The following is a 230,686-nucleotide window of genomic DNA, read 5'->3' as shown; positions in this document are numbered from 1 at the left end:
AATCTGTTTGGCACAGTCCAAGCAGATATCAACCAACAACGCTTGTTAAATGGGTTGATTACCTTCATTCTCTTTTTCACCCTCGTTTTTGCCAACTTTGCCGAAGCCGTAGCTGAAGGACGCGGTAAAGCACAGGCTGATTCACTGCGATCGACGCGATCGGATACGATCGCTAATAAAATCCTCCCTGATGGTTCCATCCAACAAGTCAATTCTACGGAACTGCGACGGGGCGATTTAGTTAAGGTGAGCGCCAATAATATGATTCCCTCCGATGGGGATGTGATTAAAGGCATCGGCTCAGTGGATGAATCTGCGATTACTGGGGAATCTGCCCCGGTACTGAAGCAACCAGGTACAGATATTGCCAGTTCGGTGACAGGAGGTACACGCCTCCTCTCAGATGAGTTGACAATTCGCATTAGTGCCGATCCTGGTCAAGGCTTTATCGATCGCATGATTTCTCTGGTAGAAGGCGCACAACGCAGCAAGACTCCCAACGAAATTGCTTTGACGGTGTTGTTGGCAGTGCTAACGCAGGTATTCTTGATTGTAGTGTCAACCATTCCTCCTTATGTGAGCTACATCGCCAACTTTATCAGTACAGCTTTTGGCCCGGAAGCGGGAAACAATTTACGGACTGGTGGTAGCATTGCGATTCTCATCTCGCTATTAGTAGCTTTGATTCCCACAACTATCGGTGGTTTGCTCAGTGCGATCGGGATTGCAGGGATGGATAGAGTTGCTCAATTCAACGTCATTGCTACCTCTGGTAGAGCAGTAGAAGCTTGCGGTGACATCAACACCTTGGTGCTAGATAAGACAGGCACGATTACCTTGGGGAACCGGATGGCTGATGAGTTTATTCCTTTGGATAATCACTCATTAGAAGAAGTGGCGCGAGTCTCCCTAGCTGCTAGCTTGTTTGACGAAACACCAGAAGGCAAGTCAATTGTAATATTGGCAGAAAAGTCTCAGGTTGCGGTAGATTTCAATATCGATAAAGCCGAAGGTGTGGAATTTTCGGCGAAAACCCGGATGAGTGGCACAAATCTACCAGATGGCAAACAAATTCGCAAAGGAGCAGTGGATGCTATTAAAGGATTTGTCCGTTCTCGTGGTGGTAACGTTAGTGATGATGTAGACGTAGCTTATGAGCGAGTTTCCCGGTTAGGCGGTACACCTTTAGCTGTTTGCCAAGATGACAAAATTTATGGTGTTATCTACCTTAAAGATATTGTCAAACCTGGACTGCGGGAACGATTCGATCAACTTCGCCGCATGGGTGTTCGTACCGTTATGCTCACAGGTGACAACCGCATTACCGCTTCGGTAATTGCTGAAGAAGCTGGGGTGGATGATTTCATTGCTGAAGCGACTCCAGAAGACAAAATTGAGGTGATTCGCTCCGAACAATCTCAAGGTAAATTGGTGGCAATGACCGGGGATGGTACTAACGATGCACCAGCTTTGGCTCAAGCAAATGTGGGTGTGGCAATGAACTCTGGGACACAAGCTGCCAAAGAAGCTGCTAACATGGTGGATTTGGACTCTGACCCCACGAAGCTAATTGACCTAGTAACTATAGGTAAACAGTTGCTAATTACTCGTGGAGCCTTGACAACATTCTCCATCGCTAACGATATTGCCAAGTATTTTGCCATCATTCCGACTATCTTTGCGGCTGCTGGCATCGGCGCACTGAATATTATGGGATTAAAGAGCGCCCAATCTGCGATCGTCTCGGCGCTGATTTACAATGCTTTAATTATTCCAGCACTAATTCCGTTAGCACTTAAAGGGGTAAAGTTTTTACCTTTAACAGCAGATCAACTGCTACGTCGCAACATCTTAATCTTTGGTCTTGGTGGCATCGTTGCTCCCTTTATTGCTATCAAACTGATAGATATTATCTTACCTTTGTCTTAATTTACTATGAAACCCGTTCATACCCGCCGCACTATCCTTGCATCCCAAGTATTAGAAGAAATAACTGATATCTGGTGTCAATGGCGTAGACAAAAGCTGCCACTGTATTTGTTCTTGGCAATGTGTTTCAACTTAGTGGTTGCACCTCTAGTCTATGCAGCTACTGGTGAAGAACTTTCCCGCAGCCAATCTTGGGGATTGGGACTGTTAGGAATGGTGACGTTAGGGCTTTCCATCTATTTATTTTTTGTAATGTTTGTACCGGAGAAATTCTAATGAGTTTTGCACGTGAAGCCGGTAGAGCTGTTCGTTCTACCCTGGTACTCTGGGTTATTGGTGCGATTATTTATCCTTTTGCGATGATTGCTATCGGGCAGATTGCATTTCCGTTTCAAGCAAACGGCAGTCTACTGAAAAATAGCGCAGGTCAAGTTGTGGGTTCTGCTTTGATTGGTCAACCTTTTACTAGCGATCGCTATTTTAACAGTCGTCCCAGCAGCACCAGCTACAGTACAGCCGACCCCAAAAAGGACGATGCCGGAGTTTTGAAAACTGGGATTTCTGGCGCTAGTAACTTGGCTCCCAGTAATCCCGCATTGCTAGAACGCATCAAAGGTAAAGATGATCCAGACCCCAGCAAAAAAATTGAAGGCGATTTGCCTCGTCTGAAAAAAGCAGGTGTACAGTCAACTGGCGATTTAGTCTACACCTCTGGTTCCAGCCTTGACCCTCACATTACCCCAGAAGCTGCGATCGCGCAAATTGCACGAGTAGCGAAAGCCCGAGGATTTCAGCCGAACCAACTAGAAACTTTAATTGCCCAAAACACTGATGGCCGCTTTCTCGGCATATTTGGCGAACCTGGAGTTAATGTGTTGAAGCTGAATTTAGCTCTGGATGGGGTTAAAAAATAAGTCTCTACTGTTCAAAATTATTATCCAAGGCTCAGATCCCCGACTTCTTAAAGAAGTCGGGGATCTTGTTTTTTAAATAAGCCTATATCTCTAAATATATGCTTATTTAATAATATCTAATCCATTTTATATATCTGTAAAATATATCTAAGAAAAAATATTTTATGTGTAAAATGTTGCACAATAATATTAGAGTTAAAAAATATTTCGTGTTGACAAACAAAAAATCTTTAGAACCAAGCTTATTTGGTGTTTTAATCCAAGCTAATAGCATTTACTGCGGCATTGATTTAACTGAGATTCAGTTACCCGATAAATGCGCTTTTTTAGGAATTTTAAGACAGAATCAAGTCCTTTCACTAACAGATAATCCTACTATTTTTGTAGGAGACTACATTTTAGCTATAGCAACCCATCCGATGATGATTCCTGCCCTAAAAGTTACTCTTAAGAAAATTCATTCTGTGTACTATTCCCTCAACAGTTGCTTGCTAGAAGCTCGACTAACAGCCAGTCAATCTGTTAATCCAGATGATTCAGATATCCCAAATACTTTTAATTCCACATATTATTAGATAAATGAACATTTACTTCTTTTCTTATCATGCACCTGACCCAAATATGATTAAAGATTTAGGTGCTACGATTACAACCCAATTTAAGGGCGAAATTAGCGATATTCAGTCTAAAGGCAATCAGATATTTTTTATCGAAACTCTGTTTATGGGTGGGCAAAGAATTAGAGCCAGTCATACTATTCCGACTGAATCGATTGTGATTGTTGAAGCTCCACCCATATTACAAGGAGATTGGTTAGCAGCAGGAGTTTCTACACTTTTGGTTACTCGGATGAAGCCAGAAACTACCGCTTGGGGTGCTGTTGTCCTCAACTATTGGAGATTAATCCAGATTCATAAGATTGAAATTATTACTTCTCCTTGGAGCAGTAATACCAATACAGACACAGTTAGCGATCGGGCAGCAAGTGAAGCAAAGTTACAAACAGTGAATACTTCTGATTCATTTTCAATGGCAAATTTCTTCCGAAAACTGAGATGGAAAACAAGCAAAACAGTAGTTTCTCACTAGTTTCTGAAGATGTTTAATTAACATGACCTTTACTGAATCTAAGTCTGACTAACTAAAGGTTTCAATATGCATACTTCGGGGCTTTTCCAACTTTATATATCTGCCCAAAAAACTGTTCATCAGTCTACCCTGATTGAAGCCAACCTGGGAAATACAACACAAAATAACTCCAAACCACAGGGCGGTGATATTCCTTTTGTAGCAGTACTTTTGGCTCATATTTCCTTCATGATTGTTTGGGGAATTGTCGTTTATCTCGTTTCATCTGTCTCCAAAGCACTAGAAGATCCCCCAGAAAATGCGGTACAAGATAAAGATAAAATAGTCAGCATCAAACATGTACAGCAACATCCCTGTAAAAACTGCCAATTTTTTCATAAAAACTCTTATCTAAAGTGTGCAGTAAACCCTGCCACTGCTCTAACGAAAGAAGCGCTCAATTGCTCTGACTACAGTCCTAAATAGGTGAGTCCATCGCTGGCGAAGCTTCCAGATTATGCTCCAAGGTTTTGTGCAAATCTTTCTTACCCTGTTCTTAGTTGTGATGTCAGTACCGATCGCAGGACACTACCTAGCTAAAGTCTTCTATATGGAAAGAACCTGCCTCGATGCTGTAATGAACCCACTGGAGCGCTTAATTTATCTCTTTATAGGTATTGAACCGCAAAAGAGCATGACTGGAAGAGAATATGCGATCGCTCTTTTACTCAGCAATACAGCAATGGCAGTTTTAGCATTACTACTGCTGCTCTTTCAGAGTTTACTACCGTTAAACCCCACCAATTTAGGGATGCCCACTTGGGATACAGCACTGCATACCACCATTTCTTTCTTAGTTGCTGCCGATTTGCAACACTATGTCCCAGAAACCACAATGTCTTACCTGAGCCAGATAACAGCCTTGGGTTTCTTGATGTTTGTTGCACCTGCTACCGGATTAGCGGTGGGAATTGCCTTCATTCGCGGCTTAACAGGTAGACCTTTGGGTAACTTTTATGTGGATTTGACTCGCTCGATTACGCGAGTACTGCTACCCTTGGCGATCGCTATTACGGTGTTGTTGATGTTGGGTGGTGTGCCTCAAACCCTTGCCGTCCCGGTAAATTTTACCACCTTAGAGGGAGCAACTCAAGCGATCGCTCGTGGCCCCATTGCCCACTTTGAAAGCATCAAAATGCTGGGTGAAAACGGTGGAGCCTTCTTTGCTGGTAACTCTGCTCATCCCTTTGAAAATCCCAATGGCGGTACAAATTTGCTGCAAGTAGTAGCAATGTTGCTGATTCCCACGGCATTACTTCATACCTACGGGATCTTCATGGGTAACTTAAAACAGACTCGCCTACTGTTTTGGATGGTGTTCGCCATTTTTGTAGTCTTAATTAGCGTAACTGCGATCGGGGAATATCAAGGCAATCCCGCCGTGAATGCCCTGTTGGGTAGTCAGCAACCCAATTTGGAGGGTAAAGAAGTCCGGTTAGGTTGGGCGGAAACTGCCTTATTTGCGATCACCACAACAGCAACCATGACTGGTTCTGCTAATGGGATGTTCGACTCGCTGATGCCATCCGGTGGATTTTGTGCTTTGCTCAACCTATTTTTGCAAGTGATTTGGGGAGCTATGGGCACTGGAGCCGCTTCTTTGGTGGTGTATATGTTTTTGGCAGTATTCCTGACTGGCTTAATCGTAGGACGAACGCCAGAGTTTTTGGGACGGAAAATCGAAAAACGGGAAATTACCTTAGCAAGCGTCATTATTCTGATCCACCCACTATTGATTTTGCTGCCTAGTGCTATCACCCTAGCTTTTCCTGATCAACTTGCAGGCATGAGTAATCCTGGTTTTCATGGTTTTACCCAGGTGATTTATGAATATGCATCGGCGGCGGCGGGTAACGGTTCCAGTTTTGAAGGCTTGGCAGATACCCAACCCGCCTCAACTGCTTTGTGGTGGAACCTGACAACAGCATTTACCCTCTGCATGGGGCGGTTTATTCCGATCATTGCGTTACTACTGCTAGCAGATAGTCTGTCGTGCAAGCAACCCGTACCGATCTCAATCGCAACTTTAAATACAGATACCCAACTATTTACTAGCGTGACTGCTGCCACCATTTTGATTCTGGGAGCATTGACATTTTTTCCTGTTCTGGTTCTAGGCCCTGTTGCTGAAGCCTTCCAAATCGCCATAAAAAGATAAGTTTTAATTCCTCACTTTTCGATTGGAGTTGGCATTTATGAATCTCTTGTTACGACCTTTGATTCCGATGGCATTTTTCCTTACTCCCTCCTTAGTTAACCAAGGTAATGATTTGCTTCGACACCATGTAATTCAACAGCTTCAAGAAACTAGAAAATGTTTTGGCTGTAATTTATCGGGAGTTAACTTTTCCGGGGCAAACTTACAAAAAGTTGACTTGCGATCGGCAAATCTTCAGGGAGCTAACCTCAAAAATGCTAATCTCCGATATGCAAATTTAGAGTGGGCAGATATTCGGAATGGAAATCTGCAAGGAGCCGATCTAACTGGAGCTATCCTCAAGAATACATTGCTAGCTGATGCTGATTTACAAAAGGCTAACTTGGAAGCATCTAACCTAGAAGGAACCGATTTTAGAAATGCCAATCTTAGCCACGCTAATTTAATCAAAGCTTCCAAAAATAACGACATCCAGGGTCGTAATTCTACAAATCTTTGTGAAACAGTATTACCAAATGGGACGATTTCAAATCGCTGTAATTAGTAACCAGATATCTAAAACAAACACAGGTTTTATATGAATGAGACTTTCACAAACATAATAAGATTAAAACCATGTTAATCACTATTGGTCGGAAGTAAATTAATGGTACAAGCAAATTATCAAGATAAAAATAGCTTTCTCTGCCCTCGGAGTAGCTATCACGGTCAAATTAAGCCGGAGAATCTAGTATTTAATGCTAACCTCCAAGAATTTTCTCAAAAAATTAGCTATATCACTAGTTTAGAAACAAGTGGGAGACTATCTCCAGAAATAGCTTTTTGTCAAATAGCGGCACTCTGGAAACAGTTAGAAGATAGTAAAAATAAGCTGAAAATTGGTAGCGATTGATCAGTTTAATTTAGTTGACTAATCATGATATTTAACAACAACAATGCATTGATTAGTTGCATGAAAATGTTTAAACACCTAAACAGAGTTTGAACTTGTAAAACTTCATTTGAAAACCTTAAACACATTTTATGAAATCAAAAGAGACAATATTTGTTATTCCGACTCATCGACTCCGAGATGTAGCAGAGACCATCGAAAAGTATGATGAGAATTTCCGGGCAAATGGTCATGCGGTAAAAATTATCGTTTTTGATGATTCCAGCATTGCCAACCATGAGAAATATTACCCACTTTTAGAGCAGACTAAGACAGTCAATGATGTGTATTATGTCGGCCCTCAGCAGAAAGAAGAATTTATTACATTTTTAAATGAAAGACTGCGCGATCGCAAGCTAGAATCACTCGTCAAAAACTTATTCCGACCTAGTTACGGAGGGAATCGTAACTTCACCTTAATGTATACCCTTGGTCATTTAATGGTCAGCGCAGATGACGATATGCGACCAGATGCCTTAATTGAAACTAGCCCAGAATCTTTAACAGGCGATGAAATATGTCGAGGAAAATTAATCAAGTCTACCCAACAAGGCGGCTATGTCCATAAATCTTTTGACTTACTCACGGCTTTTAGTGATGTTCTAGGTAAAAGAGCTAGCCAAGTACCAGAAAACTTTGAGGCTGGAGAATTGGTTGTTGATACAGCAATGGATTTAGAAACCAACACAACCAAAGGTTACTTTCGAGAAAATAGCCTCGTCTTACAACAGGGAAGAGTCTTGAATAATGCGATCGTCAAGATTGCCCAAACTTTTCGCACAGGAACGAATGATATTGATACACTTGATTTTATTCACATGTATCTCAATGATGAAAATCAAATCAGTCCTAATGACCTGAATGATTACTATATTCTGACTAATTTTCGACCTGTCATTACCAACAAAAACTGGAGAATGGATTGTGGAGTTGCTGGATATGATAATCAGCTAGGTTTACCACCCTTTTTTCCAACTAGGCTCAGATTTGAAGATTATATCTATAGGATTTGGATACAACAAGAGGGTATTGCAGCTGCACACGTTGATGCTGTTCAGAACCATATTAGAAATAACTATATGCGTAATCCTCTCGCTAGCGAACTCTTTAATGAGGAAATATGCAGCCTGCTGAAAAAGAAGATTAAGAGCAGTGTTTATCATCTTGATGACTTGGGAATCAAGTTTGACTACTCTGGCGAGGTTACATTGCAAGACTCTGAAGAAATATTAGAAAAAATTTCTGCTATCCACCGTCAGGTAGTTAAAGCCTCAATATCTGCCGAAAATGAAGAACGTAAGCAATCACTTCAACTATTTGCTGAGAATTTATCGAGAGTATTTTATGGATTTGAACCAGACTTTTTTCAGCAAAACGTTTCCAGAATCATTGATGATGTCATTAGCCAATTTCACGGTTCTCTAGAAATATGGCCAACTCTAGTAGAAATCTGTTACTTTTATAAAGACAAAAAGGATTTACCACAAATTAGGGTTAAAAACAAGAAGGTAAAGTCTAGAAATGGTACCAAATCTAGCGAAATTATCGTATAGCTGCAATCTTTGTTAGGTTGCAATATATTGCGGCGATCGCCATTAAGTAGATTGTGTTTCTGTGAAGAGTAACAGAGTTCAATTTGTAGGTAAAGATTTACGACTTATATACCTATATATTAAGTCACTGCAATCTGATAAACTTTTTAACAAGTACAGTAACTGCCTGTTCTCTTTTTCTTGAACCCACTGATATCGGTTCTTTTTTAGGAAAGGAAAATAAAAAAATGTCTCATTTATTGTGGAAAACTCTGGCACTAAGTCCAGTAGTTTTGGGAGTGACGGTGTTGGTTTCCGCTAGAGTTATGGCTGCTGAAGTAGCAGACTCTTCTGAAGATATAAAGGCAAAAGCTGCTCAGACAGAAGCACCAATAGCTTCTAATGCTTCAATATTTATTCAAACAGAGCAACCAAAAGTTAATCAGCAATTGGTTGCCCAAAAGACTGATGACAATCAGGTTTTAGAAGAGATTAACCGCTACAGCAGTGAAAGCAAGAATCAGAATTCGCTGTCTCAAGTCACATCAGTTTCTCAGTTTTCTGATGTACAGCCGACTGATTGGGCGTTCCAAGCTTTGCAATCGCTGGTTGAACGCTACGGTTGTATTGCCGGATATCCGAATTCCACTTATCGTGGCAATCGGGCACTGACTCGTTATGAGTTTGCCGCAGGTTTGAATGCTTGTTTAGATCGGGTTAATGAACTGATTGCCACTGCAACTGCTGACTTGGTGAAAAAAGAGGATTTGGCGACTCTCCAGCGTCTGCAAGAGGAATTCTCGGCAGAACTAGCAACTCTGCGTGGCCGAGTAGATGCCGTAGAAGCACGGACTGCTGAACTAGAAGCAAATCAGTTTTCTACTACCACAAAATTGGTGGGTGAAGCTATTTTTGCCGTCACAGATAACTTTGGCAGCAACGACAACAACAACACTGTTTTCCAAGACAGGGTGCGCTTAGATTTGCAAACCAGCTTTACAGGTAAAGATATCTTGCATACTAGGCTGGCAACTGGTAATGCAATTGGATTGGTTTTACCAGGTGGCACATTTGAAGGGACTCAAACCTTTAACATATCCCCTTCTACCAACAACAGTGTTTTTATAGACTGGTTGTCCTATTACTTCCCCGTTGGCAACTCCCAAGTTTACGTAGCTGCTACTGGAGGTATTCACAGCGATTACGTTCCTACCGTCAACCCATACTTTGAGGATTATGATGGCGGTAACGGTGCTTTGTCTACCTTTGCCTCCGAAAGCCCAATCTATAGGATTGGCGGGGGTGCTGGTGGCGGTGTTAACTTAGCCTTTGGTAAAGGTGGCGGTGGCTTTCAACCTTCATTAACGCTTGGCTACTTGGCATCTCAAGCGAATAACCCTGGTGTAAATACGGGTTTAGTTGAGGGTAACTATGCTGCTTTAGGACAATTGAACTTAAAAGTAGGCGATCGCTTCACCTTAGCTGCTACCTATGTCCACGGTTATCATAATGGTGGTACTGTTTTATTCGATGCAGGTTCTGCGAGTACAACAACTGGTGTAGTCGGTACTGCACAAGCTAACTTTGTCGGTGCTGGCAATCCATATATCAGTAATTCCTACGGCTTTGAGGCTGCTTTCAAACCAAGTGACAAACTGTCGATTAGTGGCTTTGCACTTTACAGCGACATCACAGGACTTGGTGCTAATGATAATGGTCAAGTTTGGAGTTATGGAGCCGGGTTAGCTCTACCAGACTTCGGTAAGAAGGGCAACGTTTTAGGACTTTTCGCAGGTGTTGAACCTTATGTTGGAGGTAATCCTGGTGATAAGCCTTACCACTTTGAAGGTTTCTATAAGTATCGCGTAAACGACAACATCTCCATCACACCTGGGGTAATTTGGTTAACAAATCCTGGTCAAATTGCTGGCAACAATGATGATGCAATCATTGGTACGCTGAGAACTACTTTCACCTTCTAAAGGTTAACAGCAGCAGTAGGGGACATAGATGTCAGTGGTGTCATATTGAAACTAAAACCACTTTAAAACTTGGTTTCCAGCCCGTGGCTGGAAACCAAGTTTTAGACTACTGGCACGAGTAAAGGAAGTGGAGCCTACAATTAGAATATTGAGTTAAAGGTTGGAACTATGATATTCCTAATAACTGTTGACGTTGCTCTTGTAACCGTTACTAACCATACCTAATGCATTCATCTGGGAAAATCTTAGATGATCTAAAGTTTCCTGCATCATTGAAGAGTCTGTTTTGTCGAGCTTTACCACTAGCAATATGCCATCAGTATAGGGTGCTAGCAGACTAGTATCAGCTAGTCCCAAAATAGGGGGAGAGTCATAAATCACCAAATCAAAAGCGTTATGGAAATCTATCATTAGTTGCTTCATTTTTTCAGACGAGAGCAGCTTTGTAGGATCGGATGGTATGGGCCCAGAAGTTATTACAGATAATTGATTCATTGAGGGTAATTGTCGGATTACCTCACTCGTTGGCAGGTTTGTCGAGATTAAATTGCTTAATCCCGATAAGTTATTTAAACCTGATAAGGTGTGAATCTTGGGTTGGCGTAAATCAGCATCTACAAGTAGTACTCTTTGTCCCATACCTGTAGCTACTTGAGCTAAATGGAAGGCAATAGTAGATTTACCATCACCAGGCATCGCTGAACTAATAATGATGGAAGCAATAGGGCGCTCGGAACTCAGGAATTGGACATTTGTATAAAGTACCCGCAAAGCTTCTAGAAATTTTGCTGAATAATTGCTATGGACTTGATGTGCAAACCCAGGAACGCCTTTAAGAATGGGATTTAGGATTCTGGCTATGGAGAATCTTCGCCTGGAGATCCTATCTTGAATGCTTTCGACTTGCTTTTCAAATGGAATATTTCCTAACAAAGGTAGATTAACCTTCCCTTTGAGTATCTCAACGCTATGGTAGGTATTATCAAGCTTTTCTTGGAGTAGAGCAACACCGATTCCTAAAGCTATACTTGCAATCAATCCTGGTATTAAATAACGTTTGATACTCGAATCAGAGATAGGGACTTTCGGCTTACTTGGTGCCTCAAGTAACTGCCAACCAAGTTCTGTCTGAGATTTCTGAATTTGGAGATTTTCACGAGTAGAGAGAAAGCGATTCAGGCTCTCGGTCGCCACCTGTAATTTTCGCTGCAATTCAGTATATTGTCGTGCCAATATTGGCCATTGTTTGCGCTGGAGTTCAATTTTCCGTTCTACTTTAGCAAGCTCTTGGCTTTGCACTTCTAGAGTTTGAAGTTGAGTCGTTACTTCTGCAATTTTTGTACCCAGAAAGCGTTGCTCTTCGTTCTTTAGCAAAGGCAAGAGGCTTTTCCGTTTCTGTTTCAATGTTTGAATGGCTGGGTTATTATCTTGCAAACGAGTTGACTCTGTAGCAATTTGAACGTCTAGTTGCCGTACTTGGCCTAGTAGCTGCTGATACAAAATAGCATTATTTAGCACAGCCAGTTTGCCATTTTGTTCTTGTAGAAAAGAGAGATTGGCGCGAACTTCTGCAATTTTTCCGTCAACTATTTGTCGTTGCTCAGACAAATTGGTGATTTGATTAACAACTTGTTCAGACTGGGTCGCTGGGTCAACAAAGTCGTACTTTTGCCGGAACGTTTGCAGTTCTTTCTGAATCTGATCAACTCGATTTTGGATAAATGGCAGTTGTCTTTCAACGAACTGAATACCTTGTTGCAAGAGTGTTTGCCGCTTTTCACGACTGTAATCTAGATAATTATTTGCAATTTGGTCGAGTACAACTTGAATTTGATTTGGATCTTGGCTTTGATAACGAACTTCTATAATCTTGGTTTCAGCAAACCGAGAAATTGTTATGTTTTTGATCAGCGTATTATAGCTAATATCTGGATACTTAGCTTGTAACTGCTTTACAATCTTTCCCATCAATTCAGGACTCTTAAGAACCTGAATTTGACTTTCGTAATCTAGACCAGACTTGCTTATGTTAGTCTCTTTGACAATATCCACTACTTTGGTATCATCATTTACAGGTTCCACTAATAGGCGAAAATTGCCCTCATATACTGGTAGCTGCCGATTTAGTATCAAGCTAACAAAAACAACTGTCGTTAGAGTAATAGTTACCCCTGCAATCACTAGCGCTCGTCGCTGCAAAACACTCAGAAGTTGTAGAAAACTCCAATCACTCTCTTCGCCTTCAGATATGGGGAAAGGCTGAGGCTGAAGAAATGGAGTTACAGAGTTACTATTCTGGTGATAACTTGGGGATTGAGAAGAATGATTCTCCATCTATTTAATAATATAATACGTATTAATTTAGCTACAATAAATGTGGCTATAGGCTTTAGTAATACTACGTAAGTCAGCAATTACACAGGTGTTTATTATTAACCATGAGAGTGGAAAGCTTGCTTTGCTGCACAACATGTCATTAATGGGAGGTGGTAATCAAAATTTTGATTATCTGTGGATCTTGATTCATCTCTCAGGTTAATTTTAACTCTTATGCTTAAGTGTACTTAGTTGTAATCTTTTAAAGTTATAGACTTTTCAGATTCTAACTGATTAACTGGTGATAATAACGTCTTTGTTTTAAAGTATACATTTTTTTAGTCTTTTCTCATGGCTTAAGCCAAAATTAATTTCCAAATGATGTCAAAGTATGACTTTGATACCGACGATCAATCTATTAATATCAATCTGGTAACACTGCAAAAGAGACTAACTATACTTAATAAATTTACAAATTTTCCGAGATAAAAATTTATATCTAAGTAGAGTAGTAGCGTCAAAATATTGACAAAATAGACACTAAGTGCGGCACAGAAAGCTATAAAAAAATAGGTCTGGGGGACGCGTTGCTAATGACGGGTACTAATCACTAAGGCTAGAAAGACTGATAATTTAGGTCATCTCAGATTTAGCATTCGGATAATTTAATTTAATGCATAAGTCCTAAGCGACTACTTTTATGAAGTTTCTGTCTATGATCTTATCAAAAGATAAATTTTTGATGAAATGTATGGGTAAATTTTAAACATCCTTTTGTCATGGTATTGTTATAAGTAATTGGATGTCAGAACCAATATTGAATATAGTACTATATTTAATATTGCTATTATGTAACAAATATTGCTTAAAAAAATGTAAAATTAAGTAAGTGACAAAATCCAAAATTCAGTTGGCATAATTCGCCAATTCCTTAGCCGACATAAAGCTCATAGTAGCCGTTTAGACTGATTGTTATTTGTTGTGTTACCATCTCCTAAAATTTCGTGTATACAAAGTTAAATGAGTATAAATCCTTGTTAAGCAACTCAGTTTCCAGATATATCTGTGAATATAAGTAGGCTTGATGTATACCGATAAATTAATCTTATTAATAATTTTGCCTGGAGCAAATTGAAAATATTTGTTAATTCAGGGAAGTAAGTGTGTGTAATTATTAATGGCTTGACCAATTCAGTTGTGTCTTTATGTGTGTTTAAAAGGATTTTTACAGTAGGGTATAACTGATGAGACTTAATGAATGGATTAATCAAAAACTTTTACAATCCATTTCTACCCGATTAGATGTTAAAAATGACTATTCTCTAAAAACTCAGCAATCCATCAAGTTGTCTGTAATCACCCAGTTTTTCCCGCCAGACTATGCTCCTACGGGACAGTTGATTGATGAACTGGTGAAGCAGTTAGGGCAGCAAGGAGTGGATATTGAGGTTTTTACAAGTCAGCCAGGATATGCGTTTGACTCTCAAGCTGCGGCTTTAGCAGTTGAACGTATTGGTAGAATTCGAATTCAGCGATCGCGCACAGCCCAACTTTGGCCGGGGCGAATTCGTGGTAAAGCTGTTAACGGTGTCTTATACACCTTACGGGCTTTACTATATATGCTCCGGGCTTGGCGACGCAGCAATGTGTTATTAGTAACTACAGCTCCTCCATTTTTGCCAATCATCGGATATCTGGCTTACCTATTGTTCCGACTTCCCTATGTTTGCATCCTTTATGATCTTTATCCCGATATTGCGATCGCACTGGGAGTAGTATCTAAGGATAACTGGCTGGCACGGTTATGGCGGGCTATTAACAAACAGATTTGGCTAAATGCTAAGGGAATTGTAGTTCTTAGTCCAGCTATGAAACAACAAGTGCTAGCAAATTGCCCGCAAGTAGCCGATAAAATTTCGGTAATTCACAGTTGGGCAAACCCAGAATTGATTGTGCCAATTGCCAAGCAAGAAAACTGGTTTGCTTTAAAGCATAACTTAGTCAACAAATTTACCGTCCTCTACTCCGGGAATATGGGGCGTTGCCATGATATGGGAACTATCCTGCAAGCTGCTCAACAACTGCAAGAGGAACCAGTTCATTTTGTCTGTATTGGTGGTGGAGCGAAACGGGATGAATTGATTCAAGAAGTGAATCAATTAGGACTGAAAAACTTTACATTTCTGCCCTATCAAGACAGGCAGGTGTTGCCATATTCTTTAACAGCCTGCGATCTGTCACTAGTGAGTGTAGATGCATCAACCGAGAGTTTAGTCGTTCCTAGTAAGCTTTACTCAGCTTTAGCATCTGGAAGACCGATAGCGGTGATTTGTTCGCAGTATTCATACCTGAGACAACTGGTTGCCGAAGCCAAGTGTGGTAGCACCTTTGAGAATGGAGACAGTAATTCTCTAGCTCAATTTATTCGCTTACTCAGCCGCGATCGGCAGTTGGGAGAAGGTATGGGCAAAGCGGGTCGTCAGTATTTGCGATCGCATTTCACACCTAAGATTATCTCTCAGCAATACCTTGATGTTTTGCAGCAAGCAATACTACCTGATGCTGCGATCGCCATGTCTCAAAGCCATACAAAATAGTTCTTTGAGAAATTTAAGTACGATTGGTGCAGGTTCTAAAGACTTTCACCCTCATCCCAATTCTCGAAGATACATTCATTCTCCCTTGCCCTACCAGTAAAAAGGTATTAGCGGGGTCAGTTATGCAAAATCCAGGTATTTATCGGAAGTATTTGCCATTATCTTTTGAGTCTGGCAGTACTTTCTCAATATTTGGAATATAAGGGCAATAAGCAAAATAGAAAGTACTCTTTTACGAGAGAATTTACCTTTTCTTTTAGCTAGATTCATGCTTTGCTTAAATAAAAAATATTGGATATTAAATAATATTTAACTCATTGGAGGATTATATTATTGAACTAGAAAAATTCTCGAAAGCGATCCCTAAGAACAGCTAGTAGTAAGACTTATAACTTTTTATAAGCCGGACTATTCTCATAGTTAAACTATTAGCAAAACATATCAAAACTAGTTTTAGTTTATGATTTTAATAAGTTGGATTAAGATAATATAAAGTAGTCAAAGCTATGTTATGCTTTAAGACAGATTGATAGTGGTAAATAACACTTTCAATAAAATTTTAGGTAATCTTATTGCCTAACAACAAGGTTAAACTTGTTACCAATTTTCAAAGAATAAATTTCTGATTTTAGAATATTTTTCAATCAGCTTAGTTTAATTAAATAAAACTTAGTTTTTAACTTTAGGAGATGAGCTTTGATGGTCTTTTTGATCTCAGTTCCTCCAACGTAACCTTCCGAATTTCACTGTTTATTTACTGAAGTGGGAGGTCGAATTGCAGAGAAGGTGTGACCGAAATCGGAAACGTTCAAAACGGCGTGATATCTACTGTCCCAATCATGGCTGTTACCTTGAAAGTAGGAGTCAAAAATATCAATTGTTTGCCGACCAACCAGGACAGTTGCAGCAACGAGGCATGAGTCGCCGAAGTGCATTGATGCTGGTAGCAAGCCAAACCACAGTTAGTATAGGGGGAGAATGGTTGGAAGCCTTTTGGTGTGAGCACTGCCAGCAAACAAAGTGGTATCACGTATGCAAGTCAAAGGAACGCACCTATAAAGTTTCTCTAGCGCCACAAGAGCTTTGGCAGCAAGTAACAGGAGTAATCAATCCTGAAGGAAACCCTTCTGTTGGAGAATTTACTCGCAAGCAGGCAAAGATGCTTAACTATCACAACATCAAAGATTTTCAATTTTCAATTAATGCTTAAAAGCAGTGGTCTTTAATCAATATTATGACTAGTAAAGGAATTAGCTCAAAACCAGAATTGGTAATTGAAGCTGGACGTAGTGAAGAGCAGTATTGGAAAGACTTGTGGCGCTATCGAGAGCTATTTTATTTTTTGGCTTGGCGGGACATTCTAGTGCGCTACAAACAAACAGTGATTGGTATGCTTTGGGCACTAATTCGACCATTTTTGACAATGATCGTGTTTAGTGTCATCTTCGGAAGTTTGGCAAAATTACCTTCAGAAGGAACAGCACCCTATCCAATACTGGTATTTGCTGCCTTGTTACCCTGGCAATTTTTTTCTAGCTCTTTAAGCGAGTGTAGCAATAGTCTAATTAGTAATGCCAACTTGATTTCTAAAGTATACTTTCCGCGCCTAATTGTGCCTGCGAGTTCAGTGATTGTTAGCTTCGTAGACTTTCTAGTTTCTGCGATAATTCTCTTAGGACTTATGGCTTGGTATAATTTTGTTCCTACTTGGCGGATATTATTATTACCCTTATTTATCAGCATTGCCTTTGCTGCTTCATTAGGAGTAGGGCTGTGGTTAGCAGCTTTGAATGTAGAATATCGAGATTTCCGCTATATTGTGCCATTTATTGTGCAGTTTGGTCTATATATATCACCCGTTGGTTTTAGTAGCAGCGTTGTGCCAGAACAATGGCGTTTGCTCTATTATTTGAACCCAATGGTGGGGGTTATTGATGGCTTTCGCTGGGCAATCTTAGGAGGAGAGTCCAAACTTTACTGGGCTGGATTCGCACTATCTCTAGGACTAGTTGCTCTATTACTAGTAAGTGGCATTTGGTACTTCCGCAAAATGGAACGGACATTTGCTGACGTAATTTAGTAAGGAACTTTGCAGATGTCTGAGAATATGATTAGTGTTGAGAATTTAAGTAAAAAATATATTATCGCTCACCAGCAAGAGCAAGGAAGTCACTACAAAGCTTTACGGGATGTAATTGCCGATGGTGCTAAATCTTTTACCAAGTCATTTATCAAACCTGGGGGCAAAAAAATGCCCAACCCAACACGGGAAGAATTTTGGGCATTGAAAAATGTTTCCTTTGAGATTCAACAAGGTGAAGCTATTGGTGTTATTGGACGCAATGGTGCTGGTAAATCCACCCTCCTAAAAGTTCTGAGCCGGATAACCGAACCGACAACGGGACGTATCGGTATTAAAGGGCGGGTAGCAAGCTTATTAGAAGTGGGAACGGGATTTCACCCAGAACTTACGGGACGAGAGAACATTTATCTCAACGGTTCTGTTCTGGGAATGAGTAGAGCCGAAATTAAAAAGAAATTTGATGAGATAGTAGCATTTGCTGAAGTTGAGAAGTTTTTAGATACGCCAGTCAAGCGCTACTCATCAGGAATGTATGTCCGCCTTGCTTTTTCCGTTGCAGCCCATTTAGAGCCAGAAATTTTAATTGTTGATGAAGTTTTAGCTGTAGGCGATTCGGCATTTCAGAAGAAGTGCTTAGGGAAAATGGGTGATGTAGCCACCAAAGAAGGACGAACAGTTTTATTCGTCAGTCATAGTATGCAAGCGATCGCCCAACTTACCAAACGTTGCATACTGCTTTCTAAGGGTAGTATTCAATATGATGGTCACACTGGCAAAGCAGTACAGTTATATTTGACTGGGCAGAAAGATGAGTCTGCATCACCAGCATATTACCAAGCCCCAGTTAATAAAACTGGCAATCATGTAGCTTGGGCAAGGGCACACACCTCTGAGGGAGAAGGAATTCACTGTTGGGGAAAACCGATTACCTTTGAATTTGCTTTACACGTAGAGAAACCCCATGAAAGTCTATGGTTTTCGTTTCAAATAGTAAATGCCCTGGAACAGCCTATTAATATTTTTTGGTTTTTCTCTGATGCGCCTTTTCGCCATAAGCAAGGAACTCATATTTTCCGATGTGAAATACCTAAATTGCGACTTTATATGGGTTCATATACCTTAACAACATGGTTTTCTGAGCGGCGCAGCGAAACTCTACTAGAAAATCTCAGGGAGATTTGTGAGTTTGAAGTCAGTATGCACAATTTCGAGCGTGTAGATTACCCCTGGCAAGCTAATGAGTGTACTTATTTAGAAGATGCTATTTGGCAAACCGTAGAAAAGCATTAATTTTAAGGCAGATTAAATAATGGCTGTAAATGATGATGTCAAGCTAGGCAAAAACGTGAAGATTTTTCATCCTCATCTTGTAAACCTATACGGTTGCATTATCGGTGATGATACAAAAATTGGTACATTTGTGGAGATTCAGAAAGATGTCACGATAGGAAGTCGCTGTAAAATTTCATCCCACAGTTTTCTATGTGAAGGCGTTGTCTTAGAAGATGAAGTCTTTGTTGGTCATGGAGTCATGTTCACTAATGACCTTTATCCTCGTGCAACCAATGAAGATGGCAGTTTAAAAACTGACGATGATTGGTATACAGTCAAGACTTTAGTGAAGCACTGTGCATCCATTGGTAGTAATGCCACAATCCTACCAGGTGTAACTATTGGTGAAAAAGCGATCGTCGGTTCTGGTGCAGTAGTAACTCACGATGTTCCTGACAATGCAATTGTAGTTGGAGTCCCGGCTCGTGTGATCGGAGATGTGCGCGATGGGCTACGTCCCGCAGTAGGCGATCGCCAAAATTTAGAAATATCAGCTAGTAGTTTGTGAGAGCCTTAAGTTTTGTATGCAATCTATTCATAGATATTGAGTAACTTATTGATGGACTTTAAAGCCTTATAAAGATAAAAGTAATTTGCAATTCACCTAGAAACTAGGATCATCTTTTAGTGGCATTACTTAATAATCCATAAAAAATAAATTTTGATTAGTTAAAAATAATGGCAAATATCATTAATATCGGTGTCATCGGCTATGGCTATTGGGGACCAAATCTGGTAAGGAATTTTGTAGAGATGCCAGGAGTTCAGGTTAGAACAGTCAGTGATTTTAACCCACAACTATTGGCAAAGGTGCAAGCTCGGTATCCGACAATTCAAGTTACTAAAGATTGTCGAGATATATTTACAGATCCGAAAATCGACGCTGTAGCGATCGCCACACCAGTTTCAACTCACTTTGAATTAGCTTTAGCAGCATTGCAGGCTGGTAAACATGTCCTGGTAGAAAAGCCAATGACAACTACCTCCGACCAAGCAATGCGGCTGATTGAAGAAGCAGAAAAACGCAATCTAGTCTTAATGGTCGATCACACCTTTGTGTATACGGGTGCTGTACGCAAAATGCACGACTTGCTCGCCACTAATTCATTGGGTGATATTTACTACTATGATTCTGTACGCGTCAACCTGGGACTTTTTCAGCATGATGTTAATGTGATCTGGGATTTGGCAGTCCACGATCTCTCAATCATGAGCTACCTATTGCCATCCCAGCCTTATGCTGTCTCAGCTACAGGCATCAGCCACGTTCCTGGAGAACCAGAAAATATCGCCTACTTGACTTTATTCTTTGAAAAGAATCTCATTGCTCACATCAATGTCAATTGGTTAGCACCAGTAAAAATCCGTCGCACATTGATTGGTGGTAGTCAACGGATGATTGTTTACGATGACTTAGAACCAAGTGAGAAAGTCAAAATTTACGACAAGGGAATTACAGTCAATGGCAACTCCGAAAGCGTGTACCAAATGATGATTGGTTATCGCACAGGGGATATGTACTCACCCAAGTTAGATATGACAGAGGCATTGAAAACAGAGGGATTGCACTTCATTGATTGTATTGCGAAAGGCGATCGCCCAATTACCGATGGAGAAGCAGGACTGCGAGTAGTCAGAATTCTCGAAGCTGCATGCCAGTCTCTCAAGCAGCAAGGCCGATTAATTGAACTGAATGTGGCAGAGGTAGCAGCATGATTCCATTTGTAGACCTAAAAACTCAATACCTGAGTATTAAAGACGAAATTGATACTGCTGTTTTAAAAGTACTTGCAAGTACGCAATTCGTTTTGGGCAATGAAGTCAAAGCTTTTGAAGAAGAGTTTGCTAGTTACTGCAATGCAGATTATGGCATTGCTGTCAATACAGGTACTAGCGCCCTCCATTTAGCATTACTAGCAGCTGGCATCGGTGCTGGTGACGAGGTGATTACCGTACCTTTCACCTTCGTTGCGACCACGGCAGCAATTTGTTATACCGGAGCCACACCCGTTTTCGTAGATATTGACCCTGTTTCCTACACAATAGATGTTACCCAAATTGAAAAAGCGATAACAGAACGCACCAAAGCAATTCTACCTGTGCATTTATACGGACAACCAGCAGACATGGAGCCAATTTTGGACATTGCCCGTCGTCATGGTTTAGCCGTTATCGAAGATGCCGCCCAAGCTCACGGGGCTGAGTACAAAGGGCAGCGTGTAGGTAGTATCGGTGACATCGGTTGTTTTAGCTTTTACCCAGGTAAGAATTTAGGGGCTTACGGTGAGGGAGGTATGGCAGTAACCAATAATCCTGAATATGCCCATACTATGGGAATGCTGCGTGACTGGGGTCAAGAACGCAGGTATCACCATGTCCTGAAAGGTTACAACTATCGCATGGATGGTATTCAGGGAGCGATTTTACGGGTGAAGTTACGCTACATCGAAGAGTGGACAGAAGCGAGAAGAAGACACGCAGCCCAGTATGACCAACTTTTGGCAAAATCTGGTGTAGGCATCCCTGCTGTCATGCCTTACAGCCGTCACGTTTACCATGTCTACGCCGTGCGAGTGCCCGTAGGTCACGCTACGCGATCGCCTCAGCGAGATGCCCTACAACAAAGTCTGCAAGAGCAAGAAATTCAGACAGGTATTCATTACCCAATTCCCGTACATCTGCAAGCAGCTTATTCAGACTTGGACTACAAGCAAGGTGACTTTCCTCACTCCGAATTAGCCGCTAATACAGTACTTTCGCTGCCTATGTATGCAGAAATTACACCAACACAAATTAATACTGTTGGAGAAAGTTTTCAGAGCATTCTTCAGGGAGTAACTGTATAATGTCAGATTCTCGCCCTGGTTTAAACCCTCAACGCCTCATCCGGCTGATTCAGCAGGCGGTTGAGCGTTGCGATCTGCAACTTGATAATTTAACTGTACTTACAGAAGCTGCGACAGGAGCTTATGCAGTGACACCCATAGTAGCAGCGATCGCCGGGGCAAAAAAGGTGTTTGCACTGACTCGCACTACTCGTTATGGGACTATAGAAGCAGTCAAAGCTCAGATACTGGAACTAGCTGAACTAGCAGGAGTCAGTGAGCGGCTGGAATTCATCACAGAAAAAACAGAAGATATTGTCGCCCAGGCTGACATTATCACTAATAGCGGACACATTCGCCCCATTGATCCAAAAATGATTGGCTGGATGAAGCCTACAGCAGTCATTGGTCTAATGTACGAAGTGTGGGAGTTTAGACCAGAGGATGTAGATATCATAGCCTGTCAACATCGAGGCATCAAAGTAGTAGGTGTAAATGAACGCCACCCCTCAGTAGATGTATTTTCATTCTTGGGAATCATGGCAGTCAAGCTCTTGCTAGATGAAGGAATTGCTGTTTATACAAGTAATATTTTATTGTTATGTGATAACCCATTTAGTTCATTTATTGAACGTGGTTTAGTAAATGCTGGAGCTAATGTAGACACCATTGATAATATCGCCGCAGCACCTACAGACAAAACGTATGATGCGATTTTAGTAGCTATGCAACCACGCCCAGATCCAGTTTTAACTGGTAGAGATGCCAGTATCATTGCCAAATATTGGCCAGGAACACTTGTAGCTCAGTACTGGGGAGACATTGATCGAGCAACCTTTGCATCTTATCAAATACTAGTATGCCCAGAAGTTGAGCCAAAACCAGGACACATGGCTATTCTGCCCTCAGCAGTAGGGCCAGAACCGATTATCCGTCTGCAAACAGGTGGGCTAAAAGCAGCAGAAGTTATTTATCGACAATCCTTACAGGATAGCAACTCAGCGATGGCATTTGTACAACTGCTATGAGTACTAGGTGTTAAATGTTTAATGTATTGTTAATTGGGATAGGTACAACTACCTTAAGTGCCCTAGAATCCCTAATGTCTAAGTGCCATGTTCAAGGAGTGGTACGAAATATCTCTGAAGATGATTCTGTGATTCGTTTGGCTCAACAAGCTAACATACCCATATTTTCAAATACATTACAAAGAGAGATTAAATCGCTTATTTCAAAATTTCAGCCAGATTGCGTGGTAGTTTCTTCCTATAATCAAATTTTGCCAGCATCATTAATTGGAATGTCTACATTTATTAATGTCCATTATTCTCCTTTGCCCCAATATCGGGGTCGTGCAAATGTGAACTGGGCAATTATTAATAATGAACCTTCTGCCGCAATAACTATCCATAAACTAGAACCAGAATTGGATGCAGGAAATATTTTATTCCAACAACTAATTCCGATAAAATTTGATGATACAGTCGCTGAATTATACGAAAACCTCAATCAAATCCAGCAGCAAAATTTAGGAGAAATAGTTGTTAAGGCGTTAGAGGGTTATGCAGGTGTAGCACAAAATAGTAATGAGGCAACTTATGGTTGTACTCGTCTTCCTGAAGATGGTGAAATTAATTGGTCAGATTCAACTAGAAAAATTAGTAGTTTGATTCGAGCATTAGTTTCTCCATTTCCAGGCGCTTACACATACTTTCAGGGAAAAAAATTATTAATTTGGAAAGCAAAGCCTGTAGACAAACCCCTTACTTATGTAGGACGTATACCTGGTAGAGTTATTAGTATATCTAAAACAGAAGGTTTTATCGATATCCTCACAGGTGACAGTATACTCAGAATTTTTGAAGTGCAATTTATCGGTGAGGAAAGGACAGCCCCGGCAAATATAATCAAGTCTGTAAAAAGTACATTTGGACTACGTGGATCTGATTTACTTAATTGTATTCAAACTTTAGAAGAAGAAATTATCAAACTAAAAAAAAATGCAAAATAAACGAATTTTAATTACAGGTGGTGCCGGTTTAGTCGGTTCCCATATTGCCGATTTATTGGTAAATGAAGGAGTCTCAGAGATTATTGTTCTAGATAACTTCACCCGTGGACAATTGAAAAACCTTGCTTGGGCAAAAGAACATGGCCCTTTGGTAATTGTAGAAGGCGATATCCGGGATCAAAAACTTCTTGGTGAAGTTATGCAAGGCGTGGATATAGTCTTTCATCAAGCAGCAATCCGCATTACGCAATGTGCTGAAGAACCACGTCTAGCTTTGGAAGTTTTGGCAGATGGTACTTTCAACGTTTTGGAAGCAGCAATGAAAGCCGGGGTAAAAAAGGTAGTCGCCGCCTCCTCAGCCTCAATCTACGGCATGGCAGAGGAGTTCCCAACAACTGAATCCCATCACCCTTACAACAACCGTACTATTTACGGTGCAGCGAAGGTCTTTAACGAGGGCTTATTACGCAGCTTCTACGATATGTATGGGCTGGACTATGTAGCATTACGCTACTTTAACGTCTACGGACCACGCATGGATATCTACGGTGTATATACTGAAGTATTAATTCGCTGGATGGAACGCATTATTACAGGTCAGCCACCACTGATTTTTGGTGATGGCAAACAGACAATGGACTTTGTATATATTGAAGACATTGCCAGAGCGAATATTTTAGCTGCCCAAGCCGATGTTACTGATGACGTGTTTAATATTGCCAGTAATGTGGAAAGCAGCCTGAATGACCTAGCCTATAGTTTGGCTAAAGTGATGGGGTCAGATTTACAACCAGAATATGGGCCAGAACGCAAAGTCAACCCTGTAGCACGGCGACTGGCAGATGTAACCAAAGCCAAACAATTGCTGGGTTTTGAGGCGCAGGTATCTCTAGAAGAGGGATTGCGTCGGTTAGTGAGTTGGTGGCGTGAACAGAAATTGGCAAAGGAAGCAAGCAATGTCTGAGAAAATGCAGTCTATCCCGATCGCTAAACCTTGGATAGGTGAAGCTGAGGCTGAAGCAGCTAGCCGTGCGATTATGTCTGGCTGGGTAACACAAGGGCCAGAAGTCGCCGCCTTTGAGCAAGAGTTTGCAACTTACGTAGGAGGAGAATATGCTTGTGCTGTCTCCAACTGCACCACAGCATTGCATCTAGCACTATTAGCTGTAGGTGTGCAACCTGGGGATGAAGTGATTACGGTCAGCCACTCTTATATTGCCACTGCCAACAGTATCCGCTACTGCGGCGCAATACCAGTGTTTGTGGATATTGAACCACAGACATACAACATAAATCCGATGTTAATTGAGGATGTGATTAGCAAGCAGACTCGCGCTATCCTGATTGTCCACCAGATCGGGATGCCTTGCGACCTCAAAGCCATCCTGGATATTGCCCACCGCTACGATTTGCCAGTTATTGAAGATGCAGCTTGTGCGATCGGTAGTGAAATTCTCTGGGATGGACAGTGGGAGAAAATTGGCAAGCCGCATGGGGATATCGCCTGTTTTTCCTTCCATCCCCGCAAAGTCATCACCACAGGTGACGGTGGGATGCTCACCACAAATAATCCCGAATGGGACAAACAGTTCCGCCTCTGGCGGCAACATGGAATGAGCATCCCCGATACTGTCCGCCACGGTGCGAAACAGGTAATATTTGAGTCATATCCCATGCTGGGTTACAACTATCGCATGACTGATATGCAAGCAGCAGTCGGGCGAGAACAACTCAAACGTCTACCAGAGATTTTGGAACGACGGCGTTATTTGGCAGAGCAATATCAGGAAAAGCTAGCAGACGTGTCGGGATTAAAGTTCCCAACCCAGCCAAATTGGGCAAAGAGTAACTGGCAGAGTTTTTGTGTCCGGTTAACAGACAAATATGACCAAGTAAAAGTAATGCAGGAAATGTTAGATGCTGGCATTTCCACGCGACGCGGGATTATGTGCGCTCACCGTGAAACTGCTTATCAAAGTGAAGCTTGGTCATGTGGAGTTGAGCCAAAAACTTGTGAGTGTGAAATTGGAAAGTGCGATCGCCTTTCTGAGAGTGAGCAAGCACAAGATCATACTGTCTTACTACCCCTGTTTCATCAGATGACTCAACAGGAACAGGATTATGTGGTGAAAGTTTTGAAAATGGCTTGTCAGATTTAAGGAAAAAATTCCTTTGGTAGAAATTGCTTCCAGAGGTGTCTCTACTTTAGACGACAAACTTATACCAATTTGAATAATTTTTGCGACACATTAATTCTTCCTAGAGAACATTACTGTGCCCCTATCCATATATGACATTCTTTTTTCAAATTGGTATGAGAACCTCTCGTGGCAACGTTTTAATCATCGTTAGTAATTAAACTTCATAGGAAATAGGTATGACTCTCCTTTTTACCAATCAAGTGCCAAGTGTTCCAAATAAGACTGATAATGTTCCCTACGAATTAGGGATGAAATTCCGCAGTGCCAAAGGAGGACAGATTACCGCCATTCGCTTTTGGAAAGCCGCTAGTGAAACAGGAACTCATATTGGCAAAATATGGAATGCAACGGGAACACTCTTGGGAAGCGTCACTTTTACTAGCGAGACGGCTTCTGGCTGGCAGAATCAGGCTCTGTCCACACCAATTAACATTCAAGCTAATACGACTTATGTCGTTTCTGTCAACGTCAAAAAGTATTATGTCTTCACTAATGATGCTCTGGCCAGTTCCATAGTCAATGGCGATCTTAGCTCGATAGCAGACGGCAGCAACGGGGTGTTTAATAGCACTGTGGGCGCCTTTCCAACTAATTCCTACCGCAATAGTAATTATTTTCGTGACATCAACTTTGTGGTTGTTGTCCTGCCAACAATTACCAAAATTAGCGGCGATAATCAGACTGGTGCAGTGGGAACTACCTTACCCAACCCCTTTGTTGTTCAGATCAAAGACAATGCTGGTAATCCCCAATCTGGGGTGACAGTGAACTTTGCTGTTACCAGTGGCGGGGGGTCAGTCTCGGCCGCTAGTGCAGTAACTAATGCAAGCGGTCAGGCTAGTACCACCTTAACCCTGGGAGCTAGTGCTGGGGCGACAAGTCCTGTAACTAATACCGTAAGTGCGACAGCCACCAACATAGGTAGCGTTACCTTCTCTGCTACTGCCAACCCCCCAGTGAGCATCCAAAATGTCTTGACAACTCAAGTACCGGATCTTCCAAATTTCACTGATGACGTTCCCTACGAATTAGGGATGAAATTCCGCAGTGCCAAAGGAGGACAGATTACCGCCATTCGCTTCTGGAAAGCCGCTAGCGAGACAGGAACTCATATTGGGAAAATTTGGACAGCAACAGGAACGCGCTTGGCAATGGTCACTTTTACTAGCGAGACAGCTTCTGGCTGGCAGAATCAAGCTTTGGGGACACCACTTAGTATTCAAGCTAATACAACTTATGTGGTCTCTGTCAACGCAAATGCCTATTACGTCCTTACTTCTGATCAACTTGCTAGTTCCATAGTCAGTGGTGATCTTAGCTCAGTAGCAGACGGCAACAATGGGGTGTATAATACGAGTCCGAATTCTTTCCCAAGCAGTTCTTATCGTAATAGTAACTACTATCGTGACATTGCCTTTGTTGTCGGCAGCATCTTAATTAAAGTCAGTGGCGACGGTCAGTCTGGTGCAACTGGAGCGACTCTGCCCAATCCCCTAGTCGTGCAAGTCGTAAATGCTCAAAACAGTCCTCAGTCAGGGGTGACGGTGAACTTTGCCGTTACTAGTGGCGGAGGATCAGTCTCTCCCGCCAGTGCAGTAACTAATGCTAGCGGTCAAGCAAGTACAACTTTGACGCTGGGATCGGTTCCTACCGCACCTGGAGGGGTCGTAGTCACAGCGACGGCAGCAGGCATCGGCAGTATAACCTTCTCAGCTTCAGCGACTCCAGTAGGAGGCGGTAATCCCATCTATTTGGAAAACCTAAATGCTGGCACAACTAACTGGAAGCTTGACAACCGGAGTAGCAGTAAGACTGAGATGGCTGGCTATGCCTCGGCGACTAGTGTCAATAAAGGGGAATCTCTAGATATTAAGGTTTCTCTTGGACAAGCGGGACAGTATACTATCGATGTGTATCGCTTGGGCTACTATGGTGGTACAGGAGGAAGGTTGATGGCCAGCAGTGGCCTGCTCAATGGTACGACTCAAGCCCCTTGTACCCAAGACTCCACCACCGGACTGACCGAGTGTAACTGGACAACTTCCTACGTCTTGCAGGTAAGCAGTAACTGGACTAGCGGTATTTATATCGCCAAGCTGACTGACCAAGCGAGTACCACAGCGCACGTGTGGTTTGTCGTCCGCGATGATAGCAGTACTGCTGAAATTTTATTCCAAAGCGCTGTTTCTTGCGTCCAAGCATATAACACAATGGGCGGTAAAAGTTTATACGACTTTACCAGTCCGTCAGGGAGAGCTTACAAGGTTTCCTTTGACCGGCCATTTTCACAGGCAACCTATCCAGAGTCCACCGAAAGTGACTCGCCCCTACGATGGGAATACAATATGGTGCGCTGGCTGGAATCTCAAAGTTACAACATTACCTACACAGAGAGCATACAGGTTCACACCAATGGGCAAAAATTGCTCAATCATAAAGTATTTCTGTCTGTGGGTCACGATGAGTACTGGTCTAAAGAAATGCGCGATGCTGTTGAAACTGCTCGTAATAACGGAATTAATTTGGGATTTTTCTCTGCCAATACTTGTTATTGGCGAGTGAGGTTTGAAAATTCTACCCTCGCTGCTGGGCAAATAAAGCCCAACCGAGTGATGGCGTGCTACAAACATGAGTGGTCATCAGATCCAGTCGCCCAGCAGCAGGGTTCATCAGTAGCCACTAATAAATTCCGCAGCGTCCAGAACCAGCGACCAGAAAACGCCTTGTTAGGAGTCATGTACGGTAGCGACTATAGTAATATCTACGGCGGTGCTAATTTTGTTGTCAGCAACAGCAGCGATTCTTACTATGCAAATACAGGACTTAAGAATGGGGATCAGCTGACTTTATTAGTGGGCTACGAATGGGATTTTATCGTTAGTAATGGGTCTTCTCCTGCCGGACTAGTCACCTTGTCTCAGTCACCAGTCGTACCTTCTGATACATTGCCAACCTACGACGAACCACCTAATGAACCAGGTCTCCCCGCCAACCAAGATTTTACCAAAGCATACTCAGCCCGCTACACGGCTAGTAGTGGAGCTAAAGTCTTTGCCTCCGGCACCATTCAGTGGGCCTGGGGGTTAGATAGTGATGGTGTCAGCCCAGCTAGGGAAGATACTCGCGTCAAGCAAATAACTGTCAACATTTTAGCAGATATGGCAGCTAAACCCCAAACACCAAATGCAAACCTCATTGTTCCTTAAACCATCACACACATAGGAGTACAAAAATGACACCACTGCAACGTCGACAATTTGGTAAATTAGTAGCTGCCAGTTTGACTTCCACTGTTGTTGCCGACATCTCTAGTAAGGCGTTTGCTCAACAAAGCGACTCAAGTAATGAGTCTCTTTTTGGAGTAAACATCTCTAGTGTATCCGATAGTACATCCGATACTCGAAACCGAGAAAATCAAACTCCATCGATGGAAGTGAATACTGCCACCCTGCCGACAGGAAAAGTTATCTCTGCTAATACTACTAATCAGCTAGCTCAAAAAGTTGTTTCTGCTGTATCTGTTGTTTCTAAAGTTAATCTGCAATCTCTGTCTGTTGAGAATCTATCGCCTGTAAAACAAACACCTCGAGCTTTCTTTTTAGCTGACTCTGACCGGATTACGAAAGCGATAGTACTTGGAGATAAGACTCTTGTAATTTCTACAGTCTCGAACACGAGAAATGGTGAGTTCAACCATCTTATTTATTCCGTTGGAAGTGCTAGTAAGGGTCAATTCAAAGCGAAAAAAGTGCTAGATTTCGAGGATTCTAATCAAACTATTGAAAGTTTGTTAAGTCTTCCCAATAATAAACTTCTGTGCATAGTAGGAACTAGGGGCATTCCGCCTTTTTCTCTGAGAACGATCGATTTCAGTACTGGTAAAATTCTTTCTAGTGATGATCTAGCCCTACCCACACTACCGCCCAACCATAGATTCGCTAACCTATGTCAAGATGCCAAGGGAAATATTTTCGCAACCGAGATCAGTTCAGAAGGTATCCCTATTTTAATCTCGATGAACTTGCAGGAGAAGGCCACAGTTACCGGCAAGGTCAAAATTAAGAGACTGACCACACTGTCCATTGATGGACAGCCTCTTATCAACGATGTTAAAGATTTGGGCTTCTCTGCTTCTGGCCAACTGTATGCGCTGGCTACTGACAGTAGTAGAAAAAACAACGTTATGTATACAGTAGACGTGAAAACTGGCAAGATGGAATCAGTAAAGAACTTTGCAGTCGAAAAGTTTGTGTTCTCTCTCTAGTACTAGAACAACACAAGAAGCGATCGCATAAATCAAAACCGTTGTGCGATCGCCTTGGAATATGCTAGCTGTTAATATTGATGGTATATGCGTTCGTCTTTGTAAAAGTGTACAGACGCAGGATAATGTCATTGTTTTGACCCTATTATCTCCCATAACTCAACAGTAACAAGCTATATATATAGATATTAAAAGCTAGTTGTTAAGTTTGATTGTATTAAGTAGTGAAACATAAGTTAGCAAAGGAATTTTATGGAGAGGACTACTAAGCCAAAGCTTGTATTCTTTCAATGGGAAAATAAAGGTTTATCTAATTTAATAGTTTTGCACAGACAACAGCATGTAAAGTGCCTATCAGAATTCTTTGAAGTAACTGTAATTAATGAAAATTGCGACTACCAACAAATTTGTGATAAGTATCAACCAGAATTAACACTTTTTGAAAGTGGTGTAAACTATCAACATTGTAAAAAGCTGGAACTCAAGAATACCCATACTTATCCAGAAATACCTAAATTAGGCTTTCATAATGGAGACTCTTGGTGTGAAGCACGGGCAGGTTTTATTTCCGATATGGAAAATTGGGGAATAAAAACTTTCTTTACTATTTGTACTACTACGGCTGAACATACACCAGAGATTGCTGAAAACTTATTTGTGTGGCCAAATTTTATAGATGCTGAGACATATCGAGACTATGGAGAATCAAAAATTATTCCTGTATTATTTAATGGTTACATACATACTCTATACCCTTGGCGGCAAAAAATTTATAAAACTGTTTCTCAATTTTATCCCTCATTAACTTGTCCTCATGCTGGATATTCTGATAAGCATTCTAAGCGAATGATATATGGTGAACAATACGCCCGGACGATAAATGCTTCTTGGTTTGTACCAACATGTGGAACAGTAGAGAAAGAGATTGTTCGCAAGCATTTTGAAATACCAGCTTGTAAATCTTGTCTAATTACAGAAAAAACAGCTTCTGTTGAAGCTAGTGGATTTGTTGATATGCAAAATTGTGTATTTGCCGATCAAAGTGATATCTTATATAAGATTGACTACCTATTTCAAAACCCAGAAAAACTAGAGTTGATTATTAATGCAGGATATGATCTTGTTCATTCTAGGCACACTTTAAAACAACGAGATCAAATTTTTCAATGGTTTAACCTTTATAAAGATATTAAACCAAATCAAAAAATTGTTCAGACAAGCCCTTTTGAGCCACTTATTATTGTAGAACAATCATCTGGAATTAAAAATTCACATATTATTGGTAATGGATTAATTCTACAGCTTATACGCCAAGGAGATGCAAAACTCCAGGCTTGTAAATATAAAGAAGCAGAGGCTTTATATCTAAAATGCGCAAACCATATATCTTGGATGCCTGAGCCTAAACTGCGGTTGACAATATGTAATCTCTACAAAGGAGACTCAGAAACAGCCCTATATTGGATTACTCAACCACTCAAATATACTCTTGAAGAATACCAAGCCTCAGACCCTGACCCAGTAGAATGGGCTTATTTTATAATTTCTCTACTTTGTCATGGAAAATTAGATGATGCTATTAAGAGTGCTTACCAATTTCCATGCCTTTCTCATCCGATTCTAGATCGTACTCGTTGGGTAATTAATTTACTTAACAATAGAGAATATAATACTATACCGGACTTAAAACAATCTAAGCATCGGTATAGTATTCATCAATTACCTAATCAAATATTTGATGACTGGATTAATCATTTATGCATTATACTTCACTCATGTGAACAGCTTGAATTAGAAAAAAAAATAATTAATTTGACTTCCTCGGATAAGGAATTCCAAGTAAAAATAAAACAAACTAACAATTACACTAACGAATATCATACCAGTGACAAAAGTTTCTTTAGAAAATATTTTCCTAAAGAACCTAAATATGATAAAAGACTATGGACACAATCAAAAATTAAATCAATATTTTTTAGAGGGCTGCGTTATTTAGAAAATAAATTTGGCTACTTTCTTCCTTATGAATTATCAGAAATAAAAAATGATGAGTTTTTCTCAGCTATTCGAGAAATGGTAGCGAGTGATAAAGTTAATTCAGCTTTATTGATTGGGGCATCTAAGGGAAAACCAGCAACTGAAGCTTTTTTAGCAGGTATCCGAGAAAATAAGAATAGACCAACAGGATTCTGTATGAACGTTCTGACATCTCGATTTGTGCAACTGCAAAAATGCTATAATAACGATGATTTAATTAAGTGTTATCAAATCTCATCTATTTCAAATGAAATAAATAGTGATCTCAAAAAAGCCAAGCTAGAAAATGCAATTGATTATTTTGATTTAGTAATGATTAATCCTTTGGAACTTAGTGTTTTCATTAATTTAGATCAGATATTAGGAGCGAAGTTTATTCTTATTGACAATATAAGTGATTTCGATAAGTATAAAATTTACCAAGAATTAGTAGAAGAAAAAAATTATCAAATAGTAGCTTTTAATCCATCTCTCCGAAATGGATATGCCGTTTTTAGAAAAGGTAATAATAACAAGCAGTTATTATTAGAGAAAATTACCCTGAATATGTGAAAAAAATAGTTTAACTAAGCCTATGAGTCAATAGTATGAAGGTCTTACATATTAATCAATCAGATATTGGTGGAGGAGCCGCGATCGCAGGCTACCGACTTCATCAAGGTTTATTAGCTCAAGGCATTAATTCGCGCTTGCTGGTAGGAGAAGTCAAAACAAGTAGCGATCGCGTGGCGGTTGTCCCTTCGAAGCGCCGGATCGAAAATCAACTTTATCGCATTACTGGACGTTCTGGGCTGAACTATATTAACGTGCTCGGTAGCTTTGATATTGCCAAACATAGCTTTTATCAAGAAGCAGATATCATTAATTTTCATAACCTGCATACTGGTTATTTTAATTATTTGTCAATTCCCTCACTAACTAAAAACAAACCTGCTGTTTTTACACTCCACGATATGTGGAGCTTTACCGGACATTGCGCCTATAGCTATGATTGTGATCGCTGGAAAACTGGCTGCGGTCAATGTCCTTATCCAGAAACATATCCAGCTATTTCCAGAGATAATACTCCCCTAGAGTGCAAACTAAAAAACTGGGTTTATAGCCGCTCCAATCTAACTGTCGTGGCTCCCAGCAAATGGCTAGTTGAGCAAGTAAAGCAAAGTATGCTCAACCGCTTCCCAATTCATCACATTCCTAACGGAATTGATACAGAAGCTTATCAACCTCTAGATCCCGAACAATGCCGTTCAATCCTTAGTATTCCCTTATGTAAAAAAGTTTTGATGTTTGGATCTGAGGATATTAAGGATCGTCGTAAGGGTGGTGACTTACTGTTAAAGGCTCTCCAGAGCTTACCAGATTCACTAAAAGCTGAAATTTCACTACTAATTATGGGCAATGGTGGTGAAGCAATCTCGGAAACTGTCGGTATGCCAAATCTAAATCTTGGTTACATCAACAGCGATCGCCTTAAATCCATTGCCTATTCTGCTGCTGACCTGTTTATTTTTCCCACCCGTGCTGATAATCTACCTTTGGTGCTTCAAGAGAGTATGGCTTGTGCTACTCCAATGGTATCGTTCAAAATTGGTGGTGTTCCAGATTTAGTGCGTCATGGAGTTACTGGCTATTTAGCTCAACCAGAAGATACCCAAGATTTCTGTAATGGCATTATACAGCTACTAGAAGACGAGAATCTACGGCAAAGCATGGCTGATAATTGTAGGGCGATCGCTCTAGAGGAATACTCTCTAGAAGTGCAGGCGCAGCGATACATTGAACTATATCGTCAGGTCTTGCATAATTAAGAGTGCGATCGCATGAGTCAAAATTGTCGAGCGATCGCCCTACAGGAGTACCCGCTAGAGCTACAGGCTCAACGATATATTGAGCTATAGTCAGCTGTTGGAAAATTAGAAGGCGATAACCTCCGTCAGGCTACGCAAACGCATGGAGCAAAACTGTTACTAGTGGGAGGACTCAACCCTAACAGCAATAGACCAAAATTACCGATTATGAGACTTAGCTAAAACTTATGATGCTTAAAGAAGCGCCAAAAATTTCTATCGTAACTCCTTCTTTCAATCAAGCTGAATTTATTGAAGCAACCATCCAAAGTGTGTTGTCCCAAAATTATCCTAATCTTGAATATATCATTATTGATGGTGGATCAACAGATGGCAGTTTAGAAATTATTAAAAAATACGAAAGCTATCTTCACTTCTGGTGCAGTGAACCTGACAAGGGTCAATATGATGCTATCAACAAGGGATTTGCCTATGCCAATGGTGAGATTATGGCATGGCTGAATAGTGATGATATGTATTGTACATGGGCATTAAAAACAGTAGCTAATATTATGTCTAAACTTCCGCAAGTGGAGTGGTTAACAACGTTAAACCCTGGCGGCTGGGATTGGCATGGTTTCTGTACAGGATTTGGCTCAATTCCTGGTTATTCCAGGCAAGCATTTTTGGATGGTTATTTCGTTCCTTGGGGTAGAAAGAGTAAGAATAAATGCTGGATAATACAGCAGGAGTCTACTTTTTGGCATCGCAGTCTATGGGAAAAAGCGGGAAGTTATCTACGTACAGATTTAAAATTAGCAAGTGACTTTGAACTATGGTCACGCTTTTTTTCTCATGCAGAACTATATGGAACCTACTCACCATTGGGCGGTTTCCGCAGCCAATCAAAACAGAAGACTACAGATAAATTAGCGTATGCCAGTGAGTCGGAAAAATTGCTATCTCCTATGCGAGATAAACTGGGTTATTCTCCAAATATTTACACAAATCTATCAATAAAATTGAAGCTTGATAAAATACCTAAAGTCAGTAACATAGTTGCTTCAAAGTTTGGTTACATAGGCAAAAAGGTAGTTAAACATAATCTATCTTTCCCAGATTCTTATTGGGAAATAGAAGAATATAAGTTTATTTAAAAAACATCTTATTATCAATTTATGAACTTTTGGTAACAAACATCACTTCAGGTGATAATTAGTAATTGAAGTCAGAATAAACTAGATTGAAAATTGCTTTGAATAAGAATGAAAAAATTACTTGTTACAGGTTCTTCTGGCCTCATTGGTTCAGAAGTTGTTAACTACTTCTGCAAAGAAGAGTGGGAAGTCTATGGTATTGATAACAATCAACGATCTGACTTCTTTGGTGCTGCTGGTGATACCCGCTGGAACCAAAAACGTCTGTTAGAAAACCATGAAAACTTTCAGCATGTTGAACTGGATATTCGCGATCGCTTAGGAATTCTCAATTGTCTAGAGTCCTTAAAACCTGATATGGTGGTTCACACTGCTGCTCAACCCAGCCACGACTTAGCAGCATCTCGACCATTCGATGATTTTGATGTTAACGCTGTTGGTACTCTCAATCTTTTAGAAGCAGTTCGCCAACACGTTCCTGAAACAGTGTTCATTCACATGAGTACCAACAAAGTTTATGGCGATCGCCCCAACACTATCCCTTTAAAGGAGTTAGATACTCGCTGGGACTATAGCGATCCACACTACTACAATGGTATTACTGAAGACTTTTCCATCGATCAAAGTAAACATAGCCTCTTTGGAGCTTCTAAAGTAGCATCTGATGTTTTAGTACAGGAGTATGGACGCTACTTTGGGATAAAGACCTGTTGTTTGCGTGGTGGCTGTTTAACAGGGCCAAATCATAGCGGTGTTGAATTACATGGATTTTTGAGTTATTTAATTAAGTGCAATTTGGAAGGTAAAGTTTATCGCATTTACGGATACAAGGGTAAGCAGGTCAGAGATAATATCCATTCTCTGGATGTAGCTAGGTTCATTCACGCCTTTTGGGGAAATCCCCGTTGTGCTGAGGTGTATAATTTGGGTGGCGGTAGGCAGAATAGTTGCTCAATTTTAGAGGCTTTTGAGCGAATTGCTACCCTTAGCGGCAAGAAGATGCAGTACGAATATGTTGATAAAAACCGCGAGGGAGATCACATTTGCTACATCAGCGACTTGAGCAAAATGCAGTCTCAATATCCAGAGTGGAGTCTCACCAAATCATTAGATAATATTTTTGAGGAAATCTACCAAAGTTGGCAACACAGATTGTAGTGAAATATGGTTGATCTACTTTCTATTTTCGCTCTAATTTTATGCCTGACTAATAAGGATGATGAACTTAAAGCATATTGTACTTACTGACCCGGATATCAATGGTTTTGAATATGGAATGCTTCGAGATTTTGAGGAAGAAATAATTCGCGTTACGAGTGGACATCCTGTAGTAATGCCAAAGCGAAAATTACCAACCTTTATTGAGGATCGGATAGGACATGGAACTCGATATGGTAACTTGCGAAAATTGATTCCAAAAGTTGAGTATGACCTGAAAGCAGATGTTCTTTGGGTCATATTAATGGGCCCCGAAAATTTTCCTCTCGATTTATTCAAAAATTGGGATCGACATGTTGGAGTTAAAATCCTTTACATATTTGATACTTTTGAGGGACAACTACCCTCAATCCGTCGGGTTTTAGACTCAACAAAATGGGATCTTGCCATCACTTCCTTTCATGGAGCGCTTCCCTTTTTGGAGGAACAAACACAACACAAATGGTATGCTGTCCCTCAAGGCGTGAAGCTTGATAGATTTAAACTAGTTGCCAAAGAAGAAAAATTAATTAGTTTTTCTGCTTATGGTCGCCGACTACAAAATGTTCATAACAGTATCAAAGAATACTGTTTGCAAACTCATAATTATTATGAATACACCACTACAACTGGTCTACAACCGCAACTAGACCCCTGCGAAAATTATAGACAATATGCATGGCATCTTGCCCACAGTTTTTTTACCTTCTCCTGGCCTGTAGAGTTAACTAATCCAAAAAGGGTTCTGACATTTAGTCCAATAACTTGTAGATGGTTTGAAGCAGCTGCTAGCGGCACAGTGATTCTTGGACAAGCTCCTAAAGAGCCTGAATTTGAAAAGATATTTGGTTCTGATTTAGTAATTCCAATAGATTATATAAATACTCCAGAGAATTTGCAGTTGATTTGGGAAGAACTCTGGGAAAATCGATCCTCTTATCTTCAAGCTGCTTTAACGAGGAGAGAAAAATTAGCATATAAATGGAGTTGGGAAAATAGAGTCAAGGAGATTTTGCAGCTACTAAACTTAAGTTAATATTCATTCAAAATTAATAATCTTGTTGGCAAAATCTTTAATAATCATGAGACATAAGAAGTACATAATAAAATTATTTTGATTATCTTGACTTATCACGGATATGAAAAATACTGCAATTATTTTGTTGAATATCTCAAGTATTCCTGGCCTAATCATCCAGAAATTTTGTTTTTAACAGATGGGAAAACTATCAATTATCCTAACGTTATTTCGATTGATTCAGACCAATGGTTGATTGTTTTGCATGAAGGGTTAAAATAAATAAAATATATATATCCTCATCTTGATTATACATACCTAGTTTTAGAAGATTTAATTCCTCTGGTTAAAGTATCTAATTCCCATCTTGCCAAGGTTGAAAACATCGTCATCCAACATCAACTTGATTGTATGAGTTTTGTTGTGTACGACCACAAACATTTAGGCAACGCTCTGGTAGAAATTGATGGGATTAATTTTTATCAACTACCCACTAATTTCCCATTTTATAGTCAATTACAACCAGCTATTTGGAATGTTGAATATTTAATAAATATTCGTCAACATGCCTATGAACAGAATACTTTAGAACCTTGGTCTTTTGAAAAAATAACCCTTCGTAAACAACATTATGTTTCTGAATATTCATGGCCTAGTGTCATGCATGGATTCTTACATGATAAGCATCCGGTGTGGGAATCTATTTGGAAAATTAAAACCCCAGAGGGTGCAAAGTTTAGAAATAGTTTAATTAGAGAGTATATGTCTTGGGGATTTAATCGCACATTAGAAAAAATTACTGAACATAAGCTCTTAAAATTCTTACCAAGATAAATTGTTTATAATTTAATTTTAATATTTAATTAGATGAAAACCTCTTAATATTTTATTTAAAAAATGCTACGTATAGCTTACTTTGTCTCTCATCCCATTCAGTATCAAGCTCCTTTGTTGCGGCTCATAGCCGCAGATCCGGAAATTGACCTAAAAGTGTTTTTCTATAGCGATTTCTCCTTGAAGGCTTATCAAGATGCGGGATTCGGGCGATTAATCGAATGGGATGTGCCATTAACACAAGGTTACGATTATCATTTTTTAGACTGCTGGGGTAGTAAAAAACAACAAAGTGTCTTACAACAATCTTTTGCTAAAGATATTTCTAAACAGTTAAAACAAGGAGAATTCGATGCAGTTTGGGTACATGGCTGGTCTTGGCTTTGTGGCATCCAAGCAGTTCTGGCAGCTAACCAGTTGGGCATTCCAGTATTGATTCGGGGAGAGTCTAATAGTATAAGTGAACCAACTAATCCACTGAAAAAAATTGCAAAAAAAGCTTTTTTAAGCTGGCTTTTTAAGAAGATAGCTGGTTTTCTATACATTGGGACTTTTAATCGTCAGTTTTACAAGAGTTATGGAGTTGAGGATAAACAGCTATTTTGCCTACCCTATGCCGTAGATAATGACTATTTCCAGAAGCAAGCAATGCTAGCTAGTAGCAAACGTGAGGAACTGCGGCGATCGCTTAATTTAGATCCTGGTAGACCGATTATTCTTTACGCTGCCAAGCTGATTGATGTCAAGCGTCCTCTGGATTTACTCGCGGCTTATCGATTGCTCTCATCTGATGGTGTCCAAGAGCCAGATCCCTACCTGTTGTTTGTCGGAGATGGAGTTTTGCGCCCAACTCTAGAAGCCCTTGCTAAAGAAACAAACTGGCAGTCAATTCACTTTTTAGGTTTTCGCAATCAGTCGCAAATGCCTGCTGTTTATGATTTATGCGACGTATTTGTCTTACCATCTGATTTTGAGCCTTGGGGATTGGCAATCAATGAGGTGATGAATGCAGGAAAAGCAGTAGTTGTGAGCGATCGCGTGGGCTGTGTGCCTGACTTGGTGAAAGATGGACAAAATGGACGAACTTTTCCTGTAGGAGATGTTGCGGCTTTGGCAGAGTCAATTCGCTGGGCGATCGCAAACCGTACTTCTTTGGGAGATTGCAGTTTGAAAATTATTCAGGAGTGGAGCTATCAGGAAGACGTACAAGGACTCAAACAAGCCTTAAATTACTTGCAGGTGAGAGTAGCTTAAATGAAAAAAGTATTGATTGTAGGAGAAAACCTGGAAATAGGGCGTACTGAGGAAGTTTACAGTCGAGGATTTTCGTCATTGGGCTGTGAGGTACAACTTTTCACCTGGAAAGAAGCGACATCCAGTTTATCTCCTGGTTCATTGTGGGGTAGAGTTGCCTGGCGATTGGCATGGCAATTATTAGGAAACTTAGCAAATAATAAATTACTAGAGAAAGCAAATCAATTTCAACCTGATTTGACTTTAGTTATTTCACCTCGTTTAGTTCATCCTGATAGCATTTTAGCTTTGCAGCAATATGGTTTAGTCTTTGTCTTTTATACAGATAATCCGATAGATGCTCATCATACTCACACTAATTCTTGGGTACAAGGAGGATTTCCCTTATGGGACGCAGCTTTCATTTGGAGCCAAGAACTTGTTAAGCGTCTCAAGGACAATGGTGTTAAAAAAGCTATCTTTCACCCCTTTTGTAGCGATGTAGAATATCATTTACCTCAACGCCAGATTAACCCAGTATATGATGTGGCGTTTATCGGTAACTGGGATGCTAGCCGGAAACGAGAGCAGTATTTGAAGGCGATCGCTAATTATCGGTTAGGACTTTGGGGGTCAAATTACTGGAATACTCATTGTCAAGAATCATCCTTAAAAGGTTTGTGTCAAGGAATGTGCAGTTATCTAGAAATTCCTCAATTTTTAGGCTCTGCTAAAATGGGCCTCAATATTCTGCGCCCGCAGAATGAAGAAGGACATAATATTAGAACATTTGAGATTCCTATTACAAAAACACTGATGCTGAGTGAGCGGAGTCAAGTGTTACTAAATTTATTTGCAGAAGATAAAGAAGCTGTATATTTTTCTAGTCCTGATGAGTTAAGACAGAAAGTTGAGTATTTAACACAGAATCTCACTTTAATTGAGTCTATTGCTGAAGCAGGGTATAAAAAAGCATTAGCAAACACTATTGCTGATAGAGTAACAGAAATTGCTCATCTTTATCAAGAACTCAAACTTTCCCAATGTAGCGATTCTCAGATTTTACAAAATTATAAGGTATAGTACACCTATGAAAGTCACTGTCTCAGTTTTTGGACGATTTTGGGCTTTTTATTTAACACAGCAATTACAAAAAAGAGGTTATTTACACGAATTAATATCTACCTATCCAACTTTTGAAATCACTAAGTATGCTATAGATAAGAATTTGATTCATTCTATATGGCATCTGGAAGTTTTATCCCGTAGTTGGTATAAATTACCAAGTTGGCTAAGAGGCGATCGCAACTTACAACTCTGGTTTCTAGAGGAATTTGATCGCTCGGTGACAAATAGTTTATCACCAGGGTTTGACTTGTTTGTCGGTTGGTCAGGATGTAATTTTTGGTCTCTGCATAGGGCTAAAGAACTGGGTGCTAAAACAGTAATTGAGCGTGGTAGTAGCCATATGCATTATCAAACAGAAATTATTAAAGAAGAATATGAAAGATGGGGATTAAAATTTAATGAAACACATCCCGGAGTATACGAAAGAGAAATACAATCTTATGCTGATGCTGACAGAATTACTATTCCTAGCCTATTTGCCAAGCGTACTTTTTTAGAACAGGGAATACCAGAAAGTAAACTAATTCATGTTACTTATGGAACTTCTCTTGCAGAGTTTTATCCAGTTCCAAAAGAAGATGATATCTTTCGAGTTATCCACTGTGGTGGTATCACAATCCGCAAAGGTATACAGTATTTATTACAAGCTTTTTATGAATTAAACTTACCCAAAGCTGAGTTGTGGCTTGTGGGTTCAATTGCTCCCGAAATCCAGCCTTTTTTAGCAAAATATCAAAGCGATCGCATTATTATTAAAGGCACATACCCTCAAAAAGAACTACGTTTACTATATTCTCAGTGTTCAGTATTTTGTTTAGCTTCGATTGAAGATGGTTTTGGCATGGTGATTCCTCAAGCAATGGCATGTGGTCTACCTGTGATTCATACAACAAATACAGGTGGTGAGGATATTGTGCGAGAAGGTGTTGATGGATTTTGTGTACCAATTCGGGATATAGAAGCTCTCAAAGAGAAAATTTTATTTTTCTATGAAAATCCAGAGCGACGAGATGAGATGGGTAGAAATGCTCTAGAACAAGCACGTAAATCCCTCTCTTGGGATGACTACGGACACAAGATAGTTAATGCTTACTTGAATATACTTTGAAAAGGATTAGTAGCAGAAAATGCTGAGAAATAATATTAGAAGGTTTGCTGTAATAAATTATTACGTTAGATTTTTTTTGTTTTCAATGAATGAGAATAAAAGGAACAATTCTTTTATAACTTGTGCCGGAAAAGATGATGGGGTTGGGGCACAACTAATAGCAATTCTGTCAACTATATTATTTGCTCATGAATTAGGCATACAATACGTTCATACGCCTTTTAGAAATATAGCCCATAACGATAATAATGATTTGAACTTTGAGCATAAATGGGAGATATCTATCAATATAGGATTTAATGAGCTTAGTATTAACCAGATAGATTTAAATGAAATAACCGTTATTTGTGTAAACAACATAACCCAAGTAGAAATAAAAGATAATACTTTGTACGTCATCCCACATTGTCATGAATTTACGAAGATCAATCCGAATAAATATTCAAAATTATTAGAAAGATTTTTTTACAAGTATGAAAAAGCACCAACAAAGAGCAGTTTATACTTTGATAGCGCGAAAATAAACATAGCAATTCATATAAGAAGGGGAGATGTAATAAAAGATGACAAAGATAGATATACAGCTAATTGTTTTTATACAAAAATAATAACTCAACTATCTGATTTACTAAATGAATTAGAGTTAGAACATACTTTTCACCTTTATTCCGAAGGTATAATTGAAGAGTTTTCAGAGTTTAATGATGACAACATCATTCTTCATTTAAATGAATGTCCTTTTACTACATTTCATCATCTGGTATCTGCTGATGTATTGGTTATGGCTAAGAGTGCTTTTAGTTATAGTGCAGCCTTATTTTCCAAAGGCATAAAAATCTACCTACCATTTCAACACAGAGCATTAAAAGATTGGCTAGTGGTGAGAAAGAATGCTTGTTTCAATAAAGACAAACTAAAAAAGATGGTTTTACAAAATAAATCACTATGATTTCTGATATATAAATTGACATCTAGAGGTTTCCTTTCAGAAATGATTGTTTTCGGATCGCAGAAATTCGTCGACTTATTATTGAAATTTAAAGTAGTCTCAAAAACAAATTATTTTATAGGTATTCATGCTTTCAATATCTCGAAATTTATTTCATTGATTCACCATTCTCCTTCTGAATGTTTTAACTTGGTATAACAGCATATGAGCCAAAAATCTAACCATAACCAAAAAACTAAATTTTTAGTTTATGCTCGATTACCTAAAGCTGGCTTAGGTAACATGCTGCTAGTTTGGTCAAGGGCAGTTCTGTTTGCACATATTAATCGCTTTCCTGTTGTTTCACCAGATTGGGGTAAGTTTGTAATTGGACCTTATTTAAGAGGTGAAAGAGATAAAAGATACTATGGTCATCTATTTTCCAAAAAAATTTATGTATCCAAGTTTAATTATTATCTTGCAATTTTAAAAAAGGATACATATATTCACAACAATCCTGTCATATCTCCAATAGAACTATCTAATTTAGAATCACAACAATCAGACTTTTATCTATTTATTTTTAATCAATTGCCACATTGGAGTGACTTCTTTGTAGATTTAAAAACACATCAACCAATTATTAAAGAGAGACTACTTGCAAGTATTCGTCCATCTGTACTTGAAGCTATTTCTAACCGTTCAGCACCCCAAATCGGTATTCATATTAGAATGGGCGACTTTAGAGTACTTAAATCGGAGGATGATTTCAGTAAATTAGGTGGTGTTCGCACTCCTTTTAGCTGGTTCATTAAGGTGATTGATGCCATTCGTGAAATTGCTGGCTATGATGTGCCAGTAACCATATTTTCAGATGGTCACGATCATGAGCTAAGTCAGTTACTAACCCTTTCCCAAGTTTCTCGTTCATCTACTGCCTCTGCTCTATCTGATATGCTTACTTTATCTAAAAGCAAGCTTTTAATTACTTCTAGTGGTAGTACATTTAGCTACTGGGCTTCATATTTGGGAAAGTGTCCTACTATATCGCATCCAGCACATTTCCATGCCAGTGTTTTCTCTCCTGATATTACCCAAAGTGTATTTGAAGGTGGCTTTGATCCTGATTGTATGCAAGCACCAGACTTACTTGTCCGTAATATTAAATCAGTCTTCGAGCATTAGTAGTAAATCTTGCTTGCTGACAAAGTTAGACAAAATTATACACTTTATCAAGAATTTCAACTAACTCTGTCTTAGATATAGCAATGGGTAAAAAAAGCATTGGAATACTTATATACGCCAATCCAGACCACTATCCTCCTACAATTAACGCTATTCACTTGTTAGCAGAATATTTTGATGTAGTGTTGATTAGTCGTAATCAAAATCTTCCTTTTTGGGAATATCCAGCTAATGTCATAGTACATCGTTTAGGCAAATATACATCAGTGAGAGAAAGAGAACAACAATCTGCTGGAAATAAGATTTGGGAATATATTAATTTTGTGGAACAAGCCAGACTTCTTCTCAAAGATGTATCTCTTATATATGCCTATGATGCTTTTGGGTATGTAGCTGCTTATCTTTCCCATCTGATGCAAACTCGGTCAATTATACTGATTTACCATAACCATGACCTTAATGAACAGTTATTTCCTCTGTCTTCCCTATCAGGATGGGTTCAGAGAGTAGAAAGAAAGTGCGTACATAAAGCTAATCTTGTTGTCTTTCCCTCTGACGAACGAGCTTTTTTATTCAAAAAACTCACAAATTTCAATGGGAAACTATTAATAGTACCCAATTTTCCCAGAAAAACATATTTCAAAGAAAATCCTAATTTCAAAAATATCATATCAGAACGGTTAAAAAAACTTACAATATTACTACAAGGGGCTATTTCTATAAAAAATTCTTTGCTGGAATTAATTGATTCACTCACTTATTTAGATAACTCCATAGAACTTAAACTTATTGGGCCTCTTCAGGAAGAAGAAAAACATTTAATGAAAGATTTAGCTATCCGCAATAAGGTAGCAGATCGTGTTAAGTATTTTCTACCAGTTCCCTACAATGAACTTCCTTTGCATACTTGGGCGGCTTCCATTGGTGTATGTTTATACAAAAAAACAGATATCAACCATCAAACAATGGGAACAGCATCAAATAAAATTTATGAGTATGCTGCTTGCGGATTACCTGTGATTGTCAGCGACCAGCCTGATTATCGAGAAAATCTTGGGGGCGAAATTTGGGTTCGTTTTGCCGATCCTGATAATCCTGAATCTATTGCGTCTGCCGTTAAAGATATATTAAATAACTTAGAGAAATACGAAGAAATGTGTTTAGCGGCTCGGCAAGCTTTTGAAGAGAAGTACAATTATGAGTCGGCTTTTTCCTCTTTGCTTACTCAAATTAAAGATTTAGTTAATTGTAGCTTGCTAGCAAAGGATTAGTTAAATAAACTAATGCATAATTATTATACTGAACAGGCAGAAAAGCATTATACAATCGCTATTATTCGAGCAAGAAAAAAGCAGGAGACTTATTTAAAAAGAATCTGCTTATTGCTTATATTTGGTCTAGTTGTAGGTAGTTTTTATCTATGGGAACACCGTCCAGAATCACTCTCAACTGATAAAGCAATTCTGGTAATGAATATACTCTGGCTAGGTTTTCTGCCAAGTATACAATATCTATTAGATCGGAACCGACCCCCGATGCCATTTCTCCCACTAATGGGGATTTTTTACGTCAATAGCTTCGCTTTACCTATGTTTTCTAGTGAGAAGTTAGGTACAGGTAGTTGGTCTCAAACCCATGTTAGTGTTCAGTCTTTGCAACTCACAGTTATAGGGTTGCTTGGGATGATTATTGCTTTTTATATATCTAAATTTTCGTTTTTGAAAAAAGTTTCTCATCTTAAATTACCTGCCTACTCACTAAGTAAACTTATTAGTCCACTCAGGCTAATAGTAGTATTTCATATTATTTTTTCTTACTTGATCAAAGTTCCATCTATAGATCAGTTATCAGATACTATTGGGAATATAGGTTATGGAATGTTTTATATTATCTGGTCACGTGGTCATAAAATATCACCACAAACTAAACTAATTATAGGTTCATGTTTTATATTTGACTTGCTCCAACGTTTTATTGGAGGTTCATTAGCTAATATTGGATTCCTAGGTACGTTCATGGGTATAGTTATTTTTTATGAACACAAACGAATACCAATTTTTTTGATTAGTACTTTATTGTTATTTTTTCTAACTTTCAATGTAGTAAAAGGTGAGTATCGTCAGTTAACTTGGTTCGGCGGACCATACTCTAATGCAAGTCCTATAGAAAAGGCTCAATTGTTTATAGATATTGCTGTAAAAAATTACTCTAATCCTGAAAGTAAATCAGGAAAACAAGAGTCTTCGACTGCTTCGGCTATCGCTAGAACTGCACATATTATACTGTTTTCAAAAGTAATTGCAGATACTCCTAAATTAATTCCTTATTGGAATGGCGAAAGCTACTTTGGCTTCGTTACAAAGTTTATTCCTCGTATTTTATGGCCCAATAAACCTTCAGAAGCTATCGGGAATGTATTTGGTAGACGTTATAGATATATAGGAATTAAAGATTATGGGACTACGGTTAATCTTCCCTTGATGGTAGAAATGTATGCTAATTTTGGGGCTTCAGGTGTGCAGATAGGGATGGCACTTTTAGGATTATTATTTGCTTTTTTGGAGCAAAAACTTAATTCTCCCAAAATGGGCAGCCTAGAAATTGTCATAGGAATTGCGATGTTGTATCCTTTTACTTCTCATGAGTGGAATTTTTCCCTCGTGTTTGGAAATGTACTTACAGTAACATTATGTATCTACCTAATGTTTAGATTTATATTGCGTCAGCAACAGGCTAAACAATAGTGAGCATACCAGTTAGGCAGATGTAAGTCGTTGGAAATAAACCAAATTATGTTAACAAAAGTAAATAGAGTTAAAACCCTTACCGATGAGGAATGACAGCCCCAGCCAATTAACTTTAATTGTCCCTACTTACTTAAATAGAATACAGACTAGAGTCTGAGGCTTTTTTATGGAAAAACACAAATGTCAGAAATATAAAAAAATCTCTTTATGGTTTCCAGGGATTTTTGAATTTAAGGGTGGAATTCAAGTTTATTCAGCATTTCTTCTTGAGGCATTACAAAACTTGTATCCCCAGGTTGATTATAATATTTTTCTCAAACAAGATACTCGCTGTCCACCAAAATCTTTTTTTAAAGCTAACACCCAATTTTACTTTGCAGGAACTTGGTCATTACCTTTACGGACAATTGTTTTTGCTGCTCAAATTTTAGGATATGGAATCCAGCAAAATCCTAACTTAATTATAAGCTCTCATCTCAACTTTAGCGTTGCTGCGTACCTGTTGAAACGGCTATTTGGCATCCCTTACTGGGTTGTAGTACACGGGATTGAAGTCTGGAACCTTGAGAATTCAAATCTACAGAGTGCTTTACACCATGCCGATCGCATTTTAGCTGTTAGTCAGCATACACGCGATCGCCTCCTGCAAGAACAAAACCTTGATCCAGACAAAGTTGTAGTTCTACCTAATACCTTCAATGCTGATGATTTTCAGATTGCACCCAAGCCTGATAACCTCCTCAAAAGATATGGTTTGAAACCTGAACAACCGATTATCCTTACCGTTGCTCGGCTTTCCCAATTAGAGCAATACAAAGGTTATGACAAAATTCTGGCTGCTTTACCCCAAATTCGTCAGGCTATTCCTAATATTCATTACGTTTTAGTAGGTAAGGGAGACGATCAACCCCGAATTGAACAGCTAATTTCTAAATATAAACTCCAAGATTGCGTAACCTTAACTGGCTTTGTTTCGGATGAAGAACTTAGTTCTCACTACCATCTGTGCGATATATTTGCAATGCCAAGTAAAGCCGAAGGATTTGGCATTGTTTACCTAGAGGCTCTCGCCTGCGGTAAACCCACCCTTGGAGGTAATCAAGATGGGGCAAAGGATGCTCTCTGTCAAGGAGAATTAGGCGCACTTGTCGATCCTGACGATATAGAAGCGATCGCTCAAACTATAATTCAAATCCTACAAAGTACTTATTCTAATCCTTTAATCTATCAACCAGAGGCATTAAGAGAAAACGTAATTAAACAATTTGGTTTTGAACAGTTTCAAAAAACTCTTGGTAATTACTTAGAGCAAGATTTTATATCTACATCATCACAAAGGAAATTAATCAACCATGTTTAATCCAGACTTTGCTAATTTTAGTACTAGCAAAATAGTTAATGACCTCAAAACCAAGGGATACTTTGCTTTTGAACAGGCGATAACCAGTCAGTATGTTGAAGAACTACTTCAAGAAATTAATTTCAGTCAACTGTTGCTGAATAATAATGATGTTGGTGTAGTCACTGCTCAAGATATCAAATTTTTTACCCATTGTCTAGCTGGGTCTAAAAAAACATACGATGTCATTACCTCTAGACAAGTTTTGGATGTATGCAAAAAATATTTTACTGATGATTATAAGTTAACTAATCATCGGGTTTATCAAACATCTCAAAATTCCCACATGCCTTGGCATACAGATAATAATCGCCAAGTTGGTAGACAATTATCTGAAAAACACAATATGCCAGGTCTGTTATTTTTGTTTTATTTGTCTGATGTTGAAAAGAATGCCTTTCAATACATAAAAGACTCTCATCATTGGTCTCGCAAATACAGTCACGAAATCTACCTTAGCGATACCTACATCGACAATACATATAGCAAAGATATACTAACATTTCCCATGTTAAAGGGAAGTCTTATCTTATGTGATATCCACGGAATACATAGAGCCGAACCTTTTCATGATAAAACCTATAACAGAACCACGTTGCTTTTTCAAGTAGACCAGGTTGGTAGTGAAAATGTCGGGCATGGTGAAAAAAATATAGTTAATACTGAATACCTAGAAAATCTCACACCAGAGGTAATGAGTTATCTCGGATTTGGTTTTAAGAGAGATTACCCAGCTTTTCCTAACACATCAATTGCTACTATGAAGCTTCAAGATATTTTGGATCTACAGAAGCAGTTGTTGCCCAAGACATTAGAGGCTCTTAACAAAAATATAATAAAATCTCTCTTGTCTGCTGAAGCACTAATTAATGCCAAGCGACTCCTCTGGCATTTTAAATCAAAATACTCTAACCAAAAAACAAAAGTATAGCAATTAATGAAAATTTTGTTGATAGGTAATTATCAACTAGATGCAATCCAAAGTATGGATATCTTCGCTTCTATGTTAGAAAATTATTTAACCCAGCTTGGGCATCAAGTCCGAATCATTCGCCCAAATCCTTGGTTTGGGAAGCTGCTTTCATCATCAAATTCACTCAGGAAATGGTTAGGTTATATTGATAAATTTGTGTTTTTTCCAGCACAATTGCGTCAAGCATTATCTTGGGCAGATATAGTTCACATCTGCGATCAAGGTAATGCAGTTTACGTAAAATATTTGGGAAATACACCCCATGTGATCACTTGTCATGATTTATTTCCGATTCGTTCTGGTTTGGGAGAATTTCCTGAATATCGCACTGGATGGACTGGTAAGCAATTCCAGCAAATGGTAATGAGAGGACTCAACCAAGCGCATAAAGTTGCTTGTGTTTCAGAACAGACTAGAAGTGATGTTTTACGACTTTCTTCTCTGTCTAAGAGTGCTGTATCTGTTATTCCTATGGGTTTAAACTATCCCTATACTCAGATGACAGCTACAGAAGCTCAACCGCGTTTAAAAGCTTTGGGAATTCCTCAAAACTGTGAATTTATTCTACATGTAGGGGCGAATCACTGGTACAAAAACCGATTGGGAGTTTTATCAATCTTTTATCAGCTAATTATACAACTCCAACAACCAGAATTTTACCTAGTTATGGTAGGTAAACCTATGAATGATGAAATGCGTCAGTTTATCAAAATACATAATATGACACAAAAGGTAATAGAGTTAGTAGAAATTGATAACGAAAACCTTAGGGCTATCTATTCTTCTGCTACAGCTTTACTTTTCCCTTCTCTCTATGAAGGCTTTGGTTGGCCAATTATAGAAGCTCAATCTTGTGGTTGTCCTGTTTTTACATCCAACCGTTCCCCAATGAATGAGGTAGGGGGAGAAGCAGCTATATATATAGAACCCGATCAGCCAAAAGAAACCGCAGAAGAGATAATTCTTAATCTACACACCTTAAAACAGATGAAGTCAAAAGGATTTTTAAATTCTCAAAGATTTTCAGCAGAGGAAATGATTTCCGAGTATATTCAACTTTATCATCAAGCTATTAATGAAAAATCTGGCAAGAAAGTAAAAACAATTTAATTTTATAGTTCTTGATTTTTTTTCACTTAAATGGTGCATCTTAGTAAACTGTGCTGCGGATATCCGCTATGAAAGTTCTCCATGTGATTCCATCTGTTCCTCCGGTACGGGGTGGGCCAAGTCTTGTTGTTCTGGATATGGTTAAGGCATTACGAGCTAACAATGTTGATGTTGAGATTGCCACGACTAACGATAACGGTGATTACTTACTTGATGTTCCTTTAAAAAAACTAATTGAATACAAGCAAGTTCCAATCTGGTTTTTCTCTCGCTTTTCACCCACTGTAAAAGTTGTCAGAGAATACGCCTTTTCTTGGCAGTTAACAGCATGGCTCTGGGATAATATCTCCCAGTATGACATTCTACATATTCATGCCATTTTCTCTTATACATCAACGATCGCAATGGCGATCGCTCGTATCCAAAACATCCCCTATATTGTTATCCCACATGGTTTATTATCCAAATGGTCTTTGCAGCAAAGCACCTGGAAAAAGCAAATTTACATGAGGCTAATCGAGCAAGCTAACCTCAACCACTCTCAAGCTATCCACCTTACCTCCCAATTAGAAAAGCAAGAAGTTGCTCAATTGGGACTTAGCACCCCCAGTTTTGTATTACCACACGGACTTTCTCACCCGCCCCAGATTCTTGATGCCCATTCTCTACTTCGGCAACATCTCAACCTGCCACCAGATGAACCTCTAATTTTATTTTTATCCCGTTTGCATCCTAAAAAAGGGCTAGACTATCTTATCCCCGCATTAGGCAAACTCACTCATCACCGTTTCACTTTTGCGATCGCAGGCAGTGGTTCGCAAGAGTATGAAGCGGAAATTGAGTCAGCGCTGGTTTCAAATGGCATTCGCGATCGCACCCATTTTGCGGGATTTGTTGCTGGAGAAACAAAAAACCTCTTTATCCAAGGTTCGGATCTATTTGCCCTGACATCCCACGCCGAAAACTTCGGTTTAGCAGTTCTAGAGGCTTTAGCCGTAGGTGTTCCCGTCCTTGTTACCCCTGGTGTCGCTTTGGCTTCTATAGTTCAAGAACACCAACTGGGTTATGTTCCAGAATTGGATGTGCTGGCGATCGCCAAAGCTATAGAAGAACATCTCACTCATCCCCAGGAAGCTAAAGATATGGGCGATCGCGCTCGTCAAATGATTAGAGAACAATATACTTGGGACAAAGTAGCAGCCAAAATGGTTGAGATTTATCAACATATTATTTTCAATCATAATTGTTGAAAATAGGAAAACAAAATAATTAAATTATCTTTTATGTGTGGTATTGCCGGAATTTTAACTAAAACTGAAATAAAAAATAGCCTAGAAACTTTGATACTGAGAATGCAAACTGCTCTACAGCATCGTGGACCTGACGATCAAGGAATTTATATTTCCTCAGATAGAGAAGTTGCTTTTGCTCATACTCGCCTTTCTATTCTTGACCTCAGTGCCGCAGGACATCAACCGATGTCTACACCTGATGGACGCTATTGGATTACCTTTAATGGGGAAATTTACAATTTTTTGGAATTACGAGAGACTCTAGAAGCAAAAGGCGAGAAGTTTTATTCACAAACAGATACTGAAGTTATTCTTAAACTTTATCAGCAGCAAGGAGCAGAATGTGTTAACAATTTGCGGGGAATGTTTGCCTTTGCTATTTGGGATAATCAAGAACAAACCTGCTTTATTGCCCGCGATGCTTTAGGAATTAAACCTTTATACTATTGGCAATCTGGCTCAACTTTAATATTCGCCTCAGAACTTAGGGCAGTTCTGGCATCAAAATTACCTAGCATTGCCTTAAGTCCAGAGGGTTTATATGGCTATCTTGTAAGTGGATCAGTACCAGAACCTCACACCCTAATTGCAGGGATTCACTGTTTAGAAGCTGGTCATTGGTTACGTTGGCAAGCAGGTAATCTGAGAAAACAACAATATTGGCAAATTAACTTTACTTCTGAAGCAATTTCTCTCACAGAAGCTAAAGAAAAAGTTCGCAATGCTCTGATTGATTCTACCGAACATCACTTTATCAGCGACGTACCAGTAGGAATTTTTCTTAGTGGTGGGATTGACTCAACATCAATTGTTGCCTTAGCGCGTCAAACTCAGAAAGGTAGTTTACGCACCTACTCAATTGCTTTTGAAGAAGATGAGTGGAATGAAGGAGAACTTGCCAAAAAAATTGCTAAGGAATTTGACACAGACCATACGGAATATAAAGTTACGGCATTATTAGGAAGAGAACTATTGCCGAAGTTTTTAGCAAGTATCGATCAACCCAGTATTGACGGCTTCAATACTTTTTGTGTGTCCCAAATGGCTCACAAAGATGGGACTAAAGTAGTTTTATCTGGATTGGGTGGGGATGAGTTATTCGGTGGTTATAAAACATTTCAACAAGTACCAAAGATGGTGCAATTGGGTCAGCAACTCCAGAAAATTCAACCCATCAGCACTAGCATCGGTAAGGGATTAGCATCTTGGGGTAAATCACCACGAATCAAACGCTTAGGAGATTTTTTACAGCAAAAGCCAACAACCACAGCAGCTTACCGTAGTTTTAGGGGAATTTTTTCTCAAAGAGAAGCCTGGAAAATTACTCAGCACTACTTCAAAGATTCATGCGATCAGCTGCCATCACCCTTTCCTATATGGGAGAAAGAAGTTTTTCAAAATACTAGCATATCAACAAGTCTTCCTTCTTTAGAAGACGAAGTGAGCGGGCTAGAAATAAGTTGTTATATGCGTAATCAGTTATTACGAGATAGCGATGTTATGAGTATGTCCTGGGGGTTAGAATTACGAGTTCCCTTAGTGGATCGCGCTTTACTAGAAGCGATCGCATCTATTCCCAGCAAAATGCGTCTTGCACCCGGTAAACAGTTATTAATTCAGGCAGTTCCTGAGTTACCAAGTTGCGTACTTAATCGTCCCAAGCGAGGATTCTTTTTTCCCTTTCAAGAATGGATAGATAAAGATTGGAGCGATTATTTTCCTAACCATGAACTAGGCGCAGATATTAGCCTACTATTATGGTATCGTAATTGGAGTTTAGCGATTTTCCACCATTGGTGGAATGAAATTTCTAGATAAATATAATCATAATCCTCTCCACAATGTTCTAGTAATGGAAAAGAAGATTTATCTTTATTTACCATTTACTTTAAATCTTTAGGTACTGAAAGTTAAATTTTTTGTTAGCTTAGAACTGTCTGGTTATTTTTGCCCTACTGTACTAGTTCAAAACGTTAAAGTTTTGGATAAACATGACATGAGAATCCTGCATATTATTCCTTCAGTAGCATCAGTGCGAGGTGGGCCTAGTCAAGCAGTGGTGGAGACAGTTAAAGCACTACGAAATTTAGGTATTGATACTGAAATCGTCACTACTAATGATAATGGCAATGATTTATTCGACCTACCTCTTGGTAAGCTTATAGAGTATAAGCAAGTACCAGTTCGGTTTTTTTCACGCTTTTCTCCTAAAGTTAACTTTATAAGAGAATTTGCTTTTTCTGGTCAGTTAACAACATGGTTGTGGCAAAATGCTGCCAAGTATGACTTGTTACACGTCCATGCTATATTTTCCTATGCTTCTACTGTGGCAATGGCGATCGCTCATCTTCAAGGCATTCCTTACATTATTCGCCCACTAGGACAACTGTGCGAATGGTCGCTTCAGCAAAGTGCCCGCAAAAAACAGATTTATCTCAACTTGATCGAACGGGCTAACCTCAACCACTCTCAGGCACTTCACCTTACCTCTGAACAAGAACAACAAGAAGTTTCTCGTTTAGCTCTTAGCTCTCCTAGCTTTGTTCTACCCCACGGACTTTCTATTCCTTCCGCTATCCCTAATGCTCGTTCTCTACTTCGAGAACATTTAAAAGTCCCAACAGATGAACCAATAATTTTATTCTTGTCACGCTTACACCCTAAAAAAGGACTAGACTATCTCATCCCTGCTTTGGGCAAACTCACTAATTACCGTTTCACCTTTGTTGTTGCAGGCAGTGGTTCCAAAGAATACGAAGCGGAAATTGAGTCTCTTTTAATCTCAAATGGCATTCGCGATCGCACCTACTTAACTGGATTTGTAACTGGAGAGACAAAAAACTTATTTATACAAGGGTCAAATTTATTTGCCCTCACATCCTACTCAGAAAACTTCGGAGTAGCAGTCTTAGAAGCTTTAGCTGTCGGTATTCCTGTTATTGTTACCCCTGGAGTTGCTTTAGCTGCTGTTGTTCAACAACACCAACTTGGTTACGTTCCCGAACTCGATGTGGAGGCGATCGCTAAAGCTATTGAACAATATCTCACTCATACCCCAGAAACTGAAGATATGGGCGATCGCGCTCGTAAAATTATTTCGGAAAATTACACCTGGGATCAAATAGCTGTAAAAATGCAACACATTTACGAATCCATACTACAATTTTCTCCTGTTGACAGCTAGGTTATACCAATTCTGTATGAAGATGCACATAATAAGTCCCCCCTTCACAAGGGGGGACGGCGTAGCCGGGGGGTAAATATATGCAGCTTCACAAAGAAATGGTATTAGATAATCTTCATAAATTATATGGAAAGATATTAAGTCATAGAAAATTCAAAATAATAGTTAAATATTCTTAAATGATTAAAATTAATTGGAGAATTATTAGCTCACCTTACACAGCTTTAGGTTTGTGCTTAATCTTGTCTTCTCCCTTATTCTTTTTCAGAGGGATTGGTATATTTGATGATTCTGTATTTCTGAAAATTGGAGAATTAATTCTTGATGGATTAGTTCCATATAGAGATGTATTTGACAACAAACCACCAGGAATTTATTATTTGGGTGCTGCGATCGCTGCTGTCAGCAACAGTCATTGGCTAGCACCACGGATTTTCTTGTTTATATTTGCGACTGTTTTTGGTGCTTGGGTAATTCAATATACTAATAAGTACTGGGGCCGTTTAGCAGCGTATTTCGTGGCTTGGATATTTGGTATATCTTATACCATTGCCCAAGGCTATAGCTTTCATACAGATCAATTCTGTGCTTTTTTTGGGTTTGCTGCGATCGTAGCAATCTCTGGAGAGCGCCGTTATATTAAAAAATCATGGTTAATCTGTGGAATTTTCATCAGTCTGGCTTTTCTTTTCAAACAAGTAGCTGTAATTTATTTGGCAGCAATTATCCTTGCTCAACTCACTGCAACTATTGGAAAAAAATTATCTTGGCAATCTTTCTTGAATCGTAGCATAATACTTGTATCTGGATTTATTATTTTACCTGTAATAGTAGTTGCTTTAGTCATTGGGAGTGGAATATGGCATGATTTTTATGATGCCGTTTTCAACAGCACTATAAACTTTACAAAAAAACCTATTAATTTATTTGATACATTGAATCTTTGGATAAAAATTCCATCTGTCTGGTTAATATTTCCCTGCATTCTAATTTCATTTTTAGATAAAAACCTACGTAAATTATTAAAAAATGATGCTTATTTAGATGAATTATTTTTACTCCTTATAGTTGGAATTTTATCTTTAATACCCACTTTACACCAAGTCAGCAATACACACTATACCGAGGCATCTATAGTTTTTCTAGCAATCAGTAGCTCTATAATTTTGAGTTATTTTTGGAGGAATTTAAAAAATAAGTTTTATTCAAAAAGTATTCAATTATTTTTTATTACAATTCTTATATCTATTCTCCTCACATATACCGCAGGTTTACTTTGGGGAGGTGCAGTGATGATTAAACAGAATCGATTGGCAATTGATTTAACACAAATGAATGAAATTAGAAATGCCTTAAATCTTTATCTGCCCTTTGAAGAAAAAATATTAACTTTATCGGAAAATCCAGCTAGAATATATTACATGAGTGGGCGTATACCGTTGATCAAATATATTTACTATTATGGTTCTGGCTGGCTAAATAGTAATATCCCCAGCCTCGAAGATTCGGCAAAGCTAGTGGTATCGGGTGTAGCACCGGGAGCAATTATAGAAATTCCATTAGCTCAGGGAATTTATTTAAATAAATATAAAGACTATCAATTAGTTGAATTACCCAACAGTATTAATTTTATTCAAAAAACCCGTATTTTTATCTTGATTCGACAAGACTTTTATGAACATAAAAATAACTCCTAATTATTTTTGACTTCATCTAATTTTTTAATAAAACCTTTAAAAAATATTTATGCTATCGTCAGAAATCACTCCGATGATTCTCACTTATAATGAATCTCCAAATATTCGTCGCAACCTCCAAACTGTCACCTGGGCAAAATCAATTGTTGTAATTGACAGTTTCAGTACAGATGAAACTTTAGAGATTTTACATTCCTATCCGCAAGTGCAAGTTTTTCAAAGACAATTTGATTCCTTTGCTGCTCAATGTAACTACGGCTTAGAAAAAATTACATCTGAATGGGTGCTTTCTTTGGATGCTGATTATGTCTTAACAGATGAGCTAATTAATGAAATTATTGCATTACCAGCAGAGTCTGATGTAAATAGCTACAGCTTCAGATTCAAGTATTGCATTTTTGGTAAGCCCCTACGTGGAACTCTCCTTCCGCCCCGAAATGTACTATATAAAAGAGAAAAAGCGATTTATAAAGATGATGGACATGCCCATCGGGTTTGGGTAGACGGCAATTCGAGAATGCTTTCTGCCTATATTCATCACGACGATCGCAAACCCCTAAGCCGTTGGTTGTGGGCACAGGATCGCTATATGGTGATTGAAGCTAAAAAACTACTAGAGACTCCAGAAAGTGAACTTAGTTTTAGCGATCGCATCCGTAAACAAAAAATCCTCGCTCCCTTTATCATCTTAATTTACTGCCTAATTCTGAAAGGTGGTATTCTAGATGGTTGGCATGGTTGGTACTATGCATTTCAGCGAATGCTAGCAGAAACTCTTTTGGCAATTCGTATATTTGAGTATGGAAAATTGTAGAGATGCGATTAATCGCATCTCTACTGCTTATAAAAATGCGGTTGCTCCACAAAGCTGCTTAACTTTTTTATGTAAAAAGAATGTTCAAAATCCGTCTTATTGGCGCACCCAAACCCACAAAAATGACTCAGAAAAGTTTTAGACGTATTTTTTATTATCCGCATATAGTTTGGTTATAATGACTCTTGTAGGAATTAGAACTAACGTCATTAGTAGCCATGGTGATTTAATTTTAGGGATTGTTATTTCTCTTCTCATCCTGGTAATATCTTTCCAGCAAGAAAAAGAAAATAAAAATATGATTACCAGAATTTCACTTTGGGTTTCTGAGTTTTCATATACAATTTATTTGACGCATCTACCATTTTTAATATTCATTCTATCTTTGGTAATTAAGAATGAAAGATGGCAACCTGACACTCAGCACCTTTTATATATGTTGATATTATTAATAATAACTCTCCTATATGCAAGAATCGTATATTTGCTAACTGAAAAAAATACACCTCAGTTCAGAGACTACTTAAAAACCGCCCTTTCAAGAACAAGCTAATTCTAACAACTATACACTTACGTTGTATTTCTTGAAAAGATTATCCTATTTTTTTTAAAAACCTATGTAATGAATTTTCACTAACTAAAATATTTCAAGCGCTGCTTACCTATAACAATATTCCACACGCTTGACAGAATCCGATAAATTTAAATATTTCAGCCGATCAAACTTTATTTAACTTAATCATAATGAATATTCTCGGAATTAACGCTTACCACGGTGATGCTTCAGCTTCTCTTGTTCAAGATGGCCAACTGATTGCCGCAGTTGAAGAAGAACGGTTTAATCGAGTTAAACATTGGGCAGGATTTCCCGCAGAATCTATTCGCTATTGTCTGAAAATTGGTGGTATTAGTGCAGCAGACTTGGATCATGTGGCGGTATCTTTTAATCCTAAAGCTAATCTAAATCGTAAACTCCTTTTTACTCTCCAACAACGCCCTTCCTTATCATCACTTTTAGATCGGTTTAACAAACAAAGTAAATCTACAAGTCTTAAGCAACAGTTAGCAGAAGCTTGTTATTCTACACCTGAAGATATTCGGGCTACAATCCATAATCTGGAACACCATACAACTCACCTAGCCAGTGCTTTTTTCATTTCACCCTTTGAAAAAGCAGCCATCTTATCTATTGATGGTATGGGAGACTTTGTAAGTACCTTAGCTGCTGCTGGTGAAGGGAATCGTTTAGAGTACTTCGATCGCACTCACTATCCTCACTCCATTGGTTATCTTTACAACGCCATCACCCTTTATTTAGGCTTTCCCGCTTATGGAGATGAATATAAGGTGATGGGATTAGCACCTTACGGAGAACCAGAATATTTGGAAGCGTTTCGGCGAATAATTTATCCCAAAGGTGATAGTTTTGAGTTGAATTTAGATTACTTCACTCACCATGAGCAAGGTATTGCCATGAAGTGGGAAGATGGAGCGCCCATTGTTGAACCTTTCCACAGCCCAGAACTAGAAAAATTATTGGGGGCGGCGCGAAATTCTAAATCAGAAGTTACCCAAAAGCATCAGAATATTGCAGCTTCTGTGCAAGCGGTGACGGAAGAAATTATTTTTCATTTAATTAATCGATTGAGCGATCGCTACAAGAGTGAGAATCTCTGTTTAGCTGGTGGCGTGGCAATGAATTCTGTCGCCAATGGCAAGATTACTCAAAATACTCCCTTTAAGAATATCTATATTCCAGTGGGTGCTGCTGACAATGGTACATCAATTGGGGCAGCCTTCTTTATCTGGAATCATCTACTCAAACAACCACGTAACTTTGTTTTAGATCATGCTTATTGGGGTTCGGAGTTTACTGATGAAGAATGCTTACTAGCCTTGCAAGCGCACGATTTACAACCTCAAGTCCGAGAGCGAGAAGCACTGCTACATCATGTTGTTGACGCACTTTGTGAAGGTAAAGTAGTCGGTTGGTTCCAAGGAAGAATGGAGTTTGCTGCTAGGGCTTTGGGTAATAGATCCCTCCTCGCCGATCCGCGCCGTGCTGATATGCGGGATATTATTAACCTGAAAATCAAATTCCGGGAAAAGTTTCGTCCCTTTGCTCCCAGTATTTTGGAAGAACGGGTAGGCGAATTCTTTGAAGTTGATGAACCAGCGCCATTTATGGAAAAAGTCTTCAAAATTCGCCCTGAAAAAAGAGAGCAAATTCCGGCTGTCACCCATGTTGATGGTACTGGGCGCTTACAAAGTGTGAGTCGTCAAACCAATCCCCTTTATTGGGATTTGATTAATACCTTTGCTCAACGGACTGGTATTCCCATCGTCTTAAATACGTCTCTCAACGAAAATGAACCGATTGTTCGCACACCTACAGAAGCCATTCAGTGCTTCTTGAGAACTCACATGGATGCATTGGTTTTGGGTTCCTATTATGTAGAACGCAAAGATATTAAATCAGAATCCAGGGTGTAGGTGAAGCGATCGCGCATTCGTGAACAATAAGATTCCCGACTTCTCAAAGAAGTCGGGAATCTGCGGGTTGCAAAGTACACAATCACGTCGTTACGGAATATTTAAAAAAATGTATAATTTATAGCCAATTATCATATTAAGTTTTCAGTAAAATAAATTACAAATATCTTAAAGATATAAAGAATCCTAAGTAAGATAGGAATTACACTTGATCTAGAGTGTAAAAACCTTAAAGAAAGAAATTTTCTTTTTATAATGCTTATGGATTTAATAGTTGAAAATTTAGCCGCAATTGATGATAAACTTTCCAAGCGTCATATTGACCTCGATCCCGGTGGATATTTCATTATTTACTTGGATAAAGATGCACGGTTAATTTATGCCAAGCATTTTACAAATGTGATTGACGATCGCGGTTTAGCTGTCGATCCCGAAACAGGAAAGGTAATTCCGGCGCGAGAAAAGGTAGAACGAACTTACACAACGGTTTTTAGCGCAAGAACGGCGAAAGAACTTTGCGTGAAGATTTTTGAAGAAACTCAGCCCTCTCCTGTTACCCAGTTAGATCATGCAGCTTATTTAGGTAGAGAATTTGTCCGGGCTGAGGTGGCTTTAATAACAGGACAAGAGTATGTTCAAGATTAAAAGTTAGAAACTCCTAACTCTTAACTTTCCCATTACCCATCAGATGATGGTTGATTTATCTGATAGATGTAGTAAGTCGCCATTGGGATAACGGTGGCGGCAATTAACAATCCTACAACCCAAGCAGTAGCGTTACCTTGGTTAGTTTCTTCTGCTTTCTTGTAGGTTCCTTCTACCTGCACATTGTCAGTGATTTGGGGTGGCCCCGGATCGGCTTTTCCAGAAAGGACAGCAACAAGGCGATCGCTCGCATCAAGGAATGCCTGGTTGTATTTGTTACCATTCCGTAACGGCACACTTACTGTTTCTGTAGCTACACTCTGGGCAATAGAGTCAGTAAGTAAAGGTTTGACTTTATCTCCAGTAATAATGGCAGTACCATTGGTAACTGTATCAATAACTAATAAGGTTTGATTAGCTTGGGTTTCTTTTGTGGGAAACCATTTTTCAAACAACTCTTTAGTGAAGCTTTCTGGTGTTTCACCGTAATCGAGACGGCGAACAGTCACAATTCTAACTTCCTTATCTGTTTGCTTGGCCAGATCGTCGAAAGCGCGACTAATCTTACCTTCATTCAGACGGCTGATGACTTCACCTTGATCCAAAACCCAGGTGTTATTTCCTGCTGTGAGGTTTGGTATTTGATACACACCTGTGGCTAAAGCAGGTGCGGCAAACAGCGAAGCTGCTAATATAACCGTCACCAATGGTAGAATCAGCCGGATGAGGTGTTTTTGACTGCTAAATACTTGTTTGAGGAGTTGTTTCATCGTGTGATCCTTAAGACAGACTTGCACCAAACAATACTACTCCAGTATAAAATTTATGCTCCTGTCAGCAGGTATACATTTTACGGGATTTTTTGATTGCACAAACTTGTTCTGAGAGCGGTTGCAAGCATTAAATTGACAAGAAATACCGACCATTTTAGGAATTAACCCAAATACTTAGGGCGGAATTTGCAAACCATCTAGAAATAATATCGTATAATCAATGTTTTTTGCATGCAGAATTTAGCATAAGTTTTCATCTCTGCAAGCGCTTCTCATACTGTACCCATGAAAAAATCCACGCCACTTGCGGGATGAAGTTTTTGGGCATGGGGAAGAAGTTACCAATGCCCAATGCCCTGTTTGTCCCAAGCGACGGGGCGACTATCCCTCTCCACGCAATTTGCGGGATTGAGTTTCCCGTCGCTTTCAATGAATGGGTGATATCTGCATTTTCTGATATTTTAGCTAAATAGCTAAAGATATATCAATATATATACATGACTATAATTCTAACTAACGACGATGGCATTGATGCCCCTGGTATAAAAGCTCTCATCAAAGCTGTAAACGGCAAAAATTTTATTATCGCTGCTCCTGCCGATCATCAGTCTGGCTGTGGACATCAAGTTACTACCACTCGCGCCATCAACCTCCAGCGACGTTCTGAGACTGAATATGCGATCGCAGGCACTCCCGCCGATTGTATAAGAATTGCTATATCACAAATTACCGCAGATGTCAAATTTGTGCTTTCAGGTATTAATGCCGGGGGAAATTTGGGAGTCGATAGCTACATTTCTGGCACAGTTGCTGCTGTGCGGGAAGCTGCAATGCACGGTATTCCCGGAATTGCCATTTCTCACTATCGCAAAGCCAAGCAAAATTTTGATTGGGATCTAGCCGCTAAATTAACAGTTGAAGTTTTAGCCGACTTACTCAAGCGTCCCCTAGAACCGGGAAGCTTTTGGAATGTTAACCTACCGCATCTCCAACCAGGAGAACCAGAACCGGAAATGGTGTTTTGCCAAGCCTGTACCAAACCTTTACCCGTGAACTATCGAGTTGAAGGCGATAATTTTTATTATGTAGGCGAATATGGCAAACGCGATCGCACTCCTGGTAGCGATGTAGATGTATGTTTTTCTGGCAATATCGCGGTAACTCAATTAAGGGTTTGACGATATTTAGACATTAGGGAGAGCTTGTAGGACTATTAATTTTACAGCTATTAGTTTGTGCGATGGCGATCGCTGATCCAGTTACAATTTTTAAGGTTTTGAAATCTGGTAAAGTTTCAGTGGCGCTGAACACTGATTTAAAAAAAAGGAGAAAAATATGCAGTTTCTCAAAATTGTTCTTGTAACCCTCGTGCTGATGGTGAACTTGGTAATTGCTCAACCCTCTTGGGCTGGCAAAGATTTTACCAAGGGGGCTGACTATGTTGAGGTAACTCAGGCGCTCAATCAGCTTCTAACTGTAAAGGATACACCTGAGCAATTTCAGCAGCGACTAGCACAATTGCAGTCTCAGAAAAATATCATAGAAACAGCTAGAAAGCGGGCGCAGTGTCGCAATGAAACTGGAAAGACTTTAGCTGTCTATGCCAATAAACCAAAAAAATCTCCAACTCAACTCTACTTCTTGGGTGCAGGAACAATTACTGATGATGATTGGGATTGCGATGGCATTTACTTACCCGCAGGTTCTCAAGTGGTTCTAAGCCCGAATGCTGAACCACAAGAACTGACTGAACCAATCGCCGTAAAGTTTGTTGATGGTACACAGTCTATTGCTAGAAGTAATCCAGTTACTGGTGCAATTGAATTGAATATTGAACCTGCCAAAGTATTCAAGGCGGGTGAGAGTAGCTGGTTGCTCCCCACTTTCTCCCAAGCGGATATCGATACGCAAATTCCTACTCCACAACTAATTGACTAATTTCATTTAGATAATTTAAAGTCCCTCTTAAAAGGGGACTTAGGAAGTATACAAGTGTTTGATACATTACTAGCAGCTTTTAAAACATCTTCTAAAAGAGAATTTTCAAACATTGAATAATCAACTTTTAATTAAGGAAAAATTACAAGCCAAACTTGAGAAGATTCAAGCTAATAGCAATGGCTCTCCCGTTACCGATTTGCAGCTAGATAAAACCTTAGTCGAAGAAATTGAACAATTGACGACGGAACTAGAGAGTGTCAATCCTAACCTATATCCTCTTGTTAACGCTACTTTTTTGCTAGAGGGAGCTTGGCAACTGCAATATTCCACTGCCAGAGAAATCCGTTCTTTAGTTTCTCTCCCGTTGGGATTAAAGCTGGGTAAAGTTTATCAAGTGATTGATGTTGCAAATAAATTGTTCTTCAATCTAGCTAAAGTTAAACATCCTCTGGGGTTAGTATTGGGATATGTCAAAGTGACAGCTAGCTTTGAGCCAGCCAAAGAAGATTTAGAACCTCTACCGAACAAACGCATCAACGTTTATTTTGACAAACGCTACTTATCGATTGAGAAACTTTTTGGGATTAATACTCCCAAACTCAACCCATTTAAGATTGTTCCAGCTAATAATCCTAATGGCAGAATTGCCACACTAGACATTACTTACTTAGATGAAACCTTAAGAATTGGACGTGGAGGAGATGGTAGTTTATTCATTCTTAGTAAATCCAATGATTTAACTAACTTAATCTCCTAAATTTGAAATTTTTCGTGCCGATGAATAAATATGGTTCTCTCAGTAACGCATCTTTTCACTAAAGTAAAACCACGCTCGGCGATGGTAGAGCTTAAAACATTAAATTTAAAGGTAGGTTATGGTGTTGAAGAAGATATTAATGCCGATGTGATAAGTCCCAGACAAGTTTTAATTGTTAGACATGAAGATATTTTAGACTTATCAATTCAACCTGGAGAATTGCGAGAAAATATTGTGGTTGCAGGTATAGAATTTGATAATTTTATTCCTGGATCTCTGCTAACTTTTGAAAGTGGTGCAGCAATTCGTCTAACCTTTCACTGCGAACCTTGTAAACGAATAGCCCACTTAGTAGAATCATTAAAAAGCATCCAAGGTAAAAGAGGAATCTTAGGTGTAGTTATTAAATCAGGTAAAATCCAAGTTGGTAGTAATTTTCAAGTTCAAGCTAATAAATTTCCAATATTATCTGAGAATCCTTATGAGCGATTCCTAAATTTTATCATCAAAATTCCCACTGGTAAAGTAGTTACATATAAACAGATAATCAAAGGAATCGGAGTTGATAATAGTTATCTAAGAGCTATTCCTACATACTTGAAAAAAACCTCCTCTGCTGAGTATCCGGTACATAGAATATTAGACTCTAAAGGTTATTTGATAGCTTATGTAAACCAACAACAAAATAAATTGGAAGCTGAAGGAATTAAGGTTTTCTCTGAGTCAAATTTATTAGGTAACTTGAGTCAAAGTTTTGTAGATATTCAAAATTATTTATGGGAAGATAAAAATATATATTTAGAATAGATGTCTAACTTATATTTTTTTAAAGAAATCATTATACTTCAACGAGCCTTATATTCTGTAGACTATCTACGCAAATAAATTTATAAATAAAAATAAGTTACCATAATCTTTAACTTTTAATTTGTCTAGATGTAGCTTCCATAAAGTCGATAAAAACTTTGATAAGCTTATGAATTCCTTCACTACCTCCTGCAATTAAACCTCCTGTTAGCAATGCATCTAAACAACGAAAAATAATTACTTGAATTGGATTATCTAAATCAACAATTACAAGTGGTTCAATTGAGCGAATACCGATTGCGCTCATTAAAAGACCAAATAAAAGGGATGTCCATAGAGCAATTATTCGTGTATCAGATTTATAAGCTACCTTTTGGCGCTCTTTTTGATTTAAATCATCCATTTGTGGCTGAAATATTTTTAATGATTCTTGTTGGTTTTGGGTAAAATTTTGGATGATTTGCTGTTCTAAACTCATTCCTTCGGGCGGTAGTCCACTGATTTGAGTTGATTCTAAAGAAGAGGATTGTTGCTGTTGAACTTCCATAAGTCTTATTTTTTCAGAGAGCAGAGCCTTTTCTTGCTGAATACTAATATCTAATTGTTCGACAAACGGGCCTCGCCAAGTAGTTATAAAAACTTCTAAAGAGCGCTCTAGTAATAAAGAAATAAATAATAGTAATGTGAGTAATTGGATAATATCATTAACCCCAAATGGTTTTAAAACAAATGGCTTAGATGATAACCAAGTTGAGAAAGTTACTACTAAAAAACTAATAATGATTAACAAAATAAAGAGAGGAGATTCTAAAGAAAGCTTTTGCAACGTATCTATGCTCCTGTTTCGCGTCACAATATCTAACACAGCCTAGAGGTGAAAACTACACCTGCTGAGTAACTTAACAACGTTAATTTGACCGAACAGTAAATAATTTCTTACCCGACCATTTTTTCTAGTAGTATGATGGGTGATACCACAGTAGACGCGATCGCACTTTCCTCTCAGTGCAATCAATTACTTAGAACTTTTATCAAATATTGTGTCAATGTAAACGCATCTACACCCAATTCAGTCCGCTCTTGGGCGGCTATTATACCCGCTTGTGAATGCCACCAAGCGGCAGTTGTCACAATATCTTCGACAGGAATCTGTTTAGTTTCTGCTTGCGCCAACAATCCACCCAGTAGCCCAGTTAGCACGTCACCACTACCGCCGCGTGCCAAGGCGGGTGTACTTTCAGGAATGCTCCAAACATCACCTTGAGGGTTTGCGATCGCAGTTCTCGCCCCTTTCAACAAGACTACAGTCCCACTTTGTACGGCTGCTTGCTGTACTGCTTTGATCCTGTCATCTTTGGCATCAGCGAGATCAGGAAACAATCGCTGGAATTCGCCAGCATGGGGTGTGAGTATAGTTACGGCAAGACGTTTTTTTAACGTGGCGATCGCTCCCATAAGTGCCAAAATATTTAAACCATCGGCATCGAGAATCAAAGGGCGATCGCTTTCTATGACTTCTTGGACAATGGGAGTCGCATCTCGTGTCAAACCGGGGCCACAAGCGATCGCATTAAAAGAACTCAAATCTGTGCTTTCCGGTAATTGTAACTGAGCGATCGCTCCAGTTTCCGTCTCTGGACAACCGACAATTAGCGCTTCTGGCAAGTGTGATACCAAAAGAGATTTCAGCGATTCTGGTACGGCAATGGAAAGCATCCCGACACCACTAGCCCTAGCACCCAAACCAGTTAAAATTGCTCCACCTGCATAGCGCCGCGAACCGCAAATCAGCAGTAAATGCCCTTCCTTATATTTGTGGGTAACTGGTGGGCGAGGTAAGGGTAAAGTAGCGAGTGCCATTGCTGGTGTAATACGCTTAATTCTGGGTGCATCTTTGAGAACACCTTCTACATCAGCTAAAGGAATATCAAAATCGATTAACTCAGCTTTGCCAATAAATTCCAGCGCCCGATCTTGGAAAAAAGCTAGTTTCCATAAACCCAAGCAAAAAGTATGAGTAGCGCGAATAGCAGTTCCTAATACAACCCCAGTGTCGGTGTGTAAACCTGAAGGTAAATCGATACTATAAATCGGCACAGACAATTCGTTTAGCTGATTAATTGCAGAAGCAATAGAATCAGTAAGATTTCTTTCTAAACCAAACCCAAACAACCCATCAATCAACAAATCTGAATCTGGCAGTTGCTCAATTGTTTGATAAATTGGAATGCCCAAACTTTGAGCATACTGCAAGTGCTGCGAAGTTAATTCTTTCAACTTAGAGAAAGGAGAATAAATCCAAACTTCATATCCGCGAAAGTGTAATTCACGGGCTACTACTAAAGCATCTCCACCATTATGACCAGGGCCAACAAGAATTCCGACACTAGCTCCCCCCCTTTTTAAGAGAGTATTTGAAGCAACATCGCCCTTTTTAAGCGGAGCCAGCGTGGTTTTAGGGTTTCCCCAAGTGGAGCGACTGGCGTGGATTGGGAGGATCTCTTGAATGCGACGAGCAATTAATCCCGCCACCTTTTCCATCAAAGCTACTACAGGCATTCCTGCTGCAAAGATCCGATCTTCAATATCGCGCATCTGCCCAGCAGTCACTATTACTTGCGAAATTTTTTCTTGCCTGTTCTCCATCAGCCCTAAGTCCTGTTAGCGGTAGCGGGGTGTTTAGCCTGTGCTGAGTTAACTGAAACTTTAGCAGATTTCACACAATTTTCTTTAAGGTAATTCCAAATAAAAAAATATCCCCAAACTGAGGCAAAAATCTTCTCTATTTCTCCTGACTCTGTGTTCTCCGCGCCTCTGTGGTTCGTTTCTAATCCCTAACCGTGACTAACCCATGTATGCCTAGCGCTGCTATTACTCCTCCCACTAATCCCCAAGTCCCATCAGCAAATACATTGATCCGATGAATGTAGGTGCGATGATAGGCATACTCTAACTGCCTATCATTAACTTTTCCTACCTCTACCAGGTTTGTCACATAGTTTTCAGCTTTGATCAGTGCTGCATAATCCAGGTTAAACCAATAAAGCGATACTCCTACCACAGCCAAACCTGGAAAAACTAAAGTAATTAAGAGAATTGCCTTGCGTATGTTCATATAATTTACCTCCTGATATTAGCCGCCCAGCATGAAAAACGACTGTAGGCTATCGGGAGAAAGTTCCTTAGTGCCTGTGTAGATAGGCAAGAGGCAAGGGATAAGAAGGCTTTTTGGATTGTAAGTAGGTAGGCGTAATTAAATATAAGATCAAATCTCACCCTCAATCCCCTCCAAAGTATCGGAGAGGGAAGCCGGAGGCAGGGTGAGGTTTTATATTTAATTTGACCCACTTACTGAGTTTTTTTTAAATCAAATATGAATTTTATATCTTTGAAAACAACTTGGTTTTACCACTTTATAAAAAACCTCTAAAACCAAAATAATAACTATAACTTATTTACAGACTTTTTGGAGCAGAGATACTGAAATAACTTTTTTATAGCGTTGGCTAATTACTAAACTTGCTCCCATTAAACCCATAACAATTAAACTTTTATTCGTCGTTGGTTCGGGAACCTCTTGAGGAGTTTGGACGTTGAAGCTCAGTTTAGCTAAACCTTGAGAAGGGCTTCCAGGAGGATTAAGTTGGTCTTGTTCAGTAAAAGTGATTGTCCCTGTAGCATTTTGGAATAAACCTGTTCCTCCAAAGATGGTAATAGTACCACCACCTTTGATTATGCCTTCGGCAAAATTAATTTCAGCGCTGTCACTTGCTTTGCCAAATAATTCATTAGCACCGCCATAATACTTATCAGACAATGTGGGTTCTCCTTCTAAACCAAACACACTTGGGTTTGAGTTAAAAGTATATTTATTAATCGATGGATCTTCAATAGGTTCAAGTTTACCATAGGTTTCACTAATAAATGAATCCAACCCATAAGGAGCCGATTGGGTACTTTCACCTTTGATAGTTGCTCTAACAATTCCTAAGTCTGGTCTGAAGGTTGTGTCAATAGTGACAAGTGTATTGTAGTCACCACTAAACGTATAATTATTATAATTAACTTGAGCTTTCACACTTTGGATATTTGAGCCTAAACTGACTAGAGTTAAGGTAGCAGTCATGAGCCAGCCTATACGTGAACTAAACATAGTTGTCCTTTTTAGATTAAAATAGCAAAGTTATCTAATGTAGAAAGTCGGTTTAACTTTAACAAAATATAAGTTTTTGTCTGGTGGGTAATGCTATCAATAAATTTGATATGTGTGTATTGCTACCCAAAGATAAAATCACAAAGTATATATTTACTTAATAAATAGTCTTTGTTATTGATAAAAACAAGCTTCTCTAATACAATTTTTCAATAATTGTTACAAATGTATATTAAATATATTTCTTTACAATTTCAATGATTTTTTTATTGATATTAAATGAACTATTTTTAGATCCAGTTGCATACAAGATTTGATAAATGGCGATCGCAGTCTGGTTGAAATGCTTTTCCATCGGCTTTCTGATGAATGATGAATTAATAACAATTTTTTGATAGAGTGATGCTTTGCCGAACGCTGTTATCTCCATGTCGTCCCAGGTACCGCTTCCCCAATCGCTCGATCCATACCTACCCCTGACTGCTCTTGCGCCCATGCAGGATGTGACAAACCTTTGGTTTATGAAGATCATTGCCCATTACGGCAGCCCTGACTACTTCTTCACCGAGTATTTCCGCGTCAATGATACCTCACGGCTCAATCGTAGCATCCTAGCAGCAATCACCGAAAACGACACAGGTCGCCCCGTTTTTGCTCAAATGATTGGCGAAAGTATTCCAGACTTAGTAAGAACAGCGATTGATCTCTGCCGCTATAATATCGCTGGAGTTGACTTGAATATGGGTTGTCCAGCACCTAGAATCTATCGCAAAAATGTTGGTGGTGGATTGCTGCTGTTACCAAAAAAAGTGGATCGAATTTTGGCAGAATTGCGGCAAGCAGTGAACGATCGCCCTTTGACTGTCAAGATGCGTGTAGGCTTTGAGAATACGGATAATTTTTACGAAATTTTAGATTCGATCAATCGCCACAACATTGATTTGCTGAGTTTGCATGGTCGCACAGTGAAAGATATGTACCACGGCGCAGTGAAATATGATTTGATCGCTGAAGCCGTCAAACGAGTCCATTGTCCAGTGCTTGCCAACGGCAATATCAACTCTGCTACTACTGCTATTGAAGTACTTTCTCAAACGGGTGCGGCTGGTGTGATGCTGGGACGCTGGGCGATCGGGAATCCTTGGATTTTTAGTCAAATTCGGCAGGCTTTGCGAGGAGAGCCGATCGCACCCGTTCCTTTGGTAGAGGTACGCAACTATATCGATCGTTTATGGCAAACTCCCACAGCCGCAAGTATGCCAGAGCGATCGCGCGTCGGCTACCTGAAAATGTTCCTCAACTACATTGCTCTGAGTGTTGACACTGAAGGTCATTTTTTGCGGCTGATGCGACACACGCAGACCGAATTAGAATTGTTTAACCTCTGCGATCGCACTCTCCTTGCTGAGAGTACGAAAACTTTAGCCCTAGTACCCTCCTTGAGTGCGTAACTATAGCGCTTCTCGAATGGAAGCAATACACTTACTTTGACCTCTCTCCAAACCTCTCCCCTACAAGGGGAGAGGCTTTGAATCTTACTCCCCTTCCCTTGTAGGGAAGGGGCTGGGGTTAGGTCTGTATTTCGTGCAATTGAGAACTGCTATATGTTTGGCAGTCGGTTGATTAATGCTGACATAACGATAATCTTTATGTTACAACTTGGCAGATCAATTTGATACATGGAGTGAGTGAATCAGATTTTGGGAATAATCCTCATAGTGTTTGAAAGGATCGTTTTGGTTGGACTTCACGCTATGAGAGCGCGATTTATCGGGAAAAATCTGATTTTTGGCTGTTTATCTCTTGCATTTTGCTGCATTTTATCGATTTATTTGTCATTAATTCCAGTACATGCAACCTCCGCAGGGTCGATTGATAATTTGCGACAACAGCAGCAACAAATGAACCAGCAGCGTCAGGGTGTGGTTAACGATCGCAATCGCTTAACAAATCTCCAAAAAGAGGCGCAAAAACACCTCACTGGTTTAAAGCAAAATGTGCAAACTACAGATAGCTATATTCAAGAGAGCGAATCACGATTACAACTTGCTACTCAACGTCTCCAGCAATTGGAAACGGATTTAGCGGTAGCGGAACGTTCATACCAGGAGCGGCAAATAGCAACAGTAGCACGATTGCGTTATCTCCAGCGATCGCCTGCATCTGTTGGATGGGCTGTTTTGCTCCAAAGTCAAAACATTAGCGACTTTATCAGCCGTCGTCATCAATTAAAGTTAGTGTATCAGGCAGACGAACAAATTTTGGGAAAACTCAACGCCCAAGCAAACTCGATAAATCAACAAAAAACGGGCGTAGAACAGCAAAAAAACGAAATTGCCTTGATTCGTGAGCAACTGTTAGCACAAAAAGCCGATTATCAAACTCAGGCGCAGTCCCAATCAGAATTGATTCAACGCCTCAATAGCGATCGCCTCGCCTTGGAAGCCGCACAAAACCAGCTAGAGAGGGAATCCAAAAATTTGGAAGTCTTGATTCAACAAAAGGTAGCAGAGGCCAGAGCAACAGAAGAAGCGCAAACAAAAACCAATAGCCGGACAAGTGTCATCATTCGGGGAACTGGTGTCATGGCATATCCTAGCGATGCTTCTACTAGTAGTCCCTTCGGCTGGCGGATACACCCAATCCTTGGCTATCGGCGCTTTCACGCCGGCTTAGATTTTGCCGCTAGCTATGGTAGTAAAATTCGGGCAGCCGATTCGGGAAGAGTAATTTTTGCTGGGTGGTATGGTGGTTATGGCAGAGCGGTAATTATCGACCACGGCAATGGTCTTACAACACTGTATGGACATACCAGTGAGTTGTATGTTTCTGAGGGACAAGCAGTTGAACGCGGACAAGCGATCGCTGCTGTGGGTTCCACAGGTTTCTCAACTGGGCCCCATCTCCACTTTGAAGTCCGCCGGAATGGTACACCCGTAGACCCAGCTAATTATCTTTAACTCAATACAGTTCAGTTAAGCATCTCTTTCTTCTCTCTGCGTTCTCTGCGCCTTGGCGGTAATGCCTCTGGCACGCTCCGCGAACGTTAAAAAATTGACTTTGGAACCAGAATTTTAGCCCTAACTAAACCGTATTGATCTTTAACTGATAAACCAAGTTTCTCTAAGCTGCAAATTTTATCACAGACATGCTATAATGTGTAAGACTAAGGGCGCGTAGCTCAGTGGATAGAGCAACAGATTCCGGTTCTGTGGGTCGGGGGTTCAAATCCCTCCGCGCTCGTTACCTGTACATTAATTATTTATCACTGTTAATAGATTAATGTCATGTTTAAAAAAAGGTTCAAATTTTTGTCAATCTGCCATCTGGCGTGATTTATAGGCTGCGATCGCTAACTCGTTTGCTTTTTGCTATACGCTTCCTCCGATAGGCTGTTTCCCTTCTTCAACAATTCCAGCTTTAGCCGCTTGAGTTTGAACACACTCGATCAATCTGCCATAACTCGATTGATGGACACTATGCCGATACTGTTTGGCATAATTCTTTTTTGCTTCCAAGCAATCTAGAAATTTTTGTTCAGCTATTGCTTGAATTTCACTATTTACCTGCTCTCGGATATCGCCTAGTTTGGGAAGGACTATGCTACCAGCAGAGAGCCTGGCTGGAAACTCGCTCTGGGTCAAATTTGTGTGTACACCGTAGCCTAAGAGGAGAGGGGCTGGGGTAAGAGGTCAATGCGATCGCTTATTCTCTCACTAATAAGTATTTATGGACTTCTACACAACAATTTTGCGAAAGAGTGTGGATTACTGGGTTGCTTTATGCATAGACAATGGAATAGTAGGACAAGGGATAACTCAAGAAATAGCAATTAAACAACTTAATGAAGCGATCGCATCTTTTTTGGAAATCTCTAAAATAGAACCTGATATTTACTTTACTTTACTTGAGTAAGTATAGAAGAATTACATGACTTTTTGGCAGTGGAAGACACTGAATCCATCTGATAAATCCATGCTTGGAGTATATCAAGGTACTGCCTTTGGAAAAATAATAGATACTGAGCAAAAATTGTATCTTATAAAACAGGATAATTACTCGTAATCAAAGATAAAGACTTATTTTCTTCACAAGTTTCTCAAATTGTTTTGCTATATATATAGATATAGGGTAAAAACCTTTAAGAAATTTAAAATTCAAAAGTCCCTAAATATAGTTGAGGGATTAGTCTTTTTTGACAATCCAGCATTTGGAAATCTGAAACCGTAAAGACCAATTACCAATAAAATCGGAGGTCTATTATGATGTTTAAAAAGATTTTAGTTGCATTAGATCGATCGGAAATAGGACAACAGGTTTTTGAAGAAGCATTGAGTTTAGCAAAGCTAACACAAGCTAGCTTAATGCTAGTGCATGTCCTAACTCCCGAACAAGAGGGTAGCCCTTACGTACCTATAGTGTCTAATTTTGACTACTATCCAGGATTGACCCATCAAAGCTTTGAGTTATATCAAAAGCAATGGGATACCTTTAAAAATTTAGGAATCCAGATGTTGCAATCTTTTTGTGTCAAAGCGAATACAGTAGGCGTAAGTACAGAATTTACGCAAAGTGTTGGTAATCCTGGTCGGATTATTTGCGATTTCGCCCATAGTCATGGCGCTGACCTAATTGTTATGGGGCGGCGGGGTAATTCTGGGCTAATGGAACTATTTCTCGGTAGCGTGAGTAACTATGTTCTTCACCATGCTCCTTGTTCAGTTCATGTTGTGCATCTTTCAGTTGCTTCTAAAAAAGATGAAACTGTCAAACAAACTACAAGTACTTTAAGCATTAACTAACTACTAACTTGCTTACCCATCAATTTAAACTTGACAGGCTACTAAGATTACATAAATCATATAGGGACGCACAACTAGCTGTGCGCCCCTATTCCAGGTAATTACAAACGGCAGCTAGCCAAATTTTAAATACGATATTGAGCTAAAATTGAGCGTAGACGTACCCCGTCGTAGACATCGCTTTTTCAGTGAAAAAGAAAAAGTCCGCTACCCAGAATTTAGAGTTGAGAGCGCAAAGTGGATCTATGAAAGAAGATAGTATCAAGATCGCTGGTTTTCATGCTCATGTTTACTTCGATACTGCAAGTCGGAATGTAGCTGCGCGTGTACGTGAAGGATTAGGCGCTAGGTTTGACGTGCAACTCGGACGCTGGTTTGACAAGCCCATCGGGCCACACCCAAAAGGGATGTATCAAGTTGCTTTCCTACCGAATCAGTTTGATAAAGTCGTTCCTTGGCTAATGCTCAATCGTGAGGGATTGGATATTCTCGTCCATCCTGAGACAGGCGATGCTGTCACAGACCACGCAGTTTATTCTCTATGGTTAGGAGAAAAGCTAGATTTGAATATTGAGTTTCTTCGACAGCTTAGTTCTACTTCATCCAATTAAGGAAACTAGCCCACTGTATTGGGTAAAAGTTCTAGTTTGAGGCACAAAACTTTTTTATTGTGACTAATTCTGAAGAAATTGAAAAAGTCTAATATCTTGATAAACAAAGGTTTAAGCCTATGCAAAGATGCTTTTATTCGCTTTCTGTAAGCATCGTAAATAAAGTAAACATGGATAAAGTCGAGCTTAGACTCTGACCAAACAGTTGATGGTTCAGTAATGCATCTTGATAAAGATAACCCAAATCTTTTGCATCTTTACTTGTTATCTTATGAAAGGAATACTTTAATAGCTCATTTTTTGCTCGATTTAAAATAGATACCCACCTTCTCTTATTCTTCAGTAAGATAAGGAAAATATTTACAGATGGAATTGAAATCACTGAGTAATTTTAGTATCTATTTATATCAATTCTTTGTGAAGCTGCACCTTATTTATGTAGGGGCAATATCCTGCGCTAAACCGCTTCTCTACGAGATGCTCCGCGAATACGTCTACATGAATTGCCACTACAGTCTGTAGTTTTGCATCACGATTATAAGCACATCTTCAAGCAGAAATGGTATCAATAGGTACTTGCTTAAGCAAAGCTATCCACATATCAGACGGATCTGAATAATAATCAACTTCTTCAACTTGATATTGATAAGATTCACAACCTTCTCGTAAAATAATGCGATCGCAGGGTTTAATGCCTTTCCCTACTCCAGTCATATACCCTATCATCCCTTCATTGATGCGCTCAAATACATAGTCGCTTCCATAAACTAGTTGGCTATAATCGTGTATTTTATTCTTCTGCTTTAATCCGCTTGTTGGAAAGCCAACTAGAGCGAACTTGCTTAAAAAACTAAAACTTAAGTTCATACCTGTCCCGATCAAAGACATAAGTGAGTTCTCTCAAAGAAGAAATCTATAACGAAGAGTTCTGAACTCTAGGTGAATCTGAATCCCTTTTAGTCACCAATCCAGAATCGAACAGGTGGACAATCTAGTTAGGAATCAACCACATTGACAGCTAGTAAAGGCAATTTATCACCCAATATCTAATTAAATTCCTGCACGCAAAAGTAGCAAAAAACAAATTATAAGTAGTTCTTTTTTAAACTACTTAATAAAATAATTTTAAAAGAAGCTCAATAATTTATAATCAATTTTTCTTAATTCTTAATTTTTAGTTATTAATGTTTAATTTTACTCCATAATATCTTTTGCACAATAACCACTCAAATTTACAGTACCATCAACCGCAGATTCAACTGTAAAATCACCGAATTATTGGATACGATTGAGTCAGATATGAGATTTTTTACTTAACTAGATAATCTTAAATTGATAAAGATATTATGTATTGAGAATGTCATAAATGTATATTTTTTAAGATAAATCGTATCTAGTCATTACTTATGCTTTTTAAAGCTACATCTACCTGCTTAAGTAGTACTTCTAGGGTGGAAGAGTTATCTAAAACTACATCTGCATGAGCCACTTTTTCTTCGATAGGTAATTGACTGTTGATCCTGGCTTGTGCCTGTTCTCTAGTTAAATGGTTTCGTTGTATCAATCTTTGTATTTGTTGCTCTTGGGAACAACGCATTACCCAGATTTCTGTAACCAAATCAGTCATTCCCGCTTCAAATAATAGAGGCACTACTAACACCAGTGTTTGTAAGGAAGATTGGGTAATTGCTCTGAGAAAGCGATCGCGCACATCAGGATGAATCAAATTATCTATCCAGTTGCGTTCATCTTGACGATTAAAGATAATTTCCCCTAGCCTTTGGCGGTTGAGACTGCCATCTGGTAATAAAATTTGTTCGCCGTAACGCCCGGCGATCGCACCAAGAATAGGCGAACCTAAAGATACTGCCTCTCTAGCATAAATATCTGCATCCAAAATCGGTACTTTATAAGCGCCAGCTAAATAATTTGTAACAGTGGTTTTGCCTGTGGCAATACCTCCGGTTAAGCCGATTATACGTTTTGTCATTTGTCATTGGGCATTGGGCATTGGGCATTGGGCATTGGGCATTGGGCATTGGTTCTCTCCCTCATCTCCCTCATCTCCCTCATCTCCTTCATCTAAGAATTGGTTGCCCATGTTATTAGTGCTTGGGTTAAACCATCTAAAGTATATTCTTGGGCTTCTACATCTACACGTCCGAATAAAGCCTGACAGGTTTTAGAGGTTTGAGGGCCGATAGAGGCAATACAAATACCCTCTAAGAATTGATTGGTATCAGAGTTGTGGGAAAATATTTTGTCAGTGAGTTGATAGAAAAATTGTCCAGTTTTAGAACTGGCAAAGGTAATTACATCTATCTTGCGGTTTTGGAGAGCTAATTCAGCCGCAGGTGGAATACCACTAGGGCAACAAGATTGATATGCGGCAACTTCGATTACTTTTGCTCCTTTGAGGGTTAATTCATTAACTAAAACTTCTCTGCCGCCGCTTTCAACTCTGGGGAATAAAATCTTTTTTCCATCGAGTTTCTCTGGAAAATGTTCTATTAAAGAATCGGCAATAAAGTTAGGGGGAATAAAATCTGGTTGGAGAGAATATTGTTTGAGACTATTGGCTGTTTTCTCGCCAACAACGGCAATTTTGACACCTGCTAAAGCGCGGCTATCTTTACCTTGGGCGATTAATCTTTCAAAAAAGTAATCTATGCCATTAGTAGAAGTGAGAATTAACCAGTCAAAATCAGATAAATTAGCGATCGCATTATCCAAAGCTTCCCAACTGGAGGGCGGGCCGATTTCTAAGGTGGGCATTTCGATGACTGTAGCACCTAATGTAATGAGGCGATCGCTAAATATACTCGACTGCCCAACTGAACGTGTCACTAAGATTGTATTGCCAGTGAGGGGTTGGTAAGAGGTGGAGAAGTTGTTTAACATTGGAGTTTGGGCTAGAGTCGAATCCTGATAATCTATTTTCTCAGGTTGTAAGTACTTATTTAACCCAACAACTTCGCCAACAACAATTACCGCCGGGGAAAGAGATAATCCGGTGGTTTGTTCCAAAATATTGCCTAGTTGCGCTATCCAAATTTGTTGACGAGGAGTTCCCGCCCAACGGATGATTGCAATGGGTGTTAAGTGCGATCGCCCGTGTCGCACCAGTTGATGTACAATCTCTGGGAGATTTTGCCCTCCCATCAAAATTACCAGTGTCTCTAATTTTGAGAGTGCCTCCCAGTCTAAAACCTCTGGTTCATGAGCAGTAAGCACTGCAAAACAACGGCTCAACACCGGATCTGTGAGGGGAATTCCTGCTAACAACGGTGCTGCCAGGGCTGAAGAAATTCCTGGTACTAGTTCAAAATCACAACCGGATGCTTTCAACGCTTCGATTTCAGAAGTACAACGCCCAAAAATCAACGGATCGCCTGATTTAAGTCGTACAACTTGTTTCCTTTGCTGGCAATGCTTTACCAATAACTTATTAATTTCAGCTTGAGTTGTACTAGGTTTACCACCGCGTTTCCCAACATCCAACTTCAAGCAATCAGGTGGTACACACTGCAATAATTGAGCATCTACCAGAGCATCGTAGACTAAAACCTGAGCAGCAGCCAAGAGATTATAAGCTTTTACCGTCAGATATGCCACATCTCCAGTCCCAGCACCCACAAGGTAGACTTTGCCCCTTTCTTCAATATTAGTCATTTGTCATTTGTTATTTCTTCCCAATTCCCCATGCCCAATGCCCAATGCCCAATGCCCAATGCCCAATTCCCAATGCCCAGAATTCAATTCGTTCGGATATTAATTTTTTGGATTAGCTGATCGACTTGCTCAACCATTTCCTTGTTTTCTTCAGATTGGAATAACTCTCTGGCTTTTTTGAGATTAACGATCGCTTCTTCTAGCTGTTGTTCTCTTCCTAAAGTTATTCCCAAATTATAGTAAGTGAAGGCATCGTTAGGTACAAGACTAATGGCTTTTTTGTAATGTGCGATCGCTTCTTGGGGTTTACCTTGATCGTCCATCGCATTTGCTAAACCCGTGTAAGCTTGTGCGTGTTTTGGATCGAGGCGAATCGCTTCGGTATAGTCGGCGATCGCTTCTGCTAGCTTGCCTTGAGCGTAAAAAGCACTTGCTAAATTATAGTGAGCGTCTGCATAGTTGGGTTCAAGGCTGATGGCTCTTTTATATTGAGCGATCGCTTCTTCTAGTTTGCCTTGCGCGTAGAGGGTATTTCCCAAGGCATTATAACCTGCTGAATTTTTTGGATCGAGGCGAATCGCTTCGGTATAGTTGGCGATCGCTTCTACTGGCTTACCTTGAGCGTACAAAGCATTTCCTAAGTAATAGTGAGCGTCTGCATACTTGGGATCAAAGCTAATGGATTTTTTGTACTGAGTAACTGCTTGTTGTAGCTCACCTTGAGCGTACAGAGCATTTCCTAAACGTGTGTAAGTTGGGGCATAACTGGGTTTGAGGCGAATAGCTGCTGTGTATTCAGCGATCGCTTCGGTTAACTTACCTTGAGTGTAGAGAGCATTTCCTAAGTTATAGTGAGCGTCTGCATAGTTGGGTTCTAGGCTGAGGGCTTTTTTATATTGGGCGATCGCAGATTCTAACTGATTCTGTCTTGCTAAAGTCAAACCCAAATTAAAGTAGGCTCCAGAGTCTTGAGGATCGAGACTGATGGCTTTATTGTATTGTGCGATCGCTTCTTGGGGTTTGCCTTGATCGTCGAGAGTATTTGCCAAAGCAATATAAGCTTGCACAAATTTGGGTTCTAGTTCAATCGCTTTCCGAAAAGCCGTCTCTGCTCCTTTGAAATCTCCTTGTTTGTAGAGATTGCTTCCTTGCTCAAAGTAAGTAACTGCATTTTTGTTGCTAGGAAGTACTGCTCGATTTGAGTCTGGAATTTTTGATAAAACAACACCAATATCTTTACCAAAGGCAGCATCCCCATTACTCAAACACAAGCAGATAATAGCTGCTACCAGTACATTTTTGTTTTTTAGCATTTTTATTACCTTACGTTGCGTAGCTTTGGCGGGGTTCTAGCACAAATTATAAGTGATTAACCTAAGAGGATGTTTAAAAAGTATTATTGCTAACATCTAAGTCTCAGAAACCTAACCCCCCTTCCCTACAAGCAGCAAGGTGGTTTCATACAACCAGAGAAAAATGGATAATTAACAAGTTTGGATAAGAAGTACTTAGTATAATTTACTGCTTATCGAAAATCTTCTTAAGTACTTGGCTAAAAAGATTCAATTTGATATTGTTGATTAACATATCAAACTGATATATTAAAATGCTAAAGCTAGCAGTATTAGGTCTATTACAACGAGAGCCATTAAATGGTTATCGGCTCAAACAGCAATTAGAGATGTTTATGAGTTGCAGTATTTGTGTTAACTATGGCGCAATTTATCCTCTTCTGAAGCGCATGGAAGAACAAGGTGAAGTGATGCTATGTGCAGAACAGGTACAAGAAACTGGACTGTGTAGAAAGATATATGAGATTACATCCCTCGGTAAAACCATTTGGTATCAAGAGATGCTGGCATATCCTCACGAAAGTTGGGTGAATGCGCGATCGCGATTCTTAATCAAATTTTTTTTCTTTGGTCATTTATTACCCGAAGAACGAGTGCAGTTAATTGAACATCGATTGATCTCATGTCAGTTACGTCTTACAGAGAAAAAATCACTTGAAGTTACTGATAATTTATACCAAGTAAAATTACAAAAGCGTGTACTTGAAGTTATCCAATCGGAGATTGAGTGGCTAATTCAGCAACTCCAAATAGAACAACTTCAATTAGTTCAAACGCCAACTTCGGTAAAACAGCTTTAACACAAAAACCTTTTGAAACAAGCGTAATTATCTATGTGGATCGTCAAAATTGCTCTACGTCTTCCGTATACATTCGCGATCGCAGCTTTGATGATTGTGATCCTGGGTATAGTGACTATACTTAGTACACCAGTTGACATTTTTCCAACAATTAACATTCCGGTTGTCAGCATAGTTTGGACTTACACTGGTACGACATCCGAGGAAATGGCACAGCGAATTGTGACAATTAGCGAACGTGCCATGACAACAACCGTTGGTGACATCGAACACATTGAGTCTCAATCTTTGAGTGGTGTTAGTGTCGTCAAGGTTTTCTTTCAACCCAACGCTAATATAGCCTCAGCAGTCGCTCAAATTACCTCTGTCAGCCAAACCATTCTCCGCCCTTTGCCACCTGGGATCACACCGCCATTCATCATTCAATACAACGCTTCTTCAGTGCCGATTATCCAGATGAGTGTCAGTAGCAAAACCTTGCCGGAAGAAGCCCTCTTCGATTATGCTACCAACTTCGTCCGCACCCAATTAGCAACAGTGCAAGGGGCGAGTGTACCTCTGCCCTATGGTGGAAAACCTCGGCAAATTATGGTTGATATCGATCCCCAAGCGATGTTGGCTAATGGCATTTCTGCCCAAGACGTGACTAATGCTGTCAGCGCCCAAAATCTAGTCTTACCCGCAGGCGATATGAAGATAGGCGCTCGCGACTTCGCCGTACAAATCAACAATAGTCCAGATGTGGTAACAGCCCTCAATGACTTACCAATTAAACAAGTTAATGGTACTGTTATCTACATTCGTAATGTCGCCCAGGTAAGAGATGGCTTTGGTGTGCAATCAAACATTGTACGTCAGAATGGGAGACGATCGAGCTTACTTAGTATCCTGAAGAGTGGTAATGCCTCGACTATTGATGTGATTGAGCGGGTAAAAAAAGCTTTACCTCGCATCCAAGCCACCTTGCCCCCAGAACTGAACTTAGCGTTTTTGTTCGATCAATCTGTATTTGTGAAAGCTTCGGTTCAAGGCGTTCTCAAAGAAGGATTGATTGCTGGGTGTCTGACTGCGCTGATGATTTTAATTTTCCTGGGAAGTTGGCGCAGCACTTTAATTGTAGCCCTATCGATTCCGCTTTCGATGCTAGTTTCGATTATTGTGATGAGTCGTTTGGGACAAACTTTCAACATCATGACTTTGGGTGGTTTGTCCTTAGCTGTTGGTATTCTTGTAGATGATGCCACCGTAGAAATTGAAAATATCCACCGAAATCTCGGACAAGGGAAACCAATTAAGCGAGCAATCTTGGATGGAGCGCAGCAAATCGCAACTCCAGCACTTGTAGCAACATTATGTATTTGTATTGTCTTTGTGCCGGTCGTGTTTCTCAGTGGAGTGGCAAAGTACCTATTTGTTCCGCTAGCGATGGCGGTAGTATTTGGTATGCTTGCTTCTTATGTGCTATCTCGGACTGTAGTGCCGACAATGGCAAGCTATCTCTTACCATCCGAAGCAGACTGGCATAGAGAAAGCGAGGATCATAATAGTAACAACAACCATCATTTAGATTCGCCAGTCCAAAACAATAATGGTAACAATAACCATCATCTAGATTCGCCAGCCCAAAACAATAATGGTAGCGACAACCATCACCAAACAGAAGAGGCAAAAACGAAAACTGCCAAATCTGTTAAAAAAGATTGGATATGGCGGCTACACGAAAAATTTAACCGACAATTTGAAAAATTTCGCAGTTGGTACTATAATGTCCTAACCTCAGCATTGAATCACCGCCGCATAGTCTTTGTACTGTTTGGTGCTTTTATCGTCAGTGCAGGAGTTTTGTTGCCATTCGTCGGTCAAGACTTTTTCCCTGAAGTCGATGGTGGTCAGTTTAGCCTCCATGTTCGAGCTTTACCTGGGACTCGTTTGGAAGAGACAGAAAAAATTGTCAGCCAAGTCGAAGGCGTTATTCGCCAGACTGTACCGAAGGAAAATCTCTCTCTGATTTTAGATAACATCGGCTTACCCAGCAGTGGCATTAACCTTACTTATGGCTACAACGGTGCCACAATTGGGCAGGCTGATGCTGATATTCTTGTGTCTCTAAAAGAATCTGGTTCAACTTTTTCTTACATCAAGGAACTCCGCCAGAAATTAAAAGCGACATTTCCCAACTACACTTTCTTTTTTGAACCGGCTGATATTGTTACTCAAATTCTCAATTTCGGTTTGCCTGCTGCTGTTGACGTGCAAATATCTGGGCCTCTGAAAAACTCAAAGGGCAACTTTGAAATTGCCCAACAAATCGCAGCACGGATGAAGCGCATTCCTGGCGCTGTAGACGTACATCTCCAGCAAGTTGTCGATGCTCCAAAGTTACGTCTTGATGTCGATCGCACCGAGGCTCAACAACTGGGTATGACCCAGCGTGATGTTGCCAATAGCGTCCTCACTTCCTTAAGTTCAAGCGGTCAAGCCGCAATCAACCAATGGCTCGATCCCAAAAAAGGTGTAAGTTATACCCTTGCTGTACAAATTCCACAGTATAAAATTGACTCTATTGATAGCCTGAAAAATACGCCAGTTGGCAATGGTCAAACTGCACCTCAACTTTTAGGTAATTTGGCTAGTGTCAAACGCGGCACAGTGATGCAAGTTGTCAATCACTATAACATTCAGCCAGTTTTCGATATCTACGCTAACTCTTCTGGTCGTGACCTTGGGGGAGTTGCCAGTGATGTGAATCGCATCATCGCTGATTATCAGAAAAAATTGCCTCCCGGTAGCCAGATTAACGTTCGCGGGCAAGTGCAAACGATGAACTCTTCGTTTCTGGGACTTGGTTTAGGACTTGTGTTTGCAATTGTGCTGGTTTACTGCTTAATGGTGGTGAACTTCCAATCTTGGCTCGATCCCTTGATTATTATGATGGCCCTGCCAAGTGCCTTAGCAGGTATTGTTTGGATGCTATTTGTCACCCGCACCACACTTAGCGTCCCTTCGTTAATGGGTGCAATTATGAGTATAGGTGTAGCGACATCAAACAGTATTCTAATGATTACCTTTGCTAATGAGCAACGTTTTGAAGGGCAAAATGCTTATGGTGCATCCCTAGCGGCCGGCTATACAAGGTTGCGTCCTGTGTTGATGACTGCGTTAGCCATGCTCATCGGGATGGTGCCAATGTCTCTCGGTCTTGGTGAAGGTGGCGAACAGAATGCACCCTTGGGTCGCGCTGTAATTGGTGGCTTGTCAGCTGCAACAGTCGCTACTCTAATATTTGTACCTGTTGTATACAGCATTATGCGGCGGCAACCACCTCGTCCGATTGATGAGGATGATGACGATTTAAATTTCTCAGATCCACACACTGCATACTCCTTATCATCATCTCCAGGCAAGTCATAAGCAATTAAAGGTTCAAAATTGTCAAAGCCAATGATCGTAACGACTCTGCTAAATTTCTGCAAACTAGATAATATAGGACAGCTTACCTATGGATTTTCAGCATCCTCCATCTCCTGATTCTCAACAAGAAACTACTTCCAAAAAACAAAGACGTGGCATCAGTGGAATTGGTTGGGCTGCACTTGGAATTGTGTTTTTTGGTAGCCTACTGCTTATAGGTATTCTGCCTCGGTTAAGCCAAAGATCGGAATTACAAGCAGCAGTTAAGGAAGCAAGCACCATTCCCTCAGTTAAGGTAATTGCTCCCCATCGCGGTGCTGCTACTACCAATTTGGAACTACCTGGTAGCGTTGTAGCCCTTAACCAAACTACCATTTACGCTCGCAGTACAGGCTATTTGCGGCGGTGGTACGCAGACATTGGCGATCGCGTCCGAGCTGGTCAGTTGTTAGCAGAGATTGATTCCCCAGACACCGATCAGCAAGTTTTGCAAGCGAAGGCCGAGTTAGTGCAAGCACAAGCCAATGTGCTTCAAAGTCGTGCTAGTCTAGCCAAAGGTGTTTCTGATTTGAAGCAAGCCCGCGCTAATCTCTTGATAGCGCGTCAGAGTTGGGAGCGTTGGAGCGTTCTTGTTAAGCAAGGTGCAGTAGCTCAACAAGATGCAGATACAAAATATGCCACATATCAAGCTAATCTTGCCAACGTTGAGGCAGCACAAAACACTATTAATTCTAACTCTGCCAACGTCAAAGCAGCGCAAGCAAGCGCCTACGCAAGTCAAGCAAACTTCCAGCGTAATACCGTATTGCAGTCTTATAAGAAAGTCACTGCTCCTTTTGCGGGAGTGATTACTGCACGTAACGTCAATACAGGTGTTTTAATTTCAGCAGGTAATGGCAACACCAGTACCAGCAACACTAACACTAGCAATAGCAGCCTTTATACTATTGCTGCTTATGACAAGCTAAACGTGAATGTGAATATTCCACAGAGTTTATCACAGTCACTTAAGACTGCTCAAACAGCACAAATTAAAGTCACAGAGTTACCACAACGAGTGTTTAAGGGTAAAGTAGTGCGTACTAGCAATGCAATAGATCCAAATACTCGCACTTTGCTGACACAATTAGAAGTACAAAACTTTGACGCTATGCTGCGACCTGGGATGTATGCCACTGTCAAATTTGCCATTGACCGCATTAATACTCCCTTTGTTGTGCCAGATAGTGCCTTAGTTGTGAACGCCGGAGGTACTCAGGTAGCAACTGTAACTAAAGACCAAACAGTACATTATCAAAAAGTTGCAGTTGGGCGAGATTATGGTACTGAAGTAGAAATTACATCAGGTCTAACAGGAGACGAATCGCTTATTGCCACTCCTACGGTTGATGAGACAGAGGGTTTACACGTGCAGCCAGTTCTACAAATCAAGTAGACTGTCTAGATTTGGTAGAACAAACGAGCGAGTTTGTGTGCAGTAGCAGTGATGGCTTTGGGTGCGTTCAAGCGAGAACGTAAGCGACGATAAAATGCACCCAGAGTAGAACCCTGGTGTAGTTTTGCGTAAGTCCTATTACTGATTTTAGCGATTTTTAAAGGATGATTTAAGGCTTTTATGTCAAAAGTAATATATATCTAGTTAATGCAAGCTTAACCAGGTTACGAGTAGTGAAAATGCTATGTTAAAGGCAAGGTCATTTGCTCAATTTTTGAGGAAAACGCTATGACTACAACGCTCAAAGAGCCTAATTCTATTGAGTCATTGCTAGGTAAAGAGGCTGAAGACCTGCTTACCTACAAAGCAAAGGTTTCTCAGGATTTACTACATTTGCCTGGGCCAGACTTTGTAGATCGAATCTGGATCAACAGCGATCGCAATCCTCAAGTATTGCGTAATCTCCAGTTACTTTATTCTACTGGTCGTCTGGCAAACACAGGTTATCTATCGATTTTACCAGTAGACCAAGGGATTGAACACTCTGCGGGTGCGTCTTTTGCGCCCAATCCGATTTACTTCGATCCAGAAAATATTGTCAAGCTAGCGATCGCCGCAGGTTGCAATGCTGTTGCTACCACTTTGGGGACATTAGGTATAGTTTCGCGCAAATATGCCCACAAAATTCCCTTTATTACCAAAATCAATCACAATGAATTGCTGACTTTTCCCAATCAATTTGACCAGATATTGTTTGCTGATGTGGAACAAGCTTGGAATTTGGGGGCGGCGGCGGTAGGTGCGACAATTTACTTTGGTTCGGAGCAGTCTACCAGACAAATCCAAGAAATTAGCAAAGCTTTTAAACGCGCCCATGAATTGGGTTTGGTAACAATTCTCTGGTGCTATCTGCGGAACAACGCTTTTAAACAAGATAAAGATTACCACCTGGCGGCTGACCTCACCGGACAGGCGAATCATTTGGGTGTAACCATTGAAGCCGACATCATTAAACAAAAGTTACCTGAAAATAACAATGGTTACGGTGCAGTTGCCAAAGCTACTGGTAAGAGTTACGGCAAAACCGATGAGCGTGTTTACACAGAACTGACAACCGATCACCCAATTGATTTAACTCGTTATCAAGTACTAAATTGTTACTCTGGGCGTGTGGGGTTGATTAATTCTGGTGGCGCAACTGGTAAAAATGACTTCGCCGAAGCAGTTCGCACCGCCGTGATCAACAAACGTGCTGGTGGTTCAGGATTAATTTCTGGGCGCAAGACTTTCCAACGTCCCTTTGACGAAGGCGTGAAGCTATTTCATACCATTCAGGACGTTTATCTATCGCCAGATGTGACGATAGCTTAGAGGATGTCTGAGAAGTATCAAATATTGGTTGATCCCCCCTAACCCCCCTTAAAAAGGGGGGAATAAGAGTCTTAAAGTCCCCCTTAAAAAGGGGGATTTAGGGGGATCTCTAAGGGTTAGGTGTATACAAAAAACTTTTCAGACATCCTCTTAAGGATTAGGGAGTGAAGAAGGGAATAGGGTACAGGTTACAGGGTACAGATTATTCCCTATCACCTGTCACCTAATCCCCCATTTTTATCTAACGTTTCTCACTAAAAAATCTGGTTGACCACAACTTTTTTGCGATCGCTTCAAAATCTCGGCGCTACAAATACCAGGTTCACCATTTTTAGAATAACAAAAGAAGACTTCTTGCAAAAATCTTCCTGAACCAGAACAAAAAGGTGCTATGCCATCAGCAGTAATTTGATTATTCGCACTCACAAATGAATTTTTAAAATTTGTAATTGTGGTACGCACGGGTTTATTAGGACGATTATAAGCTGCGGGAATAGCGATCGCATCTTTTAATTTTTTACTGAATGCAAAGTATTCCGCAGGAGTTTTCCCCGAACAAGTCCCATGTTTTTCCCATTCATGATCGCGAAGCTTATCACTGGGAAACAAGTTCGGAAACTGTTGCTTCACTTCCGATGGTAATTTTTGCGTGGAACAATTAGCAGGATAACCAGTTTGGTATTGTGGCCACAAACCATGTAGTACAAAACCAAGTTTCTTTCCAGAACCGCACTGCTGTTGATCGCGGCTAGCGTTTGCTGCACAAAAATCCGGCGACCAAGAAAGTGTCAATACATAAAAATCAAATTTACCTGGAGTACCGCGATTTTGAGCAATAGCAGCATTAGGTATAAAAAGACTAGTAAATAACAGAGAAGATGCGATGAAAAGTTTTTTTAATTGCATAGAATTAGCTTTCTCTAAAATCAAAACACTACGTAAAGTATATTGTTAAGAGTCAAGGGTCAAGAATCAGTAATTATTCGTAATTCCCAGTTTCCAACCTCCAACGAATTTAGAAAAAGCAAATCTTGGTAAGGATTCTGGGATATCCTTAGATCAGTGAAAGATTTGCCAAAAAATAGTAAGAATGAAGCTGGCAGCAAGAGTAAGTCAGGTAACACCTTCATTAACCTTAGCGATCGCAGCCAAGGCTAAGGCACTGAAGGCGGAAGGAATAGATGTTTGTAGTTTTAGCGCTGGAGAACCAGATTTTGATACCCCGGCGCATATTAAAGCCGCAGCAGTCAAAGCTTTGGAAGAAGGCAAAACCAAGTATGGTGCAGCAGCCGGAGAACCAAAGTTAAGGGAAGCGATCGCCCATAAGCTTAAAATTGATAATGGTCTTGATTACAAGTCAGAGAATGTCATCGTCACCAATGGCGGTAAGCATTCTCTCTATAACTTAATAGTGGCGCTAATCGATCCAGGTGATGAGGTCATTATCCCTGCACCCTACTGGCTAAGTTATCCCGAAATGGTGACTTTAGTCGGTGGAGTATCAATAATTGTGGCCACAGATGCCACAACGGGTTATAAAATTACTCCCGAACAACTCCGTAAAGCAATCACGCCGAAAACGAAGTTATTTATCCTCAACTCCCCATCTAACCCCACAGGGATGGTTTACACGCCAGCCGAAATCAAAGCACTGGCCCAGGTAATAGTTGATGCAGATATCTTTGTCGTCTCTGATGAGATTTACGAAAAGATTCTCTACGACGGTGCAGAACATATCAGCATGGGTTCGCTAGGGAAGGAAATTTTTGACCGGACTTTGATTAGTAATGGATTTGCGAAGGCTTATTCCATGACTGGGTGGAGACTTGGTTATTTAGCCGGGCCAGTGGAAATTATTAAAGCCGCGAGTACCATCCAAGGGCATAGTACATCTAACGTGTGTACCTTTGCTCAATATGGTGCGATCGCAGCGCTACAAAGTTCCCAAGATTGTGTCGAAGAAATGCGCCAAGCCTTCGCCAAACGCCGACAGGTAATGTTAGACAGACTCAACGCCATTCCCGGATTGAGTACCGTAAAACCAGATGGCGCGTTTTATCTGTTTCCTGATATCAGCAAAACTGGTCTAAAATCCCTAGAATTTTGTGACGCTTTGCTAGAAAAACATCAAGTTGCAGTCATTCCCGGAATTGCTTTTGGCGCTGATGACAATATTCGCCTTTCCTACGCCACAGATATGGCGACTATTGAAAAGGGAATGGATAGATTAGAGAAATTTGTCAAGTCGCGTATTTAGTTAGTTGTCATTTGTGAGGAGAATTTATCAACTCTTCAACTTTTTAACTCCACCTTTTCGACTCAGAAAGGGTGGAGTTAATGTTAAAATCTGAAGTTTTATGTTAGAAATTTGACGTTATCGAATTATTGTTGATCTGGGGTAAGAAAGTTCGTAGTCAATACTTCTTGGATAAGGGTTGAGTCGTCCTAGATTCAGATCCCCTCGCCTACGGCGACCCCCTTAAAAAGGGGGTAAAAGAGGGTTAAAAGCCCCCCTTTTAAAGGGGGGTTGGGGGGATCTCCAACGACTAATTGCGCTAACCGAGAAGTATTGAGTTCGTAGTCAGGACTTCGACTCCTTGATTTACTAAGCACTTTAGTGCTTAGTAAAAACTTTTCATTACTAGCTTGACAGACTACTAATAGCATCCCAGTATCTGTACCTCATAGCAGCAGTAAATGCTGTATTGCACTGTTGAAAGCACAACTAACGTATCCGTTCATCAATGCTTTGACTCATCCGAACCCCTTAAATATTGATAATAATGTCAATTCCCAATTCCCAATTCCCAATTCCCTTACATTAACTCCATCTCCTGCAACCCCTGGCGTAATCTCTTCGCCTCTCCGGGATTATATCTTTCATGAAGGGCGATCGCTTTTTTAAAAGCTGTTAAACTATCTTGATGATTGCCAGCTTTCAGCAACACTACTCCTAAATTTTGATACGCTTCGGCATAGTTAGGGTTTAATGCGATCGCATTTTGATAATATGCGATCGCATCTGTCAATAAACCCAAAGCTTTAAATGTCATCGCCAAATTATAATGACCAAAAACAAAATTCGGGTCAATTTTCAAAGTTGTGGCGTAAGCAGTTTTCGCACCGTTGAAATCTCCGGCTGCTTTGAGTAAGTTACCCAAGTTGTTGTATGCTCCTAATTTGAGCATGGGGTAAATAGGCAATTTGATAGCAGTTTTATAGTGAGAAATCGCCTGTGGGAATTTTTGCAAGCGACTGTAGGCGATACCTAAATGATAGTGAAGTTCATATAAAATATCATAGTTGTCTTCAGCCGCGCCGATTCCATGTCTGAGCAACTCCATACCTTGGGTAATTTTCTCAGTTTCTACATACAATGCCCCTAATTTACTGCAAACATAGGGATCATCGGGATGGGTAGCGAGAAATCCTTCCATTGCTGTAGCTGCTTTGGCATATTTGTTATTTTGAGCGATCGCACTTTTTTGATATCCTGTATGTACAAGTGCCACTCCTGGTAAATAACCTATTTGCCAATGAGGTTCTTTGGTCAAAATTGCTGACACGCTATCATCTACTAAAGCATGGTAAGGACGGTCAAAACGAATATCTGGATGATTGCGGAATAGCCTCGAAACTAGAGAATAGGGAGATTGTTCAGCACCAACTTCCTGGCGGACGAGGTTGATGAGTAGATATTCCTCTCTGGCGATCGCCTCTCGCAACTGCGGTACAATTGCTGGAGTCAGAGTTTCATCAGCATCTAATACCAAAATCCAGTCACCAGTGACATATTTGAGAGCCTCATTACGGGCAGCACTGAAGTCATTACACCATTTAAAATGATGAACTTTTGCACCAAGTTGTTGGGCAATATTGGGAGTGCGATCGATTGAGCCTGTATCTAAGACTACCATTTCATCCACCACAATTCTTACACTGTTCAGACATTTAGGCAGTGTTGTGGCTTCGTTTTTTACAATCATGCACAGGCTCAAAGTCATAATTTTGGGAACTGGAAATTTTATATTTTGTGCAAAAATCAAGATTAACAAAATCAGTGAGTGAGTCAATCCGGGAGAAGGGGTGAATTTAATACAGGGTCAAACTACAAGTCAGGGCTATTTCATTCTAAAAAGCTGCTTGAATGTCTCTAGTCCAAAAGAACATAAACGAACTAGAACAACTTTTTACTCAAATTAACTAGTAACGAACTAGAACAACTTTTTGTTCAAATTAACTACTTTGGCAAACGGGGCTGTTTCTTTCAATACCTACCTCAATATAAACCAATACAGTTCAGTTAAGGCTAAAACTCTGGTTCCAAAGTCAATTTTTGAACGTAGACGCAAAGCGGCTTCCCGCAGGATACCGCCAACTCTTGGAGAGGCTTCCGCCAACGCGTAGCGTCTCCAAGAGTTGGCGCAGAGAAGCCAGTGCGCCCTTGCGGTTCCCCAACTTGTAGCAACTGGCGCGACGCAGAGAGAAGAAAGAGATGCTTAACTGAACTGTACTGTGTATTTCCACTGAATGCTTAATTACAGAAAAACTTTTAGCTTATGTTCTATTCATAATAGTTGCTTCTAAATTACTTAAACTTCATAATTTAAACCGTATTTAAACTCTTCACCACGGCTTCAAACTTAGTGTTGTTTCCTTTACAGCTTCTTAAGGATAATATCATTATTTTTATCATTGTGATAACAGTTTGAATGATTGATATTAGAGAAGTAGTTTCAAGTAGAGTTAATTAAATCAGTGAATAAAAAATGGGCTACTAAACGACTTACAATTAATCTGGCATCAGGGGAAGCAGAAAGATTAGAAAAATACTGTTCAATGACAGGACGACCGGCAACGGATGTTATTCGAGAGTTGATTCGCTCTTTGCCAACCGAACAAACACCAAATGCAAATTGAACCGCTTGATGAGCAACGCTCGCTTTCTTTATTCAATTCAAGCACAAAATACCAAAGCTAAAAACTGTTTCAGATAATGCTGATTGCTATATTAATAAAAAATTTAGCAGATATTAGTCTTGCTCTTGCTTGACAGTAAGCACTTGTATCACTTGTTCGCGGAGCGTCTTGTACAGAAGAGAAGGAACTTCTACTTCTGATTTTTATGGTAAATAAAAGGGTTTAAGACTAGGCTGTTAACTTTGCACCTTTTCAGGGGTTAAAAATTCATGCACAATACTTTCCAATCCAAGAGGAGTAAAATTTCCAGTGGAAAAAGTTATTTTTCGCGTTCTTTAAGTAATGAGTAATGAGTAAATACCCATTACTTATTACTCATTACTCATTTAATTTGTTCACCGATGATGACACCAAAATTGTATGAATAAAAAATGGGTAAATCTCATCAAAGTTAACAGCCTAGTTTAAGATCCCTACCTCTACAGGTAGCCCCAGTTTCATTCGGGGTTTAAATCCCCGTCTGAAATTGTCTTTAATTTTGTTAGCGCAGCGTAAAGCGTACGGCAGCGTTCGCTTTTAGCGTCTCGTAGAGAGCGTCATTTTGAATTTTGAATTGTTAACAGTTATTCTCGTTTTCAAGTATTTTGAGAATTTTGAGATATAAATTTTCTACTCTCTTAGCCTGAACTTCACCAAATGATGCATAATGACTTAAGCTAGGAGCGCCATTTACTTCAAGGATTGTATAATCTATGATTGATGATGTTATATCACTAGTAAGAATGTCCACACCTGCTAATCTCAGTTCCATATTTTTTGTAATACTTACTGCTAATTTTTTAAAATCAGGATGGATAGTTTCTGTAAAGTCTACCGCCTCGCCCCCAGTCGATAAATTTGCATTATCTAAAAGATAGACAATATTATTCTTAGGTATAACACTACTAAAATTTAGCTTTCGTCTCCTCAAGTTCTTTTTAATTCTATAATCTTCAAAATCTATAATTTCTTTTCTACCATTTTTGACAAAACTTTCTTGCTTCTGTTGCATAAGTTCTAAAACATTAGATTTACCATTTCCCGTTATCAATAGGGGAATTCTTTGATATGCCGAAACAACTTCATCATCAAGTACTACAATTCTATAGTCATTGCCACTATAAAATCTCTCGACAATAAAACCTGAGACTTTTTGGAATATTTTCTTAGCTACTTGATAGTATTCTTGTTTATTATAGATTTTTGTAACAAATATGCCCTGACTGAGATTAATCGGCTTGATAATTACGGGAAATCCTAACTCTTTAGCATAAGAGAATCCTGCATCTATATTCCTGATATTAGATATTTCTTCGCATAATTCTTCACTAAAAAATGTTTTTCCTTCAGTAACTTTGTAGCCAAAATGATTCAAAAAAAAGCTACAAACACTCTTGTCTTTAGCTATTGCTGTCGAACCAAAAGAGTTAATACTAAATCTGGTAGTCCGAAAAAAAGTTTTATTGCCATTTTTAAAGGTAATTAGTCCCATAAAGGGGCATTCTGGGTCTACTAAAAGTACTGCTCCTATTTCTTCTGCTACTTTTTGAATTACTGATGTTAAAAATGGTGTTTCCATTATCATAACTATAATTTTATCGGGGAATTCTAACTTTTTTATAATAATTAGTCAAGATATTTTAAATTAAATAATTGCACTATGTATTGCCCCTATAGCTATAGCAAAAAGCTTAATCATAATTCATTTTTTACTATAGCAGTCTGCTTTGATTTTTGAATTTATTTGCGTAGGCAGACAAGAGGTAATAGGAAAAGACTCTTGAAGTTATCCTGAGTTTTTTCAAAAATCAAATAAAAGTCCGATTTCTAATAAAAATAATTAAATTTTAAATATTTTCAAGTAATTATAAAAAACATAAATGCCCATAATAAATATAGCTTTATCGTATGGGTGTAGCTCGCCGTAGATATCGCACCGCTCGAAAATCAAGAGTGTGCGATCGCCGATTAATCTTATAAATGTTAATGTTTTTCACAACTTACCTATCGATAGTCTTTTTTAAGACACTTAAATTATTTTTACCACTGATACTGATTTGACTCATGCGTATGCATAAAAATCATGCAAACTCAATATTTGCCAAACTTTATGCTTGAGGATTGTTGTGTGCTGAAAACAATTGCAAATTAAGGCTTTGAGATTCATAGCTATCTGAAAAATACAACTTAGTTGGTCTAAAATATAGCGCTAAGTGTTGACAACTTATTAATAATCGAATAACAAGGTGGCAGCAGCATAAAAAAAAGCGTTAGTGCATTCCTACCTAGAAACTAATTAACGCCCTTCATTAAACTTCATACGGTTAACATCATTATGCCAGAAAATACGGATAACCAAGCTTCTAAATCAGACAATCAAGGTATTGCTTATAAAGAACGCCTCAATTCTTGGGCGATCGCTCGTTTGCTTCCTAATACACAACGGGAAATTGTGGCTCGCTTCCGCAGCCGTTCTGATGCTGATGGTTATATGCGACACCTCCCTCAAGAAATACCAAATGCTTCCTACATGGTTGTTTTTGATTGTCAACGCGAAGCATCTGTAATTTAAAGCACAAATTTAGGCAATAGACCTATCGGGAAAATAGGGAACAGAGAAAAAGTTTTTGTACTAGGTTGTGTTTGCGTAGGGGGTGCTTTGTCCTTACTCTGTTCATCAGCTTCTTTTTGCACTATTGTGCTGAAAACATAAGGGTTAAAGGGAAAATTCAAGCCCTTTAACCCTTGCTTTTAATTTGTTTTTTTATGTGGATTGACATAGCTAGTTTAAAAGTAGGGGGTACAAGAAGTCTGCCTTTGGGTGTCTAAACACTTGTTTAAGTAATTAAAAATACAACGCCGATAGCGTACCCTACGAGGAAACAACCTACGCGCAGCGTCTCTTAGATAGCGTCATAACCCGTTAAAAATATCGCTTACAACTCCAGATTGCAATTCACGCTTCACTTAAAAATTCTGGATGTTGCCAACAAGCATAGTAAGTAGGTAGGTAGGTAGGCATAATTAAACCGAACTGTATAAAGTTATGTAACGCGCTAGAAACGCTTTGAATACAAGCTTTTAAGCGATTTACATTTTTTAATCTAGTTGTATTTTGTATTTTTCAGCGCCCACCTACTTATACAAATATTTTAAATTAAAAAAATTTCCGTAATTGCTCCCTTGCCATTGATATTTTAGATTACTTAAAAGTAAAAGTCAGTGCAATAAGCCCTGAAAGTACTTGAGGGTTAATAAGTGATTAAACAGCAGCAATATAACTGGTTAAAAACTGTTATATTTTTCCGCAAACGAAAATTACTAGCTTTGTTGCTAGGGATTTTCCTCTCAATCTCTGTAGTCCTACTCTGCCAGAGACTTTTAATCCCAACTACCGGGTTGTTATTAACAGAAGTAGTATTCATAGCAGGGTTCTTCGTTGTCTTAGTGACATTATCAATCTGTTTTGCCCTGGTGATGAAAGCAAATAACAAGCATATAACAGCAATAAATCAAGAGTTAACTCACAAGATTTTTGAACAGAAACAGGTAGAAATTGCCTTGCGCGACAGCGAAAATCGTCTGCACCAGTTACTGGAGACTTTGAAAGTCATCCCTTGGGAATTAGACTTGAAAACCGGGCGATTTATTTATGTTGGGACACAAGCGGTAAACTTGCTAAATTATGCGCTCGCAGAATGGTATCAAGAAAACTTTTGGATCGATCATTTGCATCCAGACGATTGGGAAAAGTCCGTTCGTTTTCACCAAGAAGCAACTACTAAGTATGAGAATCACCAATTGGAATACCGGATGTTAGCAGCCGATGGGCGAGTTGTTTGGCTGCGAGAAGTTGTTAGCGTAGTTGAAGAAGCAGAAACTCCTATGAGGCTGAAGGGGTTTATGTTTGACATTACTGATTTAAAGCAGGTTGAAGAAACCTTAAGACTTAGCGATCAGGCACTTGATCATACCAGTAATGGAATTATTATTCCAGATGCCAGACTTGCTTATAATCCGGTTATTTACGTCAACTGCGCCTTTGAGCAAATAACAGGCTACAGTGCTACTGATGTGATTGGGCAAAACTGCCGATTTTTGCAATGCGCAGATATACAGCAATCAGCACTCAATGATCTGCGCTCATTTATTCAAGATGGAACAAGTTGTAAAGTTATTTTCCGCAACTATAGCAAAGATGGTATCTTGTTTTGGAATGAACTGAGTGTTTCTCCTATACATGACGAAAATGGCAAGTTAAGCCACTTTATTGGAATTCAAACAGATATTAGCCAATGCAAGCAAGCTGAAGCTAGCCTGCGTTGGCAAGCCCTCACCTTTGAAAATATGCATGATGGCGTAATTATCACAGATTTAACGGGAAATATTGTTGATTGGAATCCTGTTGCCGAAAGCATATTTGGCTATACCAAAGCCGAAATTTTGGCTAAAAATATCAGTATTTTGCATCAGCCGGAAGTAGCCACAACATTAAAGTCCAAAATTCTCGAACAAATCAACCAGCAAGCACGCTGGTCAGGGGAAATACACTTTCTTCGTAAAGATGGCACTAAGGGAATTTGTAAAACAACCATAGTCTCTTTACAGGATGAACAAGGAGAAACTATTGCCACTGTTGGCATCAATCACGACATTACCGAAAATAAACGAGCTAAAGAAGCATTGCGACGGCAATTGCATCGCACTCTACTACTTGAACAAATTACTCAAGAAATTCGTCAAAGTCTTGATACCAGCAAAATTTTTGAAACAGCTGCTACCCAAATTGGACAAGCGTTTAAAGTCGATCGCTGTTTGATCCATTCTTACATTAGCGACCCGATTCGCCAAATTCCCTTAGTAGCAGAGTATAATGCACTACCAAATTTTAGCACTGTGCAGAAATTGGAAGTTTCCATAACTAACAATCCCCATGCAGAGCAGATGATGGCACAAGAAAGTGCGATCGCTTCCCCGGATGTGTATGCCGATCCTTTACTCCAGGAAAGTGAAGCTATCTGCCGAGAAATTGGGCTAAAGTCTATGCTGTCAATTCGCACTTCCTATCAAGGAGAACCCAATGGTGCGATCGGGTTACATCAGTGCAGCTATTTTCGTCAGTGGACATCAGACGAAATCGAATTACTAGAAGCAGTGGCGGCTCAACTGGGTATTGCTCTAGCACACGCTCACTTACTAGAACAAGAAACGCGCCAACGAGAAGAACTTACTTTAAAAAACTTTGCCTTGGAGCGGGCAAAACGTCAGGCTGAAGCCGCAAATCGCGCCAAAAGTGAGTTTTTGGCAATGATGAGCCACGAAATTCGGACTCCAATGAATGCTGTTATTGGCATGACCGATCTACTGCTGGATACTAACCTCACTCCCCAACAGCAAGACTTAGTGGAAACAGTTCGCAGTAGCGGAGATGCTTTGCTCACCATCATCAACGACATTTTAGATTTCTCTAAAATTGAGTCAGGAAAGCTGGAATTAGAAGAACAGCCTTTTAATTTGAGAGCTTGTGTGGAACAGGCTATTTCTCTATTAGCCCCTAAAGCTGCTGAAAAAGATATCGAACTAGCTTACCTAATCCAGCCCCAAATTCCTACTAAGATTATTGGCGATATGACACGTCTGCGCCAAGTCTTGATGAATCTCCTCAACAACGCGATTAAGTTTACCGAACATGGAGAAGTCGTACTTTATGTTGAACTGGGGGCTGGGGATTCGGGTGAGCAGGGGGAAAATTCCTCTCCTCTGCACCCTTCTGACACCCCCTCTGCCTCTTGCAAGTCCCCAATCCAAATTCAATTTGCCATCAAAGATACAGGTATTGGTATCACACCAGAAAAGATAGAGCGGTTATTTCACCCCTTTGCTCAGGCTGATGTCTCCATGACTCGACGATATGGCGGCACAGGGCTAGGACTAGTGATCAGTAAGCGGCTTAGTAAGATGATGGGCGGCACTCTTTGGGTGGAAAGCCAAGGGTTTGTCGGTGGTAATCCTAGCCCTAGATGGAAAAGTGGAAAATTATTATCAGCTTCTTACTCTTGTCAAGGTTCAACATTTTACTTCACCATTACCGCTCAAGTGCCTGGTCTACCAGAAGCTGAATTTAGTAATTTACCGATGCAGCTTGAGGGAAAGCGCCTGTTGATTGTAGACGACAATCTAACCAACTGCCAAATTATCAGCTTGCAAGCAGAGTCTTGGAAAATGGAAACTTCTGCTGCCAAATCTGGAAAAGAAGCTTTAGCTCAACTTGCTCAGGGAAGACAATTTGATATTGCCATCTTAGATATGCAAATGCCAGAAATGGATGGTATTACCCTAGCTCGTCAAATTCGCAAGCAATCTGGTTGTCAAAATCTCCCTTTAGTGATTCTGACATCTTTGGGTAGAGGGGAAACTTCTTTTGACTTTAATGATGTGGAATTTGCTGCCTCTTTGAGCAAACCGATCAAACAGTCTCAACTCTGCGATATTATTACCCGTATTTTAGGAAATCAGCCAAGCCCAGCTAGTATTTCTGATTTTGCCTTGGTTGATCGGCATTTGGATCATCGACTGCCACTACGGATTCTTCTGGCAGAGGATACGGTTGTTAATCAGAAAGTTGCTTTACTGATGCTACAGAAAATGGGTTATTCAGCTGATGTCGTCACCAATGGGGTAGAAGTACTCAAGGCTTTGCAAAAACAGCCTTATGACGTGGTGTTGATGGATGTTCAGATGCCTGAGATGGATGGGTTAGAAACATCTCGGAGAATCTGTCAAGAATGGTCAGGTTTTCGCCCCCATATCATTGGGATAACTGCCAATGCGATGCGAGGCGATCGCGAAGTCTGTCTTGCTGCTGGTATGGATGACTACATCAGCAAACCTGTTCAGTTCCAAGAATTAGCTCAGGCACTCAGCAAATGCCCACGCCAAAGAAGTCTGGAAGTTACTTTCACAGTCAAACAAGATAAAGTGATGTGCTTAGAATTGGAACCTTCGCAAAATATCCTCCAAGAAGGGCAAAACCAGACATCAAAAAGTGCCAAAATTGATGCCAAAATTCTCCAATCCTTGCGGGATATGCTCGGAGGAGATCGTGTTGTCTTTGCTGAACTAATTGGGTGTTATCTTACAGAGACACCGAAATTAGTACAAGATATTTGCACAGCGATCGCAACTCACGATGCCGAAACTTTATGGAAGGCTGCCCATCAACTTAAGTCTAGTAGTGCCTCTATTGGAGCGAGCGCCTTAGCGCAGCTTTGCAAGGTGTTAGAAGCACAGGGACGCAGCAGTGAATTAGAAAACAGCGTAGAATTACTCACGCAATTATACGAGGAATATGGACAAGTTAAAACTGCCTTAGAAAAAGAACTTGTGGAGGAAACGCCATGATAGCCATTGCTCAAGAAAGCCAATTTTTAGTTCTAATTGTTGATGATGAGCCTTTTATGCGCATGATACTTCGGCATTTTTTAGAGCGAGAAGGTTATAAAATAGCGGAAGCTCAAAATGGCAGAGAGGCTTTAACTGCTTTTAAGCAGCTCCACCCTGACATCATACTTCTTGATGCCATAATGCCGGATATGGATGGGTTCGAGTGTTGCACTCACTTGGAACTTCTGGATTGTAGTAAGCACACTCCAGTTTTAATGATTACAGGGCTTGAAGATCAAGAATCAGTCGATCGGGCATTTGCAGTGGGGGCAATAGACTATGTTACCAAACCGATTCACTGGCCAGTTTTGCGACAAAGGGTAAAACGTTTGATTCAGCAATCTCAGTTACAGCAAAAACTGGAAGCCGTGAATGTAGAATTGCAGCGATTAGTTACTATTGATGGATTAACTCAAGTAGCTAACCGCCGACTCTTTGAAGAGTATTTGAACCAAGAGTGGCAACGCCTAAAACGAGAGCAGAGTCCACTTTCGCTGATTCTTTGCGATGTTGATTTCTTCAAATTATATAATGATACTTATGGGCATCGAGTCGGCGATCGCTGTCTTCAAGAAATAGCCAAAGCCATCAAAGATATTATTAACCGTCCCGCAGATTTGGTTGCCCGTTATGGTGGGGAAGAATTTGCTGTGATTTTACCTGACACAGACATCGAAGGGGCAATTCATGTTGCCGAGAAAATTTGCCATGCTGTCCGAATATTAGCTATACCTCATCAAAGTTCCCAAGTTAGTGCTTATGTAACTATTAGTGCCGGGTTTACAACAGAAATTCCTCAGCCAGATTCTGACTTGGAAGAAATGATTGCCGCAGCAGATCGGGCATTGTATGAAGCAAAGGCAGCAGGACGCGATGGCTTTGTGCAAAATATTCTAACTACCCAAAAATAAAAATTCCTGCTAGTGTGCCAGACTTCACCCACTTTCTATGCCTTGAAAATGTAAACTCACCTTTAAATCATTCATCCAAGACGGATCAATTAGGCGATCGTGTTGCAGCCGACTGACAACAATACCAGGATGAATACCGATATGTTCTGCAAAATCAATCATATCAGTTTTAGATTTAAGCTTCGCTAATTCCCCCTCATACTCAGGTGGGATCAAAAATTCCCGCGACCATTTATCTGCTTCACACTCCTGCTCCGATTTCAAACTTTCCCCACTATTCCATTCATCAAGAAAAATATTTTCTTGATGAATGGAGCAAAATATGTGCTGCTTCATGGAAAAAATTAAACCAGAATCGGTCATTGGTTTTACCATAAAGTGAAAGTTGAATTATTGCATTATGCAGGTTTAACCACCGTGCAACACCACTGACGTTCTTTGACCAATCAACATAATTACTAATTCGTAATTAAAAGGGTTTGAGTAAAGAGCTAAATTTTTTTAAAATTAGCGGTCTACAATTAGTTGGGGTCTAAATTCCTAACTAATTCAATTACGTTAGCGTAGCGTAAAGCCTCCGGCACAGCGTCTCGTAGAGAGCGTCATTACAAATTATTTTAATGCTTCCATCCTCGCTAAGAAGGCTAGGGTCGTTGTCTGGCATCTACCCCTCATTTGAGTCCAATTACGAATTACGAATTAGAAATTACGAATTAAGATGCAACGCTTAAAAATCTACCCCTCGTTTAAGTTCTACACCTTGATTTGCATAGTGTTTGTGGCAATAAACCTCTGAATGAACGCTAGCTAAGTCAAAGTACGCTGGTTGATTTTGACAGCGCCCAGTGATGATGATTTCGGTGTCGCGGGGTTTGCGGAGTAAAGCTTGAACAATGGGTTCAACAGGAAGTAGTTCTAAGTCAACGGTGGGGTTGAGTTCATCGAGAATAATAGTTTTATACATTCCAGAGGCGATCGCAACTTTTGCAATTTCCCAACCCCGCTCGGCTTCTACATAGTCTAATTCTTGCCGGGAATTGCGCCAGACAATAGAATCTCCACCGCAGCGCTGATGATCCACCACTTCTGGATATGATTGCTGCAAGGCGGCGATCGCTGCGTCTTCTGTGTAGCCAGTACCACCTTTGAGCCACTGCATAATTAACACACGGGTAGAGCCTGGATGATTGATTCCCCTACCAATGGCTTGTAAAGCTTTACCTAATGCACTAGTAGACTTACCTTTACCAGCACCAGTATAAATTTCAATTCCTTCTAAAAAGAGGGCTTTGGCTGTTGGATGGTGATGAGGTTTCATTTCTGAATGCAAATCTGCAATATCGAGCAATTTCTGCGGTGCGGCGCGTCCGGTAGCAATGACTTCTAACTCTTGGGGTTTGGATTTTAATGTCTTTACCACTTCATCCACTGGTAGCAAACCCAAATCTAGAACTGGGTTAATTTCATCCAAGACGACAACTGAATATAAACCGCTAGCGATCGCACCTTTAGCCACATCCCAACCCCGCATCGCCTCATCTCGGTCAAAGGTGGTAATTTCTTCTGGGCCAAAAAATTCGGCTCTCCCAGTGCGAACCTGGTCTATTAAATGGGGAAACCCACGCTGTAAAGCTGCGATCGCGCCATCTTCGTCATAATCACGTTCTGGCCCTTTTAAAAAGCGCAGTAGTAAAACACGGTTAGAATCGCTAGGTGTATTTATCCCCAACCCAATAGAGCGCAAAACCACCCCCAAGGCCGCTTGGGATTTGCCTTTACCAATGCCATCGTAGATGTGAATTTGACCAATGAGCCGTTCATGACGCACTTGCGCCGTGCGAATACCGATACCGTTCCTTGTCATCTCTCGAAAAGCTATAAGTGGCAGTCTTTAATCTTACCTAACCTCTTGTACTCTTATCTAAGAAACTACCCCTCTGGTACGTCCGTATAAAGATCAGCTTGATGTATTAAGAATATTAATCAGGGAATTCTGCCACACCAGCATAGTAAAGGACAAGAACAATTTGACACTCTCAGCCCTAAAGGGACTGAGCTTTACGCTTACCGGGTATTCCTGTAATAATTTTCCCCATCACCCTCAATATCCCAGTTATACTCTCTACAGTTAAACTTACCCTTGACGATTTATGCCTGAAAATTGGATGCTTCCGAGGATTTTTCCCTTTGGTGGAATTCTGTTTGACTTTTTATTTGTACTGATTGCCATCCCCATCGAAGCTTATATTTTGAACAATCGACTAAAGTTTGACAAAAAAACCAGTATTTTCTATGCTATTTCTATCAATTTGTTTTCTAGTGTAATTGGTTGGTTCATATTTTTTGTAGCTGAACCAATGTTGCCAATCCAGGTGAGAGCAGAATTAATTAACTATATGTTTTTTCATAATTTTAAATCGCCCAATACGCAAGGTTTGCTAATATTAACTGCTTTTATAATTTTCTTTGCTACCTTTTTGATGAAGTTTTTCATTTTAAGGATATTACTATTCTCATTAAATGAAACATTTCTAAAAAAAGAAGAGGAACTTCCAACCTCTAAACGGCGGCGATGGAAGAGTTTTAGCAATTTGAAATTACAAAGTAACAATTTGATCATTACTATACTAATGGCAAATTCTCTGAGTTATACTGCTATAACTATTATTCTATTATTTGGTGCAAAATAGCAAGACTTTACTTTATTAAAAGGAAGATGATTGATTAATTAATCAGGTGTAAGGAGGAAGATGAATACGCTATTTAAAGATGTATTTGGAGTTTTTAAATTTGCTGAAGGGCTTTATGCAGGAATTAGAAAAGTATTAGTTCCACCCAAAGCTTATTCTTGGCAGACATTTATTTATCTGAGTGTTTTTTCTTGGGTACTTTCATTTTTTGCGATCGGGTATATTAAAGATATTATTGCCTTTTTTGGTTGGTTATTTTTAATTGCTGGCACAGCTTGGTATACAACTCAAGATCCTTTAAGAGTTCCTGGTACTTTTATGCCAGTCGGGGCAGTAATCACCGGATTTTTAGTGAGTGTTTTTGCCTTTGGAAATCAACAAGATGTAATTACACCAAGAACAATCGTTTTTTGGCCGACAATTTCAGCACTAATTACGGCAATACCTGAATTTATTGAAGGAACTGACACCGATGCCAAAGCTAAAATTCCTAAGCCAGAAGATCGGCAAAGAATCATAATTTTAGTTGCTAGTAGTATGCTGCTAAGTTGCTGGATTCAGTTTTATTTTGTAATGGATCATTGGTTTCAACAATATCCCAGTTTGCAGGCAGATACTTTTAAACGTAGTACCTTTGTTGTCAGAACAGAAGAACGAACAAAAATCCCACAAAATGGTGCTGTAATTCTAGAGAAACTTCAACCAATAGTAGAAGAACAAATAAACCAAACATCTTGGTCAGAAGTAGAGAAATGGTTGCTACCTGAAAATCATCGGGTAGAAACTCTGGGTAGGCAAGTAATTCAAAAAAACCTGGGGAAATATGAAGAGAAGGATCTATGGCGTGTTGAAGCGCGTGTAGATAATACTCAGTCTGGATATAAGTCTGGATATATATTAGATTTATTAAGTATTTGGATAGGCCCAAGTTCTAACCCACGGGGCTATTACTTGAAAAAATCTTGTCGTATTGAACAAATTCCAGCAACCAGCAATTCAGGGAATAAAATTACAGTTGCAGAAATTAAATGCGATCGCGCCAGTAAATTAATCGCAGGATCGCCACCTCCTCGACGTTAAAGAGGGATTGAAAAATGACCAGTGACAAACGACAAATGACTATTAACAGAATTTTTGTACTAGCAAAGAACGTGTTTCAGGAAGTGATCCGCGATCGCATCCTATATATTATTGGTTTTTACACGCTAATCCTCGCCACTGCCTTCCGCGTCCTTCCTGAATTTGCAGCTACGACTGAAAACAAGATGTTTTTAGACTTCGGGATGGCGGCGATGAATGCCATCGGCTTAATTGTGACGATATTTATTGGTACGGGATTGGTTAATAAAGAAATTGAAAAACGCACTATTTTGGTGTTAATTGCTAAACCTGTCAGTCGCGGCGAAATTATTGTTGGCAAATACTTAGGTTTATCCGCAGTATTAGCTGTACTTATCGCCACAATGACAGTAATTTATCTGATCTTTCTGCAATTTGGTAACATTCCTCATCCAACGGTGAGTATTTTAATTGCTGCAATTTTCTTATTATTGCAGTTGTCATTAATCACCGCTATGGCGATTACATTCGGTGTTTTTACTGCTTCTCTTTTAGCAACTATTTTAACCTTCGCGGTATATTTAATCGGAAATGTTACTCAAGATTTAGTACAACTAGGTCGTCTGAGCCGCAACCCTGGTATGGAACTTCTAACTCAAGGTTTGTTTCTTATTTTGCCAGATTTATCTCGATTAGATTTGAAAAATGATGCCGTTTATGGTTTGCAAGCCCTCCCTGACACAACTGCACTGATTACAAATGCTGGTTATGGCTTACTTTATAGTGCCATGTTATTAGCGATCGCTATTTTTATCTTCTCGCAACGCGAATTTTAGTCATTGCTCATTGGGCATTGGGCATTGGAGCAAACAGCAAGTTCTTCTCTTCTGACGAATGACAAATGACAAATGACTAATAAATTACTATCTGAGGTTGCTTAATTGTGCCATCAGGCATGATAGTATCTCGGAACCTTGCATAAATTAGGTTTGTCTCCCAAAGGTTTGCTTTACTCAAGTTTGCCTTGGTTAAATTTGCCCATGTCAAATCTGCACCAGTTAAATTAGCCTCAGCTAAATTAGCTTCTAGTAATTTTGCTCCAGATAACTTTGCTCTTGTGAGATTTGCTCTAATTAAGTTAGCTTCAATTAGTGATGCTTCAATTAGTGATGCTTCACTTAGGTCTGCTTCTCTCAAATCCACATCACATAAAGAAGCACCCCAAAGATTACTACCTGTGAATTTCGCCCGCCATAAGAACGTTCCACACAAATTTGCTCGTGTTAAATCAGCATTGGTCAAATTAGCTTCACACAAAGATGCTTCATACAAATTAGCTTCACGTAAACTAGCTTGCATCAAATTTGCCCCGCTTAAATTAGCACGAGTGAGGACACAGCCAGACAAATTTGCACCACTTAAATCTGCTCCTATGAAGTTAACACCATTTAAATCAATTCCTTTTAGGTCAATTCCACTCAAGTCATATCCACTGAAATCTCGGCGTTGAAAATACTTGTTTGTGATTTGACTTAAAATAAATTCCTGTGTATCAGCATAATTTTTCATGGTATTCACCTCTGGGTGTAATTTATCTCAAAGGTCAAGTGTGGTAGTTACCGTATATTGAGAGTACACCCCAAATGCAGATTAGCTCAGTAAATAATCAAAAAAAAATTGACCAAAAATCGCCAATCACCTGAAAATAGGCTTTTTTAGTGGTTTTTAAAACAAAAAATGCTGACATAAGTCAAGAAACATTGATAACTTATACCATTTTGGATTTTAGAGATATATACAGATTTCCCATAGGTTAGCACATCTGTACTAACTTACTAAGGTTGATAGCGAAGGCTAAAGTAAAAGCCCTCATCTTGAGCATTATTACCGCGATCGCTCAGATCGATAAATGGAAATCCATAATCGAGCCGCAAAAACAGATTATCAATTCCCATTGCCTGATTCCATATTAATCCTAAGCCTGCACCCAGCAAAAAAGTTTGATCGGCTAGCGGATTAGGATTATTAGATTGATTCCAAACTGCTCCCATGTCTAGAAATGGCGCAAGTTGAATTATGGATAATCCAGATTCATCGCGTTGCACTGTGAAGCGATCTTCGATCGCTACACGAAATCCATTATCCCCTGAGCGGATATTTTGCCGATATCCCCTTACAGATTGTCCACCGCCAATGACGAATTGCTGGGAAGGTAAGAGGCTATCTGGTGTTAGCTGCAAGTCTGCTTGGATCAGCAACAGATGATCGGCACTGAGTTGCTGGACGCGCTGTATTTGACCCAACCAACTGAAAAAGCGACCATCGGGTGTGGGGTCATTGTTGATAGTTGCGTCTAATACGTCAATGCCAAAATTAAATTGCGATCGCAAAAACCAAGCTCCTTGAGGTTCGCGTCTGATATAATCTTGACCAAATTTAATTACACTGGTACGGCTAACGCCATTGGCATCAGGGCCAATACCAAAGGGGGTTGCCAGGTTATCGAAGAGGAAGGTTTGACCATCTTGATAGGTAAATCCTAAAGATAGGGCAAATTCTTCTTTGGGCGATCGCACCAATGGTTGACGATAATTTATTTCATAAAGATCCTGGTTTGCCCGCACACCAAGCGCATCAAAGGGTGACTCGGTAATTTCGTTGCGATTAAATGCGGCTCTAATCTGCACTGTGCCATTCATGGCGTTAACGGGAACTTGATAGCTAAAATCAAAGGCATCAGCACCACCAGAAAGGGTGTGGTAGTATGAGCCTGCTAACTCATCTCCCATGCCGGTTAAATTGCGATCGCGTAGTTCAATACCCAATCTTTCCCCACCAATAGCGGGAGGCGAATAATTATCTACACCCAAGCTACCAATTAAAGTTCTTGCTTCTTCAACTCTGACAATGAGAATACTTTGACCAACCTTACCGGTTGGGCGCAGACGCGCTTCTACATTTTTAAATAGCGGATCGAGTCGCAACAGTTTCAATTGTTCTTCGAGCTTACCACTATTCAGAGGAATACCAGCACCTAATTGAATGCGACTACGAATATAAGATGGATTTAATCGCCGCGTTCCTTCGATGTCAATCTCTGTCAAACGCCCTTCAATCACCCGAATTACGACCACACCATTGGCGGTACTAGGTTGCTTAGTGTCTGGAATTGCTCTGGAATTGATATAACCTTTGTTTAAGTAAAGCTGGGTGATAGCATCTGCGGCTTGTCTGATTTCTTCTAAAGTCAAGTCCCGTTCTTCAAAAGGTTTGACTACTGGATTAAAATCATTTTCATTAAAGACCGTGCTATCTACAACTTGGATTTTACGAACCCGAATCCGTTGTGGTGTTTCTGGTTGTGGGTTTGATTCGGGTTGATTTGGGGCATTTACGGGTGAAGGTTCTGCTACCTGTACTATTTGTAACTCTGGCTGACTACTATTTTGAGTAGAGTCCGGTGTAAAGTGATTCGCCGTAGCTCTCAGTTCATTTGCAGTTATAATCCAGACCGCAGGTAAAATTAGCAAGCCGCACTGAAGACTGTGCTTACTCCATTTAGTCGTTGCTAGATGCCAAGTGTCTAACTGATGAGAGAAATAGACAATTCTTTGCTGAGTCGTTGCTTTCGGCTGAACACCAGTTTCTGTTTCTTTTCTCATTTCTCCTCAGTGGATGCCTTATTTAACGACTGGGCTGATTTTGGTTTTTGAGTATGCTATGGGTGCATGAATATTTGAATATCATATTTTTGACATCTAGATTTCAGAAGATTTGTAACTAAAACTATAGTTAGCAGCGATTTCTTCTAAGTGATAGCCCTTAGCATTATATTGTGGTGACAGGTAGAAAACTTGGGAATACTCCGATGCCACCACTGATCTCTATAGTCATCGTCAATTACAATCGGGAGTCTTACCTTGGTGTAGCGATCGCCAGTGTCTTAGCGCAAACATGGCAAGATTTGGAGCTACTAATTTGGGATGATGGCTCGACAGATGGCTCAGTGGCGATCGCTCACGCTTATGCTCAACAAGATCGGCGAGTGCGGGTAATAGAAGCACAGCATCAGGGATATACGGCAGCACTGAAAGCAGCAATCAACTTAACTAACGGTACTTACTTCGGTTTAGTAGACAGTGATGATATCTTAGCCCCCACTGCCCTCGCCCAAACCGCTAAAGTCCTCAACAGTCATCCAGAAACAGGATTTGTTTACACCGATTACTTAAATATCGATCGACACAGCAAAGTAATCGGCTACGGTCATCGTTGTAGCATTCCCTACTCCTCAGAAGGAATTTTAGTAAACTTCATGACCTTTCACTTCCGCCTGATTCGGCGATCGGTTTACGATCGCGTGGGAGGTATTAGCAAGTCGTTCCTCTGCGCCCAAGATTATGACCTATGTCTGCGGCTTTCAGAAGTAGCTCCAGTGCGCCGCCTTCCAGAGCCACTCTACCTCTACCGGATTCATTCTCAAAGTATCTCTGTGACTAGAAGAAAAGAACAAATTCTCTGGTCTAAGCGAGCGATCGCTCAAGCACTTTGGCGACGTGGATTAGCACACAAGTTACAAATCGATGTAGAATTGCCCGAAGGTCGCTTCATATTGCGGCATAAAAAACCTCTCCTGCACAACATTGCCGCTTCAGTGCTAGCTGTTGTACCTCTGGTGAGTGCCATGAATGCAGAATTATCCCAAGCACAACAAATTGTCCCTGCTGCCGATGGGACAAACACAATTGTTACACCCAACGGTAATCGACTCGATATCACCGGGGGTACAACTTCTAAGGATGGTCAAAATCTCTTCCACAGCTTTCAACAATTTGGGATTTCACCAGAACAAATCGCCAACTTTCAAGCTAGTCCGGCGCTGCAAAATATTCTTGGTCGAATTACAGGCGGCAATGCCTCAGTCATCAATGGTTTAATTCAAGTAACAGGTGGCAATGCTAACCTCTTCTTGATGAATCCCGCCGGATTTATTTTTGGATCGAACGCCAGCTTAAATGTACCTGGTGCTTTCACGGTGACAACAGCTAACGGCATTGGTTTTGGCAGCAGTTGGTTCAACGCCATTGGTGTTAATGACTACGCTGCTTTGGTTGGAAACCCCAACGGATTTGCCTTTAGTACGAACCAGCCGGGAGCGATCGTAAATGCTGGAAATTTGGCAGTAAGTACTGGGCAGAATTTGACCTTATTGGGCGGTATAGTGGTAAACACTGGGCAACTCACAGCACCGGGAGGACAAATTTCTGTCACATCCGTACCTGGTCAAAATTGGGTGCGTCTCAGTCAGGCAGGAAATCTACTGAGTTTGGAAATTCAACCCCTCGCCTCTAGTAGCACTCAACCCAATAACTGGACAATTCCCATCGCCTCAATACCGGAATTGCTTACAGTTGGTAATACGGGGTTAACTGCCAATTCTGACGGGACTGTAAAATTAACAGGCTCTAATGTGACAATTCCCACAACGCCAGGGACAACCATTGTTTCAGGCAAAGTTGATGTATCGAGTAAAACAAGTGGTACTGTAACTGCTTTGGGTAAACGAGTCGGAGTGATTGATGCCAATATTAACGCTTCTGGAACCAATGGCGGCGGTACTGTGTTAATTGGCGGCGATTACCAAGGAAAGGGGACTTTACCCAATGCAGAGCAGACTTATGTTAACTCCAACTCCGTGATTAATGCCGATAGCAAATTGAATGGAAACGGCGGACGGGTAATTGTTTGGGGTAACGATACAACTCAGTTTTTTGGTAACATTTCGGCACGTGGAGGAGTAAATGTCGGCAATGGTGGAAATGTCGAAGTATCAGGCAAAAATTTCTTGACCTTCAACGGTGTAGTCGATACTTCAGCCGCCAATGGTAGCTTTGGTACATTATTGCTAGACCCCAGCACATTGACTATTATCGATGGTGGAACAGGTAGTTTTGATGCCACAGCTGGCAGCATTGCCTTTGGGGATGCAGATATTGGGGCGAATACAGTTTCATGGGGTGCGATCGCAGCCTCCGGTGCAAATATCATCAACTTACAAGCCACAGGAAACATTACCATCAATGACATCACCGGACAGACACCCGGAGTAACTACCGCCGATGGTGTTGCTAATTTAAACTTGGGTAGTGGCGGTAGTTTCAACCTCTCCTCACAAATCGGTTCTGTAATCTTTGTTGACCCCACGAACACAATCCAGACAAACGGTGGAGCCATTAACATTTCAGGAGCTAGTTTATCGCTGGGAAATCTAAATACAAGTAATACTAATGGGAATAGTGGCAATGTAGACTTGTCTGCAACTGGTAATATCACTGCGGGTAATATTACTACCAACATTGTTACCAGTGGTAAGGGTTACGGTCAGAGCTACTCGGCAGGTAATATTACAGTCCAAAGCACAAATGGGGAAATTACCCTAAATAATCTCGACGCTAGCAATGATGAAGGATCAGTTGGATTTGGTTATGGTGGTAATATTACGGATGCTGGAACAGTAAATTTGACTGCCGCAGGTGATATCCTCACAGGTACTATTAATTCCTCTTCAAATGATGCGAATGGCTCAGGTAAAGGTGGTGATATAGTCGCAACAAGCACAGCCAGTAGTATCACTACAGGAGCAATTGACTCCTCTTTAGTCAAGACTGGAGGTGGCAATTTTATCGGCACGGCTGGCGCAGTCACTTTAACCGCCAGAAATAATATCACCGTTAATGGTGCTATTAATGCCTCGGCATCTGCCACCGGGGTCGATGGGACTGCAAGTGCTACAGGCGGCAACGTTACTTTACAGACTACCAATCCCTTTGGTAGCACAATTCTCTTTAGCAGCATCAACACACAGGCCACAACGGATTTTGCTAGTGATAATACTGTTCAAGGTGGCAATGTGCAAGTACTGTCAAACGGACTAGTTCAAGGAATAGACACAATTATTAATAATGATCAAACCGATACGGGTGTCACGATCGCTACTGGTGGAATTTTCGATTTTGGAGGAGAAGGAAGTTCTAGCATTGTTGGAGGCAATGGCGGTACTGTCACAATTCAACATGATGGTGGCCCAGCGAATGTAGATTTTATCGTAGGTGATGCGACGAATATTATTAATGGCACAGCCGGAACAATTGATGTAGGGAAAGGTACAATCCTCACTTCGGGTAACTTTCCAGTTTTGCCCACTAATGGAAATGCTACTGGCACTCCAGGCGGTATTACTATTACTTCCGTCAACACCCCACCGACATTAACAGCAAACTCATCGCTACCCAATACCCAGACCAATCAAGCTGTAACCTTGACGTTTTCTAGTTTGGCTGCACTAGTCAGCGATGCTAATAATGACATCACTTCCATCCAGGTTGATGTGGTGAATACAGGAAATCTGACTGTCAATGGTCTTCCCGTTGTCCCTGGTGTTACTACCTTATCTAGCAGCGATACTTTAGTGTACACACCTCCGGCAAATACTAATGGGTCACTAAATGCCTTTGTAATTAGTGCAAATGACGGTGTTTCCTCTTCTACACCTGTACAGGTAGCAATCAACGTCAGTCAGATTCCTCCTACCCCAACTCCTACCCCGACTCCTACCCCGACTCCTACCCCAACTCCTACCCCCTGCACATTCGAGTGCAACCCAGTTACACCGCCTAACCCTAACCTCCCTAGCTTTAGACCCGATCCCCCTGTTATTAATACCGATTCCACACCTGAAAGCGATTTTACAAATGATTTTACCGACCATTTAGGTATCTCTAGTCCTAGAATAAAAACACTAGATGATGCTAAAGAAATTGCTCGCAAAATTGAACAAGCTACTGGCGTGAAACCTGCATTTATCTACACCAGCTTTGTCCCTGTGGAGATAATACCAGAGAGAAATTTAGGCAAAGGTAAAAAATCGACTAAACAGTTAAACACCATAGCAGAGCAGGGTAGCGACCAACTAGAAATAGTCGTAGTCACTGGAAAAGGCGACCCCATCCGCAAGCGCATCCCAGAAACAACTAGAGCCAAAGTTCTCCAAGTAGCTCAGGAATTTCGTGACCAAATAGTTAGTCCACAAAACCGTCGCCGCACCGGTTATTTGCGTCCATCTCAACAACTTTATCGCTGGATTATTGCACCACTAGAGGCAGATTTGCAGGCAAGAGAAATCAATAATCTGGTTTTTTTACCAGATATTGGGTTACGTTCAACCCCAATGGCAGCACTTCATGATGGCAAGGCGTTTCTAGTAGAAAAATATAGCATTGGCTTGATGCCCAGTCTCAGCTTGACAAACACCCTTTATAAAGACATTAGAAAATCTCAAATTTTAGCATTGGGGGTTTCTCAGAGTACTCAGGGACAAGAGCCTTTACCAGCAGTTCCCCTAGAGTTATCAACACTGGTGTCTAAACTTTGGCAGGGCAAATTATTGTTAGACAAGCAAGCCACCTTAGAAAATCTCAAAACTATCCGCCGCCAACAACCTTTTGGGATTATTCACATGGCAACCCATGCCGATTTTGCTACCGGCGCTTTGAGTAATTCCTATATTCAACTCTGGGAAGACAAGTTACGCTTGAACCAATTACGACAGTTGCGTTTGAATGAACCTGAAGTTGAAATGCTGGTGCTGAGTGCTTGTAGAACAGCATTAGGGGATGAAGAGTCGGAGCTTGGATTTGCAGGTTTAGCTGTGCTAGCAGGTGTGAAAACTACTGTTGCCAGTCTTTGGTCAGTTAATGATGCTGGTACAGCAGCCTTGATGACGAAATTTTATCAAAACTTGAGGACGGCTCCAATTAAGGCAGAAGCCCTCAGAGAGGCTCAGGTAGCTATGGTCAAAGGGCAGATTTATGTTAAAAATGGTCAATTGGAAGGTTTGGGAGTAGTAGGGAACTTATCTTTACCTACTGACGGTGCTGATGAAGGGGAGCAATTACTTAACCATCCTTATTATTGGTCTGGATTCACAATGGTTGGCAATCCTTGGTAAAGTGGCAAGAGTACTTTAGTGTTACCCTTTTACCCTTTCCATTTGCCGATTTTGGTTTAGGGTTGGCTATTGCTCAACAAATAGTTCAATCTCATGGCAGCGAGATTAGTTTCAAACGTGTAGTCCAAGAAGGAACAATCTTACAAAATTATCTGCCTTGAAAGTGAAAAATTATATCGCAGAACTCTTTAATAAATCTGGGATATAGATACCGCAAATTTTCACTAATCATGCAAACAGTGTGTTATTGACAACATTTGCAAAAACTAATTCCTAATCATCACAATACCTTTTATATATGTCTTTAGGCTGCCAAATCTAAGTAAAAGTATTTCGGAGGATTTCTGGAATAAGCATCATACCTTGTGTAGTCACATTCACATTTAAACATCACTTGATGCTTTCATCAGCTCAAGGGGGACTCATGATTAATCGGGCTATAGACATAATCTTCGTAGATTCATTTGCCTTTGTAATTAATGCAATATTTGGCACACTCCTTCATACCAAAATATGTAATTATTCGTGGGAAGGAAAAACAGCTTTGAATTCACAACCAGAAGAGATTAGCTCTAATTCTTCAATTTCAACACCTTCTTCAGAAGACATAGATTTAAGCACTACTTCCCTAAGTAAATATCCCAAAGATAATGCCAAGATAAAAGCAGAAGCTTTGGATAAAAATACTTCGACTAGTGCTTAGATAGCAATTATTAGCCATGAAATAGGAACGTGGATAATACGGTTCGGTTAAGGAGTAAAGGAAGAGATTTTTTTCCTTTACTCATAAGATATAGGATTGCTATTTGATTTTTGAAAAACTCATACCATTTGGTATTTTAGATTTTGGATTGAAAATTCTTTATCTTACTCCGTGGGTTCAAAGCCTTAATTTGACCTTAATCCACGTAGGCGAATCTTTGCCTGTGTAGCCAAGCCAATCTGTACGCCCCTACTCATATATGAATATGCTTTACCGCTCTCATCTATGCAATTAGATGGTTGAAAATAGAATTGCCTGAATGTTTTAATACTATTAACCAGCATCTTTTCAATAGGTCAATCGGTAGTTTTGTAAGTTTATAGTTTTCAGCCAACTGGCAATTAAAAGTTATGGAAAATACATTAGTCGATAAAATATTCCGTGACAGTGATGGCAAGATTGTTATAGCTCAAGCGCCAAATCTACCTCTTATTATTTGGATAGTAACCAGTATACTTGCTCTAGTTTTTACGACTGGCAAAATCAATACACTGTTAGACATACTGGCAAATGGCTCCTTATTTACTTGGGCATGGCTAGAATTATTTCAAGGCGTTAACTATTTTCGCAGAGCTTTAGGTCTATTAGTATTAACTGGTCTGATTGCATTCAAAGTTATTAATGATAGCGGATTCAGTCGTTAATCAAAATTATATATAGGAATCATATTTGATTTTTGAACAAAATTAGGTATTGTAGGGTGTGTTAGACGCAGTTCGTAACGCACCATCATCAAGGGTTTGGTGCCGTATTCTCCTTGCTAACGCACCCTACCTGGATTTCAGAAATCAAATACTAGTCCTATATAACTCCTGTGTGATTTTTGAAGAAGAAGTCAGAATTTAGTAATCACAATCAAGATGCGTGTCTTGAGGAGATCGTATTGAACTAACAGTTTCCCTAGCAGCTTCTCGTAGCCGCTCTACATCGCGCATCGGTGGTGCACCAAAGAACCGCTTGTACTCCCGGTTGAAGTGCGAGGCATCATCATAACCCACACGGTAGGCAGCACTGCTAGCGTCAAGGTTTTCCCCCAGCATCAGACGGCGAGCCTCCTGGAGCCGTAGTTGCTTCTGGAACTGCAAGGGACTCATTGCAGTGACAGACTTGAAATGATGGTGGAAGCCTGAGACACTCATTCCAAAATCTCGTGCGATGCTTTCAATCCGAAGCGGCTCCTTAAAGTCTTTGTGAAGTCGCGCGACGGCAAGAGCAATGTGGTGGGTGTAGCCACTCAGAACTGCAATATGACGGAGCCGACTACCTTGCGCTCCCATCAGCAGTCGGTAAATGATTTCCCGTGTCACTAGTGGCATCAGAACCCGAGCTTCGGCAGGCGCACAAAGAAGCCTAACGAGCCGTACTACGGCATCTAGCAGAGGCGCATCCAACGGACTCACGTCTATCGCTTTTACATTGGCACGGCTTTGTGCTGAGGGATAGCCGACCTCAACCATGACTGAACCCACAAGGGTGGGGTCGAGATCGAGGCGAAGGCTAAGGTACGGTTGCTCCTTGGACGCTTCAATAATTTGACTCACAATGGGCAGTTCAACCGTAGCAAGCAGATAATGCATCTGGTCGTACAGATAGCGATCGTTGCCTAGAAGGACTTCTTTACTGCCCTGAGCAATCACACAAAAGGCAGGCACAGAGACACCATAAACGCATTCCGCAGGCGAGGAGGAGCGGTTGAGGTGCAATCCCTTCAACGGCTCAATCGTCCCATCATTACGGATAGCCTGTGAGATGCGCTGGGTCAGTTCGTCTCTGTTGGCTTGCGCTCTGGAAGCCTCCCGTTTTGCCTGCGGATCGTTCATTAAGTCCATATCGGACTTTTCACTCGTTTTGGCAGCGTTCATTTCTAAGGAATGCAGGATTGTACAACAATCTTAGACGATCGTCATATTGCTTGCCCTTTAGGATTCTTAGAATGAAGCTAAAGCAATGAAAAATGATTCCGGCTTTTTGTAAACATTCTGGATTTTTATTTAAGAGAAAACTCAGTTTTAATTGGGCAAGAGACTCGCCTCAAGTAAAGGAATTAAGAAAATGGACATCAAAACAAAGTGCTTTCTCACGGGAAATATCAACGAAAACACTACGTTCGAACTTCCGACATCCGCAACACCCTCCCTCGCTTTACCTCGGAGGCTCGGAAAGTGAATCAAGCCTTGATTGATCTGCTTGGCGCGATCGCAGAAGGATTCGACTATAAAATTGGATGTAACTAATCTGGTTTTAGTAGTAACAATGGCATTTTTAGGAACAATGCCACTCACAGCAAATGCTCAAATTGAATAGTCTCATAAAACTCGAACTAATAGCTTCCAATACCTACAGCCGAATCGACAAGATGACTACACATCAATATTCATTCCAAATTAATTTTAGAATTTTTATTGCCTCTTACCTCTTGCCTACTAAGCCAAGTAATTTATGAATCAAACCGGATTCCCATAAATTACTGAACAGTTTATTTATTCGTGATTTATTGTATTATTTTAAATAATCATTATCAAAGTCAAGTTGAGAGATTTAGCTATGTCTACTGTACTTGCTTATCTTGAAGATACCTATAAATTGATTGATAAAGCTCACGTTGAGTATATTGCCAATGATGAGCGGGGTTATTATTGTGTACTCGATAGTACTGTGTTTTATCCGCAGGGTGGTGGTCAGCCTTCAGATGTCGGCACTATTGAAGCAAAAGGAGTTCATCTGACAATTGCTTTTGTAAGCTTTGTAGATGGAGTTGCTCGTCATTATGGAGATTTTTCATCTGTATCGCTAGAGAAAGGTGAAGAAGTAACTTTGTATGTTGATGAAGCCCCTCGGATGCAAAATGCTAAGGCTCATACGGCTGGGCATCTTATGTATACTATAGTCGAATCCCTTGATAAAAATCTCATCGCAGTTAAAGGGTATCATTTTCCAGATGGTTCCTATGTAGAGTTTCAAGGAAGCCCTTCGTTTGAAAATACGGAAACATTTATTGCTGAAATTAATACAAAAATTAGTGAAGCTTTAAATGAAGCTACCAGTGTAGAAGCTTCACTGATTATGCCAGAAGAATTAGCAGCGCGTTGGTCTAACATCCCCAATAACTTACCTCTAGGAAAACCTTTGAGAGTAGTGACAATTGGCAACCTTCATCCAACTCCATGTGGAGGGACTCATTTAAAATCACTTCAGGAATTAAAAAGTGTAGTAGTTACTAAAGCAAAACGTCAAAAAGGAAATTTAAAGATAAGTTATAAATTTGAGTAATTTTATGCTTCTAGTTACTAAATTAAAAATCGTATTTTCTTATCAAAATATACCAATATATTATTAATTTATAGCGCTTCTGATTTGGATGCAATACACTCTGATCTCTCTCCTAAAAGGCTACGGTGTACATACAAGTCTTTGGTGAGGCAATTTACGGTTAAGTCTCAGAGCCACTGAGAAACCTCACCCTGGTTTTACTGCGTAAAACCTGTCTCTCTCCTTACTAAGGAGAGGGATTAAAGCAGGACTTACGCACTGTACAAATTAATCATGATATGAATTTACCAAAATAGGTAGTTTCAGACTTTTATTAATCATTCTTTGATGCTAAATAGACCCGTGCCGTAGGGGTTTAGCATTGCTAAACCCCTACGACAGATATGGTTTTTTAGCTATTCATCTTTGATCTTATTTGTCAATGCGTAAATACTATAAAGATAGGATAAGGTGAGGTTTTTCTTTTGTTTTGGGTAATTCTGTAGCTCCTAAAAGGAGAGAGGCTTTGAATCTTACTCCCCTTCCCTTGTAAGGAAGGAACCGGGGGTTAGGTCTGTATTCCATACAATTAAGAACCGCTACATAATATCATTTCTAACGTTAGCGCAACTATCGGTGGGAAAGGCAGAGAGGATACCAAAGTGCAATTTTCCTGCTACCTCCTTAAGACCATTTCTGTATGAAGATGCGCTTATAGGACTGATGTAGAACTACAGACTGTAGAGGCAATTCATGAATTGCCCCTACGTGAATAAAGTACAGCTTCACATAGAATTGGTATCAAGACCAAAAAACCAAATCACCTCCCGGCTTTTTTCCAATAAAAGAGCTAATTGTTATACGTTCTCCAATGCCTGGTAAGACTTCATGAAAATTTCGGCTGTTGAAGATGACCAAATCTCCTGTTAGTGGAATATTATGTTTTACTTCTGTGTTAGCGACTAAAGAAGAATTGTAGCCATAGGAACCAGGAGTTTTATATTTTTCATCTTCGGGCTGCCACTGCCGATTGTAGACTTTGCAGATACCTCCTTGGCTAGGTGCTTTGATATAGAGATTCCATACTAGCTGTGAGGTAACATTTCCTATTCCCCAATTTGGAGCATCTAATTGAGCAAAGTCTATGTGTAGTAAGGCAATATTAATCTGACGGATCAATCCTGCAAAATAATTCCCATAAGCTTCATCTTCATAAGCAATTTGTACTTTACTTGAGACATTCTGGCGCAAAGTTGTTGCCAAGCGTTTGAGCGGGTCAAAAGATAATGAAGTTACCTGATGATAAGTTGTATTGGCTTTTTTAACCGCATCAAAATATCCCAACTTATCCCTATTTATATATTCAAATTGGGTAATTCCAATTCTTCCTATCGGTGGCTCTACATTTTTATAAAAATCAAAGCCAACTTTTTCAATTGCCAGAGCTAATTTGTGACATTCTTCAGATGAAGCAAATTTAGAAATGCGAATTGATGGAATATCGTTTCTCATCAATGCTTGGAAATTTTGATTATTCATTTCACAGTCATTTAAGCTTTGCCACTTGATTGCTCTTAGCATGGGAAATTTCTCACTCATAATTTCTTGTAAATTAAATTATTGTCAAAACAGGGAATAATAGAAAACATCTGGAGAGTAAAATTAACCTTTTAGCAGCAGATAAATTACTAAATTTAGCTTCAAAATGCAGCTAAAGTAGCTGAACAACTGTGGTTTGCATATTCTGGAATTAAGCTAAAGTTTTTTATCAAAGTTAGTATTTTTTAGTGCTGAATAATCAGTACTTGTAACTCGAAACTATCTTTGCAGTCGAGCAGACTTTTTTAACTGATATCACCTATTTGTTGAGTGCGACTTAAAGCAGCAAGCACTGCATTAGAGATGACAGTTCGCATACCACCTTTTTCTAATTCGTAAAGACCAGCAGCAGTTACTCCCCCAGGACTAGTAACCTTGTTTCTTAAGACTGCTGGATGTTCATCAGTCTGAAACATCAGTTCTACACTGCCAGCAATTGTATGCAAGGTTAGTTCTTGGGCTTGTGTGCGAGTTAAACCCATCTGAACCCCAGCATCAATCATCGCTTCGATGTACAGAAACACAAATCCAGTCCCCGCGCTACTCAGCGCCGTTGCCATATCAAGGTAATGTTCATTTTGGGTAGCAAATTCCTTGCCTAATGCTTGTAAAATGACTTGGGTATGCGATCGCTGTATCTCTGTTACACTTGATGATGCGCTCCATACCGTAGTCCCATGACCAACTTGTACTGCAATATTCGGCATTGTACGGACAACGGCAGTATGATTCAACCCTTGGCACAGAGATGCAATACCCACTCCACCCACAATACTAATTACTAAAGCATCAGGTGAAATTTTATCCTTCAGCATAGCCATAACAGATCCTAAAACCTGCGGCTTCACCGCCAATATCACAATGGATACGCCTTTTATCGCTTCTATATTGCTGGTTGTAGTACGGACTCCATATTCCTTTTCCAAATGAAGGCATCGTGTAGAAACTGGATCGCTGACAATAATTAGATCGGGTTTTGGAACAATTTTCGTCGATATCAATCTAGTCACGATCATTTCGCCCATCGTTCCACCACCGATAAAGGCAATTTTTAAATCTTCGAGCATATCTTCTCCCTATTACACAAATTGTTTAATCTGTTCTTGTTATCAAGATAGATTGGGAACAATCACAGCTTTTAATACAGAGCCTTTTTCTACATCTGCCAGCGCTTGATTAATTTCGTTTAGTGTGTATGAACGACTAATTAGACTTTCCCAAGCAACATTTTTGCTGGAATCACTATGACGTTTTAGTAATTCAATCATTCTGTAAAAATGGCTAAAATCAATTCCCCAAGTTCCGCGAATATCAATATGTTTGAGATTAATCTCTAAGTGTGGATTGATGAGAATCTCACCGGTGTTTGTGTAATGCCCGACAATAACATAGCGGCCTCCATTTCTCGTCATATTCAAGCCCTCTTTGACAGCAATGGGAATGCCTGTTGCTTCAATAGTCACATCAGCACCATGTCCGTGCGTTAATTCCAAAACCCGCTCAATATGTTGTCGTGGATCGTTAGCCTTAATTACAAGGGTTTCATCGACCCCAAAAGATTTTGCAGTTACTAATCGGCTCTCAAATTTATCAATGACAATTACTTTGCCTGCACCTGATAGCAAAGCTAGAATTGCCACACTCAAACCTACAGGGCCACAACCTTGCACTACAACAACATCACCAATTTGAATCTGCGCTCGATCGATAGCGTGTAGTGCAGTTGGTAAAGCACATCCCCCAGCAATAAATTGCCTTGGTGAGACTTCTTCGGGTAGGATTAAAACTTTAACCCCTGGTTTGAGGTAAATCACTTCAGACCAACCGCCCAGTAAGCCCTCATTCGCTGAGTAGGTGACACCATAAACTTTGCGTTGGGGACAGCGAGTTGATGCTTTAGCTACTAGACAATACCAGCAGTTGTAACAGGTTTCGTGAACATCTAAAAAGGTAGCGATCGCTCCAGGGTGAATTAACTTACCATTGACATCACAAAGAAGTCCACCTGTTTCTACCACACGACCAACGCAGAAGTGACCGGGAATAATTGGATAGGGTACTCCCTCTAAATGCCCACGCAGTAAATGTACATCAGTTCCACAAACCTCAGAATATAAGGTTTCAATAATGATCCCACCCTTTTCCAGAATCGGGTATGGTAATTGTTGTACTTCGACTGGTTGGTTAGGTGCAGTCATCACAGCTGCTAAGGGCATGAATCACTTCCTTACTGTATTTTCCAAATTGCCAATTGTCTCACCAAGTAATTTTAGATTTTAGATTTTGGATTGTTAGAAAAACAAGCCCCGGAATTTATTCATGGGGATAATCCAAAATCCAAAATCAGATAACTTATCAGCTTCAAGACCAGAAAATAATTTCACCGTTAGGAAGTAATCCAATCATGGAAGTAAAAGCTACACGTTGTCCATTCATCGGCTCAACATAGTGAAAGTTTGTTGTATTGAAAAGCAATACATCTCCGACATAAGGTTGGAAAGCGATCGCATCTACATCTGCAAGTACTTTATCGCTATATCCGTAGGAGTCTAGTTTATATTGCTCATCTTCTGGTTGCCATTGGCGATCGTAAATGCACGTTTTACCATGACTATTGGGAGACAACTTTAAATACAAAGTCCAGGAAAGTTGAGCAGTAATTGTACAAACTTCCCATTCAGATTGTTCCAATGGGGCAAAATCTATATGAAGTTGAGTACCATGTTCTATTTTTCTGATCAATCCTGCATAATAACTACCATAAAATGGTTCCGAAGCAATTCGCACTTTCGCACCACATTCTCGGAATTTGGTCATTATGCGCTCCAATGGATTGAAGGAGGCTGACGTAATGGATTCTCTTAATTTAGTTGCTCGTTCTACTCCTTTAAAATAATCTCCTTTACTAATGTTGTTATATTCAAACACTGTGATGCCAACTTTCTCAATTTTGGGACTCACATCTTGATAAGCGTTAAAGTTGAGCAATTGAGTTTGAGCATATAACATCTCACACTCTTCGGGTGTTGCAAAATCTTTCAACCGAATTAGAGGGATTCGGTGTTCAAGTAGCATTTTTAAAGATTCTGTAGTTAGGGGATACTCTTGCTTTTTTTCCCACAATGCCGATTTAATCTGATTAGAAGTAGTCATAATTTAGTTCCTTGTTTTTTATATTTAGGATTGGCTGTTGTCTTCAACATTATTGCGATCGCAACAACATGAAATTATTGTAACTGTCCCCAAATCCCTTGGCAGCGTTCCATAACTAGCCCCTGAAAAATTGATTGAGTTGATGGATGAATATCTATTTTGTACAGATAGAAAATACCTGTAGGACTTTTTAGGTTTAATTCTCTTCGAGTCAGAGATAATGCTTGGGCCCGATGGAGTTCCACAGCTTGAAGTAAACCGGAATAACTCAAATTTCTTAAAGCTAATTGACCATTTTTAGTAACATATATAGCATCATTTTGAAAAAGATATTCTAAGCTGATCAGGCTAGCATATACATCCGTATCTTTTTCTATACCTCCTAAACGGTGAGCATCTAAGCCAAAGCGAATACAGAAATTTACTGCTACCAACTTCCCAGCTTCTTGTGCAGGCAAAATACAAGCTGCAAACTCAAATCCTAAACTATCAGATCGCCATTCTTCTACACCAGCATAGTAATAGTTTTGGAAAAGGTTGTGTTTTACCTTAAAGTCAAATCCCAAACCACTTGCATGTCCTGCTTCATGAACTTGAGTGTCGATATGGCGATAGCGTTCACCATTGATTTGGTCTTCTAAGGGGCCTAATAGTAAATTAGCTGTTTCATATTCAAATACTTTTTGGATGCATTGGCGGCTAGAACCTAAAAAACGTCGTTGCTGCTGGCTAGCATTATTTAATGCTGGGCCACAAACACTGTTAGGAAAAGGCCATCCATTTGGGACAATGAAAGCTTCACCACTTTCACCACTAGTATTCCCGCAACTAGCAATCTCAGTAAAAGAAAGGTTTCTAGGAATTGCTTGACTTAGTGTTCCAAATTTTTCTCGACAGACATTTTCTAATTGTTCAATAGATGGCTGGGAATTATCGTGCATTTTACCGTAAATTGCACTTAAAGCCACCGGGTTTTGGCATTGTCGATTTATTCGGTAAGGTGCGATTATCAAGAAATAACCGTTTTTACCAATAAAATCCATATTGATAAAGCCTTCAGACAAAATACTCCAGTCGTTATTTTCTAAAGCATCTGCTGTTTTGAGTAACCAAGCTGGAGGAAGTTCATAAGATTGTGCTGCTTCTTGACGGAGTTTTTTGATAGCAATGGTAATTTCATTTTGCTCAATAAATTGGACTATTTGTTTGGCTAATTCTTGTTTATCTACAAAAATTATTGTCATTTTTTATGCCTAATATTGAATTGTGTTACCTAAAAAGCATGAGTAACCACTAAACTCTTAACCATTTCAAAACTTTGGGGTCTTTGTTGTAGTAGTAGTTAAACCCGTCCTTGGCAGTAATGGACTTACCAAGGCTTGCTTTACTTCTAATACTCCCAAGAGAATAGTCTGTTAATGCCTGCATTTCTTTATGAGAAAACCCTTCAGTAGTGAATTTTACTACCCCAATTTCTGGTTCAAGTTGAGATCCATCTTTAGAAAAATCATCTATTTGTATTTGAGCATTGTGAGGAGGATTAGGGACAATTTGTGTTATTTTTTGCTGCCGATAATCTTGTACAGTTACAAGTTGCCAACTAGAATCTTGTGAAAGTTCTAGAACCCATTGATGATAATTAAATAAACTTTCTCGATGTCCAACGCTGATAAATGTTGTTTTTGCCTCTTGCAATTGTTGATATAAATTTGCTTCATTCTTCAAATCTAAAGCACTGGTCGCTTCATCTAAGATGGTGAAGCTAGGATGAGTAACTAATAGCCGTGCGAATGCCAAACGTTGTTGTTCTCCCAGCGATAATATGTTCTCCCAAGGAACCTCTGTATCGAAACCATTGACTCGACTGAGCAAGTTTTGCAGGTTGACTTGTTGCAAAACTTCTTCGAGTTCGCGATCGCTCATTTTGCGAGTTGTCTGAGGATAGAGTAACTGTTCGCGTAAAGTTCCCAAAATTATATAAGGACGCTGGGGTAAGAATAAGACTTGCTCTAAGGGAGGTCGCACTAGACGACCAGTTCCTGCATTCCACAAACCAGCGATCGCTCTCAACAGAGAACTTTTACCTCGACCACTCGGCCCAACAATCAATAAACCTTCTCCAGGCTGAACAGACAGTGACAAATCTTCAACGATTACCTGTTCGTAGTTGGGAGTTTGTAAAGTGACATGCTCAAAAGCGAGATGGTTTTCTTCTATTGTTTTAATCGTACTTACATTCTCTGGTTCTTTAGTTACTTCTCCTAAAGCATTTGAAAACTCCGCTAAACGATCGACGTAACTAGAAAATCTTCCTGAAGTTCCAAATTCAGTGATTAATTCTCCCAAAGCAATAGCAAACATATTAGATGCTAAAGCGGCTTGTCCGAGTTGTCCAAAATCAATTTCATCTCTAATATATAAAGGTGCAAGTACTAAAAATGGGAATATCTGGATAACAGATTGATATCCTCGACTAAAAATTTCTGTACCTCTTTCCCAACCTATCTTGCTTTCTATATTTTTGATCAGATTATTAAATCGTCGCTTAATGATATTTGATTCTTGTTTTTCTCCCTGAAAAAAGGCGATTGATTCAGCATGATTACGAACATGACTCAAAGCATAATTATAGTCGGCTTTAAATACAAGTTCATCTTGATTAATTTTATTTAATTTTTGATTTAAGTAAACAGCAATCAAATTTCCTACGATCGTATAACCAACAAGAATAAAGGCAATTTCCTGGGAAATTGTCCACATAATTATTAAAAAAGTTGCCATTTCCAGTACTTTTTCTAGGAAAGTAGCTGAGAAATTCAAAGCGCTACTAGTAACAGGTTCAATTTCTTGAGATAAACGCTGATCTGGATTATCTACATCGGATCTAAAGTTGATTTTATAATAAGCACGATTGCTTAAATATTTATCTAAAGTTTGATTATTTAGCCATTTGTACCAATCTAGAGCAATTTTTTTTCTGACAAATTTAGAAAATCCTACTAAAAATGTTACCAATACCAGCCCAACAATATTGACTGATAAGATATTAATAAACTTAGAATAATCTTTTTCTTGAATCAGAGTATCGACCAAATAGCGACCAACAAAACTATTAAAAGCAGTTACACCTACAAGGGCGATTATTAGTAATATCAGGATAATCAACATTCCCCAGGCGCGAAGAACATCTGGAAATACTCTTTCACCTGGCTCTGTTGGATACCAGTAAGGGCCGGTAATCGCTTTTATATCTTTCCAGAATTGAGTCAAATCTGAAAAAATATTTTTTGTGGGTTGAGTTTGAATAACTTGGCTTGGCATATTTTAGAAAGAAACTGAAATCTCTGATCGTAAAATAAATTATGAATCCTAAATGCTTAATAAAAAATTTATTTTTCATAATTCATAATTTGAGTAAATGGTGATTACAGCAAAGTTACACCGCCATCCACAGGTAAAACAACCCCTGTCATGTAGGGATTAGTGATTAGACTTAACACTGCTTGCGCCACTTCTTCTGCTTTACCAAGATGCTGGACAGGCAAGGATGTTTCAGCCCACTTGGTTAAGTCTGAGCGCTCAGACTCGCTTTGACTGCTCCAAATACTTGTATCTTCTATGATTCCGGGAGCAATTACGTTAACCCGAATTGGTGCAATTTCTAACGCCAGCGATCGCCCGAAAGTTGCAACTGCACCATTGGCGGCTGCGATCGCAGAAATCCCTCCCATTTTTGAAGATTTAAAGATGGTGACGCTAGATGTGAGAGTAATAGAGCCGTTAGCCGCGATATTTTTCAGCGATGCACGCACAGCAAAAAACGTTCCCCAGAATTTCTCCATTGCACCTTGAGCCGTTTGTGTGGTCATTTCTGCTAAAAGCGATCGCGGCATATTTCTGTCGCCCATAGCCGTCACCACCAAATGATCGAAGTTTCCGATCTGCTCAAAAAAACCATTGACTGAATCCTCGTTCACCAGATCGACAGTTTTGCCCTGAATCTCTCCAGAGATCAACGCCAGCGCCTCAGTTAATTTCTCTTGGGATGAGTGGGAAAGGATAACCTTTGCCCCCAGTTCTACCATTTTTTGAGCGATCGCTATATCTACCCCTGAACTGATGCCAAGAATCACCACTTTTTTACCCGATAGCGACTGAAACATTGTTTCTCCTCATAAAATTAACAAGTATGCAATGTATTTTTCAATCAAGAAAACTGTTATCTATCAAAGATTTTTTACTGGTTTTTTTGCTGAAACCAATAAATAATCTATAGATGAAGTATTTAGCAAACCATCTATAGCGCCTACATTTAACTGATAAGCTTCCTCATCTATATTTCCATCCGTCAATTCATTTAAAACCCAAGATTTTAGATAGCGGTAATGGTTTTTCCAACAATCATTTGTGACATTTACTAATTCTAAAATTTGTAATCCTGCCTGTTGGTAAAGATTTTTATACTCCTCAATATCTTTGACAATATTTTTTGGAGTAACAATCCAATCACCGAAATACTGGATATTTTCAAAAATGATATCAGAGAGAATGAGATTACCTCCTGGCTTCAATACCCGCGCTGCCTCTTTGAAAAACTTCTCCCTAGTATCAAAGTAGAATGCTGCTTCAACACATATAATGTTATCGAAAAAATTATCCTCAAATTCCATCTGCACGGCATCCATGCAAATTAAGTTACAGCCTGGTGCATTAGCTGTACTTCTTTCAAGTTGCTTGGTAGAAATATTAATACCAACAACGTCAGCAGGCGAGTAATACTTGAGTAGATAACTGGTAGTTGCTCCCAAACCGCAGCCAACATCAAGGATATTGCCCTTCTTGTCCCCAATAAATGCTAAAAGCTTTTCCATTAGGTTAAAACAGGCTGACTGCTGATTTTGAGTATCAGAGAGCCAATAACCTACATTAAAAAACTCTTCTTGTCCGAATATCTTTCTAGTCCCCGGATTTAAAATTAAACTGTCAAATTGGCTAATATATTCGCTTTTATCCATTGTTATTTGCCATTTGTCATTCATCGCGCCTCGCTCATTCCCAATTCCCTATTTCCATGCTTTCTTTATGCAATCTTTTAACTGTTCAGCTAAAACTTGGACATGGGGTTCAGCCATAATCGTAATATGGTTTCCTAGTACAAAATTGATATCGACTGGTTGGGAACAAAACTCGCTCCAGCCCAAGGATAAGTCATCTGAATCTTTGGTATTTAAATGATTATTAGGGTCTTCTGGCATATCCTCTTTAGCCCGTATAATCGTAAGTTTACCTGGATAAATCTGTTTTGGGAGATAATCAACTAAGCACAAACAGCTAGTTTTATAAGCTTGTACGAGATTTTTAAGTTCCGTAGTTTGAGCATTAGGAGGCAATATATTTGCCATTTTGAAATAGTGTAAAAGGTATTTTAGTTGCTCCTCACTAGTCAAGGTTTGGAGAGTATCGTAGGAAATATCAACGTTTTTATCTAAATAAAGTTTTATTCCTTTGCTCACCTCAGCTAGCCACATATCATCATCCCAATCAATGTAATCAGCAAGGAATTGCTTGTCTTTATAAGTTGATGCAGATGCATCAATCACAACTAGTAGAGCAACCTCATGTCCCTGAGCAACTAACTGCTGGGCCATTTCAAAAACTACATTACCTCCATAAGAATGCCCTCCCAAAAAGTATGGCCCTTGCGGTTGCACAGCTTGCATTGCTTGAATGTAATGACTCGCTATATCTTCAAGTCGGGGGTTTGGTTCTAATTCGTGTAGATTATTTTCAAAACTATATAACGGTTGGTCTAGCCCTAAATAACGCCCTAAGTGATAGAAGTAGAAAGGCTTGCCAGGAGCGCCGGGAACGCAGAAGAAAGGTAAGTTTGAACCATTGGGCTGAAGTGCTACCAAACAAGACGAATTAGAGTCATCCGATTCTTTTTGTACAATTGTTGCTAACTGTTCAATAGTTGGATTTTGAAAAAGGGTTGTTAAGGGCAAATTTTTCCCAAACTGCTGCTGAATTTGATCCATTAAGTAGGCAGCTAAAAGGGAATGACCGCCAAGATCAAAAAAGTTATCTTGTACTCCTACTTTGTCAACCTTAAGAGTTTTTGACCAGATTTGTACTAGTTGCAGTTCTAATTGGTTACGGGGTTCGACAAATTTTTTTAAGTTACTGATGTTAGTAATTGCTCTTAATGCGCGGTGGTCTATTTTACCGTTAGGAGTTAAGGGCAAGGACTCTAGAATGATAAAAGCATTAGGAACCATGTATGTAGGTAGTTTATCTGCAAGGAACTGACGCAGTTCGCCTGGTGTAATTGTCGCCTCTTTTTGCAGCACTACGTAGGCAACTAAGCGCTTCTCACCTGGGGTATCTTCGCGGACAATGACGCAAGATACTTGTACATCGCTATGTTGCCTCAGTACCGCTTCAATTTCTCCCAATTCGATGCGGAAACCACGAATTTTTACCTGATTATCGATGCGCCTTAAGTATTCGATGTTACCGTCAGGTAGATAACAGGCTAAATCTCCAGTTTTATATAATTTACTGCCTGGCTCCTCAAAGGGATTGGGGATAAATTTCTCATTAGTCAATTCTGGACGGTTGAGATACCCTCTTGCTAATCCTGCACCACCAAGATGTAATTCTCCTGGCACACCCACAGGCACTAGTTGCAGATACTCGTCTAAGATGTAGATTTGCGTGTTGGCAATGGGTCTTCCAATGGGGATGGTTGTAGCTGTAGTTGGTAAATTCTCTACCAAGTACCAAGAAGAAAAAGTGGTGTTTTCTGTTGGCCCATAGACATGCAATAGTTGTTGGGGAGCGCCTTTTTCTAATACTTCTTGCACCCATTTGGGGTCAACGGCTTCGCCACCAAATAATAAATATCGTAGAGAACTAAATGCCTGTGGGACAAAACTGGCTAACTGATTGAATAAAGCTGTGGTTAAAAATAAGACGCTTACCTCTTGGTTGCGAATATTCACAGCAAATTCTTGAGGTGAAAGTAATACAGATTGAGGGATAATAACCAGCTTGGCTCCGTGTAGCAATGCTCCCCAAATTTCAAAGGTTGCAGCATCAAAAGCAATGTTTGCAGCTTGAGCAATGCGTAGTTTACAGCCGTAGGCATCGCTAGAAGATAACTGTATATAGTTGGTATTTAACACCAGTCGATTTACAGCCTGATGAGTAACGACGACTCCCTTGGGTTTCCCTGTAGAACCAGAGGTATAAATTACATAGGATAAGTTTTCTGAAGTGATTGTGCTGTTGAGATTGTCTTGATTTATGCTCTGCAAGTCTGCGTCTAAGCAGATGATACGAACCTGATGTTGAGAAAGTGACTCTACTAATTTCTCTTGAGTCAACACCACTTTTACATCAGTGTCTGCGAGCATAAAGCTTAAGCGCTCTTGGGGATATTCCGGGTCAAGTGGCAGATATGCACCACCCGCTTTGAGAATTCCCAACATTCCCACAATCATTAAAGGCGATCGCTCCACACACAACCCAACCAGTACATCTGCTCCCACACCCAAAGACCGCAAGTAATGGGCTAACTGGTTAGCGCGACAATTTAACTCACCATAAGTAAGTTGTTGATTTTCAAATACCACCGCCACTGCATCGGGTGTCTGCTCAACCTGCTCCTCAAACAACTGATGAATACATTTATCAGATGAATAGTCGGTTTGATTGTCATTCCACTCCACCAACAATTGATGACGCTCTGCTGCACTTAACAGTGGTAATTCAGAAATTCGTGCTTTCGGATTGGCGACAATTGCTTGGATTAAAGGTTTAAAATGTTTACCTATCCGGGTAATTGTAGCCGCATCAAATAAATCAGTGTTATAGCACCAAACACCCTCCAGACCTCCGGGAACTTCCCAAAAGTTTACTTCCAGGTCAAATCTGACTTTTACATCAATTGGCAAAGACATATTCTGGATAGTTAAACCTGGCAAATTGCTAGAAGACTGTGGGGTATTCTGGAGGGAAAACAACACCTGTACTAGGGGATTACGACTCAAATCTCGGTCTGGCTGTAATTTTTCCACCAACATTTCAAAGGGTAAGTCTTGGTGGGCATAAGCTGACAACGTGGTTTGCCGCACTTGCGCTAAAAAGTCAGCAAAGCTGGGGTTTCCAGAGAGATCGCCCCTTAAAGTTAGGGTGTTAGCAAAAAACCCCATTAGCTGCTCGACACTCTTGCTGTTGCGGTTAGCGATGGGGGAGCCAACAACAATATCTAACTGACCGCTATAACGAGAAAGCAAGACCAAAAAAGCTGCTAGTAGGGTCATAAACAGAGTTGTCTCTGACTCCTGACTCAGTTGCTTAAGGCGTTGCGTGAGATCGCGATCTATTATAAAAGACTCAACTGCACCCTGAAAAGACTGGACTGGGGGGCGTGAGCGATGCATACCGCCAGCTTCGCTAACGTTAGGTAGTTCTAATACGCGAGGGGCACCCGCTAACTGTTTTTGCCAGTAATTGAGTTGGCGATCGAGGACTTCGCCTGTCAACCACTGGCGTTGCCAAAAGGCAAAATCGGCGTACTGGATGGGCAATTCCGGTAGTGGGGAGGGCAATCCTTGAGCGAAAGCTGCATATAACTGAGATAATTCACCGAAGAAGATATTCAAAGACCAGCCATCGTAGATAATGTGGTGCATCTTCAACAGCAATACATACTCTTGTTCACTCAGTTGCAGTAGGGTGAATTGTACTAATGGCCCCACAGCTAAATCGAAGGGCTGGGACGCAATCGACTTCGCCATTTCTCGAATGTGAGCAATTTGTTCCTCGGCTGACAACCCTTGCAAATTATGGATTGGCAAATTTAAGGCTGTGGGAGGGGCAATTAGCTGGATCGGTTTTCCGTTTACCGTGGGGAAACTGGTTCTTAAGACTTCGTGGCGGCGAAGGAGTTCATTCAGGCTCTGCAAGAGTGCAGCTATATTAGGTGAGCCATCTAGCCGCATAGCCTCCAGCATATTGTAAGACTGGCTGTCGGGTGAAAGCTGGTGCAAAAACCAGAGCCTCTGCTGGGCAAAAGAGAGGGGTAAATCTTGATCTCGTGAGACGGGAGTAATGGCTGATTCAACAGAGCTAAAGGGCGTTTTCGCTTCTTTTAAAAAGGCGAGAATTTCAGGTTTTTTTGTCCCTATTTCTTGCTTAATTTCTGTTGTCATTGCTCCCTTGGGAGCATGATATTTTAGCTTTTCTTCCTCAAGCCAAATTTTGATATCTAAACTATTTAAATAAGACAAAAACTCTACTACTTTCATTTACCAATTGCTCCCCAAAGTTGTTGTTGAATTAAGTCTAAATTGCGGGGTTCGCTCTTGGGATCAAAAAGTCCATCAGCCTCCCATTTACTAGCATCTAGACTAATAGCCCAAGCATTTAACCATGAGCTAGAGTTAACTTTAGGTAACATTTCTGGCATAGTATCTTCTAATGCTAATTTGAAAATAACTTGCGCGACTTCTTCAACTAATTCTAGACTAATAAGATAATCTTCAATAATTTCTGGCTGTGTTTTATTGTATTTTAAATTACGGGTTCGCAGTTCATTAACAAAGGGAATAGCTAAATAATCAATAAATTCAAAGTTAACCCGATGCAAAGATTTATTAGCCCAGTCTCGGAATAAATTTTGCATCCGATAGGAAAGGGGGAAAAACTTTGCATTTAGATGTTGAACTTTTATTCTAAATTCCTGATCTAGGAAGATGGAATTAAACATCATTAAACCACTGAATGTCCATCCAGACAAAACATCCCAGATGAATTTTGATGACATTACTATTCCGTTACCCAGACAATTATAGGCATTTTGAATATTAAACGTTACCCCATCGCTATAGCTTAGGTAAAAGTTATTAGCATCTTCAACTGTATCCTGAACAAGTTTCCCTTCCAGATCGAGTTCAATCATCTGGGTAGTTAATGAATTGCCAAAACCAATATTATCTGTACCTGGAGAATAAAATGGATCTGGAAATGTACCAGCTTCCCCGACACAAGCCCAACGATTGATGGAAAATACTTGTTTAGATGAATAGCTATATTTTGGCATTTTCCGAAAGTCTTCGGGTTGTTTATCTTTTAGGTGAAAAGCCAAAATCGATTCGTTTTTCTTTAACCACTGATACGTCAGTTCATAGTTATGATAATTCTTCAAAGGATGAATGTCTTGACGAGCGACAATCCCAATACTGGTATAACCAGTAGACAAAGGAATTGTCCAAACCCAGTATCCTTTACCGCATAAATGATTGGTGGAATAATAACGGTTTTTATTAGGAACGCGATTATGCCATTTTTCCTCACTACTAGGCACAAAATCGCTGATGTCAAAGCGACCATCAACCCGAAACCAAACAGCACTAAATTGATCGTTATTAGGTTTATCTAAGCCCAGTTTCCTTTGGAGAAATCGGCGACGGCCCATTGCATCAACTACCCACTTAGCTCTAATTATGTTGGTTGTTTTATGCTCTCCATCTCCTTGAGTATAAACAATTTTATGATGTTGCTGTAATCCGGCTGCGAGATCAATATCATTAACTAAACAATTTTCCCGTAATTCTATTCCCGCTTCTAGATTAAACTGGCGTAAATCATTTTCAAATTTACCCCTATCTATTTGATAAGAATTGGGGGCATGAAATTCTGATAGTCCGAGTTCAGGTCTTTTTTGGAAATTAGTCTCCCAATTGTTGAAAAAATATCGCAGTCCTAGCTTAGTTAAATGTTGCTGTTCAAAGTAATCGGTTAAATGAAGAGTATTAGCTAAATAGAAAGCTCCTACTTCAACAGTAGACTCTCCCACTTTAAAAGTAGCTTCTGGTAAAGGACGAGTCATTCTATCGAGAACGACAATCGAAATATTAGGATTTTGAAGTTTTAACTGCCGTGCTAAGGTTAAACCTGCTAACCCACCGCCACAAATAGCGACATCATAAGCTTTGCCTTGATTGAATTCTTCAGATTCCTGCCGTAATAGTGCAATTAATTCTTCCTTGCTCTCCTTTAATATTCCCAGGAATTCTGGTGTCATTGTTCCTTGAGGAGAACGATAACGTAATTTATCATTTTCAATCCATAATTTTATACCTAAATGATTGAAATGAGACAAATAATCAACTGCTTTCATGTGTTTTATTTCACCAATATTTATCCATCGTGTAAGAGCTTTGAAAATACTCGTTTAGGTTTTTAATAGGGAACAGGAATCTACAAATTCACTTTGTTGTTTCATCAAACTCACTAAGACTACAATAGTAAGAAATCTATTTGGTAAAGAGCTTTTCATAATTCTCCTTCTTCGTAATCTTCTTGTGTTTTTTTAATGGATAGTTGACCATCTTGTGCTGTAGAAACTACTTCAATGATTTGGGCTAAGTTAGCTACCGTTGGGTACTCAAGGAAATTTTGTAAGGATAATTCCACCGAGAAAATATTACGTAAACGAGATATTACTTGGGTTGCTAGCAGAGAATGTCCGCCAAGTTCAAAGAAGTTGTCATTGATGCCGATGCGCTCGGTTCCCAAGACTTCACTCCAGATTTGAATAAGTTGAGCTTCAATTGGTGTGCGAGGTGAAACAAAGCCAGTGGCAAGATTTCTCGTGGCTGTATCCGGTGCTGGTAGGGCGCGACGATCCACCTTACCATTAGGTGTTAAAGGTAGGGCATTGAGGAGGACAAAAGCTTGCGGAACCATGTAATTGGGTAGCTTTTGTTGGATAAATTCCCGCACTTGTGGAACTAGCTTCTGGACTAACTTGCCGTATAGGGGATTGTTAGTGTAGTCAGTCCAGGGTTTGGTAGTGACTTTTGAATTATCCCAAAAGGCGATTGCTTTTTGTTCTTGATTGCGGCAAAATACCACATCGAATGCACCATCTTGGCTACTTTCCCACCAACTCATGTGGACTGTGTAACCCAAATGCTGCCCTAACTGGTAAAACTCCTCTGGGTTGATCCCAGCTGCTGGCTGTTTTGCTAGCAGTAGCCGCAATTGCCCCACTGTTTCCACACCAGGAGAATTTTCCAACCATTGGCAAATCTGTAGTGCTTGCTGCACCCGTTGATTGGGAACGCCCCTAATCCCTAAAAGTTCTGGTTGTTCTTTGTGCAGTTGATTTTGAATTTGTGCCAAGGAGAGCTTGTCTAGTTGCCAATTTAACCAAGGAACTACCTTTGTTTGGACATCAGTACCCAGATGCAGGGTGACATCATAGCGGAATTGAGTTAACTCATTTTGGCTGTTGCCGCGTTTGGGCTGAATCTCCACCCAAGTAATTTGCGGAAACTGTGTTTGCAGGGCGATGAAGAAACTAGGATCAATCACCAATTCTTCTTCGGCGGCTACACTAGAGTGTACCTGTTGCTGCCATTGCTCAACAGTTCTTTCTTCAGTAGCTTGGGATAACTGCACGGCTGCATGGTATGGTTCGAGCAAAGGCTTGCTGCGGACATCCCCTACAAATAGAGTACCGCTTTTGCCGATCGCAGCGATCGCACCTTCGATAACTTGCAACAAATACTCCACACTGGGGAAGTATTGCACCACTGAGTTGATGACTACAGTATCAAACTCTCCTTTGGGGATAAGAGTAAAGTCATCCGCCATTTGGTGCAGCAATCGCACATTTTCTAGACCTTCAACTGTTTTACATACCTGCTCAACATGTTGGATGGCAGCGCTGGAATAATCACATCCCCAATAATATTTACAGTGCTTGGCAACGCGAGATAGCAGCAACCCTGTTCCACAACCAATTTCTAATACTTGCTGCGGTGACAGAGACAAAATTCGGTCTACTGTACTCTCAACCCACTCCTGCATTTCTAGGGCTGGGATTGCTTCTTTGGTGTAACTACTATTCCAACCAGAAATATTAAACGTGGGGTCATCGATGGATGCTTGAGGTTGCCCATAAGCTTGTTCATAGAGCGTTTGCCAGTCGCTCACGTACTCACTCTGCCATTGAGCAACCTGCTGGGGTAATACTTTATTTTTGAGTGCAGGTACTAAGTAAGCTGTTAACTGTTTATCACCAGTATTATCAATGGCGACTACGACACCTTCTTGTATGAAGGGATGTTGGCTCAAAACTGCTTCAATTTCGCCCAGTTCTATACGGAAGCCGCGCACCTTTACTTGGTTGTCGATGCGTCCCAGGTATTCTATGTTGCCATCTGGTAAGTAACGGGCTAAATCCCCTGTTTTGTATAATCTACTCCTTCCTACTTCCTCAAAAGGATTGGGGATAAATTTCTCTTGTGTCAATTCCAAACGGTTGAGATAGCCTCTTGCTAACCCGACACCACCAATGTGCAGTTCTCCTGGTACACCAATGGGTACTGGTTGTAAGTGCGAGTCTAAAATGTAGATTTGTTTGTTGGCAATTGGACGGCCAATGGTCACTTTCTCATCAAAAGGCGTGCATTTTGCAACTGTGGCGCAGACGCTAGCTTCTGTTGGCCCGTAAGCATTTAAGAAGCTTCTATCAACAGACCATTGTCTAATTAGTTCAGCAGAACAAGCTTCGCCGGCGACAATTATTGTTTGCAGGGCTGGGAGTTCTTCTTCTGGCAGCACTGCCAGGGCTGATGGTGGTAGGATGACATGGGTAATACCATAATCGCGTAATCGCTCAATTAACGGCGCACCCGGCATGAGAGAGTCTTTTGTTCCTAGATAAAGAGTTGACCCTGATGCCCAAGTCATCAATATTTCCGAGATGCAAGCATCAAAGCTGAAGGAGGCAAACTGGAGAACGCGACTATCACAATCCACGCCAAAAGCCTTAATTTGAGCTTGAGCTAGGTTGCATAATCCGCTATGTTCAACCATCACCCCTTTCGGTTTACCTGTGGAACCACTCGTGTAAATCACATTCGCTAGATGAGAAGCCGTCACCCCATTAGAAAAGTTATCTTGGCTATTTTGAGCAATTTCTGACCAGATTTCATCTAAAAAGACTGTGTTGGCTTGATTTGGGGGTAGTTTCTCAAAAAGGTGCTGTTGGGTTAGCAGTACCCAAACTTGAGCGTCTTCTAGCATAAAGCTGAGACGGTCTTGAGGATATTCCGGGTCAAGGGGTACGTAAGCACCACCCGCTTTGAGAATTGCCAAAAGCCCGATCGCCATTAATAGCGATCGCTCCACACACAACCCTACTAATACATCGGCTCCCACTCCTAAAGACCGTAAGTAATGCGCCAACTGGTTAGCGCGACAATTCAATTCGTGGTAGGTGAGTTGTTCATTTTCAAAGACAACTGCAACTGCATCTGGAGTCCGCTCTACCTGTGACTCAAATAACTGATGAATACACAAATCTTGAGGATAATCTGCTTGAGTATCATTCCACTCCACCAACAATTGATGTCGTTCTTGCTGGGTGAGCAAGGGCATTAATGCCACTGGCTGCTGTGGGTTAGCGACAATTGCCGTAAGTAAAGTTACAAAATGTTGCATCATGCGGGCGATCGTTGCCGCATCAAATAAATCCCGGTTGTAAGAGCAAAATCCACTAAGACCTTCTGGTGCATCCCACAAGTAAACTTCTAGGTCAAGGCGAACTGAGTCAAGTCCTGAAGGCATCCCTTCAACTTTCAAATCAGGCAGATCCCAAGGGGCGCTAGGAGCATTTTGGAGGGCAAACACCACCTGCGTTAACGGATTGCGATCCAAGTTCCGCTCAAGTTGCAACTCTTCGACTAACATCTCAAAGGGTAAATCTTGATGATCGTAGGCATTTTGGGTAACTTTTCGCACCTGTGCCAGTAATGCTTCAAAGGTCGGTTCTTGGGATAAATCGAATCTTAGTGCCAGACTATTGACAAAAAACCCAATTAACTCTTCTATCTCTATACGGTTGCGATTTGCGATCGGTGAGCCGACTACCAAATCTGTTTGTCCACTGTAGCGAGACAGTAACACCACAAAACCCGCCAGCAGTGTCATAAACAGCGTGCTTCCAGACTCTTGAGACAGCTTTTTCAACTGCTGCGTCAGCAAGGCATCTAGTTTAAGTTGCTCTGTGCCGCCTCGGAAAGTCTGTATGGCTGGGCGGGGGCGGTCTGTGGGTAATTCTAATAGAGGTGGCGCTCCCGTTAAATGTTGCTTCCAGTAGCTTAACTGACGCTCTAGTACCTGATTTGTGAACCACTGACGCTGCCACACAGCGAAGTCGGCATACTGGATGGGTAACTCTGGTAACTCAACAGAACTACCCGTTGAAAAACTTCGATAATAGGCTGACAGTTCACCGATCAAAACGCCCATTGACCAACCATCAGCAGCAATATGGTGGATTGCGAATAGCAATACATACTCGTCTTCAGCGACTTGCCAAAGCTTGACTCGCAGCACAGGGCCATTAGCTAAATCGAATGGTTTGCAGGCTTCTGCTGTTGCCAGTTGCTCTACTTGTTTCCAGGGGTCAGGCAAATTCTGTAGATCGACCACTGGTAACGTGATGGTCATATTGGGATCTATTACCTGTACTGGCTGATTATTCCTAATTTCAAAATGAGTCCGTAGAACTTCATGGCGCTGCACTATCTTTGCAAAGGCTTGTTCTAAAGCTTTGACGTTGAGATTTCCTAACAAACGCAAGGTGAAATCTATTGTGTAAGCACCGCTTTCGCCTTCTAATTGGTTTACAAACCACAAACGCTCTTGCGCCCAAGATAGCGGTATGTCTGCGTCTCTGGAAACAGGTGCGATGCCTGCTCTGGGCGTAGCCATCGCAGGTACTGCCAAACCAGAACCAGTTTCAAGTTGAGCTAAAATCGCCTCACTTAATTGGGAAACTGTCGGTGACTCAAAGATATGGCGTAATGGCAACGAAGTTCCAAAAGCTTCTTGCAAGCGAGAAATTACCTGAGTAGCTATCAGGGAATGTCCCCCAATTTCAAAGAAATTATCGTAAAGACCTACCTTTTCTACTTGTAAAGCTTTTTGCCAAATAGCAGCAATGATTTTTTCTGCTTCTGTATTTGGCATGACATAATAAGCTTCATTTAGCTCATGCGTTGGCAGCGCCCGATGGTCTATTTTACCGTTTGGTGTTAAAGGTAGGTTTTCTAGCAGCACAAAGCTGGAGGGGATCATGTAACTGGGCAGGAGTTTCTTGAGATTAGCTCTTAAAGATTGAGCTAAGTTATCGGGGTGATGATTTTTTTGATTGCCATTTTTCTGTTGCGGTACAACATAAGCTACTAGGCGTTTGTTATTCAGTTGGTCTTCCTGTGCAACTACGACTACTTCCTGTACTTCAGGTAGCTGAGATAGTACTGCTTCAATTTCTCCCAACTCAATACGGAAGCCACGAATTTTTACCTGATTGTCGATGCGTCCCAAGTATTCAATGCTGCCATTCAATAAATAGCGTGATAAATCCCCAGTTTTATAAAGTCGAGAATGCGGTTCATCGCTAAAAGGATTGGAGATGAATTTCTCTTGTGTTAACTCTGGGCGGTTGAGATAACCTTGCGCCAAGGAAGCACCACCAATATGCAATTCTCCTGGCACACCAACGGGTACTGGTTGTAAATACTCATCTAAAATGTAGATTTGCGTATTAGCAATTGGACGACCGATAGATGGTGAGATATTATCAGAGACTCCATCAGAAACTACTATCCCTGAAGTTGTCACAACAGTATTCTCAGTTGGGCCATAATTATTCACGACCTGGAAAGGCAATAAACTTGATGGATATCGATGAAGTTTATCTCCCCCAGTCAGTAGAGTTCGCAAGGCGGAATTTTCTGTCCATTCCAGAGATAATAATTGCTCTGCCACTGGTGTTGGCAGAAAACTGATGGTAATATTTTGCGATCGCAACCAATCTTGCAAATCAACTGGTGATGCAATGATTCCAGGTTTGAGTAAATAAATACTTGCTCCTGCGGTTAGATAAGGCCACAATTCCCAGACAGCAGCATCAAATGCTGTAGAAGCTACCTGAGTGGCTTTGTCTAAAGCCGTGATTTCAAAAGCTTTGTTGTGCCAAAATACGAGATTTAGCAGTGCATAATGGGTAACTAATACTCCCTTCGGTTGCCCTGTTGAACCAGAAGTATAAATCACATAAGCTAAGTTACTAGCTTTGCTAGCAGTAATTAGATTCTCTTGGCTGGAGAGAGAAATTACTTGAGCATCAGTATCTAAGCATACGATCGACTCTTGATTTGGGGGTAGTTTATCAACGAGTTGCTGCTGAGTCAGCAAAACTGAAACTTGAGCATCACGGAGAATAAAGTGCAAACGTTCAGTTGGATATTCTGGATCAAGTGGCAGATATGCACCACCTGCTTTGAGAATTCCCAACAGTCCCACAACCATTTCTAAAGAACGCTCAACGCAAATGCCCACTAGCACATCGGCTTTCACACCCAATGAGCGCAAATAATGCGCCAACTGGTTAGCGCGGCTATTCAATTCAGCATAAGTCAGTTGTTCATTTTCAAATACAACTGCTACTGCATCAGGTGTAAGCTCAACCTGCTCCTCAAACAACTGATGAATACATTTATCTTGTGGATAGTCTACCTGAGTATTATTCCACTCAACTAATAACTGTTGCTGCTCAACTGTTGTGAGCATTGGCAATTGAGAAATTCGTTCTTGGGGATTTGCCACAATTGCTTCTAGCAGTGTGACAAAATGATCTGCCATCCGTGCGATCGTGCTGCGATCGAACAAATCGATATTGTACTCCAAAATTCCCGCTAATCCAGTTGCAGTGTTAGCGATCGCTAAAGTCAAATCAAACTTGGCAGAGACGTTTTCTGTTGGCAAATCACTTATAGTTAGCCCAGTCAGTTCTACTTGAGACACAGGCGCATTCTGAAACAAAAACGCCACCTGAAATAGCGGTGTATGGCTTAAGTTACGTTGTGGCTGCAATACTTCTACCAGCATTTCAAAGGGCAAGTCTTGATGAGCATAAGCGGATAATGCCATTTCCCGAACACGAGTAAGTAATTCGCTAAAGCTAGGATTTTCCGATAAATCAGTCCGCATTACTAAGGTATTGACAAAAAAGCCAATTAACCCTTCTACTTCACTGCAATTTCGGTTAGCAATTGGTGTCCCCACCAAAATATCTGCTACACCTGTGTAGCGGTAAAGTAAAGTATCAAACGCTGCCAACAGTGTCATAAAGAGGGTACAACCTTGTTGCTGACTAAGTTGTGTCAGTTTACTAGTTAGTTCCTCAGAAAGCGCAAACTCTTGATATGCGCCAGCGAAGGTTTGCACAGCAGGTCTAGTTCGGTCAGTGGGAAGCGACAATAAAGCTGGTGCGTCTTTTAGTTGTTGTTGCCAATAACTCAATTGACTTTGCAGCACATCTCCTTGCAACCACTGTCTCTGCCAAATTGCAAAATCTGCGTACTGAATCGGCAGTGGCGCTAATGGTGACGTTTGACCTTGAGAATAGGCATTGTACAGGGCTGCTAGTTCTTGGACAAACACACCCATTGACCACTCATCACTAACAATGTGATGCATACAAACTAACAATAAGTGTTCTGTCTCATTAAGAACTACTAATGTCGCTCTGAGTAGAGATGCACTTTTGAGGTCAAAGGGTTGAATGGTTTGTTGTTGCACTAATTGCTGTGAAGCTCTTTCTTTCTCGCTGGTTGGCAGATGTTGCAATTCAACTACTGATATTGTCCAATTCGTTTGTATTTGAATGACTTGAGAAGCTTTTCCATCAACTGTAACGAAGTTGGTGCGTAACGCTTCGTGGCGATAAATAATTTCTCGCAAGCTTTCCTCTAAGGCAGCAACATTAAGAGTTCCTGCTAGACGCAAAGCTATGGGGATGTTGTATAAAGCACTATTAGGTTGTAACTGGTCTAAAAACCATAAACGCTGTTGAGCATAAGACAGTGATAATTCTGCATTCTCTGCTCTTGGTAAGATGGGCGGGACGATTATTTCTAAGTTTTGTTGCTGCAACTCCCCAATAAGATGAGCTAATTGGGCAACTGTTGCGGCTGCAAACAGGCTCCGCAAAGGTAGTTCTATTTTGAAAATGTTGCGGATACGTGAAACTAGTTGCGTTGCTAGTAGTGAGTGTCCGCCAATTTCAAAGAAGTTATCATGAATGCCCACTTGCTCTACTTTCAAGACTTGCGCCCAAATTTGCGCCAGCATTTCTTCATTTGGAGTGCGTGGAGCTACATATTTGTCTTTGAATTCGCTGTATAAATCCGGTGCTGGTAGGGCGCGGCGGTCTACTTTACGGTTTGGTGTTAACGGTAGGGACTCCAGCACCACAAAAGTGTTTGGAACCATGTAAAGAGGCAGACGATTCGAGAGGAACTGACGCAGTTCGCTAATCGGGGGAATCTGCTCATGATAGGGTACTACGTAGGCGACTAAACGCTTATCCCCGATCGCATCTTCGCGGATAATCACACAAGATGTCTGCACATGGGAATGTTGGTTGAGGACAGCTTCAATTTCTCCCAACTCAATGCGGAATCCCCGGATTTTTACCTGATTGTCGATGCGTCCAAAGCATTCAATATTACCATCGGGTAAATAGCGTGCCAAATCCCCAGTTTTATAAAGCCGGGGGCTGGGGACTAGGGACTGGGGACTGGCGATTGGAGAAGGAGAAAAGAAAGAGCTATCTTTTTCCTCCTGGCTTCTGCCTCCTGACTGCTCAAATGGATTAGGAATAAATTTTTCGTCTGTCAATTCTTTGAGGTTGAGATAACCTCGTGCTAAACGCACACCACCAATGTGCAGTTCGCCTCTGACTCCAATTGGTACTGGTTGGAGATGGCGATCGAGGATGTAGGCTTGCGTATTAGCAATGGGACGACCAATTAGCACAGAATTGGTTTTTTCTGATTTGGGATGCAGCAAATCGTGGACTATGGCTGTCACCGATGCTTCGGTGGGGCCGTAGACATTTAGACAATTGACGCGATCGCCCACTAATTGCTGCCATAATGTCACTGTTTCTGGTAGAACGGCATCCCCACCCACAGCCACTAACCGCAGACTTTGGGGTACTGTCGCATCAGATTTAGATACTGCAACCGCCCATTCATGCCAATAGGCTGGCGTGATATTTAAGACACTCAGCTTTTGTTGTTCAATAAATTGGGCAAGACTGGCAAAGTCTGAGAACATTTGCATCGGTCTTAAGACCACAGTTGCACCTTTCAACCAAGTGGGAAAAATTTCTTCGGCTGCAACGTCAAAGCTGAAGGAAGCAAACTGCAAAACGCGATCGCAGCTAGTTAAACCAAATACTTCACTAATTGCACTGCTATGGTTAACTAAAGCCTCATGAGCAAGCATCACGCCTTTGGGTTTGCCGGTAGACCCAGAAGTATACAATATACAAGCCAAGTTTTCTGGCTCTACTTCACTCACCGGATTTTCTTGACTTTGATTCGTCAACATCCCAGATTCTGTATCTAAGACGATGATTTTTACGTCTTGGACTGGCAAGGAATTGAGCAATTTCTGTTCTGTAATCAGCACAGAGAATTGTGAATCTTGGGATATGTCAGCTAATCGTTGCTGAGGATAATCAGGATCTAGGGGGACATAACCGCCACCGGCTTTGAGGACGGCTAACAATCCGACGATAACGGATAGCGATCGCTCTAAATAAATCCCAACTAGAACTTCTGGCCCCACACCAACAGTTTGTAGATAATGTGCTAATTGATTTGCTTGGGTGTTCAACTCACCATAAGTTAACTGTTGATTTTCAAAGACAACTGCAATCGCATTTGGGGTATGTTCAACCTGTGACTCAAACAACTGATGAATACACAAATCTTCGGGATAATCCGCCTGAGTATCATTCCATCCGACAAATAACTGCCGTTGCTCAACATCTGTCAGCATTGGCAATTGGGAAATTTGCTGCTGTGGATTTTCCACAATTGCTTCTAGCAGTGTGACAAAATGACCCGCCATGCGTGCGATCGTGCTGGCATCAAACAAGTCTGTATTGTACTCCCACACACCCACCATTCCAGTAGGAGCGATCGCCATTGCTAAGGTCAAATCAAATTTTGCCGTTGCGCTTTCTATTGGCAAGGAAGTGACATTTAACCCAGTCAGTTCTACTTCCGATAAAGGATCGTTTTGGAGAAGAAAATCTACCTGAAACAGTGGCGCATGGCTGAGATCGCGTTCTGGCTGCAATGTTTCCACCAACATTTCAAAAGGCAAATCTTGATGGGAGTATGCCTCCATTGCCATTTGCCGAACACGAGTGAGTAATTCGCTAAAACTGGGATTGCCTGATAAATCAGTCCGCAAAACTAAAGTATTGACAAAAAAGCCAATTAACCCTTCAATTTCACCACGATTTCGGTTAGCGATCGGTGTACCCACCAAAATATCTGATTGTTCTGTGTAGCGGTAAAGTAAGGTATCAAAGGCTGCCAACAGCGTCATGAACAAAGTTACCCCTTGTTCCTGGCTCAGTTTTGTCAGCTTACTAGTTAGTTCAATAGACAGTTCAAACTGTTGATTTGCACCAGCAAAGGTTTGCACAGCAGGTCTGGGGCGGTCGGTGGGAAGCGATAATAAAGCTGGTGCATCTGCTAATTGTTTTTCCCAGTAACTCAATTGCTTTTGTAGGATATCTCCTTGCAACCATTGTCTTTGCCACAGTGCGAAATCTGCGTATTGAATCGGCAGTGGTGCTAAAGGAGAGGTTTGACCTTGAGAGTAAGCACTATAGAGCGCCGCTAGTTCTTGGACAAAAACACCCATTGACCAGCCATCACTGACAATATGATGCATACACATTAATAATATGTGTTCTGTCTCGGACAGTATTACTAATGTTGCTCTCACTAATGCCTGTGTTGCCAACTCAAAGGGCTGAATCGCTTGTTGTTGAGCTAATTGCTGTGTGGCAATTTCTTGTTCAGTTGCAGATAAATGTTTCCAATCAACAACTGATACTGTCCAATTTGTTTCTGTTTGAATGATTTGAGAGGGTTTTCCATCAATTGTGATGAAATTGGTGCGTAAGGCTTCGTGACGATGAATAATTTCTTCTAAGCTTTGTTCTAAGGCGGTTTTATTGAGACTGCCAACTAAACGCAAAGCTATGGGTATATTGTAGAACGCACTGTTAGGATCGAATTGATCTAAAAACCACAGCCGTGTTTGGGAATAAGATAGTGGTAATTCTGCATCCCGTAGTCTTGGTAAGATGGGTGGCGCAGTAAGTTGTAATTTTTGTTGCTGTAACTCCTGAATCGATTGAGCTAATTCGGCAACTGTCGCTGTAGCAAACAACTCACGCAATGGCAGTTCTACTTGAAAGTTAGAGCGGATACGTGATACCAGTTGCGTTGCTAGTAGTGAGTGTCCTCCAAGTTCAAAGAAGTTATCATAAATACCCACTTGCTCGACTTTTAGCACTGTTGCCCAAATTTGTGCCAGCATGTCTTCGCTGGGTGTGCGTGGAGCAACATATTTGTCTTTGAGTTCATGATCTAAATCCGGTGCGGGTAAGGCACGGCGGTCTACTTTACCATTGGGAGTTAGTGGCATTTCCTCCAACACCACAAAAGCCTGGGGCATCATGTAATGAGGGAGTTTTGCTTTCAGGTAGTGGCGTAGTTCGCTAATTGCAAGGGTAGAGTGCTGATGCAAAGCTACGTAGGCAACTAAGCGCTTACTTGTACTGAGCGGAGTCGAAGTATCACCTGGGATATCTTCACGAGCAATAACACAAGATGTTTGCACATGAATATTTTGGTTTAGTGCAGCTTCAATTTCTCCCAACTCAATACGGAAGCCACGGATTTTTACCTGATTGTCGATGCGTCCCAAGTATTCAATGCTGCCATTCAATAAATAGCGTGATAAATCCCCAGTTTTATAAAGTCGAGAATGCGGTTCATCGCTAAAAGGATTGGAGATGAATTTCTCTTGTGTTAACTCTGGGCGGTTGAGATAACCTTGCGCCAAGGAAGCACCACCAATATGCAATTCTCCTGGCACACCAACGGGTACTGGTTGTAAATACTCATCTAAAATGTAGATTTGCGTATTAGCAATTGGACGACCGATAGATGGTGAGATATTATCAGAGACTCCATCAGAAACTACTATCCCTGAAGTTGTCACAACAGTATTCTCAGTTGGGCCATAATTATTCACGACCTGGAAAGGCAATAAACTTGATGGATATCGATGAAGTTTATCTCCCCCAGTCAGTAGAGTTCGCAAGGCGGAATTTTCTGTCCATTCCAGAGATAATAATTGCTCTGCCACTGGTGTTGGCAGAAAACTGATGGTAATATTTTGCGATCGCAACCAATCTTGCAAATCAACTGGTGATGCAATGATTCCAGGTTTGAGTAAATAAATACTTGCTCCTGCGGTTAGATAAGGCCACAATTCCCAGACAGCAGCATCAAATGCTGTAGAAGCTACCTGAGTGGCTTTGTCTAAAGCCGTGATTTCAAAAGCTTTGTTGTGCCAAAATACGAGATTTAGCAGTGCATAATGGGTAACTAATACTCCCTTCGGTTGCCCTGTTGAACCAGAAGTATAAATCACATAAGCTAAGTTACTAGCTTTGCTAGCAGTAATTAGATTCTCTTGGCTGGAGAGAGAAATTACTTGAGCATCAGTATCTAAGCATACGATCGACTCTTGATTTGGGGGTAGTTTATCAACGAGTTGCTGCTGAGTCAGCAAAACTGAAACTTGAGCATCACGGAGAATAAAGTGCAAACGTTCAGTTGGATATTCTGGATCAAGTGGCAGATATGCACCACCTGCTTTGAGAATTCCCAACAGTCCCACAACCATTTCTAAAGAACGCTCAACGCAAATGCCCACTAGCACATCGGCTTTCACACCCAATGAGCGCAAATAATGCGCCAACTGGTTAGCGCGGCTATTCAATTCAGCATAAGTCAGTTGTTCATTTTCAAATACAACTGCTACTGCATCAGGTGTAAGCTCAACCTGCTCCTCAAACAACTGATGAATACATTTATCTTGTGGATAGTCTACCTGAGTATTATTCCACTCAACTAATAACTGTTGCTGCTCAACTGCTGTGAGCATTGGCAATTGGGAAATTCGCTCTTGGGGATTTGCCACAATTGCTTCTAGCAGTGTGACAAAATGATCTGCCATCCGTGCGATCGTGCTGCGATCAAATAAGGCGGTATTGTACTCCAACACTCCCGCCAGTCCAGCCGCAGTGTTTTCCATTGCTAAAGTCAAATCAAACTTAGAAGTTGCACTTTCTACTAGCAATGGATTGACAGTTAACCCAGTCAACTCTACTTGAGACATGGGTACATTCTGGAGAACAAACATTACCTGAAACAGTGGTGTATGGCTTAAGTTCCGTTCTGGCTGCAATGCTTCCACCAGCATTTCAAAGGGCAAGTCTTGATGAGCATAAGCTCCTAGAGCCATTTCCCGAACACGAGTGAGTAATTCGCTAAAGCTAGGATTACCTGATAAATCAGTTCGCATCACCAAGGTATTGACAAAAAAGCCAATCAACCCTTCAATTTCACCGCGATTTCGGTTAGCAATAGGAGATCCAATCAGAATATCTGCCACACCTGTGTAGCGGTGAAGTAATGTATCATAAGCTGCCAACAGCGTCATAAAGAGGGTACAACCTTCTTGCTGACTAAGTTTTGTCAGCTTAGTAGTTAGTTCCTGAGAAATTGCAAAATGTTGGTATGCCCCGGCAAAAGTCTGCACAGCCGGTCTGGGTCGGTCAGTGGGAAGCGATAATAAGGCTGGTGAATCTTTTAGTTGCTTTTGCCAATAACTCAATTGGCTTTGCAGTACATCTCCTTGGAACCACTGTCTCTGCCAAAGTGCGAAATCTGCATACTGAATTGGCAGTGGTTCTAAAGGTGTGGGCTGACCTTGAAAATAAGCATTGTATAGGGCTGCTAGTTCTTGGACAAACACACCCATTGACCAGCCATCACTAACAATGTGGTGCATACAGACTAACAACAAGTGTTCTGTCTCGGATAGCACTACTAATGTTGCTCTCACTAATGGTTGCGTTGCCAACTCAAAGGGCTGAATCGCTTGTTGTTGAGCTAATTGCTGTGAAGCTATTTTTTGCTCACTTGTTGGCAGATGTTGTAAATCAACTACTGATACTGTCCAATTTGTTTGTGTTTGAATAACTTGAGAAGGTTCTCCATCAGCGATCGCAAAGTTGGTGCGTAATGCTTCGTGACGATGAAGAATTTCAATTAAGCTTTGTTCTAAGATAGCAACATTAAGAGTTCCGACTAGACGCAAAGCTATAAGTAAGTTGTAGAAAGCGCTATTCGGGTTTAACTGTTCTAAAAACCATAGCCGTGTTTGGGCAAACGACAGTGGTAATTCTGCGTTCTTGGCTCTTGGTAAGATGGGTGGTGCTGTTAATTCTAAATCCTGTTGCTGCGATCGCTGAATATGTTCTGATAATTGGGCAACTGTGGGCGCAGCAAATAAGCTTCGCAATGGTAGTTCTACCTTTAAGCTGGTACGCACACGAGAGATCAGTTGCGTTGCTAGTAGTGAGTGTCCCCCAAGTTCAAAGAAGTTGTCATGTATGCCCACAAGCTCTACTTTTAAGACTTGTGTCCAAATTAGTGACAAGATTTCTTCGATTGGGTTACGTGCGGCAACATATTTATCCAATAATTGGCTGTGTAAATCAGGTACAGGTAGGGCGCGGCGATCTAGTTTCCCGTTGGGGGTAAGCGGTAAGGCTTCTAGGATAACGATTGCACTTGGAACCATATACTCTGGTAGCTTTGACTTTAGGAAGCCACGCACAACGCTTACTGTGAGCGTCTGCTCTTTTTGAGGCACAACGTAAGCGGCTAGGTATTTATTCCCAGGAATGTCTTCGCGGGCGATCGCACAAGATGCTTGCACATCACCTATTTGGCTCAGTACTGCTTCAATTTCGCCCAACTCAATGCGGAAACCCCGAATTTTAACTTGGTTATCTATGCGTCCTAAAGATTCGATGTTCCCGTCAGGTAAATAGCGTCCTAAATCCCCTGTTTTATAGAGACGGGAATCCGGCTCATCGCTAAAGGGGTTGAGGATAAATTTCTCTTGTGTTAACTCCCTTCTGTTAAAGTAACCTTGCGCTAAAAGAACACCAGCAATATACAATTCTCCTGGTACACCAATCGGTACAGGCTGTAAGAATCTGTCTAGGATGTAGATTTGCGTGTTGGCAATGGGACGACCAATATAAGGAAGTAGCGGCCAAGTTTCGACTGAATTATTCAGAATAAAACTGCTAGCTAAATGACTCTCTGATGGCCCATACTGATTGTGCAATGTACAATCAGTTAGTTTACTAAACCATTGAGAAATGGCGGGGGTAATCTGCAACTGTTCTCCAGAAGTAATGATTTCCCGCAAATGATTATTCACCAATTCACTACCAACAGCAACTTCAGCTAGTTGTTGTAAGCCAACAAAAGCGAGAAACATTCTCTCAATTGCTTTTTCTTGGAGAAAACCTAACAAAGCAGAGGCATCTTGGCGTAATTCTTCCCCAATTAAGAACAATGTGCCACCAGAACACCAAGTAGTGAAGATTTCTTGAAAGGAGACATCAAAGCTAATTGAAGCAAATTGCAAAGTTTTTGCTCCACGAGCAATTTTCAGATTTTCCCCATGCCACAAGACATGATTGCAAAGGGCAATGTGACTCATGGCTATACCCTTGGGTTGACCTGTGGAGCCAGAAGTATAAATTATATAAACTAAGTTATGCGCTTCTACGCCAGAGATAAGATTGTCCTGACTGCACTGAGAAATTAGTCCAGCGTCAGTATCCAAACAAACAAGTTTTGCTTGATTTGAGGGCAGTCTGTCGAGAACTGACTGCTGGGTTAGCAATACTGAAGCTTGAGTATCTTCTAAAATAAAGCTCAAACGCTCAGTTGGATACTCTGGATCAAGTGGCACATAAGCAGCACCCGCTTTCAGAATCCCTAATAGTCCGATGACCATTTCTAAAGAACGCTCAACACACAGACCTACCAGGGTATCAGCTACCACACCCAAAGACCGCAAGTGATTCGCTAACTGGTTAGCGCGGTTGTTTAATTCCTGGTAAGTAAGTTGTTGATTTTCAAACTCTACTGCTACTGCATTGGGTGTACGCTCCACTTCCTCTTCAAACAACTCAGGGATGCACTTATGTAGTGGATAATCCACCTGAGTAGCGTTCCACTCGACAAGTAACTGCTGTTGCTCAACTTCTTTCAGCAGAGGCAATTGGGAAATTTGCTGTTCTGGGTTAGTAATAATACTTTCAAGCAATGTCACAAAATGACTCGTCATTCGCTCAATGGTACTACTATCAAACAAGTCAGTATTGTATTCCCACAACCCTACCATTCCATTCGCAGTGTTCTGCATAATCAAAGTTAAATCAAACCTGGAAGTTATACCTTTTATTGGCAATTCCCTAACAGTTAACCCAGTCAATTCTAATTGAGACATGGGCGCATTCTGAAGGACAAACATTACCTGAAATAGTGGTGTATAACTGAGATCCCGTTCTGGCTGCAATGCTTCTACCAACATTTCAAAAGGCAAATTCTGATGAGAGTATGCCTGCATTGCCATGTCACGGACACGACCCAGCAATTCGCTAAAACTGGGATTGCCTGAGACATCAGTCCGCATGACTAAAGTGTTGACAAAAAAGCCAATTAACCCTTCTATTTCTGTGCGATCGCGGTTTGCAATTGGCGAACCCACCAAAATGTCTTCTGTACCTGTGTAGCGGTAAATCAAGGTATCATAAGCGGCCAACAGCGTCATGAACAAAGTTACCCCTTGCTCTTGGCTCAGTTTTGTCAGCTTACTAGTGAGTTCTTCGGAAAGTGCAAAATATTGATGTGTCCCATTATAAGTCTGCACAACTGGTCTTGGTCGGTCTGTGGGTAGCGATAATAAGGCTGGCGCTGAAGCTAATTGTTTTTGCCAATAAGTCAATTGGCTTTGTAGTACTTCCCCTTGCAACCATTGTCTTTGCCACAGTGCGAAATCTGCATATTGAATCGGCAGTGGCGCTAATGGTGAGGTTTGACCTTGAGAATAAGCATTGTACAGTGCTACTAACTCCTGAACAAACACACCCATTGACCAGCCATCAGAGACAATGTGATGCATACACATTAATAATATGTGTTCTGTCTCGGACTGCACTACTAATGTCGCTCTCACTAATGCTTGGTTTGCCAGATTGAAAGGTTGAATCGCTTGTTGTTGCGCTAATTCCTCGGTGGCAATTTCTTGTTCGGTTATAGATAAATGCTTCAAATCAACAACTGATACTATCCAAGTACTTTCGGTTTGAATGATTTGTGTAGGCTTTCCATCAACCGTAATGAAATTAGTGCGTAAGGCTTCGTGGCGAATAATTATTTCTTGTAAGCTTTGTTCTAACGCAGCAACTTGCACAGTTCCTGCTAAATGCAAAGCTAGGGGCATATTGTAGAATGGACTGTCTGGCTCGAATTGGTCTAAAAACCATAAACGCTGTTGAGCATAAGACAGTGTTAATTCTGCATTCTCTGCCCTTGGTAAGATAGGTGGTGCAAATTGTTCTGAGTTTTGCTGCTGTAACTGCCCAATCAAATGCGCTAATTCTGCTACTGTTGGAGCGGCAAATAACTCACGCAATGGTAGTTCCACTTTGAAGATGTTGCGGATGCGTGAAACTAGTTGCGTTGCTAGCAGCGAATGTCCCCCTAGTTCAAAGAAGTTATCATAAATGCCTACTTGCTCTACTTTCAGGACGTACGCCCAAATTTGTGTCAATAATTCTTCATTTGGACTACGTGGGGCTACATATTTGTCTAATAATTGACTGTGTAAATCAGGTGCGGGTAGGGCGCGGCGATCTATTTTGCCGCCAGGGGTAAGCGGTAGAGCGTCCAAGATGACTATTGCAGAAGGTACCATGTACTCTGGTAACTTTGACTTCAGGAAGCAGCGCAGGTCGTTAATTATAAGTGTCTGCTCTTTTTGGGACACAATGTAGGTGACTAGGCTTTTGTTTCCAGGAATGTCTTCACGGGCGATGACACAAGATGTTTGTAGATGTGGATATTCGCTCAATACTGCTTCGATTTCGCCCAACTCAATACGGAAGCCACGGATTTTTACTTGATTGTCAATTCGTCCCAAGTATTCAATATTGCCATCGGGTAAATAACGTGCTAAATCCCCAGTTTTATATAATTTTGACTTTTGACTTTTGACTTTTGACTTGTCAAAAGGATTAGGAATAAATTTCTCTTGTGTTAACTCAGGACGGTTGAGGTAGCCTTGTGCTAATGCCACACCGCCAAAGTGCAGTTCTCCTGCTATACCAATGGGAACGGGTTGTAAATGCTCGTCTAAAATATATACAGTCTTGTTAGGTAGAGGACAACCAATAGGAACTTTTTTCTGATTCGTGTCTTTGCTAAACTGGGGAGGAATTTCAAATAGGGTGGCTGTGATGGTTGCTTCTGTGGGGCCATAAGCGTTGAGCAAACGAACACCAGACATTGGGCTTTGTTGCCAAAGGGCGACATATTCGGGCAACATTACGTCTCCACCAACAATCACAAGTCTTAGTTGGCTGTTTGCATCATCTAATATTTTTGTTTTGGCTGACTCTTGAGCTAGTTGTTGCCAATAGGCCGTCGGAAGATTAACAACAGTGAGTCCAAAATCGGAAATTATTTTTTGAAAGTTTGTCGGAGTCCAGACATCTGAGCCTCGAAGTACCAAGGTTGCGCCAGCTATTAGTGTAGGAAATATCTGTTCTAATGAGGCATCAAAGTTAATTGAGGCAAACTGGAGTACGCGATCGCTCTGTACAAGTTCGTAAGCTTGTTGAATAATACAGCAGTGGCTGGCGATCGCACCATGTGAGATCGTAACCCCTTTGGGTTTGCCTGTAGAACCAGAGGTATAAATCACATAAGCTAAGTTACTTGCTTGCACAAGTGCGATGGCATTATCCTGAGTTGACTGAGAAATTAATTGCCAGTCAGTATCTAAACATACAACCTGCCCTTTATGCCCAGGCAATTTTTCAAGTAGTTTATCTTGTGTCAGCAGTACTGTAACTTGAGCATCTTCTAACATAAAGCTCAAGCGTTCAGCAGGATATTCAGGATCGAGTGGCAGATATGCCCCACCCGCTTTGAGAATCCCCAATATTCCTACTATCATTTCTAAGGAACGCTCTACACAAATACCAACTAGCACATCTGGTTTTACACCCAGAGTTTGTAAGTAGTGTGCCAACTGGTTAGCGCGACTATTTAACTCAGCATAAGTCAGTTGTTGATTTTCAAAGATAACTGCAACTGCATCTGAAATCCGCTCAACCTGCGACTCAAACAACTGATGGATACACAAATCTTGAGGATAATCCGCCTGAGTATTGTTCCACTCAACCAATAACTGCTGCTGTTCAACTTCTGTTAGCAGAGGTAATTGAGAAATGGGCTGAATCGGATTAGATACAATTGCTTCTAGCAGCGTCACAAAATGACCTGTCATCCGCTCAATGGTGCTGCTATCAAACAAGTCAGTATTGTATTCCCATACACCTACTAATCCATTAGCCGTGTTCTCCATTGACAAGGTAAGATCAAATTTTGCGGTTGCGCTTTCTATTGGCAATGAAGTGACACTTAATCCAGTCAACTCTACTTCTGATATGGACGCATTCTGGAGGGCAAACATCACTTGGAACAAAGGATTATAGCTGAGGTCACGTTGTGGTTGTAACGCTTCCACCAACATTTCAAAAGGTAAGTCCTGATGTGTGTATGCTCCTAAACACACTTCCCGAATGCGAACGAGTAATTCGTTGAAGCTGCGATCGCTAAAGACATCAGTCCGTATAATTAGAGTATTGACAAAAAAGCCAATTATCCCCTCTATTTCACTACTATTGCGGTTAGCAATTGGTGTCCCGACTAAAATATCTGCTACACCTGTGTAGCGATGAAGCAGGATATCATAAGCTGCCAACAGTGTCATAAACAACGTTACACCTTGTTGCTGACTTAGTTGTGTTAATTCACCTGTGAGCTTCTGTGAAAGTGCAAACTCTTGATGTGCGCCCGTGAAAGTTTGTACAGCTGGTCTGGATCGGTCTGTGGGTAGCGATAATAAAGCTGGTGCATCTGCCAATTGCTGTTGCCAGTAACTCAATTGACTTTGCAGTACTTCCCCTTGCAACCATTGTCTTTGCCACAGTGCGAAATCTGCATACTGAATCGGCAGTGGCGCTAACGGTGAGTTTTTGCCTTGAGAATAAGCATTGTACAGGGCTGCCAGTTCTTGGACAAACACACCCATTGACCAGCCATCAGAAACAATGTGGTGCATACACACGAACAATAGCTGTTCTGTCTCAGACAGGATTACTAATGTTGCCCTTACTAATACTTGTGTTGCCAACTCAAATGGCTGAATCGCTTGTTGTTGTGCTAATTGCTGTGAAGCTATTTGTTGCTCACTTGTAGATAAATGCTTCAAATCAACAATTGAAAGTGAGCAATTTATTTGTTTTTGAATGATTTGAGAAGCTTTTCCATCAATTGTAATGAAGTTGGTGCGTAAGGCTTCGTGACGAATAATTATTTCTTCTAAGCTTTGTTCTAAAGCGGTAACTTTGAGACTGCCAACTAGACGCAAAGCTATGGGGATATTGTATAAAGCACTGTTTGGTTCAAACTGATCTAAAAACCACAGACGCTGTTGAGCATAAGACAGGGCTAATTCTGCATTCTCTGCCCTTGGTAAAATAGGTGATGCAGACAGTTCTAAGTTTTGTTGTTGTAACTGCCCAATCAAACGCGCTAATTGAGCTACTGTTGTGGCGGCAAAGAGATTACGCAGTTGTAGTTCTACTTTGAAGACGTTGCGAATACGTGAAACTAGTTGCGTTGCTAATAGCGAATGTCCCCCTAGTTCAAAGAAGTTATCGTCAATGCCGATTTGTTCTACTTTCAGCACTTGTACCCAAATTTGAGCCAGCATTTCTTCTACGGGAGTGCGGGGTACTATATATCTATCTGATGACTGGCTGTGTAACTCTGGTGCAGGTAGGGCGCGGCGGTCTATTTTTCCGTTGGGAGTTAGTGGCATTTCCTCCAACATTACAAAAGCATTGGGAACCATATAATCTGGTAGTTTTGCTTTTATAAATTGCCGCAATTCACTGATTGAGGGTGTACAGTGTTGATGTGGCACGATGTAAGCAATTAAGCGTTTGTTCCCATAAATGTCATCGGGCGCGATCGCACACGATGTTTCTACATCATTATGTTGACTCAGTACTGCTTCAATTTCTCCCAACTCAATGCGGAAGCCACGGATTTTTACCTGATTGTCTATGCGTCCTAAGTATTCGATATTACCATCAGGTCGATAACGCGCTAAATCCCCAGTTTTATATAATCTACTCGCTCCTACCTCCCCAAACGGATTAGGAATGAATTTTTCTTGGGTTAATTCTGGACGGTTTAGGTAGCCGCGTGCTAATCCCGCACCACCAATGTGCAATTCTCCTGGCACACCAAGGGGAACTAGTTGCAATTGTGTATCTAAAATATAAATTTGAGTGTTAGCTATGGGACGACCAATGGGTGTGATAATACTTCTAGCTTCTAGTTGCGTTGACTCATTTCTAAGTTGGTAAATACTCGACCAGATTGTAGTTTCTGTCGGCCCGTAGAGATTCCAGACTTCGCTACCAGTTTCTAATAATTGATGGGCTAATTGATCTGGTAAGGCTTCTCCCCCACACAATAGTTTCATTCCTAACTGTTGAGTAGATAAGCCGGAAGCTAGCAGCATTTGCCAAGTGACTGGAGTAGCTTGCATCACCGTTGTGCCTGACTGCTGTAACTCTAGCAACAGCCTAGCACCATCACCGGCGACTTCACGCGAAACTACTACTAGCTTTGCTCCTACAATGAGTGGGAGATACAGTTCCAAAACCGCAATGTCAAAGGATATGGTAGTAATGGCACAGAAAGTATCAGAGTCAGTTAATCCTGGACAAAGACTCATGGAAGCTAAAAAGTTGACTACACAGTTGTGGTTAACTTGAACTCCTTTTGGCTTGCCTGTGGAACCTGAAGTATAAATTACATACGCCAAGTTTTCTGGTTTGTTTCCACTGAGTGGATTTTCTGGACTGTGTTGAGCAATGAGTTGGCGATCGCTATCAAAACATACTACCTGTGCGGTATGCTCTGGCAAAGATTCTAACAATGATTGCTGAGTTAACAACAATGGCAGCGCCGCATCATCTAAGATGACAGTTAAACGTTGTTGGGGATAGTTTGGGTCAAGAGGTACATAAGCCCCACCCGCCTTAAGAATCCCTAACAGTCCCACAACCATTTCTAGCGATCGCTCTACACATAACCCTACCAGTACATCGGCTCCCACGCCCAAAGACTTCAGGTGATGCGCCAACTGGTTAGCGCGATAGTTCAATTCTTGGTAAGTTAGTTGTTGATTTTCAAACACAACTGCTACAGCATCTGGAGTCCGCTCTACCTGCTCCTCAAATAACTGATGTATACATTTATCTTGGGGATAATCTACCCCTGTATCATTCCACTCAACCAATAACTGTTGTTGCTCAACTTCTTTTAGCAGAGGTAATTGCCAAATCTGCTGCTGTGGATTAGCTGCAATACCTTCCAGCAAGGTTACAAAATGCCCTGCCATGCGACTGATTGTAGTAGCCTCAAACAAGTCAGTATTGTATTGCCAACATAACTGGAAAACTTCTTGAGCTTCCATCACCATTAAATTCAGATCGAAGTCTGCACCCCGTTGATGTCCGAGCAAGTATGGCTCCATTTGAAGCACTTGTTCTCCACTGTGCAATGATTTCTCTGTTCGTTCACACCAACGTTGTGGTTGCCAAGTAAAACTCACTTGACACAAAGGAGAACGGCTGGGATCTCGCTGTGGCTGGAGTTGTTTTGCTAACAGAGAAAAAGGGTAATCTTGATGTGTTTGGGCTGTTTTTACGGTGTCGCTTACTTGAGCCAGAAATTCTGTAAATGTGGCGTTTTCTTCTATAGCAGTTCGTAAAACAGTCAGGTTAACAAAGTAGCCGACAATATCTTTAAAATCTCCACTCCACCGACCTCTCATCGGGCTTCCTATGAGGATGTCTTTTTGATTGGTGTAGCGGTAAAGTTGCACGTAAAATGCTGTCAGCAGAATCTGATAAAGGGTTGTTCCAGAGGTTTGAGCTAGATACTGAAGTTTTTGAATTAACTCTTTATCTAGCTTTGAAATATGTGCTGTTCCTTGATAAGTCTGTACAGTTGGGCGAGGTTTGTCTGCGAGTAAATTCAAAATTGGTAATTCGCCAGCTAACTGTTCTTGCCAGTATTGCCTGTGTTTTTCTCCCCTCGAACTGGATAGCATTTCTGACTGCCAACGGACTAAATCTAGATAAGATTTATTATTAGTTAAATCATCTATGGCGGTTTCTGTCTGCTGTAGACTAATTTGCTCAATTTCTTCAGCATACAGAGCTTGAAATTGACTCAGCAGTAAATCAAAAGACCACATATCACCTGCTATGTGGTGCATTGTTAGCAAGAGAATATGTTCTTCTGTTGACTGAGTAAATAAATTAACCCTCAAAACTGGATCTTTTTCTAAGTTAAAAGGGCGATCAGCGATCGCAAATATTTTTTCTTTTAAGTAATCTTCACTCCAGTTGCTGGCATCTGTTACCTCAAGATTAAAATTATGTTGTTGATTGATTTCCTGTACAGATTTACCTTCATGACTTGTATATGTCGTTCTGAGGATAGGATGATTTTCAATAATTTTTTCCCATACCCGATTAACAGAATTAATATTTAAATACGAATTAATTTTTACAGTAATAAATATATTATAAGCAACGCTCTCTGGAGCAATTTGGTAGATAAACCACATTGCTTCTTGACCGGAAGAGAGTGGGTAACTTGTTTTTACAATCATATCCATTAGAACTCCTTAAAACCCTGATTACTTTGTAACTATAAAAATACTGTGCAAATAGAGCAAACAATATATTTCAGACTTTAGACAAAATTACTACCTTATACCCTATTTTAATTAGAGTTTTAAAAAAGTTTTCGTGACTAAGAAATAGCTTTTCTACGAAGATAGATTTTGCTCTTGAAAATAATGTACATTTATGCTCTCTTTCTCCTAATTGTAAATGAATAAATGGCTTTAATCCCTTACCCAGTTTTCGATTGAGTGATCTTTAAATTTTGCGATTTTTAATTCTATGCCGAGTCTAAATCTCCAATTTTATCTATTATAATTGCTGACTTTTGATCTTTGGATTTTTTCTCAATGATTTTTCTGTATTTATTTTCAGTAATATAGATAATCTCAGTTTTATCAATAAAATGCAATAGCAGTTAAGACAGTTAAGTAGATACTTAAGTAGACAGTTAAGACAGTTAAGACAGTTAACTGGACAGTTAAGACAGTTAAGACAGTTAACTGGACAGTTAAGACAGTTAAGCGGATATTTAAGATAGTTAAGTAGACAGTAAAAATATTTAAACTAGTAATGAATAATAGTTACTAACTGTAAATTGTCTGTAGCTAGTTAGAGAATCACCCAGTTAGTAAGCTTCTTACTATCTGGACATGATATAACTCTAAGAATTCTTGCAACGGATCTGGATCGTCCTTGAAGTTATATTATCGTAATGAGCGATCGCACTTCCAAACAACCAATGCCAGAAATCTGCGTGAAAAATTCTACAACCAGCCATAACAAAAACCATGCACCTATAGGTAGCATTGCTAAATAGACAACAACCCACCAGCCAGGGCCATCTCCAATATTTCCACCAGCGAAGCAGAGGGTTACACCAATCAAAGCACCGCTAATACTATAAGAAACAGCTGCGTTCTGCCTTTCTATGGCATCATCACGAACGCTTAAGCCACAAAAGAGAAAGGCTTCTACAGCTATTCCTACCCAAGTAGCTCCCATCAGTAGATAGAAAGTCAGATATAAAACATTATTGCGGACATCCTGTGATGCTAGAACCCGCAAAATTCCATAAAGGATTCCGGCGCAGATAATTGCTCATCTCGAAAATTAGCAGTCTGTAACTAAATTTTCAGCAAACTTTTTGCTACTTAATGGTAAAAGTCAGTTTGTTTTATAGCAGTCTTAAATCATTCGTGAACAACAAGATCCCTGACTTCTTCGAGAAGTCGGGGATCTGAGCCTCTCAATTTTCATAAATCAAATAGGATTGCTATACTCGCTCTAATAATCCTGCGATCGCATAATATCTGTAATTTCTTTATAAAATATTTTTGTTTGTTCAAATATTAGTTATTCGCTTAAACAATGATTTAACTTTATTTGTCCTTTCTCTGATTGCGTCTATTCACTATGACATAAGATTCCCATAAGAAATGTCCGAGTCAATTAATCATAGAAAATACTGATGCTTTTTGAAAAACTATGAGTAAAGATATTCTTAAAGATATTTTTGATTTGATACATCTATACATAATGCTTAACAACCCTGTAATTTCTGACAATTTCCAACTGACTATCATTCGTCATCCGCTCATTGTTAACCCTGAAATTCTGCTTCCAGATGTAATTGCGCTAATCAATGAAGCAGCAGTTAATTGTGATAGCTTGCCAATCAAGGATACCAATTATTTGGCAAGCTCAAATAAAAACATGGATAGCATCACATCTCAAGCTACCAGTTGTGTTTTAGTTATAGAAAACTCCCAGTTACAAGGGATAATTACGCAGAGAGATTTAATTAAGCTGACAGCACAAGGCAAGAATATAGAGGGAATCAGTGTTGCCGAAGTGATGAAAAAAGAATTAATCACATTAAAGTTAACAGATTTTAAAAATATTTTTACTGCGTTAAATTTGTTGAAGAAACATCAAATTTGCCATTTACCTATTGTTGGAGAGAAAGGAGAATTAATTGGATTAGTTACTCCTGCTAGTCTGCTAGCAGTTTCGATTCAACAAGCCAGACTCTACAATTATGCACAAGTTAAACTTGCAGAACGCCAAAGAATCGAGGCAGAATTGCGATTAGAGCGGAATTTTATTTCGGCTATTTTGAATTTAGCAGATGCTCTAGTTATTGTACTAGATTGTCAGGGAAGAATTGTCCGCTTTAATAATACTTGCGAGCAAGCTACAGGTTATGGATTTGATGACGTTAAAGGAAGATTTGTTTGGGATATTCTGTTGTTACCTGAAATAACACAATGTATAAAACAAATTTTTAAAGATTTAGAAGAGAGAGAATTTCCTCAACGTTACGAAACTTGTTTAGTTACTAAAGATAGCGATCGACGCTTCATTTCTTGGTCAAACAAGGTTTTACTTAATCAGGATAATCAACTTGAGTATATCGTCTGTACAGGTATTGATATCACCGAGAGTCGAAAAGCCCAAGTGGAACTCCAGCAGACTCGCAACTTTTTACAGTCGATGATTAATAATCTGCCAGTAGCTGTGTTTGTTAAAGATGCCAAACCAGAAAGTTTTGGCAAATTAAAACTCTGGAATCATACCTGCGAAAACATTTTTGGCATCACAGCAGATGAGGCTATTGGCAAAACAGATTACGAATTATTTCCGACAGAACAAGCAGACTTATTATGTCAAAAAGACCTAGAAACTTTTGCTCTTGGTGTACCTCAAGATATTCCTGAAGAACCTATTGATAACCCTAGTTTTGGCAAAAGAATTTTACACACAACTAAAATTCCTTTGTATGACAAAGACCAACAGCCTGAATATCTGTTGTGTATTTCCGAGGACATTACAGAATACAAACGAGCAGAAAGAAATCTGCAACAAGCAAAAGAGCAATTACAAACGGTTTTAGATGCAGTACCTGGGTTTGTTTCTTGGGTCAATTCCGATGGATATTATTTAGGAGTTAATCGGCATTTAGCTGAAAGTTTTAACTTGACTACCGATGCTTTTATTGGTCAAGAATTGGGCTTTATGGAAAATAGTCGGCAATTTACAGAATTTATGCGTGAATTTTTAAATAGGCAAGATGTGGCAGATTCTAGGGTTATTGATACCCAAATCAACGGCAAAATATGCAATTACTTGCTCGTTGCTCAAAAATATCAAAATAACACAGCAGCTGTTGCAATAGGAATTGATATTACAAAACGCAAACAAGCTGAAATAGCCTTACAAAGTTTGATAGAAAGTACTGCTTCTACTACCGGGCGTGACTTTTTTCCTGCATTAGTTGAGCATATTTCTTCTACTTTAGATGTTCCTCATACTTTGGTAACTGAGTTAATTGATGGGCAAGTTCACACTTTGGGATTTTGGTCTGATGGGCATTTACAACCCAATATTTACTATGAGCCAAAATCAACACCTTGTGAAATTTTACTCAAGGAAGGATTTTACTACTGTTCTTCAGGAATTCAAGAACTTTTCCCGACTGCTGAAAGATGGGTGGCGATGCGAGCCGAAAGTTCTATGGGAGTTATTTTGAGTGATGATTTTGGTCAACCGATTGGCTCATTATGCATAATAGATGAAAAGCCTATACCTGACCACCATAAATTTGAAGGAATTCTCAAAGTATTTGCAGCCAGAGCATCTGCTGAACTGCAACGACAACGAGCGCAAGAAGCTCTACAAAAACTCAATCAAGATTTAGAACTCAGGGTTAAGCGACGCACTCTAGATTTACAAAAAAGTGAGGCGGAACTTAGGGCTATTTTTAATCAAGCAGCTGTCGGGATTAAACTAGAAACTTTAGATGGTAATTTTATTAAAGTTAATCAGAACTTCTGTGAAATTTTAGGCTATAGCCCAGAAGAAATCCTGAATAAAAACTTTAGAGATATCACGCATCCAGAGGATACACAAGCCCATTTGAATGATTTGCAACAACTAATAGCAGGAGAAGTAGAGACATTCTCCATAGAAAAGCGCTATTTACATAAAAATGGTGATGTAATTTGGGTAAATCTAACAGTTTCTCTAATTAGAGATCCCATTGGCAAACCTATTTATGTAATTGGGGTAGTTAAAGATATACGCGAACGCAAACAAGCTGAAGAAAATATTTGTAAAGCTTTAGAGAAGGAAAAAGAACTAAATGAGTTAAAATCTCGTTTCATTTCTATGACTTCCCATGAGTTCAGAACTCCTTTAGCTGTGATTGCTTCTTCTGCTGGAATTTTAAACAGTTTTAGCCATAAATTAGATGAACAAAAAAAGCAAAAACATCTCCAATGTATTCAGACTTACGTCCAACATACTACTCAACTTTTAGATGATATTTTGCTAATTAATAAGGCTGAAGTAGGAAAACTAGCATTTGAACCAACTTGTACTAAGTTAGTTGATTTTTGTCACTCCTTGGTAGAGGAAATTCAACTAAGTTCTCCCAACCATACTTTAACCTTCTGTCCCCAGTACTGGGGTAATTCATCAATAGACGATCTCTTTACGGCTTGTACAGACAAGAAAATTTTGCGACAGATACTGAGCAATTTACTGTCAAATGCTGTCAAATATTCACGACATGGCAGTAATGTTAAAATTGATTTATTAGTTCAAGATAAAAGCGCAGTTTTTCTAATTCAAGATGAAGGTATTGGTATTTTACCAGAAGAACAGCAAAACTTATTTGAACCATTCTACCGAGCGAGTAATGTTGGGAATACGCCAGGAACTGGATTAGGTTTGGCGATAGTTAAGAAGTGTATAGACCTTCATAGAGGGAGAATTACCCTTGCTAGTCAGGTGGGAGCAGGTACGATATTTAGGGTGGAACTACCAGTAATTATAAGCCATCTCCTCAATTGAAAGTATTTAATGTGTTATTAGTCAATAATTTTAGGGAATAATAAAGTTGGCATAAGTAGGTAGGCGTAATTAAATATAAGATCAAAGCTCACCCTCAATCCTTTTGCTTACTAAGACTACGGTGTACACACAAGTTATCGAATCACTACCAGTTCTCGAATTCCCCCACCCTTTCCTTCCCCTTTCCAAGGAGAGGGAACTAGATTTTTTTGTTTCCCCCCAATACATCGGGGGGATTAAGGGGGGTAAAACCCGGATCTCAAAGTAACTCCGATTTGTGTGTACACCCTAGCCTTAGTAAGGAGAGGGAAGCTGGAGGCAGGCTGAGGTTTTATATTTAATTTGACCCACTTACTTATTCTTATTAAGGATTTAATGTAAATTACCAAATTATCAAGTAACTGCATTTATAGACAGAATATAATTGCCTAGTCAAAATCAGTATTTCAATCAGGCAATGAACAAAAAAATATTAGGAATTGAAGATGAAATTCAACTTGTTAAAATATTCAAAAGATTTTAAGTTTTTCATATTTTCATCCTATTAGTGCAAATAATGGTTTAGAAGGATTACGATTTGCTAAAACAGAAAAACCAGACCTTATATGTTATGACATATTGTTAGATGAAGACAATTTTAATCATAGAAGACGAACCTCAAGTTCGGGAGAATATTCAGGAAATTTTACAGCTTTCTGATTTTGACACTTTGATAGCTCCAAACGGTCAAGTTGGATTAGAAATTGCCCAAAATAAATTACCTGATTTAATTATCTGCGACATTATGATGCCGGAGTTGGATGGCTTTAGTGTATTGTCTGCTCTGCGCCAAAACCAAGCAACTATCAATATACCTTTAATATTTGTTACCGCCAAAGCAGAGCGTTCAGATTTTCGTCAGGGTATGGATTTTGGAGCAGATGATTATTTAACTAAACCATTTAGTCCTGAAGAACTACTCCGTGCGATCGCTTCTCGTCTTGAAAAGCACGCTTTGGTTGAGCGCCAAACTCAAGCCAAGCTAGACGAACTCAGAATGAATATCGCTCACTCATTACCTCACGAACTGAATACTCCTTTAAATGGTATTCTTGGTATGTCACAGTTTTTAATAGAAAATTGTGAAATCATACCTACCTCGGAAGAAGTCGAAATTGCAGAATTAATTTACACATCTGCCAATCGGTTGAATGCATTAGTTCAAAGATTTTTATTATATAGTAATCTAGAATTGACAGCTAAAAATCCCGAAAAAGCTCGTCAAATAAAAGAAAAAAGAGATCGATGCTTTGCTAAAAAAATTATTAGTGAAGTTGCTCTCAAAAAAACTACAGAAAGTTGTAGACAAAAAGATTTAAAGCTAGATATCCAAGAATCTACGCTCCAGCTACCAGAAGAGAAATTAATTACTATTATTGAAGAATTACTTGATAATTCTTTAAAGTTCTCTTTACCAAGTAATGAAATTAAAATTATGAGTAAAGTAGAAGGTAATAAATTTAATTTATATGTAATTGATAATGGCAAAGGAATGACGATTGAAGAGATTAATAAAGTTGGAGCTTTTGTACAGTTTAATCGAAAGTTATGGGAGCAACAAGGCTCTGGTTTAGGGCTGGCTATTGTTCAGCATATAGTGAAATTATATGGTGGTGAATTCACAATCGATAGCATTCCTGAGAAAGAGACTATTGTCAGTGTTTCTTTGCCTTGTTAGGGTATGCTTGCATCGCGGCTAGATAGCGTAGCGGTGGTGAGTGGGCGAATATCAGGCGATTTTCCTTCTACCTCCTGGCTTTATTGATAAACTAATTACTCGGACTTAATCGGCTAAAACACATCTAATTTGCATATTGAAATTTTCTCAATATCTTGTGGGGTGAGCAGATGCCCACCCTGATTATGCAAGTTGAATGCCGATTAGCGATCGCTAATAAAGAGATGCCAAAACTTTATCTGCTGCTGCCCGGAATGCAGTTGCTGCACCAGCGCTCATATCCCGTGGCGCACAGATGCGATTTCTCACATAAGCGAGTGTGATGGCTCCAACCGCCGCCACAGTCGGATCGGCATTGTCTTTACCGCCCACGCGTCCCCACGGTAATGCTGCACCATTGCCATTAATGAGATAGTCAGCCAGCAATCTGAGGTGAAAATCAACTGCTTCCTTCACGGCTGTTGTGTCGCCATTAACCGCCAATGCTTGCACCCCGGAGTTTTTTAAGATATCTCCTAAAGCAACTTCTCGGTTATCAGTCAATCTCTCAGCTGCCTCTGCCCGAAATTGGATTTCCTGGCTAGTTGCTGGATCTGGGGGTAAAGGATTACCGATTGGTGTCACACCCCATCGGCGACGCAGAAGTAAATTGTTGTTGGTATCATCCGATTTGACACGGTGATAGGCGGGACGCTGTTTGAGTGCTTCAAACCAAGCGTTGATGCGAGGATACTGGGGATTTCCTTTGAGGTGATATCCTCGATAAACAGGTAAGTTAGCCGCCAAGCGGTCTAAATGAGGGCTATAGGTAATATCTACTACGCTAAATGTTGACAAAAAGTAGGGGCCAGAATACTTTCCAAGAAGTTGCTCTAGCTCGTCTAATTTAGCTTCAAAAGCTGCCTGTAAGCTTGCTAATTCCTGAGGATCTTCAGGGGCTTGTCTCAGAAATTTGTAAGCGATACAGCGCTTCCGGCTATTATGCAATACAGTTTTCCTCTTGCCCCTCTTCTATCATAGCTTTCAGCTTTGAGAATGTACCTCATAGCTGCCGTAAGTGCTGTATCTCTGACACCATTGGTTTCAGCATCTTCAAGCCACTGCCTAGCAACAGTGTTTTCTTCTGCGTCTTCAGGAAGCAAAGTAGGCCCAAATTGTTCTTCTAATGCCAACAAAATTTCTTTGGATTCATAGACTAACTTGCCCTCAATTTTGGCAGCCGGAACAAGGGTTGTAGGAACTAAATCTGTATACCATTTAGGCTTGTTAGTCAAGTCAATAAACTCTGTTGCAAAGGGAATTTCTTTTTCTTCGAGAGCAAACCAAACCCGTTCGCAAAATGGACACCAAGAGTTAGTATCCCGGTAGAGCAATACTGGCGGCTCTGTATCTGGTGGCAGTTTATGAAGACTACTAGGAATGGGAGCAGTAGAAGGCGATTGCCCTGGTCTACGCACTCGTCGAGCAGAGGTATTTTTTTGGGCAATTTCTAATAGTTGTTCCCAATTAGATACTGTGTCTTGAATTGATATATTTTTTCACCTGAGTTTAAGTTAACTTTTTTAAATAAAGGAAAGTGCTTATATGAGACTCATATTTGATTTTTGAACAAAACTCAGTACACCTTTATTCTTTCTTCCCAGTCCCCAGTCCCCAGTCCCCAGTCCCCAGTCCCCAGTCCCTTACCTCTACGAGTGATTCAGAAATCAAATCGGATTGCTATAGCTTTTAAACAGATTAAGTAAGTCGGCGTAAATAATTAAAGGTTTGTAGCGTTTGCGTAGCGTCTCTACGAACTAATTTCAATATTTTTACATTAGTTAATATAGTTTGAGTTATTCTCCCCAGCTTACTTAATTAAAAACTTAATAAGTATATTAATGATAATAACTCCCTAAAATCTACTAAGTTACCGGAGTTAATGGTTATTATCACATGAAAATAGTTTGAAAGCAAGATTTAATATATATATTTTAAATATGTATGTAATTTCAACGAGAGTAGCCCAAGAGTGAAGCGCCCCATCCAATAAAAGCGCTACCAAAGACTAGCCATGCAGCATTGATACGGAAGTGAATAGCTAAAATGGCACAGACGATAGCGATCGCCAAACCGAGAAAATCTACAAATGGGGCTTGTGGTAATCTTAAAGTTGCTGCTCCCAGTTGCAGGGTGGTAACAACCATTAGGGCTACAGCACTAACATTCACAGCATCCAAAAATGCTCTAGTCCAAGAAGAGGCTCGTAAGCGGGGAATTAAGGGATTCAGGGCAGCTACGAAAACAAAAGAAGGTAGAAAAATTCCGATTGTAGCAACAATTGCGCCAGGTATGCCAGCAATGATATAACCAATAAACGTAGCAGTGGACAATACTGGCCCAGGAGTAAATTGACCAATTGCGATCGCATCTAGTAACTGCTGTTGTGTTAACCAGCCATATTCTTCAACTAATCCCCCTTGGAGAAAAGCCACTAAAAGGTAGCCACCACCAAATAAAACACTACCGACTTTGAGAAAAAACCAACCCAACTGCCATAAAGAAATGTTGGTTATAGTAGATGCAGTAGCTACCGATGCAGCAACAACTGTTGATGCCTTTAAAGTCGCGCCTGTGGTGAGACTAGCAATCAAAAAATTGGCTTTATCTCCTGGTTTGTCGTTTTTATCGCCAGAATGCAACCAAAGCATACCCAGCAATCCCCCAGTTAATAGGGCAATTACTTCATTTAATTTCAATAATAATGTCAGTAATGCCACAGCCAAAGCTATCATCAGCAATTGGCGAGTTTTCACAGCTTTTTTCGCCAAGCCCCAGAGGGCATTGATAATAATTGCTAAAACAGCCGGTTTAATGCCATAGAGTAAGGGAGCTACTTGAGGTAAAGTACCGTAGGCAACATAAACCCAAGCAAACCCGCCAGTAATTAGAACCGCAGGTAAGACAAAACAAACACCTGACACAATCAGCCCCAGCCAACCTGCATAGATATATCCTATATGGATAGCCATTTCTGTAGAATTGGGGCCAGGAATTAGGTTAGTTGCTCCCAGCAAATCCAGAAAATGCTCCCTTGTCAACCACTGACGACGCTTAACCACTTCATCTTCAATCATGGCGATATGGGCAACTGGCCCCCCGAAGCCGATAACGCCCAGTTTAAAAAACAGTTTGGCGAGTTCGCCTAAACGACTTGGTGCTGAGTTAGTCATTTTTGCTAGGAAATATTTTTCATATATTTCTAGATTATTCCTAAGAGGATGTTTGAAAAGTTCTCTTATCGATATCAAAAGTTTTAGATCCCCCTAAATCCACGCCACATGCTCCACTTGGGGAGACCCCAAGACCGCAGTGGCTCCCCTTAAAAGGGGGACTTTGACTCCGGTTCCCCCCTTTTTAAGTGGAGTTAGGGGGGATCAACAAGTTCCTAAAATCACAGCCCAAGACTTTTCAAACAACCTCTAAAAGATTAAGGCTAACCCTTTGAAAGTGCGTAAAAATTTTGCTCCCTAACCTCCTTATTAACTTCTTTAATCTGTGTTTTATGTATTTTAAGTGGTTAAATAAAAGACTTTTTAACCACAGAGACACTGAGGACGCAGAGAGATAGAAGAAACTTTAGAACTTGCTTTGGCAGGGCTAGGCTAAAGATTAAAGCTTGGTAGCTGCACAAAATCACTAACTTTTCTCTGATACCTTCAAGATAATGCTTGACCAACGTTTTGGAAGTTATCAAGCCAGTTTGCATTTGCTGGCTTGCTGGTGCGATCGTTTTAGGGATACAATCTGCTTCCATGTTGGAAAAAGAAAGGTATGAGAGTGATTCAGACTGCAATTACAGCGATTTTGATTAGACGGTTACTTTTTTAATATCATCAATCAATTCATCAATCCTTGATTGAGTCGTGTTCCAAGAACACATAAAACGTACTCCTCCCACACCAATAAATGTATAAAACTGCCAGTTATTTGCTTTTAAAGTGTGAATAACTTGCTCAGGTAACTTTACAAATACAGCGTTAGCTTCTCTAGGAAACATCAACTCAACGCCTTCTATGTTTATGTTGAGTAGTTGATTTTCTAAGTATTCAGCACATTGATTAGCATGTCTAGCATTTTTTAGCCAAGCACCAGTTTCTAATAAGCCCAACCAGGGAGCCGAGATAAAGCGCATTTTTGAGGCTAGCTGTCCTGCTTGCTTGCATCGATAATCAAAATCTTCTGCTAGCTCTTTGTTGAAGAAAATAATCGCTTCACCTAATGCCATTCCATTTTTAGTACCACAAAAGCACAACACATCTACCCCCGTTTTCCAAGTAATTTCAGCAGGGCTTTGATTCATAGCAGCAACTGCATTTGCAAACCGAGCGCCATCCATGTGAACCTTTAAGTTATACTTTTTCGCAACTTCTTGAATTTTTAGAAGTTCTCCGATGGAATATAATGTTCCTAATTCGGTCGATTGTGTAATACTAATAACTTTAGGTTTGGGATAATGGATGTCACTACGTCTAGTGACAATTCCCTCTATTGCTTCTGATGTTAACTTGCCATTTTTCCCTGGAGCTAGTAAAAGTTTAGAGCCATTAGATGCAAATTCAGGTGCGCCACATTCATCTGTTTCTATATGAGATGTTTCATGGCAAATGACGCTGTGATATGACTGACAAAGGGCTGCTAAAGATAAAGAATTTGCGGCTGTACCATTAAAGGTAAAAAATACTTCACAATCAATTTCAAATAGTTCCCGAAAATAATCTGTGGCTTTTTGAGTCCATTCATCATTTCCATAAGCTGGAACACTACCTTGATTTGCCTTAATCATATATTCCAGCGCTTCTGGACAAATACCAGAAGAATTATCACTTGCAAACTGTTCTAAGTTGTTACTCATAATTTTTACTTTGATTTTTAACACTATCTATTTTTCTAGAAATCATATTTGATTTTTTAAATATACATAGTGGCATGGCTAAAACAGTGTGATAGCTAAAAGCTATTAGTAGGGATTTACCCCTAAGAAACTATAAATATAACGCACAAATTTAGTCTTGATATGCCAATATATATACTTACGTTTTCCAGAAATCAAATCGAATTGCTATATTTGCTTTGAGTAATTATAACTTTGACTAGTATATTTATACTATTGAATCGATTTGCTGATGTCCACAAATGGGGTCTAAGTTGGTCTTTACTGAGACGTTAAGTTACTACGGTATCTTTGTCAGGCTTGATTTGAGAGGATTATGGGACGATGAACATCGTAAATAATATTATGCTAGAAAAATAGAGTTTGCTAATTAAAATGCGAATCATATACTTATAATATGCTATACAATGCCCTACTAAGAACTATGACATCACTGATTGGGCATATTTGTCCTTTGCTTAATTGTGAGTAGTCATACTGATTAATAACTCACTGGGTGATGCTCCTTCTGGTGCGTCTGCTACGCGAATGTTGCTAACACCGGCTGTTCATCAGGGAAACCACGCTAGTTGCTTCTCCTTTGGCGCTAGCCTCTCCTTTTGGGAGAAGGGGGAGATACTGCGCGTAGCTTGCTTCCTTGTAAAGGTAACAAATTAGGGAACCCGCCCAAGGCACTGGCTCACCAATGACTAATACTTCGGCAAAGCTCAGTACAAGTGATTAATAACTAATGACTGAACCATTGATTGAACTGAAAGGTGTTTCTAAGTCCTTTGGTAGCCGTAAAGTTCTAGATAATGTAGACTTGACCATTTACCGGGGAGAAGCGCTGGGGATTATTGGGCCATCAGGGACTGGTAAATCAACAATTTTACGGGTAATAGCGGGGTTACTTAGTCCAGATGAAGGAGAAATTTATGTGCAAGGGGTGCGGCGAGACGGTTTGATTGAGGATGGTGGCCAGCAGGTTGGCATTGGCATGGTGTTTCAGCAGGCGGCGCTATTTGATTCGCTGACGGTGGAGGAGAATGTGGGATTTTTACTTTATCAAAATTCAAAGCTGTCGCGATCGCGCATTCGAGATTTGGTACACGAAAAATTGGAAATGGTCGGTTTGCCATCAATCAGCGATCTTTATCCAGCCGAACTTTCCGGGGGAATGCGAAAACGGGTAAGTTTTGCCCGTGCGATTATGTCTAACCCCGATAATCCCTCAGAAGGCCCAGAAGTTCTACTATACGATGAACCGACAGCCGGACTCGATCCTATTGCCTCAACAGTAATCGAAGATTTAATCCGCCATTTGCAGTGTCTACATGGAGTTTGTAGTACTTATGCTGTTGTTACCCATCAAGACAGCACTATCCGGCGGACAGCTGATAGACTTATATTTCTCTATGAAGGCAAAGTCCAGTGGCAGGGTACAGTTAGTGAGATATACAACACAGAAAATCCGTTGATAAAACAATTTATAAGTGGAAGTGTGCAAGGGCCGATTAAAGTCGCTGGTTAGAAAGTCCAAAGTTAGGAGTTAGGGGTTAGAAGTGAGGAGTTAAGAATGAGGAGTTAAAAGTTAAGAATAAAGAGTGAGAGTTAAATTCAATTCCCAACTCTTGTAGAGACGCGATGAATCGCGTCTCTACTCATAACTAATTATTGGTGGAGGCAAAAAATGCGAGGTCTAATGACAAGCCGCTTCGCTTCTGGGCGAACATTTAGAGAAGGCTCTGTGGGGTTGTTGCTCCTGCTAGGACTGGGGGTATTTGGGTTACTCTTTCTGTGGTTAAATAGATTTACTGCTGCTGGCCGTTCATACAAAATTATTGTAGAATTTGCTAACGCTGGCGGAATGCAAAAAGGAACAGTGGTTCGCTATCGAGGTGTGAAAGTAGGAACTATTTCCAAAGTTATACCAGGGCCAAATGCTATTGATGTAGAAATTGAAATTTCCCAAACTGACTTAATTATCCCCCGAAATGTGGTGGTGGAAGCTAATCAAAGTGGATTAATTAGCGAAAGTATTATCGACATTACACCAAAAACAACTTTCCCTGCTGGGGCTGTGCTTGCTAAACCCTTAGATAAAAATTGTGATAATAGTCTTATTGTCTGTAATGGCTCTCGCTTACCAGGTCAGATTGGCATTAGTGTTGATGAATTAATTCGCAGTTCAACTGAGCTATCGGCTTCATACAATAACCCCAAATTTTATAGAAATGTAAATAGGGTTATAGAAACTACCACAGGTGCAGCATCTAGTTTTACTGAGCTAAGTCAAGATTTACAAGGTTTGACTAAAAGCTTAAGGCAACAACTAAATACATTTTCTGCGACTGCTAATTCAGTGCAACGAGCGACAAACCAACTTAATGCATCGGCGAGTCAAACACTAAATAAATTCGGTACAAGTGCAACTCAAGCAAATCGTTTGCTCACCAATCTGGATAATCTGTTAACAACAAATCGTTCTTCACTAGTTGGCGCTTTAAATAATATCACCGAAACCAGCAACCAACTACGTGTTACAGTCAGTAGCCTATCACCATCTGTCAATCGATTGACTAAAGGAGAATTACTCAACAATTTAGAAACTCTTTCAGCAAATGCAGCCCAAGCTTCAGCTAATTTACGCGATGCTTCTAAAACTTTAAACGATCCTAAAAATGCAGTGTTGCTGCAACAAACTTTAGATTCAGCACGAGTAACCTTTGAAAATACCCAAAAAATTACATCTGATTTAGATGAATTGACAGGCGATCCTAAATTCCGCAAAAATTTACGGCAATTGGTGAATGGTTTAAGTGGTTTAGTCTCTTCTACACAAGATATGCAGCAACAAGTGCAAGTTGCTAGTACTCTAGATACGGTAAAAGCTGCTGTGAATAAACAAAATAATCTAATTCCTACCCCAGCACCAACTAAACAGGCGATGTCTAATGAGAAGTCGCTACCCGTCTATGGAGTTAATCCTTTACCTACTAATTTTGAAAGTACTGAAATCACCCTTGAACCAACTCCCAGTCCGTCTATCCCTAGCTCATCTCAAGAAGTTCTGTTGAAACATCTGCGAGAGTATGGTGAGCAACGGAAGCAACTGGAGACTGGGAAACAGACAACACAGCTTGACAATCTTAAGTAACAGTTTTTCAGCCGATCGCTACTGGGTAATCAACACTACTAAACTGCCACTAATCCAGCAAGTATCAAGCGCCATACTTGGGCAAAGTCCCTATCGATATCTGGATCGCTCCATTCGGATGCGTGGGCTGGATGGTGAAATCGAACTGTTGCTTGAAATACTGCCTTAGCTGCTGCTTGCGGATCAGTTACCCCAAACTCGTTAGTGGAAATACCGCTCTCGACGATCGCAGCGACTTGCCTGAGCAGTTCAGTAACGTGAGCTTCAACTACCCCTCGTGCCTCTTGGGTAATCGCTGAATAGGTTGCAAATAACTCTGGTTCTTTCAAGACTTTTTGACGTTTCAGAGTCATGAGTTGCTCAAACCATCGGTGCAACCGTTCTCTGGCGGAACCTGGCTCTTGGGCGATCGCTGCTAGGGGTGTGGAAACCCGATGCAACCACCGTTCTGCCACTGCATCGCGCAGGGCAGCCTTGCTGGGAAAATGCCGATAAATGGTGCCGTGGCTCACCTCTAAAAAGCGAGCCACATCGACCACTGTTGCCTTTGCCAGACCGTAACGACGCAAAACTTCTTCTGCTGCATCGAGAATCCGCTCCGGTGTCAAAGGTGAATCATTCATGCGATAATTTTTTTACCTCTTTTCACTATCGAGCATTGCCATTTGTTCTGGGCTATAGCGATCGCCAGCTACGGCATTTAGTGGCACTGCTGCCTCAATCCGGGCGATATCATCCTTATTTAAGTGTAAATCCAATGCACCCAGAGCTTCATTTAAGCGATCGCAACGCCGTGCGCCAATTAGCGGTATAATATCTTTCCCTTGCGACAGCACCCAAGCAATTGCCACTTGAGCAACCGTTGCATTCTGTTCTTCGGCAATCAGGCGCAGGGCTTCGACTAGCAACAAATTGCGATCCAGATTCTCTCCAGAGAAGCGGGGTAGATGTACTCGAAAATCTTGCGTTTGCTCAGAGCGTTCTTTCGACCAGTGACCGCTCAACAATCCCCGTGAGAGGACTCCATAAGCGGTGACAGCAATGCCCAATTCCCGCACGGTTGGCAGGATGTCATCTTCAATGCTACGACTCAGGAGGGAATATTCAATCTGAAGCGAAGCGATTGGATGAGTCTTATGAGCGCGGCGAATTACATCTGCACCCACTTCAGATAAACCAATCTGGCGAACATATCCAGCTTTCACCATTTCGCTAATCGCCCCAATAGTCTCTTCAATAGGCACTTTCGGATCGAGCCGGGCTGGTTGGTAAAGGTCAATGTAATCGGTTCCCAGTCGTTTCAATGTATAAGCAAGTGAAGTCTTCACGGCTTCAGGGCGACCATCGAAGCCGATAAAGTTGCCATCAGGAGAGCGCAGCGCACCGAATTTAACAGCAATGAAGACATTTTCCCGCCGTCCTGTTAAGGCTTCGTTTAGCAGTAGTTCATTGTGTCCCATGCCGTAAAAGTCGCCTGTATCTAGTAAGTTAATACCTGCATCAAGGGCTGCATGAATTGTTGCAATACTTTCCTTGCGATCGGCTGTCCCATAAACATCAGACATACCCATACAGCCAAGCCCAAGCGCCGATATTGTTGAACCGTTTTTTCCGAGTTGACGCGACAACATAGCAACTTCTCCACTGTGGTGATAAAACTATGATACCAGTCAAATGACAAAAATCAATATCTGTCATTCAATCTTTGTTAAGAAACTATTCGCATCATGTCTGATTAGCGGTGCTGTAGTAGCGATCGCAATATCTTCGATGGGCTATTTGGTGTCCCGCTCTGTGGTACTCTCAGTACTGAATCGCACAGCTAAACTTGAAGTAACTGAGTCAAGGGATGTGCAGAGATATTTATCCTCACCAGATGCAAAACTTACGCTACCATATCCCCTATTGCCTTTGTGCAATGTAAGTGAGGATTAGTGCAGGTCAAACAGATGATAAAAGGATTCAAAACACAAGCCGCCCAGAATTTAATTGCGATCGCAGATCAATTTGCCCAACTGGGAAAGGTTACAGATGTTAAACCATTTGGTAGTGGTAATATCAATGACACATTCTTAGTCACGCTAAATTCCTGGAAAGAACAACATTTTGTCCTACAACGCATCAATACACAGGTGTTTCGCCAGCCAAAACTGATTATGCAGAATATGCGTATCTTCACTTACCATGTTCATAAACGGTTACAAAATACTCCCTTAAATCGTCGTTGGGAAGTACCGCGCGTACTATTAACTAAGGATGCTCAAGACCACTTTCAGGATGCAGACGGCTCCTTTTGGCGGGCGATTAGCTTTATTGAAGGCTCCCAGTCCTTTGATACTATGCGCGATCGCTCACAAGCGCAAGAAATCGGTTATGCCTTGGGGATGTTCCACAATTTAATCAGCGATTTGCCACCAGAAAAACTCGCTGATACCCTTCAAGGATTCCATATTACACCGCTTTACCTCCAGCATTACAAAGAAGCGTTGACGAAAACTAGTGCGCGTCAATCTGCCGAAGTTAATTATTGTTTAGAGTTTGTTAGCGATCGCCAAGCATTTGCACATATCCTAGAAAATGCCAAAGCTGAGGGTAAATTACCTCTGCGTCTGATGCACGGCGATCCAAAAATCAATAACGTTATGTTCGACAATGTTACCCAGCAAGCCGTGAGTGTCATCGACCTCGACACCGTTAAACCTGGTCTGGTACATTACGATATTGGTGATTGTTTGCGATCAGGCTGCAATCCGGCTGGAGAAGAAACCGAGAATTGGGAAAGTGTTTATTTTGACACCGATCTGTGTCAGGGAATCTTGCAAGGTTATCTCTCTGTGGCGAAGGCGTTTCTTACCGAGAATGACTATGCATATATATACGATGCGATCCGTCTCATTGCCTTTGAATTAGGACTGAGATTTTTTGCTGATTATTTAGCTGGGAATGTTTACTTTAAAATAAAGCACCCAGAACATAACTTGGCAAGAGCGATCGTGCAGTTTAAACTTACCGAAAGTATCGAATCTCAAGAAATGCAGATTCGTAACATTATCAAAGATGTGAAATGAACGAGCAGACATTTTCCCTACAACCCTTTCCTTCTAATGAATCGCCGCCTAATTTGAAAATTGCAGGTAATATTGCCCGAAATGGTAATAAACTTGCCATCCGCTATATCCTTGAAGGCGATTTAAAAGAAATTGCAATTGCTACCTCATCAAATACACCATCACGCAAGCATGAATTGTGGAAAGACACCTGCTTCGAGTTCTTCGTTGGCATCAAAAACTCTGCGCGATATTGGGAATTCAACCTATCACCCGCCAGACACTGGAATGTCTATCGCTTGGATGGATACCGTCAAGGAATGCAAGAGGAAACAGCCTTTATAATACTGCCATTTAATATTCAGAATCAACCCCATAAATTAACGCTTGCTTTAAATGTTAATTTAGATAAAATTGTTTCAGCAGAACAAACAATTGAAGTTGCCATTACCACCGTTATTAAACATAGAGATGATGAGGTGAGTTACTGGGCGTTAACTCATCAAGGCGCGGAGGCTGACTTTCATTTGCGGGACAGTTTTGTCATTGAGTTATAAAGACTGATATTCCAAGTTATTGTAAATACCTTCCTTACTGCCAATGAGATTGAGATTAAGGCTGAAATGCTTTCTCTGTCTCAGGATGCTCAATTCCAAACTACTTTTATAGATATTTCAATTAAAGATAAATTTAAGCGCTATCACCATAAAATGGCTGATCTAAGAATAATAAAAACTGAACGGAATCTTAGTCTTGGAGGTTCTGAGAGAATCTTAAAGTCTAAGAACCCAGTAATTATTCCAAAAGAATTATTCGATAATTGACAATGTTTAACTCAATATTGGGACAATGCGATACTTTACCCAAGAAGCTATTCAATTGTTTTACACTTAAATTACCATAGTAAATTAGTGTGTAGCGCTCAAACATGACACAAAACACATTGAAGATTGATGCATTGTGGGATAAAGATGCAGAAGTTTGGGTTGCAACTAGTGAAAACGTGCCAGGATTGGTAACAGAAGCTTCTACCATTGAGTCTCTTACGCAAAAGCTCAGAGAAATGATACCAGAACTCCTTATACTGAATCGAATTGTACCTTCTGATTATGTGGGTTCTATTAGTTTTGAATTAACCAGCCATCGACAAGAGTTGATAGAGGTGGTTTCATAAATGGGTGTGTCTTTAACCCCTGAGTTGAAAAAGATACTTTCGGAAGCTGGTTGCTACTTTGAAAGGCAAGGAAAGGGAGATCATGAAATTTGGTATAGTCCAATCACAGACCGTCGTTTTGTGGTAGATAGTTCTATAAGTCACGCCATACAGCTAATGCAGTTTTGAAACAAACAGGACTGTCTAAAGCGGTTTAATTTTTTTGATAATTTTTGTATTGAGAACCTGGATAATGTACAAAGCGATCGCACATTATTGTAACTTTGGTTGAGTAACAGCGATCGCAATCCTATCTTTTAAGAGAGTTGGAAAGCCGAAAAGAAAAATTTTCAGGTAGGGGCAATTCATGAATTGCCTCTACCGCTTATAGTTTTGTGTAAGTCCCTAAGAGTGTCAATCAGCAGATGAAACGCTTGGTATTGCAGAACGAATTGCACTAATGAAATTTTGAGCATAATTCTGCGTCGAGAAATCTAAGGCGCGTTGTCTAGCAGCTATTCCCGCATTGTGGGCAAATTCTTGCTCGTCAAGATAACGGAGAATTGCGATCGCTAATTTATCCGCATCGCCGTAAGGTGTTAATAGTCCATTTATCCCATTGGTAATAATCTCTGTCGGGCCGCCTGCATCACCAGCAATCACAGGTTTACCCAGCGCCATTGCCTCAATAATCACAATTCCAAAGGGTTCTTTATCCGAAGCATGAACGAATACATCCATCGCCTGCACCCACTCCGGGATATTGTGCTGTAGTCCAGCCATAATTACCTGCTCTTTCAAGCCCAAGTTTGTGATTTCGGCTTTTAAAAAGTCCTCATAGTCGGGTTCAAAATCGTGCTTACCGCCAACTACCACACAATGGGCATCAGGATACTTCTCTAAAATTTTGGGCATCGCTTGCACCAATACGTGCATTCCCTTCCATCGTTGCAATCGTCCCACAATTCCAATCAATGGGCCGTGTAAAGGTAAGCCGAGTTTGCGCCGTGCTTCTTCAGGAGTTGGCAAAGCATTAGGCTCAAATCGGTCTAGGGCTACACCAGGATAAACCAAAGGTGTTGGTCTGTGAGGCCAAATCTCTGCTTGTGCTTGTTTGCCATCTTGGGAAAGAGTGATAATTGCGCGGGCTGGGATTAAAGTAGCGAGTCTTACCAACCAAGTTTTATCGCTAGGTACTTCTAGTTGATACCACACAGCAGGCAAACCAGCCAGCATCGCTGCCAAGCCTCCAGATATATGCGTAATCCACATCCAATTGACAATTATATCTGCACGTTCGCGGCGGGCGATCGCGGCTATCTGAAAAACAGCGCCAATAAAACGGTGGATTTGACGCAAACGTCCACTTTCGACAACTCGCGCATCTATACCAAGGGATTTGACTTGTTCTACCATTGGGCCGTGTTCTAAAAATATCACCAGCCACTCAACACCAGCATTACGTCCTTGCTGTACCAAATCCCAAAGCATCATTTCACCGCCGCCTCGTTGTTCGGCTAGTGGCATTACAATAATTGCTTTCATAATTTTTATCAGTCCTAATTTAAGTTGTAAGATTTTGTTTTTTAACTCAATTCATATAGCAATACGCTTGGATTAAGCATTTTATTTTTTTCTTCTCTCTGTGTTCTCTGCGCCTCTGTGGTGATGCCTCCGGCACGCTCCGCGAACATTAAAAAGACTGACTTCTACAAGGGTATTGATTTATATAGCAGTCCTAAATGAGTCGTGAAAAATATAGATAAGGAAACGAACCGCCAAGAACGCCAAGGACGCAAAGGGAAGAAAGAAGAAAGAAATATGTAATTTTAACCAATGGTTTAGGATTGCTATATTTATGAATTATTTGAATTGCTATAGTATTTATGTCCTGCCATAGCCATAGCCAAAAATCCCCAAAGAATCATCCCTGCTACACTTAACATCCCACTACCAATAACTAGCTGTGTGGCAGAACTGATGCCAATGGCGCGGGCAGCACTGATAAAACTATCAAAACGTCCCTCACCATAACTGCTAACACTAATAATTAACAAGATTAATCCACCCATATAAAAGATGGCTCCAAACCAACCAAGGGTGAAAAACATATCTAAAATGCCACTATCAATTACCACTACTTCAATTTGACCAGTTTTTTCGTTGACTTTCCAGATATTTCCTAAGCCGTTACCTAAACCATTAGAAAGGGCTAGACCAAGGTTTTTGTCATAACTTCCAGATCTATCTTTAAAACTGGTATCTTCTTGGAGATTAGAAAAAGTTTCTAAACGGGCTGATACAACCCCAGCAATTGGCTCAATAGTTGTCAATGGCACAACACAAATTGCCATTACCACAATTATAACGATCAAGCGCATTTGAATTCGCGCCTTGACTGAACCCACAATCATAATTATTCCAAATAACCAACCTCCCCAATTAGTCCGCGCTTGTGTTAGTAGGAAGGATAAGTAACCAACAGCTGAAGCCGGAAAAATTAAATTTCCCGAACTGGTAAATAACAATAATAATCCAGCTTGCATGACGGAACCAAAGGGTCCAACTGAGTGCAATGTACTCCAGACACGCATCCCGAAGGGTACAGGGTTTCCTGAACTCATGAATAGTTTTGATTGGATGAGCCAATACCTATCCCACTCAGGAGCTACTACGAATTGATATATGCCATAAGTTCCTAAAATTAACACACACCAAAGAAATGTTCGCTGAATATTCTGGCGATAACTGGGATAATCTCGCCAGTTTATAAATAAGTGAAAAGCGAAAATGATCGGACTGAGCCAATCCATTAGTCCGCGTGCTACAGGAATTGGTGGGTTATAAATCAGACCGATGAGAAAGCCATAAAAGACTCCGATAAAAGCCATAACAAACGGCAAACCCCCTTGACGAGAGGCGCGGGGAAAATGTCGCAAGAATGTTGCGATAGTTACAAACACCACCAAATAGGGTGCTATGAGCATCTGGCGTGTTGCATCCCAACCTACCTTATAGTCAACTAAGCGGGTAGCTAAAGGTGTGAGAAACCAAATCCACCAGGTAAAGCTGATGTAGAGAATGGGATGCCGCAAGTATAAAAACACGGCTACTGCTAAAGCCGTCACCGGGTAAATTAGACGTAATGCAGCAGTAGCACCAGCAAAATAGCAAACTACAGTTAGTAGTATAAAGCCTGCGATCGCCATCCACCCCTGTTGCGATCGCTCTTGAGGAGAATAGTTTTCTTGTGAAAAACTATTGAAAAGTATCTGCTTAGAATTCATTCAATTTTAGATGTACACATAATTAAACATGAAGCCTTCAAAAAATTCCGAATGAAATAATCGGTCTGCAATGACCAATAACAAATGACAAATGACTAATGACGAATGACAAATTGTTTATATCCTTGCCAACGCCCCCGCCAAGATGCCAGCAATTTTTTCCCTGCCAATTGCCCTTGGCTAGGTAAAAATCTCAGCCATTGTACGAAACCCAAGCTATCGCATGTACCTACAAATACAGCCCAGAATAAAAATATAATCCGGCGGATAAATGGCAGATGCTCTAGTAAAACTAAAGTTTCATTATGGACTAAATTAATAAAGGCAATCTCGTTAAAGTTATTTCGCTGATCTTCATCAAAACGTTTTGCTGGATAATGATCTACAGCAACATTAGGATCGTAAATTATCTTCCAACCAGCCCGTTTTAATGTTAGAGTAAATGCCATTTCAAAATGTACCTGCGCTCCAGTACCACGCATCCGTTCATCAAAGCGCAATTGCCCGATTGCCTCTTTACGAAAACTCATGTTTACGCCTTTGAGAATATCGACTTCACGCGGTTCTCCCACTCCCAGGTGATGGTTGCCAATGACTCGCCCAAACCATTGCAACTGTCCCACTACTGGGCGGGATTCGTCTTCTAATTTGCTGCCGTGGTATATCCAATCACGTCCACCCAGACCGCCAAGGCGACTATCTGAGGTAAAGTAAGCGGCGATGCGCTCTAACCAATCTGGGTGGGGTGCGGCATCATCATCAGTAATAGAGACAATATCGCCCTCCACTGCTGCTAGTCCGGCATTGAGGGCTGCTACTACCCCCGGTTGTGTGACTTTTACGGTATGCAGTGGCAGATTGGGCGCGTTGAATTGCGCCAGGAATTGCCAAGTTTCTGCATCCGTGTCACGGACAACAACTATCACCTGATCGACAGGTTTAATTTGCTCCTGTAGCGCCAAAAGGCAGCGTGACAGGTCTTGTGGACGGCGATAAGTCGGTATCAGAACGGTGTTCCGCATTCTTGCTTAACTCCTCGAATAAATCCACATAAGTTTGTGCCATAGTAGTCCAGCTATGTTTTTCTGCCACAGAACGAGCAGCTTTGCCCATTTGTTGGATGAGGGTGGGACTACTCACCAAGGACATCAACGCCACAGCTAAAGCATCAATATCATCTGAGTCGGATAAGACGATGCCACATTCTGGTATCACCAACTCTCCGCCCCCGGTGGCTGTAGCAGTAATTACTGGGAGTCCTGAAGAAAGCGCTTCTAACAATACGAGGCTGCAAGCTTCGTATCGGGAAGGAAAAACAAATAAATCTACTGCTTGCATAATTTGGGGGATATCACGGCGAAATCCCACAAAATGCACACGTTCATTTAACCCTAACGTTGCTGCTAGTTCTGGGAAAGGGCTATTTTGGGTGTGTCCCACTACTACCAGATGTAAATCGGGGACTTTCACCAAAGCGTGCAGTACTGTATCTAAGTTCTTTCTGGGTGTGCGGATGTCTCCAGCGAATAATGCTAGAGTGACGTTTTCCGGTAAACCTAACTTTTGGCGTAGGCGTAGCCCGCCGCAGGCATCGCTTTCACCAGGGGCAAATTCTTCTAAGTCAACGCCATTGATAATTACGCGAATGCGAGAACGCGGTACGCCAATATTTACTAATTCCTGCGCTACCTTCTCCGATACAGCCACAACAACCTGCGCCTTTTGGAAAGCCTGTTTTTCCCAACGGGCATTAAAAGCTGTAAACAGCCATTGGTACAAACCATATAAATCGCGGCGATTGCGGGAAATATGAACAGGCGATCGCAACCATGAACTATGGACAAAATGTACAGCATTTACATCAGCCGCAGCTAGATTAATTGCACCATTGACTTTAACTAAATCAATCTCAGAGCGATGTTTCCGCAACCAATCTGTACTTTTTTGGGCAAATATGAAATTACGTACAAATTCTGTTGGATAGTCTTTGACTGGAATTCTAACCCAATTAACTTGACTATTATTTTCTAGTTCTGGTGCGATTTCACTCGCTAATAATGTAAGTTGATGACCACGACGAATTGCTTCATTAGCAACCTCATAGTTTACCCGCCCCTGTCCATCACCTTTTTTGATTTTATGAGTAACAATACAAAGTTTCATCCACTACCCTCTTAATAATCTAAGCTCACAAAAATGCTCAGTCCAAGACTTAAAAATAATCTTATTTTTATTCTCTCCGTGTCCTCTGCGTTTCCGTGGGAATGCCTCCGGTACGCTACGCGAACGTTAAAAACCATTTTTCAATACTAAGCTCAACTCTACTATTTCGACATTTTTATTAATTTATCTGCCAAAAATTGAGGAGTAAAACTAAGACTTAGTGCTACGAAAGTTCGCGCATTAAATTTTTGTTTAGTTAGCGCTTGCCAAAAATAAGGACGTGCTATTGCTATCTGTTTACTTCGCAGCAAACCAATTCCCAAAGTTGTATTAGCCTCTAACCATTTCTGTTGAAAATACGTCCTGAATTGCTGTAGACGAGCGTCTTCCATAAAGACTTGATAACAGAACATTTCGCTTTTAGCTTTGCGGATTTTTGCCTGCACATCTCGACTTCCACTGAGCATAGTATCAGTTTGCTCATGGGCGCGATATCGTGTCAGTCTTTCTGGATAGTAGTAAGCGCCATAACCAGAGATACAACAAAGGTAAGTTAAATATAAATCCCACATACCGCCAACTTCTGGAGGAATACTATCCCAATCGACAAGATTATTGCGAATCACACAAGATGCAGCAGTGGGTATACTTTTATCTATCAATCCAATTTTGGAGAAAGGTTGATGAATTCCTTTTGCTAGTTTATCTCGCTTATAAGCGCGTGTATTTTCTTCAGTTCCAATATTATTAATTATGCTATCCGCATCTATGATATATTGGTCACAAAAAGCGAGAATTAACTCAGGATTTGCTTCTAATGATGGTACAAGCTTTGCTAAAAAGTCTTCATTCCACATATCATCATCATGAAGACTAGCAACGTATTTACCTCGCGCTATTTTAAAGGCATGTTGCTGATTAGCAAGCATCCCCACATTTTCCTGATGTCGCCAAAATCTGATGCGTGAATCACCAAAAGATGCCACAAGTGCTTGAGGATTTTCTGGACTGCAATTATCTGAAACAATAATTTCGATATTTTGATAAGTCTGTTTAATAGCACTAGCGATCGCTTGCTTGAGATAATCTGGCCGATTATAGGTAGGGATAATAACGCTGACTAAAGGCTGTTGGCATTCTTGAGATAACGACATATTTTTTCCTTTATATTTAATAGATAAAAGATGCACCTTATAAAGTTTCGACCAAACTAAGCTTATTTCACTTGAGGAATGGTATATAAATTTTTCGCTCTCGAAGGAAAGTCAGCTATTGTTTTTGCATAAATCGTTCGCAGATTATTTACATGAGCCGCCATTGTAAATTCCTTCATCAATAAAGCATGGCCTTGTTCGCCCATCTGTCGGCTTTTTTGATGATCTCCATACAAATCGTGAATAGCATTAGCTAGCTTTTTGATATTATTACCTGGAACTAAAATACCTGTTTCTCCATCTCGTAAATGTTCTGGAATGCCTCCAACTGCACTACCAATTACAGGTCGATAATTAGAGTATGCTTCCAGAGTTACAAGACCGGCGGGTTCAGGCCAAACACTAGGGAAGATGACTGCAAAACACTGTTGATAAAGTTGATTTATTTTGTCAGCATCGCACCAACCATGCCAAATAATCCGATTACTTAATCCGAGTGTGTTTGCTAACTTTTCTAACCGTGGTCGTTCCCAACCTTCACCTGCAATATCAAGTTGAATTTGTGGATTTGTATGTATTAAGGTTTTAAGCAGCCATTCCAAACCTTTATCAGAAACAATCCGTCCTGCAAACAAAATTCTATGATTTTGGTGGATTTCTAAACTTAGGGGTGCGGTTGTTATTTGCGGTACAGAGATGCCACAGTGTAGCGTTACAATTTGCTCCGGGGATACACCGTTTTTAATTAACTCTTGACGCACGTATTCGCTATTAGCAACAAAGGTAATTTTTACCTTTTTTAAGGTATCTAATAACTGATGAGTATTTTGAAGTTCTTTAAGAGTTTTTAACGGTCTACGGCTACCGCATTTATCTGCTAATTTACCCCAGGTACAACCTAAGTAAGAAAAGTTGCGATCGCAGATTGTTCGTTGCCCTGCTAAATACTTTGTGCCACTAGGACAGTACAATGAGTGATTATGGACACTAAAGACAGTAGGACATTCGCCCGTAAGCTGCAATAGCAAATCTGAGCTGTGAATGTGCAGCAGCTTGAATTGACTTTGGTCAACACCCTTGAGCGATTTTATCACGCGATCGCTAACTTCAGGTGGTCGATGTTCAAACAGAGAAGCTAAATAAGTTTCAACACCTCCGCCCTCACCTACATCAAAATTCGAGCATTGATAAATCAGGTCTTCTTCAAAAATACCTCTGTGCAATTGTTTATCATTTTGCTTGACATCACTGATTAAGTTAAGCATTAGCCACCATTCTTTACGTTATTATTCATTGAACTCCCATATAAATAGAGGTTTACTTAATCAATTTATATGCCAACATTAAACCAAAGTTTGTGTCTAACATCACTCACATAATGCCTGAGAGCAATGTTTTTACTTGCAGATTGATCTGGATAGATGAACTGATCTTCTACATTGAGAACATATTCTTTTGTACATAGAGGCTGACCATGATTGTGGTGCATTGTCAAATGTACAATCGTTTGTTCAGTAAAATAAGTAGGAGCCTCTTGAAGATTTGCTAAACGTTCGATAGCAAAACTCCAGTCAAATTCATGCCTAAATAAAATAAACCCACCATTTACTGGATTTGACTTTTCAGACTCATCATAAATAATTCGTTCATCAAGTGACATAGAACAATCAGGTAGATAAAGAGAGTATTTATCTTCCGACTTACTCAAATCAATTAAGTCAATCCCGCCAGGGAAAAATAAAATATCTGAATCAGTGTAAATGGTAGTACCATTAACAGGAATAGACATCAATGCCGACAATTTTCTGCCCATTGGATGCAGTTGGGCATAATCAATAACACATTGAGGTAAATCTGTTCTCAGGAAATTTTGTAAAAGTATTACCTGAACGCAGGGATGGATACGGCGGAGTAAATTACAACTAGAATCAGTATAACTGCCATCAGAAACTACAGTAAATGTCTCTGGAATGCCGACATGACGAATAAATGACCGAATACTTGCCACTTGTTCTGGTAGATCGCGTTCGCATGATAAGGCATAGATACTTACCGGAACTTGCCGAGTTTGCTTGATGGGAATACTGGCAATCTGAGAAATAGCTGCTTTATATAGAGAACGATTAAATTTACCCTGCATTTTAGCAGTGTGGTAGCCTATATTTACCATTTGTTTTTCCTAATTAAAACTATAAATAATTGACTAGGATAATAAACTCGTAATTCGCAAATTACGAATTACGAATTACGAATTACGAATTATAGTATTGCATTTGGTGATATTCCCAAAGTTTGCCTTGGCGTGCGAGTAATTCTTGATATTTGCCCTGTTCTACTATCCGCCCTGCTTCTAGAACTACAACTTTATCTGCTTTAGAAATAGTAGAAAGACGGTGAGCGATCGCAATTACTGTTCTACCCACAGATAGCTTTTCTAATGAATCTTGAATTAAGCGCTCAGATACAGAATCTAGGGCGCTAGTTGCTTCATCCAAAATCAAAATTTCGGGGTTCCGTAGTAGCGCCCGCGCAATCGCAATTCGCTGTCTTTGCCCTCCAGATAATCTAACACCCCGATCTCCTAATTGGGTATTAAAACCTTCGGGCATTTCTAAAATAAATTCGAGCGCATTTGCTAATTTAGCAGCTTCTTGAATTTGCTCATTAGTCGCTTGTGGAGTCCCATAAGCAATATTTTGCCAAACATCAGTATTGAAGATAAAAGTATCCTGACTGACAACAGCTATTTGACGACGGAGGGAGTTAATTTCAAACAGCTTTATATCAACTTCATCGATATAAACATTTCCCTCTGTGGCATTGTAAAATCGGGGAATTAAATCAGCAAGGGTAGTTTTGCCAGCACCAGAAGCTCCGACTAGTGCAGTCATTTTTCCCTTTTCAATGGTTAGGGTAATGTTATGCAGTACTAAATTTTTGTCATCGTAGCCGAAATCTACCGATACTAAATTTATTGCCCTTTCTAAAGCTTTAAATTCCAGCTTTCCATTCTGAAAATAATTTTTATCATCACTTTTCAACAGATTTTTAATGTTGTCTGCCGAGCCATGTAGAGTACTGAGAAATGCTCTCGTGCCATTAATATCTTGAACAAACGGAATGAAGCGAAATAGCACAAAGAAAAAGGTTAGCAAAGAAGCAACTTGTAACGTCCCATTACTAACCAGGCTAGTGAATGCCAAAATAATCATTCCGATCAATACCGTAGTAGCTACTCCTTCGGCAATTGGCTTAACAAGTGTCCAAGTAAATACAACTTTAGTTGTAGTACTTACTACCTTGTCGCTAGCTTTGTAGTAACGCTGGCGCTCAAATTCTTGAGTACCACAAGAATGAACAGTGCGAATGCCATTGATAAATTCTATGGCTGTTGATGTAAAATTAGCATTAGCAGTTGTCATGCCAAAACTCGATTCTCTAACTCTGGTATTCAGATTAGATAACCCTACACCTAAAAGTGTAAATAGCAATGCTGAAATCACAGTTAGTTGCCATGATATCAAGAACATTGATATTAAGTAGACAAAAGTTGTTATTCCTCTAGTTACTAAAAAAGCTGCGCCACTAAAACCCTGCCGGATTCTTTCAATTTCTGTAGTGATTGTGTTAATCAGTTCACCAGAACGAGTTTTGGCAAAGTAACTTAACGATAAGGATTGTAACTGTTCAAAAATTTGTTTGCGTAAGCGATCGCCAAAATGCAGTTGAGATAATTCAGTATAGACTTGTCCAAAATAATTGAAGGCAACACGCAACCAAGTACTCAATAAAATCAGCGAAGATATGCGGTATAAACGATTAATTGCCGATGTCTTAGATCCCAATACTAAAGTGTCAAACCATTCTACTCCTGTTTGTACAGGTTGAGCGTTTGGACTAGTCAAGCTTTGCAAAAAGGAGAGTAAAAAACCAATACTCACACCTTCAAAGGTTGCTGCTAAAATTGAGAATGCTAGAGCTAAAATTACTATTTTGCGAAAGTGTTTAAATTCTCGCAATAGCAAATAGTTGTCTTGCCAAAAGCTGGAAGCTTTAAGCAGACTACGGAGTTTTTGAAGAACTTGAGAATTCATGGATTTTATAATAATAGTTTGGCAAGGTAGATAGACCGCTATAGATGCTACGTAAGTAATTTTTGGGTTAGCTTCAGTGCGGTAGATGAAATACCGCACAGATAAGTTACAGTGTTTGGCTATCTAGATGTAACAGGTGAGACTCTGACTCTACTTCCCATGAAGCTTTAATTTCTGGTAGTTTATTTAGCTGTACTGCATCTTCTAAAGTCCAACCACGAGATCCCGTCAAACTCATGTCACCCCGCAGCACGTTAAATAACTGCGGCAGATTGTCGAGATTGTATTTACCCATCCAACGCCCTAGTGGTGTGATGTTATGTGAGCAAAACTTTATTACTTGAAAGAGTTTACCCCGTTCTCCAACACGCCATTCATGGCAAAAAAGCGATCCTGTCGAGTCAATCTGCATCAACACAATCAATCCCAACATTACTGGACTTACTAATAGCAGCAAGACGAAAGCAGCAATCCAATCAATTAGTCGCTGCAATTCTCTCCAGGGTTGGTTAGGCAGTTTATTGCCTGTAGGTATGCTGAGGAATATTGGTTTATCTGCTTCTTTGCACGCATCTGCCCAAAACCTCAGCAAAGCCTCACCCAGCTTTGGATCTATGCTTACCAAAGTTACAGGAGAATGTTGTAAGCATTCTACTAGCGATCGCTTACTATCTAATGAAGGTAAATATGGTTGTTTAACTTGTCCACGTGGTTTCACCAACAGTTGACCCCGCCGCCACAGGAGTGTGCAGTACCCACGATTATCTTGGTGTTCCTGGGTTACATCATATAAATTCTCTAGAGTTGGAATTATTGAAGCTGTCATAATGTCTTTGGGTTTATACAGGAGTGAATTAGTGAGGCGTTATCAAAGGCTATTAATGCCAAAGACCCAAATCCGAATCTTGTTGTAAGTCCAAAAGTTGGAGATAATTGAGGGCAAAAATATGTTATTGCTATTTGCCACTCAGCCAAGCACATATCGTCCAGAATTCTGGTGATGTAGAGGTGTACAAATCAACGTTACTATCAATATTCATGGGCAATCGGTATTTTCCGGTAACTACTGAAAGTAGAAATATGTAGAGGGAAATTACCCATAAATCTCTATCTACGTTTAATTGCACTGAGGTGTTTATTGTCTCGATAGATTTATCAAAACAAGTCTAATCTTGTCTTCTAGCCTTTATGAAGGTGCTTTAATTTCTAGAATATAAGACTATATAGAAATAGCGATCGCTCAAATAAATTCTTTATTTACTCTTTAAATAGCCAGTGATTTCTCTGACAACCCATAAAGATAGTATAAATATACTAAAATTTTCCTGATGGCAATAAAATTAAATTTTTTTGATTAATGTAAAATGCAAGATCCCCGACTTCTTAAAGAAGTCGGGGATCTATGATCTCGCAGTACTAGCTATTTTTCTACAGCTTGACGCAGAGCTAATTGCTGTTGTTTGATATAAGGTACGTAATTGCTACTAGAGTTTGATACCCCGTTAGCTACAACCCCAATCAGGTTTAACTTACTTAGCATTGCTGTAGCTTGAGTCAGCTGGCTTCGAGTCACAATACCAATGCTTGCCACCATAACCACGCTACGACAAGATGAAGCGGTAAGCATGGCATCCACCAAACCGAGAACTGGGGGAGCATCTATGAGTACCAAATCATAGTTTTCTTCAAAAGCTGCCATCAATTCCATCATCCGAGGCGAACTCAACAAATTAGCTGGGTCAGCAGGTTTGGGGCCAGCAGTCAAAATATCGATGTAGGAGGAACCTGAATATTGAAGGCTAATCTGGTTGGGTAGATTTGCATCACTCGCCAATAAAGTTGAAAGCCCCTGTTCATTAGGAAGATTCAGTTGATGATGCAAACTGGGATCGCGTAAATTGGCATCAATTAATAACACCCTTTTGTGTAAACGGGCAGCACTCATTGCTAAACCTAACGCCAAAGCTGACTTACCCTCATCTGGTAAAGCTGAGGTAATCATCAAAGATTTCAAGTTAGCAACAGTATTTAAAAGTTCAATGTTCTTGTAAATCAGATCCAGCGATTCCCAACGCGGTGGAGATTGCAGTACCTGAATTGTCCAAGGGGCGAGAACTTCTGGCTTACCAAAGGGCAATTTGATCATTGATTCTCTGGGTTTGGCTGGCGGTAATTTGGGGGTTGTTCCCAACAACGGCATAGCCATTTGCTTCTCTAATTCAGCAGTGGTGTGAACTGCATCATCAGCCGATTCCCGAATGAAGGCAGCAATACCTCCTAACATAAATCCAACTACTCCACCTAATAGTAAGTTCTGCTGGAGATTGGGGCCTAATTGTGCGCCTTTTTGAGGATCTTCTACCACTTCCCAATTAAAACCACCTTTAGAAAGTTCTTGTCGCAATTGCTGCTCTGCTCTTAAAAGTTGCTCTAATCTTTCACGACTAAATTGCAACTGTGGTAGCATCCGATTGTAATAAGCTAACAGAGGCGGGAAGCGTTTGATTTCTAAACGTAGCTCGTTTTCTTTCTGGGACAAACTTTGATCGCGAGCAGTTAAAGCTACTATAGTTGTCTGCGTTTCTACTAACTGACCAGCAAGGCTAAGATCGATTTGCCCAAGTTGTCCTTTTTCAAGAAGCGAGTCTCCAGAAGCGAATGCACCAGCAGATTTTTCGCCTAAAGTTCTTCCTACTTCTTGTTGCAATAATTCTTTTTGACCCTGAAGCTGTTCTTTGAGCTTTTGCACACTCGGAGTCTGATCTGTAAAGCGTAGACGTTCTTGTGCTAGTGCCAGTTCGCTTTTTTGGATTTCGTTCAATAAGCCTTGATAGCGAGTAGACTGACTCAGACGAGAAGCAACTAGAGCATTTTGAGGAGAACGGTTAAGTTGTTCTTCCAAAGATTTTTGGCGTGCTAAGGCTTCGCCATACTGAGCGCGAGTTGTCTGTCTTTCTTGAGCAATATTATTTAAACCTGTCTCAATCGCTTTTGCTTGTGACTCTGGATCGATTAAGTTCTGATTTCTGCGAAATCTTTGTAAATTAGTCTCAGATGCGTTTACTTCTTCACTGGCTTTACTTAACTGTTCTCTAATAATTTGCAGACCTTTTTGTAAGCGCGAACTCTGTTGTTCTTTGTTATATTCCAGATAAACTTGTCGAATTGCACCCAGAACTTTTTGTGTCTTTTCTGGATCTCCAGCAGTGTATTCAACTTGAAAGATTTTAGTAGCGACATTATCTTCTTTGCTTCTCAATTGAGTTAAGACTAAAGAAGCTTTAATTTCACCTGTACTGATATCTGGATAATCAGACTTAAGTTTATCAACTGCTTTTTGGATAAGTCCAGAACTCTGCATCAAGTTAAGCTGAGTTGCAGTATCTATCACAATGTTAGAGTCAGTAAACTGGCTATCTACCCCTGCTCCTTCTTTCTTACCTTGATAGTTAGATTCTACTAGCAGTTGCATTGAACTTTTATAAGTTGGTTTAGTCTTTAAAGTTACTATGCCTGCAATAGCAATAGAACTAATCAATACTGCTAAAAACCAAGGAAATCTTCGCACAAATACGGCAAACAATTGTCCGTAACTTGGTTCAGTTTCAGAGGCTGGATTTATTTGAGGATTTAGACTAGCTTGAACCACTTTTGTTATCCTTGTCTTCGAGACTTACGCTAAGAGATATTCCGAAGAATGCCTATTTTTTTACTAACCACCCTTCGGGTTCACCAGTCGCCTACGGTGGTAAACCCGCCTACAGCGCTGGTTCACCAAGTGCGCCAAGTGCGCCAAGGAGGAGAGAAAATAAATAGGTAATCTTATAGTTGAAAAAAAATTCAGAAATCAAATAAATATTTGATACCCGCCACAAGCTTGGTTAATAATTTGCTCAACTTTCCCAAAGAATGCATTCTCTGAAAAGTTTGCTACTGCATGATTACGGATGCGATCGTAATCCCAAGAGATGCCATTAGCTTCTTGTAATGCGATTTGTAGAGATTCGGGTGTTTGTCTTTTGAAAAAGACTCCTGTTTCACCTGGTATTTGAGTATCTAATACTCCACCGGCTCCATAAGCGATGACTGGTGTGCCGCTAGCATTAGCCTCTACTGGAACTAAACCGTAATCTTCTAAGGCTGCGACAATAATAGACTTGGCTTTGGAAAACAAGTCTTTGCGGGTTCTATCACTTACGTGTCCCAAGAACACAATATTTTTTAATGCTTTAGATTTTAACCGTTCTAGTTCTGGCCCGTCACCTGATATTAATAATTGCCATCCTAGCCAGTTAAAAGCTTCGACTATTATATCAAGTCGTTTATAGCTAATCATCCGGGCTGATGCCAGATAATATTCATCTTTTATATCTGAAAAAACAAATTTACTAGTATCAATTGGATAATTAACCATCATTGCCTTTTTGCCGTAAATATTTTCAATCCGGCGGGCAACAACACTAGAATTAGCAATGTAAAGGTCAGGTTCCTGGGCATATTTCAGGTCTACCTTTCTCATTAATTGAAATACTTGTTCGATTAAAGGTGCAAAATATCTATAGTCTCCGTATTCTCTTAAATAGGTTGCTGTATCCCATAAGAAACGGGTGACGTTATGACAAAAGCAAATGTGGCGGGCATTGGGATTTTTTCGGACTGCTTTGGCGAAGCTGGTGCTACTACTAATAATTAAATCGTAGTCTTGCAGATCCAAGGCGCGAAAGGCAGGAAAATATAAAGGAGCCATTGCCCTGAAATATTTTGCTGCACCAGGGATTTTTTGTAAGAAGGTTGTGTTGACGATGCGATCGCCTAAATCGATAGTTTTTTGGCGATCGTACAGAGATGTGAAAATGTCTGCTTCGGGATAGCGTTTACAAAGCAGTTCAAATACACGCTCTGCCCCACCTCGCTGGGTTAAGTAATCATGGACTAGAGCAATTTTCATCAATTTGACCTAAAGTTTCGATCGGGTGTGTTTCAACGCTCCCCAGCCAGTTGCTATCAACAACTTTAGTGTCCCACAGTATAGCTTCCTATCCTCTTTACGAAATTCTGGCGACAAATACGTTGGTAGGGGCTTTGGAGATCCCCCCAACCCCCTTAAAAAGGGGGGCTTTTCTCCTCTTTACCCCTTTTTTAAGCGGGTCGCCGTAGGCGGGGGGATCTAATCCGAAACGTAGTAAGGGCGTACAGCTAGCTGTACGCCCCTACAGCCAATTCATTTGTTGCGAATATTTTTGGAACCGATATTACCCAACTGCTACCAAGATTTTTTCTGTGGCGAAATAATTGTTTTGCTCAGTTCTTAGTTGGTCGCAAAGTCTACCTTCAGGTAATTCTACATCCTCATAAGTGAGGACTTGATCCTTAGAAATATCCCGTTTTAGACGACATCCTTCGGCTAAACCAATTGGTAAGAGATTTTGCTGTTGGACGATGGGGGAATTTTCACATTGTCCGTAGGTCATGTAGTAACCGATGCCATCCAGGGTTTCTCCAGCTTTCAAGTCGATTTTGGCAGTGGTGACAACATCTACTAACGGGCCTGCGAGTGGAGACATAACGGCATCACCGAATAGAACAGCACGCGCTACGGACAGGGGAACTTCAAAATGACAGAGGTGATAAGGAGTATAGAAGCTGTAAAGTGGGCCTTCGCCTAATTTGTATAGGTTGAGATAGTGGCGTTGCTTGGGGTCGTCGTGAGTGGCAAATACATATACGCCTGGGCCTGGTTTTGCTCCAACTACATAATCGACAATGCCGCCCAGTTCTTTGAGTTGTTTAACATCATATAAATGGGTCATTTCCTCGACATAACCGTTGAAGTCATATCCCAGCATTCCCCGTTTGGCGACTTTCATCCCTGTGGCATTGGCAACGATCGCTTGCTCGAAGGAAATTTTGGTTCCGTCGGCGAAGCTAGCCACCATGTGGGGCTTTTGACCCCAACGTTTAGCAAATCCCTCCTGGGTGGTGGGATTGCGATAAGGGTCTTGGAGTCCTTTAATGTTACCGCACAATAAGGGAGTTAGACCAATGCTTTTTACAAAGCGGTAGAGGTTCATTTGCACCCCTGGCTGATCGCCATCACAAGCAGTAAGAATGACACCTGCTTTGTCAGCATAGACTTTGAGGATGGGGCCAATAGTGCCGTCGAGTTCGGCATTCATCATGATCACATGTTTGCAATGAGCGATCGCTTCCATAACGATGTGAGCGCCAAATTCCACTGCACCTGTGACTTCGATGATGGCCTCGATGCCCTCAGCCCGACACAATAACTTAGCGTCTTCTGTGACTGCATACTTACCGTTTGCGATCGCATCTTCTAATGCGCTGACAGTTCCAACAACTTGAATATCTTCAATTCCTGCTTCCGAATAAGCTTGTTTAGCTGCATCAATCTGACGATTGGAGATTGCAACTAACTCCATTCCTGGCACAGAATTGACAATTTGGTTGGCAATTCCTCGACCCATAAAACCAGCACCAATCATTCCCACCTTGATAGGATTTCCTGCTGCTGCACGGGCTTGTAAGGCGCGATCGATAATAATCATGAACTAAACTCCTTTTTGGAACTGTTGGTTGTGATACAAATTCTCTATAAACTTGCACTTAATGATTTTTTACAGCTAAATATTAAGTACATTTTTATGGGAATTAAGATTAGCGATCGCTACTAACTGGTTGTTTGCTAGATGCTATAGAAACAGGATGTTTTTTCTGGCTGTGATTTTCGATAATTTGCTCCACAACATTTCTGTAGACTTGGGCAAACTTTTCTCTGGTATGATTTGCTCTTGCATATTCCCAAGCCTGACGAGACATAAACTTTAAATCTTCTTCAGGCAAATTGGAAATACTTATAATTTTCGCCTTAATTTCTTCAAGGGAAAGATTATCGAAAATCACACCAAAATCGTGAACATCAACACCAGATTCGTAGCTTAAAATGGGAATTAACCCAGCTTGTAAACAACTGATTACCGCTCCTGATTGTCCTTCAGAAACGGAAGGATAAACCAGCCCTAGACAATTATTTGTCACCTCTATAAAATCAGGACTGGTAACATCAATCCACCCATAAGTATGAATATTAGGCGTTTCATACAGTTCTTTATAGAAAGCTCGTTCAAATTCTTTGTCATTACTTACCGGGCCACAAATTGTTAAATGGTATTCCGGCATTTGAGCAAAGGCATCTAAAACTAAATCTAATCCTTTAAGGACTAAAGCACTACCACCAAACCAGAGAAAACGTTTTCTTACCGCTTCAAAATCTTTCTTATCAGGATAGGGATAAACGACAGGCGAAGAAATTGGGATACGATACATCGGTTTATTGGCATACTTGAATGTATCAGTTGTGAAATCGTTACCCAACACAATTGCACAATCTGCATATTCAATTCCCAAGTTAGGAACCTCAAATCGCTGTGGTTTTAAGGTGATACCTTTGCGCCGTTGTAGTTCTAAAAGCCTATTGCATTCTGCTGCATTACGAAACACCATATTCGCAATGTCAACGTGGAAAATTTTGATACAATCTTTATTGAGTTTTGGTGTAAGGGCTTCCATCCGATGACGGATATCAATGAAAAATGCGTAATCCTTTTGCGGAACGAATTTATCATTGTGGAACTGGATAACATCAACGTTATAGCCCAAGTCTAAAAAAGTTTGAGCTATTTGCCAAACTTCCCAGTACCAAGTATGGTCATTAGGCATTGCCTGACCAGCTTTTAAGAGAAATGGCTCAATCCGATAAGAAAGAAGTACATTCCCCTTAGAAGGTTTTTTTGGCTTTAGAGAAACAACCTGTAATGTTTTCGCGTAATTAATACGAGCTTGAACTTTATTGGAGACAAAAGAGATAGTATTAGCGACACGAGATAGAATACTATTTAACATTTATTTCTACCTAATTTCATTAACTGAATATCTCAAAGCTTAATTAGTAATTGGTATTTATATATACATCAATTCTAATTCCTTCCTTCGCGCCCTTGGCGGTATCCTGCGGGAAGCCGCTCCGCGTCTACCTTAAAAAACCATTTAATACCGCTAAACTTATCTAGAAGTACCACCAACAGTCATCATCCTTAACAAAGGCCAACTTAAATCCTTCTCAGAAATTTCAGTCACATCTAAAGGCCAATCAATGTTAAAAAACGGGTCATCATAGCGTAAACCTCTTTCATACCCAGGCGTGTAAAATTCACCCACTTGATATACAACTTCAGTCTCATCCGTCAGTGCTTGATAGCCATGAGCAAACATTTCTGGAACATACAAAGCACGGTGGTTTTCTGGAGTAAGTTCCACACCAATGTGTGATAAGAAGCTGGGAGATTCAGGACGCATATCAATAATTACGTCATAGATTGCGCCTTTAGTACAGCGAATTAACTTCGTTTCTGCGGCTGGTAGAACTTGATAGTGCATTCCCCGAATAGTGCCTTTTTTGTAGTTAAAAGACAGATTGCATTGGGCAACAGTTGACTTTAATCCGTGTGCTTCAAATTCTTGAGCGCAGAAAGACCGAGCAAAAAAACCACGGTGGTCTGGTTTTTCTTCTAAGTCAATAATGAATGCGTCTTTAAGTGCGGTTGCGGTGAAAATCATGTGATTCCTTTGAGATGAATGTTGAGTAAGAAAATTTTGTGCCAAAAATAAACAAACCGCAGAGGCACAGAGGACACAGAGATATGAGAGTTTGAGAGATATTTTATGTCAGTCGAGCAATGCCATTTCCTTCTCTTCCTCTGTGTTCTCTGCGTCTCTGTGGTTAATTGTTTTTAAGTTGAAACTTTAACTGCATCAGATGCAGGACGTAACTCTACTCTGGGATAAGTATCATCCCAGTATTGGGTACAGAGGTCTGGGCGTTCGGGGGGATTTGCGGTGTAACACAAGAACAGTGTTGACCTGTCTTCTGTGCGGACTGTGCCGTGATGCAAAGTATTTTTCGTATCTACAAGAATAACTGTACCTGCTAGACCTGAGCAAGATTTCCAAGCTAATTTGGGGATGACTGATTTTACTTGTTCATCATTGATACCCATATAACTTGATTTCCAAAGTTTGTAGTAAAGTTGAAAATAATTCCAACTAAAGAAAGGAGTTAAAGAGCGGGGAAGGTATTGAAAAGGGCCTGTTTTTTCTTCTACATCATTAAAGTAAATAATGATTTTGATAATGCGACGGTCTTCTGCATCGCTATGCCATAGCAGTGTCCCAAACTGATGTTTACTCTTGAAATCTTTGCGTAAATGTAAACCATGAAAAGCAATAGGAAGACCGATATAATTTTCAATGATGTTGAGTAGCCTTTTCTCTACACCCCAGGCATAAAATTCTGGTATACCTGTAACTGTATAAATTTGTGGCAAACGTTCATTTAGATGCTCATTGGTGGGATTTTCCATCTGAGATAATTGATGGTAAGCAGCTTTGAGCATTTCAGAGCTAGAGTTGAACCCTAAATCTGCTAGTGTTGTAACGCAAACACCATCTTTTTTGAGAGTATTAAGGATGTTGCGATCGCGTCCTTCTAATGCTGGCAATTTTCTGCTGTGCTTCCAACGAGCTAGGTAATATTCAATGTCAGACGAGAGTGTAGCTATTTTGTGTTTAATCGCGTTAAACATGGCGTAAATCCTTATCTTGTTGATATATATTTGTTAGTGGTTTATGGCTTATAGCTACGTACTTCTTCAGTAGAGATTTCGCTTGATTCTGCTAAACTGAATTCTTTAGAAATCATCACGTCAAAAGCACACAAGCTAACTAAAGCCAAAAATGGAACTACTGTTTTGATGGCTGACATAGGCCATCTTCTTAAAGCACCTAAAAAAACTTTCAAGTTGACTTCTTTCCCGTTCTGCAAAAGCATCCGCCGACAAAACAGCTTAGAATATCCACTCCGCTCTAATTTCAAAATCACTTCAGGGATATGTTTGTATTGCATTAATAGTGCAGATTTTGGTTCTTTCTGCCAATAACTCACACCAACAACACATTCTAAATAAGTCTCTTTAGTGACAATTACACTACCATTCGCAGCGCAATATCCGGCTAAATATGCTAAAGATATCCAGTTATTCTCAGCATCTTGCCAATTTTGGAGAGCGCGTTTTACTAAGTCAGTGCGATAGACTGTAGCAGTCAGAAAAATAACTGCACCGACACTTTTTGAAAAACAATGTTCAAATATGGCTTTACCATCACCCTTACCATCTTCACTATCAACGTCAAACCAGCGATTACCAACAATTGTTGGTGGATGCACTGGTTCACCAGTAATTTGGTTCCGACCAGAAAAATTTAGGAATAATAATGATAAATCTTCATGTTGTCTAAGTTTGCTAATTACATAAGCAATGGCTCTATCTTGAATTGGGTCATCATCGCCGATTGTCCAAACATATTTTGTTGTTGTAGACTTTAGGCAATACATAATATTTTTGACTACGCCTAAATTTTTAGAGTTTTTATTTGATTTAAATGTGATATTGCTAAGTATTTCTTGCCATTTTTTGATCACCTCCTGAGTATTATCCGTTGAACAATTATCAGAAATTACAATTTCACATTCATCTTCAAAACCTTTGATAGCTTGAGATAACCAAGTAAGTTGTTTATCTAGAAGCTGGGCACGATTGAATGTAGGAATAGCAATAGTCAGTAGTTTATTCATATTAAGCTCAACTCTGTAGTTAAAAGGCTACTAACAGCAGTTTATTAATTAACAAGCTGCTATCCAGATTATTTTTTTAGTTTGATAACAAAAGCTTTACATAACTACGCCTTTTAATTATTTTTACCTATTGTCTATGTTCATAATGACAACAATAAATAGTAACAAAAGGCGCTTTTTTGGTTATATTTAGTAATTACGACGCTATTAAAAGCCTATCCGGAATAGGAGACGGATAAATTTTTACTTCAGGAATAGGCACAACAAACTGTCCACCCCACTCAGCAATAAAGGCCATTTGTTCCATAATTTCTTCCTTGAGATTCCAAGGTAAAATTAGGACATAATCTGGTTTAGTTTCGCGGATTTTGTCTGGCTCAAAGATGGGAATATGAGTTCCAGGTAAAAATAAGTCTTGTTTGTAAGGATTACAATCAACTGTGTAATCGATAAAATCTTTCCCAATACCACAGTAATTAAGCAATGTGTTACCTTTAGCTGGTGCGCCATAACCAACAACGGATTTACCTTGTGCTTTGGTATTTATAAGGAAACTTAAAAGCTTATGCTTTGTTTGTTTGACTTTTTCGCCAAATGTAATATAAGTCTCTAGCTGATGTAGTCCAGCAGCAATTTCTTTTGCTTTTAGATGGCTAACTCGGTTACAGATACCAGGATTATCAGCATCATCATGTTTGGCATAAATTCTTAAAGAACCGCCGTGAGTTGGTAATTCTTCTACATCAAAAAGTTGCAAATTATGTGCTGCAAAAATCTTTTCGATAGAGAGAAATGAGAAGTAAGAAAAATGCTCGTGATAAATAGTATCAAACTGGTTTTGTTGAATCAGTTGCAAAATGTGAGGAAACTCCATCGTCAAAATACCATTCGGTTTGAGGATAAGTTTCATCCCAGCAATGAAATCATTTAAATCTGGTACATGAGCTAAAACATTGTTGCCTATCAAAAGATCGGCTAGTTTTCCTTGTATCACAAGTTCTTTGGCAGTTTCAACCCCAAAAAACTTGTTGATACTAGGAATGCCTCTATCTTGAGCTATCTTGGCTATATTTGCTGCTGGTTCTATTCCTAAAACTGGGATTCCCTTTTCTACAAAATATTGCAGTAAGTAGCCATCATTACTAGCAATTTCAATAACTTGATTATGATCATTAAAGCCAAATTTTTCTACCATCATATCGGTGTAAGCTTTGACGTGTTTTAGCCAACTTACTGAGTAGGAAGAAAAATAAGCATAGTTACTGAAAATATGATCGGGAGTTTCAAATTGTTCTAATTGAACTAAGAGGGTGTCTTCGGAGACATAAGCATGAAGAGGATAAAATTTTTCGGCATGATTTAGCTGTTCTGCTGTCAGATAAGCATTAGCTAAAGGTGACATTCCTAAATCAATAAAGGTTTGGTGCAGAGGTTGACCACTGAAACGACATTTTGCGTTTGCCATAATTTTCAACTCACTGATTACAAATTTTTTAATGGATGAAATAAGTCCGAATCAAATATTGTTGATTCGGAAGCTTAGATTATTTATTCATTGCTCCTAGGCAACTATTTCTACTTTTTATTCCAGAAGAAATCTTTGTCAATTTGCTCGGTACGAATTAGATACTCTAGCTGTTTTAAGCGAGTAAATCCTCTAAACAAGAAAGTATCTTCAGCCATATCTATTTGACTGAATAAATCAAATAGCTGCTGGGCACCTAGTCGGGCATTCCAATCACACTTAAATCCGGGAAGAATTGTGTTGATTTTCTCGAAGGATACCCGATAGCTGCGGTTATCTGAGCCGTTATCACCAAAGGACAATTTACAATCTGGGAAAATATCAGCAATAATTTCCGCAATTTCTTTAACGCGATAGTTGTTTGCTGTATCTCCAACGTTGAAGATTTGGTTATGTACAATGTCTCGTGGTGCTTCTAAAGCACAGACTATTGCTTTGCAAATATCCAGTGCGTGGACTAATGGCCGCCAGGGTGTACCATCACTGGTCATTTTGATTTGTTTGCTAGTCCATGCCAACCCTGCTAAGTTGTTTAAAACAATATCAAAGCGCATCCTGGGTGAAGCACCAAAGGCTGTGGCATTCCGCATAAAGGTGGGAGAGAAGTCATCGTCAGCGAGTGGTCTGACATCCCTTTCTACAAGAGTTTTGCACTCTGCATAAGCTGTTTGGGGATTAATCGGGGATTCTTCTGTAACATCACCTGCGGTAGCAACACCGTAGACGCTGCACGAAGACATATATACAAAGCGGCGCACACCCATAGCTTTCGCTAGGCTAGCGAGACGAACTGAACCGACATGATTAATTTCGTAAGTAATATTCGGTGCTAATTGTCCGGCTGGGTCGTTGGAGAGTTCCGCCATGTGAACTATTGCTTCAACGCCTTCCAAATCATCGGGGGTAATGTTGCGGATATCTTTGTTAAGGGTTTTAGGTGTAACCCCATTAGCGTTGTATAGCCAACCAACTTTATAGAAACCAGTATCTAGACCGATAACTTCATGTCCGCGTTCAATTAACAGAGACGGTAATAATGAACCAAGGTAGCCTTCTGTTCCAGTTACTAATATTTTCATTGTGGTTAACGCCTTTGTATTGATGAGTTAAATTCTTCGTTTAGTAGGGAGGCAAAGATGTGCGCCCTACAGCGTGTTGCATCCTGAAGGGAACGGCTATATTTTTCGTTTGTACGTAAATAACTCGACCTAAGAGGAGAGAGGCTTTGAATTTTACTCCCCAACGCCTAGTAGGGAAGGGGTTAGCGGTTAGGTCGTTAGACTCAGCCTAGAAGCGCTATATATAAATCGGCTAAGAGTCATTACGTAGTTAAGCTAATCGGCATTTAACTTGCATCATCAGGGCGGGCAAGATACCCGCCCCACAAGATAGATATTGATAAAATTTTAATCTGCAAATTAAATGTGTTTTAGCTTACTAAAACCTTTTACAGGCTTACTCGTTGGGTAGCAGCACTTTATAGCGGTTCTTAATTGATGCACTAAACTTTTTCTTGTGGGATAAGTATATTGCTCATGTCTTGTATTTCCCAGCGAGCAAGATGCTCACCCCACAATATTCATCCCTTAATTCAGCAGCACCGGAAGTAACTATGATATCTATGCAGTTACTACATTATTTAGATGCGAGGGTTGGGGAATTTCTGCCACAAGCGCTTTGCCGATTTCTAGAGAAGATGTAGCGGCTGGAGAAGGAGCATTGCAAACATGGATGGAGTTTTGACCGGAAACAATCAAAAAGTCGTCTACAAGCTTGCCATCGTTCATCAAGGCTTGAGCGCGGACTCCTGCATGGGTGGGAACTAAGTCTTCTGCTTGGACTTCGGGAATTAGTTTTTGCAAACTTCTGGTGAAGGCTGCTTTACTAAAAGAACGAATGATTTCTTGAATGCCTTCATCAGCGTGTTTGGCTGCCAATTTCCAGAAGCCGGGATAGGTGATGACCTCAAGAAAATCTCGTAAGTCGAAGTCGGTTTTTTTGTAGCCTTCACGTTTGAGCGACAGAACCGCGTTTGGCCCTGCATGGACGCTACCATCTATCATCCGGGTAAAGTGGACACCCAGGAAGGGAAAATCTGGATTGGGAACTGGATAAATTAGTGTCTTAACCAGATGGCGTTTTTCTGGGGTCAGTTCGTAGTATTCTCCCCGGAATGGGACGATTTTGGCTTGGGGTTCAACTTTACCTAATCTGGCGGTGCGATCGCTATGCAATCCCGTACAATTAATTACAAAGCGGGTTGCAAAGTTACCTTTGTTTGTTTCCAGTACCTGATTTTGACCACTTGGGGAGATTTTCAGAACTTTTGTATTGAGATGTAAATCTCCACCCTGCTGTTGAATTAGCTGGGCATATTTTAAACAAACTTGCTTGTAATTAACAATACCAGTTGATAATACCCGAAGCCCGCCTACACATTTTACGTGAGGTTCAATTTCCCTGACTTCTTCGGGGCTGATTCTCTTGACTTCTATGCCATTGTCTAAGCCGCGTTGGTAGAGATTTTCTAGACGTGGTAGCTCTTGTTCTTCAGTGGCAACAATCACTTTACCACAAACTTCATGCTCAATTCCATGCTCTTGGCAAAATTCTACCATAGAGCGGGAACCATCACGACAAAATTTAGCTTTGAAACTCCCTGGCTTGTAGTAAATACCAGAATGAATTACCCCGCTATTATTGCCGGTTTGGTGAAATGCCCATTGACTCTCTTTCTCTAGTACTAAAATACGCGCATTGGGATAGCGTTTTCCTAAAGCTAGGGCTGTAGAGAGTCCAACTATTCCCCCACCTATAATCGCAAAATCATACATTAGTATTATCGCACTTAAAATTACAAAAAAGCTATGAATAAGAAGTTAGGAGTTATCAGTGAAGAGTTAGGAGTTAAGTGCAATTAATAATTTATAACTCATAACTCCTAACTCTCTTTCTACCATACCTTCCAAGGAGCTTGATTGTTTTTCCATAGCCCTTCGAGATAGTTTTTATCGCGTAAAGTATCCATTGGTTGCCAAAAACCATCATGCTTAAAAGCGGATAGCTGTTCCATGTCAGCTAGCTTTTCTAATGGCTCTTGCTCCCATACTGTAGAGTCATCAGCAATCAAATTGATTACTTCTGGTTCTAACACAAAATAACCGCCATTAATCCAAGCTCCATCACCTTCAGGTTTTTCCCGAAAGCTGGTAATCTTAGTTTGCTCATATCCCAAGGAAATGGCTCCAAAGCGTCCGGCTGGTTGAACGGCTGTGAGGGTTCCTAATGTATTTTGTTGTTTGTGAAACTTCACTAGCTCGGTGATATTAATATTACTTACACCATCACCATAAGTAAAGCAAAAAGTTTCATTACCAAGATGTTCGCTGATTCGCTTTAAGCGTCCGCCTGTCATGGTATTATCACCCGTATTTACTAAGGTGACACGCCAGGGTTCAGCATAACCAGAATGCACGTTCATCTGGTTAAATCGCATATCAAAGGTAACATCTGACATGTGCAAGAAGTAGTTAGCAAAATACTCCTTAATTATGTAACCTTTGTAACCGCAACAAATGATGAAGTCATTAATGCCGTGGGCGGAGTAAGTCTTCATTATGTGCCAGAGAATTGGCTTACCACCAATCTCAACCATCGGCTTGGGTCTGATACTAGTTTCTTCACTCAGACGTGTACCAAGTCCTCCAGCCAAAATCACCGCTTTCATGCAATTACCTCAGAGATTTGTAGGGATATTATTATTTGACTTTTTTGACATGAAGAGGATGCACTTAGATAGAGAAAAATTGATTTCTAATTTGTTTTTCTCCGTAAACAATTTAACTGTAATTTCCCCCAAAATTATAAAGGAAAGATAAATTAACATCTTTTCTATATAAAAGCTCTATGAATATCTATAAATATGAAAATAAAGTACTTAGTTAAATAAAAATATCACCAATAAAATAACTAGGATTAGCTTGTGCTAACCCTAGTCAGACTTGGTAATATGCAAGTAATAAAACTTACTTATTTTCAGTTAGTTTTTTCTATGTTAGTTGAGGTTTGAAATAAAGGATCGCATTTGTTTTCTACAACGACACATAAGTTACTGAGTGCTTGCTGATAATTATCCATATCATCTTGCTCAAGAAACATTTTGGCAGATGCCTGTACATCTTCGATCGCTTTGGTTTGGTTATTGTTAGATTCACTACCACCATATTGTGCTAGCTCATAACGAACCATACCTCGTTTGAGATATGCTTTTGCTAGTTTGGGGCTAATTGCTAATGCTTCGTTAAGATCGGCGATCGCTAGTTTATACTGTTGCTCATAATTGCTGCTATATTGAGCAATTTGATAATAGACAACACCTCGCTGAAAGTAAGCTTCTGCCTTTGATACATTCAGTTTTATCGCCTGAGTAAAATCTGTGATTGCTTTTTTGTAATCTTGTTGAGATTCACCGCTATATTTAGCCATTTGGGTGCGGACAATTCCCCGTCTGATATGAGCTTCAACTTCGTTATTATCCAGACCAATAGCTCGATTATAGTCTGCGATCGCTAGGTTATATTCTGTATCAGGATCGTTGCTATATTCGGCGAGCATATAGCGGGCATTGCCCCGATTCACCAGAGCTTTGATTTGATTGGGATTAATTTTGAGAGCTTGGCTATAATCCGTGACTGCTCCTTCGTAGTCTTTCAGGTTATAGCGGGCATTGCCACGATTTACAATTGCTCTAGCATATGTCGGTTCTTGTGCAATTGCTTCGCTAAAACTGGCAATTGCTTTTTCATAGTCTCGACCATTGTAAGCAATATAACCCTGCTGATAGTAATCAGCGAAGCTAAGTTTGTTAACTGCCTGGCGAGACTTCAATGTTTGTTGAGTGTAAGCATTTTGGGAAACCAACGGCTGAGTAAATTTAATCATTACGTCCGCATATCCCAATAAACCAAAACCCATCAGGCAACAAATAATTGGGTACAATTTTGACTTTTTGGAACGTTTATGAAGTGAACCGCTTGGGGTCATTACTGGTTGCCAGTAATTAACTAAGTGCGGTGACATACTTCGTTGGGGAAAATGCGGTGTCTGGGTGTAGCGCTTTTTCGCTTTAATTCGCGGTTGGAGATGTTCTCTAGCTTCTATAGCTCGATGTGATGGGAAGGGGTCGCGTCCGCCTAATCGCACGGTACGTTCACACCACGGACAACTACGCATGTGGTTGTTGTAGCGATGCTGAGGATTTGTAGTGCAGGTAATTAGGGAATCTTCAGCTTCAGCGATTGCTGAGAGCCAAGTCTGGGCGCAGGGGCGCAATTGGGGGTTGTTGTGACCATCTTCAAAACAACGGACGAATAATTCTTGTAAGCTGGGATGAAGAATTTCCCAAGGGGGTGCAATGGGGGTAGGTAGGTAGGGTACGTACCGTTTTTGGCTGTAAGTAAAATGACCCGATGCAATGCGGGCTTCGTAGGGTGGTGGCTCAATAGCGCCTTGAAAAATCCCCGAAAATGGGTGAGTGCCTTCCATTAAGAGTTGGAACACCAGCACTGCTAACCCAAATAAATCGTGAGAAATTTCGCGATCGTGCTGGGCAAAAGTTTTATTCTGTAGTTCTGGTGGAGTAAACTCTGGTTTCCCGACTGGGCAGCGATAAACAACATTGCTGTTGGGGTCGAGTACTTGGAAAGAGTCTGTATCTATCAAAGTCACTAGTGCGGTGTCACTGACGAGGATATTTGACTCGTTTACATCACCTATACAATATCCACTAGCGTGCAAAGCAGCAATTGCTGCCGCCAAGTTACGAGCCGTGCGGAGCAGGTACTGATAGTTGAATAGAGGACAGTGTTGGCGACGGGTTCTGGGGTTGTAAAAGTCGATGATTGGACGCATCCCCTCAATCCGTGGCATCAAAAAGCCCAGGATGGGATTTTTGCCATCTGCTGCCCGTAATAAATCCTCTGGCCAAGCGATAGAGATATGCCCCAAACTAGCCGTAGGGTTTTCTGGCGGGTTGGCAAGCATTGCTTGGAGTTTATCAGCATGGGCTGTAGTTGGCTTGTGGTAAATCTTTGCCACCAAGTTGTTATCGGATGGCACTGCATAAACACAAGCTTCACCGCCACGCCCCAAACTGACATTGAGGCTGAGGATTTCTTTTCTACTAGGGGAACAACGTAGTACCTGCATAATGAAATTACCGCTAACGGAAGTTATTTAAGATGTGAAACCTGTAAATTGATTGCTCATGAGTCGTTGAATGCAGCTATAATGAGTGTCAAATCATCATCAGTGCGTTGTGTAATTCGGTCTGAGCGTAAAAACTTTACTAACTGCTCTTTTGCTTCTGTCTTATCCTCAGTGTTGGCTACAAATTCAAATAGCGGAAAAAAGAAAGGTTTGTGAGGTTCACCAACAACCATATTCAAAGCCAGCATTTGTAATCCGTCTGTGATAATACCAACATTAACTATCTCTGTACGCCATAATCTCATCTGCGCTGTATCTAAGGCCGTAGGTGAAGTTAAAAACGTGGTTTCGTTAATATATTCGCCGCTATCAGGTATAGTCAGCGCCAAAAGGTTGCCCGTGCTATCTTTTGCCACAGCTAAACCATCACCTATTTGCACTACAGCTACAACTTCTGGTGTGGCAACCATCATAATTAAGGTAGTTGCTAAGTCTTGAAGCTGTTTGTCACAAGTAGCCGCTTCAGCCTCAACAGCTTTTTTGGCGGCTAGTATGGCATCATTTAAGAGCGATCGCACATAAGCATCATCACTCAAAAGTTTTCGGGTGATTCCTTGGCTGGAAATGCTTTCTATTACTGTTTCTACAGCAATCATCGCTCCCACTTTCCCAAGGCTAGCAGAACCCGCCCCATCTGCTGCGGCCGCCACTAAAACGTTATCTGACAATATTTGCCAGTGATGAGCATCCTGACATAACTGCTTATTTTTTAAGTGACTTGTACCACATACAGATGCAGCTACAATCCGCCATTGAGCAATCTGTTTTGATATGTTCATAGATTTTTTTCAACAGCTAGCTGCGTAAACATCAAGCTGCGATTTTAATTAAACAGTCCCCCAACCAATGGGCGGTAGTGCTACCTGTTCGTCCACTTGCGAATGAGAAACAGCTGACATACTAGTTGATAGCCAGACGAACATCTCAATGAAATTTAATCCTTTGAGCTTCAAAGGTGTACGCACAGTTATTTTATTTAAACGCATCATATTCGCATTTTCGACACCTACTGTAAAAAATGCTACGCGCTTATTTGCTTCATCTCCCTGTAAGCGCTGGGATGCTTGCTCTACCACATTCTCTAACTCGCCTTGTGGTTCACCATCAGTAATCATGAATACCCAAGGACGATAGTAAGCAATCCCATTGGTACGATACTGAGATTTCCGCTCTTGAATTATGTCCAAAGCTTTATGAATTCCGGCACCCATTGTAGTCAACCCTTGTGCTGTTAAAATAGGCGGATTGAATTGATCGGCAGTCACAAAGTCTTGTACTACATTGACATTACTATCAAAAGTCACGATCGCCACTTCCACCCGTCTGGCAGCTAAGGAATTTTTGACTAATTCATCCTTTAGACTGAGTAAACCTTGATTCAAAGCCTCAATGGGATCTCCTTGCATCGAGCCAGATGTGTCTAGTAAAAGTACACAAGGACAGCGTGGTTCTGGGTTCTCAGCAAATTCTACGACTTCATCAAGTCTTAACGTATCGTGCATAACTTTTTGTGTTATGTTAAAGTTCAAAGCTTTATTTCCCTTTTGTCAGAGTATATAATTTCAATGGCCGAAGTGACTACAGAATATAGTATCTAGTGGTAGATTCTCTAATCTTTATTAAACAAATTATTTTCATGAAGTTCTCAATATATTTAAGAAGAACTTGAGTACAGTTTAGTTTAGCAAAAAATAGTATATCAAAACCCAGCCTTACCTGTTGTAATGGATCTACCAAAAATTTATATCCATTAAACCTACAGTACAATAAATACGTAGACTTTCCCAGATAAGTTTTTAAAGATTTTATGTAGAACAATTCTTCCTTTACACAAACATTATTAACCATAATTAAGATCCTTAACTCTATAAGTATACTAGTGCAAATGCATGAGCTTGGAATCAAATTTGCCTGCTTTCTGTGAGTGGGCAGAAATAAACATCGTTGTTAAGGTCTTAAGTAAAGAGTTCTTGGGAGTGGTTAAAATCCAGTATTAACCAACATCTTCTGATAGTCTAGCTATGACAAATGTTTATCTTTATCCATACCCACGTAGTTATTCTTTGAGATAAGTTAAGTTAAAAGTGCTAAATGTAACAAATGAGTTGTAAAACTTATAATGTTTAAAACATATACATGTTTTAAAAGGAATAACTTGTGCGTAGATAAATATTACAAAGAAGAGGATACTTCATCGCTGATATTTTAAATCTACAAATGTTGGGTTGTTGATTCCGCAAAAAAAACTTGGAAAATATGAATAACTCAGGTACATTTACCAAACTACGTCCTCTAAGTTTGTTAAGACAGTTATCCAATTGCTCCGATAGTACTTATTTACAAGCATTAAGTAACTCAGTTTGTTGGTCGATTTACTTAGAACAAGGAAAAATAACTTACGCTACCCATTCAGTTGAACCTTTTGATAGACTAGAACGCCATTTGCGCCGCCTCGGCCACCAAATCCCTTTGCTTACTAGCGAGGTTCGCGTTCAAGTCCGTCTGATGTTTGAATCTGACTCCCACACTCTGTTAATCGAAGATGGCAGCAATTCCAAAAGCCATCCTCCTGAATATCAGGCAATATCCTGGCTTGTTAGTCAACAATATCTACATTCTACACAAGCAGCAGTCGTGATTCAAGAATTAGTTAAAGAGGTGATTGAATCATTTTTGCTCATCAAAGAAGGTACTTATGAATTAACAGAGCCTATTGATAGAATGCCAAGAATTTGTCGCCTAGATGTCGAAAAAATTCTAGAACGTTGTCAAGCAAGATTAGAGAATTGGCAGGCTTTTGTTCCGCAAATTTCTTCTCCATACCAACGTCCATATTTGTTGATGAACAGCAAAATTGAGGAAAAAGATTTACCAAAACTTCAGCCAGATTTAACTGATTGGATGAAGGGTTTTAGCCTGTCTCATCTGGCGACAATTTTGAATCAAGATGAAATCCAATTAGCTCGCAATTTATACCCTTACATACTTAAGGGTGCGATCGTCTTGCATGAACCCGATCCACCTTATGATAAATTACCGAAGATATTTGAAGAGCGATTGCTTTTAGCAAAATTAATTACGGATATACCTGATACCAAACAAGAGCTAAATACTAGAGTCAACCCTTACCCAGATATTTCTGAGGAGAATATAGCTGCTGTTCCACATTTACCACAAATTTCTGAACCTCCAAAAGAAAATTTTCAGGAACCAACAATATCAAATAACATAAATCCGGTTTCCCAAAGAGTAACGACTGCTACTATCACGGCACAAAAAGTTCACAAAATCGTTTCTGTTGATGATAGCCCTACAATCCTTAAAGAAATTAGTTATTTCTTAGAAAATGAAAATTTTTCTGTAGTAACGATTAACGATCCAGTAAAAGCAGTTTTGTCAATTATAAGGCATAAACCAGACTTAATTCTGTTGGATTTAAATATGCTAGGAATCGATGGTTATGAATTGTGTCGAATTATACGAAATAATTCAATATTTCAAAAAACTCCTATCATCTTTGTTACTGGGAGTAAAGGAATTGTAGACAAAGTAAAAGCGAAATTGGTAGGCGCATCTGGATATCTAACTAAACCGTTTACCCGCGCCGAATTACTGAAAATAATCTTTATGCATTTGACTTAAATTAACTACAAAACCTTTCGTAATTCGTAATTAGAAGAATTTGCACATGGCTACTAATCTAGAAATTGACGGAAACTTAATTAAAGAGAGCTTCTCGAACTTGGTGGTCATCCAACTAAGGATGCGGTTGTTGATGAGGCATTACGAGAGTATGTGCAGCGTCGAAAGCAACTGAAAATTTTGGAGCTATTTGACACGATTGAATATGAGGATGATTATGACTACAAGCAACAGCGCCGCAGTCGATGAAAGTCATTATATTTATTATCTGATTCCGAAATCACCAGAAAATAATGGCACATCATAAAGTTTAAATATCTGGTCTATAGAAATCAGCGTTAAACCTTCTACTAAAGCTTGAGAAATTAGCATTCGGTCAAACGGATCTTTATGATGTAGAGGTAAAGTATTTAAATTTAGAACATGGGCAGGGATAACTGACAAAAAAGATATCCCATTTTTATTTTGGCTGTCGTAAATGTCTTCTAACGATTGACTAAGCGTAAGCTTACCTAGCTGACTCTTAATTTGTATTTCCCACAAACTAACAATACTGACATATAGTTTTGTGTCCGTTCGTTGTAGCAAACTTAAAATATTTTGTGATAACTTCTCAGGCTCACTGTCCCACCAAATAAAAATATGAGTATCTAATAAAACCTTCATAATCCCCAAAAAGAATCTGGTAAAGGATCATCAAAATCATCACTCATTACCATAGAGCCACGATTTAAACCCGCTTTGGGAACTACAGGCTGTTCTTGGGGTTGAGACAAAGGCAAAACCCTTGCCCAAGGGACACCTTGCCGAGTTAGCGTCACTTCAACATTATTTTGGATATCTGACAATAAATCAGCTAAATTATCCGATAAGTCAGCAATATCGAAAGTTTTTGATGACATTTTTATTTATGCCCTACTCATTACCAGCATTATATAGGAGTCCTAAATCAATTGCTCAGAGCAAAAAACTGGGCTTGTTGATAACAGAGAAAAAACAAGCCCATGTATTTAATTAGTCAAGTATTAGGGATTACCAATTTTGGGTGGATAAGGGCAAAGCTGTCACCTGGGGCACAGTAAGTCTCAAAGTATTGCTCTACATCGTTTTTAGCTATCGATTGTCTGCAAACCCGTGTCTTTAATAAAGGGTTTTGCTCATAATGCAAGTATTTTCTTTAACAACGCACCTTCAACAATTCAAGGTGCGTTAGCCTAATAGCACACATCCTAGAAAATTTCAGGATTTGGGATTATTATTTATATATATCGATATCTTCTAGCAGTTTTAAATTGCAAATACTTTCTGGCAAGGAATCTAAAAAATTTTCACAAGCATCTTATATATCGAATATTTTGTAACATACCAATGCTTTCTGGTAAATATTTTAAAGCTTTTCTACTTATATTCAGCTGTTGAAGACTTTCCAATTTACCAATACTTTCTGGCAAAGATATTAATTTGTCATTTTCTTGAAGATAAAGAGTTTTTAATTTTTTCAAATTACCAATGGTATCGGGTAATTGGTGCAATTTCCAATTGCTACTAATTTCTAAGGATTCTAGGTTATCGAGATTACCAATTGTATCAGGCAATAATTTTAGCCCGGTTTGGTGAATTTTAAGGTAGGTCAAAGATTTAAGTTGTCCAATAGTATCGGGAAGTTTATCAAAACAATCAAGACTACCCATACAACCCCTAATTTGTAGTTTCTTAAGATATTTCAACTTGCCGATAGTTTCTGGTAGTTCTTTAAGTCTCCAACAATCACAAATATCTAGATCGCTTAAACTTCTAAGATTGCCGATACTTTCAGGTAGATACTCAAGTTCACGATAATCATAAATCTGAAGTTCTGTCAAACTACCATACTTTCTATCGTTTTCAATAATTTGCTCAAGTTCTTTTAGACTGTGAAAAGAACTCATAAAAATTCTCCGTAGATATAGGTGGAACAAAGTGACTTGTATTCACAAGCCATATAATTTTTTAATCTAGAAGTGCCGCAGCTTACTAGAGCCGATCGCAAAAAATGTAAAGATAAAGCAAAAAAGCGATATTGTTCTGCCAGTCTAACGTAGTAGGATTGTTCAAGTGAAAGGGTACGCCTAGCGGCATGAGTAGCCATCGATCGCTTCTTGCACCCTAAAATGAGAACAAAAGACGATTCCTAAAACAAGCACACTCCATGCGTATTTCTCTAAATTGGCTGCGCGAACTAGTAGAGATAAAACTTAGTCCAGAAGAATTAGCCGAAACTCTGACAATGGCAGGGTTTGAGGTAGAAGATATTGAAGATCGCCGCACTTGGGCAAATGGCGTGGTTGTAGGGAAAGTGCTTGAGCGTCAACCCCACCCCAACGCCGATAAATTAAGTGTTTGCCAAGTCGATATCGGTGCTGGTGAAACTTTAAATATTGTCTGTGGCGCTGCCAATGTGAAGGCAGATATATATGTGCCGGTAGCAACTACGGGTACTTACTTACCCAATATCGATTTAAAAATTAAACCTGCAAAACTCCGTGGTGTCCCTTCTCAGGGGATGATTTGTTCTTTAAAGGAACTCGGTTTGCCCACCGATGTAGACGGAATTCATATTTTTACCCAGGAAAATTTACCATTGGGTAGTGATGTGCGTCCGTTGTTGGGTTTAGATGATGTAATTTTAGACTTGACTGCAACTGCTAATCGCGCTGATGCTTTGAGTATGGTAGGCGTAGCACGCGAAGTAGCAGCTTTAACTGGTGGGAAGTTGAGCATTCCTGAACCTGGTGAAGTTTCTATTACCAAAAGTGCTGCAAACTTAGCTTTAAAAATTGCCGATACCCAAGCTTGTCCTGCATACATCGGTACGGTAATTGAACAGGTAAAAATTGCTCCATCTCCCGAATGGTTGCAACAGCGTTTGCGGGCGGCTGGGGTACGTCCCATCAGTAATGTGGTGGATATTACTAACTACGTTTTGTTGGAGTGGGGACAACCATTACACGCCTTTGATTGCGATCGCTTAAAATCAGTTGCAGGTAGCGAAAATTTAACCATCGGTGTCCGCTTTGTCAATAATGGAGAATCCCTCAAAACCCTAGATGGACAAACTCGCAGCCTCTCAACCCAAAATTTGTTAATTACCGCTAACGACAAACCCGTTGCACTAGCGGGAGTCATGGGTGGAGAAGAAACGGAAGTCCATGAAGGGACTCAAAGCCTAGTTTTAGAAGCAGCTTTATTTGATTCCGTAGCAATTCGCCGTTCTTCCCGCAGTGCAGGCTTAAGAAGTGAGGCTTCTGGCAGATATGAACGGGGAGTTAATAGCGCTGAGTTGGAAATAGCTAATCGCCGCGCCTTATCCTTAATTAGCGAATTGGCTAGTGGAATTCTTGTCCAGCAGGAAATTGCCGACACCCGCCCCGATCCTTCTACCTGGAGTCGTTCTATTGCACTGCGTTTAGACCGAGTTAATCAGATATTAGGCCCAATCGATTTAGGAGAGGACACAGGTGAACTCCAAGGACAAGATGTTGAGCGCATCCTAACTGCTTTGGGATGTAAGTTGACTGCTTCAGGTGAAGATAGCAACAGTCAACCTACATGGTCAGTTTCCGTCCCACCCTATCGTTACCGCGACTTAGAGCGAGAAATCGATTTAATTGAAGAAATCGCCCGTCTCTATGGTTACAACAGGTTCTGTGATACTTTACCAGAAACAACCGAAGGTGGTTATCTGTCTTTAGATGAGGAACTGATTCGCAAGTTACGAGCTTTCCTCCGGGCTGAAGGGTTGACAGAATTAATTCACTATTCTTTAGTCAAACCAGGAGAAGACAGACAAATAGTACTGTCAAACCCCTTATTTGCGGAATATTCAGCGTTACGAAACGATTTGTTATCTGGGTTGATTGATGCCTTTCAATACAATTTAGAGCAGGGTAATGGGGCGTTGAACGGCTTTGAAATCGGAAAAATTTTCTGGCGAGAAGAAGACGGTTTGCAAGAAACAGAAGCCTTGGCTGGGATTATCGGAGGCGATCGCACCGTTGGCAAATGGTCAAAAAGTGGACGCGAAGAACCCATCACCTGGTTTGAAGCCAAAGGCATTTTAGAAAGTGTATTTCGGCAACTTGCCTTGCAGGTAGAATTTCAACCCGATCGCCGCGACGATCGCTTACATCCAGGACGCACCGCTTCTCTGTGGATTCGGGGTAACAGGCTGGGTATTTTTGGCCAACTCCATCCCCAACTGCGACGAGAAAAAGGTTTACCAGATTCCGTTTATGTTTTCCAGTTGGATCTAGATGTGCTTTTAGAATCTCTAGGGCAAGATGAAATTCTTGTGCCAATATTCCAGCCCTATTCTACCTATCCAGCTAGCGATCGCGACATCGCCTTTTTCGCACCCGTGAAAATCTCAGTTGCCGAAATTCAAAAAGTAATTACCAAAGCGGGTAAAGATTTACTCGAATCGGTGGAATTATTTGATGAATATCGCGGCGAAAATGTCCCCGAAGGGCAGAGGAGTCTAGCATTTCGTCTAGTTTATCGGGCTAGCGATCGCACTCTGACTGAGGCAGAAGTTGAACCAGTACACAATAAAGTCCGCGAAGCCTTGGTGGAAAAATTCGGCGTTAACCTGAGAAGTTAGAAGTTACGAGTTTTTTGGTCTAGTTCCCAGGTTGAACCTGGGAATACTCTACTTGAATCTGTCGTATTAGCTTTGGAATTAGAACCAAACATACCCAGGGATTTCTAAGATCCTGTTGGGAATTGGGGATGGTTATTATTTTTGTCCCCTTATCCCCTTCTCCCGTTATCCCTACTCTCTAATAATTATCTCCCCAAGACTTCAATATGTACTGGTGCAACGCCACTGCCCATCATTCCTAAAATTCGAGCCGCACCAGCAGATACGTCAATGACTCGACCCCGAATGTATGGGCCTCGGTCATTAATTCGCAGCACTACAGAACGACCGTTGCGGGTGTTGGTTACACGCACTTGCGTACCAAAGGGTAAGCTACGATGGGCGGCAGTCATTGCTTCTGGGTTGAATCTCTGTCCGCTAGCAGTCCGATTACCAGAACCATCATAGCCGTAATAAGAAGCCATGCCTCTCAAGGTGGCTCGAACGACTCCGACGGCAATCTCTTGGGGTAGCTTTGGTATCGATATTAGTTGACGCACTGGTAAATTAGCAATTTCTTTTAGGGGAGATGCATTACCTAAAAGTCTCCGCAGGCGATTAGTTGCTTGCAATGCATCTTCCGCTAGATTATTGGTGGGATTGGTTTGTGCTAGTCGCGTACTTTCGTTGATTTCGACCAATTCTTCGCCATTAATTTTGATTACATAGCGATCGCCATTTTGCTGGAGGGGAGCGCTTTTATTTTGCGCTTGATTGGCTGTAGATTTTTCCCCTGCTTTCCAACTGACCGTAATCTTACTCCCGTCCACATTTTCCCGATTCAACTGGTTGATCTTAGCTGCTATTACACCAGCTATCTGAACCGGATCGTTGTCTTCGGAGTTAATCTGGTTACTTACATTTGTTAAGTTTCCAGTATTCAATGCATTTGATGAATTGCTAGCAATAAGGGCGTACGATTGTACGCCCTCTGTATTTCCAATTGCACCAACTTTTTTAGATTCAAAATTTGTATTTGATACAGAACTCAAAAAAGTGAGAACAGGTATATTTCGGATAAAAAGGGTTGCCGCCTTACGTCCTCTAATCTCATGAGGATGAATTTCTGTAATCACAGCATCCAAGGTTTGTCTCCCTGCTCTAGATTGGTACTCTCCCACCTTCACCACATTAGGGGCAGGTGATTTTTGGGATGCTAGCGCATTTCCCTTGGTGGTTTGAGTACAACCGACTGAAGGTATGCCCAAAGCAGCCATAGACAGGGCAACAATAATCCACAAATGTCTTTGATTCATGCGTCCGTTTTTTAAAGCGACTGTAGAATTTAAGTTTCATAATTCGCGGGATTTTTCACTCGCAAAAGTGATTTCCCTTCTAACAAACTCGAATTCGTTCCGTTTTCACTTTGTTTTTTATAACTGCAACAGATTAACACGAACGTTTTGGCTTGGGGATCAGGGTTTTAGCGTAATTATCGACTGCTTAATTAAATTAAAGTTCCAAATTTAAGCGTGAAACCTTTCTCAAAAGCGGACTTTGGCTATGTAACGCTTTTTTATGCTACTCCAAAATTTCTTAAAAAAACTTTACGTTTATTGCACGCCAAAGTGACGATACCCTATTGACTTATGTTCTAAAGGCTCACTACTATTCGTGTATTATAGATAACATGTATTTTTACTATTTCCTATAAGGAAGATAATATAACTTTAATAAAATGGCATCAGCATAAATACTTAAAATAGTTTATTTAATTAAATATTTAGATTTCCCTGTAAATAAGTCATGACATGAGTTACATCTCAGATAATTATGCAAATCAGTTGAAGTTTAACTTATTTTCTCTACTTAGATTAATGATGACTTTTATCCCCCATAACTCGACGTATATAGGTGATAAACATCACTTACTATTACCGTATTACTGAGTATAAAATAAAGAAAAATACTCAACTTAAGATTTTTTGTGATTAACGATGAAAAAATTAGGAAATCTTGGCGATCGCCGATAAATAGTATTAACAAGCACAGTGAATATTTAGAGACCTAAGTAATTGCTCAAGGATGATTTTTTACAGCAAGCTGTCTTTTCCAAAATCTTGCTAATTGTAGGGAGGTACAGATGCAACCTACTATATATAGTGAGTATTTTGGGGAATGCTACCAACCTGATGACAAGCCAAGTAAATCAAAGAGATTTAGAAATAGATTCATCGCCATTATTAGCTGTTCTTAAGGAATTGCATTCTCAGTACAAGTTACTGCAAGAGGGTGCAGTAGCTAAATATATTCCAGAACTGGCGAAGGCAAACCCTGATTTATTCAGTATTTGCATTGTCACAGTGGATGGTCAGATTTACAAAGTTGGAGACTATGACCAACTTTTTACCATTCAGTCGATTTCTAAAGTCTTTGCTTATGGACTTGCTTTAGAAGATCATGGACTTGATTACGTTTTAACTAGAGTTGGCGTGGAACCAACGGGGGATGCATTCAACGCGATTGTTTTAGATGAGCAATCGAAGCGCCCTTATAATCCAATGGTAAACGCTGGTGCAATCGCAACCACCAGCTTAATTAAAGGTTCCGACCCAACGGAACGTCTTAACCGAACACTGGAGATGTTCAAGCGATATATTGGCCGGGATGTGTTCGTTGACATTTCAGTTTTTACCTCAGAACGCAGTACCGGACATCGCAACCGCGCAATGGCGCATCTGATGCTCAACTTTGGCATGATTGACCGGAATATTGAAGAGTCGCTGGATCTTTATTTCCAGCAGTGTGCTGTGATGGTGAATTGCCAAGACTTAGCAGTGATGGCGGCTACCTTGGCTAACAAAGGTATAAACCCCATCAGCAAAGAACAGGCGGTAGATAAACGTTACATCAAAGATATTCTGAGTGTCATGTACACCTGCGGAATGTACAACTTTGCGGGTGAGTGGGCTTACAAAATTGGGATTCCGGCGAAAAGCGGTATTTGTGGCGGGATTATCGCCGTTGTACCCAATAAAATGGGCATTGGAGTTTTTTCGCCGCCACTAGATGCGCGTGGTAATAGTGTGCGGGGGGTGAAGGTATGTGAAGAACTTTCCCAACGGTTAGGTTTACATCTATTTGATTGTTCAGATCAACAGGTGAAATTTGATTGAAGCAGAATTCGACGAGTTATATAGTTTGTGTCTAATCAGCCTAATAAAAAGACCTCTCCCTGGTTTTACTACGCAAAACCTGTCCCTCTCCGAGGCGGCTATGGTGTACACACAAGTTATCGAATCACTACCAGTCCTTGAATTACCACACCCTAACCCTCCCCTTAGAAAGGTGAGGGAAAGAAATTCTCTTGTTTCCCACCTTTCCAAGGGGGGATTAAGGGGGGTAATTAGACTTGTGTGTACACCGTAGCTCCGAGGCGGAGAGAGAAAAATTGGAACACAAGATTAAGGCGGGGGAAGGTTTGTTGAACTCAATATTATAGATATAGTCACCGAACTCTAAATTATCATCTCTTCGCGTGTCCTCTATTTAGTTTAGAATTCTTCTGCTTGGGGAAGCGGGAAGATTTCACCAGCCAAGTAAGCTGAAAAGTGCTTTTGAAAGTACAACCAAGAAGTCATATCTTCGCCATCTATCAAGGCTTTTGGGGCTTGTTTATATAGAGGAATACGGTTATTAATTTCGTCTTGCAGCAGTGGGGGTAGTTCTGTTAAACCATTGACTTTGCTGCCAACAGCACTGTAGATTAGTTGACCGGGGCGATCGCCCATTTTCATCCAGGGAAGCCACTGACCAATCCGATCCCAACTCAGTTTGAGTTCAGAAACTGAAGAGAGGGCTGTGTTGAATAAATCTGCGGTTGGCACTGTTAATTTAAATAATTCGGCTGCCTGATAAATTTGAGTCGGGCTGTATTCGGCAAATTTGCGATCGCTTGCGAGGGGATTGGGATAATAGGGAAATATATCAAAAACGAAAGTTGTGCTATCACCATCTACTTGTGCAGGAAAATTCCCCTCAAACTTACCCTGCACTGGATTATTCGCAACGTGGATTACCGGAACTATCTCGCTTGTCCAAGGATTCTCCCATTTGCGTAATACTTCATCTGTTTTCGGGTTGAGGTAGTAAGTCAGTTCTCTAGAAGTAAAGTCCCAGCTACCCTCTGCTGTGGGAATGCATCGGCTAACACTCAATCCCAGCATCTTAAACAAGAGTTGTCTTTTCTCGCCAGGGATAAAGGCATAAATTTTACCTTTCCAAATCAGGAAAGTAGATTCGCTAGGATCGAGGGAAGAACGAGTTTTAACCCAGTGCTGCGCTTCAAGTTCTTGGATTTGGGCAACCATCTAAAACATCCTTAGTGTTTGAATAACAAAAGGATAACTAACCAGCATTCAAGTTGCATCTTTATCATTTGAACTCCATTAATGAGGCTTTGAACTCCATTAATGAGCCTTTGAACTCCATTAATGAGCCTTTGAACTCCATTAATAAGCCTTTGAACTCCATTAATGAGCCTTTGAACTCCATTAATGAGCCTTTGAACTCCATTAATGAGCTTTTGATTATGCTAATTCAGATAGTTTTCAGCTTACTTGCAAACAAGCATAAAACACCGCTCTTTTGCCCAATGCCCAATTCCCAATTCAATCAAACTGATTCAGAAAGTTGCTCATCGAGACGGCGAAACAAAAATAGCCAAAGAGGTAGGGAACTATTAATCGCAATCAGTCGCACTAAATGACCAGCTGTGACGATTTCAACATTATGATTCAATGCTAGGGAAACCAAAATCATTTCTGCCGATCCTCCTGGTGCTGTGACTAGCAGACAGGTTAACCAGTCCCAAGAAGTGAATTGCATAGCAAGCATAGCAGCGATCGCTCCGGCGATGAGGGTCATCCCTACAGATACTAAGGCATAAGCCACAGTCCGCTTCTGAAAGTTGGGTTTGTCTCCCCAATATTCACCAATGGTAATTCCCAGTAGCATTTGACCCAATAAGTTAATTAAAGGTGGCGGACTAAAACTAATATCACCCACAAAAGGCAGCCAATTTAGTAAGGGATTAAACCCGATACCAATCAACAATGCACCAAAGAAATCGCCTGCGGGAATTTTAAATAATATAGCTGGATAAACTACTAATCCAGTGATTAGGAGTATTAACAAAAGTAATTCTAGTTGAGATGGATCGAAATTGAGCCAAGCAGCGTTGATTGGGAGTGTTTGGGGATAGTAATTAGTAGTTGATGTCCTAGCGATGAAGGGGATCAAAACAACTACTGAGGTGACGCGAATTGCTTGAACTAGGGCAACTAAGCTGACATTTTTATTGTAATCGGCTGCGATCGCAGCCATAATTCCTACACCACCAGGAACTGTTGCCAGCATTGCTGTCAATAGGTTGGTTTTGCTAAGACGGGCGTAAATATAACCAATACAGGTTCCACTCAGCAGCAGAAACAATGTCAAAAAAATAAATATGGGAATACCAGAAGCAACACTAGCTAGATTACCGTGGGTATTGGAAGCGCCGACAGTTAAACCTACAAGTGCCATTCCTACTTTTCTTGCAGTGCGGTTAGGTTTGGGGGAATATTGATAAAAAATTCGACACCCTTGAAGAACTACTGTACCAGCAGCAATCCCGCCAAATATCCAGGCAATCCTGCCAATTTGAAACTTGGCAAGGAGTAAACCTAGAGGTAATGCTAGAAGCATTTCCAAGACAAGGACAATTAGTTGCTTTGTAAATAGCTGTTGTTTATTGGTGACAACAGGATTTTCATGAGTGTGTTCTTCCAAGCTGGGAGCAACACTTACGATTTGATTCATCTATAGGAGCTTTTTTATTAATTTAACTTACAGAATGTAAAGGAAAACTGCTGTACGCATCCAAGAATCGCTATAGAGAGAGCATAGGGGTATAGCGCGATCGCTATGCCCCTACAAATAAATTTATATTCCTTTTAATGCTTCAGCCATTTAATCTTCGTCAAGGGCTGGGAAAGCTTCTTCAAGCTGCCATAACCGATCTTTGTTTTGAACGAACCAAATACGAGTTTCGGGAGTTAATTGACTCCAAATGACTTCAACAGGGATGTGAGGAGATGCATATTGGTACTGCTGACCAAGGGATCTGAGATTGTCTGCCACATCATGGGGAATTCCGAATTGTTCCCAGTCAACTGTGATATGTCTTCCCGAAACTCCGGCTGTGGGGTCGAAAATCAATTGTGCCGATCTGACTAAATCAGCAAAGTGTTTCGGCTTTAGTTTGGTGATCTCCTGAATTTGGAGTGATTCGTTATGCTCTTGAGACATTATCGCCGCAGTGGTAAGGATTAGTGGTATTTGAACTTACTGCCAGAGATTTTGATCCCAATATTTTTACTTTAGCGCAGAGCCGCTAACTTCATCATGACTAAATATGATCGATTAAAGATTAAGTTTTGGGAAGAATTCTGACTCCAATCCCCAGCCCCGATTTTAATGACGAGTGTAGGAACGCTCAAAATGAGTTTTGAGTCTTTGTGTCATAGCAGACATTGCAACTGCTGCTACAGAAAGCGATATTGCAGCTATTTTGATTTTAAAGTCATCTGCAAGTATCGCTCCAGCAGCTAGAGCGATCGCTACCCCTATACAACTTTGTTTGACTGTATTTGTAACTCTATAAGCTCGATTGCATGAACTACAAATAAGTGTGTGCCGCGAGAATCTATCTAGCAAAATCGGTGTTGGATTTAACTCGTCATTCTCAACATTCTTCCATGTAGAATAACCTTGATAAAAAGGCAAAGACGATCCAAATTTATCTAGCCACTTGCGGTACTCAATCACTAATGTGTCAGATGTTTTCAGAGGCAAATATAGCTCTTTGAGACTTGTTTGTAAGCGCTCTATTTCTAATTGTTGTCCTACAATGAGAGGCAAATCTTGCTCTAATATTTTGTTAGTATTTAAGTGATCCAGCCAGCGAGGTCTGAGCTTTACTCCCAAATTCATGAAATTACGATAACCTCTAGCTAGAAGACGGCATCGCCCTTTGCCTAAAGGAATAGAGTACAAAGCTAGTCCAAATGTCCAGCCTTTATCTTCAATATAAGCATTGTTCAAAACAAGACTTGGAGCCACAAAATCAATATACTTCCAGGCTTCATTTGATTTATTAATTCCCCGCCACCTACCTTGAATTCCCTGAACCGAACTCTTTAGTACTTCCATTTCTAGCGGTTGGGCATTTTTGCGATTACTACCACCTCTCATCCCATCATGGCTAATAGCAACATGAGCCGGATCGATGACGTTCTCTATTAAATATGTTTGGTCATAAGGTAGATCCAAGATAAAGTCTGTAGGCACAAATCCTGGCTTGTCTAAATCTGGTAAAATCGGGATAATTTCATCAACAGCAGTTTCTTTTTCGCCAGCCCAAACCCAAATCATGCCTTGGCGTTCCACAACTTTAAAGGATTGCACGCAAGCATTCGCTGGAATTTTCGCATCTGCTGGTAATTGGGGAATGTGCAGACATTGACCATCACTGCCAAACTGCCAACCGTGGTATAAACACTCAATTTTGCCGTCAATAATTTGTCCTTCAGAAAGTTTGGCTGTACGGTGAGAACAACGATCTGTTAAACAGATAAATTGTCCATTTTGGTTTTTGAACAAAACCAAAGGTTCATCGTACAAGGAAAAGCTATGAGGGCGGTTGGCAGGTAAGTCTTGCACGAAAGTGACGGGATACCAACATTGCCTCCAGTTAAATTCCTGCTTTTCTTCAAGTGTTTCAAAGGTAGAAGTTGGTGGTGTTGCCTGTAGTGTCTCTGTTTCTAATGACATATTTTTCTCCAGGTTTTTATAATCTTATACCTTTGAATCAGGAAATTATTAGTCCTAGAGGTAGAATGTTTTTAGGTTAAAACTGGAACATTTAACAATATAAAGGCGCTGAAAGGTTCCTATTTAGATATGTCATTTGATTAACTAAGTGTTGTATTTTTTACCTCAGTTAATCACTTTCGATCAGAACTGTAACAGCTGCGATCGCAATTAACATTTCATCATTTTTATCGTTGAGTTCGGGAATCGCCCGCCCTTGAACTATCATCCCCCCAGATTCTACGGTAAGGCTTTTGCGACCAAATGGTAATACAGCTAATACCTCTTCTTCTCTAACTTGCTCTGGGTATGGCACTGCTACCTGAACTTCTATAATCATTTCATTGGGGTGATTTAAACCTGCGACTTCCCAAACACCAGGTAAAGCATTGTGAGCGATCGCATTCCTTACTGCCCTAGATGCTGCTACTGTTGGTTCTTGTCCATGTTGATCTATTCCCATTCCCATCTCAATAATCAACCGTTTACGCACCATTACTATCTCCGGTAAATTTGCACCTTTATATTAATCAGGAGTCAAAAGCCAGAATCTAGAGTTCTCTGAATACTGACTTGTAACTCCCCAAGCAAGAGAATATATCTATGGCCTTCTGGGAAGGAGGTAAAATTCGTGGCAGATTCTGATTAGTTTTGGAACTTATATCGGCTAAGGTGATTTAGATCATACGCTGCAAGCGACTCAGACGCTCTGAGTAACTTTTCATCACCTGTATAGCAAACATGGGTGTTTCCTGAACAGCAAAGAGAAACCCTTCGTGATTAAGGAAAGCTAGTTTGCTATCCACCTTAGCAATAGCTGTGTAAGTTCTATTTTTTACTCCTACAAGTATCCCAACACCAAAAACTTCGCCCGTTTCAATGGTTTCTACAACCTTGCCATTGACTAATATATCTACCTCTCCTTCCAGAATGCCGTAGATTTTATCACCAGACTGTCCTTCTTCAAAGATGACTTCGCCTGTTGAAAATGCTTGAGGATCGGGTTGTTTTTGAAAGATACTGACTGTTAATACAGGACTTAGCATTAGAGCAACCCCAAAATTATTGGTTTTTAGACGAAACTTTTTGATAGCTTTAGGCGAACCCAAAAAAGTATACTACTTTATGTTGGTTAACTCTCAATCTCCACAAAATTCCTGATTAGTCCCCTAATCGTCTAAAAACCTTTCCCTGGTTTTACTAGGCAAAATCGTCCCTCTCCGAGTCGGAGCTACGGTGTACACACAAGTCTTCTAGAGTTGCGCTACAGGCTTTTGATCCCCCCAACCCCCTTTAAAAAGGCAGGCAAAAAGCTCTTAAGTCCCCCAATTTATCGGGGGATTACGGATCAAGTTTTGTAACTGTTCTGTGGTCATGTGCTTTTATTTGCATAGTTTCTCCGAAGAATTTACTTTATTTACGTTTGGTAATCAGCCAACCTAAAGCGATAAATATCAAGGTAGCAATGATGCTTAAAGTTAACGATGCGTAAAGGGGATGTTTTTGTATTAACGGGAGATTAATTTTATCAATGTGTGTTGTGAATACCCCAGAGGCGATGTCTACGACGGGCTACGCCTACGCACCACCGCCAAAGCCGATACCTAATATATTTCTGCTAACTTTTTTAGGCGTTCTTCTAGCTGATTCTGTCATTGGATTTTATTTTCGTCTTCCAGGAAATAGTAACCACAGTCCGCAGGTTATTGAATTACCCCACCCTAACCCTCCCCTTATAAAGGGGAGGGAACTAAATTTCTTTTTTCCCCCCTTTCTAAGGGGGGATTAAGGGGAGTAATCCAGGGAATAATAAGCACATTCCAGGAATATGAAAACGCTGATGACAAAACTGTATAACCAAACATCAGAAAAGCAAAAACGGCAAACTCTCAGAAACAATATGCCCCCATCTGAAAAAATAGTGTGGGCAAAACTTAGAAATGAACAAATTGAAAGCTGTAAATTTCGCAGACAATACAGTATTGACAGATTTGTAGTGGATTTTTATTCTTCGGAATTGAGACTTGCCATAGAAATTGATGGTGATAGTCACTATCAAGATGGAGTTCCAGAATATGACCGCGATCGCCAAGCCTTTTTGGAATCAAAAGGTACAAGGATTTTGAGATTTACAAATCCAGAAGTTTATCAAGATATTGATGGTGTGGTGGATAAGATTAGAGAAGTTATTTGTAGGTTGAGGGAAGTTACCCCACCCTAACCCTCCCCTTATAAAGGGGAGGGAACTAGATTCCTTTTTTCCCCCCTTAGAAAGGGGGATTAAGGGGGGTAATTCGACTTGTGTACACCGGATTATAAAAAGGAGGGAATTAGATGTTCTAGTTTTTTCTTTCTAATGTTGATTCGGGGTTCGCATTTGTTGATTCGGGGTTCGCATTTGTTGATTCGGCGATCGCATTTGCTGATTCGGGGTTCGCATTTGTTGATTCGGCGATCGCATTTGTTGATTTGGCGATCGCATTTGTTGATTTGGCGATCGCATTTGCTGATTCGGGGTTCGCATTTGTTGATTTGGCGATCGCATTTGCTGATTTAGCGATCGCATTTGTTGATTTAGCGATCGCATTTGCTGATTGCACTTATTCTCAAACAACAAATCGATATAAAAAATGAGTAAAAATACACATAAGCTCGTAATTATTTAGTTGTAACTTTAATGAAATAAATCCACAAAACTACCCATCTCAGGCAAAAGGATACTCCACTATGTTGAAAAAGGAATTATAAAAAAAAGGATATCTCATGTCTTTAAGAACTCGTGGTTCTGCTGCTGTTGACAAAGCCCAACTTCGTCTCGCCTTGCTTAAATCCGTTGATGAAAATCTGGATTTAGGACATGGATTAACCATTGAAGCCTACAACCACCTCATCAATACTACCCGTGCGACTTTAGAAGCTCATAACACGCTTGTGTCCAATCTTGAAGAATCGCGTAAGACAGTAACCCAGATGGATAAAGCCCTCTCCGAAATGTCTGAACGAATGCTAAGTGGAGTTGCAACTATCTACGGTAGAAACAGTATAGAGTATTCCAAGGCTGGCGGCTCTAATGGAAAAAGAAATAAACAATCTAGTTCAAAAGCTGCTCCAATTGTAGCGGTTCTTGCCAGTCAACCTGCTCAAGCTGCAATTGCGAATGCGTTAATTAACGGTAACGGTACAACTCCTTTGCTGCAATAATCCACTGACTGCATAAATCTAGTGCCGTGTCAATGCTAAATTTGTGCATTAAATGTAAGTTGGGTTTCCTTACGTCAACCCAACCTACGTTTAATCCATCTGAATTTTATAGGAGTGATGTCTACGACGGGCTACGCCTATGCCCTTGTGGAATCCTATCTTTTATTTGCAACTTTATATAACGAAAATTCAACACAGGGAGAAGTTTCTCGAACTCCCGTTCAAATAGGGAATTTTGGTTTCCATGCCATCTTCTATAATTGATAAAACCTGCACACCTAATTTTAGGCATGAGACTGTGACCGAATCAGGAAGTTACAAAGATACTGTAAACCTACCCAAGACTAGCTTTGAGATGCGGGCAAACGCTATCAAGCGTGAGCCGGAAATCCAAAAATTTTGGGAAGAAAATAAAATTTACGATCGCCTCTTTGAAAATAACCCCGGCGAATTATTTATACTGCACGATGGGCCTCCCTACGCTAATGGCTCACTCCATATTGGTCATGCCTTAAATAAAATTCTCAAAGATATTATTAATCGCTACCAAATGTTACAAGGGCGTAAAGTTCGCTACGTTCCTGGTTGGGATTGTCACGGTTTACCGATTGAGTTAAAAGTTTTGCAGAATATGAAGTCAGCAGAACGGCAAAATTTAACGCCTTTACAACTGCGCCAAAAAGCGGAAGAATTTGCCCTAGCTGCGGTAGATAACCAGCGCCAAAACTTTAAACGCTACGGTATTTGGGGTGATTGGGATAACCCTTATCTAACTCTGAAGCCGGCTTATGAAGCGGCTCAAATTGGTGTGTTTGGTCAGATGTTCTTAAAAGGCTACATCTATCGCGGTTTGAAGCCGGTTCACTGGAGTCCGAGTTCTAAAACCGCTTTGGCTGAAGCTGAGTTGGAATATCCTGAAGGTCACGTTTCTCGCAGTATCTATGCAGCTTTTGCAATCACAAGTTTGGCGGAAGCTGTAAAACCACTGTTGGCAGAATATCAGTCTGATTTGGGTGTGGCTATCTGGACAACTACACCGTGGACTATTCCGGCAAATTTGGCGGTGGCGGTGAATGCAGATTTGAACTATGCAGTGGTGGAAGTTTCTCATCCAGAGGCGCAAAGTAATTTCAAATACCTCATCGTTGCTGCTGATTTAATCGAACGTTTATCTTCAACTTTGGGAGTCGAGTTAACTCTCAAAGCCACCTTTAAGGGGAATGACTTAGAACATACTACTTACCGTCATCCCCTATTTGACCGAGAAAGTCCGATTGTTGTGGGTGGCGATTACATCACAACTGAGTCGGGTACTGGGTTGGTACATACCGCACCCGGTCATGGTCAAGAAGATTACATCGTTGGTCAGCGTTACGGTTTGCCCATCCTTGCACCAGTGGATGATAACGGCAATTTTACCGAAGAAGCAGGAGAATTTGCGGGGTTAAATGTGCTGGGTGATGGGAATCAGGCGGTAATTGATGCCTTAAATGCGGCTGGTTCTTTGTTGAAAGAAGAAGCATATCCCCACAAGTATCCTTATGATTGGCGGACGAAGAAGCCGACGATTTTCCGCGCTACTGAACAGTGGTTTGCTTCCGTGGAAGGATTTAGAGAAGAAGCATTAAAGGCGATCGCTACGGTAAAATGGATTCCAGCCCAAGGTGAAAATCGCATCACGCCAATGGTGGCGGAACGTTCCGATTGGTGTATCTCTCGTCAACGTGCTTGGGGTGTACCTATTCCCGTTTTCTACGATGAAGCCACGGGGGAAGCACTGCTGAATGAAGAAATTATCAACCACGCCCAAGCAATTATCGCAGAAAAAGGTTCTGATGCTTGGTGGGAATTATCCGTTCAGGAGTTATTACCCGAATCTTATCGCAATAATGGTAAGTCTTACCGCAGAGGTACAGACACAATGGATGTATGGTTTGATTCTGGCTCATCTTGGGCATCTGTAGTCCAACAGCGTCCAGAGTTACACTACCCTGCTGATATATATTTGGAAGGTTCCGACCAACATCGCGGTTGGTTTCAGTCAAGCTTGCTCACCAGTGTAGCGGTAAATGACATTGCACCTTACAAAACTGTCCTAACTCACGGCTTCGCTTTAGACGAACAAGGCCGGAAAATGAGCAAGTCAGAAGGAAATGTGGTTGACCCAAATACAATCATTGAAGGCGGGAAAAATCAAAAAGTAGAACCGGCTTACGGTGCAGATGTCTTGAGATTGTGGGTATCATCGGTAGATTACTCCGGCGATGTTCGCATTGGGAAAAACATCATCAAGCAGATGAACGATGTTAGAGGCAAAATTCGTAATACGGCGCGGTTTTTGCTGGGTAGCTTGGATGATTTTGACCCAGAAAAAGATACAGTTCCTTTTGAGGAATTGCCAGAACTTGACCGTTATATGCTGCATCGCATAACTGAGGTATTTGAGGAAGTAACCGAAGCCTTTGAGAGTTTCCAATTCTTCCGCTTTTTCCAAACAGTGCAGAATTTCTGTGTGGTGGATTTATCCAACTTTTATTTAGATGTTGCCAAAGATAGGTTATACATCAGTGCAAAGGATGCTTTCCGCCGTCGCAGTTGTCAAACGGTGCTGAAGATAGCTTTAGATAACTTAGCACGAGCGATCGCACCAGTATTATCCCACACCGCCGAAGATATATGGCAATATCTCCCCTATAAAACACCTTACAAATCGGTGTTTGAAGCCGGTTGGGTACTAATTGAGGAAAAATGGCGTAATCCAGAATTGGCAGAATTTTGGGAGGCGCTGCGACAACTCCGCACGGATGTTAACAAGGTGTTAGAACAAGCCAGGATAGAAAAATTAATTGGTTCTTCCCTGGAAGCGAAAGCTTTGATTCATATACCCCACAAACAGTTAGGCGATGCTATCAAAGCCTTTAACCCGGTTAAGGGTAACGGGATAGACGAACTGCGGTATTTATTGCTGACTTCTCAGGTGGAATTATTAGATTCTGCTGAAGGATTGCAAGGATTAAAATATACACTGCAAACGGAAGACTGGGGAATTGGGATAGTAAACGCAGAGGGGCAAAAATGCGATCGCTGTTGGAACTACTCTACTCATGTGGGAGAATCAGCAGAACATCCCTTAATTTGCGATCGCTGTGTTGCAGCCTTAGCTGGAGAGTTTTAACAGAATAAAACTCATAACTCTTGTGGGGTGGGCAATATGAGCGCCTTTGACTACGGGCGCTCATGTTGCCCACCCCACAATAAGTAGTTGAGTATTTTTTTATTTGGAAGTCCCTTATGCTTTTATTAATGAAACGCACGAGTTTGTTAATGAAACGCATGAGTTTATCAATGAAACGCATGAGTTTATTAATGAAACGCATGAGTTTATTAATGAAACGCATGAGTTTGTTAATGAAACGCATGAGTTTATTAATAAAACGCATGAGTTTATACTTAAAGCCAGTAGGGTGCGTTACGGCTTCAGCCTAACGCACCGCCAAACACTCAAAAATAGAAAGACTGTACACAACGCAGTGTGTAAAAAAAAGCAATAAAATATTTAAATATCTAAAAAACTCAGTTATATCTAAATTTTTGAACTTAATTGCGGAATTTAGAACTAAAACGGTGTGTTAATAGTAAATAAGATATACATAGTCATGGGCAGGATATGATACTTGAGACTGCGGCGATCGCAATTGGCACTATAATAGCCACCAAAGCCTTAGAAAAAACCACCGAAAAGGTAACAGAAGTTTTATTAGATAAGACTGGTCAGTTTCTCGTCATCCTCAAAAAACACTCTCCTGATACTGTAGCTGCTATAGAGAAAGCATCAGACCAACCACTCGATTATGGCAAGGCTGTATTAGAAGTGCAATCTGCGGCTCAAGCTAATCCTGAAGTGGCTCAAGCTGTAGAGGAATTGGCAGCCGCAGCTAAAACAGAACCAAATCCCAAGTTTGCGGAAATTCTAGCTATGCCTAACCTGCAAAAATTAGCAGATAAAATTGGTCAGGTAGTTATGCCAGGTGGGACAGGTAATATTGAAAATCAGTCTTTTTAAATTATCACTATAAGTTAGCGTGTGACCTAACCCCCAGCCCCTTCCCTACAAGGGAAGGGAAACAGGAAATCTAGTTCCCTCCCCTTTATAAGGCTATGGTGTACACACATCTCTGTACAGACCCAAAATCGTTGGAGATCCCCCTAAATCCCCCTTAAGAAGGGGGACTTTAAGAGGTTTTTGCCCCCCTTCTTAAGGGGGGTTGGGGGGATCAAAAGCCTGTGGCGCAACTCTAGAAGACTTGTGTATACACCGTAGCCTTTATAAGGGGAGGGTTAGGGTGGGGTAAAACCAATATTTATCAACGACTTCAGACTTGTGTATACACCGTAGCGGAAAAAGAAAGAAGTCTTTTAGTTTTTATGAACAGCAAAATTTAACTATTATATGCCTGAAGACTCTGGGAAGTTTGCTGACAAAATTGGCGCTTACGCCGCCCCTGGTTCTCAAGTTAATATTGGGACTCAAATTATTCAAGGGCAGAAACAGTTAACTCCCACAAAATCTATTCCTTATCGCGGTTCCGTCAACTTCGTCGGGCGAGAAACGGAACTGACAATGGTGCATGAAGACTTACAGCGAGGAAATTATGTAGCAATAGCGGGAATGGGTGGCGTGGGCAAAACTGAATTAGCTACCCAGTACGCCAGACGATACGAACAAGATTATGGGGGAATTGCTTGGTTTAACGACAGAGAAAGCAATCTCGCCGCCGAAGTTTTAGAGTTTTTCTCATTGCAGTTACGTTTGGAGATTCCCCAAGAATTAGGAGGAAAATTTTTAAGCCTTAAACAACAAGTCGCCTGGTGTTGGTCTAGATATTTTAACTCTGCCTTGCCGATTTTAATTGTCTTCGATGACGTAACTGATTTAGACAACCTCCGCCAAGTCGTTCCCAAGGATAACCGCTTTCGAGTCTTAATTACTACTCGACTGCGGGATTTAGACGCAAATTTTATTCAAGAGATTGCCTTAGATGTTCTCTCGCCCCAAAACGAACCAGGTAAAGCCTTAGAACTGTTAAAACGACTGTTGAGGAAAACAGATAGGCGAGTTGAAAATCAACCACAAGCCGCAACAGCAATATGTGAATGTCTAGAATATTTGCCCTTGGGCATAGAGTTAGTGGGAGGCTATTTAGTACGCGACCCGGACATATCTTTAGATATCATGTTTGGGCGATTGCAAAAACGTAAATTAGCAGAAGCAGCTTTACAAGACCGGGAAAATCTCAACTCAACTCAACTGGGAGTCAAAGCCGCCTTTGCTTTAACTTGGTCAGAACTCGACCCACTGGCGCAACAACTAGGAATATTTTTGAGTTTATTTTCTCCTGTACAGATTCTTTGGGATTTAGTTATTCGGGTAGCGATAGGTGGAGGGGAAACAGAAAATCAGGAACAAAAACAGCTAACTTGGTCAGAAGATGAATTAAACGCAGCTAAAAAGCAACTCTACGGGTGCAACTTGCTGCAACTCTTAGAAGAAAGAGCAGGATGTTATAAAATTCATGCTTTAGTACGGTGGTTTTTGCAAGGGCAGTTAGCCGATGCTGGCGAGATGAAATTAGTTTTGGAAACAACCTTTACTACTGCGATGATAGGCTTTGCCCAAATCTTTCCTGGTTCACCCACCTCCGAGCATATCGAAGGCTTGAGGGATGTTATTCCCCATCTCGAAGACCTGGGAAAACGTATAATTGCAGAGATAAAACAAGCAAAAGAGGCACAGATAATTTCTTCAGCTTCAGTCCCCAATGATGAAGTAGCTTGGGTATTTGACGGGGTGGGAAGATTTTACGAGGGACAAGGATTATATCAATTAGCAGAACCTTGGTATAAGGAATGCGTCAAAGTTTGCGAGTTTCTGTTTGCTAATGACCATACTCATGTGGCTGCCAGCCTAGACCATTTAGCAGCATTTTATCATAGCCAAGGACAGTACACTCAAGCCGAACCTTTCTGCATTAAAGCCTTAGAAATGACAAAGCGCCTGTTTAATGATGACCATATTCATGTGGCTACTAGCTTGAACAATTTAGCAGCGCTCTACTATAGTCAAGGGAAGTACGGTAAAGCCGAACCTCTCTACATCCAAGCCCTGGAAATGACAAAGCGCCTGTTTGTCGGCGACCATTCCAACGTGGCTGGTAGCTTAAACAATTTAGCAGCACTGTACCGTTCCCAAAGAAGGTACAGTGAAGCCGAAGCTCTATACATTAAAGCCTTAGAAATGACAAAGCGCCTATTTAATGGCGACCATCCCAATGTAGCTACTAGTTTGAACAATTTAGCTCTCCTCTACAATAACCAAAAGCAATACAGTGAAGCTGAATCTTTATTGATTGAAGCTTTGGGGATGAAAAAGCGCCTGTTTATAGGCGACCATCCCGATGTAGCTAATAGCTTGAACAATTTAGCATTACTCTACAATAGCCAAAGGAGGTATAGTGAAGCCGAATTTCTTTATATTGAAGCTTTAGCAATGAGAAAGCGTCTGTTTCCAGGCGGTCATCCTAATGTGGCTGGTGGCTTGAACAATTTAGCTTACCTCTACGATAGCCAAAGACGCTACAGCGAAGCCGAACCTCTGTTCACAGAAGCTTTGGCAATGGCAAAGAGCCTATTTGCTGGGGAACATCCCAATGTGGCTACTAGCTTGAACAATTTAGCTTTGCTCTACAAAAACCAAGGGCGGTACAGCGAAGCCGAACCCCTCTTAAGCGATGCCCTGGCAATGAGAAAGCGCCTGTTTGATGGCGACCATCCCGATGTAGCTACTAGCTTGAACAATTTAGCTTTGCTCTACAATGGCCAAAGACGGTACAGCGATGCCGAACCTCTGTACATTGAAGCCCTGGCAATGTGCCAACGGGTGTTAGGCGTTAATCATCCCACTACAGCGACAGTTCGAGAAAATCTAGCAATCCTGCAACGCCAGTCTAATCCCCCCGCTATTCGCAAAGGTCGATTAGGTCACTTGATGCAAATATTAAAGGCGATATTGATTTTACCCTTTTCCCTGCTGTGGCGATTTATTAAAAAATTAATTCGTAATTAAAATATTGGTTTTGTGCAATTGAGAGTGGAGAAAACAATTAGTTGAGTGGAATTATTAGATTCTGCTGATGCGCTACAAAAATTAAAATATACAGCACAAACAGAAGACTGGGTAACTGGTGTA

At 40.4% G+C, this 230,686-nt stretch carries 166 protein-coding genes, 1 tRNA gene and 3 pseudogenes (2 of these 170 only partly in view); 97 read left to right on the top strand and 73 right to left on the bottom strand.

Annotated elements, in window-relative coordinates; all coding sequences use genetic code 11:
- The 11 genes from kdpB to V7K38_RS20805 form a co-directional block, all read left to right on the top strand.
- Nucleotides 1-1,929 carry the 3' portion of a potassium-transporting ATPase subunit KdpB gene (gene kdpB, locus V7K38_RS20855; RefSeq protein WP_334860308.1) on the top strand. 213 nt of this gene lie to the left of the window's left edge, so only the last 1,929 of its 2,142 coding nucleotides appear in the window; its start codon lies beyond the left edge, outside the window; the stop codon is at nt 1,927-1,929.
- A gap of 6 nt (nt 1,930-1,935) precedes the next feature.
- Nucleotides 1,936-2,205, top strand: a complete 270-nt coding sequence (locus V7K38_RS20850) for a potassium-transporting ATPase subunit F (protein ID WP_334860307.1) — start codon at nt 1,936-1,938, stop codon at nt 2,203-2,205.
- Nucleotides 2,205-2,843 (top strand): K(+)-transporting ATPase subunit C, encoded by a 639-nt coding sequence (kdpC, locus tag V7K38_RS20845; protein ID WP_334860306.1) that lies wholly within the window; start codon nt 2,205-2,207, stop codon nt 2,841-2,843. Before V7K38_RS20850 ends, kdpC begins: the two co-directional genes overlap by 1 nt.
- A 212-nt stretch (nt 2,844-3,055) precedes the next feature.
- Entirely contained in the window at nt 3,056-3,418 is a 363-nt protein-coding gene (locus tag V7K38_RS20840) for a TrkA C-terminal domain-containing protein (protein ID WP_442940788.1), read from the top strand.
- 4 nt (nt 3,419-3,422) lie between these two features.
- Nucleotides 3,423-3,932, top strand: coding sequence for a hypothetical protein (locus tag V7K38_RS20835; RefSeq protein WP_334860304.1), 510 nt, complete (start codon nt 3,423-3,425; stop codon nt 3,930-3,932).
- Between the two features lie 66 nt (nt 3,933-3,998).
- Complete coding sequence (locus V7K38_RS20830; protein ID WP_334860303.1) at nt 3,999-4,397, top strand: hypothetical protein; 399 nt, start codon at nt 3,999-4,001, stop codon at nt 4,395-4,397.
- A 31-nt stretch (nt 4,398-4,428) separates the two neighbouring features.
- Nucleotides 4,429-6,129, top strand: coding sequence for a potassium-transporting ATPase subunit KdpA (gene kdpA, locus V7K38_RS20825; protein ID WP_334860302.1), 1,701 nt, complete (start codon nt 4,429-4,431; stop codon nt 6,127-6,129).
- Nucleotides 6,130-6,166: 37 nt separating this feature from the next.
- Nucleotides 6,167-6,673: a pentapeptide repeat-containing protein gene (locus tag V7K38_RS20820; RefSeq protein ID WP_334860301.1), complete on the top strand. Its 507-nt coding sequence runs from the start codon at nt 6,167-6,169 to the stop codon at nt 6,671-6,673.
- Nucleotides 6,674-6,775: 102 nt separating this feature from the next.
- Entirely contained in the window at nt 6,776-7,021 is a 246-nt protein-coding gene (locus V7K38_RS20815; RefSeq protein WP_334860300.1) for a DUF7219 family protein, read from the top strand.
- 131 nt (nt 7,022-7,152) lie between these two features.
- Complete coding sequence (locus V7K38_RS20810; RefSeq protein ID WP_334860299.1) at nt 7,153-8,613, top strand: hypothetical protein; 1,461 nt, start codon at nt 7,153-7,155, stop codon at nt 8,611-8,613.
- Between the two features lie 227 nt (nt 8,614-8,840).
- Nucleotides 8,841-10,574, top strand: coding sequence for an iron uptake porin (locus V7K38_RS20805; RefSeq protein WP_334860298.1), 1,734 nt, complete (start codon nt 8,841-8,843; stop codon nt 10,572-10,574).
- Nucleotides 10,575-10,751: 177 nt separating this feature from the next.
- Here the strand turns inward: V7K38_RS20805 and V7K38_RS20800 are convergent, their stop codons facing one another.
- Nucleotides 10,752-12,908, bottom strand: coding sequence for a GumC family protein (locus V7K38_RS20800; RefSeq protein ID WP_334860297.1), 2,157 nt, complete (start codon nt 12,906-12,908; stop codon nt 10,752-10,754).
- 1,226 nt (nt 12,909-14,134) lie between these two features.
- Here V7K38_RS20800 and V7K38_RS20795 point away from each other — a divergent pair.
- From V7K38_RS20795 to V7K38_RS20620, 36 genes are all read left to right on the top strand, one after another.
- The gene (locus tag V7K38_RS20795) at nt 14,135-15,487 is read left to right on the top strand and encodes a glycosyltransferase family 4 protein (RefSeq protein ID WP_334860295.1); all 1,353 of its coding nucleotides are present in this window, start codon (nt 14,135-14,137) and stop codon (nt 15,485-15,487) included.
- 775 nt (nt 15,488-16,262) lie between these two features.
- Nucleotides 16,263-16,697 carry a hypothetical protein gene (locus V7K38_RS20790; protein ID WP_334860294.1) on the top strand — a complete coding sequence of 145 codons (435 nt, stop codon included), beginning with the start codon at nt 16,263-16,265 and terminating at the stop codon, nt 16,695-16,697.
- A 24-nt stretch (nt 16,698-16,721) separates the two neighbouring features.
- Entirely contained in the window at nt 16,722-17,567 is an 846-nt protein-coding gene (locus tag V7K38_RS20785) for an ABC transporter permease (protein WP_334860293.1), read from the top strand.
- Between the two features lie 15 nt (nt 17,568-17,582).
- Nucleotides 17,583-18,860, top strand: coding sequence for an ABC transporter ATP-binding protein (locus tag V7K38_RS20780; protein WP_334860292.1), 1,278 nt, complete (start codon nt 17,583-17,585; stop codon nt 18,858-18,860).
- Nucleotides 18,861-18,879: 19 nt separating this feature from the next.
- Nucleotides 18,880-19,410 (top strand): acyltransferase, encoded by a 531-nt coding sequence (locus V7K38_RS20775; protein WP_334860291.1) that lies wholly within the window; start codon nt 18,880-18,882, stop codon nt 19,408-19,410.
- 170 nt (nt 19,411-19,580) lie between these two features.
- A complete protein-coding gene (locus V7K38_RS20770) occupies nt 19,581-20,618 on the top strand; it encodes a Gfo/Idh/MocA family protein (RefSeq protein ID WP_334860289.1) in 1,038 nt (345 codons plus the stop codon).
- Nucleotides 20,615-21,748, top strand: coding sequence for a DegT/DnrJ/EryC1/StrS family aminotransferase (locus tag V7K38_RS20765; RefSeq protein ID WP_334860288.1), 1,134 nt, complete (start codon nt 20,615-20,617; stop codon nt 21,746-21,748). The genes V7K38_RS20770 and V7K38_RS20765 overlap by 4 nt, the downstream gene beginning before the upstream one ends.
- Nucleotides 21,748-22,755 carry a hypothetical protein gene (locus tag V7K38_RS20760; RefSeq protein WP_334860287.1) on the top strand — a complete coding sequence of 336 codons (1,008 nt, stop codon included), beginning with the start codon at nt 21,748-21,750 and terminating at the stop codon, nt 22,753-22,755. The genes V7K38_RS20765 and V7K38_RS20760 overlap by 1 nt, the downstream gene beginning before the upstream one ends.
- Before the next feature lie 128 nt (nt 22,756-22,883).
- The gene (locus V7K38_RS20755) at nt 22,884-23,738 is read left to right on the top strand and encodes a methionyl-tRNA formyltransferase (RefSeq protein WP_334860286.1); all 855 of its coding nucleotides are present in this window, start codon (nt 22,884-22,886) and stop codon (nt 23,736-23,738) included.
- The gene (locus V7K38_RS20750; RefSeq protein WP_334860285.1) at nt 23,728-24,702 is read left to right on the top strand and encodes an NAD-dependent epimerase/dehydratase family protein; all 975 of its coding nucleotides are present in this window, start codon (nt 23,728-23,730) and stop codon (nt 24,700-24,702) included. Before V7K38_RS20755 ends, V7K38_RS20750 begins: the two co-directional genes overlap by 11 nt.
- On the top strand, nt 24,695-25,897 hold the full coding sequence (locus V7K38_RS20745) for a DegT/DnrJ/EryC1/StrS family aminotransferase (protein WP_334860284.1): 1,203 nt from the start codon (nt 24,695-24,697) through the stop codon (nt 25,895-25,897). The genes V7K38_RS20750 and V7K38_RS20745 overlap by 8 nt, the downstream gene beginning before the upstream one ends.
- A 218-nt stretch (nt 25,898-26,115) precedes the next feature.
- Nucleotides 26,116-29,145 (top strand): N,N-dimethylformamidase beta subunit family domain-containing protein, encoded by a 3,030-nt coding sequence (locus V7K38_RS20740; RefSeq protein WP_334860283.1) that lies wholly within the window; start codon nt 26,116-26,118, stop codon nt 29,143-29,145.
- 26 nt (nt 29,146-29,171) lie between these two features.
- On the top strand, nt 29,172-30,203 hold the full coding sequence (locus tag V7K38_RS20735; RefSeq protein WP_334860282.1) for a hypothetical protein: 1,032 nt from the start codon (nt 29,172-29,174) through the stop codon (nt 30,201-30,203).
- Between the two features lie 252 nt (nt 30,204-30,455).
- The gene (locus V7K38_RS20730; protein ID WP_334860281.1) at nt 30,456-32,792 is read left to right on the top strand and encodes a glycosyltransferase; all 2,337 of its coding nucleotides are present in this window, start codon (nt 30,456-30,458) and stop codon (nt 32,790-32,792) included.
- 35 nt (nt 32,793-32,827) lie between these two features.
- The gene (locus tag V7K38_RS20725; RefSeq protein ID WP_334860280.1) at nt 32,828-34,048 is read left to right on the top strand and encodes a glycosyltransferase family 4 protein; all 1,221 of its coding nucleotides are present in this window, start codon (nt 32,828-32,830) and stop codon (nt 34,046-34,048) included.
- Nucleotides 34,049-34,275: 227 nt separating this feature from the next.
- Nucleotides 34,276-35,184, top strand: a complete 909-nt coding sequence (locus tag V7K38_RS20720) for a glycosyltransferase family 2 protein (protein WP_334860279.1) — start codon at nt 34,276-34,278, stop codon at nt 35,182-35,184.
- A 108-nt stretch (nt 35,185-35,292) separates the two neighbouring features.
- Nucleotides 35,293-36,342, top strand: a complete 1,050-nt coding sequence (locus tag V7K38_RS20715) for an NAD-dependent epimerase/dehydratase family protein (protein WP_334860278.1) — start codon at nt 35,293-35,295, stop codon at nt 36,340-36,342.
- A gap of 58 nt (nt 36,343-36,400) precedes the next feature.
- A complete protein-coding gene (locus V7K38_RS20710; RefSeq protein ID WP_334860277.1) occupies nt 36,401-37,417 on the top strand; it encodes a glycosyltransferase in 1,017 nt (338 codons plus the stop codon).
- Between the two features lie 405 nt (nt 37,418-37,822).
- Nucleotides 37,823-38,233, top strand: a complete 411-nt coding sequence (locus V7K38_RS20705) for a hypothetical protein (protein ID WP_334860276.1) — start codon at nt 37,823-37,825, stop codon at nt 38,231-38,233.
- A 63-nt stretch (nt 38,234-38,296) separates the two neighbouring features.
- Nucleotides 38,297-39,487, top strand: coding sequence for a glycosyltransferase family 4 protein (locus V7K38_RS20700; RefSeq protein WP_334860275.1), 1,191 nt, complete (start codon nt 38,297-38,299; stop codon nt 39,485-39,487).
- The gene (locus V7K38_RS20695) at nt 39,488-40,549 is read left to right on the top strand and encodes a CgeB family protein (protein WP_334860274.1); all 1,062 of its coding nucleotides are present in this window, start codon (nt 39,488-39,490) and stop codon (nt 40,547-40,549) included.
- Nucleotides 40,550-40,556: 7 nt separating this feature from the next.
- Entirely contained in the window at nt 40,557-41,702 is a 1,146-nt protein-coding gene (locus tag V7K38_RS20690; RefSeq protein ID WP_334860273.1) for a glycosyltransferase family 4 protein, read from the top strand.
- An 85-nt stretch (nt 41,703-41,787) separates the two neighbouring features.
- Complete coding sequence (locus tag V7K38_RS20685; protein WP_334860272.1) at nt 41,788-42,651, top strand: hypothetical protein; 864 nt, start codon at nt 41,788-41,790, stop codon at nt 42,649-42,651.
- Nucleotides 42,652-42,855: 204 nt separating this feature from the next.
- The gene (locus tag V7K38_RS20680; protein ID WP_334860271.1) at nt 42,856-43,815 is read left to right on the top strand and encodes an alpha-1,2-fucosyltransferase; all 960 of its coding nucleotides are present in this window, start codon (nt 42,856-42,858) and stop codon (nt 43,813-43,815) included.
- An 83-nt stretch (nt 43,816-43,898) separates the two neighbouring features.
- On the top strand, nt 43,899-45,086 hold the full coding sequence (locus V7K38_RS20675; RefSeq protein ID WP_334860269.1) for a glycosyltransferase: 1,188 nt from the start codon (nt 43,899-43,901) through the stop codon (nt 45,084-45,086).
- A 12-nt stretch (nt 45,087-45,098) separates the two neighbouring features.
- Nucleotides 45,099-46,559 (top strand): O-antigen polysaccharide polymerase Wzy, encoded by a 1,461-nt coding sequence (locus tag V7K38_RS20670; RefSeq protein WP_334860268.1) that lies wholly within the window; start codon nt 45,099-45,101, stop codon nt 46,557-46,559.
- Between the two features lie 169 nt (nt 46,560-46,728).
- Nucleotides 46,729-47,922, top strand: a complete 1,194-nt coding sequence (locus V7K38_RS20665; RefSeq protein ID WP_334860267.1) for a glycosyltransferase family 4 protein — start codon at nt 46,729-46,731, stop codon at nt 47,920-47,922.
- On the top strand, nt 47,915-48,892 hold the full coding sequence (locus V7K38_RS20660) for a phytanoyl-CoA dioxygenase family protein (protein WP_334860266.1): 978 nt from the start codon (nt 47,915-47,917) through the stop codon (nt 48,890-48,892). The genes V7K38_RS20665 and V7K38_RS20660 overlap by 8 nt, the downstream gene beginning before the upstream one ends.
- A gap of 6 nt (nt 48,893-48,898) precedes the next feature.
- On the top strand, nt 48,899-50,044 hold the full coding sequence (locus tag V7K38_RS20655; RefSeq protein WP_334860265.1) for a glycosyltransferase family 4 protein: 1,146 nt from the start codon (nt 48,899-48,901) through the stop codon (nt 50,042-50,044).
- A gap of 68 nt (nt 50,045-50,112) precedes the next feature.
- Nucleotides 50,113-51,294, top strand: coding sequence for a glycosyltransferase (locus V7K38_RS20650; protein WP_334860264.1), 1,182 nt, complete (start codon nt 50,113-50,115; stop codon nt 51,292-51,294).
- Nucleotides 51,295-51,327: 33 nt separating this feature from the next.
- Entirely contained in the window at nt 51,328-53,154 is a 1,827-nt protein-coding gene (gene asnB / locus V7K38_RS20645; RefSeq protein WP_334860263.1) for an asparagine synthase (glutamine-hydrolyzing), read from the top strand.
- Nucleotides 53,155-53,332: 178 nt separating this feature from the next.
- Entirely contained in the window at nt 53,333-54,520 is a 1,188-nt protein-coding gene (locus V7K38_RS20640; protein WP_334860262.1) for a glycosyltransferase, read from the top strand.
- Between the two features lie 179 nt (nt 54,521-54,699).
- A complete protein-coding gene (locus V7K38_RS20635; protein ID WP_334860261.1) occupies nt 54,700-56,217 on the top strand; it encodes an ArnT family glycosyltransferase in 1,518 nt (505 codons plus the stop codon).
- A gap of 49 nt (nt 56,218-56,266) precedes the next feature.
- Nucleotides 56,267-57,031, top strand: coding sequence for a glycosyltransferase family 2 protein (locus tag V7K38_RS20630; protein ID WP_334860260.1), 765 nt, complete (start codon nt 56,267-56,269; stop codon nt 57,029-57,031).
- A 744-nt stretch (nt 57,032-57,775) separates the two neighbouring features.
- On the top strand, nt 57,776-59,524 hold the full coding sequence (locus V7K38_RS20625; protein WP_334860259.1) for a carbamoyltransferase family protein: 1,749 nt from the start codon (nt 57,776-57,778) through the stop codon (nt 59,522-59,524).
- A gap of 261 nt (nt 59,525-59,785) precedes the next feature.
- On the top strand, nt 59,786-60,169 hold the full coding sequence (locus tag V7K38_RS20620; protein WP_334860258.1) for a DUF4346 domain-containing protein: 384 nt from the start codon (nt 59,786-59,788) through the stop codon (nt 60,167-60,169).
- A 32-nt stretch (nt 60,170-60,201) separates the two neighbouring features.
- Here the strand turns inward: V7K38_RS20620 and psb32 are convergent, their stop codons facing one another.
- The gene (gene psb32 / locus V7K38_RS20615) at nt 60,202-60,939 is read right to left on the bottom strand and encodes a photosystem II repair protein Psb32 (RefSeq protein ID WP_334860257.1); all 738 of its coding nucleotides are present in this window, start codon (nt 60,937-60,939) and stop codon (nt 60,202-60,204) included.
- A 347-nt stretch (nt 60,940-61,286) separates the two neighbouring features.
- On the opposite strand from psb32, the gene V7K38_RS20610 reads away from it, so the two are divergent.
- From V7K38_RS20610 to V7K38_RS20590, 5 genes are all read left to right on the top strand, one after another.
- Nucleotides 61,287-61,415 carry a hypothetical protein gene (locus V7K38_RS20610; RefSeq protein ID WP_334860256.1) on the top strand — a complete coding sequence of 43 codons (129 nt, stop codon included), beginning with the start codon at nt 61,287-61,289 and terminating at the stop codon, nt 61,413-61,415.
- Between the two features lie 24 nt (nt 61,416-61,439).
- Nucleotides 61,440-62,120, top strand: a complete 681-nt coding sequence (surE, locus tag V7K38_RS20605; protein WP_334860255.1) for a 5'/3'-nucleotidase SurE — start codon at nt 61,440-61,442, stop codon at nt 62,118-62,120.
- Nucleotides 62,121-62,277: 157 nt separating this feature from the next.
- Nucleotides 62,278-62,880, top strand: a complete 603-nt coding sequence (locus tag V7K38_RS20600) for a hypothetical protein (RefSeq protein WP_334860254.1) — start codon at nt 62,278-62,280, stop codon at nt 62,878-62,880.
- A 112-nt stretch (nt 62,881-62,992) separates the two neighbouring features.
- Entirely contained in the window at nt 62,993-63,640 is a 648-nt protein-coding gene (locus V7K38_RS20595) for a PAP/fibrillin family protein (protein ID WP_334860253.1), read from the top strand.
- 81 nt (nt 63,641-63,721) lie between these two features.
- Nucleotides 63,722-64,447, top strand: coding sequence for an MGMT family protein (locus V7K38_RS20590; RefSeq protein WP_334860252.1), 726 nt, complete (start codon nt 63,722-63,724; stop codon nt 64,445-64,447).
- Between the two features lie 109 nt (nt 64,448-64,556).
- Here V7K38_RS20590 and V7K38_RS20585 read toward each other — a convergent pair whose 3' ends face one another.
- The 4 genes from V7K38_RS20585 to V7K38_RS20570 all read right to left on the bottom strand — a co-directional run bounded on the left by V7K38_RS20585 (nt 64,557) and on the right by V7K38_RS20570 (nt 68,600).
- Complete coding sequence (locus tag V7K38_RS20585; protein WP_334860251.1) at nt 64,557-65,273, bottom strand: hypothetical protein; 717 nt, start codon at nt 65,271-65,273, stop codon at nt 64,557-64,559.
- Between the two features lie 185 nt (nt 65,274-65,458).
- The gene (locus V7K38_RS20580; protein ID WP_334860250.1) at nt 65,459-67,093 is read right to left on the bottom strand and encodes an NAD(P)H-hydrate dehydratase; all 1,635 of its coding nucleotides are present in this window, start codon (nt 67,091-67,093) and stop codon (nt 65,459-65,461) included.
- Between the two features lie 181 nt (nt 67,094-67,274).
- Nucleotides 67,275-67,562, bottom strand: coding sequence for a hypothetical protein (locus V7K38_RS20575; RefSeq protein ID WP_334860249.1), 288 nt, complete (start codon nt 67,560-67,562; stop codon nt 67,275-67,277).
- Nucleotides 67,563-67,898: 336 nt separating this feature from the next.
- A complete protein-coding gene (locus V7K38_RS20570) occupies nt 67,899-68,600 on the bottom strand; it encodes a hypothetical protein (protein WP_334860248.1) in 702 nt (233 codons plus the stop codon).
- A 428-nt stretch (nt 68,601-69,028) separates the two neighbouring features.
- Between V7K38_RS20570 and V7K38_RS20565 the strand changes: the two genes are divergently transcribed.
- The 3 genes from V7K38_RS20565 (at nt 69,029) to V7K38_RS20555 (ending at nt 71,843) form a co-directional block, all read left to right on the top strand.
- Nucleotides 69,029-70,051, top strand: a complete 1,023-nt coding sequence (locus tag V7K38_RS20565; protein WP_334860374.1) for a tRNA-dihydrouridine synthase family protein — start codon at nt 69,029-69,031, stop codon at nt 70,049-70,051.
- A gap of 303 nt (nt 70,052-70,354) precedes the next feature.
- Nucleotides 70,355-71,560, top strand: a complete 1,206-nt coding sequence (locus V7K38_RS20560) for a murein hydrolase activator EnvC family protein (protein ID WP_334860373.1) — start codon at nt 70,355-70,357, stop codon at nt 71,558-71,560.
- Nucleotides 71,561-71,770: 210 nt separating this feature from the next.
- Nucleotides 71,771-71,843: transfer RNA gene (locus tag V7K38_RS20555), tRNA-Arg, on the top strand.
- A gap of 128 nt (nt 71,844-71,971) precedes the next feature.
- Here the strand turns inward: V7K38_RS20555 and V7K38_RS20550 are convergent.
- Complete coding sequence (locus tag V7K38_RS20550; protein WP_334860247.1) at nt 71,972-72,244, bottom strand: hypothetical protein; 273 nt, start codon at nt 72,242-72,244, stop codon at nt 71,972-71,974.
- Between the two features lie 85 nt (nt 72,245-72,329).
- Between V7K38_RS20550 and V7K38_RS20545 the strand changes: the two genes are divergently transcribed.
- The 3 genes from V7K38_RS20545 to V7K38_RS20535 all read left to right on the top strand — a co-directional run bounded on the left by V7K38_RS20545 (nt 72,330) and on the right by V7K38_RS20535 (nt 74,013).
- Nucleotides 72,330-72,515: a hypothetical protein gene (locus V7K38_RS20545; RefSeq protein WP_334860246.1), complete on the top strand. Its 186-nt coding sequence runs from the start codon at nt 72,330-72,332 to the stop codon at nt 72,513-72,515.
- Nucleotides 72,516-72,865: 350 nt separating this feature from the next.
- Nucleotides 72,866-73,402 carry a universal stress protein gene (locus V7K38_RS20540; protein ID WP_334860372.1) on the top strand — a complete coding sequence of 179 codons (537 nt, stop codon included), beginning with the start codon at nt 72,866-72,868 and terminating at the stop codon, nt 73,400-73,402.
- 245 nt (nt 73,403-73,647) lie between these two features.
- A complete protein-coding gene (locus V7K38_RS20535; RefSeq protein WP_334860244.1) occupies nt 73,648-74,013 on the top strand; it encodes a DOPA 4,5-dioxygenase family protein in 366 nt (121 codons plus the stop codon).
- A gap of 549 nt (nt 74,014-74,562) precedes the next feature.
- On the opposite strand, the gene V7K38_RS20530 is transcribed toward V7K38_RS20535, so the two are convergent.
- From V7K38_RS20530 to V7K38_RS20515, 4 genes are all read right to left on the bottom strand, one after another.
- Entirely contained in the window at nt 74,563-74,901 is a 339-nt protein-coding gene (locus V7K38_RS20530; RefSeq protein WP_334860243.1) for a hypothetical protein, read from the bottom strand.
- 505 nt (nt 74,902-75,406) lie between these two features.
- The gene (coaE, locus tag V7K38_RS20525) at nt 75,407-76,003 is read right to left on the bottom strand and encodes a dephospho-CoA kinase (RefSeq protein ID WP_334860242.1); all 597 of its coding nucleotides are present in this window, start codon (nt 76,001-76,003) and stop codon (nt 75,407-75,409) included.
- A 92-nt stretch (nt 76,004-76,095) separates the two neighbouring features.
- Nucleotides 76,096-77,685: a uroporphyrinogen-III C-methyltransferase gene (cobA, locus tag V7K38_RS20520; RefSeq protein ID WP_334860241.1), complete on the bottom strand. Its 1,590-nt coding sequence runs from the start codon at nt 77,683-77,685 to the stop codon at nt 76,096-76,098.
- 83 nt (nt 77,686-77,768) lie between these two features.
- A complete protein-coding gene (locus tag V7K38_RS20515) occupies nt 77,769-78,998 on the bottom strand; it encodes a tetratricopeptide repeat protein (protein WP_334860240.1) in 1,230 nt (409 codons plus the stop codon).
- Between the two features lie 293 nt (nt 78,999-79,291).
- Here V7K38_RS20515 and V7K38_RS20510 point away from each other — a divergent pair, with 293 nt between their 5' ends.
- The 4 genes from V7K38_RS20510 (at nt 79,292) to V7K38_RS20495 (ending at nt 86,054) form a co-directional block, all read left to right on the top strand.
- Complete coding sequence (locus V7K38_RS20510; RefSeq protein WP_334860239.1) at nt 79,292-79,837, top strand: PadR family transcriptional regulator; 546 nt, start codon at nt 79,292-79,294, stop codon at nt 79,835-79,837.
- Nucleotides 79,838-79,870: 33 nt separating this feature from the next.
- Nucleotides 79,871-83,248, top strand: coding sequence for an efflux RND transporter permease subunit (locus V7K38_RS20505; RefSeq protein ID WP_334860238.1), 3,378 nt, complete (start codon nt 79,871-79,873; stop codon nt 83,246-83,248).
- An 88-nt stretch (nt 83,249-83,336) separates the two neighbouring features.
- Nucleotides 83,337-84,683, top strand: coding sequence for an efflux RND transporter periplasmic adaptor subunit (locus V7K38_RS20500; protein WP_334860237.1), 1,347 nt, complete (start codon nt 83,337-83,339; stop codon nt 84,681-84,683).
- Between the two features lie 288 nt (nt 84,684-84,971).
- Nucleotides 84,972-86,054, top strand: coding sequence for a class I fructose-bisphosphate aldolase (locus V7K38_RS20495; protein WP_334860236.1), 1,083 nt, complete (start codon nt 84,972-84,974; stop codon nt 86,052-86,054).
- A gap of 237 nt (nt 86,055-86,291) precedes the next feature.
- Here the strand turns inward: V7K38_RS20495 and V7K38_RS20490 are convergent, their stop codons facing one another.
- Nucleotides 86,292-86,960, bottom strand: a complete 669-nt coding sequence (locus V7K38_RS20490; RefSeq protein WP_334860235.1) for a ribonuclease T2 family protein — start codon at nt 86,958-86,960, stop codon at nt 86,292-86,294.
- 184 nt (nt 86,961-87,144) lie between these two features.
- Between V7K38_RS20490 and V7K38_RS20485 the strand changes: the two genes are divergently transcribed.
- Entirely contained in the window at nt 87,145-88,311 is a 1,167-nt protein-coding gene (locus V7K38_RS20485) for a pyridoxal phosphate-dependent aminotransferase (protein ID WP_334860234.1), read from the top strand.
- 559 nt (nt 88,312-88,870) lie between these two features.
- Here V7K38_RS20485 and V7K38_RS20480 read toward each other — a convergent pair.
- Nucleotides 88,871-90,058, bottom strand: coding sequence for a tetratricopeptide repeat protein (locus tag V7K38_RS20480; RefSeq protein WP_334860233.1), 1,188 nt, complete (start codon nt 90,056-90,058; stop codon nt 88,871-88,873).
- 745 nt (nt 90,059-90,803) lie between these two features.
- On the opposite strand from V7K38_RS20480, the gene V7K38_RS20475 reads away from it, so the two are divergent.
- On the top strand, nt 90,804-90,974 hold the full coding sequence (locus tag V7K38_RS20475; RefSeq protein ID WP_334860371.1) for a CopG family transcriptional regulator: 171 nt from the start codon (nt 90,804-90,806) through the stop codon (nt 90,972-90,974).
- A 616-nt stretch (nt 90,975-91,590) separates the two neighbouring features.
- Here the strand turns inward: V7K38_RS20475 and V7K38_RS20470 are convergent.
- The gene (locus V7K38_RS20470; protein WP_334860231.1) at nt 91,591-92,592 is read right to left on the bottom strand and encodes a cyanophycin synthetase; all 1,002 of its coding nucleotides are present in this window, start codon (nt 92,590-92,592) and stop codon (nt 91,591-91,593) included.
- A 756-nt stretch (nt 92,593-93,348) separates the two neighbouring features.
- Here V7K38_RS20470 and V7K38_RS20465 point away from each other — a divergent pair.
- The 3 genes from V7K38_RS20465 (at nt 93,349) to V7K38_RS20455 (ending at nt 99,367) form a co-directional block, all read left to right on the top strand.
- On the top strand, nt 93,349-93,585 hold the full coding sequence (locus V7K38_RS20465) for a hypothetical protein (RefSeq protein WP_334860230.1): 237 nt from the start codon (nt 93,349-93,351) through the stop codon (nt 93,583-93,585).
- A 686-nt stretch (nt 93,586-94,271) separates the two neighbouring features.
- Nucleotides 94,272-98,414, top strand: coding sequence for a PAS domain S-box protein (locus tag V7K38_RS20460; protein ID WP_334860229.1), 4,143 nt, complete (start codon nt 94,272-94,274; stop codon nt 98,412-98,414).
- Nucleotides 98,411-99,367: a PleD family two-component system response regulator gene (locus V7K38_RS20455; protein ID WP_334860228.1), complete on the top strand. Its 957-nt coding sequence runs from the start codon at nt 98,411-98,413 to the stop codon at nt 99,365-99,367. The genes V7K38_RS20460 and V7K38_RS20455 overlap by 4 nt, the downstream gene beginning before the upstream one ends.
- 24 nt (nt 99,368-99,391) lie before the next feature.
- On the opposite strand, the gene V7K38_RS20450 is transcribed toward V7K38_RS20455, so the two are convergent.
- Nucleotides 99,392-99,730, bottom strand: a complete 339-nt coding sequence (locus V7K38_RS20450; protein ID WP_334860227.1) for an ImmA/IrrE family metallo-endopeptidase — start codon at nt 99,728-99,730, stop codon at nt 99,392-99,394.
- A 364-nt stretch (nt 99,731-100,094) separates the two neighbouring features.
- The gene (locus tag V7K38_RS20445; RefSeq protein ID WP_334860226.1) at nt 100,095-101,231 is read right to left on the bottom strand and encodes a cob(I)yrinic acid a,c-diamide adenosyltransferase; all 1,137 of its coding nucleotides are present in this window, start codon (nt 101,229-101,231) and stop codon (nt 100,095-100,097) included.
- A 286-nt stretch (nt 101,232-101,517) separates the two neighbouring features.
- Here V7K38_RS20445 and fraC point away from each other — a divergent pair, with 286 nt between their 5' ends.
- The 3 genes from fraC to V7K38_RS20430 are packed head-to-tail and all read left to right on the top strand — an operon-like array spanning nt 101,518 to nt 103,952.
- Entirely contained in the window at nt 101,518-102,057 is a 540-nt protein-coding gene (gene fraC / locus V7K38_RS20440) for a filament integrity protein FraC (RefSeq protein WP_334860225.1), read from the top strand.
- 60 nt (nt 102,058-102,117) lie between these two features.
- Nucleotides 102,118-103,137 carry a septal junction protein FraD gene (gene fraD / locus V7K38_RS20435; protein WP_334860224.1) on the top strand — a complete coding sequence of 340 codons (1,020 nt, stop codon included), beginning with the start codon at nt 102,118-102,120 and terminating at the stop codon, nt 103,135-103,137.
- A gap of 35 nt (nt 103,138-103,172) precedes the next feature.
- Complete coding sequence (locus tag V7K38_RS20430; protein ID WP_334860222.1) at nt 103,173-103,952, top strand: ABC transporter permease; 780 nt, start codon at nt 103,173-103,175, stop codon at nt 103,950-103,952.
- Nucleotides 103,953-104,028: 76 nt separating this feature from the next.
- Here V7K38_RS20430 and V7K38_RS20425 read toward each other — a convergent pair whose 3' ends face one another.
- Both V7K38_RS20425 and V7K38_RS20420 read right to left on the bottom strand, forming a co-directional pair.
- Nucleotides 104,029-104,685 carry a pentapeptide repeat-containing protein gene (locus tag V7K38_RS20425; RefSeq protein ID WP_334860221.1) on the bottom strand — a complete coding sequence of 219 codons (657 nt, stop codon included), beginning with the start codon at nt 104,683-104,685 and terminating at the stop codon, nt 104,029-104,031.
- Between the two features lie 266 nt (nt 104,686-104,951).
- Nucleotides 104,952-106,778, bottom strand: a complete 1,827-nt coding sequence (locus tag V7K38_RS20420; protein WP_334860220.1) for a ShlB/FhaC/HecB family hemolysin secretion/activation protein — start codon at nt 106,776-106,778, stop codon at nt 104,952-104,954.
- A gap of 206 nt (nt 106,779-106,984) precedes the next feature.
- Between V7K38_RS20420 and V7K38_RS20415 the strand changes: the two genes are divergently transcribed.
- The 4 genes from V7K38_RS20415 (at nt 106,985) to V7K38_RS20400 (ending at nt 113,530) form a co-directional block, all read left to right on the top strand.
- The gene (locus V7K38_RS20415) at nt 106,985-112,123 is read left to right on the top strand and encodes a CHAT domain-containing protein (protein ID WP_334860219.1); all 5,139 of its coding nucleotides are present in this window, start codon (nt 106,985-106,987) and stop codon (nt 112,121-112,123) included.
- Nucleotides 112,117-112,284 (top strand): ATP-binding protein, encoded by a 168-nt coding sequence (locus V7K38_RS20410; RefSeq protein ID WP_334860218.1) that lies wholly within the window; start codon nt 112,117-112,119, stop codon nt 112,282-112,284. Before V7K38_RS20415 ends, V7K38_RS20410 begins: the two co-directional genes overlap by 7 nt.
- A 236-nt stretch (nt 112,285-112,520) precedes the next feature.
- Nucleotides 112,521-112,826 carry a hypothetical protein gene (locus V7K38_RS20405; protein WP_334860217.1) on the top strand — a complete coding sequence of 102 codons (306 nt, stop codon included), beginning with the start codon at nt 112,521-112,523 and terminating at the stop codon, nt 112,824-112,826.
- Between the two features lie 410 nt (nt 112,827-113,236).
- A complete protein-coding gene (locus V7K38_RS20400) occupies nt 113,237-113,530 on the top strand; it encodes a hypothetical protein (RefSeq protein ID WP_334860216.1) in 294 nt (97 codons plus the stop codon).
- A gap of 198 nt (nt 113,531-113,728) precedes the next feature.
- On the opposite strand, the gene V7K38_RS20395 is transcribed toward V7K38_RS20400, so the two are convergent.
- Nucleotides 113,729-114,748 (bottom strand): AraC family transcriptional regulator, encoded by a 1,020-nt coding sequence (locus V7K38_RS20395; protein ID WP_334860215.1) that lies wholly within the window; start codon nt 114,746-114,748, stop codon nt 113,729-113,731.
- A 682-nt stretch (nt 114,749-115,430) separates the two neighbouring features.
- Between V7K38_RS20395 and V7K38_RS20390 the strand changes: the two genes are divergently transcribed.
- Nucleotides 115,431-116,156, top strand: coding sequence for an alanine--tRNA ligase-related protein (locus V7K38_RS20390; RefSeq protein ID WP_334860214.1), 726 nt, complete (start codon nt 115,431-115,433; stop codon nt 116,154-116,156).
- A gap of 780 nt (nt 116,157-116,936) precedes the next feature.
- Here the strand turns inward: V7K38_RS20390 and V7K38_RS20385 are convergent.
- The 12 genes from V7K38_RS20385 to V7K38_RS20330 all read right to left on the bottom strand — a co-directional run bounded on the left by V7K38_RS20385 (nt 116,937) and on the right by V7K38_RS20330 (nt 157,089).
- A complete protein-coding gene (locus V7K38_RS20385; protein WP_334860213.1) occupies nt 116,937-117,734 on the bottom strand; it encodes a 2OG-Fe(II)-dependent halogenase WelO5 family protein in 798 nt (265 codons plus the stop codon).
- A gap of 245 nt (nt 117,735-117,979) precedes the next feature.
- Nucleotides 117,980-118,801: a pyrroline-5-carboxylate reductase gene (gene proC / locus V7K38_RS20380; protein WP_334860212.1), complete on the bottom strand. Its 822-nt coding sequence runs from the start codon at nt 118,799-118,801 to the stop codon at nt 117,980-117,982.
- Nucleotides 118,802-118,843: 42 nt separating this feature from the next.
- A complete protein-coding gene (locus V7K38_RS20375; protein WP_334860211.1) occupies nt 118,844-119,950 on the bottom strand; it encodes a zinc-binding dehydrogenase in 1,107 nt (368 codons plus the stop codon).
- 145 nt (nt 119,951-120,095) lie between these two features.
- Nucleotides 120,096-120,887: a 2OG-Fe(II)-dependent halogenase WelO5 family protein gene (locus tag V7K38_RS20370; RefSeq protein ID WP_334860210.1), complete on the bottom strand. Its 792-nt coding sequence runs from the start codon at nt 120,885-120,887 to the stop codon at nt 120,096-120,098.
- Between the two features lie 74 nt (nt 120,888-120,961).
- Nucleotides 120,962-122,131: a DUF6014 family protein gene (locus tag V7K38_RS20365; protein WP_334860209.1), complete on the bottom strand. Its 1,170-nt coding sequence runs from the start codon at nt 122,129-122,131 to the stop codon at nt 120,962-120,964.
- Between the two features lie 49 nt (nt 122,132-122,180).
- Nucleotides 122,181-124,208: an ABC transporter ATP-binding protein/permease gene (locus V7K38_RS20360; protein ID WP_334860208.1), complete on the bottom strand. Its 2,028-nt coding sequence runs from the start codon at nt 124,206-124,208 to the stop codon at nt 122,181-122,183.
- Nucleotides 124,209-124,312: 104 nt separating this feature from the next.
- Nucleotides 124,313-125,050 (bottom strand): SDR family oxidoreductase, encoded by a 738-nt coding sequence (locus V7K38_RS20355; protein ID WP_334860207.1) that lies wholly within the window; start codon nt 125,048-125,050, stop codon nt 124,313-124,315.
- Nucleotides 125,051-125,113: 63 nt separating this feature from the next.
- Nucleotides 125,114-125,926, bottom strand: a complete 813-nt coding sequence (locus V7K38_RS20350; RefSeq protein ID WP_334860206.1) for a class I SAM-dependent methyltransferase — start codon at nt 125,924-125,926, stop codon at nt 125,114-125,116.
- Nucleotides 125,927-125,950: 24 nt separating this feature from the next.
- Entirely contained in the window at nt 125,951-130,201 is a 4,251-nt protein-coding gene (locus tag V7K38_RS20345; protein WP_334860205.1) for a non-ribosomal peptide synthetase, read from the bottom strand.
- A complete protein-coding gene (locus V7K38_RS20340; protein WP_334860204.1) occupies nt 130,198-132,075 on the bottom strand; it encodes an FAD-dependent monooxygenase in 1,878 nt (625 codons plus the stop codon). Before V7K38_RS20340 ends, V7K38_RS20345 begins: the two co-directional genes overlap by 4 nt.
- A 155-nt stretch (nt 132,076-132,230) precedes the next feature.
- The gene (locus V7K38_RS20335) at nt 132,231-156,008 is read right to left on the bottom strand and encodes a non-ribosomal peptide synthase/polyketide synthase (protein WP_442940787.1); all 23,778 of its coding nucleotides are present in this window, start codon (nt 156,006-156,008) and stop codon (nt 132,231-132,233) included.
- Between the two features lie 715 nt (nt 156,009-156,723).
- Nucleotides 156,724-157,089, bottom strand: a complete 366-nt coding sequence (locus V7K38_RS20330) for a hypothetical protein (RefSeq protein ID WP_334860202.1) — start codon at nt 157,087-157,089, stop codon at nt 156,724-156,726.
- A gap of 420 nt (nt 157,090-157,509) precedes the next feature.
- Between V7K38_RS20330 and V7K38_RS20325 the strand changes: the two genes are divergently transcribed.
- Nucleotides 157,510-160,878, top strand: a complete 3,369-nt coding sequence (locus tag V7K38_RS20325; protein WP_334860201.1) for a PAS domain S-box protein — start codon at nt 157,510-157,512, stop codon at nt 160,876-160,878.
- A 625-nt stretch (nt 160,879-161,503) separates the two neighbouring features.
- Nucleotides 161,504-162,595: a hybrid sensor histidine kinase/response regulator gene (locus V7K38_RS20320; RefSeq protein WP_334860200.1), complete on the top strand. Its 1,092-nt coding sequence runs from the start codon at nt 161,504-161,506 to the stop codon at nt 162,593-162,595.
- A 213-nt stretch (nt 162,596-162,808) separates the two neighbouring features.
- Here the strand turns inward: V7K38_RS20320 and V7K38_RS20315 are convergent.
- The 4 genes and pseudogenes from V7K38_RS20315 to V7K38_RS20300 form a co-directional block, all read right to left on the bottom strand.
- Nucleotides 162,809-164,127 (bottom strand): annotated as a pseudogene (locus V7K38_RS20315) (glutathione S-transferase family protein).
- Nucleotides 164,128-164,586: 459 nt separating this feature from the next.
- A complete protein-coding gene (gene chrA, locus V7K38_RS20310; RefSeq protein WP_334860199.1) occupies nt 164,587-165,807 on the bottom strand; it encodes a chromate efflux transporter in 1,221 nt (406 codons plus the stop codon).
- Nucleotides 165,808-166,154: 347 nt separating this feature from the next.
- Nucleotides 166,155-166,391, bottom strand: a complete 237-nt coding sequence (locus V7K38_RS20305; protein WP_334860198.1) for a hypothetical protein — start codon at nt 166,389-166,391, stop codon at nt 166,155-166,157.
- A 54-nt stretch (nt 166,392-166,445) separates the two neighbouring features.
- On the bottom strand, nt 166,446-167,489 hold the full coding sequence (locus V7K38_RS20300) for a threonine aldolase family protein (protein ID WP_334860197.1): 1,044 nt from the start codon (nt 167,487-167,489) through the stop codon (nt 166,446-166,448).
- Between the two features lie 769 nt (nt 167,490-168,258).
- Between V7K38_RS20300 and V7K38_RS20295 the strand changes: the two genes are divergently transcribed.
- Complete coding sequence (locus V7K38_RS20295; protein WP_334860196.1) at nt 168,259-169,041, top strand: ABC transporter ATP-binding protein; 783 nt, start codon at nt 168,259-168,261, stop codon at nt 169,039-169,041.
- Nucleotides 169,042-169,200: 159 nt separating this feature from the next.
- Nucleotides 169,201-170,667 carry an MlaD family protein gene (locus tag V7K38_RS20290; protein WP_334860195.1) on the top strand — a complete coding sequence of 489 codons (1,467 nt, stop codon included), beginning with the start codon at nt 169,201-169,203 and terminating at the stop codon, nt 170,665-170,667.
- Nucleotides 170,668-170,705: 38 nt separating this feature from the next.
- Here the strand turns inward: V7K38_RS20290 and V7K38_RS20285 are convergent, their stop codons facing one another.
- Entirely contained in the window at nt 170,706-171,290 is a 585-nt protein-coding gene (locus V7K38_RS20285; protein ID WP_334860194.1) for a TetR family transcriptional regulator, read from the bottom strand.
- Between the two features lie 12 nt (nt 171,291-171,302).
- On the bottom strand, nt 171,303-172,298 hold the full coding sequence (locus V7K38_RS20280) for an aldo/keto reductase (protein WP_334860193.1): 996 nt from the start codon (nt 172,296-172,298) through the stop codon (nt 171,303-171,305).
- Nucleotides 172,299-172,341: 43 nt separating this feature from the next.
- Here V7K38_RS20280 and V7K38_RS20275 point away from each other — a divergent pair, with 43 nt between their 5' ends.
- The 6 genes from V7K38_RS20275 to V7K38_RS20250 all read left to right on the top strand — a co-directional run bounded on the left by V7K38_RS20275 (nt 172,342) and on the right by V7K38_RS20250 (nt 175,056).
- The gene (locus V7K38_RS20275; RefSeq protein WP_334860192.1) at nt 172,342-172,602 is read left to right on the top strand and encodes a hypothetical protein; all 261 of its coding nucleotides are present in this window, start codon (nt 172,342-172,344) and stop codon (nt 172,600-172,602) included.
- A gap of 14 nt (nt 172,603-172,616) precedes the next feature.
- Nucleotides 172,617-173,735, top strand: coding sequence for a phosphotransferase enzyme family protein (locus tag V7K38_RS20270; RefSeq protein ID WP_334860191.1), 1,119 nt, complete (start codon nt 172,617-172,619; stop codon nt 173,733-173,735).
- The gene (locus V7K38_RS20265) at nt 173,732-174,271 is read left to right on the top strand and encodes a DOMON-like domain-containing protein (protein ID WP_334860190.1); all 540 of its coding nucleotides are present in this window, start codon (nt 173,732-173,734) and stop codon (nt 174,269-174,271) included. Before V7K38_RS20270 ends, V7K38_RS20265 begins: the two co-directional genes overlap by 4 nt.
- Nucleotides 174,272-174,337: 66 nt before the next feature.
- Entirely contained in the window at nt 174,338-174,538 is a 201-nt protein-coding gene (locus tag V7K38_RS20260; protein WP_334860189.1) for a hypothetical protein, read from the top strand.
- A gap of 104 nt (nt 174,539-174,642) precedes the next feature.
- Entirely contained in the window at nt 174,643-174,888 is a 246-nt protein-coding gene (locus tag V7K38_RS20255; RefSeq protein ID WP_334860188.1) for a DUF1902 domain-containing protein, read from the top strand.
- Nucleotides 174,889-175,056 (top strand): type II toxin-antitoxin system HicA family toxin, encoded by a 168-nt coding sequence (locus V7K38_RS20250; protein WP_334860187.1) that lies wholly within the window; start codon nt 174,889-174,891, stop codon nt 175,054-175,056.
- 225 nt (nt 175,057-175,281) lie between these two features.
- On the opposite strand, the gene V7K38_RS20245 is transcribed toward V7K38_RS20250, so the two are convergent.
- The 11 genes from V7K38_RS20245 to V7K38_RS20195 all read right to left on the bottom strand — a co-directional run bounded on the left by V7K38_RS20245 (nt 175,282) and on the right by V7K38_RS20195 (nt 189,214).
- Nucleotides 175,282-176,412 carry a glycosyltransferase family 4 protein gene (locus V7K38_RS20245; protein WP_334860186.1) on the bottom strand — a complete coding sequence of 377 codons (1,131 nt, stop codon included), beginning with the start codon at nt 176,410-176,412 and terminating at the stop codon, nt 175,282-175,284.
- A gap of 311 nt (nt 176,413-176,723) precedes the next feature.
- Nucleotides 176,724-178,154 carry an O-antigen ligase domain-containing protein gene (locus tag V7K38_RS20240; RefSeq protein ID WP_334860185.1) on the bottom strand — a complete coding sequence of 477 codons (1,431 nt, stop codon included), beginning with the start codon at nt 178,152-178,154 and terminating at the stop codon, nt 176,724-176,726.
- A gap of 95 nt (nt 178,155-178,249) precedes the next feature.
- A complete protein-coding gene (locus V7K38_RS20235; protein ID WP_334860184.1) occupies nt 178,250-179,176 on the bottom strand; it encodes a glycosyltransferase family 2 protein in 927 nt (308 codons plus the stop codon).
- The gene (locus tag V7K38_RS20230) at nt 179,094-180,317 is read right to left on the bottom strand and encodes a glycosyltransferase family 4 protein (RefSeq protein ID WP_334860183.1); all 1,224 of its coding nucleotides are present in this window, start codon (nt 180,315-180,317) and stop codon (nt 179,094-179,096) included. Before V7K38_RS20230 ends, V7K38_RS20235 begins: the two co-directional genes overlap by 83 nt.
- Nucleotides 180,318-180,478: 161 nt before the next feature.
- Nucleotides 180,479-181,471 (bottom strand): glycosyltransferase family 2 protein, encoded by a 993-nt coding sequence (locus V7K38_RS20225; RefSeq protein WP_334860182.1) that lies wholly within the window; start codon nt 181,469-181,471, stop codon nt 180,479-180,481.
- Between the two features lie 62 nt (nt 181,472-181,533).
- Nucleotides 181,534-182,736, bottom strand: coding sequence for a glycosyltransferase family 4 protein (locus V7K38_RS20220; protein ID WP_334860181.1), 1,203 nt, complete (start codon nt 182,734-182,736; stop codon nt 181,534-181,536).
- Nucleotides 182,737-182,801: 65 nt separating this feature from the next.
- Nucleotides 182,802-183,641 (bottom strand): hypothetical protein, encoded by an 840-nt coding sequence (locus V7K38_RS20215; RefSeq protein ID WP_334860180.1) that lies wholly within the window; start codon nt 183,639-183,641, stop codon nt 182,802-182,804.
- 82 nt (nt 183,642-183,723) lie between these two features.
- Nucleotides 183,724-185,565, bottom strand: coding sequence for a heterocyst formation ABC transporter subunit HepA (hepA, locus tag V7K38_RS20210; protein ID WP_334860179.1), 1,842 nt, complete (start codon nt 185,563-185,565; stop codon nt 183,724-183,726).
- Between the two features lie 106 nt (nt 185,566-185,671).
- Nucleotides 185,672-186,391, bottom strand: coding sequence for a heterocyst development glycosyltransferase HepC (gene hepC, locus V7K38_RS20205; protein ID WP_334860178.1), 720 nt, complete (start codon nt 186,389-186,391; stop codon nt 185,672-185,674).
- A gap of 130 nt (nt 186,392-186,521) precedes the next feature.
- Nucleotides 186,522-186,692, bottom strand: coding sequence for a hypothetical protein (locus V7K38_RS20200; RefSeq protein ID WP_334860177.1), 171 nt, complete (start codon nt 186,690-186,692; stop codon nt 186,522-186,524).
- A gap of 293 nt (nt 186,693-186,985) precedes the next feature.
- Complete coding sequence (locus V7K38_RS20195; RefSeq protein WP_334860176.1) at nt 186,986-189,214, bottom strand: GumC family protein; 2,229 nt, start codon at nt 189,212-189,214, stop codon at nt 186,986-186,988.
- An 11-nt stretch (nt 189,215-189,225) separates the two neighbouring features.
- Here V7K38_RS20195 and V7K38_RS20190 point away from each other — a divergent pair, with 11 nt between their 5' ends.
- Nucleotides 189,226-189,381, top strand: coding sequence for a hypothetical protein (locus V7K38_RS20190; protein ID WP_334860175.1), 156 nt, complete (start codon nt 189,226-189,228; stop codon nt 189,379-189,381).
- A gap of 31 nt (nt 189,382-189,412) precedes the next feature.
- Here the strand turns inward: V7K38_RS20190 and V7K38_RS20185 are convergent, their stop codons facing one another.
- The 13 genes from V7K38_RS20185 to V7K38_RS20125 all read right to left on the bottom strand — a co-directional run bounded on the left by V7K38_RS20185 (nt 189,413) and on the right by V7K38_RS20125 (nt 205,567).
- Nucleotides 189,413-190,513, bottom strand: coding sequence for a glycosyltransferase (locus V7K38_RS20185; protein ID WP_334860174.1), 1,101 nt, complete (start codon nt 190,511-190,513; stop codon nt 189,413-189,415).
- 304 nt (nt 190,514-190,817) lie between these two features.
- Nucleotides 190,818-192,131, bottom strand: coding sequence for an NAD(P)H-dependent oxidoreductase (locus tag V7K38_RS20180; protein ID WP_334860173.1), 1,314 nt, complete (start codon nt 192,129-192,131; stop codon nt 190,818-190,820).
- Nucleotides 192,132-192,240: 109 nt separating this feature from the next.
- Nucleotides 192,241-193,485 (bottom strand): glycosyltransferase, encoded by a 1,245-nt coding sequence (locus tag V7K38_RS20175; protein WP_334860172.1) that lies wholly within the window; start codon nt 193,483-193,485, stop codon nt 192,241-192,243.
- Between the two features lie 159 nt (nt 193,486-193,644).
- On the bottom strand, nt 193,645-194,199 hold the full coding sequence (gene rfbC, locus V7K38_RS20170; protein ID WP_334860171.1) for a dTDP-4-dehydrorhamnose 3,5-epimerase: 555 nt from the start codon (nt 194,197-194,199) through the stop codon (nt 193,645-193,647).
- 173 nt (nt 194,200-194,372) lie between these two features.
- Nucleotides 194,373-195,224: a phytanoyl-CoA dioxygenase gene (locus tag V7K38_RS20165; protein ID WP_334860170.1), complete on the bottom strand. Its 852-nt coding sequence runs from the start codon at nt 195,222-195,224 to the stop codon at nt 194,373-194,375.
- 41 nt (nt 195,225-195,265) lie between these two features.
- Nucleotides 195,266-196,273 (bottom strand): glycosyltransferase family 2 protein, encoded by a 1,008-nt coding sequence (locus V7K38_RS20160; RefSeq protein WP_334860169.1) that lies wholly within the window; start codon nt 196,271-196,273, stop codon nt 195,266-195,268.
- A gap of 196 nt (nt 196,274-196,469) precedes the next feature.
- A complete protein-coding gene (locus tag V7K38_RS20155; protein ID WP_334860168.1) occupies nt 196,470-197,738 on the bottom strand; it encodes a class I SAM-dependent methyltransferase in 1,269 nt (422 codons plus the stop codon).
- 110 nt (nt 197,739-197,848) lie between these two features.
- Nucleotides 197,849-198,877 (bottom strand): NAD-dependent epimerase/dehydratase family protein, encoded by a 1,029-nt coding sequence (locus tag V7K38_RS20150; RefSeq protein ID WP_265274190.1) that lies wholly within the window; start codon nt 198,875-198,877, stop codon nt 197,849-197,851.
- A gap of 540 nt (nt 198,878-199,417) precedes the next feature.
- Nucleotides 199,418-200,632: an L-2-hydroxyglutarate oxidase gene (gene lhgO, locus V7K38_RS20145; protein WP_334860167.1), complete on the bottom strand. Its 1,215-nt coding sequence runs from the start codon at nt 200,630-200,632 to the stop codon at nt 199,418-199,420.
- A 119-nt stretch (nt 200,633-200,751) separates the two neighbouring features.
- A complete protein-coding gene (gene rfbF / locus V7K38_RS20140; protein ID WP_334860166.1) occupies nt 200,752-201,525 on the bottom strand; it encodes a glucose-1-phosphate cytidylyltransferase in 774 nt (257 codons plus the stop codon).
- Between the two features lie 308 nt (nt 201,526-201,833).
- Nucleotides 201,834-204,005, bottom strand: coding sequence for a tetratricopeptide repeat protein (locus V7K38_RS20135; protein WP_334860165.1), 2,172 nt, complete (start codon nt 204,003-204,005; stop codon nt 201,834-201,836).
- 56 nt (nt 204,006-204,061) lie between these two features.
- Complete coding sequence (locus tag V7K38_RS20130) at nt 204,062-204,844, bottom strand: PP2C family serine/threonine-protein phosphatase (RefSeq protein WP_334860164.1); 783 nt, start codon at nt 204,842-204,844, stop codon at nt 204,062-204,064.
- Between the two features lie 48 nt (nt 204,845-204,892).
- Nucleotides 204,893-205,567, bottom strand: a complete 675-nt coding sequence (locus V7K38_RS20125) for a vWA domain-containing protein (protein WP_334860163.1) — start codon at nt 205,565-205,567, stop codon at nt 204,893-204,895.
- Nucleotides 205,568-206,321: 754 nt separating this feature from the next.
- Here V7K38_RS20125 and V7K38_RS20120 point away from each other — a divergent pair.
- Entirely contained in the window at nt 206,322-207,707 is a 1,386-nt protein-coding gene (locus V7K38_RS20120; protein ID WP_334860162.1) for a response regulator, read from the top strand.
- Nucleotides 207,708-207,845: 138 nt separating this feature from the next.
- Nucleotides 207,846-207,956 (top strand): annotated as a pseudogene (locus V7K38_RS29705) (type II toxin-antitoxin system VapB family antitoxin); the annotation flags it as partial.
- 15 nt (nt 207,957-207,971) lie between these two features.
- Here the strand turns inward: V7K38_RS29705 and V7K38_RS20115 are convergent.
- The 4 genes from V7K38_RS20115 to V7K38_RS20100 all read right to left on the bottom strand — a co-directional run bounded on the left by V7K38_RS20115 (nt 207,972) and on the right by V7K38_RS20100 (nt 209,835).
- Entirely contained in the window at nt 207,972-208,373 is a 402-nt protein-coding gene (locus V7K38_RS20115) for a type II toxin-antitoxin system VapC family toxin (RefSeq protein WP_334860161.1), read from the bottom strand.
- Nucleotides 208,370-208,609: a type II toxin-antitoxin system Phd/YefM family antitoxin gene (locus V7K38_RS20110; protein WP_334860160.1), complete on the bottom strand. Its 240-nt coding sequence runs from the start codon at nt 208,607-208,609 to the stop codon at nt 208,370-208,372. Before V7K38_RS20110 ends, V7K38_RS20115 begins: the two co-directional genes overlap by 4 nt.
- A gap of 426 nt (nt 208,610-209,035) precedes the next feature.
- Complete coding sequence (locus V7K38_RS20105) at nt 209,036-209,635, bottom strand: leucine-rich repeat domain-containing protein (RefSeq protein ID WP_334860159.1); 600 nt, start codon at nt 209,633-209,635, stop codon at nt 209,036-209,038.
- Nucleotides 209,632-209,835 (bottom strand): hypothetical protein, encoded by a 204-nt coding sequence (locus V7K38_RS20100; RefSeq protein ID WP_334860158.1) that lies wholly within the window; start codon nt 209,833-209,835, stop codon nt 209,632-209,634. The genes V7K38_RS20105 and V7K38_RS20100 overlap by 4 nt, the downstream gene beginning before the upstream one ends.
- Nucleotides 209,836-209,895: 60 nt before the next feature.
- Here V7K38_RS20100 and pheT point away from each other — a divergent pair, with 60 nt between their 5' ends.
- Nucleotides 209,896-212,346 carry a phenylalanine--tRNA ligase subunit beta gene (gene pheT / locus V7K38_RS20095; RefSeq protein ID WP_334860157.1) on the top strand — a complete coding sequence of 817 codons (2,451 nt, stop codon included), beginning with the start codon at nt 209,896-209,898 and terminating at the stop codon, nt 212,344-212,346.
- A gap of 185 nt (nt 212,347-212,531) precedes the next feature.
- Here the strand turns inward: pheT and V7K38_RS20090 are convergent, their stop codons facing one another.
- Complete coding sequence (locus V7K38_RS20090; RefSeq protein ID WP_334860156.1) at nt 212,532-213,641, bottom strand: septal ring lytic transglycosylase RlpA family protein; 1,110 nt, start codon at nt 213,639-213,641, stop codon at nt 212,532-212,534.
- Nucleotides 213,642-214,517: 876 nt separating this feature from the next.
- On the opposite strand from V7K38_RS20090, the gene glsA reads away from it, so the two are divergent.
- A complete protein-coding gene (gene glsA / locus V7K38_RS20085) occupies nt 214,518-215,501 on the top strand; it encodes a glutaminase A (protein WP_334860154.1) in 984 nt (327 codons plus the stop codon).
- A 378-nt stretch (nt 215,502-215,879) separates the two neighbouring features.
- Here the strand turns inward: glsA and V7K38_RS20080 are convergent, their stop codons facing one another.
- From V7K38_RS20080 to V7K38_RS20055, 6 genes are all read right to left on the bottom strand, one after another.
- Nucleotides 215,880-216,695, bottom strand: a complete 816-nt coding sequence (locus V7K38_RS20080; protein WP_334860153.1) for a DUF1838 domain-containing protein — start codon at nt 216,693-216,695, stop codon at nt 215,880-215,882.
- A gap of 304 nt (nt 216,696-216,999) precedes the next feature.
- Nucleotides 217,000-218,187, bottom strand: a complete 1,188-nt coding sequence (locus V7K38_RS20075; protein ID WP_334860152.1) for an AbrB family transcriptional regulator — start codon at nt 218,185-218,187, stop codon at nt 217,000-217,002.
- Between the two features lie 150 nt (nt 218,188-218,337).
- Nucleotides 218,338-218,676 (bottom strand): hypothetical protein, encoded by a 339-nt coding sequence (locus V7K38_RS20070; RefSeq protein ID WP_334860151.1) that lies wholly within the window; start codon nt 218,674-218,676, stop codon nt 218,338-218,340.
- Between the two features lie 165 nt (nt 218,677-218,841).
- On the bottom strand, nt 218,842-220,200 hold the full coding sequence (locus V7K38_RS20065) for an aromatic ring-hydroxylating dioxygenase subunit alpha (RefSeq protein WP_334860150.1): 1,359 nt from the start codon (nt 220,198-220,200) through the stop codon (nt 218,842-218,844).
- Between the two features lie 169 nt (nt 220,201-220,369).
- The gene (locus tag V7K38_RS20060) at nt 220,370-220,735 is read right to left on the bottom strand and encodes a Lin0512 family protein (RefSeq protein WP_334860149.1); all 366 of its coding nucleotides are present in this window, start codon (nt 220,733-220,735) and stop codon (nt 220,370-220,372) included.
- 181 nt (nt 220,736-220,916) lie between these two features.
- The gene (locus tag V7K38_RS20055; RefSeq protein ID WP_334860148.1) at nt 220,917-221,285 is read right to left on the bottom strand and encodes a Crp/Fnr family transcriptional regulator; all 369 of its coding nucleotides are present in this window, start codon (nt 221,283-221,285) and stop codon (nt 220,917-220,919) included.
- A gap of 794 nt (nt 221,286-222,079) precedes the next feature.
- On the opposite strand from V7K38_RS20055, the gene V7K38_RS20050 reads away from it, so the two are divergent.
- Nucleotides 222,080-222,460, top strand: a complete 381-nt coding sequence (locus tag V7K38_RS20050; protein WP_334860147.1) for an endonuclease domain-containing protein — start codon at nt 222,080-222,082, stop codon at nt 222,458-222,460.
- Nucleotides 222,461-222,578: 118 nt separating this feature from the next.
- Here the strand turns inward: V7K38_RS20050 and V7K38_RS20045 are convergent, their stop codons facing one another.
- Nucleotides 222,579-222,839 (bottom strand): hypothetical protein, encoded by a 261-nt coding sequence (locus V7K38_RS20045; RefSeq protein WP_334860146.1) that lies wholly within the window; start codon nt 222,837-222,839, stop codon nt 222,579-222,581.
- Nucleotides 222,840-223,002: 163 nt separating this feature from the next.
- On the opposite strand from V7K38_RS20045, the gene V7K38_RS20040 reads away from it, so the two are divergent.
- From V7K38_RS20040 to V7K38_RS20015, 6 genes and pseudogenes are all read left to right on the top strand, one after another.
- On the top strand, nt 223,003-223,440 hold the full coding sequence (locus tag V7K38_RS20040; protein ID WP_334860145.1) for a hypothetical protein: 438 nt from the start codon (nt 223,003-223,005) through the stop codon (nt 223,438-223,440).
- Between the two features lie 298 nt (nt 223,441-223,738).
- A complete protein-coding gene (gene ileS / locus V7K38_RS20035) occupies nt 223,739-226,615 on the top strand; it encodes an isoleucine--tRNA ligase (RefSeq protein WP_334860370.1) in 2,877 nt (958 codons plus the stop codon).
- A 103-nt stretch (nt 226,616-226,718) separates the two neighbouring features.
- The gene (locus tag V7K38_RS20030; protein WP_334860144.1) at nt 226,719-226,991 is read left to right on the top strand and encodes a hypothetical protein; all 273 of its coding nucleotides are present in this window, start codon (nt 226,719-226,721) and stop codon (nt 226,989-226,991) included.
- Nucleotides 226,992-227,107: 116 nt separating this feature from the next.
- Nucleotides 227,108-227,503, top strand: a complete 396-nt coding sequence (locus tag V7K38_RS20025; RefSeq protein WP_334860143.1) for a hypothetical protein — start codon at nt 227,108-227,110, stop codon at nt 227,501-227,503.
- Between the two features lie 387 nt (nt 227,504-227,890).
- Nucleotides 227,891-230,563 carry a tetratricopeptide repeat protein gene (locus tag V7K38_RS20020; RefSeq protein ID WP_334860142.1) on the top strand — a complete coding sequence of 891 codons (2,673 nt, stop codon included), beginning with the start codon at nt 227,891-227,893 and terminating at the stop codon, nt 230,561-230,563.
- A gap of 45 nt (nt 230,564-230,608) precedes the next feature.
- A pseudogene (locus V7K38_RS20015) lies at nt 230,609-230,686 on the top strand (zinc finger domain-containing protein) (its annotated part continues 141 nt past the right edge of the window); the annotation flags it as partial.

Source organism: Nostoc sp. (assembly GCF_036917465.1).
Taxonomy (GTDB): domain Bacteria; phylum Cyanobacteriota; class Cyanobacteriia; order Cyanobacteriales; family Nostocaceae; genus Nostoc.
This window is presented reverse-complemented; position numbering and strand designations above follow the sequence as displayed.

What these genes read in the sequence shown, in the direction of transcription:
- V7K38_RS20850 (WP_334860307.1), top strand. Translation starts at nt 1,936, where the DNA reads ATGAAACCCGTTCATACCCGCCGCACTATCCTTGCATCCCAAGTATTA.
- kdpC (WP_334860306.1), top strand. Translation starts at nt 2,205, where the DNA reads ATGAGTTTTGCACGTGAAGCCGGTAGAGCTGTTCGTTCTACCCTGGTA.
- V7K38_RS20835 (WP_334860304.1), top strand. Translation starts at nt 3,423, where the DNA reads ATGAACATTTACTTCTTTTCTTATCATGCACCTGACCCAAATATGATT.
- V7K38_RS20830 (WP_334860303.1), top strand. Translation starts at nt 3,999, where the DNA reads ATGCATACTTCGGGGCTTTTCCAACTTTATATATCTGCCCAAAAAACT.
- kdpA (WP_334860302.1), top strand. Translation starts at nt 4,429, where the DNA reads ATGCTCCAAGGTTTTGTGCAAATCTTTCTTACCCTGTTCTTAGTTGTG.
- V7K38_RS20820 (WP_334860301.1), top strand. Translation starts at nt 6,167, where the DNA reads ATGAATCTCTTGTTACGACCTTTGATTCCGATGGCATTTTTCCTTACT.
- V7K38_RS20815 (WP_334860300.1), top strand. Translation starts at nt 6,776, where the DNA reads ATGGTACAAGCAAATTATCAAGATAAAAATAGCTTTCTCTGCCCTCGG.
- V7K38_RS20810 (WP_334860299.1), top strand. Translation starts at nt 7,153, where the DNA reads ATGAAATCAAAAGAGACAATATTTGTTATTCCGACTCATCGACTCCGA.
- V7K38_RS20805 (WP_334860298.1), top strand. Translation starts at nt 8,841, where the DNA reads ATGTCTCATTTATTGTGGAAAACTCTGGCACTAAGTCCAGTAGTTTTG.
- V7K38_RS20800 (WP_334860297.1), bottom strand. Translation starts at nt 12,908, where the DNA reads ATGGAGAATCATTCTTCTCAATCCCCAAGTTATCACCAGAATAGTAAC.
- V7K38_RS20795 (WP_334860295.1), top strand. Translation starts at nt 14,135, where the DNA reads ATGAGACTTAATGAATGGATTAATCAAAAACTTTTACAATCCATTTCT.
- V7K38_RS20785 (WP_334860293.1), top strand. Translation starts at nt 16,722, where the DNA reads ATGACTAGTAAAGGAATTAGCTCAAAACCAGAATTGGTAATTGAAGCT.
- V7K38_RS20780 (WP_334860292.1), top strand. Translation starts at nt 17,583, where the DNA reads ATGTCTGAGAATATGATTAGTGTTGAGAATTTAAGTAAAAAATATATT.
- V7K38_RS20775 (WP_334860291.1), top strand. Translation starts at nt 18,880, where the DNA reads ATGGCTGTAAATGATGATGTCAAGCTAGGCAAAAACGTGAAGATTTTT.
- V7K38_RS20770 (WP_334860289.1), top strand. Translation starts at nt 19,581, where the DNA reads ATGGCAAATATCATTAATATCGGTGTCATCGGCTATGGCTATTGGGGA.
- V7K38_RS20765 (WP_334860288.1), top strand. Translation starts at nt 20,615, where the DNA reads ATGATTCCATTTGTAGACCTAAAAACTCAATACCTGAGTATTAAAGAC.
- V7K38_RS20760 (WP_334860287.1), top strand. Translation starts at nt 21,748, where the DNA reads ATGTCAGATTCTCGCCCTGGTTTAAACCCTCAACGCCTCATCCGGCTG.
- V7K38_RS20750 (WP_334860285.1), top strand. Translation starts at nt 23,728, where the DNA reads ATGCAAAATAAACGAATTTTAATTACAGGTGGTGCCGGTTTAGTCGGT.
- V7K38_RS20745 (WP_334860284.1), top strand. Translation starts at nt 24,695, where the DNA reads ATGTCTGAGAAAATGCAGTCTATCCCGATCGCTAAACCTTGGATAGGT.
- V7K38_RS20740 (WP_334860283.1), top strand. Translation starts at nt 26,116, where the DNA reads ATGACTCTCCTTTTTACCAATCAAGTGCCAAGTGTTCCAAATAAGACT.
- V7K38_RS20735 (WP_334860282.1), top strand. Translation starts at nt 29,172, where the DNA reads ATGACACCACTGCAACGTCGACAATTTGGTAAATTAGTAGCTGCCAGT.
- V7K38_RS20730 (WP_334860281.1), top strand. Translation starts at nt 30,456, where the DNA reads ATGGAGAGGACTACTAAGCCAAAGCTTGTATTCTTTCAATGGGAAAAT.
- V7K38_RS20725 (WP_334860280.1), top strand. Translation starts at nt 32,828, where the DNA reads ATGAAGGTCTTACATATTAATCAATCAGATATTGGTGGAGGAGCCGCG.
- V7K38_RS20720 (WP_334860279.1), top strand. Translation starts at nt 34,276, where the DNA reads ATGATGCTTAAAGAAGCGCCAAAAATTTCTATCGTAACTCCTTCTTTC.
- V7K38_RS20715 (WP_334860278.1), top strand. Translation starts at nt 35,293, where the DNA reads ATGAAAAAATTACTTGTTACAGGTTCTTCTGGCCTCATTGGTTCAGAA.
- V7K38_RS20710 (WP_334860277.1), top strand. Translation starts at nt 36,401, where the DNA reads ATGATGAACTTAAAGCATATTGTACTTACTGACCCGGATATCAATGGT.
- V7K38_RS20700 (WP_334860275.1), top strand. Translation starts at nt 38,297, where the DNA reads ATGCTACGTATAGCTTACTTTGTCTCTCATCCCATTCAGTATCAAGCT.
- V7K38_RS20695 (WP_334860274.1), top strand. Translation starts at nt 39,488, where the DNA reads ATGAAAAAAGTATTGATTGTAGGAGAAAACCTGGAAATAGGGCGTACT.
- V7K38_RS20690 (WP_334860273.1), top strand. Translation starts at nt 40,557, where the DNA reads ATGAAAGTCACTGTCTCAGTTTTTGGACGATTTTGGGCTTTTTATTTA.
- V7K38_RS20685 (WP_334860272.1), top strand. Translation starts at nt 41,788, where the DNA reads ATGAATGAGAATAAAAGGAACAATTCTTTTATAACTTGTGCCGGAAAA.
- V7K38_RS20680 (WP_334860271.1), top strand. Translation starts at nt 42,856, where the DNA reads ATGAGCCAAAAATCTAACCATAACCAAAAAACTAAATTTTTAGTTTAT.
- V7K38_RS20675 (WP_334860269.1), top strand. Translation starts at nt 43,899, where the DNA reads ATGGGTAAAAAAAGCATTGGAATACTTATATACGCCAATCCAGACCAC.
- V7K38_RS20670 (WP_334860268.1), top strand. Translation starts at nt 45,099, where the DNA reads ATGCATAATTATTATACTGAACAGGCAGAAAAGCATTATACAATCGCT.
- V7K38_RS20665 (WP_334860267.1), top strand. Translation starts at nt 46,729, where the DNA reads ATGGAAAAACACAAATGTCAGAAATATAAAAAAATCTCTTTATGGTTT.
- V7K38_RS20660 (WP_334860266.1), top strand. Translation starts at nt 47,915, where the DNA reads ATGTTTAATCCAGACTTTGCTAATTTTAGTACTAGCAAAATAGTTAAT.
- V7K38_RS20655 (WP_334860265.1), top strand. Translation starts at nt 48,899, where the DNA reads ATGAAAATTTTGTTGATAGGTAATTATCAACTAGATGCAATCCAAAGT.
- V7K38_RS20650 (WP_334860264.1), top strand. Translation starts at nt 50,113, where the DNA reads ATGAAAGTTCTCCATGTGATTCCATCTGTTCCTCCGGTACGGGGTGGG.
- asnB (WP_334860263.1), top strand. Translation starts at nt 51,328, where the DNA reads ATGTGTGGTATTGCCGGAATTTTAACTAAAACTGAAATAAAAAATAGC.
- V7K38_RS20640 (WP_334860262.1), top strand. Translation starts at nt 53,333, where the DNA reads ATGAGAATCCTGCATATTATTCCTTCAGTAGCATCAGTGCGAGGTGGG.
- V7K38_RS20635 (WP_334860261.1), top strand. Translation starts at nt 54,700, where the DNA reads ATGATTAAAATTAATTGGAGAATTATTAGCTCACCTTACACAGCTTTA.
- V7K38_RS20630 (WP_334860260.1), top strand. Translation starts at nt 56,267, where the DNA reads ATGCTATCGTCAGAAATCACTCCGATGATTCTCACTTATAATGAATCT.
- V7K38_RS20625 (WP_334860259.1), top strand. Translation starts at nt 57,776, where the DNA reads ATGAATATTCTCGGAATTAACGCTTACCACGGTGATGCTTCAGCTTCT.
- V7K38_RS20620 (WP_334860258.1), top strand. Translation starts at nt 59,786, where the DNA reads ATGGATTTAATAGTTGAAAATTTAGCCGCAATTGATGATAAACTTTCC.
- psb32 (WP_334860257.1), bottom strand. Translation starts at nt 60,939, where the DNA reads ATGAAACAACTCCTCAAACAAGTATTTAGCAGTCAAAAACACCTCATC.
- V7K38_RS20610 (WP_334860256.1), top strand. Translation starts at nt 61,287, where the DNA reads ATGCCCAATGCCCTGTTTGTCCCAAGCGACGGGGCGACTATCCCTCTC.
- surE (WP_334860255.1), top strand. Translation starts at nt 61,440, where the DNA reads ATGACTATAATTCTAACTAACGACGATGGCATTGATGCCCCTGGTATA.
- V7K38_RS20600 (WP_334860254.1), top strand. Translation starts at nt 62,278, where the DNA reads ATGCAGTTTCTCAAAATTGTTCTTGTAACCCTCGTGCTGATGGTGAAC.
- V7K38_RS20590 (WP_334860252.1), top strand. Translation starts at nt 63,722, where the DNA reads ATGGTAGAGCTTAAAACATTAAATTTAAAGGTAGGTTATGGTGTTGAA.
- V7K38_RS20580 (WP_334860250.1), bottom strand. Translation starts at nt 67,093, where the DNA reads ATGGAGAACAGGCAAGAAAAAATTTCGCAAGTAATAGTGACTGCTGGG.
- V7K38_RS20575 (WP_334860249.1), bottom strand. Translation starts at nt 67,562, where the DNA reads ATGAACATACGCAAGGCAATTCTCTTAATTACTTTAGTTTTTCCAGGT.
- V7K38_RS20570 (WP_334860248.1), bottom strand. Translation starts at nt 68,600, where the DNA reads ATGTTTAGTTCACGTATAGGCTGGCTCATGACTGCTACCTTAACTCTA.
- V7K38_RS20565 (WP_334860374.1), top strand. Translation starts at nt 69,029, where the DNA reads ATGTCGTCCCAGGTACCGCTTCCCCAATCGCTCGATCCATACCTACCC.
- V7K38_RS20560 (WP_334860373.1), top strand. Translation starts at nt 70,355, where the DNA reads ATGAGAGCGCGATTTATCGGGAAAAATCTGATTTTTGGCTGTTTATCT.
- V7K38_RS20545 (WP_334860246.1), top strand. Translation starts at nt 72,330, where the DNA reads ATGGACTTCTACACAACAATTTTGCGAAAGAGTGTGGATTACTGGGTT.
- V7K38_RS20540 (WP_334860372.1), top strand. Translation starts at nt 72,866, where the DNA reads ATGTTTAAAAAGATTTTAGTTGCATTAGATCGATCGGAAATAGGACAA.
- V7K38_RS20535 (WP_334860244.1), top strand. Translation starts at nt 73,648, where the DNA reads ATGAAAGAAGATAGTATCAAGATCGCTGGTTTTCATGCTCATGTTTAC.
- V7K38_RS20530 (WP_334860243.1), bottom strand. Translation starts at nt 74,901, where the DNA reads ATGTCTTTGATCGGGACAGGTATGAACTTAAGTTTTAGTTTTTTAAGC.
- coaE (WP_334860242.1), bottom strand. Translation starts at nt 76,003, where the DNA reads ATGACAAAACGTATAATCGGCTTAACCGGAGGTATTGCCACAGGCAAA.
- cobA (WP_334860241.1), bottom strand. Translation starts at nt 77,685, where the DNA reads ATGACTAATATTGAAGAAAGGGGCAAAGTCTACCTTGTGGGTGCTGGG.
- V7K38_RS20515 (WP_334860240.1), bottom strand. Translation starts at nt 78,998, where the DNA reads ATGCTAAAAAACAAAAATGTACTGGTAGCAGCTATTATCTGCTTGTGT.
- V7K38_RS20510 (WP_334860239.1), top strand. Translation starts at nt 79,292, where the DNA reads ATGCTAAAGCTAGCAGTATTAGGTCTATTACAACGAGAGCCATTAAAT.
- V7K38_RS20505 (WP_334860238.1), top strand. Translation starts at nt 79,871, where the DNA reads ATGTGGATCGTCAAAATTGCTCTACGTCTTCCGTATACATTCGCGATC.
- V7K38_RS20500 (WP_334860237.1), top strand. Translation starts at nt 83,337, where the DNA reads ATGGATTTTCAGCATCCTCCATCTCCTGATTCTCAACAAGAAACTACT.
- V7K38_RS20495 (WP_334860236.1), top strand. Translation starts at nt 84,972, where the DNA reads ATGACTACAACGCTCAAAGAGCCTAATTCTATTGAGTCATTGCTAGGT.
- V7K38_RS20490 (WP_334860235.1), bottom strand. Translation starts at nt 86,960, where the DNA reads ATGCAATTAAAAAAACTTTTCATCGCATCTTCTCTGTTATTTACTAGT.
- V7K38_RS20485 (WP_334860234.1), top strand. Translation starts at nt 87,145, where the DNA reads ATGAAGCTGGCAGCAAGAGTAAGTCAGGTAACACCTTCATTAACCTTA.
- V7K38_RS20480 (WP_334860233.1), bottom strand. Translation starts at nt 90,058, where the DNA reads ATGACTTTGAGCCTGTGCATGATTGTAAAAAACGAAGCCACAACACTG.
- V7K38_RS20470 (WP_334860231.1), bottom strand. Translation starts at nt 92,592, where the DNA reads ATGGAAACACCATTTTTAACATCAGTAATTCAAAAAGTAGCAGAAGAA.
- V7K38_RS20465 (WP_334860230.1), top strand. Translation starts at nt 93,349, where the DNA reads ATGCCAGAAAATACGGATAACCAAGCTTCTAAATCAGACAATCAAGGT.
- V7K38_RS20455 (WP_334860228.1), top strand. Translation starts at nt 98,411, where the DNA reads ATGATAGCCATTGCTCAAGAAAGCCAATTTTTAGTTCTAATTGTTGAT.
- V7K38_RS20450 (WP_334860227.1), bottom strand. Translation starts at nt 99,730, where the DNA reads ATGACCGATTCTGGTTTAATTTTTTCCATGAAGCAGCACATATTTTGC.
- V7K38_RS20445 (WP_334860226.1), bottom strand. Translation starts at nt 101,231, where the DNA reads ATGACAAGGAACGGTATCGGTATTCGCACGGCGCAAGTGCGTCATGAA.
- fraC (WP_334860225.1), top strand. Translation starts at nt 101,518, where the DNA reads ATGCCTGAAAATTGGATGCTTCCGAGGATTTTTCCCTTTGGTGGAATT.
- fraD (WP_334860224.1), top strand. Translation starts at nt 102,118, where the DNA reads ATGAATACGCTATTTAAAGATGTATTTGGAGTTTTTAAATTTGCTGAA.
- V7K38_RS20430 (WP_334860222.1), top strand. Translation starts at nt 103,173, where the DNA reads ATGACTATTAACAGAATTTTTGTACTAGCAAAGAACGTGTTTCAGGAA.
- V7K38_RS20425 (WP_334860221.1), bottom strand. Translation starts at nt 104,685, where the DNA reads ATGAAAAATTATGCTGATACACAGGAATTTATTTTAAGTCAAATCACA.
- V7K38_RS20420 (WP_334860220.1), bottom strand. Translation starts at nt 106,778, where the DNA reads ATGAGAAAAGAAACAGAAACTGGTGTTCAGCCGAAAGCAACGACTCAG.
- V7K38_RS20415 (WP_334860219.1), top strand. Translation starts at nt 106,985, where the DNA reads ATGCCACCACTGATCTCTATAGTCATCGTCAATTACAATCGGGAGTCT.
- V7K38_RS20405 (WP_334860217.1), top strand. Translation starts at nt 112,521, where the DNA reads ATGCTTTCATCAGCTCAAGGGGGACTCATGATTAATCGGGCTATAGAC.
- V7K38_RS20400 (WP_334860216.1), top strand. Translation starts at nt 113,237, where the DNA reads ATGGAAAATACATTAGTCGATAAAATATTCCGTGACAGTGATGGCAAG.
- V7K38_RS20395 (WP_334860215.1), bottom strand. Translation starts at nt 114,748, where the DNA reads ATGAACGCTGCCAAAACGAGTGAAAAGTCCGATATGGACTTAATGAAC.
- V7K38_RS20390 (WP_334860214.1), top strand. Translation starts at nt 115,431, where the DNA reads ATGTCTACTGTACTTGCTTATCTTGAAGATACCTATAAATTGATTGAT.
- V7K38_RS20385 (WP_334860213.1), bottom strand. Translation starts at nt 117,734, where the DNA reads ATGAGTGAGAAATTTCCCATGCTAAGAGCAATCAAGTGGCAAAGCTTA.
- proC (WP_334860212.1), bottom strand. Translation starts at nt 118,801, where the DNA reads ATGCTCGAAGATTTAAAAATTGCCTTTATCGGTGGTGGAACGATGGGC.
- V7K38_RS20375 (WP_334860211.1), bottom strand. Translation starts at nt 119,950, where the DNA reads ATGCCCTTAGCAGCTGTGATGACTGCACCTAACCAACCAGTCGAAGTA.
- V7K38_RS20370 (WP_334860210.1), bottom strand. Translation starts at nt 120,887, where the DNA reads ATGACTACTTCTAATCAGATTAAATCGGCATTGTGGGAAAAAAAGCAA.
- V7K38_RS20365 (WP_334860209.1), bottom strand. Translation starts at nt 122,131, where the DNA reads ATGACAATAATTTTTGTAGATAAACAAGAATTAGCCAAACAAATAGTC.
- V7K38_RS20360 (WP_334860208.1), bottom strand. Translation starts at nt 124,208, where the DNA reads ATGCCAAGCCAAGTTATTCAAACTCAACCCACAAAAAATATTTTTTCA.
- V7K38_RS20355 (WP_334860207.1), bottom strand. Translation starts at nt 125,050, where the DNA reads ATGTTTCAGTCGCTATCGGGTAAAAAAGTGGTGATTCTTGGCATCAGT.
- V7K38_RS20350 (WP_334860206.1), bottom strand. Translation starts at nt 125,926, where the DNA reads ATGAATGACAAATGGCAAATAACAATGGATAAAAGCGAATATATTAGC.
- V7K38_RS20345 (WP_334860205.1), bottom strand. Translation starts at nt 130,201, where the DNA reads ATGAAAGTAGTAGAGTTTTTGTCTTATTTAAATAGTTTAGATATCAAA.
- V7K38_RS20340 (WP_334860204.1), bottom strand. Translation starts at nt 132,075, where the DNA reads ATGAAAGCAGTTGATTATTTGTCTCATTTCAATCATTTAGGTATAAAA.
- V7K38_RS20335 (WP_442940787.1), bottom strand. Translation starts at nt 156,008, where the DNA reads ATGATTGTAAAAACAAGTTACCCACTCTCTTCCGGTCAAGAAGCAATG.
- V7K38_RS20325 (WP_334860201.1), top strand. Translation starts at nt 157,510, where the DNA reads ATGAGTAAAGATATTCTTAAAGATATTTTTGATTTGATACATCTATAC.
- V7K38_RS20320 (WP_334860200.1), top strand. Translation starts at nt 161,504, where the DNA reads ATGAAGACAATTTTAATCATAGAAGACGAACCTCAAGTTCGGGAGAAT.
- chrA (WP_334860199.1), bottom strand. Translation starts at nt 165,807, where the DNA reads ATGACTAACTCAGCACCAAGTCGTTTAGGCGAACTCGCCAAACTGTTT.
- V7K38_RS20305 (WP_334860198.1), bottom strand. Translation starts at nt 166,391, where the DNA reads ATGGAAGCAGATTGTATCCCTAAAACGATCGCACCAGCAAGCCAGCAA.
- V7K38_RS20300 (WP_334860197.1), bottom strand. Translation starts at nt 167,489, where the DNA reads ATGAGTAACAACTTAGAACAGTTTGCAAGTGATAATTCTTCTGGTATT.
- V7K38_RS20295 (WP_334860196.1), top strand. Translation starts at nt 168,259, where the DNA reads ATGACTGAACCATTGATTGAACTGAAAGGTGTTTCTAAGTCCTTTGGT.
- V7K38_RS20290 (WP_334860195.1), top strand. Translation starts at nt 169,201, where the DNA reads ATGCGAGGTCTAATGACAAGCCGCTTCGCTTCTGGGCGAACATTTAGA.
- V7K38_RS20285 (WP_334860194.1), bottom strand. Translation starts at nt 171,290, where the DNA reads ATGAATGATTCACCTTTGACACCGGAGCGGATTCTCGATGCAGCAGAA.
- V7K38_RS20280 (WP_334860193.1), bottom strand. Translation starts at nt 172,298, where the DNA reads ATGTTGTCGCGTCAACTCGGAAAAAACGGTTCAACAATATCGGCGCTT.
- V7K38_RS20275 (WP_334860192.1), top strand. Translation starts at nt 172,342, where the DNA reads ATGACAAAAATCAATATCTGTCATTCAATCTTTGTTAAGAAACTATTC.
- V7K38_RS20270 (WP_334860191.1), top strand. Translation starts at nt 172,617, where the DNA reads ATGATAAAAGGATTCAAAACACAAGCCGCCCAGAATTTAATTGCGATC.
- V7K38_RS20265 (WP_334860190.1), top strand. Translation starts at nt 173,732, where the DNA reads ATGAACGAGCAGACATTTTCCCTACAACCCTTTCCTTCTAATGAATCG.
- V7K38_RS20260 (WP_334860189.1), top strand. Translation starts at nt 174,338, where the DNA reads ATGCTTTCTCTGTCTCAGGATGCTCAATTCCAAACTACTTTTATAGAT.
- V7K38_RS20255 (WP_334860188.1), top strand. Translation starts at nt 174,643, where the DNA reads ATGACACAAAACACATTGAAGATTGATGCATTGTGGGATAAAGATGCA.
- V7K38_RS20250 (WP_334860187.1), top strand. Translation starts at nt 174,889, where the DNA reads ATGGGTGTGTCTTTAACCCCTGAGTTGAAAAAGATACTTTCGGAAGCT.
- V7K38_RS20245 (WP_334860186.1), bottom strand. Translation starts at nt 176,412, where the DNA reads ATGAAAGCAATTATTGTAATGCCACTAGCCGAACAACGAGGCGGCGGT.
- V7K38_RS20240 (WP_334860185.1), bottom strand. Translation starts at nt 178,154, where the DNA reads ATGAATTCTAAGCAGATACTTTTCAATAGTTTTTCACAAGAAAACTAT.
- V7K38_RS20235 (WP_334860184.1), bottom strand. Translation starts at nt 179,176, where the DNA reads ATGCGGAACACCGTTCTGATACCGACTTATCGCCGTCCACAAGACCTG.
- V7K38_RS20230 (WP_334860183.1), bottom strand. Translation starts at nt 180,317, where the DNA reads ATGAAACTTTGTATTGTTACTCATAAAATCAAAAAAGGTGATGGACAG.
- V7K38_RS20225 (WP_334860182.1), bottom strand. Translation starts at nt 181,471, where the DNA reads ATGTCGTTATCTCAAGAATGCCAACAGCCTTTAGTCAGCGTTATTATC.
- V7K38_RS20220 (WP_334860181.1), bottom strand. Translation starts at nt 182,736, where the DNA reads ATGCTTAACTTAATCAGTGATGTCAAGCAAAATGATAAACAATTGCAC.
- V7K38_RS20215 (WP_334860180.1), bottom strand. Translation starts at nt 183,641, where the DNA reads ATGGTAAATATAGGCTACCACACTGCTAAAATGCAGGGTAAATTTAAT.
- hepA (WP_334860179.1), bottom strand. Translation starts at nt 185,565, where the DNA reads ATGAATTCTCAAGTTCTTCAAAAACTCCGTAGTCTGCTTAAAGCTTCC.
- hepC (WP_334860178.1), bottom strand. Translation starts at nt 186,391, where the DNA reads ATGACAGCTTCAATAATTCCAACTCTAGAGAATTTATATGATGTAACC.
- V7K38_RS20185 (WP_334860174.1), bottom strand. Translation starts at nt 190,513, where the DNA reads ATGAAAATTGCTCTAGTCCATGATTACTTAACCCAGCGAGGTGGGGCA.
- V7K38_RS20180 (WP_334860173.1), bottom strand. Translation starts at nt 192,131, where the DNA reads ATGATTATTATCGATCGCGCCTTACAAGCCCGTGCAGCAGCAGGAAAT.
- V7K38_RS20175 (WP_334860172.1), bottom strand. Translation starts at nt 193,485, where the DNA reads ATGTTAAATAGTATTCTATCTCGTGTCGCTAATACTATCTCTTTTGTC.
- rfbC (WP_334860171.1), bottom strand. Translation starts at nt 194,199, where the DNA reads ATGATTTTCACCGCAACCGCACTTAAAGACGCATTCATTATTGACTTA.
- V7K38_RS20165 (WP_334860170.1), bottom strand. Translation starts at nt 195,224, where the DNA reads ATGTTTAACGCGATTAAACACAAAATAGCTACACTCTCGTCTGACATT.
- V7K38_RS20160 (WP_334860169.1), bottom strand. Translation starts at nt 196,273, where the DNA reads ATGAATAAACTACTGACTATTGCTATTCCTACATTCAATCGTGCCCAG.
- V7K38_RS20155 (WP_334860168.1), bottom strand. Translation starts at nt 197,738, where the DNA reads ATGGCAAACGCAAAATGTCGTTTCAGTGGTCAACCTCTGCACCAAACC.
- V7K38_RS20150 (WP_265274190.1), bottom strand. Translation starts at nt 198,877, where the DNA reads ATGAAAATATTAGTAACTGGAACAGAAGGCTACCTTGGTTCATTATTA.
- lhgO (WP_334860167.1), bottom strand. Translation starts at nt 200,632, where the DNA reads ATGTATGATTTTGCGATTATAGGTGGGGGAATAGTTGGACTCTCTACA.
- rfbF (WP_334860166.1), bottom strand. Translation starts at nt 201,525, where the DNA reads ATGAAAGCGGTGATTTTGGCTGGAGGACTTGGTACACGTCTGAGTGAA.
- V7K38_RS20135 (WP_334860165.1), bottom strand. Translation starts at nt 204,005, where the DNA reads ATGCAGGTACTACGTTGTTCCCCTAGTAGAAAAGAAATCCTCAGCCTC.
- V7K38_RS20130 (WP_334860164.1), bottom strand. Translation starts at nt 204,844, where the DNA reads ATGAACATATCAAAACAGATTGCTCAATGGCGGATTGTAGCTGCATCT.
- V7K38_RS20125 (WP_334860163.1), bottom strand. Translation starts at nt 205,567, where the DNA reads ATGCACGATACGTTAAGACTTGATGAAGTCGTAGAATTTGCTGAGAAC.
- V7K38_RS20120 (WP_334860162.1), top strand. Translation starts at nt 206,322, where the DNA reads ATGAATAACTCAGGTACATTTACCAAACTACGTCCTCTAAGTTTGTTA.
- V7K38_RS20115 (WP_334860161.1), bottom strand. Translation starts at nt 208,373, where the DNA reads ATGAAGGTTTTATTAGATACTCATATTTTTATTTGGTGGGACAGTGAG.
- V7K38_RS20110 (WP_334860160.1), bottom strand. Translation starts at nt 208,609, where the DNA reads ATGTCATCAAAAACTTTCGATATTGCTGACTTATCGGATAATTTAGCT.
- V7K38_RS20105 (WP_334860159.1), bottom strand. Translation starts at nt 209,635, where the DNA reads ATGAGTTCTTTTCACAGTCTAAAAGAACTTGAGCAAATTATTGAAAAC.
- V7K38_RS20100 (WP_334860158.1), bottom strand. Translation starts at nt 209,835, where the DNA reads ATGGCTACTCATGCCGCTAGGCGTACCCTTTCACTTGAACAATCCTAC.
- pheT (WP_334860157.1), top strand. Translation starts at nt 209,896, where the DNA reads ATGCGTATTTCTCTAAATTGGCTGCGCGAACTAGTAGAGATAAAACTT.
- V7K38_RS20090 (WP_334860156.1), bottom strand. Translation starts at nt 213,641, where the DNA reads ATGAATCAAAGACATTTGTGGATTATTGTTGCCCTGTCTATGGCTGCT.
- glsA (WP_334860154.1), top strand. Translation starts at nt 214,518, where the DNA reads ATGACAAGCCAAGTAAATCAAAGAGATTTAGAAATAGATTCATCGCCA.
- V7K38_RS20080 (WP_334860153.1), bottom strand. Translation starts at nt 216,695, where the DNA reads ATGGTTGCCCAAATCCAAGAACTTGAAGCGCAGCACTGGGTTAAAACT.
- V7K38_RS20075 (WP_334860152.1), bottom strand. Translation starts at nt 218,187, where the DNA reads ATGAATCAAATCGTAAGTGTTGCTCCCAGCTTGGAAGAACACACTCAT.
- V7K38_RS20070 (WP_334860151.1), bottom strand. Translation starts at nt 218,676, where the DNA reads ATGTCTCAAGAGCATAACGAATCACTCCAAATTCAGGAGATCACCAAA.
- V7K38_RS20065 (WP_334860150.1), bottom strand. Translation starts at nt 220,200, where the DNA reads ATGTCATTAGAAACAGAGACACTACAGGCAACACCACCAACTTCTACC.
- V7K38_RS20060 (WP_334860149.1), bottom strand. Translation starts at nt 220,735, where the DNA reads ATGGTGCGTAAACGGTTGATTATTGAGATGGGAATGGGAATAGATCAA.
- V7K38_RS20055 (WP_334860148.1), bottom strand. Translation starts at nt 221,285, where the DNA reads ATGCTAAGTCCTGTATTAACAGTCAGTATCTTTCAAAAACAACCCGAT.
- V7K38_RS20050 (WP_334860147.1), top strand. Translation starts at nt 222,080, where the DNA reads ATGACAAAACTGTATAACCAAACATCAGAAAAGCAAAAACGGCAAACT.
- V7K38_RS20040 (WP_334860145.1), top strand. Translation starts at nt 223,003, where the DNA reads ATGTCTTTAAGAACTCGTGGTTCTGCTGCTGTTGACAAAGCCCAACTT.
- V7K38_RS20025 (WP_334860143.1), top strand. Translation starts at nt 227,108, where the DNA reads ATGATACTTGAGACTGCGGCGATCGCAATTGGCACTATAATAGCCACC.
- V7K38_RS20020 (WP_334860142.1), top strand. Translation starts at nt 227,891, where the DNA reads ATGCCTGAAGACTCTGGGAAGTTTGCTGACAAAATTGGCGCTTACGCC.